135 protein-coding genes, 1 rRNA gene, 1 pseudogene, 1 riboswitch and 1 other annotated feature (1 of these 139 cut by a window edge) are annotated in these 180,396 nt (G+C 31.0%); of the genes and pseudogenes, 119 read left to right on the forward strand and 18 right to left on the reverse strand.

Features of this window, described 5'->3' with window-relative positions; genetic code table 11:
* On the forward strand, positions 1-909 hold the 3' portion of the coding sequence (locus EI71_RS00255) for a carboxylesterase/lipase family protein (RefSeq protein ID WP_119015237.1). The gene continues 900 nt to the left of window position 1, outside the view; only the last 909 of its 1,809 coding nucleotides appear in the window; its start codon lies off the left edge, out of view; the stop codon is at positions 907-909.
* A 10-nt stretch (positions 910-919) separates the two neighbouring features.
* Here the strand turns inward: EI71_RS00255 and EI71_RS00260 are convergent, their stop codons facing one another.
* Positions 920-3,904, reverse strand: coding sequence for a diguanylate cyclase domain-containing protein (locus EI71_RS00260; protein WP_162849612.1), 2,985 nt, complete (start codon positions 3,902-3,904; stop codon positions 920-922).
* A gap of 96 nt (positions 3,905-4,000) precedes the next feature.
* Between EI71_RS00260 and EI71_RS00265 the strand changes: the two genes are divergently transcribed.
* The 35 genes and pseudogenes from EI71_RS00265 (at position 4,001) to EI71_RS00415 (ending at position 43,090) form a co-directional block, all read left to right on the forward strand.
* Positions 4,001-4,693 carry an NAD-dependent protein deacylase gene (locus EI71_RS00265; protein WP_119015239.1) on the forward strand — a complete coding sequence of 231 codons (693 nt, stop codon included), beginning with the start codon at positions 4,001-4,003 and terminating at the stop codon, positions 4,691-4,693.
* Positions 4,694-4,753: 60 nt separating this feature from the next.
* A complete protein-coding gene (locus EI71_RS00270) occupies positions 4,754-5,752 on the forward strand; it encodes a hypothetical protein (protein ID WP_119015240.1) in 999 nt (332 codons plus the stop codon).
* Between the two features lie 61 nt (positions 5,753-5,813).
* Positions 5,814-6,572 (forward strand): MIP/aquaporin family protein, encoded by a 759-nt coding sequence (locus EI71_RS00275; RefSeq protein ID WP_162849613.1) that lies wholly within the window; start codon positions 5,814-5,816, stop codon positions 6,570-6,572.
* A 100-nt stretch (positions 6,573-6,672) separates the two neighbouring features.
* A complete protein-coding gene (locus tag EI71_RS00280) occupies positions 6,673-7,752 on the forward strand; it encodes a hypothetical protein (RefSeq protein WP_119015241.1) in 1,080 nt (359 codons plus the stop codon).
* Positions 7,753-8,012: 260 nt separating this feature from the next.
* Positions 8,013-10,211: a sodium-translocating pyrophosphatase gene (locus tag EI71_RS00285; protein WP_119015242.1), complete on the forward strand. Its 2,199-nt coding sequence runs from the start codon at positions 8,013-8,015 to the stop codon at positions 10,209-10,211.
* 98 nt (positions 10,212-10,309) lie between these two features.
* Entirely contained in the window at positions 10,310-11,023 is a 714-nt protein-coding gene (locus tag EI71_RS00290) for a hypothetical protein (RefSeq protein WP_119015243.1), read from the forward strand.
* 94 nt (positions 11,024-11,117) lie between these two features.
* A complete protein-coding gene (locus EI71_RS00295) occupies positions 11,118-12,095 on the forward strand; it encodes an AEC family transporter (protein WP_119015244.1) in 978 nt (325 codons plus the stop codon).
* Between the two features lie 55 nt (positions 12,096-12,150).
* Positions 12,151-12,741, forward strand: a complete 591-nt coding sequence (locus EI71_RS00300; protein ID WP_119015245.1) for a hypothetical protein — start codon at positions 12,151-12,153, stop codon at positions 12,739-12,741.
* Between the two features lie 256 nt (positions 12,742-12,997).
* Positions 12,998-13,156, forward strand: a complete 159-nt coding sequence (locus EI71_RS10050; protein WP_162849614.1) for a hypothetical protein — start codon at positions 12,998-13,000, stop codon at positions 13,154-13,156.
* Positions 13,157-13,221: 65 nt separating this feature from the next.
* On the forward strand, positions 13,222-13,377 hold the full coding sequence (locus tag EI71_RS10055) for a hypothetical protein (protein WP_162849615.1): 156 nt from the start codon (positions 13,222-13,224) through the stop codon (positions 13,375-13,377).
* A 51-nt stretch (positions 13,378-13,428) separates the two neighbouring features.
* On the forward strand, positions 13,429-13,584 hold the full coding sequence (locus tag EI71_RS10060) for a hypothetical protein (RefSeq protein WP_162849616.1): 156 nt from the start codon (positions 13,429-13,431) through the stop codon (positions 13,582-13,584).
* 102 nt (positions 13,585-13,686) lie between these two features.
* A complete protein-coding gene (locus EI71_RS00305) occupies positions 13,687-14,256 on the forward strand; it encodes a carbonic anhydrase (RefSeq protein WP_119015246.1) in 570 nt (189 codons plus the stop codon).
* Positions 14,257-14,374: 118 nt separating this feature from the next.
* Complete coding sequence (locus EI71_RS00310; RefSeq protein WP_119015247.1) at positions 14,375-15,217, forward strand: hypothetical protein; 843 nt, start codon at positions 14,375-14,377, stop codon at positions 15,215-15,217.
* 54 nt (positions 15,218-15,271) lie between these two features.
* Positions 15,272-16,273 carry an aldose epimerase family protein gene (locus tag EI71_RS00315; RefSeq protein WP_119015248.1) on the forward strand — a complete coding sequence of 334 codons (1,002 nt, stop codon included), beginning with the start codon at positions 15,272-15,274 and terminating at the stop codon, positions 16,271-16,273.
* A gap of 137 nt (positions 16,274-16,410) precedes the next feature.
* The gene (locus EI71_RS00320; protein WP_119015249.1) at positions 16,411-16,806 is read left to right on the forward strand and encodes a hypothetical protein; all 396 of its coding nucleotides are present in this window, start codon (positions 16,411-16,413) and stop codon (positions 16,804-16,806) included.
* A 188-nt stretch (positions 16,807-16,994) separates the two neighbouring features.
* Positions 16,995-17,840: a diacylglycerol/lipid kinase family protein gene (locus EI71_RS00325; RefSeq protein WP_119015250.1), complete on the forward strand. Its 846-nt coding sequence runs from the start codon at positions 16,995-16,997 to the stop codon at positions 17,838-17,840.
* Positions 17,841-17,959: 119 nt separating this feature from the next.
* Positions 17,960-25,282 (forward strand): leucine-rich repeat domain-containing protein, encoded by a 7,323-nt coding sequence (locus tag EI71_RS00330; protein WP_119015251.1) that lies wholly within the window; start codon positions 17,960-17,962, stop codon positions 25,280-25,282.
* An 80-nt stretch (positions 25,283-25,362) separates the two neighbouring features.
* The gene (locus EI71_RS10065) at positions 25,363-25,623 is read left to right on the forward strand and encodes a hypothetical protein (protein WP_162849617.1); all 261 of its coding nucleotides are present in this window, start codon (positions 25,363-25,365) and stop codon (positions 25,621-25,623) included.
* A 36-nt stretch (positions 25,624-25,659) separates the two neighbouring features.
* The gene (locus EI71_RS00335; RefSeq protein WP_162849618.1) at positions 25,660-26,274 is read left to right on the forward strand and encodes an HD domain-containing protein; all 615 of its coding nucleotides are present in this window, start codon (positions 25,660-25,662) and stop codon (positions 26,272-26,274) included.
* 1 nt (position 26,275) lies between these two features.
* Positions 26,276-26,776: a nitroreductase family protein gene (locus EI71_RS00340; protein WP_119015253.1), complete on the forward strand. Its 501-nt coding sequence runs from the start codon at positions 26,276-26,278 to the stop codon at positions 26,774-26,776.
* Between the two features lie 13 nt (positions 26,777-26,789).
* A complete protein-coding gene (trmFO, locus tag EI71_RS00345) occupies positions 26,790-28,088 on the forward strand; it encodes a methylenetetrahydrofolate--tRNA-(uracil(54)-C(5))-methyltransferase (FADH(2)-oxidizing) TrmFO (RefSeq protein WP_162849619.1) in 1,299 nt (432 codons plus the stop codon).
* Entirely contained in the window at positions 28,081-29,016 is a 936-nt protein-coding gene (xerA, locus tag EI71_RS00350) for a site-specific tyrosine recombinase/integron integrase (protein WP_162849620.1), read from the forward strand. The genes trmFO and xerA overlap by 8 nt, the downstream gene beginning before the upstream one ends.
* A 79-nt stretch (positions 29,017-29,095) precedes the next feature.
* Positions 29,096-30,073: a hypothetical protein gene (locus EI71_RS00355; RefSeq protein ID WP_119015256.1), complete on the forward strand. Its 978-nt coding sequence runs from the start codon at positions 29,096-29,098 to the stop codon at positions 30,071-30,073.
* 222 nt (positions 30,074-30,295) lie between these two features.
* Positions 30,296-30,985, forward strand: a pseudogene (gene rpsB / locus EI71_RS00360) (30S ribosomal protein S2); the annotation flags it as partial.
* Positions 30,986-31,216: 231 nt separating this feature from the next.
* Positions 31,217-32,125 (forward strand): translation elongation factor Ts, encoded by a 909-nt coding sequence (gene tsf / locus EI71_RS00365; RefSeq protein ID WP_119015258.1) that lies wholly within the window; start codon positions 31,217-31,219, stop codon positions 32,123-32,125.
* 70 nt (positions 32,126-32,195) lie between these two features.
* Positions 32,196-32,906 carry a UMP kinase gene (gene pyrH / locus EI71_RS00370; protein ID WP_119015259.1) on the forward strand — a complete coding sequence of 237 codons (711 nt, stop codon included), beginning with the start codon at positions 32,196-32,198 and terminating at the stop codon, positions 32,904-32,906.
* A 15-nt stretch (positions 32,907-32,921) separates the two neighbouring features.
* Complete coding sequence (gene frr, locus EI71_RS00375) at positions 32,922-33,476, forward strand: ribosome recycling factor (protein WP_119015260.1); 555 nt, start codon at positions 32,922-32,924, stop codon at positions 33,474-33,476.
* A gap of 151 nt (positions 33,477-33,627) precedes the next feature.
* Entirely contained in the window at positions 33,628-34,665 is a 1,038-nt protein-coding gene (locus EI71_RS00380; protein ID WP_119015261.1) for a phosphatidate cytidylyltransferase, read from the forward strand.
* Position 34,666: 1 nt separating this feature from the next.
* Positions 34,667-35,809, forward strand: coding sequence for a 1-deoxy-D-xylulose-5-phosphate reductoisomerase (gene dxr, locus EI71_RS00385; RefSeq protein WP_119015262.1), 1,143 nt, complete (start codon positions 34,667-34,669; stop codon positions 35,807-35,809).
* A 3-nt stretch (positions 35,810-35,812) separates the two neighbouring features.
* Positions 35,813-37,474 carry an RIP metalloprotease RseP gene (gene rseP / locus EI71_RS00390; protein WP_119015263.1) on the forward strand — a complete coding sequence of 554 codons (1,662 nt, stop codon included), beginning with the start codon at positions 35,813-35,815 and terminating at the stop codon, positions 37,472-37,474.
* Between the two features lie 21 nt (positions 37,475-37,495).
* The gene (gene rlmD / locus EI71_RS00395; RefSeq protein WP_119015264.1) at positions 37,496-38,923 is read left to right on the forward strand and encodes a 23S rRNA (uracil(1939)-C(5))-methyltransferase RlmD; all 1,428 of its coding nucleotides are present in this window, start codon (positions 37,496-37,498) and stop codon (positions 38,921-38,923) included.
* 231 nt (positions 38,924-39,154) lie between these two features.
* Positions 39,155-39,613: a GNAT family N-acetyltransferase gene (locus EI71_RS00400; protein WP_119015265.1), complete on the forward strand. Its 459-nt coding sequence runs from the start codon at positions 39,155-39,157 to the stop codon at positions 39,611-39,613.
* A gap of 450 nt (positions 39,614-40,063) precedes the next feature.
* Complete coding sequence (locus EI71_RS00405) at positions 40,064-41,371, forward strand: ATP-binding protein (protein WP_119015266.1); 1,308 nt, start codon at positions 40,064-40,066, stop codon at positions 41,369-41,371.
* 332 nt (positions 41,372-41,703) lie between these two features.
* Positions 41,704-41,904 carry a nucleoside/nucleotide kinase family protein gene (locus EI71_RS10305; protein ID WP_211320981.1) on the forward strand — a complete coding sequence of 67 codons (201 nt, stop codon included), beginning with the start codon at positions 41,704-41,706 and terminating at the stop codon, positions 41,902-41,904.
* Between the two features lie 295 nt (positions 41,905-42,199).
* The gene (locus tag EI71_RS00415) at positions 42,200-43,090 is read left to right on the forward strand and encodes a Fic family protein (RefSeq protein ID WP_119015268.1); all 891 of its coding nucleotides are present in this window, start codon (positions 42,200-42,202) and stop codon (positions 43,088-43,090) included.
* 299 nt (positions 43,091-43,389) lie between these two features.
* On the opposite strand, the gene EI71_RS00420 is transcribed toward EI71_RS00415, so the two are convergent.
* Positions 43,390-44,742, reverse strand: a complete 1,353-nt coding sequence (locus tag EI71_RS00420) for an ISL3 family transposase (RefSeq protein WP_119015269.1) — start codon at positions 44,740-44,742, stop codon at positions 43,390-43,392.
* Positions 44,743-45,092: 350 nt separating this feature from the next.
* On the opposite strand from EI71_RS00420, the gene EI71_RS00425 reads away from it, so the two are divergent.
* Positions 45,093-45,746, forward strand: coding sequence for a hypothetical protein (locus EI71_RS00425; protein ID WP_119015270.1), 654 nt, complete (start codon positions 45,093-45,095; stop codon positions 45,744-45,746).
* A gap of 135 nt (positions 45,747-45,881) precedes the next feature.
* On the opposite strand, the gene EI71_RS00430 is transcribed toward EI71_RS00425, so the two are convergent.
* Together EI71_RS00430 and EI71_RS00435 are read right to left on the reverse strand one after the other, a co-directional pair.
* On the reverse strand, positions 45,882-46,286 hold the full coding sequence (locus EI71_RS00430; RefSeq protein ID WP_119015271.1) for a hypothetical protein: 405 nt from the start codon (positions 46,284-46,286) through the stop codon (positions 45,882-45,884).
* A gap of 2 nt (positions 46,287-46,288) precedes the next feature.
* Positions 46,289-47,710, reverse strand: a complete 1,422-nt coding sequence (locus EI71_RS00435) for an IS91 family transposase (protein WP_211320982.1) — start codon at positions 47,708-47,710, stop codon at positions 46,289-46,291.
* Positions 47,711-47,880: 170 nt separating this feature from the next.
* Between EI71_RS00435 and EI71_RS00440 the strand changes: the two genes are divergently transcribed.
* The 7 genes from EI71_RS00440 (at position 47,881) to EI71_RS00470 (ending at position 56,015) form a co-directional block, all read left to right on the forward strand.
* On the forward strand, positions 47,881-48,471 hold the full coding sequence (locus EI71_RS00440; protein WP_119015273.1) for a TetR/AcrR family transcriptional regulator: 591 nt from the start codon (positions 47,881-47,883) through the stop codon (positions 48,469-48,471).
* 9 nt (positions 48,472-48,480) lie between these two features.
* Entirely contained in the window at positions 48,481-50,226 is a 1,746-nt protein-coding gene (locus EI71_RS00445) for an ABC transporter ATP-binding protein (protein WP_119015274.1), read from the forward strand.
* A complete protein-coding gene (locus EI71_RS00450) occupies positions 50,219-51,949 on the forward strand; it encodes an ABC transporter ATP-binding protein (protein ID WP_119015275.1) in 1,731 nt (576 codons plus the stop codon). The genes EI71_RS00445 and EI71_RS00450 overlap by 8 nt, the downstream gene beginning before the upstream one ends.
* Positions 51,950-52,098: 149 nt before the next feature.
* Complete coding sequence (locus EI71_RS00455; RefSeq protein ID WP_119015276.1) at positions 52,099-52,632, forward strand: DUF3793 family protein; 534 nt, start codon at positions 52,099-52,101, stop codon at positions 52,630-52,632.
* 11 nt (positions 52,633-52,643) lie between these two features.
* Positions 52,644-53,039 carry a flavodoxin domain-containing protein gene (locus EI71_RS00460; RefSeq protein ID WP_119015277.1) on the forward strand — a complete coding sequence of 132 codons (396 nt, stop codon included), beginning with the start codon at positions 52,644-52,646 and terminating at the stop codon, positions 53,037-53,039.
* 25 nt (positions 53,040-53,064) lie between these two features.
* Positions 53,065-53,763: an ABC transporter ATP-binding protein gene (locus tag EI71_RS00465; RefSeq protein ID WP_162849621.1), complete on the forward strand. Its 699-nt coding sequence runs from the start codon at positions 53,065-53,067 to the stop codon at positions 53,761-53,763.
* Entirely contained in the window at positions 53,760-56,015 is a 2,256-nt protein-coding gene (locus EI71_RS00470; protein WP_119015279.1) for an FtsX-like permease family protein, read from the forward strand. Before EI71_RS00465 ends, EI71_RS00470 begins: the two co-directional genes overlap by 4 nt.
* A 32-nt stretch (positions 56,016-56,047) precedes the next feature.
* Here the strand turns inward: EI71_RS00470 and EI71_RS00475 are convergent, their stop codons facing one another.
* Complete coding sequence (locus EI71_RS00475; protein WP_119015280.1) at positions 56,048-56,608, reverse strand: NAD(P)H-dependent oxidoreductase; 561 nt, start codon at positions 56,606-56,608, stop codon at positions 56,048-56,050.
* 154 nt (positions 56,609-56,762) lie between these two features.
* On the opposite strand from EI71_RS00475, the gene EI71_RS00480 reads away from it, so the two are divergent.
* On the forward strand, positions 56,763-57,863 hold the full coding sequence (locus EI71_RS00480; protein WP_119015281.1) for a GGDEF domain-containing protein: 1,101 nt from the start codon (positions 56,763-56,765) through the stop codon (positions 57,861-57,863).
* A 33-nt stretch (positions 57,864-57,896) separates the two neighbouring features.
* On the forward strand, positions 57,897-58,403 hold the full coding sequence (locus EI71_RS00485; protein ID WP_119015282.1) for a GNAT family N-acetyltransferase: 507 nt from the start codon (positions 57,897-57,899) through the stop codon (positions 58,401-58,403).
* Positions 58,404-58,435: 32 nt separating this feature from the next.
* Here EI71_RS00485 and EI71_RS00490 read toward each other — a convergent pair whose 3' ends face one another.
* From EI71_RS00490 to EI71_RS00520, 7 genes are all read right to left on the reverse strand, one after another.
* Positions 58,436-58,672 carry a heavy-metal-associated domain-containing protein gene (locus EI71_RS00490; RefSeq protein ID WP_119015283.1) on the reverse strand — a complete coding sequence of 79 codons (237 nt, stop codon included), beginning with the start codon at positions 58,670-58,672 and terminating at the stop codon, positions 58,436-58,438.
* Entirely contained in the window at positions 58,656-58,871 is a 216-nt protein-coding gene (locus tag EI71_RS00495) for a hypothetical protein (protein WP_119015284.1), read from the reverse strand. Before EI71_RS00495 ends, EI71_RS00490 begins: the two co-directional genes overlap by 17 nt.
* A 3-nt stretch (positions 58,872-58,874) precedes the next feature.
* Positions 58,875-61,157 carry a ferrous iron transporter B gene (gene feoB, locus EI71_RS00500; RefSeq protein WP_119015285.1) on the reverse strand — a complete coding sequence of 761 codons (2,283 nt, stop codon included), beginning with the start codon at positions 61,155-61,157 and terminating at the stop codon, positions 58,875-58,877.
* The gene (locus tag EI71_RS00505) at positions 61,157-61,396 is read right to left on the reverse strand and encodes a FeoA family protein (RefSeq protein ID WP_119015286.1); all 240 of its coding nucleotides are present in this window, start codon (positions 61,394-61,396) and stop codon (positions 61,157-61,159) included. The genes feoB and EI71_RS00505 overlap by 1 nt, the downstream gene beginning before the upstream one ends.
* A gap of 15 nt (positions 61,397-61,411) precedes the next feature.
* Positions 61,412-61,624 carry a FeoA family protein gene (locus EI71_RS00510; protein WP_119015287.1) on the reverse strand — a complete coding sequence of 71 codons (213 nt, stop codon included), beginning with the start codon at positions 61,622-61,624 and terminating at the stop codon, positions 61,412-61,414.
* A gap of 278 nt (positions 61,625-61,902) precedes the next feature.
* On the reverse strand, positions 61,903-63,678 hold the full coding sequence (locus EI71_RS00515; protein ID WP_119015288.1) for an ammonium transporter: 1,776 nt from the start codon (positions 63,676-63,678) through the stop codon (positions 61,903-61,905).
* A 17-nt stretch (positions 63,679-63,695) separates the two neighbouring features.
* Positions 63,696-65,783 carry a glutamine synthetase III family protein gene (locus tag EI71_RS00520; protein ID WP_119015289.1) on the reverse strand — a complete coding sequence of 696 codons (2,088 nt, stop codon included), beginning with the start codon at positions 65,781-65,783 and terminating at the stop codon, positions 63,696-63,698.
* Between the two features lie 475 nt (positions 65,784-66,258).
* Between EI71_RS00520 and EI71_RS00525 the strand changes: the two genes are divergently transcribed.
* The 21 genes from EI71_RS00525 (at position 66,259) to EI71_RS00625 (ending at position 103,480) form a co-directional block, all read left to right on the forward strand.
* Positions 66,259-67,440, forward strand: coding sequence for an LL-diaminopimelate aminotransferase (locus EI71_RS00525; RefSeq protein WP_119015290.1), 1,182 nt, complete (start codon positions 66,259-66,261; stop codon positions 67,438-67,440).
* Between the two features lie 12 nt (positions 67,441-67,452).
* Positions 67,453-69,066 carry a CTP synthase gene (locus tag EI71_RS00530; protein WP_119015291.1) on the forward strand — a complete coding sequence of 538 codons (1,614 nt, stop codon included), beginning with the start codon at positions 67,453-67,455 and terminating at the stop codon, positions 69,064-69,066.
* Between the two features lie 4 nt (positions 69,067-69,070).
* A complete protein-coding gene (gltB, locus tag EI71_RS00535; protein ID WP_425453573.1) occupies positions 69,071-73,555 on the forward strand; it encodes a glutamate synthase large subunit in 4,485 nt (1,494 codons plus the stop codon).
* Entirely contained in the window at positions 73,555-74,985 is a 1,431-nt protein-coding gene (locus EI71_RS00540) for a glutamate synthase subunit beta (protein ID WP_119015293.1), read from the forward strand. Before gltB ends, EI71_RS00540 begins: the two co-directional genes overlap by 1 nt.
* A 1-nt stretch (position 74,986) precedes the next feature.
* Positions 74,987-76,243: a diaminopimelate decarboxylase gene (locus EI71_RS00545; protein WP_119015294.1), complete on the forward strand. Its 1,257-nt coding sequence runs from the start codon at positions 74,987-74,989 to the stop codon at positions 76,241-76,243.
* A 106-nt stretch (positions 76,244-76,349) separates the two neighbouring features.
* Complete coding sequence (locus tag EI71_RS00550; protein ID WP_119015295.1) at positions 76,350-77,228, forward strand: DUF1295 domain-containing protein; 879 nt, start codon at positions 76,350-76,352, stop codon at positions 77,226-77,228.
* Between the two features lie 320 nt (positions 77,229-77,548).
* Complete coding sequence (locus EI71_RS00555; protein ID WP_162849622.1) at positions 77,549-80,680, forward strand: starch-binding protein; 3,132 nt, start codon at positions 77,549-77,551, stop codon at positions 80,678-80,680.
* 139 nt (positions 80,681-80,819) lie between these two features.
* Positions 80,820-81,317, forward strand: coding sequence for an RNA polymerase sigma factor (locus EI71_RS00560; RefSeq protein WP_162849623.1), 498 nt, complete (start codon positions 80,820-80,822; stop codon positions 81,315-81,317).
* Positions 81,304-83,010 carry a beta-propeller domain-containing protein gene (locus EI71_RS00565; RefSeq protein ID WP_119015298.1) on the forward strand — a complete coding sequence of 569 codons (1,707 nt, stop codon included), beginning with the start codon at positions 81,304-81,306 and terminating at the stop codon, positions 83,008-83,010. Before EI71_RS00560 ends, EI71_RS00565 begins: the two co-directional genes overlap by 14 nt.
* 241 nt (positions 83,011-83,251) lie before the next feature.
* Positions 83,252-83,647: a hypothetical protein gene (locus EI71_RS00570; RefSeq protein WP_119015299.1), complete on the forward strand. Its 396-nt coding sequence runs from the start codon at positions 83,252-83,254 to the stop codon at positions 83,645-83,647.
* Between the two features lie 90 nt (positions 83,648-83,737).
* Positions 83,738-84,802 carry a DUF697 domain-containing protein gene (locus EI71_RS00575; RefSeq protein WP_119015300.1) on the forward strand — a complete coding sequence of 355 codons (1,065 nt, stop codon included), beginning with the start codon at positions 83,738-83,740 and terminating at the stop codon, positions 84,800-84,802.
* A 47-nt stretch (positions 84,803-84,849) separates the two neighbouring features.
* Entirely contained in the window at positions 84,850-86,664 is a 1,815-nt protein-coding gene (locus EI71_RS00580) for an HD-GYP domain-containing protein (protein WP_119015301.1), read from the forward strand.
* Positions 86,665-86,741: 77 nt separating this feature from the next.
* Positions 86,742-86,999, forward strand: coding sequence for a hypothetical protein (locus tag EI71_RS00585; RefSeq protein ID WP_119015302.1), 258 nt, complete (start codon positions 86,742-86,744; stop codon positions 86,997-86,999).
* A gap of 108 nt (positions 87,000-87,107) precedes the next feature.
* Complete coding sequence (locus tag EI71_RS00590; RefSeq protein WP_162849624.1) at positions 87,108-90,164, forward strand: HD domain-containing phosphohydrolase; 3,057 nt, start codon at positions 87,108-87,110, stop codon at positions 90,162-90,164.
* A gap of 102 nt (positions 90,165-90,266) precedes the next feature.
* The gene (locus tag EI71_RS00595) at positions 90,267-92,033 is read left to right on the forward strand and encodes an HD-GYP domain-containing protein (protein ID WP_119015304.1); all 1,767 of its coding nucleotides are present in this window, start codon (positions 90,267-90,269) and stop codon (positions 92,031-92,033) included.
* Positions 92,034-92,147: 114 nt separating this feature from the next.
* Entirely contained in the window at positions 92,148-92,837 is a 690-nt protein-coding gene (locus EI71_RS00600) for a hypothetical protein (RefSeq protein WP_119015305.1), read from the forward strand.
* 10 nt (positions 92,838-92,847) lie between these two features.
* Positions 92,848-95,304, forward strand: coding sequence for an ATP-grasp domain-containing protein (locus EI71_RS00605; protein WP_119015306.1), 2,457 nt, complete (start codon positions 92,848-92,850; stop codon positions 95,302-95,304).
* A 17-nt stretch (positions 95,305-95,321) separates the two neighbouring features.
* Positions 95,322-98,087: a cation-translocating P-type ATPase gene (locus EI71_RS00610; protein ID WP_119015307.1), complete on the forward strand. Its 2,766-nt coding sequence runs from the start codon at positions 95,322-95,324 to the stop codon at positions 98,085-98,087.
* A gap of 24 nt (positions 98,088-98,111) precedes the next feature.
* On the forward strand, positions 98,112-99,656 hold the full coding sequence (locus EI71_RS00615) for a hypothetical protein (protein WP_119015308.1): 1,545 nt from the start codon (positions 98,112-98,114) through the stop codon (positions 99,654-99,656).
* 94 nt (positions 99,657-99,750) lie between these two features.
* Positions 99,751-102,609, forward strand: coding sequence for a UvrD-helicase domain-containing protein (locus EI71_RS00620; protein WP_162849625.1), 2,859 nt, complete (start codon positions 99,751-99,753; stop codon positions 102,607-102,609).
* Between the two features lie 4 nt (positions 102,610-102,613).
* The gene (locus EI71_RS00625) at positions 102,614-103,480 is read left to right on the forward strand and encodes a hypothetical protein (RefSeq protein ID WP_119015310.1); all 867 of its coding nucleotides are present in this window, start codon (positions 102,614-102,616) and stop codon (positions 103,478-103,480) included.
* A gap of 33 nt (positions 103,481-103,513) precedes the next feature.
* Here EI71_RS00625 and EI71_RS00630 read toward each other — a convergent pair whose 3' ends face one another.
* Positions 103,514-104,953, reverse strand: a complete 1,440-nt coding sequence (locus tag EI71_RS00630; RefSeq protein WP_162849626.1) for an FRG domain-containing protein — start codon at positions 104,951-104,953, stop codon at positions 103,514-103,516.
* 194 nt (positions 104,954-105,147) lie between these two features.
* On the opposite strand from EI71_RS00630, the gene EI71_RS00635 reads away from it, so the two are divergent.
* Positions 105,148-105,885 carry a hypothetical protein gene (locus EI71_RS00635; RefSeq protein WP_119015312.1) on the forward strand — a complete coding sequence of 246 codons (738 nt, stop codon included), beginning with the start codon at positions 105,148-105,150 and terminating at the stop codon, positions 105,883-105,885.
* A gap of 84 nt (positions 105,886-105,969) precedes the next feature.
* On the opposite strand, the gene EI71_RS00640 is transcribed toward EI71_RS00635, so the two are convergent.
* On the reverse strand, positions 105,970-106,338 hold the full coding sequence (locus EI71_RS00640; protein WP_119015364.1) for a desulfoferrodoxin family protein: 369 nt from the start codon (positions 106,336-106,338) through the stop codon (positions 105,970-105,972).
* 311 nt (positions 106,339-106,649) lie between these two features.
* Here EI71_RS00640 and EI71_RS00645 point away from each other — a divergent pair, with 311 nt between their 5' ends.
* The 11 genes from EI71_RS00645 (at position 106,650) to EI71_RS00690 (ending at position 118,999) form a co-directional block, all read left to right on the forward strand.
* Complete coding sequence (locus EI71_RS00645; protein WP_162849627.1) at positions 106,650-106,895, forward strand: DUF3781 domain-containing protein; 246 nt, start codon at positions 106,650-106,652, stop codon at positions 106,893-106,895.
* Positions 106,896-107,055: 160 nt separating this feature from the next.
* Positions 107,056-108,564: a hypothetical protein gene (locus EI71_RS00650; RefSeq protein WP_147387539.1), complete on the forward strand. Its 1,509-nt coding sequence runs from the start codon at positions 107,056-107,058 to the stop codon at positions 108,562-108,564.
* A gap of 102 nt (positions 108,565-108,666) precedes the next feature.
* Positions 108,667-109,851: an exonuclease domain-containing protein gene (locus tag EI71_RS00655; RefSeq protein WP_119015315.1), complete on the forward strand. Its 1,185-nt coding sequence runs from the start codon at positions 108,667-108,669 to the stop codon at positions 109,849-109,851.
* Between the two features lie 35 nt (positions 109,852-109,886).
* Entirely contained in the window at positions 109,887-110,051 is a 165-nt protein-coding gene (locus EI71_RS10070; RefSeq protein WP_162849628.1) for a hypothetical protein, read from the forward strand.
* Positions 110,052-110,125: 74 nt separating this feature from the next.
* Positions 110,126-110,356 carry a helix-turn-helix domain-containing protein gene (locus EI71_RS00660; protein WP_162849629.1) on the forward strand — a complete coding sequence of 77 codons (231 nt, stop codon included), beginning with the start codon at positions 110,126-110,128 and terminating at the stop codon, positions 110,354-110,356.
* A 153-nt stretch (positions 110,357-110,509) separates the two neighbouring features.
* A complete protein-coding gene (locus EI71_RS00665) occupies positions 110,510-115,138 on the forward strand; it encodes a DEAD/DEAH box helicase (RefSeq protein WP_162849630.1) in 4,629 nt (1,542 codons plus the stop codon).
* Positions 115,139-115,360: 222 nt separating this feature from the next.
* A complete protein-coding gene (locus EI71_RS00670; RefSeq protein WP_119015318.1) occupies positions 115,361-116,704 on the forward strand; it encodes a DUF2130 domain-containing protein in 1,344 nt (447 codons plus the stop codon).
* 40 nt (positions 116,705-116,744) lie between these two features.
* Positions 116,745-117,254, forward strand: coding sequence for an SHOCT domain-containing protein (locus EI71_RS00675; RefSeq protein WP_119015319.1), 510 nt, complete (start codon positions 116,745-116,747; stop codon positions 117,252-117,254).
* A 5-nt stretch (positions 117,255-117,259) separates the two neighbouring features.
* Positions 117,260-117,718, forward strand: a complete 459-nt coding sequence (locus EI71_RS00680; protein ID WP_119015320.1) for a hypothetical protein — start codon at positions 117,260-117,262, stop codon at positions 117,716-117,718.
* Between the two features lie 13 nt (positions 117,719-117,731).
* Positions 117,732-118,094 (forward strand): YccF domain-containing protein, encoded by a 363-nt coding sequence (locus EI71_RS00685; protein ID WP_119015321.1) that lies wholly within the window; start codon positions 117,732-117,734, stop codon positions 118,092-118,094.
* Between the two features lie 110 nt (positions 118,095-118,204).
* The gene (locus EI71_RS00690) at positions 118,205-118,999 is read left to right on the forward strand and encodes a hypothetical protein (protein ID WP_119015322.1); all 795 of its coding nucleotides are present in this window, start codon (positions 118,205-118,207) and stop codon (positions 118,997-118,999) included.
* 32 nt (positions 119,000-119,031) lie between these two features.
* Here EI71_RS00690 and EI71_RS00695 read toward each other — a convergent pair whose 3' ends face one another.
* Positions 119,032-120,399, reverse strand: a complete 1,368-nt coding sequence (locus EI71_RS00695) for an MATE family efflux transporter (protein WP_119015323.1) — start codon at positions 120,397-120,399, stop codon at positions 119,032-119,034.
* Positions 120,400-120,568: 169 nt separating this feature from the next.
* Between EI71_RS00695 and EI71_RS00700 the strand changes: the two genes are divergently transcribed.
* From EI71_RS00700 to EI71_RS00780, 17 genes are all read left to right on the forward strand, one after another.
* The gene (locus EI71_RS00700) at positions 120,569-121,675 is read left to right on the forward strand and encodes a cation diffusion facilitator family transporter (protein ID WP_162849631.1); all 1,107 of its coding nucleotides are present in this window, start codon (positions 120,569-120,571) and stop codon (positions 121,673-121,675) included.
* An 8-nt stretch (positions 121,676-121,683) separates the two neighbouring features.
* Positions 121,684-122,826 (forward strand): HAD family hydrolase, encoded by a 1,143-nt coding sequence (locus tag EI71_RS00705; RefSeq protein WP_119015325.1) that lies wholly within the window; start codon positions 121,684-121,686, stop codon positions 122,824-122,826.
* 13 nt (positions 122,827-122,839) lie between these two features.
* Entirely contained in the window at positions 122,840-124,591 is a 1,752-nt protein-coding gene (locus EI71_RS00710) for an ABC transporter ATP-binding protein (protein WP_119015326.1), read from the forward strand.
* Position 124,592: 1 nt separating this feature from the next.
* Positions 124,593-126,494, forward strand: a complete 1,902-nt coding sequence (locus tag EI71_RS00715) for an ABC transporter ATP-binding protein (RefSeq protein ID WP_119015327.1) — start codon at positions 124,593-124,595, stop codon at positions 126,492-126,494.
* A gap of 329 nt (positions 126,495-126,823) precedes the next feature.
* The gene (locus EI71_RS00720; RefSeq protein WP_119015328.1) at positions 126,824-127,912 is read left to right on the forward strand and encodes a homoserine dehydrogenase; all 1,089 of its coding nucleotides are present in this window, start codon (positions 126,824-126,826) and stop codon (positions 127,910-127,912) included.
* 154 nt (positions 127,913-128,066) lie between these two features.
* On the forward strand, positions 128,067-131,573 hold the full coding sequence (locus tag EI71_RS00725; protein WP_119015329.1) for a type I pullulanase: 3,507 nt from the start codon (positions 128,067-128,069) through the stop codon (positions 131,571-131,573).
* Between the two features lie 125 nt (positions 131,574-131,698).
* Positions 131,699-132,325, forward strand: a complete 627-nt coding sequence (gene tmk, locus EI71_RS00730; RefSeq protein ID WP_119015330.1) for a dTMP kinase — start codon at positions 131,699-131,701, stop codon at positions 132,323-132,325.
* 11 nt (positions 132,326-132,336) lie between these two features.
* Positions 132,337-133,416 carry a hypothetical protein gene (locus tag EI71_RS00735; RefSeq protein ID WP_119015331.1) on the forward strand — a complete coding sequence of 360 codons (1,080 nt, stop codon included), beginning with the start codon at positions 132,337-132,339 and terminating at the stop codon, positions 133,414-133,416.
* Between the two features lie 58 nt (positions 133,417-133,474).
* Positions 133,475-134,338, forward strand: coding sequence for a PSP1 domain-containing protein (locus tag EI71_RS00740; protein ID WP_162849632.1), 864 nt, complete (start codon positions 133,475-133,477; stop codon positions 134,336-134,338).
* A complete protein-coding gene (locus EI71_RS00745; protein ID WP_162849633.1) occupies positions 134,319-135,053 on the forward strand; it encodes a tRNA1(Val) (adenine(37)-N6)-methyltransferase in 735 nt (244 codons plus the stop codon). The genes EI71_RS00740 and EI71_RS00745 overlap by 20 nt, the downstream gene beginning before the upstream one ends.
* A 5-nt stretch (positions 135,054-135,058) precedes the next feature.
* Positions 135,059-135,466, forward strand: coding sequence for a hypothetical protein (locus EI71_RS00750; RefSeq protein ID WP_119015334.1), 408 nt, complete (start codon positions 135,059-135,061; stop codon positions 135,464-135,466).
* Positions 135,466-136,311: a 16S rRNA (cytidine(1402)-2'-O)-methyltransferase gene (gene rsmI / locus EI71_RS00755; RefSeq protein WP_119015335.1), complete on the forward strand. Its 846-nt coding sequence runs from the start codon at positions 135,466-135,468 to the stop codon at positions 136,309-136,311. The genes EI71_RS00750 and rsmI overlap by 1 nt, the downstream gene beginning before the upstream one ends.
* Positions 136,312-136,317: 6 nt before the next feature.
* On the forward strand, positions 136,318-136,851 hold the full coding sequence (locus EI71_RS00760) for a hypothetical protein (protein ID WP_119015336.1): 534 nt from the start codon (positions 136,318-136,320) through the stop codon (positions 136,849-136,851).
* 111 nt (positions 136,852-136,962) lie between these two features.
* Positions 136,963-137,619, forward strand: coding sequence for a tRNA1(Val) (adenine(37)-N6)-methyltransferase (locus tag EI71_RS00765; RefSeq protein ID WP_119015337.1), 657 nt, complete (start codon positions 136,963-136,965; stop codon positions 137,617-137,619).
* 12 nt (positions 137,620-137,631) lie between these two features.
* The gene (locus EI71_RS00770) at positions 137,632-139,176 is read left to right on the forward strand and encodes a MutS-related protein (protein ID WP_162849634.1); all 1,545 of its coding nucleotides are present in this window, start codon (positions 137,632-137,634) and stop codon (positions 139,174-139,176) included.
* Complete coding sequence (locus tag EI71_RS00775; protein ID WP_119015339.1) at positions 139,173-140,645, forward strand: MutS-related protein; 1,473 nt, start codon at positions 139,173-139,175, stop codon at positions 140,643-140,645. Before EI71_RS00770 ends, EI71_RS00775 begins: the two co-directional genes overlap by 4 nt.
* Positions 140,646-140,887: 242 nt before the next feature.
* Complete coding sequence (locus EI71_RS00780; RefSeq protein WP_147387540.1) at positions 140,888-141,790, forward strand: GGDEF domain-containing protein; 903 nt, start codon at positions 140,888-140,890, stop codon at positions 141,788-141,790.
* A gap of 11 nt (positions 141,791-141,801) precedes the next feature.
* Here the strand turns inward: EI71_RS00780 and EI71_RS00785 are convergent, their stop codons facing one another.
* Positions 141,802-143,082: a 2-hydroxyacyl-CoA dehydratase gene (locus EI71_RS00785; RefSeq protein ID WP_211320983.1), complete on the reverse strand. Its 1,281-nt coding sequence runs from the start codon at positions 143,080-143,082 to the stop codon at positions 141,802-141,804.
* On the reverse strand, positions 143,082-146,006 hold the full coding sequence (locus tag EI71_RS00790) for an acyl-CoA dehydratase activase-related protein (protein WP_119015341.1): 2,925 nt from the start codon (positions 146,004-146,006) through the stop codon (positions 143,082-143,084). The genes EI71_RS00785 and EI71_RS00790 overlap by 1 nt, the downstream gene beginning before the upstream one ends.
* 198 nt (positions 146,007-146,204) lie before the next feature.
* Between EI71_RS00790 and EI71_RS00795 the strand changes: the two genes are divergently transcribed.
* The 5 genes from EI71_RS00795 (at position 146,205) to metG (ending at position 155,854) form a co-directional block, all read left to right on the forward strand.
* Positions 146,205-147,824, forward strand: a complete 1,620-nt coding sequence (locus EI71_RS00795) for a hypothetical protein (RefSeq protein ID WP_119015342.1) — start codon at positions 146,205-146,207, stop codon at positions 147,822-147,824.
* Positions 147,825-147,874: 50 nt separating this feature from the next.
* On the forward strand, positions 147,875-149,203 hold the full coding sequence (cysS, locus tag EI71_RS00800) for a cysteine--tRNA ligase (RefSeq protein WP_162849635.1): 1,329 nt from the start codon (positions 147,875-147,877) through the stop codon (positions 149,201-149,203).
* A gap of 1 nt (position 149,204) precedes the next feature.
* Positions 149,205-149,588, forward strand: coding sequence for a Mini-ribonuclease 3 (locus EI71_RS00805; RefSeq protein ID WP_119015343.1), 384 nt, complete (start codon positions 149,205-149,207; stop codon positions 149,586-149,588).
* Position 149,589: 1 nt separating this feature from the next.
* Positions 149,590-153,543, forward strand: coding sequence for an HAD-IC family P-type ATPase (locus EI71_RS00815; protein WP_162849636.1), 3,954 nt, complete (start codon positions 149,590-149,592; stop codon positions 153,541-153,543).
* A gap of 71 nt (positions 153,544-153,614) precedes the next feature.
* Positions 153,615-153,844 (forward strand) — a binding site (T-box leader).
* A gap of 60 nt (positions 153,845-153,904) precedes the next feature.
* On the forward strand, positions 153,905-155,854 hold the full coding sequence (gene metG / locus EI71_RS00820) for a methionine--tRNA ligase (protein WP_119015346.1): 1,950 nt from the start codon (positions 153,905-153,907) through the stop codon (positions 155,852-155,854).
* A 239-nt stretch (positions 155,855-156,093) separates the two neighbouring features.
* Here the strand turns inward: metG and EI71_RS00825 are convergent, their stop codons facing one another.
* Entirely contained in the window at positions 156,094-157,467 is a 1,374-nt protein-coding gene (locus EI71_RS00825) for an MATE family efflux transporter (protein ID WP_211320984.1), read from the reverse strand.
* A 126-nt stretch (positions 157,468-157,593) separates the two neighbouring features.
* Positions 157,594-157,695: riboswitch (purine riboswitch) on the forward strand.
* A gap of 159 nt (positions 157,696-157,854) precedes the next feature.
* On the opposite strand from EI71_RS00825, the gene EI71_RS00830 reads away from it, so the two are divergent.
* The 18 genes from EI71_RS00830 to EI71_RS00915 all read left to right on the forward strand — a co-directional run.
* On the forward strand, positions 157,855-158,940 hold the full coding sequence (locus tag EI71_RS00830) for a 5-(carboxyamino)imidazole ribonucleotide synthase (RefSeq protein ID WP_119015347.1): 1,086 nt from the start codon (positions 157,855-157,857) through the stop codon (positions 158,938-158,940).
* 1 nt (position 158,941) lies between these two features.
* Positions 158,942-162,637 carry a phosphoribosylformylglycinamidine synthase gene (locus EI71_RS00835; RefSeq protein WP_119015348.1) on the forward strand — a complete coding sequence of 1,232 codons (3,696 nt, stop codon included), beginning with the start codon at positions 158,942-158,944 and terminating at the stop codon, positions 162,635-162,637.
* An 18-nt stretch (positions 162,638-162,655) separates the two neighbouring features.
* Positions 162,656-163,369, forward strand: a complete 714-nt coding sequence (gene purC / locus EI71_RS00840) for a phosphoribosylaminoimidazolesuccinocarboxamide synthase (RefSeq protein WP_119015349.1) — start codon at positions 162,656-162,658, stop codon at positions 163,367-163,369.
* A 22-nt stretch (positions 163,370-163,391) separates the two neighbouring features.
* The gene (gene purF, locus EI71_RS00845) at positions 163,392-164,801 is read left to right on the forward strand and encodes an amidophosphoribosyltransferase (RefSeq protein WP_119015350.1); all 1,410 of its coding nucleotides are present in this window, start codon (positions 163,392-163,394) and stop codon (positions 164,799-164,801) included.
* 11 nt (positions 164,802-164,812) lie between these two features.
* Positions 164,813-165,847, forward strand: coding sequence for a phosphoribosylformylglycinamidine cyclo-ligase (gene purM, locus EI71_RS00850; protein WP_119015351.1), 1,035 nt, complete (start codon positions 164,813-164,815; stop codon positions 165,845-165,847).
* Between the two features lies 1 nt (position 165,848).
* Positions 165,849-166,418: a phosphoribosylglycinamide formyltransferase gene (gene purN / locus EI71_RS00855; protein ID WP_162849637.1), complete on the forward strand. Its 570-nt coding sequence runs from the start codon at positions 165,849-165,851 to the stop codon at positions 166,416-166,418.
* Positions 166,419-166,420: 2 nt separating this feature from the next.
* A complete protein-coding gene (purH, locus tag EI71_RS00860; RefSeq protein WP_119015353.1) occupies positions 166,421-167,974 on the forward strand; it encodes a bifunctional phosphoribosylaminoimidazolecarboxamide formyltransferase/IMP cyclohydrolase in 1,554 nt (517 codons plus the stop codon).
* A 21-nt stretch (positions 167,975-167,995) separates the two neighbouring features.
* The gene (gene purD / locus EI71_RS00865) at positions 167,996-169,243 is read left to right on the forward strand and encodes a phosphoribosylamine--glycine ligase (protein WP_119015354.1); all 1,248 of its coding nucleotides are present in this window, start codon (positions 167,996-167,998) and stop codon (positions 169,241-169,243) included.
* 10 nt (positions 169,244-169,253) lie between these two features.
* The gene (folD, locus tag EI71_RS00870; protein ID WP_119015355.1) at positions 169,254-170,114 is read left to right on the forward strand and encodes a bifunctional methylenetetrahydrofolate dehydrogenase/methenyltetrahydrofolate cyclohydrolase FolD; all 861 of its coding nucleotides are present in this window, start codon (positions 169,254-169,256) and stop codon (positions 170,112-170,114) included.
* A 1-nt stretch (position 170,115) separates the two neighbouring features.
* Complete coding sequence (gene purB / locus EI71_RS00875; protein ID WP_119015356.1) at positions 170,116-171,408, forward strand: adenylosuccinate lyase; 1,293 nt, start codon at positions 170,116-170,118, stop codon at positions 171,406-171,408.
* 27 nt (positions 171,409-171,435) lie between these two features.
* On the forward strand, positions 171,436-172,983 hold the full coding sequence (gene guaA / locus EI71_RS00880; protein ID WP_119015357.1) for a glutamine-hydrolyzing GMP synthase: 1,548 nt from the start codon (positions 171,436-171,438) through the stop codon (positions 172,981-172,983).
* Positions 172,984-173,268: 285 nt separating this feature from the next.
* Positions 173,269-174,195, forward strand: a complete 927-nt coding sequence (locus EI71_RS00885; RefSeq protein WP_119015358.1) for a GTP-binding protein — start codon at positions 173,269-173,271, stop codon at positions 174,193-174,195.
* Between the two features lie 42 nt (positions 174,196-174,237).
* Complete coding sequence (locus EI71_RS00890; protein ID WP_211320985.1) at positions 174,238-176,019, forward strand: ABC transporter ATP-binding protein; 1,782 nt, start codon at positions 174,238-174,240, stop codon at positions 176,017-176,019.
* A complete protein-coding gene (locus EI71_RS00895) occupies positions 176,019-177,806 on the forward strand; it encodes an ABC transporter ATP-binding protein (protein ID WP_119015360.1) in 1,788 nt (595 codons plus the stop codon). Before EI71_RS00890 ends, EI71_RS00895 begins: the two co-directional genes overlap by 1 nt.
* An 86-nt stretch (positions 177,807-177,892) precedes the next feature.
* The gene (locus EI71_RS00900; protein ID WP_211320986.1) at positions 177,893-178,522 is read left to right on the forward strand and encodes an NUDIX hydrolase; all 630 of its coding nucleotides are present in this window, start codon (positions 177,893-177,895) and stop codon (positions 178,520-178,522) included.
* Positions 178,519-179,382, forward strand: a complete 864-nt coding sequence (gene prmC, locus EI71_RS00905) for a peptide chain release factor N(5)-glutamine methyltransferase (protein ID WP_119015361.1) — start codon at positions 178,519-178,521, stop codon at positions 179,380-179,382. The genes EI71_RS00900 and prmC overlap by 4 nt, the downstream gene beginning before the upstream one ends.
* On the forward strand, positions 179,367-179,918 hold the full coding sequence (locus EI71_RS00910; RefSeq protein WP_119015362.1) for an L-threonylcarbamoyladenylate synthase: 552 nt from the start codon (positions 179,367-179,369) through the stop codon (positions 179,916-179,918). The genes prmC and EI71_RS00910 overlap by 16 nt, the downstream gene beginning before the upstream one ends.
* Before the next feature lie 312 nt (positions 179,919-180,230).
* A 16S ribosomal RNA gene (locus tag EI71_RS00915) occupies positions 180,231-180,396 on the forward strand; the annotation flags it as partial.

The raw sequence follows: 180,396 nt of genomic DNA on the forward strand, positions 1-180,396 counted from the left end.
GGAGAATCTGCAGGATCTAGTTCTGTATCTGCATTATGTGTTAGTCCTCTTGCGAAGGGATTATTTAAAAGAGCTATTGGTGAATCATCATCTATAGTTGGTGCATATCCTCCTCATACTTTTAGAAGCTTAGATGATGCTCTTTCTACAGGAAAGAGTATTATGAAAAATATGGGATGTAATAGTTTAGAAGAATTAAGGAATGTTTCTGCAGAGAAACTTGTAGATGCATCCTATCTGAATTCATCTATGACTATCGATGGCTATGCTATAACAAAATCTCCAAACTTGGTTTATTTAAATCACGAAAACAATGAAGAAGCATTATTAAATGGATATAATGTCTTAGAAGCAGACGCATTTGTTATTCCTACGATGCTATTTGATTTACCAAATAAGAATAATATTAAGTCAAAGCTTACGGATTATTTCGATGAAAAGCTTGCTTTAGATATGATGGAATTATATAAGGATGAAATTGATAAGGATGCATTTAGTGTATTCAATGAAATCATTTCAGCCTATTGGTTTTTTATGCCACATTATGAATGGTCAACTCTAGCATATAATAATGGAGAGGATGTGTATTGTTATCAATTTACTAAGGAAAATGGATACTATGGTACATATCATTCTGGTGAGATTATTTATGCTTATGGTAATATTTCTAAATCAAAACATGGCTTTGCTTATAATGAAAGTGATTATAAATTATCTGATATAATGCTATCTTACTGGAGCAATTTCGCAAAATATGGTAATCCAAATGGAGAAGGATTAGAAACTTGGGATAAATGGGATAGTAATAAGAATAACTTATTAGAGCTTGGAGAAGTAATTCAAGTGATTCCAGAAAAATATATTGGAGCTTATCAAATTATTGATGAGTGGAATAGAAGAACAAAATAAAGAAGAGGAGCTATTTGTGCTCCTCTTTTCTATAGTCCTCATAGAAGGATAATCTATTTTTACCTGCATCTTTAGATGCATATAAAACTTTATCTACAGCTTCATATTGTTCATCAAAGCTTCTAAATGTACCATCATTTACCGCAACTCCGACAGAGAATGTTGTAGATTTTTCCAGTAGGGAAATTCGCATGGAAATCTTATCGAAGATTTCTTTGGCGATTTTTTTATAATCATCTGTTGGTTTAACAAAAATGGCTAACATGAATTCATCTCCACCCATTCGACATGCAAGATCATGATCTTTAGTTACAGATAATAATACTTGACCAATTTGAATTAAGAATTCATCACCCGCATGGTGTCCATAGGTATCATTGAATTTTTTAAAGTTATCTAAATCCATCATAACAAGCATGGATTTTAATTCAGGACATTCAAATCTCTTTTGTTCTATATCATTTACAAATGCGATATGAGTTAAAAGACCAGTTAGAGAATCTCTTCTATAGGTATCTTCCCATTTCTTTAATTGAACTTCAGATTTTTGTTCCATTGATTTTGCAAGAAGCTTTGCAGCATAAGTGGTAGAAGAATTAACAATGACAATTTCTGATTTTTCTTCTCTAGCTATAGAATCAAAATACTTTCTACCAAAACAATATACGGTTTTAATAGAACCATCTTTACAAAGAATTCTATGCTCTATATATGCCATAGAATTCATTCTTAATTGTTTTTCTACCTCTAAGATATAATCAGCTCTATCTTCCTTTGGAAGTAAATCCTTTTGGGAAAGCTCCTTTTCCTTTATATCCTTTAGAGTATATCCTGTGATTTCTGTAAATTCCTTATCAATTTCAACAATTCTCATTTCACTGTCTATAATATATTTTGAATATATCATTGGATGAATATTTCCATGAGAAGTCTCTTCATTATTGTCATTTGTAATTGTTTGAGTTGGAACTACTTTAGCATCCTGATTGATAGATATTTCATATCCATTATTTAGCATGCTTATAAATTCTTCAACCATTCTAGGGTCAAACTGACTACCTGCATTATGAATTAAATCTTCCTTAGCCTCTTCAATGGATTTGGCTTTTCGATATGGACGATTTGAAATCATTGCATCAAAAGAATCAATAACACTAATGATTCTAGATAGAAGAGGAATGGATTCTCTAGATAATCCATCTGGATAACCCTTACCATCCCATCTTTCATGATGATATCTAATTTCCTTTGCGATAGTTTTTAATTCGGAAGTTGCATTTGCAATAGCCTCTCCCTTTAAAACATGAGATTTTATAACAACCCATTCATCATCAGTTAGTTTTCCTGGTTTATTCAAAACCTCAAGAGGAATACTAATTTTACCAATATCATGTAATAAGCATAATAAGGATAATCTAGATTGTTCAATATCCGATAGTCCTAGTCTTTCACCTAAATCTTGACCTAGCTTTTGAGTTCTTTCTACATGAGCAAGTGTATCTGGGTCAGCTTCCTTTAATGCTCTAATTAAAGATGAAATAAGTGCAGACCTTGCAGAATCCTTGTCTAATAGCTTTTTAGCTCTTAAGCCTGCAAAGACTCTATGCATTACGGTAACTAGGTTTTCATCTTCATCAAGTACAGTATCATAAGAATACTGTATTTTTTCTTCAAAGCTTTCGGATAATTCTTTTAGGTATTTTGAACAATCCAGTTTTGTTTTGTCATAACATATTGCAATTAAATAGGCATCTTGTCCTCTAACATAATATGTGTCCTCAGGGAAGATTTTTCTCATGGTTTCAGACAAGGATTTTAATAATTGATCTCCTTTGTTTCTTCCATACATTGTATTAAATACAGATAATTTATTAATATCACATACACATACTGTAGTAGGATTAGGGAAATTCTTTTTGTTTTCAATTGCAAATTTTCTAAATGGCTCCCAGTTGTGGAAGCCTGTTAACAAGTCTGTATCAAGCTGTGCATCTACAAAAACGAATAAACGACCAATAATTTCGTTTCTTTCGTTTCTAAGCATTCTATAATCACATCTTAATGGCTTTTGTTTTCCATATTCATTGATATAGCATTGTAAGGAATATGCATCCTCATCCATAATGATGGATAGGTTGCATTTTTGTAAAAATTCCTGAAGTGTGGTTTCTAGTGTAATACCAATAGAAGAAAAGAATTTTTTAGCCTTATCATTTATGACAAGCATAGCTTCTTGATAATCATATAAAACAATACCTTGGTCAATGTTTTCAAAAATAAAGGTTTTGAAATGATTTAGCATTCCTTTTTTAGGGAATACATAACATGCCCAATAACAAATCACGGATCCTATAAAATAGAATAGAACTGCATAATCTGCAAGTAACCAATCGGAATTCTTAGGTAAGAATAAGAAGATTCCATTAATAATAACGATAATTACGAATGTATAGATTATAAATAGGTAAGGGGCTCTATATTCTTTTGGCACCTTAAGGCATTTCACAATTAGCATAGACATAATTGCTATAACTAAGGAATAGGAATATGCCAAATGTAGGTAGTAAAATACATTCATTTTATATTCATAATGCATGAAGCTTGTATTTCTTGGAATATATTCTATTGCGATTGGATTGAATATATTAACGATAAAGATAATAATTTCAAATAATAGATAGCCCTTTATGATGAAGGATATTATTTTAAAATGATTTTTTCTGTGTGATATTCTCCAATATACAATAAACGCAAGAAAGCTTAATAATAAGAAATCTATACAGATAAAATATAAGCTAGAGAATACTGCTACAATTGTATAATTGTTAGCTACTGCACTAAATGTATAGAAAGAACCTGTTAATATTTCAAAAATACAGGTTATAGCTAAGTACTTTCCTTTCTTATCCTTTTGCCTAAAAGAATTATAAATAATTAAAATGTTAAAACAGATTACCAAAAGCATAGCAATTTGGAAACCAACAGCAAAGGTCATAGGCATCATCTCCTAATTTATTGAATTTAAAAAAGTAATTTATTATAATAATTATACACTATTTTTAATGAAAAGGAAATAAACCTAAGTATACATATGACAAAAATTGAACGTTTAAAGGCTTGGATTATGGAAGCAAAAACTTTAGTTATCTTTACAGGAGCAGGAATTTCAACGCCATCTGGGATTCCTGATTTTAGAAGTAGCCAAGATAGATCATTTGAGGATATATTAACCTATGGATATATGATAGATAATAAGGATTCTTTTACAAATTATGTATTCAAACATTTATATTATCCTTTTGCAAAGCCAAATTTAGCACATTTGTATTTTGCTGAACTAGAAAGAAAAGGTAAAGTTACCTCTTTAGTAACTCAAAATATAGATGATTTACATATGCTTGCAGGACAAAAAAGAGTATATCCAATTCATGGGTCTATTCATAAATGGTATTGTATGAAATGTGAAAAGGAATATGATCCATTAAAGCTTGATCATAACCATGCCAATTATTGTAGCTGTGGTGGATTTATAAGACCAAATATTACTCTTTATGGAGAACCACTAGATGAGGCTTATTATCATTTGGGATTAACAGCTTGTCAGGTTGCTGATTTATTAATTGTTGTTGGTTCATCCTTAAATGTAGAGCCTGCAGCTTCTATGGTAAGATATGCATCCCAAAGATTGGTAATTATAAATAAGGATAAAACAAAATACGATAGAAGAGCAGATTTGGTATTTCATGAGGATATTATAGATGTGATTCATAAGCTATCTCTGTAACGCTACAAAATCTTTTAATAATCGTGTATAATAAAGTATAGATGCAAGGACGTGATGTATATGAAAATAATAAAAAGGATAATCCAAGGAATTGGTATTCTGGTATTAGCTGGAGTATTGTTCTTATTATTTATTAAGGTATTTGGGTTCTTTAAACTCAAGGATTTTTATGATAATTCCACAAGAGAGTTTAAAATTCCTGGCCTTTTTGAAAATTTTATCCCTCAGGGTATGGATTTTGATGAAACAAAGGAAACATTTGTTATATCAGGCTATGATAGTAAAGGGGATAAATCTACTATTTATACAGTAGATAAAGAGAAGAATGTAAAAAAGATATATTTAAAGAATTTGCAAAAAGAAGAATGCAAGGACCACTGTGGTGGCGTTACGATTTATAAAGATTATCTTTTAGTTTCTGGAGGAAACGGGGCATCAACAGATTTACAATTTGTATACACCTTTAAACTTGATGATTTATATAGTTTAAATGATGGAAGCTTTATAGAATCTATTGCTGAAACAGAAGTATATGTAGGTACAGCATTTATTAATGCTGTTGGAGATACATTATATGTTGGAGAGTTCAATCATGATGGAAGTCCTTTATATGATGTTATTAAAACTACAGGAAGAAGCTGGATGCCTTCTGATTCAAAGGCAATTATGCTAGCATATGATTTAAATATAGATGGTACATTTGATTTGGTTCCTACAAAAGCATATTCTATTCCATCGGATGTTCAAGGTATGGCAATTGTAGATGGTAATAAAATTGCATTTTCAGATTCTTATGGTATAAATCCTGGACATATTTCCTTTTATAATAATCCAACTGCTTCAGGTTCAGTTACCATTGATGGAAATAATATTCCTCTTTATTATTTCAATGATTCAAATTTTATAAAAAAAGTAGATACTTCACCTATGATTGAAGCAATTTGTTATGCAAATAATAAGATATATACATTAAATGAATCTGCCTCAAATAAATATTTATATGGCTTGTTATATAGAGGAAGCTATGTTTATTCCTTTGATTATACAAAAATTCTTTAAAATGGTGTGATTGTTTTTAAAATAGTGGTATAATCAAAGGTAAATAGGAGGAAAAATAAAAATGAATGTTTTATTAAAAAAAGCTGCTGCTGAATGCTTCGGTACTGCTATGCTAACACTAGTAGCATGTGGTGTTGCTGTAGCAACTCGTGATTATTTAGCAACATGCTTAGCATTTGGTTTTGTAATCGTTGCGTTAGCTTATTCCATTGGAAACATTTCTGGATGTCATATCAATCCAGCTGTTTCTCTTGCAATGGCTATTCGTAAGGAAATTTCATGGAAGGAATTTGGCGTATATGTAGCTTCCCAGGTTGTAGGTGCATTTGTTGGTACATTATTATTAGCTGCATTTATGAGAAGCTTTAATGCTTTAGGTGGTAATGCAATTACTGGATTCTTAGCAAATATGGATGAATGGGGCCGTACTAATCTTGATGCATGGAGCTATATTGGTGCATTCTTAATTGAAGTTATCTTAACTTGCTTATTTGTATTTGCTATTTTAGGTGTTACTGATAAGAAGTTTGGTAATGGCAAGCTTGGTGGAATTGTTATTGGTATTGCACTTGTATTAGTACATTTAATTGGTTGTGCATTTACTGGTACATCTGTTAACCCAGCAAGAGGCTTATCTGCATCTATTTGTCAGTTATTTGCTAATAATAAGACAAGTGCAGAGCAGGTATGGATTTGGGTATTAGCTCCATTTGCTGGTGGTGCAATTGCTCCATTCTTATATTCTTTCTTCTTTGGAAAGAAAGAGGATAAAGCAGAAGATCCTTCATCTAATTTAGAAACTCCAAAAGAAGAAGAATAATACTTTAGTAAAGATTAAGTCCAACGAAAGTTGGATTTTTCTTATTGTTTTTTGAGAGAATAGTAATATAATAACATTGTTAAGAGAGAAGGAGAAAACAATGAAAAAGAGAAAATTAATTTATCTACTAAGCTTAGCTACATTAGGTGCTTCTTTAGCATCCTGTGGAGAAGCAAGAGATTATAAATCAAAGAATTTTACTGTAGAAATGCCAGAAAAGAATTCTAGTGCTACCGTAGAATATAAAGCTTTAGAAGAAAAAAATGGATTAGTAGAGTTTTATGCAAATAGAATTGATCCATCTAAGGAAGGTAATGAAAACATCCAAGAAGATTTTTATAAGAAATATCAATCTGTAATGGCAACTTACTTTGGTAAAACTATTAGTTATAGTAATCAGGTAAAAAAAGAGAATGTAAAAGAAGCAAAATCTATTTTTGATACCAACAGTGGAAATTTATATTGTTATGATCATAAGTATTCTAAGGAAGATGGAAAGATTATTAGCGATTCTACAGTTGAAATGAATTCCATCAATAAGGATGGAAAGACAACTTTCACATTAGATATTACATTGAATAATGAAGTTCTTTATGTTTTTAATACCACTGGCTCTAGCATTAAAGAGATTAAGTATGTAACTGGTTCTTTAAAGCTTACTTCTACATTTGATTTTAGTATTGATAAAAATGCTAAATACTATAATACATTATTTGATATTACACATGATAAAGCTATAGCATATACCTCTAGCCTAGCTCTTGAGGATGACGCTAAAATCTATACAAATTCAGATAAAAGCTATTTATATTCTATATTTGAATCTACAAGAGAAAATAATGATGGCACACAATCTACTAGTAAGTATGTGACATCTAAAGAGAATTATTTAGTGACTTTTAAGGGATATGCTCATAAGTTTGGTGAAACTAGAGAGAATTTTTATAATTATAAGTATGAATACTTTGAGAATTCCTTATTAGGTGATACTATTGATACGAATGGTTTTACAGCTTGGGATAATTATCCGTTATTTTTTGATAATAAAAACCCATATCCTATAGCTTTTATGCCTTATAATTTGAGTTCTGTTGATGGATCTTGTCTTGATCGTTTCTTAGTATATCTTGCTGAAGATGAAGAATTGCAAGCAAAATTAACAATTACAGAAGATAATTAATATATAAGTGTACTTCGGCACACTTTTTTCTTTTGGAATTTTTTCGTAACTTTGTTATAAAAATCTAGTGTAAAGGTTGACATCATATATGAAAATGGTTATAATAAACTCCACAGTAATACTTAATATATAAAGTGCCTTTATACGCGTATGCGTGTGTGATGTGTGTCATTTTAAGGACATCTATTTTTTTTGCACTAAAAATCGTATGAAAGCGTTATTATAAGTATTAAAATAAAACGAGAAAGGTGTTATACAATATGAACAGTACAGTTTTGTTTGTTCTTCTTGCTGTAATCATTTCGACTCTAATTACTATACTTTATGTGTTTGTGTTATTCCATAAGGTATCAAGAGTTAAGATTACAAATGCAAAAGTGGATGAAATCCACAAATATATTCATAAGGGAGCCATGACATTCTTAGTGAGAGAATATAAGATTATCATCCCTTTCATTATTGGTGTAGGTATTTTACTTACCGTATTAGGATTTATTCCTGCACTTCAGGATGCTGAGGCAGTAGGCTGGAAGGCAGCATTATGCTTCGCTGTTGGTGCAGTATTCTCAGCTACAGCTGGTTGGATTGGTATGTTCGTTGCAACAAAGGCTAATGCAAGAACAGCTGTTAAGGCAAATGATGAAGGATTACCAAGCGCCTTAAGAGTAGCATTCTCTGGTGGTGCTGTATTAGGTTTAGCAGTTGTAGGCTTTGGCTTATTAGGCTTAGCAGCTATTTTCTTAATTGCATTTGCTATTGAACATGGAGTTAACCCTGATGGTGGTATTGAAGCTTGGGTTGATGCTCCAATTAGTATTTTAGCTGGTTATTCTTTAGGTTGTTCTTTGATCGCTTTATTCAGCCGTGTTGGTGGTGGTATTTATACAAAGGCTGCTGACGTTGGTGCTGACTTAGTTGGTAAGGTAGAAGAAAATATGCCAGAAGATGACCCAAGAAACCCTGCAACTATTGCGGATAATGTTGGTGATAATGTTGGTGATATTGCTGGTATGGGTTCTGACTTAACAGAGTCATATGTTGGTTCTATTATTTCATGCTTAACTATGGCATTCTTAACATTCTTTAATAAGAATGCTGTACAGGTTTTACCTATTGATTCATCATTAGCATTACGTTATATTTTATTCCCAGTATTAATCTGTGGTGTTGGTGTACTTGCAGCTGTATTATCTGTTGCATTCTTCCGTGCTAGAAAGTGGAATAACCCACATAAAGCATTAAATATTGCTACATATATTGCAACTGGTATTGTATTAATTGCTACTGTATTCTTAGCATTATTCTTTGTTGGAAATACTTCTACACCTATTTATAATGGTGGAATTGGTCCTAATGAACTATCTGGTTGGAAGCTAATTATTGCCGTAGTAGCTGGTTTAGCATCTGGTATTGGTGTTGGTTTTATCGCAGAGATTTATACATCTAGTGATTATAAAGAAGTAAAGAGAATTGCTAAAGAATCTCAAACAGGTCATGCAACTAACATTATTGCTGGTTTAGGTTCTGGTATGAAGTCTACTGGTTTAACAATTGCAGTATTAGCTGCTGCTATTGCAGTTTCATTCTTCTTTGCTGGTTCTTATGGTATTGCACTTGCTGCAGTAGGTATGCTTTCAACAGCTGGTATTACAGTATCTGTAGATGGTTATGGTCCTATTTCTGATAATGCAGGTGGTATTGCTCAAATGTCAGAATTACCTGAAGATGTAAGACATATTACAGACCACTTAGATTCTGTTGGTAATACAACAGCAGCTATTGGTAAGGGATTCTGTATTGGTTCTGCAACTTTAACTTCATTAGCGTTCATTGTATCATTTATTCAAGCATCTGGGGCTGAAATTAGACTTTCTGACCCTGCTGTATTAGTTGGTATGTTAATTGGTGCAATGCTTCCATATTTATTCTCTGCACTTACTATTTCATCTGTAGGTAAGGCTGCAAATAAGATGGTAGAAGAAATTCGTGATCAGTTCTCCACACATCCTGGTATTTTAACTGGTGAATATGTACCTGATTATAACCGTTGTATCGATATTTCAACTAGAGCTTCCTTAAGAGAAATGATTTTACCTGGTGTAATTGCTGTAATTTCTCCAATTTTTGGTGGTTTAATCTTAGGCGTATCTGGTTTAGGTGGTATGCTAATTGGTGCATTAGTTTCTGCAATCATGCTTGCTGTATTTATGGCAAATGCTGGTGGTGCATGGGATAATGCTAAGAAGTATGTCGAAGAGGGCAACTTTGGTGGTAAGGGTTCTGAAACTCATCATGCTGCAGTAACAGGTGATACAGTTGGTGACCCACTAAAAGATACAGCTGGTCCAGCTATGGATATTTTAATTAAGCTAATGTCTGTTATTTCCTTAATTTTAGTTCCAGTATTAACAAGAATGGATTCCTTATGGGATTTAATCGTAAAGCTATTTAATAAGTAATTATAGAATTAGGCCTCTACATGAGGCCTTTTCTCTTGATAAAAAATTTTTTTCTATGTGTTATAAATATAACTAACACTATTAAGGGGCATATTAATATGAAATATAGTTTAATAGAAGTAGATAATTTTAAATTTGTAAAAATAGATAATGGATTATTACTTATAGATACAGGATCACCATTTAGCTATTTCAAAAATGAAAAAATTATAATTGAGGATAAGGAATATAAAAATTCTGCATTTCAAAAGATTTTAAAGTTTAGAATGGAAGAATTTTATAGTCATTTAAAAGATAAGCTAAACGATGAAATCATTGGGCTTATTGGTATGGATATTATTTCTAGTTTAGGAATTACTATAAATAAAAAGGAAGGCTTTGTATCTTTTGATTCCATAGCTTTAAAAGATGGAGTATTCCTTGAATTTGAATTAGAAGATATAAAGAATCAAAAATATATAATATTTAAGGATATAGATGTTGTAGGCATGACAAAAGAAGGGTTGCATTCCTTTATCTTAGATACAGGTAGTGTAGTTAATGTATTTAAGAATACTCTTTGTGCTCATGCACAATATGCATATCGTATGGATTATTATTATCCATCCTTTGGTAGAACATTAACCTCTGATTTTATGTTTTTTACATTAAAGTCTAACAACACATTAAATATTATTGCTGGGGCTAATATAGATTATGATATGGACATGGAATTTGAATTTTTAAATGTTGATGGTGAGCTTTGCTTTAATGATTTTAGTTGGGACATTTTATCTATACATATGGGAGAAAAAAGAATATATTGGAAATAAGCCGGTTGATGGCTTTTTCTTTTTGAAAATGTTATCAAATTGAAGAGGATAGCTCTATCCTTTATAATTATTTATTGTAAAGGAGCGTGGTAGAATGCTTGATACATTTATTACCTGCTTAATTAGAGTAGCGGTATCCTTATGCTTTTGCATACCTGGCTTTGTATTATGCAAAATAAAAAAAGCATCTGCAAATCATTTATCCACAATGTCTACTATACTAGTTTATATCTGTGGACCATGTATGATTATATATGCATTCTATAATGCAGCTGTAATGGCTGATAAAAATGGATTAGATAAAGGCCAAATGGCCTTATCTATGCTATATTTTGGAATTGCTACATTGTTTTTACAGGCTATATTTATGCTTATCCTATATATAATATTAAAAAGAAAATATGAGGATGCAAAATATAGATTATTAACTTGCGGCTCTGTTTTAGGTAATGTTGGGTTCTTTGGACTTCCACTTGTCTGTGCCTTAGTTCCAGGTAATCCAATTGTTGCATGTTATTCATCTATATATATTATTACTATGAATTTGTTAGTATTTACTGTAGGAGTATTCTGTCTAACAAATGATACAAAATATATGAATTTAAAAACAGCTTTAGTGAATCCAACAACCTTTGGATTCCTACTTGCAATACCTGCATTTATTTTTGGAGAGAAAATTGCAGCCGCAAGTGTTGTTAATACATTTGCAGAAGGAATAAATCTTTTAGGTCAAATGACTACTCCTTTATGTATGTTAATTTTAGGTATAAGACTTGCTACAGTTAATTTTAAATCTTTATGGACTAGACCATTCATATATTTAATTTGCTTCTTAAAGATGGTTGTATTCCCGATTGCTTGCTTCTTTATGGTATATTTCTTACCATTCTTAGATCAAGACTTTAAAAAAGCTATATTAATAATATCTGCAGTGCCTTGTGCATCAGTAATTCTCAATATGGCAGAAATCCATCATGCAGAAGAAGAGCTTGCAGCAAACTGTGTTTTAGTTTCTACAATGCTTTGTATGATAACTATTCCAATTGTAACTTTATTAGTGAACATTCTTTAAATAAATGCCGATTTCATGATAAAATGGAATCGGTATTTATTTTGGTGGTGGTTTAATGAATGAAGAAATTAAAAAGCTAGAGGATGTAAAGACCTTAATGGAATCCTTTATGGATGCTTTAGCGAAATATTATAAGAACTCCTTAACAAGAGAAGTCGTATTTGCGGGAATGATTTTAAAGAAATCCTTAGATATATTAGATTCTGCGGAAAATGCATTAAAGAAATACAATATAACTGTTCAAATATCTTTGTTAAGACTTTTGTGTGATAATTGTCTTGCTATCCAATCCGTAAAAGAGCTTGGTCTTAAAACAGTAATGGATATGATTCAAAACAATGAAAGAGTAAACAATTATATGGTAAGCGAAGAACAAAACATGAGTGATGGGTATTTAAAAAGATTAGTTGATGAAACCTATCCTGGGTTTGGTAGGGTATATAAATTTGCCTGTGACTCTGTACACTTTTCAAAGCAAGCTATGGCAACAACCTTTGTAAAAGATAAGGATGGTCATATTACTCCCCATGTAGAAGTAGGAAATAAAGAATTAAAGGATTCCTTAATATCTAATAATGGTTCATTAATCACTGTTGCAAAAATAATTTTAGACATGTTAAAGCATGTTTGCATAGATAAAGAGTAAAAATGAGAGTCAAACTCTCATTTTTTGTTTTCTTTTTGCATAAAATTTATGAAAATTTATGAAAATGATTTGCAAATTCAATGAAAGTAAATGAAAATTTGCAAAAAATCATACAAAATATGGTTAAAATGTACCAAAAACCATATTTTTTCTTATGAAAATGATATGAAAAAGTTTTCATAAAAATATGAAAATGGTTACATATTTTCATTTTTATTAAGGGGTATATAATAGCAGCTGTAGGAGGGATAAAGGTATGAATACACTACTTATTGTTGTATTAGTAGCTTTAGCAATCGCAGTCATTGCTTATCTTTCCAACGTAACACTTGATATGAGTGGTAACGCGAAAGGTAAATGTAATTCTGAAGATTATCAGATTGCAGATAAGATTGCCGCAAAAAGAAATAACTAATACATAGAATTAAAAGATTATAAATTAAGATATATTGAAAGATCAAAAACTAGGAGGAAAAAATTATGAGTACTTTATTAACATTAGCATTATCAGTTATTGCAGTTGCAGTTGTATATTATTTATTTACTACTTTACCAGATTCAAAGGGTTTAGGTAAGGGTAAGTGCAGCGAAAAGGATTATGAAATTGCTGATAAGCTTGCAGAAAAGAAGAATTAATTAGATTTTATAAATTGAAATTGACTTAAACGATATAGGAGGATTTTAAGTATGACAACATTAGTTACATTGGTATTATTAGTTTTAGCAATTGCTGCTACAGTATATTTATTCACTTTACCTGATATGAATGGTTTTGGTACAGGTAAGTGCAGCGAAAAGGATTATGAAATCCAGGAAAATGTTGCTAAAAAGAATAATATTTAGTTTTAAGTGTTTTTGAGTGTTTTGTTTTAGGAAAGAGTTAGCGCGAGTGCGTTAACTCTTTTCTATTTTTATGACAAAATTGAATTAACTAGAGGTGTTCCTATGAATAAAAGAATAATAAATAAAGATTTAGCATTATCTTGGTTAATTGAAGGGAATAATGATTATATGGATGCCAAGCAAAACCATCATGGAGATATTTCTAAAGAAATTAGAAGTCATACTCATCATCATGGGCAAAATCCATTTGCAATAATTGTTTCTTGTAGTGATTCAAGAGTAATCCCTGAAAATATTTTCATGAAGGGCATTGGTGATTTATTTGTCATAAGAGTTGCCGGAAATGTGCTTGACGACTATGGGCTTGCATCTATTGAATATGCGCTGGATCATCTAGATTGTAAGCTTATTATGGTTCTTGGTCACACAAAGTGTGGGGCTATAGGGGCAAGCCTAGAAGGAACTCATCCTTCTTATATAGGCTTATTAACAAATCATATAAAAGAATCTATTGGTAATACGATGAATCCTACTTTAGCTTGTAAGAAAAATGTATTATTTGAAATGAATAGAATTAAAAAAGAAGTTATAAATAACAAAGAAGAATTTAATGATGTTTTAATTGTTGGTGGAATATATCATACGAGTACAGGGAAAGTTCAAATTCTTTAAATTCGCAATATAATGAAATATTTCGAACTTTATTCATAATATTGCTTTAATTCTAGTTTGATTTATGATATAATTTTTTTGTTATAAAAGAAGGGTTTACTATTTTTGGAGGATTTATATGGGCAAGGAAGTAAAAAGAGGAAGCATTGAAGAAAAATGCTTAGAGAGATTATATCCTAGAAAGCTTGCACTGGATTGGTGGCCTGAGGTTTTCATGGACAAGAGTTGTGTAAAATTATTTGAGACTTATGATTATAAGCCAGCTAAATACGCAGATAAAATTAGTAAGGCAGATGCTGCTAGATTATTAATTGCAGAATACAATACCGTAGAGGTAGCAAAGAAATATTTAAGAGATCATCCAAAGGCTATTTTTGTTAACTTAGCTTGTGGCTTTTCAACTGTATTCCAGCAGATTGATAATGGTACAGCACGTGCATATAATGTAGATACACGTGAGGTATTAATCGCAAGAAAGGAAGCCGTTGGTAAGGGAGACCGTGAACAGGGTATTATTGCAGATTTATTATCTGATGATTTCTCTTGGTTTGAAAAGATTGAATGGACAAGAGATGATGGTATTTTCTTCTATGCACTAGATTTATTCCATTATATGAAAAGAGAAGATGTTAAGAGAATCGTTGCGAATATCGCAGTAAACTTCCCAGATGGTATGATGGTATTTGATGCTGCATCAAGAGATGGCTTGCCTAAGATTTTAAAGACTAAGTATGACGAGGATGAAGTTAAGAACAATGCTGGATTCTATTTCTCTGTAGATGATGATGCACAAATCTCCAAATGGAGTGTAAGAATTGCGGATATTTGGAGACATCCACTTTATACTTACTATACAAAGAAAACCGCAAACAAGCTTGGCTTAATTACAGCTGTAGCTGTTAAAGCTATGGATGCAAAAAACGAAGTACAGTTTGTAGAGTTGACATTTAAACGTCATTAATTTATCATTTAAGGGAGTGTTACTCCCTTTTATTTTTTAGGAAAGAGGTATCTTATGGAAACTAAAATTATTAAAGATAAGGATGTATCCTTTATTACAGTAAAAAATGATAAAAATTTAGAAGTGACATTATGCTCCTTTGGAGCATCATTTTATAGAATTGTATTTAAAGGTAAAAACCGTATAATGACACCTATAAATCATGAAGAATTCTATAATAATGAACAATATTATGGAAAGCTAATTGGAAGATTTTCCGGTAGAATTAAGGATGCTAAATGTGAAATTAAAGGTATATCTTATGATTTACCAAAGAACTGGAATGGCATCAATTCCTTACATGGTGGACCTAAAGGAATATCCTTTTCTAACTTTGATTATGAAATAAAAGAAGAGATGGAATCTATAGATGTAATCTTTACTTTTATTGAAAAGGAATCTTATTTACCTGGAGATGTAAACTATAAGATTACATATCATATCTTTAAAAATAAAGATAAAATCTTATTAGATATGGAAGCTAATACAACAAAAGAAACTATCGTAAATATAACAAATCATGCATATTGGAGCCTATCTAGTGGGAAGAGATTAGTATTAGATGAAATCTTAACTCTAGGATGTAAATATCATGGAGATTTAGATATGAATTTAATTGCAAAATCTATCGTTACTGCAGGCCCAACTATGGATTTTACAAAGGGGCATGAAATTGGAAAATATATTAATGATTCCTATTTACAAAATCATACATCCTTTGGATATGATCATTTCTTTGTAAAAACAAACGAAGATGATACATTTGCAGCAAAATTAGAGGATAAAGAAGAAAATGTTACTTTAACAATTCATACATCATATCCTGCTATTGTTGTTTATACGGATAATTATCCAACAAAAATGGAATATGAAAATTGTAAGGTTGAAAACAAATATCAAGCAATAGCTTTAGAATGTCAATACATTCCAAATGGTATAAATATGGATGATGTAAATAAAGCTATTTTAAAACCAAATGAGCAGTATAAAGAATTTATATCTTATGAATTAGAGTAGAAATTTAGCTGCGAAATTGCAGCTATTTTTATATGAATGATGTATAATAAATATAAGTTTTGAGTGAATCTGATGTGGTTTTAGAGCCCTCAATTTTTAAAAATACTAGGCCTAAAAAATACTGGAGGAATGAAATTATGAAAAGAATTAGAAGAGTATTGGTCTCACTTGGTGCTACATTACTTGGTGTAGTTTTTTTGGCAAGCTGCAATAGTAAAGGCAGTTTTGAAACAGAATATGATGGTAAAACATATAGTGGTTCATTATATCAATATGATTATTCATACTATTCAGGCTTTTTTTTATACTATTTAGTTTCTGATTCGAACATTTATAGTCTTGGGAGCTCTACTTATGAAGGAGTAAAAAAATTAACTATTAGTGAAACAAATTTTATTCGGATTGATGCAAATACTTGGCAAAATGAGAATAAGTTTTTAACTCTAATAAATGATGGACAGGAACTTATGTATGCAAATGGAACTTATGGAGTTACAATTTACACGAAAGTAGATCATATTAAATATAAATAGTGATAGATTTATCATTCATAAAAGTGGACTAGAGTATTATTTCTAGTCCTTTTTCAATACATATTTTTTGAAAATTGTATGAAGTTTATATACAAATTAGAAAAAGTTAAGTACTTTTTACATTTGTTTGTTTCATTACTGAAAAATTGTGATAAAATTATTTTTAAAGAAGAAAAAGGGTGAATATTATGAATTATGTACTATATAATCCTTTAGCTCAAGCAGGTAAGGGAACAGAAAACTTTGATTTAGCTAAAGAAGATTTAAAAAAGGAATTTGGTGATTTTACTCCTATTAATTTAGTTGAGTATAAGCCAGAGGAGTTCTTCCCTAATGTGAAAAAGGAAGACAAAGTATGTGTACTAGGTGGGGATGGTACACTAAATGTATTTGCGAATAATATAAAAAACTATTCTACAGAATGTGAAATGTATTTCTATAAAGGTGGAAATGGTAATGACTTTTTAGAGGATGTTAAGGATGATGATAATCAAAAGCTCGTTTACCTTAATCCATATTTTAAAAGATTACCAAAGATTACAGTTAATGGAATGACTAGATATTACATCAATGGTATTGGCTATGGTATTGATGGAATGGTTTGTGAGGTTGCAGATAACTTAAAAAAAGAAGGCAAGACAGATATCAATTATGCAAGCCTATCCATTAAATTATTACTTCATGGATATAAGTGTCCTGAAGCAACTGTAGTTGTAGATGGAAAGGAATATAAATTCCATAAGGTATGGTTATGCTCTGCAATGAATGGTAGATATTATGGTGGAGGAATGAAGATTGCTCCAGGGCAGAATCGTTTAGAGGATACTTTATCCTTAAGTATTATTCATAATGCAGGTAGATTACGTACATTAATGATTTTCCCTAAGATTTTTAAGGGAGAGCATGTAAAGAATAAGAAGATGTCAACGATTATTACAGGTAAGGAAATTACAGTTTCATTCTCTCATCCAATGGCATTACAAATTGATGGCGAAACTGTATTAAATGTATCTAGTTATACAGTTGTAGCATAAGGAGCTTTTTTGCTCCTTTTTTCTTTACCATTTTTCAAAATGTCAACTCAATTTGACATTTTTTAGGGATAGTAATATAATTACTATGAGTTTTTTTAAAAACTAGAGGAGTTAGTGTAATGAAAAAGAAGATAATTATTACAATAATTATATTGCTAGTGACAGCCATTTTGGGAGTTGGTGGCTATTTTATTTATGCCATTAACCAAGGACCAGCAGAAATAGAGGATACCGATGCAGAGTTTGAATCTACTCTCCTAGAGGCTCCTAAGGATGGATCTGATCCATCAAAATATTCTGTTGAAGAGAATGTTTCTTTTGCACTTTGGACTGTTGCAAACACCAATGAGTTTTATACACTAACTACAGGTACAGCCCAAGCCTCTGTTGCAACTCAGCAAATCTATAATAAAAGAGTTGTTAAGGATAAAAAGGCAATGACTACTATGATTTCTTCAGGATTAGTATCTACTGCCAAGCAAAAATATTTCTTACCAGATAAGGTATTATTAAGAGATGCAACAAGCATAAATGGCGATACTGCAACATGGATTACATCAGCTCCTGAGGCAGTTTCTTATAAAACAATTCAAAAAAGATATGGTTGGTTACCTTATCAGGCAACAGGCTATATCATTTGTAGCGATACATATATAAATAAAGAAGAAATGAAAATGGTAGATAACCAAGATGGTACATTTACTTTAATTTTTGATTTAGACCCAGATGGAAATAAAGCACCATTTTGGTATAGAAGAGAAGTATTAACAAATGCGAATTCTTCAATTGTACCAGAATTCTATTCTATTCATTTTGAAATGACAATTAATTCTTCTTGGCAAATTCTAGTTGATGATATCCAAGAACAATATAAAGTAAAATCTATGGGTGTTGAGGCAGTAACTAAAACAAATTGTCATGAGGAATTCTATTATGAAAATGTAGAATTTGATAAAGAACCATATGATTATTTTGAATCCTATGCTTATTTATCTGTATTAGAGGATGAGAAAGAGGATTTACCAACTTCAGATGATGCTATGAGCATTATTGTTGAATCCTTACAAAATAAAGATAAATCCGATACTGTATTAGATTTATCCATTTCTACAGATGGTTTTAATACTCAAGGATTAGTATCCTTAAATATTACTGATTTAACAAATATTAAGGTTTATGCATTGCTAGAGGATTTATATGTTGAATATACGGATTCCTTATATCTTTCTATAGGTGGAATTAAAGTGAAAGCCAATATGGATGATTTAACAACACTTATAGAAACAATAACAAGTGTTTTACCATCTAGTGATACAGGTAGTTCTTTAGATGTTTCTAAAATCATGGATGATTTAGCAAAGTCTAAGATGGAAGATGATGGAGTTAATGTAAGTATTGATACAAAGCTAGATTTAATGGGTATATTATTACCAATTCATTTCGATATCATACATGAGGATGATACCTATAAGCTTGTTTCTGCAAGTGCAGATATAGATTTAAATGGTGAGATTATCCATTTAGGAATTAAATCTACAAACAAAAAAATAAATCCATTAGATCATAAGGATTTCATGGATTTAAAGAATTTAGATTTCATTGTTTCGGATATAGTATCTATTATTGAAAAGAAGAACCTAGATTTATCCTTAGAATTAGAATATAGAGGATTAAATATAAAATTAGATGGCAATTTATCTTTTGAAAATGAAATTAAGCTAGATTCTAAGATTAATTTAACTTATGGGAAGGATACCTTATCTTTAGATTTATATTATCTAGATGATACTATTTATTTAGGCTTTAACAATATTAAGCTAAAGATTACAACAAATGATTTATTAAGATTAATTGAAAAGTATTCAGGTAAGACTATTGATTTAAATATGTCTTTAGACTTTAATTTAACAACTATTTTAGAAACTGTCTTCTCTATTGATTATGATAAGCTATTAGAAGAATTAGTGATTACAGATAATAGCTTAGATTTGGCATTATCCTTAGAAGAAATCACAGATTTAATCCATTCTATTAAATTATCTATTTTAGATACAAATTATGGTATTAGTGGCTCTATTGCTATAGATGATATTCATGCTTCCTTTAAGGTTGGTAATTTGTCTTATAAGACAAGAACAATAAACAAAGAAGATTATTATAATTTAGCATACCTAGAAGGCTTCATCGATGATGCGATTTGCTTATATAAGGATGGTAAGCTTGGCTTTGATTTATCTATGGATTATAAGGATTTACATATAGCTGGTAGTGGTATTTTAGATTATTCTACTAATATTCAATTATCAGTAAATCTAGAGGTAAATTATAAGGAATTAAATGTTGAATTAAGTGCTTCTTATATTGAAGATATCTTATATTTAGATATTTTAAATACAAAGCTTATGATATCTAAAGATGATTTAATTAAGATTGTATCTAAATTTACTGATTTAAATACAAATAGCTTAGATTTATCCTTAGATGGAATACTTACTATTTTATTCAAAATGGATTATGAAAAGCTAATTAAAGAATTAGTAATTGAAGAGAATTCTATAGATATAGCCTTAGATATATCTAGCTTTGTAGATGGTATGAATTCTATTTCATTATCTATTAAGAAGGATAATGGAATTAACGTTTTAGCACTTATCAAAGAAGCAACTATTCATTTAAATATCCATTCTACAAAGAATAGTGTTAGTGTTACTGGAGATTATCAAAACTTAGGATATATTGATACTATCATAGATGATATTCTTGCAATATATAATTCTAAGAAATTAAATGTAGCTTTAAGCTTAAGCTATAAGGGATTAGATATCGAAGCTACAGGAATTATAGATTTTAATGATTCTATTCGTGCTTCAGTAAATTTAGAGGTAGCTTATCAAAATAAAGCTATTTCCTTAGATATTTATTATATTGATGATTGTATATACTTAGATTTTGATGATTGTCATATCCTATTATCTAAAGCAGATTTAGAAAAAATCATTGCATTATTTAGTGATAATAATGAAAGTGAATCTATTCTTGATAATTTACTTTCTATCGATTTTGAAGAAGTATTAAAAGCAATATCTATTACAGAAGATAATATCAGATTAGATATGAACCTAAGTAGTATCATATCCTTCTTAAGTGATATTTCTATTACACTTAAAGATATTTCATCAAGCATTGGTTTAGATATTTCTATTAAGGATTTATTTGATGTAAATATTATTGCATCAAGCTCTAATTCAGATATCCTATTACCTTCTTTTGATTATCAGGATTTAGGTAAGCTATATAGCTTATTTGAAATGATTAAAGGAATAATAGATAATAAGGGAATTTCTTTAAATGTTTCTTTAGAATATGAAGATATCAAAATTAATGGAAATGGTAATCTTCTATTTAAGAATAATTTAAGTGCAGAGTTTAATTTAAATGTATCCTATAAGACATTAGAAGAAGATATTCAAGTTCAGTATTTTGATTCTTTCAATGATATGAATAAGGTTTTATTCATTGATTTAGGAAATAATCATTTAATGCTACCATTATCTATCCTATTAGAAGATACTTCTAGTATGAAGGTAGAAGATATTATAGACATAATCTTTAGTGTTGATTTTACTAAGGTATTAGTATCTTTAATGATTGAAGAGAATAAGCTAGATTTAACATTAGATTTAAGTGATTTTGATTCTTTAGAAAATATTATAGATATTCATAAGGATATTTATCTTGAATTATCTATTTTAGACGGAGTCTTATCGATAGCATCTAGTGAAGTATTGAATATTCAAGCATCTATTTCTTTATTTGATGGTGATATTACACCTAGTGATAATACATATGTTGATTTAAGTAATATGGTATCGAATATTAAAGAATTTATTTCTTGGATAAAGGAAGATTCCTTCAAGGTATCTATAGATGGTAATATTCAAATTAAGTCTATTTCAATCGATTTAAATGGCTCTATTGATTTCATTTTAGAAAATGATAAATATAATCTAAATGGACATTTCCATATTGAAGCATTCCATACATTACATGATGTTTATTTTAAACTAGTGGATAATGTTTTATATCTAGAATATGGAGATGCTACCTTTGGTATTGATTTATCTAACATGAATGAATTTATAGAAGAAGTATTTAGTATATTTGGTCATACTTCTCCTGATTTTGATTTTAAAGAATTAGATTCTATTATTGATTCTTTAGAAATCAGTGAAGATAGTATTTCTATAGATTTATCTACATTAGTTGATTTCATTACAAAAATTACAATAGCTTTAAGCTATAGTAAGAATGATGAAATGTTTAATATTCATATATCTAGTGATGAAATTAATCTAAATACATCTATTGCTAAAATAACTAATTATGCAGTTTCATTACCAACTGAATATTTAGACAATGAAGATATCTTATCTTTATGTAGAACAATAAAAAGAGTAATAGATTTATTAGATAAGAGAGATTTCAATTTGAATTTAGATTTAGATGTTATGGATAATGGCTATAAGCATCTTAATATTAATGGTAATCTTATGATTCATCTTGGTACAGAAGAATTAAAGGATTTCAAGATTGATGATTTATCCTTTAAAGCTTCTATAGCTATTACTGAATATGAAGAGAATGGTAAGATTAAAGTAGTTCATAGAGTAGATTTAACATTAGTATCTGATATGGTTTATATCGTATATGGAAACAATGAATCTAATCTTTCTAGCAAGATTAAATTCTATGCAGAAAAGGATTCTATATTCAGTGTATTAGCATCTATAACCTCTGTATTAGGATTAGATTTAGATTTCTTAAATGATTATATGAATCAGGATTTATCCTTTGTTGATATATCTCAGCTTAAGGATCTATTTAATTTTGAAAGTAAAGATTTTGATGTATCTAGTTTAATTAAGAAATTAGATATTACAGAAGATGGTCTTGAGGTATCTATTTTAGCTTCTGTATTAAATGATATAATTCCTTCTAGTAAGCTTGTTACAGTAAAGCTAGAGGCTAAAGATGATATTCCACTTTCTTTAGAGCTTTTAGGATTATATACAGATTATGTAAGCGAAAACGAATATACAAGAATTGATTTAAATTATTTGACATTAACAAATGATTCTATATCTATTAATGCTCCAAGTGATTTATCTAGCTATTATAATATTTTTAATATTGATGAGCTTGTAAATGGAATATTAACAACAGCATCCAATAAGGATTATGCAATTTCAGGCACGGTTACTTTAGGATTGCCTATCGTTTCTGATATTGATGTAAATATTGATGCTAAAGTTAGAGTGCTAGAGGATGGCTCTCCACTAGTTTATCTTCATTTAGATATGTCAAGCTTGCCACTTCTTGCAAAGACTATAGGTTTAAAGGAAAAAGATGTATATTTCTATTACATGGATGGATATGTATATATTTATAGAAAAGAATCTTCAACAACTTACAAGTTAAAGGTATCTTATCAGGAATTCTTTGATGATATTATGTATTATTTAATGGATTTCTCCTTGGGTATGCCAGAAATCATTTTAAACGCAATTAATTCATCTACAAACGAAAATGAAGATTATGTCATTGATGCAGGTACTGTAATTAATAGCTATTCTTATAATAATCATAAGTTTAATTTCTCCTTAGATATGGAAGCATTAACTGGTAATTCTAATTTAGGAGATATGTCTTTAAGCTTAGTATTAAAGAATATGGCAATATCTAAGAATTCTGATGGAACTATTAATACATCCTATGCATTAACAGAAATTGCGAACTTTGAATTTAAATTAGTAAGTGTCATTACACTTGGTTCATCCTCTATTGCCTTAACAAATACATATAATGAAGATGGTTATACTTGGTTTAAATCTATTAATATGGATGATGTAGTATCCTTTATAGAAGGCTATTCTTATGGTACAGATATGATTTATAAGAATGATACATATATCGGTAAGAGAAGCCATACAATTACATTTGTTCTAAATTATTTAGATAATGAGTATTACCAAGCTCAAACCGGAGCTACAATTAAATATCCAAATTTAGATATAGTAGAAGTTGATGGTAAATATTATTTATTTGATGGCTGGTATTCGGATAAGTATTTGAAAGAAGAATTCACAAGTACAACTATGCCAGAATCAAATATTAAGGTTTATGCAGCTTGGAAGGAAATCCATTATTATGATTTAACTATTCATTCCATGGATGGAAATACAGTTGAATCTGTATATGGTGGAGCTAGCTTAAGTACATATTTAGATAAAGAAGTATATACAGATTCCTTAGGTGATAGTTATATTCTAAAGGGATATAGCTATACTCTAGATGGTGATATTGTATATATTTCTTCCATGCCAAATGATAATTTAGTATTATATGCTAAATGGGAAAAGGTTTCTTATAAGGTTTATTTAGATGATACTTATTATATGGATTTAGCATATGATACAAATTTAGCTTTAACTAAGGATTACTATTTATCTATTGATAATGCATATTTTGAATTTGATAAGGATTATTTAAATTATGAAACATTAGTTGTTAAATATAATAAATATTTAACTATCACAGATGGTATTGGTTATATTTATCTATATAGTGATGCATCTAGCCTAGGTGATTATTATATTGTAGAATTAGATTATGATATCGAAAAGTTTAATGATAAGCTATATAAAGCTGTTGCTTTAGACAAGAATATGGACTTTGATAGCAAGTATTTACCAAGTGGTGTATATAATCATATGAATATTAATTATTGGTATAATAATCAAGAGGAATACCATTTAGGTAATATTCATTTATTACCTCATCAAAATACTACTTTAAAGGCATATTATGCAACCTGTGATTATTTATCCTATGGATATGATATGGCAACAGGAGAAAGCTTACTTTCTGTTACAGGCTTTAATTATTCTGGAAGTGATTTAATTACAATTATTTTACCTAAGTATGTTAAAGTAGATGGTAGCTATGAAATATTAAGATCCTTAGCGTTGTTTGTAGATGACGATAATAATAAATATACAGTATTTACAAATAATAATAAGATATATGCAATATACTTTAATGATGGATTTGAAGTAATTGGAGATAATGCATTTAAGGATGCTATCCAATTAACAAATGTATATTTTTCTAATACTATAACTAGTGTTGCATCCGATGCCTTCTATATGACTGTTGGCTCTAATGCGGAGGCAAATGCAGCTTATGCAGAAAAGATTAGATTCTACATGGGAATTGGCTTTATGGCATCTAAGGCTAATTGGCTTGCTTCTAAATGGAATTCTACACCTAGATATTATGGTGAAAAGTATAGTGGATTCTTAGGTATGGGTAAGGCAGATTTATCTTTAGCATTTAATAGCTATAGTGGTGATTTAAGAGACATTGTTCATAGCTTAATATAATGGATTATGGGTATCCCATTGGGATATCCATTTTCCCTATTTAAAAAGTGGGTTATACATAAGTTTTTCGAGGTGGTAATATGAGATTAAAGCCAATAGATATAATATCTGCAGCAATTGAAATTTTTATTGGATTACTTATAGCATTTGTATTTATTTTGATATATTTTTATTCTGATTTTTCAAATTATGATATATCTGTTTTATGGACTTTTAGAGTTTTATATTTAATGGTTTTGCCGGGAGTTGGACTTTTGTTTATTATATTGGCATTTGTTAAGCTTTATAAAGCAAACAAAAAATATAAAGAAGAAGAAAAAGAAGATAGCGAAAACGAATGATTTAATGATATAATTAAAATATTATGAGGTGAAATCATGAATTATGAAGAAATGCTAGATTTTGTGAAAAAAACTTTAGAAGAAACAAATGGAATTAAATCTTCAAATCCATTACATAAATTTCGTAATCGTTTTGATCATGCAAAAAGGGTTTATGAATGGTGTAAAATCATCCATATGGATTTAGAATGTGATGTAGATGTTTTATATACTGCAGCAATTTTTCATGATGTAGGAAGAGGCATCAGCCAAGAAAACCATGCTCATATTGGAGCAAAGATATTCTTAAATTATGCAAGGGGGCATAATTTTAATTCAGATTTCACGAAAAAGGTTTATGATTTAATTGATAATCATTCCGATAAAAGTAATATAACCAATCCTAATTCATCCAATGAGCTTGTTTTACTTTTAGAAGCAGATTTATTAGATGAAGAAGGAGCTTTAGGAATTGCTTGGGATTTAATGGCACTAGGTGCAATGGATAATGTAACCTATTATGATGCCAATGATGCACTTCGCCACGCAAAGCATATCCTAAAGCAAGATTATATGGTTACTCCAAGAGCTAAAGCGATTTGGGAGCATAAAAAGAAATTAGTTTTGGAATTTACTTCTGATTTAACTCAAGATTTATTTTTGGAGGAATAAAATGGAATATTTTGATGTGATAGAAAAAAGATTTTCCTGTAGAAGCTTTAAGGATGAAAAAATTGATAGAGCTTTATTGAATAAAGTATTAGAAGCTGGTAGACTTGCGCCTACCGCTTGTAATTATCAGCCAGAAAGAATATTTGTTTGTGAATCTGAAGAAGTATTATCCAAATTAAAAGTAGCAACAAGATATACATTCGATGCGAAAACGATTCTTATCATATGCCATTTAAAGAGTGAATCTTGGCATAGAGGAAATGATGGAGTGGATCATGGTAAGGTTGATTCTACTATTGTTGCAACACAAATGGTTTTGGCATCTACAGCCTTAGGGCTTGGCACTTGCTTTGTTTGTTCATTTAAGGAAGCTTTAGTAAAAGAAGTTTTAGGAATAAATGATGATTATGAGGTAGATATTATTCTTCCTATTGGGTATCCTAATGATATTAAGCCTCATAATCAAAGAAAAGATTTAAAAGAGATTGTTTGTTATAAGTAGTTAGAGGATTTATATGAATATTAATATTATTGGGGCAGGACTTGCTGGATGCGAGGCATGTTGGTATTTATCAAAAAAGGGATATGATATTACCTTATATGAAATGAGACCAGTGAAGATGACTCCTGCCCATAAAACAGAAAAATTTGCAGAGCTTGTATGTTCAAATTCCTTAAAAAGTGATTCTTTAGAGAATGCCTGTGGAATATTAAAAAAAGAAATGGAAATGCTAGATTCTATTATTATAAAAGCGGCTAGATTACATCCTGTAGATGCAGGTGGAGCTTTAGCTGTAGATAGAGAAGGCTATAGTGAATATGTTACTAATGTAATTAAATCATTACCAAATGTAAAAATAGTAACAGAAGAGGTAACTAAAATAGATACATCTATTCCTACAATTATCGCAACAGGTCCTTTAACAAGTGGTCCTTTATGTGATGAAATTAAAAGATTATTTGGCTTAGATGATTTTTATTTCTTTGATGCACAAGCACCAATTATTTATGCAGATTCCATAAATTATGAAAAAGCATATTTAAAAAGTAGATATGATAAGGGTGTTGCATCTTATTATAATTGTCCTATGACAAAAGAAGAATTTGATAAATTCTACGAAGCTTTAATTACCGCAGAATGTGTTGAAGAAAAGGATTATGAAATTAAAGTATTTGAAGGCTGTATGCCTGTTGAAATTATGGCAAAAAGAGGCCCTCAAACTTTAACTTTTGGTCCTATGAAGCCTGTGGGCTTAAGAACACCAGATGGAAAAACTCCATATGCAGTAGTTCAGCTAAGACAAGATGATGCAGCAAAGACTATGTATAATATTGTAGGATTCCAAACTCATTTAAAGTTTGGAGAACAAAAAAGAGTATTTCAAATGATTCCTGGTCTTGAGAATGCAAGATTTGCAAAATATGGAAGAATGCATAGAAATACTTATATCAATGCTCCAAAGATTTTAAATCCTACATTCCAAACAAAGAAATTCCCTAATCTATTCTTTGCAGGTCAGGTATCTGGAGTAGAAGGATATGTGGAATCTGCAGCTTCAGGTATTTATGCTGCAATTAATATGGATAGATATTTAAAGGGAAAAGAATTACATGTATTCCCTAAAACTACATCTATAGGTGCTTTATCCTTATATATATGTAACGCGAGCGAGGCTGACTTCCAGCCAATGAGCGCAAACTTTGGAATTATGGAGGATTTAAACTTCCCTCATAAAAAGAATGAAAGAAAAGCATTATATGGTAAAAGAGCTATAGAGGTAATGGAAAAGGAGATTTTGGAATTAAATGACTGATGAAGAGGCTATAACTGAATTTTTAAATTATATATCTAAAGTTAAGAGCTATAGCGATAATACTCTTGAGGGATACCAAACGGATATCCTTGAGTTTTTAAATTTTCTTCATTCCGAAAGAATGGCTCCATCCTTACTTAGAATAAGGGCATCTATACCTAGGAATTATGTATCCTATTTATCGAATCAAGGATTAAAGACTTCCACGATTCATAGAAAGCTATCTTCATTAAATAGTTTTTATAATTATTTTTATAAGCAAGAACAGATTAAAGAAAACTTCTTTAAGGGTGTTGAAGCGCCTAAAATGGAAAAAAGATTGCCTAAAATGATTACGGATGATGAAATCATTATGCTGTTTGAAGTTTGTGATATGGAAACTAAGCTAGGCTATAGAAATTATTGTATTTTAGGCTGTTTATATGGATGTGGACTAAGAGTTTCTGAATTATGTAATATGCAAATAAAGGACATTGATTATTCTGCTAGAACTATAAGAATAAGAGGTAAAGGCTCTAAGGATAGAGATGTTGTAATGTATGAAGGCTTAGATGAAGCCTTAAAGCATTATATTTCTACTTTTAGAGTAGAGCTATTATATAATTCAAAGGATTTAGAGAATAGATATGTATTTTTAAATAAAAATGGTACACAACTATCTCGTGTTGGAGTAAGAAAAATATTAGAAAAATTAGTTTCTGATGCAGGAGAGCATTTCCATATTTCTCCCCATATGCTAAGGCATTCCTTTGCAACTGCATTACTTAAAAATGGGGCAGACCTAAGAAGTGTTCAAGAACTTTTGGGGCATGAGTCCTTATCGACTACTGCAATTTATGCGCATGTGGATTATAAAACTATGCAAAAAGAGTATCAATTATCTCATCCAAGGGCAAAAAGAGTAGATGTTGAGGGAAAGAAAAACTGATATGTTGGTTTTTTCTTGTATTTCAACTTTATCTTTGATATAATGCTAATGTTCGAAAAAAAGAAAAGGAGCAATGATTATGAAGACAAAGTTCATCGCTATTGGTGTTATGGCATTTTCTATGCTAGGATTAGCTTCTTGCTTAAATCAGGGAACTAAGGCAGATTATTCCACAACACGCCAGGTTTCAAAATTTGATGATGATGTAAAAACTGCATTTAAGTTATTCTATGATTCAGATGAGACAAATGCAGAAAAATTAGATAAAGATTCTAAGAGTGGTTCATATTATGACTTGTATGCTGCAAAGGATGCAACAGCAAGCTTATTTAAGTATGAGTATGATTTAACATCATATTTCTCTACTGAAGATGGAGCACGCAATAAAAATATTACAGTAAATACTTTATCCTTTGCAATTCAAGGTCAAGAAGCATTATATGATGAGGAAAAATCAGCAATTTTAACACAAGCTTATGATACAGAAAAGGGTGTAGCTAAGAAGCTAACTGTTGATTTTACTGTAACAACATCTAAGGATTATTCTAGAACATTTGGCACTCAGGATGCATATAAAGCATTTGAAGCAAACGAAACTGTTTCTTTATCTATCGTTTATATGCCAGTATATGTTATTCATTATGTTTCTAACCAGCCGGTATTAAGAAATTATGTTTTCTTACCTATTTATTCTACATTTGTAACTGCATCTGGTAAGGAAGTAACTACAGATGGAGCTTTAGTAGATTCTAAGGTTTCTACAGTTGCTTCATTAGATTTAAAGGATTTCTTTGATGAATCCGGAAAGACTTTAAGAGCTGCAAAGCCTGAAGAGACTCCAGCTGAGCCAGAAAATCCAACAGAAGAAGGAAATACAAATAATGGCTTATCTGCAGGTGCAATTGTTGGTATTGTACTTGGCTCTGTATTTGGTGCATTAATCCTTATTTACTTTGTATTAGGATTTACTTTATATAGAAGCGGTAAGCTTAATAGTGGCTTCTTCAAGGCTATTTATAAGTGGATTAAGCGTCCAACTAGCGTAAAGAAAAAGTAATTTATATATAAATATATAAGAGGCATGTGTTTTAAAATTTGCACATGCCTTTTCTTTTTTTAATAAAAAGGTTGAAATTGTACTTTACTTATGTTAATATGTTAAAGGCACAAAAATACACATGTTCTATGAGAAGGCCATCGTGTGCATGTAAAACTGTTGGGGGCTTTCGTTGATTAGAGCAGAGGACAAAAACAAAAATAAAATGGAGGAATTAAAAAAATGTCTGAATCAGTAGTTTCAATGAAACAGTTATTAGAGTCTGGCGTACATTTCGGTCACGCTACTCGCCGTTGGAATCCAAAGATGAAGAAGTATATCTTCACTGCAAGAAATGGAATCTATATTATCGATTTGCAGAAGACTGCAGATCAAATTGAAAAGGCTTATGCCGCTTTATTAGAAATCGCTAAGAATGAAGGTAAGGTTTTATTCGTAGGTACTAAGAAGCAGGCTCAGGAAGCTGTTAAGGAAGAGTCCGCTAGATGCGGTATGTACTATGTAAACCAGAGATGGTTAGGTGGTACATTAACTAACTTCAAGACAATTAAGAAGAGAATTACAAAGCTAGAGAGCTTAACTAAGTTATTAGAGGATACTGAGGCTACAGCTAAGCTTCCTAAGAAGGAAGTAATTAAGCTTGTTGCTGAAAAGGATAAGTTAGAGAAGTTCTTAGGTGGAATTAAGGATATGAAGAAGCTTCCAGATGCTTTATTCATTGTTGACCCTCGCAAGGAGCACAATGCAATTTTAGAAGCTCGTAAGTTAAATATCCCTGTATTTGGTATCGTAGATACTAACTGCGATCCTGATGATGTTGATTATGTAATCCCAGCAAATGACGATGCTATCCGTGCTGTTAAGCTAGTTACATGGGTTATGGCTAATGCTGTAATCGAAGGTAATGGTGGTACAGTTGAGAAGTTCGATGACGCTGCAGAGGAAATCAACCAGGCAGAGGAAATTTCTAAGGAAGTAGCTCCAAAGGCTGAAAAGCCTGCAAAGGAAGCTAAGGCTCCTACAAAGAAGGCTGCTGCAAAGCGTCCAGCTGTTAAGAAGGCTGCAAAGAAGGAAGCTGCACCAGCTGAAGAAGCTAAGGCTGAATAATTTTAAATTAAAAATAAATTTACGGAGGATATTAGAATGGCAAATATTACTGCTGCTATGGTAAAGGATTTACGTGAGAAGACTGATGCAGGTATGATGGACTGCAAGAAGGCTTTAGTAGCTACAGATGGCGATTTCGAGAAGGCTGTTGTATGGCTACGTGAGAAGGGTCTTGCAAAGGCTGCTAAGAAGGCAGGCGTTGTTGCTGCAGAAGGTTTATGTAACTATGTAGTTTCTGGTAACAAGGTAGTTCTATTTGAGTTAAACTCTCAGACAGATTTCGTTGCTCAGAACGCTAAGTTTATTGCTTTATTAGATCAGGTTGGACAGATCATTGCATCTTCCAATGCTACAAATACTGAAGAGGCTTTAGCTATTGATGTTAATGGCAAGACTTTAGAGACAGTTATTATGGAAGCATCTGGTACAATCGGCGAAAAGATTTCTTTACGTCGTGTTCAGGTTTTAACTAAGACTGACGCTCAGGTATTTGGTGCTTATAAGCATATGGGTGGAAGAATTGTTACTGTTTCTGTATTAGCTGGTAATGATGAAGTAGTTGCTAAGGATGTAGCAATGCATGTTGCTGCACTTGCTCCTAAGTATGTATCTAAAGATGATATTCCTGCAGATGTTGTTGCTAAGGAGAAGGAAGTTATCTTAGCTGCTGCATTAAATGAGAATGCAGCTTCACCTAAACCAAAGCCAGAGAACATTATTGCTGAAAGAATCGTTCCAGGTCGTTTAGAAAAGAACTTAAAAGAAATCTGTTTATTATCACAGGCATTCGTTAAGAACCCTGACTTAACTGTTGAACAGTACGTTAAGGGCGCTAAGTCTGAAGTAGTAACATTCGTACGTCTAGAAGTAGGCGAAGGCATCGAAAAGGTTGAGACTGATTTCGCTGCTGAGGTTGCTGCACAGGCTGCTGCTGCTGCAAAGTAATAACGAAATTAAAGGGAGAACAATGTTTGGATTTGCTCTCCCTTTTTTTGAAAAATAGGAGGAAAGAGTTATGTATAAACGAATTTTATTAAAACTTTCAGGTGAGGCATTAAAGGGAGAAACTTCTTATGGAATTGATCCTAAAACTGTAAACGAAATTGCAGAGCAGATTAAAGATGCAAAGCAATTAGGCGTTGAAATCGGTATTGTCGTTGGTGGTGGTAATATCTGGAGAGGTAAGACTGCAGAGGGCTTAGGTATGGACCGTGCTCAGGCAGATTACATGGGTATGCTTGCAACAATCATGAATGGTTTAGCTGTTCAGGATGCGCTAGAGCAGCATGGAGTACCTACTAGAGTTATGACTGCAATTGACTGCGACAAGGTTGCTGAACCATATATCAGAAGACGTGCAATTCGTCATTTAGAAAAGGGTAGAGTTGTCATCTTCGTTGGTGGACTTGGATCCCCTTATTTTTCAACAGATACAGCATGTGTTTTACGTGCTACAGAAATTGAGGCTGAGGTTGTTTTGATGGCAAAGAATCACACAGAGGGTGTATATGATTCTGATCCTAGAAAAAATCCTGATGCTAAGTTATTTACTGAAATCACATTCTCTGAGATTTTAGAGAAGAACTTACAGGTTATGGATTCTACGGCTGCTTCCCTTTGTAAAGATAATAAGAAGCCATTAATTGTATTTAATATGAACAAGAGAGGTAACATTGTTAAAGCTGTTCAAGGCGATAAGATTGGTACCCTTGTAAAAGTAGAATAGAGGAGGAGAAACTTAATGGAAGAAGAATTAGAAATGACCCTTTTAGAGGGCGAAGAAAAAATGGATAAGGCAATCGCTGCATATGAGCGTGAGCTTTCCACTGTACGTACTGGTAGAGCTGCTCCAAGCCTATTAGATACTGTTTATTTTGAATATTATGGAGCAAAGACTCAAATTAAGAATGCTGCAACAATTACAGTACCAGAGTCTAATCAGCTTTTGATTAAGCCTTATGATAAGTCTAGTGTTAAAGATATTGAAAAAGCTATTTTAGCATCACCTTTAGGATTAACTCCACAAAGTGATGGAACTCAGATTCGTCTTATTTTACCTAAGATGACAGAAGAAAGAAGACGTGAATTAGTTAAGTATGTTTCTAAGCTAGAAGAAACTGCAAAGGTAGCTATTCGTAACGCTAGAAGAGATTTAAATGATGACATTAAGAAGCTTGGCTTACCTGAAGATACAGAGGCTAATGCTTTAGAGGATGCTCAGAAGCTTACAGATAAGAAAATCCAAGTAGTATCTGAAATGACAGAGCGTAAGAGCAAGGACTTAATGACTATTTAAGTAAAATATGATAAAAAATCCAGCTTATGGGAAATGATGGTGTTTCTCTTATATGCTGGATTTTTATTTTTTATAATGCTATAATACAATAGATTAAGTATTGTATATAACATATACAATAATAACCAAACCTATTTGTGAGGTGATTCTTATGAAAAAAAGAGTAATTACCGGTTTAATATTAGCCGTTATATTACTTCCTATTGTTTTAGTTCCTGCATGTCTACCAGTGCTTGAATTTGTTGTTGCACTGTTGATTATTATTGCAGAATTTGAACTATTAAATATGTATGATAAGGATAAAAAAATACCACTTTGGTTAAAAATAGTTACAGCTGGTTTAACACTTGGTCTATCCTTCTCTATTTTCTCATTTATGTCTATGCAAGAAATAACAACATTAGACGCAGCAGGAAATCAGATAAGAACCCATCTATTTGATCCGAATAGTTCTATTATTTTAAAGGGTTTAAGAAGATTACATTTTGATTTAATGTTTACACCTGTTACCGCACTTTTAATTTGCTTCTTAATTTTAATGTCTAGTATGATTTTTATTCATGATTTTGAAGTAAAGGATGCAGGTAGATTATTCTTGTCTATCATTTATGTAGGTGTATGTAGTGCTGCATTTATGACATTAAGATTCTTTGGCGTACGTTTTGTAATCTATTTATTAACTATAACTACAGCAACCGATATATTCGCATTAGTCTTTGGACTTGCGTTTGGTAGAAGTGGTAAGCATAAGCTTGCACCTAGAATTTCTCCAAAGAAATCCTGGGAAGGCGCAATTGGTGGTACCGCAGTTGCATTAGTATTAGGCTTCGCATTTAGTTATTTTTATGAACAAATGTCAAGCTTAATGGCAAGCTGGGGAACACCTAATGTTGAAAAAATGGAATTCTTTGCCGGAGTATTTAACTATAATACCTTCACTCCAGCAGGAAAGGTATTTGTTTGTTTAGTATTAACATTATTATTATCTATAACATCACAAATAGGCGATTTAGTTGCATCTAAGTTAAAAAGAGCATATGGAATTAAAGACTATTCTCAAGTGTTCCCAGGACATGGTGGAGTATTAGACCGCTTTGATTCTGTATTCTTTGCATCAGCATTATTCTTATTGTTTATTATATTCGAGATTAATTTCATCGACGTATTATTAGTAAGTGCAGGTATTTAATATGAGATGTTTATATTTAGCGGGTGCCTGCGGTTCTATTGGAACTCAGACTTTAGATATCGTTAGGGAAAATCCATCCGAATTCAAGGTTATAGGAATGAGTGTTGGCAGAAATAAGGAATTAGCCGTTAGATTAATAGAAGAATTTCACCCGGAAATCGTATGTTTCCGGGAGAATTATCTTTATGAATTATCTTACACTCCAAAAATCGTAGTAGGAGATGCAGGATTATTAGAGCTTGCTTCTTATTCAAAGTATGAGGATGAGGTATTTGTTAATGCATTAGTTGGAATGAGTGGACTTATGCCTACAATTTCTGCAATTAAAGCACATAAAACAATTGCTTTAGCAAATAAGGAAACCTTAGTTGCTGGAGGAGACATTGTAAAAGAATATGTAAAAAAATACAATGTAGCTTTAGTCCCAATTGATTCTGAGCATTCTGCAATTTTGCAGTGCCTACAGGGGGAAAGCCATAAAGAGATTAAAAGATTAATCATTACAGCATCTGGAGGCTCCTTTAGAAATAAAACAAGAGATGAGTTAAAAGGAGTAACAAAGGAAGCTGCGCTTAAGCATCCCAATTGGTCAATGGGTGCCAAGATTACTATTGATTCAGCAACTATGATGAATAAGGGCTTTGAGGTAATTGAAGCACATCATCTATTTGATGTACCATATGAACAAATTGATACAATCTTGCATCCACAATCTATTGTCCATTCGATGGTAGAATATAAAGATGGTACTATTAAGGCAGAGCTTGGTGTATCGGATATGCATACTCCAATATCTTATGCCTTAAGATATCCTCATCATAATGTGCAAGAATCTAAACAGCTAGATTTATTTGGTTTAAAATTAGATTTTATGGAATTATCTAAAGATAGATTCCCATGCCTAGGCTATGCATATTATGCAGCAAGTCGTGGTGGAATTTATCCAGCAGTATTAAATGCGGCAAATGAAGCTGCAGTAAAATTATTTTTGAATGATAAGATTGAATTCTTAGAAATAGAAAGAATTATTGAAAAAGAAATTAAGGATGATAAGTATATGGAAATTCCATATACATTAGAAAATGTTGTTTCTGTTAGTCTATCCTTAATGAAAGAAATCTTATCTCGATATGGAGTTGATTAGTATATGTTTTTAGAACTAACAGGATTCCCTCTTATAATTGTAGCTATTGTTGCCTTTATTATTATTTTAGGTGTAATAATATGCTTACATGAAGCAGGACATTTCTTTGTCGCAAAGAAATGTGGTGTATTATGCCATGATTTCTCTATAGGTATGGGTCCTGCAATATATAAGAAAAAGGGAAAAGAAACTTCATTCTCTGTTCGTGCCATCCCAATTGGTGGATTTGTTTCTATGGCAGGAGAAGAAGCTACCGATGAATTAACTAAAATAGGTTCAAAAATTGGTTTAAATTTAGTAGATGATATCGTAACTGAAATTATCCTAGATGATAAGGCCGATGCAATGGTTCGAGGAGAAATCAGTGATAAGGAATTAGAAGGTAAGGATGGTAAGGATTTATATATCACCTTAACAGATGATATGGGAGAGCCTCATTATTATCAGGTTTCTGAAACTGCAAAGTATGTTTTTGAAAAAAATGAGGTATTACAGCTTGCTCCATATCATAGAACGTTCGATTCTAAAAAGATTTGGCAAAGAATGCTAATTCTATTTGCTGGTCCATTTATGAATTTTGTATTAGCATTTTTCTTATATCTAATTATTGCCTTTGCAACTGGTGTTCCAAATTATGGTTCTAATAGAATTGGTTCTGTAAGTAGTGAATACCCTGCAGGAGCTTATTTAGTAAGTGGAGATACCATTACTGGAATTAATGGTGTAACTGTATCCTCATGGACTGAATTTGAAACTGAAATGGCTAAATTATATCAAGGCTATGGTACAACAGTAAATATTACATATATTCACGAAAACGAAACAAAGAATGCTACTATGGAAACATATAACTCTATTGTTTCTATTGGACTTACAAACTTTGGTGCAAAATCATTAGTATTATCAAAAATTCCAAGTACAGAAATAGATGGTCTAGAGGTTGGTAGAATATCTATTCGCTATAAGGGTGAAACAGGAACAATTGCTAAAGGTGATTATTTAACTAAGGTATCCATTGATGGCACAGTATATACTATTGAATCTTGGAGCCAATTAATTAAATTATTTAAAGAATTAAATGTTACAACTTCTGTAGATGTCAGATTCGAATATTACCATAAGGGTGAAAATGATACCTATACATTAGTTTCACTTGAGGAATGTAAATCTATTGAGCCATATACAGATGAATTATTAGAAAATCAAAGAATTGAAAAGATAGCACAATATATTGGTGTATCTCCAGAATATCATTTTTCTTTCTTTGAATGTATTGGTTCTGCAGCAAATAATTTCTGGAAGGATTTCACATTAATCTTTAGAACATTAGGTATATTAATTGCCCCATCTAGTGTAAGACAAGTAGGAGTATCGGATTTATCTAGTGTTGTTGGTATTTTTGATATGGTTAAGCAATATATTGGTGCAGGCTTCTTACCATTATTATCCTTAACTGCATTATTATCTGTAAATATTGGTGTAATGAACTTACTTCCAATACCAGCTTTAGATGGTGGAAGAATCGTATTCTTAATTATTGAAGCCATCACTGGTAAAAAGGTGCCTAAGAAGATTGAAAATATTATTAATCTTGTATTTATGGGCTTGTTGTTAATCTTATTCGTATTTATCACATATAATGATATTTTACGTTTAATTCATTAATTTGTAGGAGATGTATAATTTATGAGTAAACAAGAAAAAAACAAAAAAGACTTTGAAAAAAAGCCTTCTAATGGTTTTAAAAATATAAAAGAGAATGATCAGTTTATTCTTGATATAAAAAGAATGGGTATAAATGGCGAAGGAATTGGTTTTTATAATCGTCTAGCAATATTTGTAGATGGTGCAATTCCTGGCGAAGGACATAATATAGAAATAACTAAGCTAGAAGGTAAAATGGCTTATGGTAAATCTATAGAGTGTAAGCATGCATCTAATGCAAGAAAGATGCCAGAATGTCCATATTATGCAGAATGTGGTGGATGCTCTGTAATGCATATTGATTATCAAGAAATGCTAAAATATAAAAGAGAAATCGTCATTGAAGCATTATCTAGATATACTACGATTAATCCAAAAAGCTTTGAGATTAAGAATACTATTCCATCCGATTATACTTTAGGATATAGAAATAAATCTCAATTAAATGTCAAGAAAAATGATGGCAAGATGAGTGTTGCTATGATTAAAGCAAAATCAAATATTTTGGTTCCTGTAGATAAATGCTTAGTTCAAAAGGATTTAATTAATACATTAAACAAAAAGGTATTAAGTATATTAGAAGAAGCAAAGGTAGAACCATATATCCGTAAAACAAACACAGGATCTTTAAGATATCTAGTTATTAGAGCAACAAAAGAAAATAAGGCTTTAGTTTGTTTTGTTTGTCAACAAAAGGATGCAAAATTAAAAGAATTAGTAAACAAATTATTAGCTATTCCTGAAATAGTATCTGTTTATGAGAATATAAATAGTAATGATAAATCCTTAGAAATCTTTGGTAAAGAAACAAATCATTTAGGTGGAGAAGAATATGTTATTGAAACCTTAGGTAAGATTAAATATAAGATTTACCCTACAACATTCTTCCAGCTAAATTCATACCAAGCAGAAAAGATGTATGATGTAGTTCTTAAGCAAGCTAAGCTATCCTTTAAAGAAAGAGTATTAGATGCTTATTGTGGAGTAGGTACTATAGCCCTATATTTAGCACATAATTCTAAAGAGGTTATCGGTATTGAATACAATAAAGAATCTATTAAGGCTGCAGAAGAAAATGCTAAATTAAACAAAATTTCTAATGCTAAATTTTTACAAGGTGATGCATCTGAATTATTGCCTAAAATGTTAAGAGATGGCGAAGTCTTTGACGTATTAGTTGCTGACCCACCAAGAACTGGACTTGGTGAAAAGTTTATTTCAGCAATACTAGAAAGTAAGGTAAAAAAGTTTATATATGTATCCTGTAATCCAGCCACATTAGCTAAGGATTTAGAAAAATTAAAGGAATGCTATTCCATTAATTCTATTACTCCATTAGATATGTTCCCACAAACAGCACTAGTCGAAACAGTCGCACTTTTGACGTTAAATCCTTCAGTAAAAAAATAGCACTATTTTAATTGCTATACTATTACTTAGTAATAGTAAAGTGGTCAAATTAGTAACAAATCAAAATGTTATAAGTGAAAAATAACTCTAAGTTTAATGAAAACTTGGAGTTTTTTCAGAACTTGTATATAAGATTTTGACGAGCGTTTTCGTCAAGTGTGACGAATAAACATTGAATAAATTACTTGATAATGATTTAATTATTACAGATATTTAAAGAGGATTTTGTGTATGATAGAAATAAGAAAAGGTACATTAACAAATGGAAATACTGCTAAACAATTAATTGATTTATCTCAAGTATGGGTTGAAGAAAATTCAACATTTGGATTAATAAAGAATACTAGAGAAGATTTAAAAGAGCCACTATTCATTGCAGTAGATGGAGATAAAATAATCGGCTATACTTTTGGCCATTTTTATACAACTGAAAGAAAAACATCATATATTGGAATTGGAGTGAAATGCTTTGATATAGATGAGATATTTGTACTAGAGCAATATCGCAATCAAGGTATAGGAGAAAAACTATTTAGAGCGATTGAATCTTGCGTTAAAGATGAATGTGTTTATATTACATTAGCAACCGCAACAAAAGATTATGAAAAGATCTTAAGATTCTATACAAAAATGGTTGGAATGACATTCCACAACGCATTTTTAATTAAGAGTTGTAAAGACATAAAATAAGCCAATTATAATATGACAAGTACATCACATTTTGATGAAAAAAGTAGTTAGAAATTTGGCTAATATTTCTACTATAGAAAAACAAACCCTTTTACATATCTACAAATTTAATGCCACACACGGTGAAACAGTTTGCTGTCTTGCCAAAAAATAGAAAACAGATCTAAAATTATGATTGCTTAGTATCTAGGCAATCTTTTTTATTGACCGATAAATACGAGTTATCAAACAATAAAATCAAAAAATGAGTTTTTATGTTCCATAATTGACATTTATTTATCTTAATTCCTAAAAATACTAAAAATAGTAGAATTAGGAATTACTTTTATATTGAAATTGATAAAAACGTAGAATTCTACTTTTTTTTATATTTTAACGTTTGCTTATTTAGTTGTTTTATGATAAAATAAAATTGACAAAAGTGTAGAATTCTACAGAAAAGGTGATTATATGATTGAGCGAAGTGTATACCTTAATAAATTAATCAAGTCTAAAGAAAATGGATTTCCAAAAGTTATAACAGGAATAAGAAGATGTGGAAAATCTTATCTATTAAAGGAAATATATAAAAAATACTTAATTGAAACTGGAGTTAAAGAATCTAATATTCTTGTTTTAGAATTAGATGAAGAAGAAAATAGCAAATACAGAGATCCAATATACTTAGGAGATTTTGTTAGAAACTTTTGTAATAATAAAAGCATGTGCTATGTTTTTTTGGATGAGATACAAAAAGTAATTCCAATAGTGAATCCTGTTTTAACAAATGGCGAACATATAAAAGCTAAAGACACTGATGAAGATGTCATTTCTTTTGTTGATGTTGTTTTAGGGTTATCTCACAAACCTAATATTGACTTATATGTTACAGGTTCAAATTCTAAAATGTTGTCTACAAATATAATAACTGAGTTTAGGGATAAAGCCACAAATATTAGTATATATCCTCTTTCATTTGAAGAATATTATAATTATGTTGGTGGTTCTACTACTGATGCAATGTTTGAATATATGCAACATGGTGGAATGCCTTTAGCAGTATTAAAGGACGAAGATGATAAAGAAGAATACCTTAAAGGGCTATTTGAAACAACCTATTTTAAAGATATTTTAGAACATAATAAACTATATAAAAGTGAATCACTTGATGAATTGTGTAATATAATTAGTGAACTAACAGGTTCTCTTTTGAATTCAAAAAAAATATCTGATACGTTTAAAAGCGTAAAGCATGAAGATATTGATAAACAGACAATTGATAAATATATTGAATATTTTAAAGATGCATTTATATTAAGAGAAGCTAGACGTTATGATTTAAAAGGAAGAGAGGAAATAGGCGCTCTTCAAAAATATTATTTTACTGATACTGGTTTAAGAAATGCTAGACTGAATTTTGCATTCCCTGATGAAGGGCAAATGCTTGAAAATGTGGTGTATAATGAACTTATTTATAATGGATATACAGTAAATGTTGGAACATTTGAAACCATTGAAAAAAATAAAGATGGTAAGTCTGTAAGAAAGACAAATGAAGTGGATTTTTACGCTACCAAAAATAAAAAAAGATTGTACATTCAAGTTTCAAAAGATATTTCAAATGAAAAAACTATGAATAGAGAACTTAGCCCTTTTCATAGGTTAAACGATCAAATTCAAAAAGTTGTTGTGATTAATAAACCAATTAAAGAGACATTTGATAAAGATGGATATACTATTATTGGTGTGGCAGATTTCTTGCTAAGATATATAAAATAAGGAGTACGAATGATTATTGGATTAATGGAAGCTATGGTGTTGGTAAAACAACCATAGCTGAATACTTAATTAAAGAATTAAAGAAAGCATATATATTTGATCCTGAAGCAGTAGGTAATGCTGTAAGGGATAATCATCCAGAGGAATTAATCTATAGTTACATATTTGAAGACTATGAATTATGGAGAAAATTTAATTATGAATTGTTAAAAGATATTTCTAACAAATATGATGGAGATATAGTTGTGCCAATGACATTAGTTAGAAAAGAATCTTATGATGATATCATAAAATGATTAAAGGATAATAATGTTGAGATTCTATATTTCTTTTTGGATGGAGATTATAAAACTATTCATGATAGAATCCTGAAAAGAGGAGAAGGTGAAGATTCTTGGTGCATGCAAAATGTTAAAATGTGTCTTGATGCTCAAAACAATGATTCAAATGCAACACATATTGATACTGTAAATAAATCACCAGAAGTAATAGTTAAAGAAATAATTGCAAAAAGGTGCAATTTATGTGCTTGAAAACCGTGCAAAAAGGTGCAGTTTATGGAAAAATGATGTGGATCATTTCCCAAAATAGCCCATCTATGAGTACATCGTCGAGACGGTTTGTTACCTTGTCAAACGTTAGTGCATTGCTTGGAAAGAAATAATCGAAATATAACAAAACATCGGTATGTCTTTTATCTTTAAAAGATATCCACTAGCATAATCGGCAATCAAACGATTAAACGGCAAAATATATGCCGTTTTTTCTTTTGAGCTTTCTGTTTATATTTTGCCGATAATATTGTATAATAATATCGGTGGTGAAGATATGAACTATAAGACAGTTAAAGAATTATCTTTAGAATGGAATATTTCAGAAAGAAGTATTAGAGATTATTGTAATAAAGGAAGAATACCTGGCGCAGTATTGAACGGGAAGACATGGTTGATTCCAGAAGATGCAGTAAAACCAAATAGACAAATTAGACATACTAACACAAAAAAGAAATTATTAGATATTTTAAAATTGGAAAAAGATACTAAAAGATCTGGTGGGATATATCATGAGCTTCAAATTGAAATGACATATAATTCTAATCATATTGAAGGATCACAGCTTACCTATGATGAAACTAGGTATATTTTTGAAACTAAAACTATTAATTCTAATAATACTATAAAAGTTAATGATATTATTGAAACAATTAATCATTTTAGATGTATTGATTTAGTAATTGATATGGCTAATTATAAACTAACTGAATCAATGATTAAACAGTTTCATTTTGTTTTAAAAAACAACTCTATCGACTCTTTAGATCCAACATTCATGGTTGGAAATTATAAATTAAAAGAAAATGTTGTAGGGGGTATTGATACAACATCACCTGATAAGGTATCTATGGAGATGAAGAGATTATTAGATAATTATAATTCTAAAAAAGAAGTAACAATAGAAGATATAATTGAATTTCATCATGATTTTGAAACAATTCATCCATTTCAAGATGGTAATGGAAGAGTAGGAAGATTGATAATGCTCAAAGAATGTTTAAAATATAATTATGTTCCTATTATCATAACTGATGATATAAAAATGTTCTATTATAGAGGGTTAAAGAACTGGAATGAAGAACGAGGATGGTTAATTGACACTTGCCTTTCGGGTCAAGATAGAGTAAAGGAATTATTATCTTTGTTTAAAATAGATTTTGAATAAAGTGGAGCACTTCTAAAAATCTTGAAGCATATGACGAGCCAATCACACTACTAGTTCGCAAGAATACTAAATAAAATGTTAAAAAAGTGGCTTAAATACTGAACTTTTTGGGTGCTCTAAATTTGGAGTAGTACTTTAAAATTAGGGCTATCAATTTCGAGTAGTACTACCTTTCAATAAAGCGTAGTAATCGCTATAAACGAATTGTAGTACCTACCTATAAACAGAGTAGTAAAACGACGAAAAGGCATGTTTGATTACATGCCTTTTTTGTCGTCTAGCCATAGTATTTTTATTAATTATTTTTCTTTTTTATAAGGCTTTCTTTTCTTACCAATAGCCTTATTAGTTGTTGGTTTTCTATCAGCTTGAATAGGTTCTGTTTTATTAATGGAAAACATAATCCTGTTTCTTAATCTTTGAAAGTTTGTATATCCATTTGATACTTTAATTATTGTTTTAATGTCACTATTTTTACGTTCTAAATTCCCATTGGATATTCTATACCCATTGAGCCTAAAAAATGAATTAATTATTTCAACTTTCCATTCGTTTAATAGGTATCTAAATTTGTTATATTCTTTTATGCCACAAGTTCTAAATGCTTCATATATTTCATCGAATCTTTCCGCGGCATTTTCGTATGAAGCTGTTAAATTAAATTCTCTATAAGCTTCTTTTAAGTAATACGCCACTTTTAATTCGTCGCTGACTTTTAACATAGTTTCAATCAGTAGTGCAATAGTCATGGTTTGGTGAGTTTTTCTTATTTCTATTGTGACACTTGGATCTTTGATATTCTTTAATAAAAGCTTCCAAAATTTTTTAAAGTACCAATAGTAATAAGAATTCTCCTTTTTCAAATTCTCAAAACTTTTCATAATTCGAATCCTTACTTTATTAAAGGCTTCATTTAGGTTTTTAATTACATGAAAAGAATCAGCACAAACAGCAGAATAAGGTAGACATAGCCTAGAAATATCGCGATAATTCCTATATAAATCCATAGATACAGCAAATACCTTTTCTTTTTCTTCTATAGGTATTTTAGCAAAATAATCAATTAAGTAATTCTTATGTCTACAATCAAGAACATCAATTATCTTATGATTAATAGGATCATATAATACGCAGCAATAATTATATTTTGATACCTTCTTGATATATACCTCATCAATAGCCAAGACTTCTGGTAGATGTCCTCTTTTTATATCCACTTTCTTGTCAAAAAGATTTTGAACATAAGTAGTAGATACACCATATCTTTTCGCAACAGAAGTAAATGTAGCATTAATATCTTTTAATTCTTCTAAAATCAATACATCGTTAATATGTGTACTCTTTCTCCCTTGTAAAATAAATGGATTATCTTGTTGAAAATAAGAGAGACAATCATCACATTTATAAACATGATAATATAGTTTAATTCTGATGTCTTGTTCATTCTTATTCGCATGAATAAATTCTCTAGATTTAGTACCTCTAGAAATAGTATTTTTAGAATCACAGTAAGGGCATTTAACATTAGTTTCTTTCTTTAAATGTAAAACTATGATATGATTGAAATTACCTTGATCATAATCCTCTGAACATTTATCTAAATCAAATAAATCAGGATTAACTCCAAGGTGTTTAATGGAATCAAATTCCATAAAAAATATCCTCCTCTTAAATTAATGACTAGACATCAATATTATAAGGGGAGGATTCTTTTTATATATTAATATTTTTACTACAAATTGTTTATAGGTATGTACTACTTGAAATTTAGAATTAATTTTACTACTTTCGTTTATAGGTAGTATAGCTACTATTCGAAATTTAGATTATCGATAAAGACAAGGTTGTAATAGCCTTGTTTTTTTATATATACTTTCACTTTATAGCATAACAAGTGTAAAACTCAGGATATATTCATTCTAAATAACTCTCTAGAAGCAAGGATATATGGTTTTGCTTCTTTTAATATGTGCTATAATAATGTAAAGACTAGGGTGATACAATGAAGAAAAAGGTGTATGGTTCATTATTATTAAATCTATTTACAACGATATCCGTTATTGTTTGTGCAATTATTTTATCTATAAGAGGGCCAAAAACATTTAGAATGTTTACAACACAATCTAATATTGTTAGTGGTATAGTTGCTGCAATAATAGTAGTATTTGATATTTTAATATTGTTAAAAAAATACAATGAAATACCAAACTGGTTAAAGATTGTTAAAATGATTGCTACTACAGGAGTAACATTAACATTCTTTGTTGTAGTGTTTTATTTAGGCTTTGTTGCTGTAGCTGAAGGATATAGCTATTTCATTTTATTTAGAAGTACAAATATATGTTTTCATTTATTAACGCCTATATCAGCAATCTTATCATTTATATTATTTGAAGGAAGAAGTAATATAAAATTTAAATATACATTCTTTAATATGGTACACATGATTTGTTATGCTATTTTCTATACTATTAATGTATTTACACATTTAAATAGTGATGGGAGTGTGAATAAAGATTATGATTGGTATTATTTTGTATTAGGTGAGAATTGGACATATATATTTGCTGTTTTGGGAATACTTATAGTAACCTATGGTATTGGATTAGTATTATGGTTTACAAATAAGAAATTAGAATTATTTAAAGAACAATAGGTATTTTATTAGCATAGGTTATTTATTAGCCTATGCTTTTTTTGTTTATTAGGAAATTGTATATTAAGCTTAATTTTATATTTATAACGACAAAGAGCCTAGGGTTACCTAGGCTTTAAAACAAATTAATTCGATTTAGTATTTCTTATATTTGTTTTTCTTTTTCCAAATATCTAAAGGTACATAATGTGGTTTACCACATTTTGGGCAGTATAGAATTGGGTATTTGTTTCCATCCCAAATTTCTTCAATCATTTCCCAGTCAACATCTTGTTCCTCATAATCACATTTTAAGCATTTTAAATCAATGGTTTCATCATATATTTCTCTTTCAGCAAATTCATAAACTAGAGCCTTTGTCTTATCATCTAGTTTATTTATGTTTTCCTCAATTTTGACTAAAGGTTGACCATGGTCATCAAAGCCTTTGCCTTCCTCATACTCTAAGTCAAAATCTAAATCTTCATATGTATAGAAGAAGATGGCTCTTCTTAGTTTTTCTTCTTTAGTTAATAATCTTTTCTTTGTTTCAAATTCCATATTTATCCATCCTCCTTAGAATAGCCTACGAAGTAACAAAGGTCAGGAACAATTTCCAGTGTAGCTCCGCAGTGACAAAGTAGTGGGTCATATTTATATGATGAAATGAGTCTTACTCTCCAATTTAGATTAGACTTCATTTTGGCAATTTCTTTCCATTTGAAAAGTTTTGGTTGGTGCATTATGTCAAGGGAAGAATGATTAGCATAGAAGCCGTAATATCTAGTTGTATGAACGGCTTTGTTAGGTATATGAACAATTAATTTAGCTATAAAATCAAAAACAGACTCAGTAACATATTGTCTACCAATTTTATCATTTTCATTGATAATGGCATCATCTTCATGTGGGTCGTAATAATAGTATATCATTTTTGTATCTTTATTGTAGGAGATAATTCTTGATTCACTCATCGCAGGATGTCCTGCATATCTACAAACATAGTTTACAATCTTCTTGATTTGATTAGGATTTTTACATTCTTTTTGAGGAGCGTGAACATAGAAGCCTGATTCATTTTTCTTATATAATTCTTTCTTAATTTTGAAAAACTCATCTATATCATTTTTGTCATTTATCCCTTTAAGAAATTTATACATTCTTTTTAATAACTGGTTCATAAAAGATTTTCTTAAAGAATCATAATTGAAATAAGAATATGGTTTTCTCTTTCCGTTTTTGTCGATAGTACATTCAGCAATCAAAGTATGGATATGAGGGTTAAATTTTAAATCTCTACCAAAAGTATGAAGAGTAGAGATAAAGCCTAAACGTTCGTTTCTTTTTCTGGCGGCTTTAGATTTACCTTGAATGAGATGAGTTAATACATCATTAACAGCTCCAAACAATTCATCGAATAGGTCCCTATATTTTTGAAAGAACCATCTAAGTTCTTCAGCAATAGTCCAAGTGATATGTCTATGAGGGGCATAGATACAAGTCTTAGATATTTCATTCGCTCTAGCATCTCTATATTTTTTGCCACAAGATACACAAAATCTAGAATGACAAGATAATCCTCTAACATAAATGTCGTGACAATTAGGGCATTCATAGAACAAGTAGCCACTATTGAAGTTTCTACAATTAATCATACTATCAACATTACTTAAAATAGCATCTCTTAGGGGAATACTCTTCCTATTACAGTATTCGACAAAGTAACCCCAGTTATCTTTGAAAACTTCCTGAATGGTAATATGATTATTTTCTTTTCTAGCGTAAGCAAGATTATTAAGTTTATTATATTCATTTTCATAAACATCCTGTCCAGCTTTAGCAGCATCTAAAAGAAGATGAGAAAGGTATCCTCTTTTAGCGTGAACATAATAAGGGTTAGATTTAATTTCTAAAGGTAAATAATCAGTTACGATAGAAGCCATAAAATCACCACTATCTATAATACAGGAAAAAAGCCAAAACAAAAAGAGGGCAACGCCCTCTTAGAAGAATGGCAGAAAGATTTCTAATCTTTTGACATTCTATTTTTTATTAACAAAAGAAGAATAAATTCACTTTTTATTTTGGTTTATTGACATAAATAAATAGTTAGTCTATACTAACTTCGTTAACAACGTTAACAAAGGAGTTAAAAATGGATACGAAAAATTTGATTATAAAGGTGTCAAAAGAAGAATTCATTTTAAAGGGTTTTAATGATGCATCTCTTAGAGTGATTGCTTCTAAGTGTCATATTAGTGCTACAGCTATATATAGACATTTTAAAAATAAAGAGGAGATATTTGATGCAGTTATAAAACCATTTATTGATTACTTTAGGGAAATGACAAATTATATTGAAGAAACAGATACTGAGTTTTTAAAAAATGATCAGGTTTCTGAGATGTGGAATTTTGAACATGATGGTGGTTTTCAATATAAGCTTTTATTTGGTGAATATATGGATTTAGTTAAATTAATAGTTAAAGAAAGAAAATCCTGGTTAAAGGATTTTATAGTGAATTATGAATTTAATGCAACCATAAAATATATTCAAAAAATGAAATTAGAAGGATATAAACCAAATGATTTTAGCTTTGTTTCCTTTAAAGTATTATTAGATTCATATTTAGAAGCGTATCTTAATTTATTAAATCTAAAGTTAAAGAGTGAGGAGTTGTTAGAGGTTTGCAAGGAAATAAATGATTTTTATACAGTAGGCTTTAGGCATTTGTTAGGTTTTTAGGAGGGTAAAATGAAAAGAAGAGGCTTATTTTCAATCATATTTGATTATGCTGGTGCAAAGAAAAAGTATTATGTATTTAGTATTATTACTTCATTAATATCTGTTACAGCAGGAATATCACCATTTTATTTTATAGCTAGCATAATTAATAAATTAATCGAAGGAAGAAATGAATTTAGTGCATATTCCTTAGATAGTATTTTACTTTTAGTATTGTTCTTTTTAAAAGGAGCATTCCATATTGTATCTACATCCTTATCCCATATTGCTGCATATCAAACAATTAAGGGCGTAAGAAAAAGAGCAATTGATTCACTTGCTTTAGCATCACTAGGTGATGTTAAAAGCCATAATTCAGGCTCATTAAAGAATACACTATGTGAAAGAATTGATTCTACTGAAGTAGCACTTGCACATATCATTCCTGAATTTACAGGTAATATTATTGGATTTTTAGGGACATTTATATATTTAATGATTATAAGTTGGCAAATGGGATTAATTGCATTAATTCCATTTACTATAGGTATGGTTTCCTATTTGACTATGTCTATAGGTTATGAAAAATACTGGAATAATTGTATTAATAAAACAAAGGTATTAAATGATACCGCAGTGGAATATATTAATGGAATTGAAGTAATTAAGGCTTTTGGTAAAAGTGAATCGTCCTATAAGAAATTTAAAAAAGCTGCCAAGGAAGGTGCAGATTGCTTTGTGGAGTGGCAAAGAAAATGCAATATTGCATTTAGTATTGCGATGACTGTAGCTCCATATACACTTTTAGCTGTTTTACCTTTAGGTGGTATTTTATATTATCATGGAATGATTACTCTAGAGGTATTTGTCATTTCTATACTTATGTCTGTTGGACTTATTTCACCACTTATTAATTCTATGGGCCATGTAGATGATTTACATAAGGCAAAAACAATTTTTTCTGAGATTGATGAAATAGTATCTATGGATCATCTAAATAGACCAAGTGTATCTAAAAATACACCTAAGGATTCTAGTATATCTTTAAAGGGTGTAAGCTTTGGATATGAAGATAAAGAAGTATTACATAATATTAATTTAGATATAAAAGCAAATTCACAAATTGCTTTAGTTGGACCATCTGGTGCTGGTAAATCTACTATTGCAAAATTAATTGCATCTTTATGGGATCCTAATAAAGGAGATATTTATATTGGTGGAGTTAATATAAAGGATTTAACATTAGAAGACTATAATAAAATGGTTTCTTATGTTTCCCAAAATAATTACTTATTTAATGTATCTATTTTAGAAAACATTAAAATGGGTAATTTAAATGCAACGGATGAGGATGTAATAGCTGTATGTAAAAAATGTGGAATTCATGATTTTATTATGAATTTAGAAAATGGCTATAATACCATTGTTGGTGATAGTGGCTCTCACCTATCTGGTGGAGAGCGTCAAAGAATATCTATCGCAAGAGCGATGATGAAGGATTCTAAAATTGTTATTTTAGATGAGGCAACAGCCTATACAGATCCAGAAAACGAGGCAATTATTCAAAAATCATTATCTGCCTTAGCAGAAGATAAAACAGTAATTGTTATAGCTCATAGATTATCTACAATCATTCATAGCGATGACATCATTTTAGTAAATGATGGAATTATTGAAGCTCATGGTAAGCATGAGGAATTACTTGAAAAATCAGAATTATATAAGAATATGTGGTTAAGCCATATTGCAGGAAAGGATAGTGATTTAAATGCTTAAAATGTTAAAGGTTTTCTTTGATTTTTGTCCTTCAAAAAGAAAGAAGCAATTCTATTTAGCAATTGTATTAACTGTTTTAATGGGTATCTGTGAAGCAGCAAAATTACCTGCAATTTGGTATTTGTTTAAAAATGTATTTGAGGGTACATTTGATTTATATACTGTATTATTTGCATTTTTAATTATGCTAGTACCTGCAGTTATTTCTATTGGATTAAAATATGCATCCTCCATGCTACAAGTAGATGGTGGATATTCTACTGCAGCAGAAAAGAGAATTGAAATTGCAGAGCATTTAAGATATGTTCCAATGGGATATTTTAATAATAATTCCTTAGCTTATATTACCTCTGTAACAACAAATACTATGGAGCAGCTATCGGATATCGCAACAAGAGTAGTTATGCTTGTTACTACAGGTTTAATTAATACATTAATTGTTGTTGCATCTCTTTTCTTCTTTGATTATAGAATAGGACTTGTTGCTTTAGCTGGTGTTATAGTTTATTTATTATTTAATGAATGGATTAAATATTTAGGAAAGAAATTTGCACCAGACAAGGAAAAGGCTGATGTTGCGATTATAGGTGCAACCCTAGATTATGTTTTAGGTATTTCTGAAATTAAATCTTATAATTTATATGGTAAATATTCAAAAAGATTTAATGAAGCAAATGAGAGGGGAACAAAGCTTTATCAAACTGTTGAATTAAAGATGATTCCTGTACAAACTATTCAAACATATATAACAAGATTAATTGGTGTTTGTATGACAGCTGTTGCAATTTTATTATTCATTAATGGATATAATGATTTAGCAACAACAATGACGATTATTATCGCAAGCTTCATTATTTATTCAAGCTTAGATGCAATGGGAACATTTAGTGCATTATCTAAAATAATTGAACGCTGTGTAGAAAAGGGTAATGAAATATTATCTATTGAAACAATGAATATTAAGGGTGAGGATTATAAAACAAAATCTTCGGATATTGAATTTAAGAATGTTTCATTCTCTTATGATAAAAAGAGTATTATTAATAATTTATCATTAAAAATTAAAGAAAATACTAAGGTAGCCTTTGTAGGACCATCTGGTTCTGGTAAAACAACTATTTGTCATTTAATGGCAAGATTTTGGGATGTTAATGAAGGAGAAGTATTGTTAGATAATAAGAATGTAAAGGATTATAATATAGATTCATTAATGGAAAATTTCACATTCGTATTCCAAAATGTATATTTATTTAATGATACAATTATTAATAATTTAAGAATTGCAAAAGAGGCTGCAACAGAAGAAGAGATTAATAATGCTTTAAAGCTTGCTTGCTGTGATTTCGTTAATGATTTACCTGAAGGAATTAATACTGTAATTGGTGAGGGTGGTCAAACCCTATCTGGTGGAGAGCTTCAAAGATTATCCATTGCAAGGGCAATCCTAAAGGATTCTAAGATTGTAATATTAGATGAGGCTACTGCCAATGTAGACCCAGAAAATGAAGAAAAGCTAATGAAGGCAATTGATTCTTTAACAAAGAATAAAACAGTCATTATGATTGCTCATAGATTAAAAACAGTAAAAAACTGTGATAACATATTTGTTATTGATGAAGGTAATATTGTTGAATCTGGTAAGCATGAGGATCTATTAAAGAATGATGGTATTTATAAGAGATTCATTTTAGATAGAAAAGAAGCAGTAGGCTGGAAATTATAAAAGAGCAGTAAAAGACCAAAATGATTTGGTCTTTTTGCTTTTTGAAAGTGTTTTTATAATGAATTAATTTAAATTAGTTAGTTGACACTAACTTTCAATAATGATAATATATAGTAAGGTTAGTTATAACTAACCAAAGGAGGCTTATCATGAGTACCTTATTACAGAAAATACTTGCAATACATTCTTCACCAGCTATATGTGGTATTAAGGCTTCAAACCTAATCAATTTAAAGATTACGGATGAGCTATATGAAGAAATAGAAGAGCTTAATAAGAAGTATCCTAACCTTTGTTTTTATGTTCTTAAAAACGATGGTAAAAATGCACTAATCCTTGTTTATAGAAAAAAAGTATTAGAAAGATATTTATTTAAAGAGGAAAATAGAGCCTTTTTAAATAGCATTGGATATGAAACAGAAAGTGTAGAATTAATGCTTCTATCCTTAAGAGAAAGAATGGAAGAGGATTCCTTCCCACATGAAATCGGAGTATTTTTAGGGTATGATTTATCCGATATTAAATCATTTATAGAGGGAAAAGAATGCTTATATGTAGGATATTGGAAGGTATATTCTAATGTAGAAGAAAAGATGGAAATCTTTGATAAATATACTAGATGCAAGAATGCTGTAATGAGAATGATTGATAAAGGCTATCCTATTGAAAATTATATGAGATAAAGGAGAATTATATGAAAAAAATTATTGTTTATTGGACAGGCACAGGAAACACAGAGGAGATTGCAAATAAAATTGCAGGCGATTTAGGATGCGATGCATTTAAGGTGAATGAGGTAACTGTAGATGCAACACTAGAAAATGATTTAATCATTTTAGGTTGCCCTGCAATGGGAGCTGAAGTATTAGAGGAAGAAGAATTCCAACCATTCTATGATGAGCTAAAGGCTAAAATTGGTAATCAAAAGGTTGCCTTATTTGGTTCGTATGGCTGGGGTGATGGTGAATGGATGAGAAACTGGGAGGCTGAAGTTGGAACTAACCTAGTAACTAAGGGCTTAATTGTAAATGGTGGAGCATCAGAAATTGATGATCTAGCTTATGGTGAGTTTATTAGCGCATTAAAGTAGTAATAAATAAAGGGGGGAATGGATTATGTTTATATCTATTGATAATATTGAAAAGTCATATGGCGAAGGCGAAAATAGATTTCAAGTATTAAAGGGCGTTTCATTTCAAGTAGAAAAGGGTGAAATGGCTGTATTACTTGGGCCATCAGGCTCTGGTAAATCTACACTATTAAATATCATTGGTGGTATAGATACATTAGATAATGGCCGTGTAGGTATAGATAATGAATATATAGAAAATATGTCTGAAAAGGATAGAATAGCTTATCGAAGAAAAAACTTAGGTTATGTTTTTCAAAACTATAATTTAATTCCTAATTTAACAGTAAGGGAAAATATAGAGGTTGGGGCATATTTATCTAAAAATCATTTAGATTTAGAAGAATTGTTATCGGTTTTAGGACTTAAGAAGCATGAAAATAAAATCCCATCCCAATTATCTGGTGGACAGCAGCAGCGTACATCTATTGGCCGTGCAATTATAAAAAACCCTAATTTATTACTTTGTGATGAGCCAACAGGTGCATTAGATAGTGATACATCCAAACAGATCCTTGAGCTTATTGAAAAGGTTAAAGAAAAATATAATACATCCATTATTATGGTAACTCATAATGAAAACATTGCTAAAATGGCAGATACTATTATTAGGCTAAAGGATGGAGAAGTAAAATCTATCAATAAAAATGTCAATAAAGTAAAGGCAAGTGATTTAGAATTATGAAAAACCCTTTATTTAAAAGACTACCTAGAGAATTTAAAAAAGATATTATTAAATATATTGTTATGTTTTTATTCTTAACATTACCAATCGCATTATGTAGTGGATACATGATTGGTAATGATTCCATGATAAAAACATATTATGAAGGAATCGAATATTATAATTTAGAGGATGGTCATTTCATTACAGAAAATGAATTAGATTTGAATTTAATAACTTCTATAGAAAAAGAAAATGAAATTACCATTCATAAGATATACTATAAGGATTTATTAACGAATTTAGAGCATACCATTCGACTATATAAAATAGAAGATAGAGAAAATATTAATAAATGGTGTGTTCATAAAGGAAATCTTCCCACTTTAGATAACGAAATTGCATTAGATAGATTATATTGTGAGAATAATAAGATTAATATTGGTGATAATATTAATATTTCAAATAAAGATTATAAGGTTACAGCATATATATCTTTATTTGATTATTCATCATTATTTAAAAACAATACAGATTCTATGTTTGATGCGAATAAGTTCTCTATTTCCTTAGTAAACGAGGCTGCATTTAATAATATATCTAATGATAATTTAGTTTATGAATATGCTTACTTATATCCAAATAGATTAAATGATAAGGAAGCACATGATAAAACAATAGAATTAAGTAAAAATATATATACTAAGCTTTTATTAAATGGAAATAAGCTAGATAGCTTACTTGCAAAGGAAGATAATCATGCAATAACCTTTACAATAGATGATTTAGAAGGCGATTTAACAATGATGTTAATATTTGGAGCTATTATTGTAATAGGCTTAGCCTTTGTCTTTGCCTTATCGATTAAAAGTCAAATTGAAGCAGAAGCTAAATCCATAGGCACCTTAAAAGCCATGGGATATAAGAATGGAGAACTATTGGTTCAATATTTGATACTTCCAACATTTGTAACACTACTTGCAGGAGTATTTGGTAATATATTAGCTTATACAGGCTTAAAGAATTATATAGTATCCTTATATTACCATTCATATTCCTTGCCATTATATACAACATTTTATAATCCTAAAGCATTAATTTATACAACAATTTTACCAATTCTAATGGTACTATTAATTAACTTTTTAGTTATATTAAAGGTATTATTAATACCAAGCCTTAATTTACTTAGAAATCAATTAATTGTTAAAAAGAACAAAAGAATAGTGAAATTAAATCATAGAATTAGATTTATACCTAAATTTCAAATAAGAGTAGTATTACAAAATAAGGGTACATATCTTGCACTATTCTTTGGTACATTATTAGCTTCTATTATTTTATTATTTGGACTTATGATGGATCCTTTACTAGAACATTATAAGGGTGAGGTTATAGAGTCCCAAATAGCTCCATATCAAACGATATTAAAGGTGGATATAGATAATTTAGATGGTGAAAAGCTATATGTAAAAACAATTGATTATGCAAATGATCAAATTATGATCTTTGGTTTAGAAAAATATGGAAATAATTCTAAGTATTTAAATAGCTTAAATATTAGTAATAACAAAGTAGTTATTTCTAAAGATTTAAAATCAAAATATGGCTTTAAAAATGGTAGTGCTATCGAATTAGAAGAAAAGTATACAGATAATAAATATAGCTTAACAGTAGAAGGAGTATACGATACTACAGGTACTTTAGTTATATTTATGGATTCAGCATATTTTAAAGAAACATTTAATGATTATGCTGTATCTTATTTTTCTGATAATAAGCTAGATATTAGTGATGAATTTATATATAAGGTTATTTCTTTAGATGATTTAATTGTTGTATCGAATCAGCTTGCTGATTCTATGGGAAGGGTATTTATATTATTTACAGTAATATCTATTATATTATTTGCCCTATTAATATTTTTGCTTGCAAAAATAGTTATTGAAAAGAATCAAAATCAAATATCCATGCTAAAGATAATAGGATATAAAACATTTGATATCAATAAAATATATAATGTATCTACAGGAATTGTTACTATGATATCCCTAATAATATCTACATTTATTGCGCAATTCTTTATAAAGATCGCTTGGGATATTGTTTTAAAAACTAAAATGAGTGGATGGTTAGATTTTTATATTGCTCCATATTTATACCCAATCATCTTTGGATTAGGTGTAGGCTCATTTTTGATCGTATATTTAATTGAATCTAAAAAGATATCTAAAATTAATTTAGCATTAGCACTAAAAGATAGTGCATTATAAAAGAAGAAAGCAGGAGAAGAAGCCTCCTGCTTTTATTCGTTTAATTCTGATATTTTTTTAATACTTAAATCTAGTATTTCTTTTTCTTTGCTTGGATCTATATCTAATTCTTCAACTGTAAAATTAATAGTTTCTTTAATTCCAAAGAAATTACCAATAGCCTTTACATATTCAAAACCTAAATTAGCTCCATATATTTTTCCACCGCTTGTGGAAATATATATGATTTTTTTGGCTTTTGCTAGTCCTTTTACAGAATCCTTATCATATTTAAAGGTTAATCCAGAAATGCTTATATTTTCAAAATATACCTTTAATATAGAGGGGAATGATAAATCCCAATAAGGAGAAGCTATGATAATTTCATCATATGATGCAAATTCTTTAGCTAAATCAAAAATTGGATCACTATAATCATTTTTATTAATTAGATTATCTCTATATTTTAAATCTTTTTCTGTTAATGGCTTAATATTTAAATCATATAGCTTAACTATTTTTATTTCGCCTTTAAGTGTATTTAAATAGCCTTGGCATAGCTTTCTTGTTCTTGAATTTAATCTTGCGCAAGCATCGATAACTAAATATTTCATAACATCACCTCCCGTCTATTATAACAACAAAATAAAATAGAGTCAAAAAGAGTTCCTTTTATAAAAAAGTGAATAAAACAATTGATTATGTATATGTCTTTTATGATATAATAGTACTATAATAATGTAGTTATTAAAATTGGAGTTGGTGTATATGGATGTATTCGGCTACATTTTGAATAATTATACAGTCTTCTTTGAATTAATTGGTTTATTGATTGTTTTATTTATTAGTGCACATATTCCTGTATTGATGAAAAAATATACAAGAATAGTAGCATTATTATTGTTTTTAGCCACTCTTGTTTCTTTTGTAGAAGCATGGCTACAAACATTTGAAACCTTGAATTTATGGAGATTCTTTTTAACTGCAACAAAATATACATTATATCCAATTATTATTATTTTTGTAATTTTAGTATTATCTACAATACATGATTTTATAAAGCTAAAATGGAAACTTATTTGTTTAATTCCACTTGCTATATGTATACCTTTATACTATACATCTCAGTGGACACATTTAATTGTATATTATACACAGGAAAACCATTATTTGGGTGGTCCATTAAATTATTTACCTTATATTATATTCGCATTATACTTTGTATTATTCTTTTTATTTAATATTGCATTCTTAAAAAGATTTACTGCTAGAAATAGAATTATGTATTTATATATAGCACTAGGTGCTATGCTAGGTGTAATATTACATATGATTCGTGGAGAAACAGATGATTTTACTCCAATATTTACATCAGCATTATCTTTCTATTTCTTATTCTTATATATTCATTTAGCTTGTGTAGATCCATTAACAAAAGTAATGAACCGCCAAAGCTTATATCAGGATATAGAAACATATCCACAATCCATTGATGCGATTGTATCTATTGATATGAATGAATTAAAATATTTAAATGATACCTATGGTCATGCCAAGGGTGATGAAGCATTAAGTACAGTTTCAGATGTATTTATTAAGAATTCTCACAGTAATAGAATTTATCGTGTTGGTGGAGATGAATTCATTATTCTATATAGGAATATTAAAGAAGAAGATATAAAGAAATATATTGAGGAAATGATAGAAGGCTTATCAAATACAGAATATTCCTGTGCATTTGGTTATTCTATGAGACTTGAATCTATAGATGAAACAATTAAATGTGCAGATGAAATGATGTATGAAAATAAGAAGAGGATGAAAGAAGAAGCCATAGAGAATGGTACTACATTACATATTAGAGACTAGCAGGACATTTGTCCTGCTATTTTTGGAGGATTTATGTTAATTGAAACAAGTAGATTAATAATTACAAAACTAAATATAGATATGGCAAAGGATATACATTTAAATTCTTTAGATCAAGATAATAGAAGATTTGTTCCTGATGAGGTTTTTGAAACTATAGAGGATGCAAAAGATGCAATAGATTATTTAATTGGTCAATATGATAATGGTGGACCATATGTATATCCTATATTAAAAAAAGATACGAAAGAGAATATTGGTTATGTTCAAATGATTCCTTTAGATAATGAATGGGAGATAGGATATCATATAGGAATGAAATATACAAAGAATGGTTATGCAAAAGAAGCAGTAACTGCCTTCTTGCCTATAATCACTAAAAAATTAGGTGTAAAAGAAGTAATTGGTATTTGCTTAAGTGAAAATATAGCTTCTAAGCATGTATTAAATAAATGTGGATTTGTTAAAGTTTTTGAAGGCCTTGGAGATTATCAAGGAGAAAAAAGAGAAATCTTTAAAAGTGTATGGATAAATAAATAAGAAAAGGGACATCGGCGATGTCCCTTTAGTGTTTATTCTTGATTTATATCTTCTACAGTATAACCTAAATTTGTGATTAAGGATCTTAAATCATTTAAATCAATTTCCTCATAGGAAATGATTTTTGTAAGATTCTTTTTTCTTTTTGATATAACCTTATTTACTTTGTATTTATTTCTTATTGTGGTATTGATGTGTGATTCACACATTCCACATTTCATACCTAATACTGTTAAAGTATAAGTGAATGTATTACTTTTTGAGTTCATTGTTTAAATCTCTTCTACATTCTTCTAAGAAGCCTTTGGCTTTGTCTTGACAGGATTTGCAGTCTCCTATACAGTCTTGTCTATAGTGACCACAATCACATTTTAATGTGCCTTTTTTCTTCTTAACGAAGTATGAAATTATTGGTCCTACAACAATAAGTACTGCCCCAAGGGCAATAAGAGGCTCAAACCACTGCATAGATTATGCCTCTAAAGCAACAATAGAAGATGCTTTCTTATTACGCTTTACAACGAAATATGCAGCGAATACTAAGAATGCAACAAGTGCAAGAGTAACAATCATACCTGCCCACCAAGCTACTGCCCAAAGAGCGCCTAGCCAGTAAACTAAAGCAGATAATCCATAAGAAATACCAAACCAGAAGCCTAAAGTCTTTAAGAATTCCTTCTTTGTTTGTTCAGCCTTTGCTGTAGCAATTGCTGCAAAGCAAGGGAATGTTAATAGGTTGAAGATAGCAAAGGAATAAAGACCATAGGATGTAAACTGAATAGTTTCTTCCATACCCTCTTCAACGCCATTGTTGAAGAATAATGCCATTGTACCAACAACATTTTCCTTTGCAACTAAGCCTGTGATAGAAGATACTGTGTGCTTCCAACCATCAGCACCAATTGCCCATCCACAAGGATAGAAGATGTACTGTAATGCCTTACCGATATATGCAATGAAGGAATTATCCATGTTTTCTACCATTGCCCATCCACCATTTTCAATACCGAAAGTCTGTAAGAACCAAATAACTACTAAGGATGCAGCAATGATTGTTGCAGCTTTAATTACATAATGCTTTAGCTTTTCCCAAAGGTGAGCTCCAACATTTCTTGGCTGTGGTAGGTGATACTGAGGTAATTCCATAATGAATGGAGAAACATAAGTATCTTTTGTAAATACTCTCATGAAGATTGCAAGAATGATTGCAAGTACAATACCACCTAGGTAAATAGTAAATACAAATACATCACCATAGCCGAAGCCAGCATAAGTAGCAACTGCAGCAAGCAATCCCCAAATAGGTGCCTTTGCACCACAAGAGAAGCAAGTCATTAAACGAATAGTTCTATTCTTTTCAACTTCGTTTTCTAGAGTTCTTGTTGCCATGATGGCAGGAACACTACAACCGAAGCCTGTTAACATAGGAATAAATGCTTTACCAGATAGACCGAATTTTCTAAATGCTCTATCCAAAATGAAAGCAATACGTGCCATATAGCCTGTATCCTCTAATATAGCAATAAATAAGAATAATAGCATAATTTGTGGGATAAATGAACATACAGCATCAAGTCCATTTAAGATACCATCACAAATAAGGGAACCATACCAAGTAGCAGATGCAGCTTCAGCAGCAACATCTCCATATTCTTGGAATCCACTACAAATCCATTGGAAGCCTGCAATGAAATGACCAGAGAACCAGCCCATCCAGTTTTGTAAGAATACACCTAAGGATGGAATACCAGCTAAAGGCTCTCCTTCATAGCCCATACCAGTTAAGAAGTTAATAAATCCTTCATTATGGATTTCAACTCCAAACCAAGCATTTAAATAGAATAAGTCTTCAGCAAATGTGAAGTGGAAGATAAAGAACATAATAACGATGAATAGAGGTAATCCCCAAATTCTATGAGTCATAACCCTATCAATCTTATCAGATTTTGTTTTTTCTTCCTTTTCTCCGGTTTGAGCTTTTTCATATACATTTGCGAAATTCTTAGAGATATATTGATAACGTGCATCAGCAATATATGCTTCAAAATCTGTACCAAAGGTATCGTTAGAGAATGTTTTTTTGAATTCCTCAACCATAGGAATTAAATCCTCATGATCCTTTGCTTCAATTTCATCAAGCTCTACAAGCTTAACTGCATGGAATAGAGGATTTTTGATACCTCTATATTCGATTGCGATTCTGCAATCGTTAACTAAATGATATAAAGGATCTTCGCTATTTAAGATTAGATTACCCTTTCTTGGAGCTTTAGAAGCTTCATCAGCAACCTTCATTAATGCATCGATGTTATAATCCTTTAATGCAGAGATTTCAACAACAGGTACACCAAGCTTTTTAGAAAGCTCATCCTTGTTAAGCTTATCTCCATTTTTAGATACGATATCTGTCATGTTTAATGCAATGACAACAGGAACATCGATTTCTAGAATCTGTGTTGTAAGATATAAATTTCTTTCAAGGTTTGTAGCATCTACAATGTTGATTACACAATCTGGTGCTTCATCTAGAATATAATTTCTTGATACAATCTCTTCTGGTGTATAAGGAGATAAAGAATAAATACCAGGTAAGTCTACAATTTCTACAGTCTCATCTAGCTTTTTATACTGACCTGTTTTCTTATCTACTGTAACTCCTGGCCAGTTTCCTACGTGAGCAGTAGAACCAGTTAAGGCATTGAATAATGTTGTTTTACCGCAGTTTGGATTACCTGCTAAAGCAAATCTTTTCATTATTTGTTATCCTCCACTTCTAAAGTAACCAAAGCGGCCTCATCCTTACGTAAGGATAATTCATAACCTCTAATTGTAATTTCAATTGGATCGCCTAATGGTGCTTTCTTTTTTAGGTAAACACTTGCTCCTGGTGTTACACCCATATCGAATAATCTTCTACGAAGCCTTCCTTCGCCACCGACCTTGACGATTTTGCCCGAATCGCCAACGGAAAGCTCATTTAATAATTTTTGCATATCATTACCCTCCTCTTATGCAACTAAGATTTTTGTAGCAACATGTCTATCTATTGCAAGACGTCCCTCTCTAACCTGAATAATACAATTTCCGCCAGTACAAGAGATTACCTTGATTGTGGAATTGATTGTTATTCCTAGAGATTCTAAATGCTTTTTAAGCTTGTCCTCTACTAAAACCTTAACAATTCTTAAATCTGTATTTAATGGTGCTATGACTAATGGCATACACGTTCCCCCTTTGGAGTTAGTCTTATATAACTTATCCTTCTAAAAAATAACTGAAATTGGATTTCAGTTTAGTTAATTTTTATTTTTTAAAATAAAGTTACACATAACTAACTTTTATCAAGATAAAAGATAACACTAAATTATTCATATGTCAACAAAAAAGTTAGTTATAACAAATCTTTTTTAATTAAAAATTAAATGTAAGTGTTTTTATTATGAAACTAACAAATTTATGTGGTAGAAGAAGCAATAAAAAAAGCCCCGAAGGGCTTTAATTATTCAACATCTACAAGTGCTGCTTGGCCGGTTTCACCAGTTCTAACCTTTACTACATCTAAGCAGTTATATACGAAGATTTTACCGTCTCCGATATGACCAGTATATAATATCTTTCTGGCTGCTTCAATTACTGTAGATACAGGGATATTTGCAACAACAACATCTACCTGAATCTTTGGTAATAATGTAGGTTCAATCTTGATACCACGGTAGTATTCAGGAGCACCCTTTTGGATTCCACAACCCATTACATGGGATACTGTCATACCTGTAATACCAATATTTAAAAGTTCATCCTTTAATGCTTCAAACATACGTTCTTTACATACAATTTCAATTTTTGTGATTGTTTTATCGCCTGGCTTGATATTATCTACAGTAGGCATTGATTTTACTTCAATTGCTTCACTTAATGGAATATCTCCATTTACCTGAGCTACTGCATCACCATAATCAAATGGCTGTGGTGCCATTTGGAAGCCTGCATAAGCTGCTTGAAGACCATGCTCTGTTAAGTCTAGACCTCTAATTTCTTCTTCTGGAGTAGCTCTTAAGAATGGAGTAACTCCATCTTTTCTCTTAATAAGCTTCATAACACCAAAGATTAGGAATGCCCAAGCGGCTGTCCAAGCACATACAGCTAAAACACCAATAGTCTGGATTCCAAGCTGAGCAAAGCCCTTACCATAGAATAGACCGGTAGTTGTAGAGAATAAACCAGCTGCAAGTGTTCCCCAAACTCCATTTAAGAAGTGAACAGAACAAGCACCTACTGGGTCATCGATATGGCATACCTTATCGAAGAATTCTACACCGAAAGTTAATACGAAACCAGATACAATACCAATTGCGATAGAGCCAACTAAATCAACTCTAGAGCAACCAGCAGTAATAGCTACTAAACCAGCAAGTGATCCGTTTAGTGTCATAGAAACATCTGGCTTACCATTTTTAATCCAAGTAATCATCATTACAGTTACTGTTGCTAAGGATGCAGAAATGGTTGTTGTCATGAAAACCTGACCCATTCCCTCATATCCTTCCCAAGCAGTACAAGCTGCAGGGTTAAATCCATACCAACCAAACCATAAAATGAATACACCAAGTGCACCAACTAATACGTTATGACCCTGAATGGCATTGATTTTTGTAACCTTGCCATTCTCATCTCTAACATATTTACCAATTCTAGGTCCAACCATCCATGCACCGATTAAAGCAGTTAAACCACCAACCATATGAATGGAGCAAGAACCAGATAAATCAATGAAGCCTTGAGCTGTGCCACCATCAAGTAAGCCCCAGCTATTAGCTAACTGCTGTAACCAGCCATTATTACCAACGCCCCAGTTCCAATAAGCTTCTACTGGATAAACAACAGCTGAAATAATCATAGAATAAATACAATATGCTTTAAAGTTAGTTCTTTCAGCCATTGCACCTGAAACAATAGTAGCAGTAGTGGCACAGAATACTAAGTTGAAGATGAAATCTGTCCATCCAATCCAGTTTGCGCCTTCACCAAACATACCCTTATATACCTGGCCTACTTCACCAAATAGGCCACCTGCAAGTGCATTTTCTGCACATAGGATAGGACCTCCGATTAGGATAAAAGTAATTGTTCCTAAGCAGAAATCCATTAGGTTTTTCATTGTAATATTACCTGTGTTTTTAGCTCTTGTAAAACCTGCCTCACACATTGCAAAGCCAGCTTGCATAAAGAAGATTAAAGCAATGGCAATTAATTTCCAGATTTGATAGTTCCACATAATAATCTCTCCCCTTTTTATCTTACTTTATATAAGAGATCGCCATATGTAGGAACAGGCCATGCCTTACGATCCATGACAGGTTCAATTGCATCAATAATGCTTCTAGCTTTCTCCATTAAAGGAAGAACCTCTTCCTTATAATACATAGATCTTGTAGCATAATCTTCAATTTCCTTTGCTACATTAATCTTATCTTCTAATACTAGCTTAACTTTATATGCTTCATTTAAACCAGTATTAATCTTAGTTAATGATTCAGATTCATAAGAAGTATCTAATCCAACATTCTTTTTAATAATAATAGAATTAGATAATTCCTTTGTATATGCTGAAATTGCTGGTAAATAATCCTTATTTAACATATTTAAGCAAGTTAATGCTTCAATATTAACTACCTTAGAATAATGCTCCTGAGCAATTTCATATCTTGCGTTAATTTCATCTGTTGAATATACCTTATGAGATGTGAATAGCTTAACATTCTTATCATCTAAATAATAAGGTAATGCCTCTGGTGTTGATTTTAGATTTAATAAGCCACGATGTTTAGCTTCCTCAATCCATTTATCATCATATCCATTACCATTGAATATGATACGCTTATGATGGATAATTGTTTCTTTAATTAAGTTATGTAATTCTGTATTGAAATCAGAAGCCTTCTCTAATCTATCTGCAAACTGCTTTAATTCTTCAGCAACAGCTGTATTTAGCATAATGTTTGAACATGAGATAGATTCAGATGAACCAACTGCTCTAAATTCAAACTTATTACCTGTAAAGGCAAATGGAGAGGTTCTGTTTCTATCCGTTGTATCTTGGGGAAGTGGCGGAAGAACATCTGCCCCGATTTTAAGGAAGGTTTTACCATTTGCCTTTAGAGGCTCGCCAGTTTCTATCGAATCGATGACCGCTTGAAGGTCAGATCCTAAGAATATGGAGATAATTGCAGGAGGTGCCTCGTTTGCACCAAGACGGAAATCATTACCTGCACTGGCTACTGAGATTCTAAGTAGATCCTGGTATTCATCAACTGCTTTAATTACAGATACTAAGAATAATAAGAACTGTGCGTTCTCTGCAGGAGTATCTCCTGGCTCTAATAGGTTAATTCCTGTATTTGTGGAAATAGACCAGTTGTTGTGCTTGCCAGAGCCATTTACACCCTTAAATGGCTTTTCATGTAATAAGCATACTAGATTATGCTTTTTTGCGATTTTTTGCATTACATCCATAGTGATTTGGTTGTGGTCTGCAGCAATATTTGTTGTTGTAAATATTGGGGCAAGCTCATGCTGAGCAGGAGCTACCTCATTATGTTCTGTTTTTGCAAGGATACCAAGCTTCCAAAGCTCAGCATTTAAATCATTCATAAATTCCTGTACTCTTGGCTTGATAGATCCAAAGTAATGATCATCAAGCTCCTGTCCCTTAGGTGGCATTGCACCAAATAGAGTACGTCCTGTATAAATTAAGTCCTTACGCTTATCATAAACATCCTTATCGACTAAGAAGTATTCCTGTTCAGGACCTACTGTTGTTTTAATAGATGTTACATTATCAAGTCCAAATAGCTTTAAAATTCTTAATGCTTGAATATTTAAAGCTTGCATAGATCTTAATAATGGAGTCTTCTTATCCAAAGCCTGTCCATCATAGCTACAGAATGCTGTAGGAATGCATAGGCATTTGTCTCTAATAAATGCATAGGAGGTAGGATCCCACGCTGTATATCCTCTTGCTTCACATGTAGCACGAAGTCCACCAGAAGGGAAGGAAGAAGCATCAGGCTCGCCCTTAATCAATTCCTTGCCTTTGAATTCCATAATGATTCCACCCTCACTATCTGGAGAGATGAAGGAATCATGCTTTTCAGCTGTTGTACCAGTCATAGGCTGGAACCAATGTGTATAATGAGTAGCACCATTTTCAATTGCCCAGTCCTTCATGGCTAGTGCTACGGAGTTCGCAACACTAATATCTAGTTCTTTTCCATCGTTGATTGTCTTCTTTAGCTTTTTATAAACATCAGAAGATAATTTCGATTTCATTACCTTATCGTTGAAGACAAGGCATCCAAAATAATCCGTTACTTGTTTCATTTTTTAATCCTCCTAAAAACAAAAAAAGGCAGTGGGGGTGGTATTAATTCCACAGGCCCCGTTGCCTTTATGAGCACATTATAGACCCAAAAAAATGACCTGTCAACAGGCAATTTATAATTTTTTTGATAATAAAAGCGTTTTTCACGAATTATCTTACCTTAAAAAGCCTTTTTGGTGAATAAAATTTGAAAAAATGTAAAAATGTTAAATATTTGTCTTGAACTGCATAAAGAAAAGTGCTATCTTATTTGTATATTTAACAAAAAAATGGCGTTTTTGAGAATTATATTTTTAAAAATGGCGATTTTTTGGTGAATATTTTGATAACAAAATGACATTTTTTAAAGAAAATCTTTAAGTTTTTAAGTCTTAGACAGCAACAATGGAGTTGACTAATAAGACTTTGATTTCTTTAGGTGTTATTAAGAAAATTGTATAGATTCTAAAACCACATGAGGGGAAGGTGTTGGCAATGAACATTAAGATTAACGATAGCTTTTTGAAAATTAACGATAGCTATTTGTTTTCTACGATTAACAAAAAGGTAAAAAAATTTATAAGTATAAATCCTAATGCGGATATTATACGTTTAGGAATAGGCGATGTTACATTGCCACTATCTAAGGTAGTTATAGATGCTTTAGAGAAAGCTTCAGCTGAAATGGGTGTACAAAAAACCTTTAGAGGCTATCCACCTGAGTATGGATATGACTTTTTAAAGGAAGCGATAAAAAAATATTATAGTAGATTAAATGTCACTTTGGATATGGATTCTATATTTTGTTCTGATGGAGCAAAGTCTGATTTAGGAAATATAGTGGATATATTTGGAGATAACTTGGTATATATACCAAATCCAGTATATCCTGTATATTTAGATTCTAATATCATGGCAGGAAGAAGAGTACGTTTTATGGAAGGAAATAAGGATAATAATTTCTTAATTCTTCCAAAAGGTGATTATGAATGTGGAATATATTATTTATGTTCTCCAAATAATCCTTGTGGTACTGCATATACATATGAAGAATTAAAAAAATGGGTAGATTTTGCCAAAAGAACTGGTTCATTAATTATTTATGATTCTGCATATGAAGCATTTATAAAAGGAAATGAATTTGTTCATTCCATCTATGAAATAGAAGGAGCTAAGGAATGTGCAATTGAGGTATGTTCTTTCTCCAAGCAAGCAGGGTTTACTGGCTTAAGATGTGGATTTACAATCATTCCATTAGAGCTTGAGGCTATGGGACATTCTATAAATAAGCTTTGGTCAAGAAGACAAGCTACAAAGTTTAATGGTGTATCTTATCCAGTACAAAGAGCTGCTGAGGCAGCACTTAGTCCTTTAGGCATTGCTGAATGCATGAAGAATATTGATTATTATATGGAAAATGCAAGGATGCTTAGTAAGCTTTTTGATGAAAAGGGTATTTATTATACAGGTGGTAAATCATCTCCATATCTTTGGATTTTATGTCCAAAGGGTATGAAATCATGGGATTTTTTTGATTATTTACTAGAGAATGCCAACGTAGTTGGAACTCCAGGAGAAGGATTTGGAACTTGTGGAGAAGGTTATTTTAGAATAACATCTTTTAACACACATGAAAGAACAAAAGAAGCAATCGAGCGTTTAAGAAAGATATTGTAGGAGAGAATAATCATGGCAAAGCAAGCAAAATATATATTTGTAACTGGTGGAGTTGTTTCAAGCTTAGGAAAGGGAATTGCTGCATCTAGCATTGGTAGAATTTTAAAAAATAGGGGACTTAAGGTATTTATGCAGAAATTTGACCCATATATCAATATGGATCCAGGTACAATGTCTCCATATCAGCATGGTGAGGTATTTGTTACAGACGATGGAGCTGAAACAGATTTGGATTTAGGTCACTATGAAAGATTTATCGATGAAAGCTTATCTAAGAATTCAAATATAACTACAGGTAAAATCTATTCTTCTGTAATTCAAAAAGAAAGAAGAGGAGAATATTTAGGTGGTACTGTTCAGGTTATTCCTCATATTACTAATGAAATTAAAGATAAATTAAAGAAAGCTGCAGAAGAGTCTGGTGCGGATATTATCATTACAGAAATTGGTGGTACTGTTGGTGATATTGAATCCTTACCATTCCTAGAGGCAATTCGTCAGGCAAGAAGAGATTTTGGTTATGAAAATACAATGTATATTCATAATACTTTAGTTCCATATTTAAGAGCTGCAGATGAGGTTAAAACAAAGCCAACACAGCATTCTGTTATGGAATTAAGAAAAATTGGTATTCAGCCAGATATTATTATTTTAAGAACAGAGGTTCCTCTTAAATGCTCTCACAAAGAAAAGATTGCTTTATTCTGTGATGTGAATAAGGAAAATGTAATTGAAGCAAGAGATCAAAAGATTATATATAATGTTGCAACAAGCCTACATGAACAAAAGATTGATGATATTATTTTAAAGCATTTCCATATCGAAGCTTTAGAAGCTGATATGAGTGAATGGAATAATCTTATTGAAAGAATTGAAAATTTAAACGGAGAAGTACATATCGGTTTAATTGGTAAATATTGTTCCTTACATGATGCATATTTATCTGTAAATGAAGCATTAAAGGCTGGTGGCTATTATTTTTATAAAAAGGTTGTTGTAGATTATGTAGATTCTACAATAATTACTAAAGATAATGTAGGTGAAGTATTATCTAAATATGATGGAATCATTGTACCTGGTGGATTTGGTGATAGAGGCATTGAAGAGATGCTTTTGGCAATCAAATATGCTAGAGAAAATAATGTTCCATTATTTGGTATTTGCTTAGGTATGCAATTAATTTGTATTGAATATGCAAGAAATGTAATTGGCTATAAGGATGCAAATAGTAAGGAATTTGATAAAAATACAACTCATCCTATTATTGCTTTACTTGAAAATCAATATAGTGGTATTGATATGGGTGGAACATTAAGATTAGGATTATATGATTGTGAGATTTTATCTAAAGATAGTAAAACATTTAAAGCATACCAAATGGATGCTATTAAAGAAAGACATAGACATAGATATGAATTTAATAATAAATTCTTAGAGGTATTACATAAGGATTTAGTTATTGCTGGTAAAAACCCTCAGGCAGATTTAGTGGAAATTGTAGAGCTAAAGGGACACCCGTGGTTTATTGGATGTCAATTCCACCCAGAGTTTTTATCTAGACCACAAAGGCCTCATCCACTATTTAGGGATTTCATTGAGGCTTCTATAAAATTCAAAGAGAGGTAAGGTGATCCATATGCAACAAGATTACCCAAATAAGCAAGGATTATATAATCCTGCTTATGAACATGATTCCTGTGGTATTGGTGCAATTGCTCAAATTAATGGTATAAAAAGTCATAAAACAATTAAGGATGCCCTAGATATTTTAATTCATCTAGAGCATAGAGGGGGTACAGGTGCAGAGGATAACTCTGGTGATGGTGCTGGTATCTTATTTCAAATTCCTCATAAGTTTTTTGATAGTGAAATTTTAGGATTTGATTTACCTAAAGAATTTGATTATGCAGTAGGACAATTATTCCTATCCCAAAATGAGGATTTAAGAAATAAAGAAATTGCTTTAATTGATGATGGACTTAAAAGCGAAGGATTAGAAATCCTAGGCTATAGAAAGGTACCTGTAGATGTAACAGATATTGGAAAAACTGCCTTAAAGGCTATGCCTTATATTGCTCAGGTTTTTGTAAAAAGACCTGAGGATATTGAGGTTGGCTTACCATTTGAAAGAAAGCTTTATGTTGCAAGAAAAAGAATTGAAACTTTAGCAATTAAAGAAAAATCAAGATTATATTTTTGTTCTTTTTCTTCAAGAACTATTGTTTATAAGGGAATGCTTGTATCTACCCAAGTAAGAAATTTCTTCTTGGATTTATTAGATACTAAAGTAGAAAGTGCGATTGCACTTGTACATTCTAGATTCTCAACAAATACCTTCCCTTCTTGGGATAGAGCTCACCCAAATCGTTTCTTATGTCACAATGGTGAAATTAACACTATTCGTGGTAATGTAAATATGGTTCGAGCTAGAGAGGGATTATTAAAATCCGAGGTATTTAAAGATGATTTATCTAAGGTTTTACCAATCATTCCAAAGGAATCTTCCGATTCCGCAATGTTTGATAATTTCTTAGAATTTATGTATTTATCTGGTAGAACTCTAGAAGAAACTATAATGATGATGATTCCGGAACCATGGGATCATAATAAGGATATGGACCCAAGCCTAAGGGCATTTTACGAATTCCATTCGACCTTCCAAGAGCCTTGGGACGGTCCAGCATCCTTAATATTTTCCGATGGTATTAAAGTTGGTGCGTCCTTAGACCGTAATGGCTTAAGACCATCAAGATATTATATTACAAAGGATAATTATTTAATATTATTCTCTGAAACAGGATCTTTAGCTATTGATGAGGCTTCTATTAAAGAAAAAAGAAGACTAGAACCAGGTAAAATCTTATTAGTAGATACAAGTAAGGGTATGGTTATATCTAATGATGATGTAAAGAAGTATTATTCATCTATTCATCCATATCAGGAATGGAATAAGAATATCATTCGTCTAGAGGATTTACCAAAGGAAGCTAAAGAAAAAAGAAAGTATGATATTAATTTCTTAGAACAAATGGTTGGATATACCTATGATGAACTAATGGATGGAATCCTACCATTAGCTGAAAAGGGTGTAGAAAAGGTTGTATCCATGGGAAATGATATGCCTTTAGCTGTACTATTAAAGAATGAATTTAATTTATTCCAATTCTTTAAGCAAAGATTTGCTCAAGTAACAAACCCACCTATTGATTCTATCAGGGAAGAAAATGTTATGGCAACATTCAATTATTTGGGTTGTGAGGGTAACTTATTAAATCCAAATAGTAAAAATAGTGAACGAGTAAGAATTGATTATCCAATATTATCTAGTGAAGAATTCTATAAAATTAAGAATTTGTATTCTAAAGGAATAAAAACAGAAATTGTTTCTATTTGTTATGATTACGAAAGAGAAACAATGGAAGAGGCATTAGAAAGAATTTTTAATGAATGTGATATTAAAATTGATTCTGGTGCATCTATTATTATTCTTTCTGATAGAAATCAAAATGGAATTCAAATTCCATCTTTACTTGTAGCAAGTGGAGTGCATCAGCATTTAACAAAAACATCAAGAAGAACACATGTTTCTTTAGTGTTAGAAGCTGCAGAGCCAAGAGATATTCATCATTATGCATGCTTAATTGGCTTTGGTGTAAATGCGATTTATCCTTATTTAGTATATGAAACTATTGAATATTATTTAAATAGAGGATATTTAAAGATTTCTTTAGAAGAAGCATTAGCTAATTATAAGAATGGTGTAATGCATTCTATTACTAAAATTATCGCTAAAATGGGTATATCTACAATTCAATCCTATAATGGCTCTCAGATTTTTGAGTGTCTAGGATTAAATGATGATATTATCGAAAAGTATTTTACAAATACTCCATCCTCTATTGGTGGTATTGGTATTAAAGAAATTGAAGAAAACGCAATAAAGTTATATAAAAAGGCATTAAGCCATAAGGATGATACTCTAGATTCCTTAGGCTTACATGGCTATAGAAAAAAACAAATAGATCATATTTATGATCCGCTTACAATTATGCATTTACAAAGTGCATGTAGAAGTGGAGATTATAAAGAATATAAGGAATTTACTAAGTTAATTGATTCTAAGGTTATCAATATTAGAAATATCCTAAAGCTTAATTATAGAAATTCAATTTCTATTGATGAGGTTGAAGGTGTAGATAGTATTGTTAAAAGATTTAAAACCGGCGCAATGTCTTATGGCTCTATTTCAAAGGAAGCCCATGAATGTATGGCTATTGCGATGAACCGTCTTCATGCTAAATCCAATACTGGTGAAGGTGGAGAGGAAAGAGAAAGATATCAAAAATTAGAAAATGGAGATTCCAAATGCTCTGCAATTAAGCAGGTTGCCAGTGGTAGATTTGGTGTTACAATTGAGTATTTGACAAACGCAATTGAAATTCAAATTAAGATGGCACAGGGTGCAAAGCCTGGTGAGGGTGGACAATTACCTGGTGCAAAGGTATTCCCTTGGATTGCTAAGGCAAGACATTCAACTCCTGGTGTATCCTTAATATCACCACCACCACATCATGATATTTATTCTATTGAGGATTTAGCACAGCTAATTTTCGATTTAAAGAATGCGAATAGAACTGCAAGAATTTCTGTTAAGCTTGTTGCGGAATCTGGTGTTGGTACTATTGCTGCAGGTGTAGTAAAGGCTGGTGCGAATACAATCTTAATTTCTGGTTATGATGGTGGTACAGGTGCTGCACCTAGAACATCTATTTATAATGCAGGTATTCCTTGGGAGATTGGTATTTCTGAGGTTCATCAAACATTAGTTATGAATGGCTTAAGAGATAGAGTTAGACTTGAAACAGATGGTAAAATTCTAACTGGTAAGGATTTAGCTTGTGCAATCTTACTTGGTGCTGAGGAATTTGGCTTTGCGACAGGACCATTAATTGCGATGGGCTGTATTATGATGAGAGTTTGTAATTTAAATACATGCCCTGTAGGTGTTGCAACACAGGATGAAAGATTAAGAAAGAACTTTACTGGTAAGCCTGAATATGTCATGAATTTCATGAGATTTATCGCAAGTGAATTAAGAGAATATATGGCTCTACTTGGCTTTAGAACTATCGATGAAATGGTTGGTCATACAGAATTATTATCTTTAGAAGAGGAATATAAGAATAGAATTGATTTATCTAAGCTATTATTCAATGCTGAGGTTGTAAATAAGGATAGTATATTTAAGGCATATAAGCCAATTGATTTAATCAATACTTTAGATTATAGAACATTATTGCCATTATGTAAGAATGCTATAGCTGGTGGCTTAAGCAAGAGATTAGATATTGAAGTATCCAATATTAACCGTTCCTTTGGTACCATGCTTTCTAATGAAATCACAAAGATTTATGGAGAAAAGGGCTTAAAGGAGGATTCTATTATTATCCATGCTTATGGTAATGCAGGTAACTCCTTTGGCTGCTTATTAACTCATGGTGTAAATATTACAGTTCATGGAGATGCCAACGATTATTTTGGTAAATCCTTATGTGGTGGTAAGCTTTGTGTAATTCCAAGCCAAAAATCTAAGATTAAGCCAGAAGAAAATATTATTTGTGGTAATGTTGCACTATATGGCGCAACAGAGGGTAAATGCTTCTTAGAGGGAATCGTTGGCGAACGATTTGCTGTAAGAAACTCAGGAGCCTTAGTTGTAGCACTAGGCTGTGGACAGCATGGATGTGAATATATGACAGGTGGAACTGCTGTTGTACTTGGTAAAATTGGTAAGAATTTTGCTGCAGGTATGAGTGGTGGTACTGCATATATTTATGGTGTTGATAATAAAAAGAATATCAATGATGAGCTTGTATCTATATTAGAATTAAATGATGAAGATGAAGCTAAGCTAAAGGAAATTTTAGCTGAGCATATCCTTCATACAGATTCTTCTTATGTAAAGAGTATTTTGAAAAACTTTAAGAAGGAAGACTTCTTAAAGGTATTACCAAAGGATTATGCTAAGATTATTGAATTAATTAGTTATTATAAGAAGAATGGCTCTAATTCTCCAGAACTTGATGCGTTTAATAAATTTATGGAGGGAAAATAATGGGAAAGCCAACAGGATTTATTGAATTTAATCGATTAAATAAAGAAGAAATTTTAATATCAGAAAGAATCAAGAATTTTGATGATTTCCATATTCCATTTGATTTAAAAACACAACAAGAACAAGCATCAAGATGTATGAATTGTGGAGTCCCATTCTGTCAGTCTGCAATGAAGGTTAATGGAAGAAATGTTGGTTGTCCTTTATCGAATTTAATTCCTGAATGGAATCATTTAATCTATTTAGGCTTATATGAGGAAGCCTATAAAAGATTAGAAAAGACAGCTCCATTCCCAGAGTTTACTGGTAATGTATGCCCTGCACTTTGTGAGGCATGCTGCTCATGCTCTATTCATGGATTGTCTGTTGGTGTAAAAGCTAACGAGCTATTCTTAATTGAAGAAGCCTATAAAAATGGTTGGATTCATCCAAATAAAAAGATTAAAAGAAATGGACTTAAGGTGGCTATTATTGGTTCTGGTCCTGCAGGATTATCCTGTGCTAAAAAGCTAAATGATGAAGGCTTTTTAGTTACTATTTATGAAAAGAATGATCGCTTTGGTGGACTTTTAATGTATGGTATTCCAAATATGAAGCTTGAAAAGGATGTCATTGAAAGAAGAATCAATCTTCTAAAGGAAGAAGGCATCATATTTGTAAAAAATACAAAGATTGGTTATGATCTACCAATGGAAAAGCTAATACAAGATTATGATCATATTGTATTTGCGTGTGGTACATCTATGCCAAGACCATTAATGGCTAAGGGTAGTGATGCCAAAGGCATTTTATATGCTGTAGATTTCTTACATGAGACAACAAAGAATTTATTAGATAAAAAGCCATTTACATATAACCTAGAAGGTAAAAATGTAGTTGTAGTTGGTGGTGGTGATACTGCAAACGACTGCTTAGGCACTGCAGTAAGAGAAAATGCTAAATCTGTACTGGATTTAGAAATTATGCCAGAGCCACCACTTGAAAATACACTTCCATGGCCAAATTATCCAAATAAAAAGAAAACAGATTATGGAGTATTAGAGTGTAATACAATTTATAATACCGAGGTTAGAAGATTCTCTACAACCATTGATGAAGTTATTAAAGATGAAAATGGAAATGTTAAGGCTCTTAAGATTAAGCAAGTAAAATTTGTAAATGGTAAATTTGAAGATATTCCAAATACGAAAGAAGAAGTTTCTTGTGATACTTTAATCATTGCGATGGGCTTTTTAGGTACATTAGATTCTGATTTAGAACATTACAATTTAAAATCTAATCGTAATAAAGTAATCTTAAATAATTTTACATATGATGATAAAATATCTGTTTGTGGAGATATGAAAAATGGTCAATCCTTAGTTGTTGTTGCAATTGCGGATGGTAAGGATTGTGCTTTAGAAATTATTAATAAATATAGAAAGGAATAAAATGGAAAAGAAGGCTTTTGTTACAAAAGAACAAATTGAAGAAATTGTAAAAACATATCCTACCCCTTTCCATATTTATGATGAAAAGGGCATAAGAGAAAACGCAAGGAAATTAAAAAAAGCCTTTAGCTGGAATAAAGGCTTTAAGGAATATTTTGCAGTTAAAGCTACTCCTAATCCTTATATTTTACAAATATTAAAGGAAGAAGGCTGTGGAGTAGATTGCTCATCCTTAACAGAATTAATGCTATCGGATATGGTTGGATTTAAAAAGGATGAAATTATGTTTTCATCTAATGTAACTCCAAAAGAGGATTTCCTCCTTGCTGCAAAGCTAGATGCTTATATCAATTTTGATGATATTACATTAATTGATTTTTATAAGGATATTGCAGATTTTAAAGAAACCATGTGCTTAAGATATAATCCAGGTGGAGATTTCACATTAAATAATGAAATAATGGATACTCCTAAGGATGCAAAATATGGCTTAACAAAAGAACAAATGAAGGAAGCTATTTTAAAGCTTAAATCCTATGGTGTTAAGCATTTTGGTATTCATTCCTTCTTAGCTTCTAATACAAAGGATAATGGATATTATCCAAAGCTTGCAAGAATCTTATTTGAGCTTGCTGTAGAATTACATAAGGAATGTGATTGTCATATTGCTTTTATAAATCTATCTGGTGGAGTTGGTGTAGATTATAAGCCTACTGAACCTAAAAATGATATTGAAATCATTGGAGAGGGTGTAAGAAGGGCATATGAAGAAATCTTAACTAAAGAGGGTATGGATGATGTTAAAATCTTTACAGAGCTTGGTAGATTTATGCTTGCACCTTATGGTCATTTAATTAGTAAGGTTATTCATGAAAAGCACATTTGGAAGGAATATATTGGTCTTGATGCTTGTGCTGTAAATCTAATGAGACCTGCAATGTATGGTGCATATCATCATATTACTGTTTTAGGCAAGGAAAATGAAGAGGCTAAATATAAGTATGATGTAACTGGTGGATTATGCGAAAATAATGATAAATTTGCAATTGATCGTATGCTACCTAAAATTGAAATTGGTGATTATTTAGCTATTCATGATACAGGTGCACATGGCTTTTCTATGGGATATAACTATAATGGAAAGCTTAAGAGTGCTGAATTATTATTAAAGGAAAATGGAGAGGTTAAATTAATAAGAAGAGCAGAAACTCCAAGTGATTATTTTGCTACATTAGATTTAACTCCATTTAAAAAATAGAATTTACAATATTGGGATAGATTGTAACGCCTTACAGTCTATCCTTTTCTTTTTATGTCGCAATATGATAATATGATAGAAGAATACGATAAAAGAGGATATTTATATGAAACAAAGTAAAGCATTAAGCTTACTCATTATTCTTGGAATATATATTCTTGCGGGAGTATTAGGATATTTTACTTATATCTATATCCCACTAGAGTTTTATTTTAAGCTATTGTTTGCAGATATTGTAGGCACAGTAGTAGTATTTATTTTTAGTCTAATACTTAAAAATGCATCCTGCTATGATGCATATTGGAGTGTATTACCTATGGTAGTAGTACTATTTTATATGTTTACAAAGGAAATGAATGTAGTAAGGCTTTTAGCATCTATTGCAGTATTAGGCTGGGGTTTAAGATTAACTATAAATTGGATATATACATTCGATAATCTATCCTGGGAGGATTGGAGATATAGAATGCTAAAGGAAAAGACAAAAGCATTTTATCCAATTATTAATTTCTTAGGAATCCATTTATTCCCAACACTAGTAGTATATTTATGTATTTTACCTATCGCATTTATATTTAATTATGATGTCTCTATGAATATAGGTGTTGTGATATTCTTCATTCTTGCAGTATTATCCTTTTCTATGCAAGGCCTTGCAGATTTAGAAATGCATAAATTTAGAAAGAATAGAAATTCTGTATTTATTAGAAATGGCTTATGGAAATATTCTAGGCATCCGAATTACTTAGGAGAAATTTTAATGTGGTGGAATATTGCAGCTTTATCTATTTTCGCGCTTGGAAAAAATTATTGGCTAATGTTTGGTGCATTAGTAAATACATTAATGTTTACCTTTATATCTATTCCTATGGCAGAAAACCATCAAAGAGAAAGAAAAGAAGGCTTTGATGAATATAAAGCTGAAACAAGAATGCTACTTCCTATATATAAACGAAGCAAAAAAGAAACAAAAATTGAGGGCTAAAGATAGCCCTTTTAATTTTCTTTTTACTTGGAAACGTTTTCTAAAATAACGATACTAGCGAAATGAATAAGTAAATTTTCGAAACGGAAGAATATAACCTTTTTATCATATGTTATTCAAAAAGAAATTAGACAAAAAGATTAAAAATGTTTATCTTCTCTAAAAAATTCTTTTATTACGAAAAAATTGAGAATTTTTCATTTTTAAAATGAGGATTTTTTTCGAGTTTGTTTAGGTATTTTGCGTTTTTTTTCGTTAATGATATACTTAATAATGTAGTTATTCGGTTTTATATAAATATAAATAAGGAGAGCAAAATCATGTATAAAGCGAAGAGTTTTATTCTTAAAGTGATTATTGGTTTCATGAGCATTGCTATAATTGCAATTTGTGCAATTGCCTTTATCCCTGGAAGTTTAGAGAGTAAAGAGAAGACGACAGACGGGGATAGTGAATTATCTTCAACAACATCGGTAGATACATCAGTTTTTGCAGATAATGTACAAGATGGTCAAATATTGCAGTGCTTCTGTTGGAGCTATAATGAAATCATGGAGTATTTACCAAAAATTGCAGATCAAGGTTTTACAGCGATTCAAACATCACCTGTACAGGTATGTAAGGAAGCTACACTTGGCCAAACTGCGAAGGGTTCTTGGTGGGCATATTACCAACCAGCTGCCTTCACCATTGATGATACTGGTGATAATGCACTTGGTACGCCAGAAGAATTTAAAGCTATGTGTCAAATGGCACATTCCTATGGCGTTAAGGTATTAGTTGACGTTGTTGCAAACCACTTAGGTAACCAATGGGTTTCTGATTCCTTATGCGAGCGTGCATATTATTATGAATGGGAAATCGCAGGTATGTCTACAAGTGTAGAAGATGGTGGATATATTCCATATACTGGTGAAGTATGGGCATATGGAGGAGGAACAACTACTCCTGGTGCTGCAAATGCTTCAACAACACCTGTAATTGATACATATTATTATAAAGATACATTAAAGTTCCATCCTTATTTAATTCAAGATAATGATGAGCCTGGTAATGTTACACAGGGTAATATTGGTATGATGGATCTTGATACATCAGATCCAGTAGTACAAGATGCTGTTGCGGATTATCTAGAGGAATTAATCAGTTATGGTGTTGATGGATTTAGATTTGATGCAGCTAAGCATATTGAAACACAGTGGGATTCTATATCGAGTGATTTTTGGCCTTATGTTATGGATAGAGCTGAAACAGCTGCTAGAAATGCAGGTAGAGAATTATATGCATACGGAGAGATTTTAAATAGACCAGGTATTGGTAGAAGCCTATCTTGGTATACAAATAATAATGTGGCTATTACAGATTCTGGAATGGGTCATAATATTGTTGAAAATGGTGGTTCTGGTCACTCTAGCTTTAATGGTGCCGATGGCAATAATTATGCTGATTACAAGGAGCATATGGTAACATGGGCTGAATCCCATGATAACTATATGGGTACTCAGGATACTCATAATAAGAGTGTAGAGGTTATTAATAAATCTTATGCTATTTTAGCTTCTAGAAAGGATTTTGCAACATTATATTGTGCAAGATTTGAAGATTATGAAACTTCCGTTTTAGGTAGTGTTGCTTGCTTAAATGGTTGGTCATACCCTGAAATTGGGGCAGTAAATAAATTCCATAATTTCTATGCTAAGGCAGATGCTGATGAGGCTTGCTATGATGCAAATGGATATACAATTACTGAAAGATTTGTTGATTCTTATTCTCAGAATAATGGTATTGTAATTGTTGGTAATGCTGGTGGATGCCAGGTACCTGCTTACCATTTGGCAGATGGTACATATACCGATTGTGTAACTGGTAATACATTTATCGTATCTAATGGCACAATTAATGGTAATATTGGAGAATCTGGTGTTGCAGTAGTTTATAATCATTTTGAAAATAAGACACCATCCATTACTGCATCCTTAGCTTCTGGATATATTACTGAGGATTATTTATCTGTAACTTATACATTTAAAAATGCAGTATCTTCAAGTGTAGTAGTTGGTACTGATAAGGTTCAATCAACTGCTGAATCTGCATATGTTTATGTAAATGGAATTCAAGAAGGTCAAACAATTACTGTAGTTGTTACAGTAACTAGTGTTGATGGTGTGGATTGTACAAAGACTTATACCTATACAAGATTTAATCCAGTTGGCACGGTGACATTATATTTCACAAATACAATGAATTGGTCTACAGTTAATGCTTATGCATGGAAGGGTGGAAATAAGAATGCTAGCTGGCCTGGATTAGCATTAACAGATACTGTATTAGATAAGAATGGAAATACTTGTTACGTATATGAATTTGATATGGATTCCTATGATCATATCATCTTTAATGATGGTAACAATCAAACAGAAGATATTTTAGTTGCTGCATCCAAGCAGTATACTCTATCTGAAAAGGGTATTAATTGCTATAAGGTTCTTGAGTCTGATTTTGAACCATATGATGGTGGAGAAATTGATCCAATAGACAATTCAAACGTAATTACAGTAGATTTTAAGAATGATTATAATTGGGATAGTGTTTATGTATATACATGGCGTAATGGCTCAAATAAGGCAAACGCTAATTGGCCTGGTGTAAAGGTTGAAACTCTAAATAAAGATAAAGATGGCTTTATGGCTTGTTCTGTAGATGTTGATTTAGATCAATTTGACATGATTATCTTTAATAATGGTGGAAATGCTAAGACAAATGATTTAATGCTAGATTCTGAAACCTTAGGCTTTACTTTTGATGGTTTATTCTATGATTTTGAACCATATGATGGTGGAGATGTAATTGATCCTATTGATGATTCAACTGTAATCACAGTATATTTTAAGAATGATTATAATTGGGATAATGTTTATGCATATGTATGGAATAATACAACTGGAACTAATAATTCATGGCCAGGTACATTAGCTACATATGTTGGTAAGGATAAAGATGGTAATTTTGCATATTCCTTTGATGTAGATTATCAGGTATATGATCATATCATCTTTAATAATAACAATGGTGGCCAAACTTCAGATTTAGAATTAACAAGTGAAACTAAAGGATTTACTTTTGATGGTTCAGCATATACATATTCTCCATATGTAGATATAAATACAAGTGAAATTACTGTATATTTTAAGAATACAGATAATTGGGATAGTGTGTATGTATATTTATGGAATAATGCATCAGGAAATAAGAATGCTGAATGGCCAGGAGTAAAATTAGAGTCTATTGGCACAGATGGTGGATATCAAGTTTATTCAGTTACAGTTAATTTAACAGAATATGATATGATTATTTTCAATAATAATAGTGGTAAACAAACTTCAAATTTATCCTTATCTGTAACAACAACAGGCTTTACAGCTAATGGTTCATCCTATAGCTATAATGGATAATAATGTAATAGGCAAGCAAAAAAGCTTGCCTTTTCTTTTGACAAGAAATCTATATAATATAACTTGTGAGCAATTTTTTTAAAATTTCTTTTAAAAATTGATTAGTTACTCGTTAATATTAATGTGGAGGAAACGAAAGATGAATTTAGAAAAGCTCGTTGTAGATTATAAAGCGGGGAATGAAAAGAGCTTTGATAAGATTTATAAAGAAACTTTACCATTAGTTAAATCAGCAATTTTAAATTATATTACGGATAAAGATACTGTCTTAGATTTAATTCAGGATACCTATTTAACATTTGTAGAGAAAAAGGAATCTTATAATTCTCATTCATTTTCTGCATGGATATATACTGTAGCTAAAAATAAAGCATTAGATTATTTGAAAAAGAAAAAAGAAGTTCTAATGGATACAACAGATATAATTCCAGATAATTCTATAAGTCCATGCCTAACTTACGTGATCAATAAGTTAGAGCCAAATTTAAGAGAAGTTTTTCTATTAAAGGTTTTAGTAGGATATTCATCAAAGAAAGTTTCCACCTCATTAGGCATCGATGTAAGTTTAGTTAATAAGTATTATTATGAAGCAAAAGAGATTTTAAGAAAGGAGCTTAAGGATTATGAAGTTAAATGAATTTAATAAAAAATTAAAAAAGGAATTTAATGAAAATTATAATAGTGATGATTCTTTGGTAGTAAAATCCAAAAGAAAAAGAATGGCTATACGCTTAATACCAGTATATGCTTTATCCCTTGCTTGTATAGCAATAGCTATAGTCTTTGGTATTCGCTATGGAGTATCTAAACCAGTTTCTTATGAAAAGCAAGATATAGCACAAGATGAAAATTATAGAGAACTATCATCTATATCATTTAGTGATTTAAAGGGCTATATTAGTTATGAAAGAAGTACACAAATATCAGCAACTGTTCCTATTGATGTAGAAACTACTGCAGTTGCTCCGGGGTCTAAAGATCTTGCAACCTCATATGAAACAAATAATCAAGAAGAAGGCGTTATCGAAGCTGATATTGCGAAATTTGATGGCAAATATTGTTATTATTTATATGCAGGATATTTATATATTTATGATTTATCAGGTAATCAATTAGTGAATAAAGTAGTATTCACTAAGGGAGCTCATATCTATGAGAAAATGCAAATATATAACAATCGAGTAATTATATATAATTATAATGATTTATATATTTATACCTTTGATGGAGAATTAAAAGAAGAAATTCATAAGCATTATCATCTTGTTGAATCAAGAATCATTGATAATACCTTATATGTAATAGCGAGACAATTTATAGATGTATATAATGATGAGATAGAATCAGATAAAATATATTATGATAAATTGACAAGCATTTCATTTATTTATTCCTTAGAGAAAATCAATTTAGATACACTAGAAGAAAAAGAAGTAGAATTTGCATCAGGATATGATGGAATAATATATATGAATCAAAATTATATGGTTCTTTCTAATCAGGCATATTCAAATTCTTTATGTAAGACAGTAACATTAAATTCTGTATTCAATATAGATTTAGAGCCTATTGGAGTATTTGTTGTTGAAGGTACTATTTTAGATCAATATTCTATAGATATCTATCAAGATACATTAAGAGTAGTATCTACATTAAATGATTCGAGTATAGAAGGATATGTCAGAAATGAATTAACTATTTTTGATTTAAAGGAATTATCTACATTGTCTTGTCTAAAAGAAGGAATTGGACTTGTAGGTGAAAGAGTAAAATCTGTAACATTTAAGGATTTATATTGCTTTATCGTAACATTTAGAACAACAGATCCTTTATATGAAATAGATTTAACAGACTCTAAAAATCCTATTATTGTGGATGCATTACATGTAGAAGGATATTCTTCTTATTTAAAAGCATTTATGATAAATGATACAGAGTATCTATTTGGTGCAGGCTATATTAGTAATCAAATTAAGTATTCTATTTACTTAAATGATAAAGAAAACACTCAAGTAGGTAGCGACTATTTACTTTTGGATGGAGAACAAGTAAATTATAGGTATTATGATGGTTCCAATTGGGTATATAGCGGTATTTGTGATTATGCCGTAAATCCACACGCAATGTTCTTTTATCTAGATAATGAGTATTTCTATGTTGGTGCACCAATGAATAGAACCCTATATAAAATATTTATTGTAGATGTAAATTCTAGTACAGTTATAGAGGAATATAAGAGTATCGAAACAGAAGGCGAAACAAGATTATTCTTATATCAGGGTAAGGTTTATTTACCACAAAAGGATAAATTGATTATAGAAGACTTTTAATAGGAATGGAGCCGGATTTACCGGCTCTTTTCATTTATAGGCCATATATTACAAAAATAACTTTAAATCGAACAATATCTATGTTATAATACAAAATACCCTAGAATTAGGGTGGTATTGTAAAAAATGTAACTCTTTTTACGAAAATTTTTAGGAAAACCATAAAAAATCTTTATTTTTTATTAAAAAAAGAGTTATAATATTAATGAAGATATACGTTTTGTGAAGAAGGTGATTACATATGGGACTTTTTGATAGATTTAAAAAGAAAAAGGAAGATGTCCAAGAAGAAGCACCAGTAATTGAAACATATAATTATGTAGAAGGATGCGAAACTTATGTAACCGACCAGGGCTTTTTAGTTTTAATACCTGAGGTAAAACCACCTTTCCAGGTACTAATTGTAGATAATGGAGAGCATAAGCAGATTCTGGTTGAGAACATGAATAACCATAAGAATATAGATTTTGGTGACATTAAGACATCATATAGTAAAATTGAAGATGGAGTTTATACATTTGGTTTGTTACCTGAAGAGGCAAGAAGACAAAAAATGGAATTCAATCGTCGTATTACAGATAGAGAACATCCGCCTATTGCAGGCACATATGATGTATCTAAACAATTAGAGGGATAAGCTAGGTTTCTAGCTTTTTCTTTTATTGTTTTATATTTCAAAAAAATATGGTAAAATAAATGTATTCAAAAGACGACTGGATGTGATGTTATGGCAAAGAACGAATTAGTCTTAAAGGAAGATAAAGAAAATAAAAAGGAAATTGGAAAATTAACATTAGAAGAATATCAAAAGAAGTATTCAAAACCAGTAAATGAGAAGGTTGCAAAAACATTCTTATTTATATTTGCGGCAGCAATTGGTATTATTATATTTTTCTGTTTATTCTCCTTTGTAATTAAGGTTTATGAAACATTTGATAAGAATAATATAGCATTATATATTTCAATTCCTATTGCATTATTAATCTTTATTTGTGTATATGTTATTCCACTATATAAGATTCATGAGGCTAAGCCTTTTATTACAAATGTAGATTCAAGGAACGCAAGAGAAGCAAAGAAATATAATAAAGCATTAAGAGAATCTATTGCTGATAAAATGATTGATTTAAAGGCAAAAACTACTGGTGTAACTTGGTATAGTGAGGCAAATGTTGGTAAGCTTGCGATTGCACGTCAAACACATGATGATGAAGAATTAAAGAAGGCTTTAACAGAAACCTATGATACTGATGTTAAAGCAGCCGCAAACAAAATGATTAGAGATCATGCATTTAAGGTTGGTGTTACAACTGCATTATCTCAATCCGAAAAAATTGATACATTATTTGTTGTTACATATGATTTAAATTTAATTAAAGATTTAATTTATCTATATGGCTTCCGTCCATCCGATACTCAATTAATGAAGTGCTACCAAAGTGTTATTGCAGATGCATTAATTGCATATGGCTTAGGTAACGCAACAAGTGCTATCGCTACAGGCGTAGTAAAGAAGATGGGCAATGTTGTAGATAAGGTTCCTGTTTTAGGTTCTATGGTTTCTACTGTAATTGATTCAGTTACTCAGGGTTTAGTGAATGCTTCATTAACTGTAATTATTGGATTCCAAACAAAGAAGTATTTAATGAAGGAATATCATTTACAGGATATATTAGATACTGTTGAGCTTCCTACAGAAGAGGAAGAGGCAGAGGAAGCTTCCGAGCTAATGGATTCTTTAAAGAAGGATATTACTCTTACAGCTAAAAAGGGTAAGGTACAAACAGCTTAAAAACAGGAATAATTCCTGTTTTTTTGTTTAAAGGAAGGAGGTTTTTTATGAAGGATTTAAAAGAATCATTTCGCTTAATAAAGAGGAATATTTATGAATATGCCAAATTAAATGATTTATTATTTCAATCCCTAGATTTTGATGATTGGAATTTAATGCTAAAGGAAAGAAGCGAAAAAATAAGAAAAATCTATATAGAAAATGAACAAGAAATAGCCTTCATTAAAGCCTCTTTAGATGATTCTTTAGATGAAGATACTGCATCATCTTTATTTGAGGCTTTAAAGGAATTTAAATATGAAGAAATTCATGATGCAGGCTTTACTATTCCAATAATGGAAAAGCTAATTTCTTATTATGAAAATAAGAATAATAAAGCTAAATTATTATTTTTATATTTAAATTATGGATATGAAATAATGGAATATTATTTAAGAATGGGTAATGTTTCATTTATGGATAAGGCAAAGGCATCCTTCTTAAAGGTTATTGCTTTAAAGGATTATTATAAAGAATTTAAGCCAGAAATAAGAGCTCGTATATTTATTGGATATTATAATTTAACAAGTGCCCTACCAGATTTAATAGAAGAAGATAAAAAATTTCCTTGTATATATTATAAAGAGATGTTAGATTTCTATTTCTCTAAAGATATTATGGAATTTGATAAAGATAATATGACTTCAAAAGATGAGGTTATTTATGTTGTAGAGGCATTCTGTTATGGCTTTGCAAAATATATAGATGAGGATTCTTTATATAGAGATGAATTCTTTTCTTTAGTTGAAAGAAGCTTGAAGTCATTTGATGATTTATCTAGTGATGTTGTAAGAGTGGTAAGTATTATTTTAGGATATTATCATAAAGAATATGATATCAATGAACTATTTTCTTTATTAGAGGAAATGAATAAAGAATACTTAGAAATGAATTTAACATTTTTAGGTACAGAAGATTCTATATTAGATTTTTGTAATTGGATGGATGTAGCATCCGCTTTAGTTGAAATTACAAAAAGAAGAAATATTCCAATAGAAAAACAAAAGGAATATATTATTTCTATAGAAACTCCTATATTAAATTACATTTCCAATGTAAATTATAAGGATTATACATCCTATTTTGATGATGTATCTTCGGATATCTTTAAAGCTTTCTTGCCATGTGTATCTACACTAGATGAAAAGCTTGATTTAATTCAAAGATTAATCATAAGAAGACAGCCTATTACCTATATTCATTCTCTTATGGTAAAAAGAATTAGTGAAGAAATAACATTTGCAATATTAAGAATGAATAAAGCTATTTTAAATCCATTGTTTGATTTAGGAATGGGTGGAGCGGATATATTAGATTATATGGGTATAGGCGCAATGATTCATGATTTAGGTAAATGCTTAACAGTTGGAGTAATTAATGCCCAAAGTAGGCATCTTACAGATGATGAATTTGATTGTATAAGATTACATCCAAAAAGAGCTTTAGATTTCTTAGGCGAAGATAAGGATTTTATACCATTTTATGATATCATGCTTGGGCATCATAAATGGTATGATGGAAAAAAGGGGTATCCTATAGATTTCGATAATACAAAATCCAAATATAAGATTGCGATAGATATTATATCTATTGCAGACTCTATTGATGCTGCAACAGATATCTTAGGTAGAAATTATACTATAGGAAAAGATTTTGATTCCCTGCTTACTGAATTAATAGTTGGTGCATCTACAAGATATAATCCAGATATTGTAAGATTAATAGAAAAGGATGAGGTATTAAAGAGTAAGCTTAAATATTTAACTACATATGGTAGAGAAAGAGTATATTATGAAGCATATAAGGAGATTGCAAAGAAATAAGCAATCTCCTTATTTCTTGATTATTTGTTCTTTTTCAAATAAAATAAGAATAAGGGATACGATTGGAGGATTAAAATATGTGGCCATTTAAAAAGAAAGCACCGAAGAAGGTTATTGAATCTATTTTTAAAAAGGGTGATTTTGTAAGATTCATGTTTCATGGGGAAATGACCTATGGCTATATTTATGAAATAAAAGAAGCAGCGGATGGATCTGTTTTATATGATATCCAAGTTGGTGCCCAGTGTCCTTGGGTTGCGCCAGACATTCCAGAAGCTGGTGTAAAGCTTCATAAGATTCATCAATATACAACATTTGATGATGAAGAGAATTAATGCTCTGAAAACGGATTACTTCCGTTTTTCTCTTTATCCTATAATCGATAGACAATAATTATGTTATAATACAACGTAAGGTTGATTTATATGAAAAGGGTGATTAATGTGAAAAAAAGAATACATCTACTTTTATTCATAGTTTTAATTGGATTAGCTTCATTTTTTTCTTATGATGCTTATGCAGATAGTGTATCTTCAGATAAAAGTGAAATCTTAGTAGATTTAGAGGTATCTGGTGCGGAGGCATTATGTCAAACCGATGATGGTTTTATTTGGATTGGACAATATTCTGGTTTAACTAGGTATGATTCTAAGGAATTTCAAGTTTATAAGTCATTTGAAGAAGATGGAAAAAACTATGAAATTATTAATGTTAGAGATTTAGCAAGTATTGATAATACCTTATATATTCTTACATATACAAGCTTATATTCTTATTCAAATAATCATTTCCATGTAATTTCTACTGAATTGGGTTCTTTATATGATTTAGAAATTGATAAGGTAAATAAAAAATTATATGTTGCTTCTGAAACAAAGGGTGTAGCAATTTATGATATTGAAAGTGATACCGTTACTACGCCAGAGGCTCAATTGGGGATGTCTGTTATAAGGATTGATGCAGACAAAAATAGAGATACATATTATTATCAAACTAGTGCAGGGCTTTATGATTCTTTAAATAATCAGATTTGTAATTTTGAAAATGTAATGGATACTTATATTTATGAGGATATCCTATATATCGCAAGAGCGGATGGTGAAATCTGCCAATATGATTTAGTTAATCATGTAATGCTTACAGAATCATTTAAAATAGATGATCAAATTAATAAATTACTTTATGATTCTAATGAAAAATTATTATATATAGCTTGTGAAGCAGATGGTATTTATTATTTAAATTTAAATACAAAGGAAATGAAATTAATTGGTGATTTGGAAAACAAAAAACAAATCATTGATTTGATGATTGACTATGAGGGTAACCTTTGGTTAGCCTCTCATTATATTGGAACATCTGGTGTTTCATATATTACTAAGAACGCATTAGTTGAATTATTTTATGATGATCCAATTTGGCAAAATCTAGCATCTACATTACAAAAAAACGAAAGAAATGTATATGCTGTAGAAAAGATTGATGATATTTTATATGTATGTTCTACATCCGGTGTATTCTTTTATGATACAAAAACAAATAAAATATTAGATTCAAATCCAGTAATGGATAAGGTAAAAGAATATGTAGAAGCAAATGGTATAACTTATTTTGATTTTAGAGATGTAGAAGAGTTTAATAATAAGATTTATTTTGCTTCATATTATATTGGGCTTATTGAATATGATCCTATAACTAAAAATGTTAAGATTTATGATGTGGATTATATCGATAATCATAATGGTGGAAATCTTTATAATGGTGTAGTTATTAGTCAATTAAATATGATGAGATGCTTAAGAAGCTTTGATAACTATTTAGCTATTGGATATAATAAGGGAATTGCAAAATTTGATGGAGAAAATTTTAGTGCCCATTATATTGGTAATGTACTTTATATTAATAAAGCAAATGATGGCTCTATCTTATTTAATACAACAAAGAATATCTTTACTATAACTGAAGATTTTAAAGAATATTCTATCATTCCTACTATGACAGAGGTCGAAGGAAATAGACTTAAATTCTTAGTAGATGGAGATTATATTTACTATAATTTAAATGATCGTCTATTTAGAACAAAAAAAGAAGGATCAGAATATATCCATGAAGAAATAGAAATTCCATATGTAAAGGGATCTATTGTAGAATTATCTAAGGTTCGCTTACAGGATAGATATGGTAATGAATATTATAAATATGTAATTGGAAGTCAAACTCAGGTATATATTGTAGATTCCTTAGATACAAATAAGATTACAGATTATGAATTCTATGATAAAACGAATGGACTTCAGCCTATTATTGCAAATACGAGTGGATATTTTGATGAAGCAAGCCAAAAGTATTATTTCCAAACTGCTGCAGGTGTATTTGAATATAGCTTTATTCAAACACAGGATGTATCTATTCCAATAAGAATGGCAGTGAATTCTGTAGAGTTAGATGATAAAAGTTATTATGGTAATGAGATTCATGTAGATAAAAATACATATCGTATTTCCTTTAATTTATCTGTATTTGGCTTTAGACCAAATAAAGGATATACTATCTATTACAAGCTTGAGGGTGTAGATAATGATTATAATATTGCGAAAGAGGATAGCTTATCTATTTTCTATACAAACCTAAATGGTGGATCTTATGATTTTTCTGTATATGTTGTAGATGAGTTTGGTCAAACATCCAATTTGGTTCATATTCATTTAGTTAAAGATAAATTTGTTTATGAACAGGCATGGTTTTGGGTAATTATCGCAGTTATTGCGGTTGCCTTAATTGTTGCTTTAAACATTTTATTAATTAAATTAAAAACAAGAAATTCCATAAGAAGACAATTACAATTAAAGAATATTACTCTAGAAGCAATTCAAGCTATCGCAAGAACAATCGATGCTAAGGATGAATATACTAATGGTCACTCGATTCGTGTTGGTTATTATTCTAAGATTATAGCTGAGCACTTGCATCTATCTAATGATGAGGTGGATAATATTTATTATATTGCCTTACTTCATGATATTGGTAAAATTGCAATTCCGGATAGTATTTTAAATAAACCAGGAAGATTAACGGATGAGGAATTTGCAATAATGAAGTCTCATACCGTAAGAGGAGCTAAGATATTAAATGGTATTTCAACGATTCCTCAAATTATTGAAGGAGCTAAATCCCATCATGAAAAATATGATGGTTCAGGATATCCTGAGGGCTTAAGAGGAGAGTTTATACCTTATGTAGCCAGAATTATTTGTTGTGCGGACTGTTTTGATGCGATGGCATCTAAAAGAGTTTATAAAGAGCCATTCGCACTGGAAAAGATTATAGGTGAATTTGAGCGCTGTAGTGGTACACAATTTGATCCACAGATTGCTAAGGTAGTAGTCGATTTGATTAAATCTGGCAAATTAAAGCCATATACTGCAGAAAACACTTATTTAGGTAGTGATGGTAAGACGCACCGAATGAAAAAGGAAGAAGTAGAAGCTAAAGAAGAATAAAAATTGAATGTTATGTATAGCATAATTGTATTTTTAAAAAAACTATGGTAAATTGAAATAAGCAGTTTTTCTATATTAAATTTTATAAACGGAGGTGTTAATATGAACATCCCTGAAGCGATAAAAGAGTATAAAGAAGCTATTATTGAAGCAGAAAGGCTAAATGAAGACCTATTTACAAAAATGGATATGGATTCATGGATAAAAACCTTACATAAAAGAGCGGAAAGATTAAGCACTTTATATGAAAAAAGTAATGGGCTTCTAGATTTAATTACCAAAGAAATTAATAATGTTATGGGAAAAGATATGGATGATGCATTCGAAGCCCTATATGATTTATATTTAGATGGATTTGATGATGCTCCATTAATGATTCCAATTTTAAAAAGAATGGAAGAATATTATGGAGAGACTAAAAATTATGAAAGAATGATTGTCTCTTATTCTATTCATGCATATGAATCCCATGAATATATTTCTAGGCTTGATCCAACAATTCCAATCAATATGGAGCAATATAAAGCCATATTAAATCTTAAGGATCATTATAAGGAAGTAGAGCGTCCAAGAGTAAGATGGAATTATTTTGTTGCTTATTATAATATTATTGTCGCAAGTGAATATTTAGTGGGCGTTAGTCCATCTGAGGTATATGATTATTTGGTTGAGGCAGAAGAATTATGGCAAAGAGAAGATGTACAAGCCTTAGATGGAGATAATGAAGAGGTTAAAGAAACTGTAGATGAAATTAAACGAGGATTTTTAATTTATAGTGAAAGATATCCAGATTTAACTCCATTTTTAAAGGAAGAAATCTATCAAAGAGCCTTAGTATATTTGGATAAAGAGGATATAAATAAAACTCCAGTTGTACCATTTTTAGCTTATTCTAGATGTATGTTTGAAAGAGGAGAAATTACAAAAGAGGAGCTATTAGCTTCCATAGAATCCTTCTTTAAGCCAAGGATGGAGCATTTCTTTGATACAGAGCTTGATGATCAAAGAATTACAGAAGCCTTTGAAATTATTGGTACAATAATGAAATGTCTATCCTTAAAGGGAGATGCCAATGTAGGCTATTATTATGGAGAAATCAAAAACTTTGTAAGAAAGATTGAGGCTAAAACAAAGGTAAAAAGAATGACTCCATATATCAATACGGTTATTGCCGGTTTTGTAGTATCTTCACTACCTTTTGAGGATAATAAGGAAGAAATAGAACAAAGCCTATTTGATAATTTAATTAGAAGACAGGCTCCAACTTATATTCATTCTGTAATGGTTATGAAGATTGCAGAAACCATTTATGAATATATGGATAAATCCTTATTACCAAAAATGGAGAATCCTTTAGAATTTATTCAAAATGGTGCATTATTACATGATATTGGTAAATCTATGATTACGGATATCATTAATATGCAAAGAAGAAAGCTATCCGATGAGGAATTTAAGGGTATAAGAAATCACCCTACCTTTGGTAAAGATATCATAAGAGAAAATCCACTCTTAGAAGAATACCATGATATCATTTTAGGACATCATAAATGGTATAATGGTTTAGGTGGATATCCAGCTGATTTTGATAATACAAAGAGTAAATATAAAATCATTATTGATTTAATTACTATTGCAGATTGTCTAGATGCTGCAACAGATAAATTTGGTAGAAATTATAAAAGACCAAAATCTGTTAAGGATGTATTAGCTGAATTTGAAAAGGGTAGTGGTACTATTTATAGTCCATATTTTACAAATTTAATTAAAGAAAATAAGGAATTAGAATATAAGCTTGAGCAATTAACAGAATATAAAAGACCTGAATATATGTATAGAGCATATATCAAAGGTAAAATTGGAGAATAAGGGTGCATATGCATCCTTTTCTTTTATAAAAGAAAGGAATTAATTGTTTTCTTTAAAAATCTTTATTTTAATGCTATAATCTATAACAAAGTTATGTATGAGGAGGGATTTTTAATGTCTAGATTTAATTTGACAGAAAAAGAAAAGGAATTATTAAAATACGCATACATAGACAATGATAGAATTGATGAAGGAAATCTATTTGATTATCAAGAGGCTGCATTACATATGATTCGTAAATCTAGCGTGTATTTAGAGGTAAGATATCCGAATCATGATTTAGAAATGATATCCTTCTTACCACAAACAAAAAAGACTCCATATTCTGAGATTCATTTTGTAGAATCTGGTAGTGATGTTACTTATACCTTAAGATGTCAAATGAAAAATGGAGAAGATACATTTAGTGATAATTTTTATGATGTTCCTTTCGAAAAGGAATATGATAAAAGAGTAGAAAGGCTCTTAAAGGCAAGAAAGATTTCTTCTAGAGTTTATACTGTATTTCCTTTTTTAATATCTAATAGAATTGATAGCCTAGAGGATTTATTAAATATGGAAAGGCTATCTAGGAATACAGAGGTATTTATTGGTATAGATGAATTTCCTTCTGAGGAGGAAATGCAAAATACATGTTCAAAGATTGAAGATATATTTAAGCAAAATAAGCTATATGGTAGCTGTGTTGTTTATTTTATGTTAGATATAGAGGATATGAATAGGGACATATCCTATTTTGATGAATATGTTAAGGATAGAAAGAATCAAAAAAATATAGTTTCTATTGCATTCTATACGAAGTAAGAGGTGTATTATGGCTTTATTTAAAATTGATGAGTTATTGTTAATTGAAAATTTGACCTATTTTGAGGAAACCTTTCCTTTTACAGGAATTATTAATTCAAAGGGTTTAACCGTGAAAGAATTTTTAGCTAAGGTTGATATGGATAAAATCGATATGGAATTTGAATATGCAACCTATATGACTGGATTTGATTTTAAGAATTTAATCTTAGCTACAAAAAGACATCATAATATTATGGATTGTTATATTGCGGAAACTCATATGGACACTGCCTATGGCGGAGGAAAGGGAGTATCTGCAGTATTCATTAATGAAAAGTCAAAAGAGGCTGTAGTTGCCTTCCGTGGAACTGCATTAAATGAATGGGTGGATGACTTTGTCGCATCCAATCAAATTGATTCTTTGCAACAAATTAACGCATTAGAGTGGTATAAACAAATATATGACAAGCTAGAGCTTGAAAAATATACTGTTACAGTTATTGGTCATTCTAAGGGTGGTAATAAGGCAAAATATATTACAATTTTAAATGATACAGTGAATAGATGTGTATCCTTTGATGGTCAAGGCTTTAGTGATGTATTTATTGAGCATTATAGGGATAGAATTTTAAAAAGACAGGAATTAATTGAAAACCATAATGTAGATTATGATTATGTAAATATTCTATTAAATGATATTGGTAATAGAACATATTATCATGGATATGATTATGGTAAAGGTGGATTTGCAGAAGCACACTGCCCAAATACCTTCTTTGATTTTGAAGAGGATGGAAAGTATAATATCCGTATTAATTCTGCAGGTCAAGCTCCTGAGATGCAGATATTAGACCAATTTATTAATTCTATGTCTAGAAGTGATTTTTCTGATAAAGAAAGAAATGAAACAGCTCAGCTTGTTGGTGTTTTAGTTGAGAAGGCATTTTCTATTGGCGCAAGTGAGGAAAATACAGTAACAGATTATATTTCCTTTGTTTGTGATTTAGTTAAGGATGAAAAATATTCAAATAATACTGCATTCCTATTAGCCTTTGTTATTAAATTCTCTGCCGAAAACAAAGCGTTCCTACCAGCTTTAAAGGATATTATGAGACACTTTGGTATGGATGATTTTTCTAATATGATTGATATGATGGGAGAAATTGTCTTATCTAAGAAGCTAGATACTATTGTAAATCTTTCAAATTTCTTAGCCTTACATGTATCTGGTGTTGTAACAAAGATTATTCAATCTGTTGCGAAAAAGAAATATGGTGTTGAATTAACAAAGGAGCAGGTTAAGGGCATATTATTAATTGTTTCTATGACAAAGGAAACCCTAAAGACATTAAAATTGAATTTAGATGGTTCAGATATAGTCTTAGAAAAGGAAATCGAAGAGGAAGCAGAATATACACTACCTACAGATTTAAATATTGTTGTTTTATGTGGAGGATTATCCACTCAAAGAAATGTTTCTATTAAAAGTGGTATTTTAGTTTCTGATGCATTAAAATTCCATGATTATAATGTAATCTTACTTGATTCATTTATGGGATATGGAGAGGAAGAGGAGATTATTGATGATCCTTTTGATGATCCAGATAAGTATTCCTTAAAGATTGATGAATTTACAAATGAAATACCAGATTTATGGGCAGTTAAAAAAAGAAGAAAGGATCAAAGTGGATCTTATTTTGGTCCAAATGTACTTCAAATTTGTAAAAAGGCTGATGTGGTTTTCCTAGCTTTACTTGGTGGAGATGCAGAAAATGGTAAGCTTCAAGCTACCTTTGATTTATTAGATATTGATTATACTGGATGTGATTATTTCTCAAGCGCAATATCTACAAATAAATATGTAGCTAAAGAGATTTTAAGAAGTAATGGTATTCCAGTACCTAAGGGTTATTTAATTAAAAAAGGTGAAAATATTATAGAACCAGAAGAAAAGAATATGAATTATCCTGTTGTTGTTAAGCCATGTAATGGTGGAATTGGACTTGGTGTTAGTGTTGTAATGAATAAGGCTTCCTTCCAAAAAGCGATTAAGGATGCTTACCGCTGGGCACAGGAGATATTAGTTGAGGAATATGTTTCTGGTAGACAGTTTAGTGTTTCAACAATTAATGGTAAGGCACTTCCTATTTACGAAAGTGCTGCATTAAATACATTAGACGATAAAACAGATTTAGCACTAGATGGTAAAATTGTTGAAAACTTTAATAAAAAGTATTCCAATAGATTTGTTAAGGAATTATCTAATCAAGCCGAAAAGGCTGCATATTGTTTAGGCATGAGGGATTATTCTATGGCAGATTTTATCATAAGAAGTGATGGTACATATGTATGTCTTGAGGTGGATTCCTTACCAGAAATCACAGATGATTCTAGGTTTGCATCATCCGCTAAGGAAACAGGCATGTCCTTTGATATGCTTTGTGTTAAAATATTAGAGCTTGCCTTATCGAATAAGGGCAAGTAAAAAGGAAGGCGAAGGCTATGGAAGAGAAAAAGTTATTTGAATGTTTGAATAAAGAAGAAGTATTAAATACTTTATCAACAAATATTGAAAATGGTCTATCAGAAGAAGAGGCTAAAAAAAGATTAGAAAAATATGGTGAAAATGCCTTAAAGGAAAAGAAAAAGGATGGTCCTTTTAAGATTTTTATATCTCAATTAATGGACCCTATGATTTATGTATTATTTGCAGCAATTGCTGTTACGATTGGTGTATCTATATATGAAACAGTTAAGGTATTAAAGGCAGGAGAGGCATTCAATTTCTTTGAAACAGGAGATTGGCCAGATGTTATTATTATCCTATTAGTAATATTAATGAATGCCATTATTGGTACTATTCAAGAGATTAAAGCAGAAACATCTTTAGAGGCATTAAAGAAGATGTCTAGTCCGGAATCTACTGTCATTAGAGGTGGCAAAAGATTTAAGATTAAATCCTCTTTATTAGTTCCAGGGGACGTTGTAGTCATTGAAGAAGGAGATACCATTGGTGCAGATTTAAGATTAATTGAGGCAGTAAACCTTAAGGTAAATGAATCCTCTTTAACTGGTGAATCTGTTCCTGCAGAAAAAGATGCAGATGTTGTATTTACTGATTCTGTACCTCTAGGCGATAAAGCAAACCTTTGTTTTATGTCAACAACAGTAGCCTATGGTAGAGGAATTGGTGTTGTTGCATCAACAGGTATGGCAACTGAAATTGGTAAGATTGCAGAAGGCTTAACTGAAAAGAAGGAGGAGATGACTCCTTTACAGAAGGTTTTAGCAAATCTTTCTAAGATTTTAGGCTTAATTACACTAGCTGTAGTTGCCCTTGTATTAATTGTTGAAATTATTTGGATTTTTATTGATGGATCTGGTTCTGAGATTGAGGCATATATTGAAGCAGTATTATCTGCAATTTCTTTAGCAGTAGCTGCAATCCCAGAAGGACTTGCTGCAGTAGTTACAATTGTATTATCCTTAGGTGTTCAAAGAATGGTTAAGGCAAATACTATTGTAAGAAAACTGCCTTCTGTTGAAACATTAGGTTCTGTAAGTGTTGTATGTAGTGATAAGACTGGTACATTAACACAAAATAAGATGACTGTATTAGAAGCATATGTTCCTGGTATTCTTTATAAAAGAGAAGATTTTAAGGAAGGACATACAGATAAGAATTTAGTATTACTTGCTAAAGGAATGTCTTTATGCTCTAACGCAACTGTAGATGAGGGCTTATATGGAGACCCTACCGAAATTGCGCTTGTAGTATTTGCGAACGATTTTAATTTACATAAATCCAAGCTTGAGGCTGATTATCCTAGAGTAGAGGAATTACCATTCGATTCTGTAAGAAAGCTAATGTCTACACGTCATGAATATGAAGGTAAATCCATTGTGTTTACAAAGGGAGCATTAGATTCTATTACAAAGCGTGCAACAAAGATTTTAGATAATGGTAAGGAAAGAGATATTAATGATTCTGATATAAAGGCTATTTATGAAAAGAATCAATATTTTGCAGATAAGGCATTAAGAGTATTAGCCTTAGCTTATCGCTATAAGGATGATATAGAAGAAGATCAATTATGCTATGTTGGTATGGTTGCAATGATTGACCCAGCTCGTCCTGAGGCAAAGGATGCAGTAGCTAAGTTTAAAACTGCAGGCATTACTACAGTAATGATTACAGGAGATCATAAGGATACTGCATTTGCAATCGCAAAAGAATTAGGTATTGCAGAAGACATTAGCCAGTGCTATACTGGCGAGGATGTTGATAATATGAGCGAAGAGGAGCTAAAGAAATGCGTTGAAACTGCAAGAGTCTTCGCTAGAGTATCACCAGAAAATAAAGTTTCTATTGTTAAAGCATTTAAGGCCAATGGTCATATTGCTGCAATGACAGGTGATGGTGTTAATGATGCTCCATCACTAAAAGCTGCAGACATTGGTATTGCAATGGGTATTACTGGTACTGATGTTGCTAAGGGTGCAGCAGATATGGTATTAACGGATGATAACTTTGCATCTATTGAAAAGGCAGTTGAAGAGGGTAGATGTATTTATTCGAATATTAGAAAGACAGTATTATTCTTATTATCTTCAAATATTGCAGAAGTTATTATGATGTTTGTATTAATTTTAGTTGGTATGCCTGCTCCTTTAATTGCAATCCATTTACTATGGGTTAACCTAGTAACAGATTCCCTTCCTGCAGTTGCACTTGGTATGCAGCCAAAGGAAGATGGATTAATGAATGAAAAGCCAAGAAACCCACACGAAGGAATCTTCGCTAATGGTGGTATGCTTACAACATTACTATATGGTGCAATATTGTCCATTTCTGTTATTATTGCATATTTCATGCCTGCATTAATGAATCAGGATTTATTACAGGCATATGGTGGAAATGTAAAAGCTCTATATAGTGCTAAGGAAAATGCTGGCATTTTGGCTCAGGCTAGAACTATGGCATTCATCACTTTAGCATTCTCTGAATTAATGCATATGATTGGTATGTCTGATGTTAAGCATTCCTTCATCCATGTATTTAAGGATAAGAACTGGATGATGGCACTTGCCTTTATAGTAGGTATTTCACTTCAGATTTTTGTTGTTATGGTTCCTGGTGTTAATCAGGTATTTAAAACAAGCCAATTATCTATTTCTGAGTGGTTAATTGCATTAGGATTATGCTTAATACCACTTGCTATACATGAATTCTTAGTTCTTGTATGGCATAGAAATGTCAAAAAGTAGTTTTAAAATTGGGAGAGAGAACTTATGACAAACGATGTAATTTTAAAATATTTGAAAGATGAAAACTATGATAAATTAATGAAGGAATTAAATGATGCTTTACAATTTGATACATTTAATCCTGCATATCATTATTATTTGTTTTTAGCTAAAAATAAGGGATATTTAAATGTGGATTATAATAATCCAATCGATCCGGATTTATTAGATAAAGCATTAGATTTGGATTTGACAGATGTCATTGATAGGGAGCATTATTTCTTTTCGATGCTACCATTAAAGGAAAGAATTATCTTTGCTTATGCAAATTATATGGATGAGGATGCAATAAATAAAGTTATTTCATCTAGTGCAATTAAGAATTCTAAGCTTTTCTATAATAGTAAAGAAATTAGAACATTATATGATTATGCAATGGATATAAAGCTTGAAAAGCAAATGCTTCTTACAGGTAAGGTTATTTTAAGCTTTATAGAAAATAGAGTCTATGAAACTCCTGAAGAATTAAAATTTAAAGCTTCCTTACAAGAAATTGTTGAGCATTTTGAAAATCATCTATTTACAAAAATTACAAATGAGAAATCTAGATTGGCTAAAGATGATGATGTAGCACCTTTAGTTAGTGAAGTAAAAATAGATGAGGTTACTATAGCGCCAAATATTGAAAGTGTTAAAGTAGAAGAACCTAAAGATGATACTATAGTTATAGAATCTAAAGAAGAAATCAAGGTAGAAGAACCAAAAGTAATATTTAAAGAAGAACCAAAGGAAGACTCAAAGGAAAAGTCTTTAAATATGGATGATTATTATAGGGCAAAAAGAGAATCATTTGTGTCTAATTATGACTATTTGAATGAGGATAAGAAAAAGGTTGTATTACCTAAAAATCAAAAAAAGGAAGAGTTTATGCCCAAAAATAGAACATTCTTTGGACTTTTCTTCCCATTTGTATTTGTAGGATTTTGGGTATTTATTGTAATATTCATTATTAACTCAAATAAGAATGGAAATCCAGTAGTTGCAACTGTATTTCTAATTGCTTATTCTATAATTGGAGTATTCTCTTTATTCTTTGCAAGAAAAAAGATTTTAAAGGGTCTTGCTGCAATTTATATGTCTATAGAAGTAGTAATCCTTGTTTTAGGAATTACTTTTTCACAATTAAATCAAATTGGCTATACCTATCCAATTGATAATGGACACTATTCTGAACAATCTCGTAATCCTAAAACAGTACCAACAATTATTTGTAAAACAAAAGCTTCAAGATTATATCCTGGTGGAGATAATCATTTGCTTTATTTAGATCTTTATTTAGATTCATCTTATGAAGGAACTTCTATAAATCAAGTTAAAGGAACTTTTGCTATTGTAGATAGTCAAGGAAATATATTTGAAAGTACAGCTTATATTTCTACTCAAAATATAACTACGGTATCCTTTTATATAGATACTATATATATACAAAAAGCATATTTTACGATGAATGGAATTATATATTCAGATTACATGGTTGTAAGTGGTTTATCTATAAAAGGAGAAATAGAAATATATTATAATTGTGAATAAATGACACTTCTAAAAGCCGATTCATCGGCTTTTTCTTTGCCATAAAATTTAACTATGGTATAATATTTATTAGATTTAAGAAACAGGTGTAATAATGAAATTCTTTAATAAAGACAAAAAAGTGGAAGAGAATAAAATAAAAACCTATAACGAAGATGGCTATGATAGTGAAGGCTATGATATAAGTGGATATGATATCTTTGGTTATGATAGGCTAGGCTGGAATAAGGAAGGCTATAACAAAGAAGGCTATGACCATGATGGCTATAACAAAAATGGTTATAACAGGGATGGCTTTGATAGAGATGGCTTAGATATGTATGGAATGAATATCGATGGTTATGATAAGCTAGGCTATGATAGATTTGGTTATAACAAGGAAGGCTATAATAAAAATGGCTATGATAAATATGGCTATAATAAAGAAGGATATAATTCACAAGGCTATGACAAGGAAGGCTTTAATAAGGAAGGTCTTAATAAAGATGGATTAAGACGCGAGGATATAAAAATTAAAGCTTATGATGAATTTGGTTATGACCAGGATGGGTATGATAAATATGGCTATAACAAAGAAGGCTATAATAAGCGTGGCTATAATAAGGAAGGCTATGATAAAGAAGGTTATAACTCTTTAGGCTTTAATAAGGATAATATTCACAAGAATGGTACATTGTATGATGAGGATGGCTATAATAGAGAAGGCTTTAATAAAAATGGCTATAACCGCTTGGGCTATGATAAGAATGGAATCCATGAATCTTTAGCCCCAAGGATTAAAGAATTTAAGCTAGAAGCGAAAAAAAGCTTAGGTAAATTAATTTACCATGAAAAATATGGTGAAGGGAAAATTACTTCTATTACACCTAAATCCGATTTTAAAAGTGGTTATGCAAAGGTTGAATTTGCTCACGGAATAAAAAAAGAATTCATTTGGCCAGATGCTATTGGTAATTTCTTAACCTTAGATAGTCTTATTAAAAAGGATGATTCTTTATTAACTTATAGCGAAAAAGAATTTAAAAAAGAAAAAAAATACCTATCTAAGGTATTAGATTATTGTAATTCAAATCAAGAAAAAGAATATAAAGCTCCAATATTAGTTAGAGATAATTCTTGGAATAATCCATATGATGATGATTATGATTTCCAAGATACAGAAAACCATTTTTATAATATTTCTATGAAGGATTATTGGAATAAGGTATCCTTATCTCCATTCTTTGGAAGCTTTATCGATAAGAATGGTTTAAAATATATTGGAAAAGAAGAAATACCAGGGCTTGTATATGACTGGAGAAGTAAGGATGCATCTACATATTATGTATATAGATCCTTATTAAATTCTGATTTAGAAATATCTTTAGTTAGAAATCATACCATTGAATATAAAAGATATAAATCCTTCATTGATTTATTTAATAAAGAATATCCAAATAGTATTACTTTAGCTACAGAGGATGAGTATTTATCTAGAATCTTAATAGATTCAAGATTAACAAAGGAAACTCATGATATTATCAATTCTATTCAAAATAAGCAATTTGAAATTATTTCTAATTTAAATAATGAAAATATCTTAGTAAATGGCTGTGCTGGTTCTGGTAAAACTATGGTTTTATTCCATAAGATTGCATATATGGCTTTTAATCTAGAAAAGTTTAATCCTAGCGAAGTATTAGTAATATCTTCTAATATTTTACTTAAAAGAGAAGGAGATTTACTTGCTAAAGAATTAAAACTAGATAAGATTAGAAATTATAGCCTAGAGGAATTTTATGATTCTTGTATAGATTCTATAATAAAACCTAAAAATATCACTATAGATTATTCCTTTAAAGAAAACAATGAGAAGGCTATAAATCTTTATAATGATAAAGCCTTAAAGCCTATTATTTTGGCATTTAAAGAGTTTTTAAATGATTGGGGTAATATTACTCAAGAATACCAAAAATCTTTAAAAAGAAAAGAAGAAATATTTAAGGATTCTAATTATTTAGATGAGGTATTAAATCTATTTAAAGATATTCCTTTCATGAATTTATTAACGGAATTTAATACCTTAGAAATCAAAAGAATAAAGGATTTATTTAAGGATTCTATAGAATATAATGATAATGGTTCTATAAAAAAGAAATATAAGAATTCTATAGAATTTAAGGAATTATTAGAGAAAGATTCTACTATATTAAATAAAGCCTATGCATATATGAATTATAAGAATGAAATTAAGAATTATAATTTATATAAAGAAGGAAAATTAAATGAATTTATAGTTCCTTTAGCTTCTTATTTCTTAAATAAAGAAATTAAATATAGCTATAATCCACTAGATTATAAATTCTTAATTCTTTATTTAATTAAAGATTATATTAAGGATTATCCATTCACAAATAGAATATTTATTGATGAATATCAAAATTATTCTTTAGTTGAATTTAATTTATTAAAAGAATTATATCCATATGCCACATTTAATTTCTTTGGTGATATCAAACAAAGAATAGATGCATCTGGTATTAAATCTAGCTTAGAATTACCATTTATTTGTAAATCTTATGAGCTTAATGTAAATTATAGATCTGCAAAAGAGATATGCTGGTATTTAAATAAGAATTATGATACCAATATGGTACCTATTGGTATAAGTGGTATTGCAGAAGAAAAGGACTTATCTGAAAAATTATATATTGATGAAGAAAATGATAGATGTGCTTTAATTGTTAAAAGCTTAGAATATACAAAGGAATTAAAGGCTAAGGATAAATGTAAATTCATCAATATATTAAATAAAGATAAGATGGATAAGAAATTTATTAACATTTTATTAGTAGATGATGTAAAAGGTCTTGAATTTGAAAAGGTTTATGTTTATCCTAAAGGTATGAGCAAAGAAGAGGAATACTTAGCTTCCTCTCGTGCTTTAAGGCATTTAGTAATGTTAAAGGGGTGATATCTTGGCTGCCCATATTGAAAGTTTAAAAGATTTAGAAGGGATTTATAAATACAATGATTGTGATTTATATAAGCTTGGAAAAGAATTTCCAAATCTAGATGATGATATAAGAAATTTAAATGTGTCTGATAACACATTTAAAAGATGGAATGAAGAATATGTATCTAAGCATATTGAATTATTTAATCCTAAAAATGAAAAAGCAATTGCTTATTTAAAAAGAGATATCTTCTTAAATGTAGATTATTCCTATACCATTTTACTTTTTGATTGCTTTAAAAGAATTTTAGATATAGATGCTATAGAAGCTTCTGAAAAGCTTGAATACCTATTAGATATTCATTTTAGCTTATATCCTGGTAAGCAAGAGCCATTTACTGGCTTTATGGGTCTTGCAGTATATAATAAGGATTATGATAGATTAAATGAAATGAGAGATATCTATATCGACTTATTATTAAAAGCAAAACCAAAGGATGGTATAGATTCTTATAAGATATTCATTATATTCTCTTTAGCATATGATTTAGATTATCATCTTGATGATGTAAATAAAAAATATGCCTTAAGAGCTTCTAAGGCATTTGAGGAAGATTTAGATGATGGAGAATCCTTATGGCCTATGGTATGCTATTTAACTGGTATAGCAGTAGAAGAAAACTTTAAAAATGCGTATAGAGCATTAAAACTTACTTACGATAAATACCATGAAATCAGCGATGATTTCTTAAATTATTTAGCATTTATTAACTATATAGCAAAAAGAAATTATACCGTAGATGATGTATTAAAACTAGAATCATTATCTAAGGCAGAACCAATGCCAGAATTATCAGAAAAAATTGGCTTATATCCAGGTGAAATGTAAAATAGCTCCCAATCGGGAGCTTTTACTTTTATATTACTTATATTTGTCTATTATATAGCTTGCAGAATGAGCTAAGTCTGGTAGCATTGTAGAATCATTAATGCCTACATTCGCAAGCTCTTTAAAGATACCAGCTTTATTTTTAATAATGATACGAGGTAAACCTGTTAATGTTCTTGAAGAGAAAATCGGATCATATAAATCTCTTTCATTGTTTAAATAATTACTATCTAATCCAAAAAGAATAAATCCACCAGACTGCATACGAACTCTATCATTAATGAATCCAACCTTAACAATTCTAGGTATCATTAGGTTTGAAAAATAGAAGCTATTATAATTATTTTTTTCAGCAGATACTAAACTAATTAATCGTGCGCAGGATTCTATTTCTGATTCTTTTATTGAGCTAAAAGGGAATCGTTGATTTAAAGTTTTATAAGTTTTATTAATTCCCATTCTATATTCTAAAGGACTTATATTGGGTATTATTTCCTTGTTGAATATATCTTCAATATTTTCATTATTAATCTTCTTTAGCACATTCATAATTGCATTCTTATCTTCATTTCTTATTTTGGCTAGATTAGCTAAATAAGATACACTAACCATATCGCTATCGTATATACAATTTTTGTGTGAGAAATAAACTATTATTTCTCCATACTCTTTTTGTTGATTATCCCCAGTATATATTTTATTTGTTGCCATATATAAGGCTACTAAAGGATTAGTAGTTATATCTAATAGTCTTGTTTTTAATTCAAAATGCTGCATATCGGTTAATTGTTCAATTGCAGAGTGTCCATTAAAATGATTTGGATGTCTTTGAATCATTTCCTTAACCATTTTATCTTCATTTTCACCATTTTTAATTCTAAAAACTGCAGCTTGTTCAGGATATATTGGTGTACTTACCCCACGAAAGAAGACGTCTGTAGGATTATTCTCATAAGACTCGATGATACTTAAATATTTGTCTTTTCTTTTGTCCCCAGACTCATTTATAATAGTTTTAATTTCAGTGATTGCCTTTTGATATTTTGAATCTCCAGATAGGATCTTTTTTCTATACTCTATAGATTCCAAATTCTTAAGTGTATCGCTGAATTTATCTTGTATTAATTTGTATATTTCGGATGTTAAAGTAAGATCTACATACATTAATTTTATAAAGGTATCTAAGTATCTATAAAAATTTGTCACATTAATATATTGTGATAAGTTTGATACTTCGAATGTTAAACTTTGTACAGGACCATCATCTGTTATATTTATATATTCAGCAGATTTCAAGAATTCATCTCGTTTTACCTCTTTAACGAATATTTTTTCATTATTAAATCTTACAGAACCATCCTTAAGAAAGGATAATTCCCTGTATGAATAATGTTTATTTTCAAATTCTGGTTTTAGCTCAAAATCTGTTATTTCAGCTTCTTTGTTGCTGCTATTAGTGTAATAAAAACCCATATTTAATTTTCCCCCAATTCATTCAATCATTATAATTATAGTCTATTAATAAAAAAACAAAAAGAATTTAAAACATATTTCTAAAAAAAGTTTTATTTCATATATTTGTATTCAAGTTTTTATGGTTAATATTGAATATATTCTAGATTTTGTGGTATTATATATGCGGTTTCTTAAAAATGGGAGGGATTAATATGAAAAAGAAATTATTTGGTATTTTTGCATTATCTGGAGTTTTAGCTTTAGCAAGCTGTGGAAGCAAGGCTAGCGATAGAGATACTTTTGTAACTGTATGTGAAAAAGTAGTAGATACAATGCAAATTAAAGAAACTAAGCTTACAAGCTTAGAAACTTCATTAGATGAATTTAAAGTGTTAGATGATTATCAAGAATTAACAATCGCAAAGACAATGATTCATTTTGTTGAATTGTTATATAAGAATGAAAGTTATCCTGTAACAGATAAACCTGTATATATAACTGGTAATTATGTTAAGGAAGGTAAAACATTACAATATAACGAAGAATATATCAAATCTAGCTTTAATAAAGAAAAGAATAATGTTGAAATTGAATTTTTAGGATTTTCATCATATACAGATGCAAACTTTAAAAATACAAAACCAGCATATTTCCGTTTATCTGTAGATTATGATTTTGAAAAGAATGATGTTAATACATATAGCTTTTATCTAGGTCAAGTAGAAGCTGAGGAAGCATTAGAGCTAATTATTTATGAAGTATATAATGGAACAGATATTTATAGCTTAAAGGATTATAGCACTATAAAAGGAGAAATTACATCAAACTATATGGATGGATTTAAAACTTTAGGTCAAGAAACTATTGGTATAGAATTATCTGGAGATTATTCAGCTGAATACATTAAAGCTACTGACGATATGTTAGGCGATAATTATTTTGGGGAATAGTAAATTGGGAATGGGCGTGATTCATATATGAATTCACGCCTTTAATATAAGAAAAAAGGAACTGTTGAAGTTCCTTTTCGTCTTTTAAGCCTTCCATAGACCATGTAAGTTACAATATGCGTATACAGCCTCTACCTCATCGCCATCACAAATAGAGAAGCAAACAAAAGGTTCGTCTCCTGGCTTTAAAGCTTTTCTTTGGTTACCATACTTTGTTTTTAGGCTTACCCATTCAATATAGTGTTCAGGAATCATTGGGTGATCAATAGAACCAATTCTTACCTTAACCTTACCATCTTTAACTTCAAAGGATGGTACATGCTTTTCAAGTGAAGCATCAACAGAACATGGAATAATTTCTTCCATAGCTTCACCACAACACATCACTGGGACACCAGTCTTTTTAACGATTGCGACAATTTGTCCACAATGCTTACAACGATAAAATTTCATTTCCATAGCAATAGCCTCCTGTAGATTTATTATAACATTATTATTTTAAAAAAGTCTATTATATAATCAAACTGGATAGATAAAAAATAGAACAAATGACTTTATTATAGTATGAAAATTAAATATTATGGAAGAATAACAACTAAGTCTTATATTAACAGTGAAATTGTTAAAAAAATTTTAAGAAAGTGTTATCTTACTCTTTTCTTTTTGAAAGACTTAAATTATAATACTTTGGAAGAATCCTTCAATTCATTACTCTCTCTCCCATTAGAATTGAAGGATTTTTTCTTTATAGGGGGAATTTTGTTATGGAAACAACAAATTTATTATTACAAAATATAGATAAAATACATACAACAACAATGGGTATAGATAGAATTAAAAAGAATCTAAATTTAGATGTGTTGGATGTTGTAGATTATATAAAAAATATAATATTGGATAAGGATTGTATTATTTATAAGAATGGAAAGAATTATTATTGTGAAATAAATAATATACGCATAACTATTAATTCATATAGCTATACAATTATTACTGCACACAAGATGTGAGTTTTTAATATAGGATGAATTATCTTTCAATATCTTTATTAAATAGCTTTATTATGTGAGATTTTTAATCTAATCTTTTTATCTGTGATAGCAAATTCCCAAGTAGAAGGACAACTTGGGGATTTTATGCTATACTTAGAATAGTTAATTGATGGGTGATATGATGAAATATGGTTATGTTAGAGAATTGAATGCAATATTACTAGATAAGTATAATGAGAATGAATATGGATTGACTTTCGTTGATTATTATATGTTTCAAATAACATCTTTTGGGTTATCTCTATTTAGAGAACTTAACCTAGATAATCAACGCATTAGCTTATCACAGGCATTTGATGTTAGATGTATAATTGAAGCACTTGCAGTTTTAAGAATGTATGACAAAGAAGAAATGCCAGAGTATGCTTCTGATCTATTAAGAAGTAATCAATTCATATGTGAATATAGAACCTATAAAAAATATCCAAAACTACATGGTATTACCTTTGATTTAGAAGAAATGGAAAGGAATTATAATGATGCGGTTTCCTATTATCGTGAGAAAATAGGTACGGATATTTCATCGAAAGATTTTAAAAAAATAATAAAAGGAAAATTGCCACATTTAATGGAGGATTATTCGTACTATTCCTTAATAAGTATGTATTGTCCTGAATTCGTAGATACATATCAACACTTGAGCGTTATATTACATCCATCTGAAATTGTTACCAATTTCTGCTATTTGGAAATAGAATCTGTTATTGATATATTAGGCAAAATATTTGATGCAATTACTGAATTAATTGAAAAATACTATCCCAACATTATCCCTTCTTATGAGCATAACTGGGAATATGAATGTGAATATTGCTTTGGTGATGGAACTAACTATAGTCCTTTAGTTATTGCAGGTAAACCTCAATTAATGCTTATAAAAGAACTTACATTAAAAATACATGAAGATTTAAAACTGCCTGATGGCGAAGTGTGCTTACCTGAAGTTTTCTTTGGAAGAGTATATGAAGAACTTGAAAGTATTTTATATGATAAAGCTTTTGGCTTTTCAGAAATAATAAAATCAAAAGTAAAACCAATCTTTGAATTGTTTGCCACATTCCATTATTCTTTAAAACAAGGTGAAGGAAGTCTAATTTTAGATTTAATGCAATATTATACAATAATAAATTATTTAAAAGTTAAGAATGAACCTTTTGAGGACGAATTAAACAAATCATATGAAATTTACAAAAAACAATTCAATAGTGAAATCACTTTGGATAAATATACTGACTTAATAACTAAAAATTTTATGCCTGTATATTTGGGCTATGAAGACATTAAAGGATTTGTTTTTGAAATGATAGATGATTTAGTTATAGATATACTTCATCAAAAGGATTCGTGTAAAATGCTTTATGAGGAAAGTCAATGTCTTTCACATGGTAATGGTTATGTTCTTTCATCAAATGTTGGAGCATTCCTTGACTCTGATTCGGCATGTAAGTCAATTGATGTATTGTTATTGGCATTATTTAAAGAATATGCTGAAATAGTTAAAAAAAATAATCTGCCTAAGAAGTTGAAATATGACATAAAATCATTGTTAAAAAAATATGAGATTATTCATACTACTATATTATATGAAGAACTGACATTGAAACCTCTCATAAAAAAATTAGGATAGCATCATGTGTAAAAGCATGATGCTTTTTTTGAACCACTGGTTCATATTTTTTTTGTTTATCTAAATATATAATTAAGATGAAATTACGAGGAGGATAAAAGTATGAATTTATTGTTTTTCGATTTAGAATATGCAACATCTCGTGGTGGTAAACCTAAAATATGTGAATTTGGTTATGTAGTTACTGATGAAGGTTTTAATGTCGTTAAAAGAGGTAATTTTATTATTAATCCTAATATTGAAAAAAGTGAATGGGATTGGAGAGTCGTAAGAAAGATACTTACAAGAAAAGTATATGAATATGAGAAACAAGCTGATTTTTATTTTTTTTATAAAGAGATTAATAATCTTATAACTAATGCTGATATAGTATTAGGTCATTCTTTAAATGGTGATGCTAAAGCATTAAATTTTGAATGCAAGAGATATGGACTGGATAGTTTAGATTTTACATTTTATGATGTTAAAAATTTCTATAAAGAATATAATAATACAACAAAGGATACTTCGGTAACTAATATTTTAAAATCCTTTAACTTAGTGGGAGAAGAAAAAGAACATGATGCTGAATCAGATGCATTTAATACAATGCTTGAGTTGAAGGCTATGCTAGAATCATTAAATTTATCAATCACTGAATTGATAGAACTTTGTCCTTCAGCAAAAGATAAAAATGAAAATTATGTTGTTGAATCAATTGAAGCATCTAGGCTAAAGAAGAGAGCAAAATTTGAATCAATATTAAAAGATAATACATTTGTGAAACATAGTTCAAAGGGAAGGTTATTATTACAGTTTTTAGATAATGTTCAACCTATGGATGTTTGTCAACAAACATTAGCAGGATTAAGCTTTTCAATATCAATTAATTATGAAGAGAACCATTATAGACAGTTACTTAATATAATTCAAATTTTATCTAATTTAGGTGCAAAGTATGTTTTAAAAGCTTCCACAACAGATGTCTTTGTGACTTATGATACATTTAATGAGGATGGAAGCATAAAGCCATGTTCTAAAGCTAGATATGTAAAAGAAGCAATAGATGCAGGGAAGAGTATCAAAGTAATATCTTTTGACGAGTTCTTAGAAATGATCGGTCTTTCTGAAAGTCAATTGGATGATCTCCCAATGGTATCATTCGATTGTTTATATCGAGAAAATGCCATTATAAAAGATAGAAAGATTACAAACTTATTAAATAAAAAAGAAGATAATAAAAAAAGTATTAACCATTTTAGCACTACTATAGGAGATTTATTTGGCGATATTCTAGTTGGATGCTAAAGGATAATTTTATAAAGTAAATAGGAGTATTGATTATGAAATATGTATATTCAGAAGAATATGTGTTGATGAGATTAAAAAAATTGAAAGAAAAAAGTCATGATGAGATAAATACAACATCATTTGATTTAAACTATTTGGTTGAATTATGTAACAAGTATAACTTGTCGTTGGATTTCTTTGTTATTGTGGAAAAATAATTTTCATGATAAAATAAATTTGTTAGTCATAAGTAGTGGGTCGGTCTGTGCAATGTCATAAGGAGGACATGAACATGACTAATGAAAACACAAAAACTCTATCTGTTGAAAATATCGGTGGTAATCTACTTAGATTGCGTAAAGAACATAAGTTATCTAGAGAGAAATTCGCAGAGCTTATTGACGTAAGTTCTAGAATTGTCTATGACTATGAAGATGGTTTTAAAACCCCTTCACTAGATACTCTTGTCCGTATTGCCAACCTATATGGAGTAACTTTGGATGACATCTTACGTTCTGCGTAAGATGTTATTTTTTTGAACTAAAGGTTCATTTTAATTGAATAAAATGTCTATTATAATTTAGTTGTAATTCAAAAGTACTAGTTTTGTCTTTGGATTAACATATAGATATGTTAAAATTAAATTAACAGGTTTCGATTATTGGAGGTATAAAATATGGCTCTTAGAGTGGATTTTGGTGGTAGTTATAACGAAAGTCAACAAAGAAAAGCTAATGAAATATATGTTAAGATTCAAAATACATTTTCGAAATTTGAAATGTCTGATAAGGATTTTTTTGAATTAATGAAAACAAATATTGATGGCTACTATTTTTCATCAGCTAATTTTGATAGAACTGCTGAAAATAGAAATAATGGTGATAAGTTAATAAGAAATATATTTTTGAGACCACGTATTGATTCTGAATTTTCTCAAATGTTGGAAGGCAATGGGTTTATTTTAATTGGGGATGTTTTTATTAATCCTCGAGAAGAAAGATCATATTTTTCTGTAAATGACTTTTATTTATGTGAGAATAGTTCTCAAATGGAATATGAAGTATTTGCAAATGCTCCAATTAATTTGAGAACTTTATACGATGAATGGGATTTAAGACAAACTAATACTGTTCTTAATCTTGATTTGATATCTGAATTACCATACATTGTATCACCTATTAAATTTAAACGTTTCATAAAAAAGTGGGAAAGCTACTTAGAATTTGAATATGAATTAACAAAAATGGGAATAAAGTATAAAACAATTAAGAATCTAAGATTTGATGTTTTATATGAAGTAAATGCAAATGAAATCAATAGGGATACATATAAGAATGATATTCTTGTTGAATTTGAAAAAAAACTGTATGTTAAAGAGAATTCACAGTATTTGACAGGTGAAGAAAATCAATATGTATTTGCATCTATTGAATTGGATAAGAGTAGTGATTTAAAGTCATTCTTTAATCAATCATTATCGCTTGTTGCGAAAAGAAGAAAAGGATTACTAGATAAACTTATTAATGGTGAAGATGTTGAGGATATTGTTCAAGTACCTCTTGGAGAATTTTTAATGTCTAAAGACACAGAATTTAAAACAACCATTGCGTATTTTTATGTACCAGATGCAATTGATGATGAAGGTAATGCTGATCTAGCAAGCTTTAGAGAAGCGAATAAACATACATTAGATGATGATCCAGTATTAGCTAGTACAGCAACTGGAGATATAGCATTGTATAAGCGCGGTAAAGCCGCAATCGATAATATGAAAAAAGGAAAGGTTAAAAATCCTTTCTTAGTAGGACTATTAATTGATCCGGCTCATTTTGAATCTCATGTAGAATTGTATAATGAAGATAATGTTGAATTTGCACTTGAAAAGAAACTTAATTCAAGCCAAAAAGCAGCGATTATCAAAGCTTTAAACAGTAATAGTATATTTGCACTTCAAGGTCCTCCTGGAACTGGTAAAACACAAACAATAACAGAACTTGTATATCAATATAATAAAATGGGGAAGAAGGTTTTAATTTCTTCACAGACACATATCGCTATTGATAATGTTATTGAACGTTTACCACATGAAATGAATATATTGCCTATTAGATTAGTTAAAGATACAAAACGAGCAAATGTCAAGTATTTACCAGATAAATTATTAGATAATCTTTATGAGTCTGCATATGATAAGTTTTCAGAGAAGATAGAAAATTACAATAATTTCTCTAAAGAAATAGATGCAATTCAAGCTCATTTTGAGAGTAATAAAGAGTTATATTCTAATATTAAGAGTAGACAACAGAAATGTGATAAATTAAATGATGAAATATCTGGCCTTAGAAAAGAATCACAAATATATGCAGACCAATTACTTGAATTAGAACGTGAAGAAAAGAAAGCTCAAGCAAATAAAAAATTCTTGCTTGAATATTATAATAACGAGCTTGATTTTAATAAAATTACTGATGATATTTATAATGAAAAATATTATGAAATGCTCGAAAGTTTGTTTAAAGAATTAGGCTTTGATGAAGAAGAATCAATCACAGATCATATTCTAATGCTTAAGAGAAGAATTGGAACAACTAGAATAGAACTTTTAAATGAATTATCAAATGGAAAAACAGGGAAATCTAAAGAATATATTGATATAGAAAAACAAATAGAAGACCAGAAAAATGCAATTAAGGCATTAGAAGCTATGAATAATCCATCTTTAGCATCTGCAATCGAAACAACAAGAAGTAACATTAATTCTCTTTTAAGAAAATTAAAGGATCTTGATGAAGACGGTGGAGAAAAGATTGTTGATCTTTCAAATACAACTTTCTATTTTGTTAAAGATAAATCAAATCCTGAAATGGCTATTTCAGAGGAAATCAAGCATATAAATAATGCAAATGAATTGTATAAAAAACATGTTAGGAATTTAATGAACAGCAAATTTATTAAATCGTTAGAAGAAAATGATGTTTCTAAAGAAAAAGAAAAAGTAGATGAAGAATATAGACGAGTTGATGTAAAAATTAAGGGTCTTGAACAGGAACTTAAAGAATATTTAGAACCTATTAAAACCCAAAGAGAACATTTAACTGAGTATTTTAATTCATTCTTTTCTGAAAAATTAAATAATAATTCATTGCCTGAATCTGATGAAGAAAAGTTTAATAGAATTCAAGAATATATTAATGAACAGCAAGAACAATTTGAAGAATTCAAAGAAAATTACGATTTATATCGCCAAATTTATGAAGATAGTGTTCAATTGCTAAAAGATAGAAAGAATATTTTAGGCAGACAAAGAATTAAATTTACAAAAGATTTGTTTATAAATAATGCAAATGTGTATGGAATTACTTGTACATCATCGGCAACTTTCTATTCTGATAGAAACGATTATCTTAAAGCCCTTAATATTGGTGATGTTGATGTTTCTAAACAAGACTTTGATGTCGTAATTATTGATGAGGTTTCCAAAGCAAATCCTATTGAAATTATGATTCCGCTTTTATATGGAAAGAGTGTCGTTTTAGTTGGAGACCAAAGACAATTACCACCAATATTTAAATATAGAGATTCAATGTTTAAAGATTTCACTGATAGTCAAATGAGTAAACTTTTTAAGAATTACACATTAGACCAAATAAAAGAACAAGTTGAAAGCAGCTTGTTTGAAGAAATTTATAACTTATTAAAATACAATAAAGCAATGCTTACTCAACAATATCGTTTTAATAGTCAGATTATGAAATGCGTTAATGTATTTTATAATGATAAACTTGAAGCTGGGTGGGGAAGTGCTCAGGATAATAAGAAGCAACATTACTTGAAAGTTGATTATAAGCATAAAGGTAAGGATGTTGTAATTTTTGATCCTAAGTATTCTACATATTGGTTTAATACTAATAAATATGCAGATGATGTTGTAGCGTATGAGAAGTCTAAAGAAGGGAAAACCTCTCTATATAATGAATTAGAAGGGAAAGTAACCTATGAACTATTAAAGCTTTTAGACTTAGGATATGGAGATTTAAAAAAGAATACACCTGCAACATATGAAAAGGCAATCGAGACAACAGAAAATAAAAAACCAAGTGTGGCAGTAGTTTCTATGTATGGTGCTCAAATTGGGTATATAAAGAATTTAATCAAAAATGACAAATATAAGTTTGCTAATATAGATGTAGATATTTCCACTGTTGATAATTATCAAGGCAAAGAAAAAGACATCATCATAGTAAATTTTGTTAGAAATAACAAAAGAGGAGATGCAGGAGAATTCATTAAGAAATTCAACCGTATTAACGTAGCTATATCAAGAGCTAGAAATATGTTAATTGTTGTTGGAAGCAAAGTAGCATATTTATCAAATGATGAATATGAATCTTATTTAAATGGTAAAACAATAAAAAACAAAGAAGTTCCAGCACATTATGATAAAGATGGTAACCTCTTAGATGTATCATGCATGAAATCAACAGCCTTTTTCACAGAAAGTCGGCAATATTTAAATGATTATGAGACTGCCCTTATAGGATTTGATTTGATGAAGCCAATAATGAAGAATAGGATGATTCAGTTTATTGAAGATTCCTCAGTGTCTTCAAAAGTATCTCAAAACTCTAAGTTTAATTTTTTTATATCAAGTAGGTATAAAGATATACTTGGTAGAGTAGAAAAATATTACTATAAAGAAAAAAATAATTTTGCTTTTAATAAAAAACTAAATAGTATGTTAGGTTTTGTCACAGAATACTGTGCCAAAATAAAACTAGATTATTCTTTGCCAAATGTTGTTGATAAAGAATTTAATATGTTTGGTAATGGAAAAAGAGCGAAAGACTCTAAGATGATTAGAAAAGCCATACTATTATATAAAAATCAAATGAAAAGTGTTTTTAGTTCAGAAATATCAAAAAGAATCCCTACACTTACAGTATGGAAACTATTAGATGCTGCATATGATTCTTTTGTTTCTACGGTTGATAAATTATCTAATAGAGCAGTGGAATTGATAAAGAGTTTTTCTATTGAAAAAGAAAAATACATGGAATATGCTGATTTATCTGTTAGGCATATTAGAGGTTTAGCAGATTTTATTGATGACAAAAATATATTAGATTTAAAGTGTACAGCTTGTATTAATGAAATATATATCAAACAAGTATTAGCATATTATTATTTATCACAAAAAAGAGGCTTATCTATTGAAAATGTAATTGTATATGATGCCGTATCAAATAGATATATAAAAATAAATATGAATACTACTGAAATTATTACTAATTATGAATTAAAATGAAATAAATTTTATCCCGAGAGTAGAAAATACTTTCGGGATTTTTTTCTTTTTCTGTAAATTTTTTTACGTTATTTTATAATATGCTAACTTTTATCCCTGGTGGTTCATTGAAACCACTAGTTTTTTGTTTTGATAGAATTAGGTATTACTAAGGCTGTTTTTCTATTTGTTTAATGATATAATTATTACGATAATTAATTACGATTAAGAGGGGTTTCTAAGATGAAAAAAGTTAAATTTGCTGTAAAAGATCAAAGATCATTAGAATTACAAGAAGATGCATCTAAGGGTGATATTATTGATTTAACAGATGAAATATCTATTGATACATCTAGTATTGAAGTTAAAATTAAAAATGAAATAGATGCATTAAAGGATAATGAGTACAATAATAGATTAAAAAAGGAAAGAGAAGATTTAGCTATAAAAGCTAAATTAGAAATGGAGAATTCCTTACAAAAACAAAAGAGTGAATATGAACAAAGAATTGCTAAACTAGAAGAAAGTATTCATAAGGCTGAATTAGATAAGGATTTAGCTTTAAAGGAAAAGGAAATAAAAGAAAAAGAAGAAATTAATAGATTAGATTCTAAGCTTAAGGAAGCTGAAAATGAAAAGAAGCTTGCTGTAGCAGAAGCTTTAAATAAAAAAGAATTAGAAATTAAACAAAAGGAAGCTAAAATCTTAGGCTTAGAAGCTGATATAAAATTAAAAGAACAACAAGCAGAGCTTGAAAAGAAGAGTATTGAAGATAAATATAAAGAAAGATTAGAGATGAAAAATGCTGAAGTAGAATATTATAAGGATTTAAAAAAGAAGCTATCTACAAAGATGGTTGGTGAAACCTTAGAACAGCATTGCTTAATTGAATTTAATAGAGTTAGATCTTATGCATTCCCTAATGCTTATTTTGAAAAGGATAATGATGTAGTAGAAGGTACAAAGGGAGACTTTGTCTATAGAGAGGATTTAGATGGAGTTGAATTATTATCCATTATGTTTGAAATGAAAAATGAAATGGACACTACTCAAACAAAGCATAAGAATGAAGACTTCTTAGATAAGCTAGATAAGGATAGAAAAAAGAAGCATTGTGAATATGCTGTATTAGTTACATTGCTTGAAGCTGATAATGAATTATATGATAATATTGTAGATGTATCTTATAAATATCCAAAGATGTATATTATACGTCCTCAGTTTTTCTTATCTTTAATTGGATTACTTAGAAATTCTGCACTTAATTCTATTAAGTATAAAAAAGAATTAGAATTAGTAAAGAATCAAGATATTGATGTATCTGATTTTGAAGCTAAGATGCTAGATTTCCAAGATAAGTTTGGAAGAAATTATCGTATTGCATCTGAAAAATTCCAAACAGCAATTGATGAAATAGATAAATCTATTGCTCATTTAAATAAGATTAAGGATGCTTTAATTTCTTCAGAGAATAATTTAAGACTTGCAAATGATAAGGCACAGGATTTATCTATTAAGAAATTAACTAGAGGAAATCCAACAATGCAAAAGAAATTTGAAGATGTAAAAAAGGGTATTGAAGAATAAATAAAAATGATATAATACGTTTAAAAGTGGAGGTTATATTATGGGACAGGTATTGACAAAAACAATTAAATTTGAAGGAAAAATCAACTTTGTTGAATTAATGGACAAGGTAGTGAATATGCCAAATGTATTTGATATTAGAAGAAAAGAGTATTTAGAAAAGAATAAGTTTGTACTTAATTTTGCATATAAGGATATGGTAGTAGAAAATACTGGCTTATTCCGTACTACATCTTTTGCAAGATTTCAAACAGTATTCACTCAAGTTGAACCTAATTTAGTTCAGCTTGCAACAGAATATGGTTTTATTGGTAGTGCATCCAATATGGCCTTAGCTGATAAGATGAATGACATTATTGCAAAGTATTTAAATGAATCTAGAAGTAACGTAGTAGATGCAGAATATAATGATGTACCTACACCAGATAGTGATTTCATTTCATCTGCAGATAAGCTTTTAAAGGCTAAGGAATTATATGATAGGGGAGCAATATCTTTTGATGAATATGAAAGATTAAAGAATAAATTTATGGAAGATGCTTTAAGGTAATTGTTATGCAAAATATACCAGGAGCTACATTTAATGCATATTTTTACAATTTAATCAGTAAGCTATTCATGATGGGACAAATTCCAGATAATATTATGGATAATGATGATACTGCTAAGGTATTTATTGAAAGAACAATAGATGCCATTGGCTTTGTATCTAAAATGCCAACTCCAGAAGGATATAAGAATTTATTCATTAAAAGCTATAAGGATGAAAAAGGATCCTTCTTATATATTGAATTACCTGATGCATCTAAGGATTCTGATTCTAAGGTTTTATTATTAATGAATGTATTAGGCACTAAGAAGTTTTATACTGTAGAAAAGTTTGGAGATAAGTTCTATACTTGTGAGTATACTAACTCATCTAAATCAACTTCATCCTTTATGATTAGTGAATATAATGATGCAATGGAGCTATATTTTTCATTAACAGGAACTGTTAGTGAATTTATTAGTTAAGGGAGGATTTATTATGAAGGTATTAGGAAATATTCTTTGGATTATCTTTGGTGGATTATTCTGGGCAATTAGCTCATTTATCGCAGGAGCCCTATGGTGTGTAACGATTATTGGTATTCCTGTTGGACTTCAATTATTTAAGGTTGGTAAATTTGTAATATGGCCATTTGGTAAGACAGTTACACCACAAAAGGTTACAGGCTTTAAGATTTTCTTAAACATTTTATGGATAATATTTGGTGGTATTGAAAGTGCAATTGGTTATTTCTTAACAGGAGTTTTATTCTGTATTACCATTATTGGTATTCCATTTGGTAAGCAATATTTCAAGATGGCAAGATTCGTTCTTACTCCACTTGGATATGGATTTGAATAGTTTTTAAGCTGGCTACATTGTAGCTGGCTTTTTTAATCACTATAAAATATATAGAAAACCTTATAATAATTGTGTTATAATTATTTTAATAATTACGTTGGAGGATTCTTATGGATAATGTTTTTGTTAAAATAATTGAAGGCTCAAACCTAACAGATAAGGAAGCTTGTGAGCTATTTAAATGTAATGAGAGTGAGCTTAAGCAAATAAAAAAAGGCACACAAAAGCCAACAACAGAAGGCATTTATGCCATCACTAAGCGCTTTGGGTGCTCTATGGATTATGTTATGACAGGTAAGCCTACTCAAATTGCAGATAGAAGATTAGAATTCTTATATGAAAAGAAAAAGGCAAAGGATAATCAAGAGATTGCCTTAATTGAATATGAGGAATATCTACTTGAAAATGATATTAGACCAACAAAGGCAATGATTAATGCCTTTGATAAGGGTAAAAAGGTTTTAAATACATATCAGGTATTAGCAATTAATAATTTCAATTATATTGAAGTATTATCTAAATCAAGCTATATGCCACTTGGTGGATATAAGGCATCTCCATTTAAAGAGGCCAATGAAAATTTAATTACTAATTGGGATAATTTAAAAAAGGCTTGTGGAAAGCTTTATGTAAATGATATCTTAACAGATGATGGATTTGCAGAATATGCACTTTTAGAGGATGCACCTGTAAATGCGAGAAAGATATTATCAGAAATATCTAATGGTAGTAGAAAGTGGAATCCAGAATTGATTTTAAAATTAATTGCGAAGGGTGCTTGTGTACAAAAGGCAGCTAGAATTGATTCTAATAATAATCTTGTATTCCAAGATGACTTTGTATCTACAAAGCTACTTGAAAAGCTTTGTAAGGAAGAAGTAGAAAATCAAAAGAAGAAGAAATAACAAATAAGGTGGAGCTTTTGGCTCCACCTTTATTACGCTAGTATGATTTCTTTTTTGGGTTTTGTTACAAAAATATAGAAGATTATTGCAAGAAGCATGGATAATCCCCAACCAATTGGCCAACTAATCCATATACCATTAGAGCCCATATGGAATGCATATGGGAATAGGAATGCTAAACCTACTCTTAATCCTAAATCTAAGAAGGTATCAATCATAAAGAATCCCATTTTTGCATATCCTCTTATTACACCATCTGCAATTAATTTCGTAGCAACCAAGAAATAAAATGGTGCAATAATATGTAAGAAATTATTCGCAACGGAAATGGCTTCTTCTGATGTATTCTTCTCTAAGAAGATTTGTACTATATATCCTCCTAAGAAGAAATATAGAATGGAAAAAGGAATAATTAATACTAATGTCAATTTAAATCCGGCTAGGAATCCTGGTCGGATTCTTTCTTTTTTACCAGCTCCAAGGTTTTGGGCTGTGTAATTTGATATACCATTACTTAGGGTAGTTAAGCCAGTAATTACTAGGTTTTGTAGTTTAATTACAGCAGAGTAACCTGCCATAGTGGCTTCCCCGAAGGAATTAATTACGCTTTGTATTGCAATATTACCAATAGAAACAAAGGATTGCTGCAAAATAGATGGTATTGCAATAACAAGCATTACCTTAAGCATTCTAAAATCATATGGCTTAACCTTATCTATATCATTATCGAAAGGCTTAAGCCTTTTTAATCTTATGATAACTATAATAAAGGATAGTATTGCAGATACTCCTTGGCAAATAAATGTTGCCCAAGCAACTCCTTCAATACCCATATGAAATGCTTTAACAAATAATATATCCATTCCTACATTACATATAGAAGATATAGCTAAGAAGATAAATGGTGTTTTAGAATCACCAAATGCGGCAAATATACCTGTACATAGGTTATATATAAATACAAATAATAAACCATAGGTATATATATCTAGATATAACTTAGAATCTTGGATTAAGCTTTCAGGAGTTTTTATTAATTTTAATATAGCCTCACCTAAGGTTAATCCTATAATCATTAATATTACGCAGGTTATTGTTGTAGTAATTAAAGCAGTATAAATAGAGGTTTTCGCTTTATTAATTGCTTTTTGTCCAAAGAATCTAGATACAATGACAGAACAGCCCATATTACATCCGAATGCGAATGCTAAATAGACTAGGGTAATCTCATAAGAGTTTCCAATGGCAGCTAGTGCAGACTCTCCATCCTCTAACATTCTTCCTGCAACTAAGGAATCTGCAATGCTATATAATTGTTGAAATATTACAGAAGCAAATAAGGGAAGACAAAACATCCATATAACCTTACTTGGCTTTCCTAAAGTTAAATCCTTTGTCACAATTATCACCTAAAATGAGTATAACACGCTTTTTTATAATCTGTAATTTATTATAGAAAACAAAACGTTTTCTTTTTGTTACATTTATATTTCATATTGTTTTTGTTCTAAAATATAGATGTGATATAATTCTTATATATTATATAAAATGTGCGTTTTGGAGGTTTCTATGAGAGAAGTATCTATAAGAGAAAAAAAGATTACAGAAACAGGTATTATTGGAATACTTGCGAATGTATTACTTGCAGTAGGTAAAGCAATTGTTGGTTTAATTGCTGGTGCAGTATCTGTAATTTTTGATGCAATTAATAGTTTAAGTGATGCCATATCTTCAATTATTACAATTATTGGAGTGAAGCTATCTAAGAAAAAACCAACAAAGAAGCACCCTTATGGCTTTGGTAGAATTGAATACTTTTCTACCATTATTATTGCAGCGATTATTCTAGCTACAGGAGCAACTGCCTGCTATGAGGCAATCCAAAAGATTATTCACCCAGAGGATGTTGAATTTACATGGGTTACTGCAGTAGTTGTAGGATCTGCAATTGTAGTTAAAATTGCTTTAGGATTATTTACACGCGCTCGTGGTAAAAAATATAATTCTGAATCCTTAGTTGCATCCGGTACAGATGCATTAATGGATTCTATTATTTCTATTGCCACATTAGTTTCTATTGGAGTATTCCTTATTTGGAATGTCAATATTGATGGTTGGATTGGTGTATTAATTTCTATCTTTATTATTAAAGCAGGCCTTGAAGCACTATTTGAAGGAATTTCTCATGTTATGGGAAAAAGACCAGATGCAGCTATTACTGTAGCAATTAAAAAGAGTGTAAATGAGATTCCTGGTGTATTAGGTACTTATGATTTATTATTACATAATTACGGCCCAGAAAATGCAATTGGTTCTTTGCATGTTGAAATTGATTCTAATTTAACTGCAGAAGAGATTCATAAGCTAACGATGCAAATTCAAATAAAATTGATGGAAGAATTCCATATTATGATGACTGTAGGTATTTATGCAGTAAATAAAAAGGATAAAGAAAAATATGAAAAGATAAGAGAAATCATAAAATCCTATCCTGGTACATTAGGATTTCATGGATTATTTGCTGATGATGACATGAAAAATATGTCCTTTGATATATTAGTGGATTTTACAATTAAAGATAAGAAATCTTTTATAGATGAAGTAACAAGTAAGGTTAAAGAGGAATATCCAGATTATAATGTTTATATTAATTTGGATATGAATTATAGTGATTAGGAGTATTTATGAAAATACGTAAGGGAGATATTAAATATATATCAGACTATTTAGATATTTATGACTCTGCAATGAAGTTCATGGCAGAATCTGGGAATAAAAACCAGTGGACTATCGATCACCATCCAACAAAAGAGATGATATTAAATCATATATCTAATGGTAATTTTTATGATATATGGGATAATGATTTAAATAGTGTTGTTGCATGCTTCGCTTTAATTTTCGGTATTGATGATACCTATAATGAAATTGAAGGTGCATGGTTAAATGATGAAGATTATGTAACTATTCATATGGTTGCAAAGAAGAAATCCGCTAAAGGTATATTCCATGCAATATCTAATTTTGCAAAGGCAAGATGCAAAAATGTAAGAATAGATACCCATAAGGATAATATCATTATGCAAAATGCAATATTAAATCGAGGATTTAAATATTGTGGTATTATTCATTTAAATGATAAGAATCATTCTGAAAGATTAGCTTATCAATATGTAGAAAAAGATATTCCTTTTCAAGATTACAAATTATTTATTGTAGATTATGATGGTACTATTATTTCTTCTATGGAAATGTGGGCACATACTTGTAGTAGTTTTTTAAAAGAAAAGGGCTGTAAGGTATGTGAGGATATAGATTCTAAAGTAATTACAATGACCAATAGAGATGCAGCAAGCTATATTCAAGCAAACTATTTACCAAATTTAACCTTGTTTCAGGTTATAGGTGAAATGAATACATATGTAAAAAAGTCTTATGTAAATCAAAGATTAAAGCCTAATGCATTATCATTATTAGAAAAGCTTAAGAGTATAGGCAAGGTAATATTATATTCTGCAACATCTATGGCACTACTTGAAGCGTCTTTAGATGCTTTAGGTATTAAAGATTATTTTGATAATATATATTCTGGGTCTGAATTATGCTTGAGTAAGCAAGATGGTACAGGCTTTATATCTCTTATTTCTAAAGAAGGCTTTAAAGTGGAAGATGTATTAGTAATTGAAGATTCTACTCATGCAATTTTAGGGGCTAAAGGCCAAGGTATAAAGGTTTTAGGAGTAGAGGATACATCCAATTTAAGACATCTATTTTTAGATTATGAGCTTTGTGATTATTTTTTACCTTTAAATTATGCTTTAAAGTAAGGGAGAATTTCTTATGTTTAGATTATTAAGATACATGAAGAAATACTGGTATATCGCAATACTTGCTCCTATATTTATGATTATAGAAGTTGGCATGGATATGTTTTTAACGAAATATATGCAATTAATGGTAGATGATGGCATTTCTATAGGATCTATGGATAATATTATTCATTATGGCTTAATTATGATTGGTATATTAGTTTTAGGCGTAGCTGGTGGTATGCTTTCCAATATATTTACAAATATAAGCTGTTATAAATTTGGTAATGATTTAAGAAAAGCTGTATTTACTAAGATTATGGATTTATCCATACATCAAGCAGATAAATTTAAAACAGGCTCATTAGTTACTAGAGTAACCAATGATATTACTCAAATACAAAATATGATTGCTATGTGCTTAAGAGGATTAATAAGAAGTGCTTCCTTCTTTGTATTGGGTATTATTTTTACTTTAAGCATATCCAAAAACTTTGGAGGAGTTCTTTTAGTAGTTCTTCCTTTAGAAATAGTTTTAATGATTATATTTATGGCAATTTTATTCCCTGTATTTAAAAAGATTCAGGATAAGCTAGATAAGGTAAATACTGTAGTATTAGAAAATGTACAGGGCTCTAGAGTTGTTAAGGCATTTTCTAAGGAGCAATATGAATATAATCGTTTTGTTGGTGTAAATTATGATTATACAGAAAAAGTATTATTTGTATCTAAAATTACAGCATTCCTATCTCCATTATTAAACTTAATAGTATATGGTGGACAAATCATTATTTATTATATGGGTGGAACAGTAATTGTAGATGCATTTAAAAATGGTATTACTCCAACATTAATGGTTGGACAAATTACTCAAGCAATCACCTATATTACAATGATTTGTATGTCCTTATTAATGCTTGGTATGACATTTACTATGATTGCAAGAGCTTATGCATCTGCATCTCGTATTAATGAGGTATTAGATGAAAAGCTAGAGCTTATAGATGGTAATTTAGATATAGCATTAATTGAAGATAAGGATAAGGGAACAATTTCTTTTGAACATGTATCCTTTGGATATCCTGGTGCTAAGGAGGATATATTAAAGGATTTAAATTTCAAAGTAAAAAAGGGAGAAACTATTGCGGTAGTAGGATCTACTGGCTGTGGTAAATCTACCTTAGTAAATCTAATGGTTCGACTATTTGATACAAAATCAGGTACTGTTTATATTAATGGTCATGATGTAAAAGAATATAAAAAGGAAGATTTACACAAAATTGTAGCAATCTGCTTACAAAAGGCAGAGCTCTTTGCTGGAACTATTGAAGATAACATAGCCTTCGGTAAACCGGATGCTACATTAGATGAAATTAAATGGGCTGCAAGAGTAGCTCAGGCAGAAGAATTCATTTTAGGTAAGGATGAGGGCTACCAAGAGGTAGTAACAGAAAAGGGAACCTCGCTTTCTGGTGGACAAAAACAAAGAATGTCTATCGCAAGAGCTATTTTACGTAAGCCAGAGATTTTAATTTTTGATGATTCTACAAGTGCACTGGATTTAGTAACCGAAGCTAAGCTTTATCAGGCTATGAAGGCAGATTTATCTTATGTTACAAAAATTATTGTTGCTCAAAGAATTGCAACTGCAAAGAATGCAGATAGAATATTAGTGCTTGATAAAGGAGTAATTGAATCCTTTGGTACACATGATGAATTAATGGAAAATTCATTAGTGTATAAGGATATCTATTTATCACAGCTAAAGAGGGAGGAAGAGTAATATGAGTGAAGCAAATAACTCCCGTGAAAAAGTAAAAAGTGCAATGAAGGGTAATGGCGCCCCAATGAGAGGGCCTGGTGCTAGATTTACAAGAGCAAAAGAAAAGCCAAAGAATACAAAGGTAACAATTAAAAGATTATTTGGCTATTTAATGCATTCTAAGGTATTAGTTATAGCATTACTAATTGTTGCTCTTATATATACTGCTGCAGGAATATATTCTAGTGTATTAATTAAAGATGTTGCAGGAGCATTAGGTACATATAATAGTGAGGCAAAAGCCTGGGTGAGGGAGCCTAACGAGGCATCGTTTTATTATTCCTTATGGTCATTATTAATTACTTATGTTGTATATTGTGTATTCTTATATTTATCATCCTTATTTGGAGCATTTTTAGCTGCTAAAACAGTTAGAAAAATGAGAAATGATTTATTTGAAAAGATCGTATATTTACCTATATCTTATCTAGATTCTCATTTCCATGGAGATTTATTATCTAGAATGACAAATGATGTAGATAATATTTCTAATGTAATATCTTCATCCATTACTTCATTAATTAGTGGTGTATTAACTATTTTGGGATGCTTAGGTGTAATGCTTTGGCATTCTCCACTATTAACTTTAATTTCCTTTGTTGTATTAATTCTTACATTAATCTACACAAAGCTAATGAGTAAATATGCAAGACCTCTATTTGTAAAACAGCAAGGAGTACTTGGAGCATTAAATACTCAAACGGAAGAAATGGTTACAGGCTATAAAACGGTAATAACAAATAATCATGAGGCTATAGCTATAGAAGAATTCTCTAAATATAGTGATGATTTTACGCATACAGCGATTAAAGCTCAGGTATTAGGCTCATCTATGGGACCTATCATGAACTTTATTGGAAATATAGGATATTTCTTGGTTTGTATTTGTGGAGCATTATTTATTGTTCATGGTATTGGTGGAACAATCTATGGTGAGCCATTAACTATCGCAATAGTTATTATGTTTTTAACTACTACAAAGCAGTTCACAAGACCTATTAATGAGGTTGCAATGCTTTATTCATCCATTGTTACAGCACTTGCAGGTGCAGAGAGAGTATTTAGTGTAATGGATGAGGAAGTAGAAAACTTCAATGGTACACTAGAATTTAAATATGATGATGTTAAAGGTGAGATTGATTTTTTACATATCGATTTTGGATATGAAGAAAACGAGCTTGTATTAAAGGATTTCTCTATGCATGTAGATAGTGGCCACAAGGTTGCACTTGTAGGTGCAACAGGTAGTGGTAAAACCACTATCGTAAATCTACTATTAAGATATTATGATCCAAATAGTGGTAAAATCCTAATCGATGGGAAAGACACCTTAGATATTTCTAAAAAGGATTTAAGAGATGCAATTTCTATTGTTTTACAAGATCCTGTATTATTTGGTGATACCATTGAGAATAATGTAAAATATGGCAAAAAGGATGCAACTGATGAAGAGGTTGATTTTGCACTAACATTCGCGAATTGTGATTCTTTCATCAACAATTTACCAGATGGAAAGAAAACAATCTTAACCGAAGGTGCAACCAACATAAGCCAAGGTCAGCGGCAGCTACTTACTATAGCTAGAGCAGTTTTAGCTGATCCTAGAATTTTAATTTTAGATGAAGCAACCTCATCTGTAGATACAAGAACAGAAAAGAAGGTTCAGGATGCCATGGTTAAGCTTATGGCAAATAGAACATCCATTATCATTGCCCATAGATTATCTACAATCCAAGATGCCAATAGAATTATAGTACTTGATAAGGGACATGTAGTAGAAGAAGGTACACATAAAGAGCTTTTAGCTATAAATGGTGTATATAGAAAGCTATATGAAACTCAGTTTAAGGGACTAGATACATAAAAAGAAATTAAAGAATAAGCTATTTAAGGTAGTAGATAGAGAGCTTGTAAATGATAAGCTAATTCTAAAGCTTACAGGGACAAAGAATATGATTAAAAGCAAAGAAGCATATAAGGAATCTATTACTTTAGCTATAGAAAATAAAGATATTTTTGAAGGACAATTTGTCTTTGTAAAATAAAAATATATGATATGGACTACAGATATGGACAATACCCATATCTGTTTTTCATAGTCGTACACCTGTTTTTATGTAAAGGATTTCATATTGAAATGGTATAGTAAAACTGATATACTAAAGGCAAGTTTTAATTGAGGTGGTATGTCTTATGAAATTAGGATTATTTGGATATGGTACTATTGGTAGGGGAGTATATACATTAGTAGAAGGATTAGATAAATCTTATAATGTTTCCATCCCAAAGGTATTTGATTTACCTATAAAAAAAGAACAGCTTGGAGATAAGCTAGTTACAGATATTTATGATATTATTAACGATAAGGATATTGATTGTGTTGTTGAGGTATTAGGTGGACATGATGTACCTTATGAAGTAATTATTGGATGCTTAAAAAATGGTAAAAGTGTAATTACAGCCAATAAAGAGGTAGTATCGAATCATTTAGAGGAATTCATTAATTTAGCACACGAAAATAATTGTTCCTTTTGCTTTGAAGCATCTGCAGGTGGAGGAATTCCTGTTATTCGTACTCTAATCGATAATTTAAAGGTAAATGATGTTAATGATATTTTTGCAATATTAAATGGTACAACAAACTATATCCTAACAAGAATGGATGAGGATAACCTATCTTTTGAGGATGCTTTATTCTTAGCAAAGAAAAATGGCTTTGCAGAAGCTAATCCTACTGCCGATTTAGAGGGATTAGATATTGTAAGAAAGATTAATATTTTATCCTCACTAGCATTTAAGGGTAATATTTCTAATGATGATATTTACCACTATGGTATTACAGGAGTTAATAAAGAAATCCTAGATATTATTAAGAAGGAAGGCTATGCCTTAAAATTTGTAGCATCCTCTATGAAAAACGAAGAGAATGAGGTATTGATTCGTGTTGAGCCTACAATGGTTCCACTAAATCACCCATTTGCCTCTGTAAAGAATGAATTTAATGCAGTATTATTTACTGGTTCTACAAATAGTGACTTGATGTTTTATGGTAAGGGCGCAGGCTCTATCCCTACCGCAACTGCGATTGTTTCTGATTTAGTTTCTATTTTAGAGAATAGAGCTTATATCAATTATAAGAACTTAAATCAGCTTAAAGTTAACCATGATTTAAAGAATCTATATAAGTATTTTATCTTCCAAGAAGATGGAAAATATGAGATAAAAGAAGAGGTTAGCGACAAAGAACTTATGGCTTCTAAGTTCTATGCTAGAGTGATTTAAAAAGACATAATTTAATTATTTTCGTAAAAATGATATCTTTTTTTAGATATCGTTTTTTTTCTTTAAATGAAATGTCATAGTGTGATATAATTTAAATATGCAGTAAACGTTTGCATAAAAACGGTAAAACCGATTCAAAAACAAGGAGGAAAAGATGAAAAAGCTAGTTAAATATATGATTGCAGCAATCATGGGTTGTTTTGCATTCATAGGAATTATCTCTGCATTTGATATCATCAAGGTAAGCGCTGCAGGATATAGTGATGTAGAGAATAAGTTAGTATTCCACTACGACGGCGATAAAACCGCATTTAACCATATGTGGATTTGGCCAAAGAGTGGAAACGGTAATTGGTATGCATGGGAAGGAACCGATGATAAAGGATTCGCCTATACAACTTTTGATTACACAACATCTGCAACTAAGGAATTTGGCTTTCTAGTTGTTAAGGGCGAATGGGCAGCCAAGGATACAGATGCAGATAGATATGTTAATTTAGATGAATTAACATTAGATGCAAAGAGTAACTATCATGTTTATTTGGTACAAGGAGATAGCGAAGTGTATACAAAACCAGGAGTAGTACAACCAAAATTCTATTCTTTACAGATTACAAAGGATAATACAGGTAATTATGTATTGTATTGTAAGACAAATACAGAATGGAAGGATTTAACATTATATAAGGGAGAGACTCCAATTTTAACATCTCTTACATTAGATACAGATCCAAACGTATCTGTAAGCGGCATGGAATTATCTTATAATCTAGGAACAGAATTCCCAGATTTAGCTATGCCTTATAAGATGGAAATGACATTTGATGTTGAACAGGAAGATTCTTCTGTTATTGAAGTTTCTGTTGATGCAATCGCAAACACATCAACTTTATACAGCGAAAAAGAATTTGCAGATAATTATACTTATACAGGAGAACTTGGTGCAATTTACACTAAGGCTTCTACAACATTTAAGGTATGGACTCCAATTTCTTCATCTGTTAAATTAAGAATTTATGAAAATGGTACTCCAACAGATGTATCTGATTCATTAGGTGATGATACTTATACTGAGTATGATATGACACTTGGTGAAAAGGGTGTATTCTCTACAACTGTTGAAGGCGATTTAGATGGCAAGTATTATACATATGTTGTTACAAATCCATCTTTCAAAAATAGAGAAATTGTTGATCCATATGCTAAGTCTACTGGTGTTAATGGTAGAAGAGGTATGATTGTTAACTTTGATAAGATTAATGAAGAATTAAATTGGGATTCTGTAAGCATTAATGAATATAAATCAACTAATCTTACTGTATATGAAACTCATATTGCAGATTTAACATCATCTACAACTTGGGGTGGACCTGAAGAGTTATCAAAGACTTATAAGGGATTCTATTTAGAAGGAACAACTTATACAGAAAAGGATACTACAGTTAAGACAGGTTTCGATCATATTAAAGAATTAGGTGTTAACGCTGTACAAATTATTCCTATCTTTGATTCTGATAATGATGAAATTAATCGTTCATTTAACTGGGGTTATAATCCATTAAACTATAATTCATTAGATGGTTCATATTCTACTAATCCATATGATGGATATGAGAAGATTCGTGAATTCAAAGAGTTAGTTAAGGCTTATAATGAAGCTGGTATTAACATTATTATGGACGTTGTATACAACCATGTAATGGCAGCTTCTGGATCAAACTTTGATGTATTAATGCCTGGATATTACTATAGATATAATGCAGATGGCAGCTTATCTAATGGTTCTGGTTGCGGTAATGAAACTGCATCGAATATGCCAATGTTCCGTAAGTTTATGATTGATTCTACTGAGTTCTGGGCTAAGGAATATAAACTTGGTGGTTTCCGTTTTGACTTAATGGGATTACATGACGTCGAAACAATGAATGAGCTAAGTGAGAACTTACATGATAATGTTAATGAATATATTACAGTATACGGTGAGCCTTGGGCTGGTGGAACACCTGCGTATGATACAAGCAAACTTGCATATCAGGATAATATTTTAAAGTATACAGAATATGGTTGCTTTAATGATAAGATTAGAGACTCTTTAATTAAGGGTGGTTTATCTAGTGATGGTGCTAAGGGTTGGATTACAGCTGGCACAAAGTATGTAGCAAATAGTGCCGTAAGAAGCCAAGATGCATTTGAAAAGGTAATTGCAAAGATTAAGTTATATACTAGAGATGGTCTAAATTATAATGAAGTTAAGTTAGAAGATGGTTATCAGGCTGGTACAGTTTACTATCAATTACAGAGTGAGGGTGCATCTAAGGCTGATATGACAGAACTTCAAAATGGTATTGCTGGTTTCGTACAGGATTACCCAAGATATCTTGCAGCAACAGTAACTGCAGATAATTTTGCAGAAAAAGTTGCAGCTGGTATTTATGTAGAAGATGGTGATTATTATAAGAAGGTAACTTCTAATGATACATTTGATGCAAACGCTAATTATTTCATTAGAAAGGCTTCTAATGAGCCATGGCAGGCATTAACTTATGTAACTTGTCATGATAACTATACTCTTGTGGATAGAATTAGTGCTGCAGGTATTGTTGGTAATAAGACAATTGGCCAGATGGCTGTATTAGCTAACTCTGTTGTATTTACATCTCAGGGAATTTCTTTCATGCTTGCTGGTGAAGAATTCTTAAGAACAAAGGGTGGAGACAAGAACTCTTATTCATCTTCTTATGAAGTAAATGAATTAAATTATGCTTTAAAGATTAAGAATGCTAAAGTATTCGAAACTTATCAAAAGTTAATCGCAATTAAGCAAAACGCTAATTTATTTGGTTATAACACTCAAGAAGAGTGCGAAGCATTTAGAAATACTATTCAGATTTCTAGTGATTACTCTATGGTATCTTACAAGATGAGATATGAAGATGGTGATGATTTATTAGAATACTATATTATCCATGTTAATGGTATTGGAAATGCAGAAGACCATGTTGTAAATTTAGCCGGATACACATTATATCTAGATACATTAAATACAGGTGCTGAATTAACTGATAATTATCAATTACAGTCTTACCAGACAATCATTGCTTATCGTAAGATTGATCAGACTATTGGTGATTTCACTCCAGCTGAAGCTAAGAATGGTGTTGTAGTTTCTAATGTATTTGCTAAGGCAAAGGATGGAAATGCAACTGCAACATTCAATGTTGGTACTACAAAGATTGAATTCAATAATGCGGCAGTAAATGAAATTGCTGGTAAGGATGTTACTCTTACTGTTAAGGTAAATGAAACTGAAGTGGCTGGTGCTGCTTATGTTGTTGAATTATCTTTATCAGGTTCTACATTCGCTAATGGTGCTGCTACAGTATCCTTCGATTATAATGAAGCTACACCAGATGGTAAGGTTGCTAAACTATACTACATTAATGATAATGGTGAAAAGGTGGATATGAATGCTACATTCGCTAATGGCAAGGTTACATTCACTACAACTCATTTCTCTACATTTGCAGTATTCTATGATTCCCTACCTTCTACAGGTTTAAGCGCAGGCGCAATCGTAGGTATCGTGCTTGGTTCCGTTGCATTAGTAGCACTTGCTGGCTTCTGTGTATATTATTTCTTCTTCCGTAAGAGAAATGCATAAAAACTAGTTATAAATACATAAAGTCCTTCATTTTGAAGGGCTTTTGTTTTTTCTCTTTTCCTAAGAGTTTTCTTTAAATTTGATATGTTTTATTGTATAATAAAACCTGATATGGAGTGATGATTATGAATCTAAAGAACTTTATTACCTTTGAAGGTGGAGAATGTAGTGGAAAGACTTCTATTATTAACTCAGTAAAGGCTTTATTTGATGAAAAGGGAATTGATTATATTTCAACAAGAGAACCAGGTGGTATTAAGATTGCAGAACAAATTAGAAATATCATCTTGGATATTAATAATACAGAAATGACAAGCGAAACAGAAACCCTACTTTATGCTGCTGCTCGTATGCAGCACTTACATGAAAGAGTTATTCCAGCTTTAAATAGTGGTAAGGTTGTTTTATGCGATAGATTCTTAGATTCTAGCTTAGCTTATCAAGGATACGCAAGAGGAATTGGTATGGATAATGTATTAAAGGCAAATAGCTTTGCTTTAGATAAATTACCAGATTTAACTATCTTTATTGATGTAACTCCAGATGTTGCACTAAAAAGATTATCTGGAAGAGAAAAAGCGGACCGTTTAGATTTAGAAGCTATGGATTTCCATCAAAAAGTATATGAAGGATACCACAAGGTATTAGAAATGTATCCTGACCGCATTGTAAGAATTGATGGTAATAAGCCTTTAGAAGAGGTTACTAAGGATTGTATTAAAGCAATTTTAGATTATTTAAAAATATCATAAAAAGGTGAATTATGAACGTAAAAAGAGCAGTAGATAACCAAATTGGTATCTTTAATATGTTGAAAACTGCAAAGGACCAAGGCCGTATGTCTCATGCATATTTATTTTATGGTGAGGAGGGTACTGGCAAAAAGGAAATGGCATATGCCCTATCCTGTCTTTTATACTGCCCTAATGGTGGAGATTTGACTTGCGATGTTTGTAAAACAATTCTAGAGGGGAACCATATGAATGTGGATTATATAGGAATCCAAAAGGATAAAACAAAAATCTCCAAAGAACAAATTACATCCTTGCAGGATGAATTTTCTAAGACTTCTTTAGTAGAAGGTACAAGAATTTATATTATAGATGGAATTGATACCGCAACAAGTGCGGCTCAAAATAGCTTATTAAAATTTATTGAAGAGCCAATCAATCAAACACCTACAGTAGGTATCTTTTTAGCTAATGAATTATCGAATGTAGTAAATACAATTCAATCAAGATGTATACTTGAGCATTTCCCATCCATTTCTAAAGAAAAAGAAATATCCTCTTTAATAGAAGAAGGAATTGATGAGCTAGACGCAAGACTTTCATCCATTTTAACAAATGATATTGATGAAGCTATTGAAATGGTAAAGAATATAGATTCTAATCCTTTAGAGGAATTAAGAGGCGATGCAAGCTATAGTGCCTTACTTTTATCTAATCCAGATAAAGGAGAAGCCTTAATTAAAGAAATAGCTGAAAAAATGGTAAAAAAGAGTAAGGATTATTATGCTGTAAAAGAAATATTCTTAGAAATGATAAAGCTTAAAAATGAAAAAATGACAGTTATGTTTTATACAAAATATGTCAATGTATTCCAAGAAGTATATCGTATGAATATGCTACTAAATTTTACGATTTGCTTTTTAGAGGACTGTCTATTTCATTTAGATAACCCTCATCTTTCCCCTTTATCTAAAGAGATTCAAGAATATAATAAGAAGTATGGAAATAAGGTTAAGAATAAGCTTGAAGAGTGCTTAACACTTTCTAAGGAATTAAGCTATAATGTTTTACCTAAGAATATATTCCATTCTTTATTACTCAAATTCATTTAATTGAAATATTAGCTAAAAATAATATATAATTATATTGAAGGTTTTTTAAGGTGATGTTATGAAGGTAACCAAGGTACAGTTCAAGCCTCTTGGTAAAAGATATTTTTTTGGGATAGCAAATTTAGATTTAAAGGATAAAACACCAGTAGTAGTAAATACCATTCGTGGTATTGAAATGGGATACTGTGTTGGAGATCCTTTTGATTTAGAAGAGGATGAATCTATTCCAGAGCTTAAGGATGTTGTAAGAATCGCAACAGAAGAGGATTTGAAGAATTACAATAAGAATAAGGCTTTAGAGCCAGAGGTTGTTTCTAAAACAAAGGAATTTGCGAAAAAGGAAAACCTTGAAATGAAGGTTTTAGAAGCTGAATATACATTAGATCAAGCAAAGCTAATCATTTATTTTGAAAGCGAAGGAAGAGTAGACTTCCGTGAGCTTGTAAAGGATTTAGCTGAAATTTATCATACAAGAATTGAGCTTAGACAAGTAGGATCTAGAGATGGAGCTAAGGTATTTGGTGGAATTGGTCCTTGTGGATTAATTGTTTGTTGCCAAACATTTATTACTCAGTTTGATAATGTTTCTGTTAAAATGGCTAAAAACCAAAACTTAAGCTTAAATCCTGTAAAGATTAGTGGTAACTGTGGTAAATTATTATGCTGTATTAATTATGAAAATGAATTATATACTGAGCTTAGAAAATATGCTCCAGATACTGGAGATATTGTTGAAACACCAGATGGTCCAGCTAAAGTATTAACCTGTGATGTATTAAATAAGAATCTAAAGGTTAAATACGTTGGAGAAGATAATAAATTTGGCTATTTTAAGCTTGATGAGGTAAAGTTTACTCCATCTAAGGATAAAAAGAAAAAGAAGGAAATAGAGGAAGATTTCGATGCCTATAGTTTGCAATGAGTTATTAGGTAGAGAATTAATTAAAATATATCAAGACACAGAATCCTTTAATTTTTCTATTGATTCTATGCTATTAGCTGATTTTGTATCCATTACTGCAAGATGCAAAAGCATTTGTGATTTATGTACAGGTAATGCTCCAATTCCTTTATATTTATCTTTAAGAAGTAAGGCAAATATTATTGGAGTTGAGGTACAAGAGCATTCCTATAATTTAGCTATAGATTCCGTTAAGGTAAATAAGCTAGAAAATCAAATTACAATTATCCATGATAATTTAATTGATATTTCAAATAAAATTGGTAAATCTAAATTTGATGTTGTAACATGTAATCCCCCCTTCTTTAAGGTTGGAAATCATCAAATTAATCCGAAGGATTCAAAAGCGATAGCTCGTCATGAGATTTTAGCTACATTAGAAGATATTATTAAAGAAGCTTCTAAATTATTAAATACTCGTGGTAGATTTGCCTTAGTACATAGACCAGAAAGATTACCAGAAATCTTAGAATTATTTAAAAAATATCATATAGAGCCTAAAAGATTAAGGCTTGTATATCCTAGGGTGGGTATGGAATGTAATCATATTCTAATTGAAGGCATCAAAGATGGTGCAGTAGATGGACTTAGAATTGAAGGACCATTATATGTTTATAAAGATGATAATACTTGGACCGATGAGGTTCTAAAAATATATAATTATACAAAGGAGTGAGTATTATGTTTTTAAGTTTATTAAACAAGAAGGAAATGCTAAAATTCCTAGATTTAGCTATCTACATGGTAGATATCGATGGAGAGCCTACTGATGTAGAAAAGAGAGTATTAACAAAAATGATTGCAGAGCTTGACGCAGTTAAGGATGAATTCTCCTTCCGTTTAGCTGATACTGTAGAAAATACAATCAATTTCTTTGCTTCTGCAAACCAGGTTGTAAGAAATGTTGTTTATCTTAACCTAGTTACTATTTCTATGGAGGACGATTTATACAATACTTCTGAATTATTATTCCTAGAGAAGATTCAGAAGGTATTTGAAATCACTGCTGAAAAGAGAAGAGAATTAATCTCTATCGTTTATGCAGAGCGTGATTTAAGAGAAAAGGCAATTCGTATAATTAAAAACTAATGAGAACTAGAAGTTTTAACACTGATAAGGGCATTCTTTATCTTGTGGCAACGCCGATTGGAAATTTATCGGATTTTTCATTGCGCGCGATAGAAACTTTAAAATCCGTAGATAAAATATACGCAGAGGATACAAGGAATTCCCTTGTTCTTTTGAAGCATTATAATATTACAACAAAGCTAGAAAGCTACCATGAATTTAACCAAGAGGAAAAAACATTAGATGTTGTAAAGGAAATTGAGGATGGTATGAAAATTGCATTAATATCTGATGCAGGCTTACCTGTTATTTCTGATCCTGGCTATAAGATTGTAGAAGAAGCCTCAAAAAGAGGACTTGCTATATCTACAATTCCTGGAGCTTCTGCAGGTATTAGTGCTTTAATTGCTTCAGGCCTTGCGCCTATGCCATATACATTTTATGGATTTTTAGATTCTAAAAAGACAAAAAGAATGTCTAGTCTTAATGAATTAAAATATATCCCGCATACAATAATCTTTTATGAGGCACCTCATAGAATTATGGAAACTCTAACAGATATGCTAGAAGTTTTTGGTAATAGAAATATTTGTCTTGCAAGAGAATTAACAAAAACCTATGAAGAATATATTAGAGGTACCATTGAGGATGTTTTAAAGATTGAAGGATTAAAGGGAGAAATGGTCCTTATTGTTGAAGGATATAAGGACACAAAGGCTCTTGACGCAAATCCATTTGAAAAAATAGAAGAGCTTATATCCTTAGGCTACAAGCCTAATGAGGCTATAAAAGAAGCCTCTAAGCTTTTTAATATGGATAGAAGAGAGCTTTATAAGGATTATTTAGAATATAAGAATGAGAAGTAGAGGCATATGGTTTATAGTGAGGAATATAAAAATTTAAAAGATGAAAAAAACGTCTTTAAAGAAATAAGCTATGAAGAGTTTATGGATATGTTTGAGCATTTAGAAACAGGTATTGTATTACTTGGTGGTGCTTGGTGTAAGAATGCTCAAATCATTGTCCCTTATGCAAATACCTTAGCAAAGAAAAAAGGTTTAGATGTTATTTATAATTTTGATTTAAAATATGAAAATGAATTAGGCCGTCAGGGAGATTTAAGAACTGGTACAAGCCTAGATCATAGACTTGAATATTTTAATATCGCAGAAAAAACTGGAATTACAAGTGAGACAGTTGTAGAAAATACAATGATGCCAAGAATTCCATCTCCTACATTTGTAGCAATTAAAAATGGTGCAACAGTAGGCTATTTTACTGCAAAATATGTTCAAGATGAATCCTTAGATAATTTAGAATTATCGGATACAGATATGCTTGATTTTGCAGCAAAATTCACAGATTTAGTTGATTTAATCAAAAGTGATAACAGATTCAATATTTAAAAATTTGCTTACCTGAGGATTCTTGGGTAAGCTAATTTTTTATTATAATAGAAAAACAAGACAAAATAATATAAAATTATATTAAAGAAGACTATTTAAAAAGAGGATTATATGATTACAAAGGATTATTTGCCAAATCATCCTGAAATTGAATTGTATCAGGATGATGAAATGCTAAGAATTAATACTGATACCATGGTGTTAGGTGAATTTTTAAATATATATAGAAATGATATTGTTCTAGATATGGGAACAAATCAAGGAGCATTACTTTTATATGCCAATTTATTTCATCCAAAAAAGTTAATTGGACTTGAGCTAAATCAAAGAGGCTGTGATTTAGCAATCAAGAATATGGAATTAAATCATATTGATAATTATGAAATTATTTGTGGAAATATTATTACTTATACAAATGATCCTGTAGATATAATTATATGTAATCCTCCATATTTTAAAACCGAAGAGGATAATAAAGGAAAGAATAATTATAAGGCTATAGCGAAGCATGAGGGAGAATTAACCTTAAAGAATTTAGTAGAATCCATAGAAAGAAATTTAAAGGATAATGGAACATTATACTTTTTATTCTTATCCTCTAGATTAGATGAGGTATTAATGGAATTAAGACGTAAGCACTTAATTCCAAAGATTATAAAATTTGTATATGATAATGATAAACAATATTCTAATGTATTTTTAGTGAAAGCAGTTAAAAATGGTAAGGTAGGATTAGTAGTTGAAAAGCCTATTATTATAAAAAGATAGGAGGTCTTCCCTATGGAATTTTATAGTGTTTTATTCCCTAATATAGAATTAGAGGAAAAGGTAAATGAAATAGCCCCTAAAAGCTTAAAGGATCTACATTTAGATCAGCTTTTTGGCTATATATTTCAAGAAAAATATGAATATGATTTAAAGGGCTTTTTCTATACGCCTTTAAAGAATTTAGAGGTTATTTCCTATAGACAATCTGTCTTAAAGGATTTACTTAAGGGGGATGTTCGTGCTTTATTTACCACCTTTTCTTCAAAAACAGGATATTTAAAAAGAAAGATGAATAATATTAGAGGAGGCCTTCCAAAAAGACTAGAAAAGGAAAAGAATTATCTGGTTCGAGGAGAATTACTAGAATCTGCATATGTATATGTATGTGCTATAGAAGATTTAATTTTAAAGCTAGATTCTATGCAAATTGAATCGAAGGGATTAGTTTTATTTAAGGAATATATAAGTGAATATGCAAAGGATCCATTCTTTATAAGGTTAAAGAATGAGGTTACAAGAGTTAAGGAAATATTTAACAAAATTCAATATAATTTATATATTAAGGGTACCTCGATTAGTCTTTTTAAATACGACGACGAAAAAAGCTTAACCGATGAGATTACAGCTTTATTCGATAAATTCCATCAGGATGGGAATGGTAAACCATTACCAAAGCTAAAGCCAGAGGCATATAATGTTGATATGGAAAATAATATTATGGCTATGATGGCAAAGGTTTACCATGAGGAATTTAAGGAGCTAGAAAAGTTTTGTGCAGAATTTAAGGATTTTGATAATCCAGTACTTTTAAGATTTTCTAAAGAAATTCAGTTCTATTTATCTTGGTATGAAATTACAGAAATGATAAGAAATAATGGCATGAGCTTTACAATTCCTAAGGTTACCTTAGATAAAGGGCATATGTATATCAATGATTTTTATGATTGTATGCTGGCATTTAATTTATCTGGTCATGTTGTACCTAATAGTATAAGATTAGATTCTCCTGAACATATTTTGGTTATTACAGGTCCAAACCAAGGTGGTAAAACCACCTTCGCTAGAGCCTTTGGTCAGGCTCATTATTTAGCCTCCTTAGGCTTAGATATTCCGGGAAGTGATGCAGAAATCTATTTAATTGATCAGGTATTGACGCATTTTGAGGTTGAAGAATCCATTGAAACCTTAAATGGCAAGCTTGAGGATGAGCTTGAAAGATTATATGAGCTAAAGGAAGCAGCAACTAAGGATAGTGTTATTTTAATTAATGAAATCTTTGCTTCGACTACAGTAGAGGATGCAGTAAAGCTTGGAATGCACATGATGAAGTATTTAGAGGATTTAGGTGCAATCGCGATTGTGGTTACCTTCTTAGATGAGCTTGCAACCCTAAGTAGCCACGAGGTAAGCCTAATGACTGAGGTAGCGGGAGAAGAGGATCACACTAGAACCTTTAAAATCGTAAGGAAAGCCCCAGATGGTAGAGCCTTTGCGATGGATATTGCGAAGAAGTATGGACTATCTAAGGAAGACTTAGAGAGGAGGCTTGCCAAATGAAAGCTTATTTAATGTTTAAGGATAAGAATTTTGTTTTAGATGATAATGGAATGTATAATTCTATAGTTACATTAGATGATTTAGAAATAGAATCTGTTTTAAAATATGCATCGGATTCGGATGAATTAATTCATAACGTTTTAAAGAAATCTCTTGCAAATCCATTACTTGATTTAGAGGAAATCAAGTATCGTCAGGAGGTTTTAAAGGATTCCTTAGATAACCCTGAAATTGTTAGAGATTTATATCAAATTTGTGTAGATACATTAAATAAAATAAAAAAATATTGGTTTGGCTCAGGCTCTGGATCCTTATCGAATACCTATGTATCCGCACTTGATCACTTGTCCTATTTTATTGAAGGGCTAAAGAGCTTAAGAGAAATTGCAGATAAGCATAGTAATAAATTTAAATCGATAGGCTTTATCAATTTATTTAAGGATTTAAAGGAAGAATTATCTAATGAATATTTAGCTAAGGTAGATGCCTTAGTTAAGGAATTAAATAATAGAGATGATTATTTAATTTCTGCAACCCTAGGTGCACATTTAAATGGTATTAATTACACCCTAAGACATGTTGAAAACGAAAAGAAATATAAATCCTCCCTATTCAATAGAGCTCCAATCTATAAGGTTAAGGAGGATGATAGTGTTGCGAAAAAGGATTTAGAAAATAGAAAGAATTTAGCGCTTGTTCATGCAGCCAATGCCTTAGCTATTGCAGATAACCATCTAGATGGCTATTTCAATATGCTGATGAGTGAGCTTGCCTTTTATGTTGGTAATCTAAATTTGGCTTATGAATTAAATTTAGTTCATATGCCATATTCTATTCCAAATGTATTAGAAATAAATTCCTATGATAGAGAATGGATAGAATTATATGATTTAGCCTTAGTATCGAAAAAGAAAAGAGAGGTAACCTCAAATTCCAATATAGCCCAAGATATTCATCTACATATTATTACTGGAGCGAACAGTGGAGGTAAGACAACCTTCCTAAGAAGCTTCGGCCAGGCAACCTTGATGGGGCAAGCTGGAATGCTAGTTCCAGCTAAGGAGTTTAAATTCCCAATAAGAAGTGGAATTTATACACACTTTAAAAAGGAAGAGGATAAGAAGATTAAAAGTGGTAAGCTAGATGAGGAGCTAAAGAGAATTAGTGAAATTATAGATCATATAGATAAGTATTCCTTAATTCTATTTAATGAATCCTTCTCATCTACAAATGAGCGTGAGGGCTCTGAAATTAATAATCAAATTGTTGATGCATTAATTTCTCACTCCCATGAGGGTTTCTCTGTATCTCATTTATATACCTTTGCGTCAAAATATTTTGAGGATAAGAATGTTGAATTCTTAGTCGCAGAACGTAAGGATGATGGAACAAGATCCTATAGGATTTTAAAGGGATTACCAGAAAAAACAGCTTATGGATTAGATTTATATAATAAAGTTTTTGGTTAATTTGTATTTTTTGATATTAAATTGAAAAAATTTGTATTACTTTTTGAAAGAATGTGTATAATTTATATGCATTCTTTTTATTATGGTATAGAATAGAATTAGAAAGGGGTGTTAGTTTGCAAAACCCACAGGAGCAATATACCTATAGAACTTTGTTAAAAAGAACTTGTTTTATAACAAACATAATATATTTAATCATTCGAATTTTATATTTAATATTTTTCATTACAACAAAAGTCTATGTGTTAATATATTTTGATATCGCATCGATTGCTATGTATTTATTTACATTCCTACTAGTAAAGAAGAATAAATTCTATGTTTATTCCTTATTTTGTGGAAATGAATTTTTAGTTTTAATGTCCTTATCTACTATATATTTAGGCTTTGCCTCAGGATTCCAGCTAAATATTATTGGTATTTGTGTTGTAGCCTTCTTTGCAGCATACTTCTCTAAAGGAAAAGGAATCAGAAATTCCTTAATTTGGAGTGTAATGAGTGTTGCCATATATTTGTTCTTACATTTTTATATGAGTTTCCATACTCCTATTTATCCTATGGAAGCTTGGTTTAATATAAGCTTTTATGCCTTCCATGCAATTCTTGTATTTGCGTTTATTGCAATTTATCTTGTGGTATTCGTTAGATATACAAGAAGCCTTGAGGAAAGAATACTAAGTGAATCAAGAATTGATTTCTTGACTAAAACGCATAATCGATATGATTTATATAGCTACTTAGATTCTATTACAGAGAAGAAGGAATACTCTTTAGCTATATTCGATATTGATGATTTTAAAAAGATCAATGATGTATATGGTCATATTTGTGGAGATTATATTCTAAAGGAATTAGCATTTATTGCAAGTAATACTCTAGGAGATTCCTTTGTATCTAGATATGGAGGAGAGGAATTCATTATTATTGCAAAGGAAAATAATAATGAATTCTATGAAAGATTAGAGGATTTAAGAAAATATATAGCTTCTCATGTTTTCCAATTTAATGATACAAAAATAAATATAACCATCACCATTGGTGTTGGAATTTATGAAGAAAATATGAGTATTGAAGCTTGGATAGATAATGCAGATAGCAAATTATATCAAGGAAAAAATAGTGGTAAGAATAAAACAGTAATGTAAAAAGGCGGGGCTTATAGCTCCGCCTTATCGTCTTCTTTAATTCTTTCTTTTGCAATCGCAAGCATTAATTTAATACGATTTTCTTGATTAACCTTTGTAGCACTAGGGTCATAATCAATCGCAACAATGTTTGCATCTGGATGTAAGGATTTGATTTTTTTCATTACACCCTTTCCACAAATGTGGTTAGGTAGGCATCCAAATGGCTGTGCACAAATGATATTTTCATAACCAATTTCTTGTAATTCCATCATTTCTGCAGTTAAAAGCCAACCTTCTCCCATTTTTGTACCATGAGAGATTACACCTTCACTCATTTCCTTAGTTTCTTTAAATAGCTTCATTGGAGTGAATTTTGTTCCTTCCATGGAAGCTATCATAATTTTTTCTCTTCTTTGCATAAACCAAAGCAAGAATTTAGTGATTAATGCTTTCTTTTTCCATCTACCATAGATTTCTGTATCATAAATATTATTCCAGAAGCAGTATAGCATAAATCCATAAAGACCTGGAACCATGGCTTCTGCATCTTGGCTTACTAAGAAATCCTCTAGGTGATTATTACCTAATGCAGCATATTTAATATAGATTTCACCAACAATACCAACCTTAGGCTTTTTGTGGGATAAATCTAAATCCAGATTGTCATAGGATTTTGAAATAGCATAGCAGTTTTTCTTTTGAGCCTTATAGGATGTACCCTTACCATTTGCAAATTGATTAGATAATTCTTTTACCCATTTTTCTGTTAGAGCCATTGTGGCTCCTTTTTCTTTTTCATATGTTCTACATTTATTATTTAAATACATGATTAAATCGCCATAAGTAAGAGCCGCAGCAAGCTTAAATATAAGCTTTGGTGTGTACTTAAAGCCTGAATCCTTTTCTAGATTACTCATATTTAAGGATACAACAGGAATATATCCATAGCCTGCTTTAATTAAAGCTTTTCTTAATAAATGTAGGTAATTGGATGCTCTACATCCACCACCAGTTTGAGTGATTAAGCATACAACCTTATCTAAATCGTCTCTATGATTTAGATTATCAATAAATTGACCAATAACCAAAAGTGCAGGATAACATGTATCATTATGCACATACTTTAATCCTTCACTAACAACATCAGGACCTTCATTTCTCATAATTTCAACCTTATAGCCAGACTGAAGAAGAACCTGTTCAAATAAGGACATGTGAATAGGAAGCATGTTAGGAATTAGAATAGTATGGGTTTTGACCATGGATTCCTTGAACTTTGGATATTCAATTTCTTTTTCTTCCATATCCATTACTTTTTCATCCTTTCTTGCTTTAAAGCTTCAAATAAGCTTCTTAGTCTAATTTTTACTGCACCAAGGTTTGTAATTTCATCAATTTTAATTTGTGTATAAATCTTACCCTTTGCTTCAAGTATTGCCTTACATTCATCCGTTGTAACTGCATCAACACCACAGCCAAAGGATACAAGCTGAACTAAATTCATATCATCCTCGTGTGTGCAGTATTTAGCTGCAGAATATAATCTAGAATGGTAAGTCCATTGATTTAATACACCAACTTTAAATTTCTTAGTTAAGTGAGAAATAGATTCTTCACTAACAACATAAGCACCCATTCCACTAATTAGCTTATCAATACCATGATTTACTTGCGGATCTTGGTGATATGGTCTACCTGCAAGTACTATAATTTCAGCCCCCTTTTCTCTAGCTTCTTTAATATATTCATCCGCTAGCGAACGGATATTTGCTAAATAAGTATTATATGCATCATATGCTTTATTTGTTGCATCATTTATTTCTTTTTTAGATATTTTTAATTTTTTAAAATACTTATCTAAAATAAGCTTCATTTTTACCTTAAACATTTCTTTATCATCTAAGGCAATGAAATCATCTATAAATGTAACATCTTTAATTTTACCTACATTATTTTCAATGTTTTGTGGGTAATATGCAACAATTGGACAGTTGTAATGATTATCTCCTAATCCTTCATCAATGTTATAGGATTGACAAGGATAGAAGATAGTTTTATTTCCTTCATCAATTAATTTTTCAATATGACCATGAACAAGCTTTGCAGGATAGCATACAGTATCGGATGGAATTGTATGCTGTCCTTTAGAATATAGCTTTTCATTTGAGAATCCTGAATTAACTACTTCAAAATCTAATTCAGTAAAGAATGTATGGAAGAAAGGTAATAGCTCATACATATTTAATACTAAAGGAATAGCTATTTTACCTCTTTTGGCATTTTCCTTTGGTTTTAAGCTAGATAATACCTCTCTATTATATTCATAAATGTTTTTGCCCTTAAAGGAAGCTTTTATTCCAAGAGGCTTTTCACATTTATTACCAGATACAAATTTATTTGGATTATTCGCAAAAGTATTAATTGTTAATAAGCAGTGATTATTACATCCTTGGCATTGTAGGTTTCTAACGTCATGCTTGAAGGATAATAATTCCTCATGAGTAATAGTAGTAGTATTTCTGATATTTAAGGATTTTGCATATAATGCAGCACCATAGGCTCCCATTAATCCGGCAATATTAGGACATACAACCTCTAAATCTAATTCTCTTTCAAATGCTCTTAATACAGCTTTATTTAAGAATGTACCACCCTGTACTACAATATGCTCTCCTAAGGATTCCTTATTTGTAGCACGAATAACCTTATATAAGGCATTCTTTACAACAGAAATAGATAAGCCTGCAGAAATATTATCGATGGTTGCACCATCCTTTTGTGCTTGCTTAACAGAAGAATTCATAAATACAGTACATCTAGAGCCTAAGTCTACTGGCTTTTTCGCCATAAGGCCTAGCTTTGCAAAATCAGAAATATTATATCCTAGCGCGTTTGCGAAGGTTTGTAAGAAAGAACCACAGCCAGAAGAACAAGCTTCATTTAAGAAAATGTTTGAAATTGTATTATGCTCAATTTTAAAGCATTTAATGTCTTGTCCACCTATATCAATAATAAAATCAACATTTGGCATGAACTTTTTAGCTGCCATATAGTGAGCCATAGTTTCAACTAAGCCACCATCAAGCTTGAAGGCATTTTTAGCTAAATCCTCACCATATCCTGTTGATGCACTAGCTGCAATTTTCATATTTGGATACTTCTCATAAAGAGAAGTAAAAATATCTTTAATTACGGATACTGGGTTACCTTTATTTGGTTGGTAGGATTCAAAGCGAATGTTTCCATCTTCATCAATTAAAACGAATTTTAATGTAGTAGAGCCTGAGTCAATACCTAAATATAATTTACCAGTATAGTTATCTAAAGGAAGAGTTTCTACTCTATCCTTATCATGTCTTTTAATAAATTCATCATACTCCTCTTGGCTTGCAAAAAGAGGTGAATTATATGCATAAGTTGCCTTATTGGAAAATTCTACTAAATTTTTAAGTGCTACATCAACCTTAATAGCTTCCTTAGCACAGAATGCTGCACCTAAGGATACGTAATATAGTGAGTTTTCTGGACAAATTCCAGTTGTATTTAATGTTTTATCGAATGCTTCTTTAAGCTCGGATAAGAAGGTTAGGGGTCCACCTAAATATGCAACCTTACCTTCAATTTCTCTTCCTTGGGCTAAACCACCAATTGTTTGGTTAACTACTGCATAGAAGATTGATGCAGCAATATCGGATTTCGATGCACCCTGGTTTAGAAGTGGTTGAATATCGGATTTAGCGAATACTCCACAGCGAGATGCAATAGAATACAGCTTTTGGTGATTCATGGCTAAACCATTGATTTCTGTGATATCTACATTTAATAATGTAGCCATTTGATCAATGAATGCACCAGTACCACCAGCACAAGAACCATTCATTCTAACTTCCATACCATCTGTTAAGAATAATATTTTAGCGTCCTCTCCACCAAGCTCAATGATACAATCTGTACCTGGAATTAGCTTATTGGCTGCAATTCTTGTTGCGTAAACCTCTTGAACAAAAGGAATATGTGCACCCTCTGCCATACCCATACCGGCAGAACCAGATATCGCAAGCATAACCTCTTCCCCAATGATATTTTTATCCTTAAGCTCGGTTAATTTTTCTATGATGTTATCCTTAATATGGGAGTAATGTCTTTTATAGTCTTTATAAATGATGTTGTCATTCTCATCAAGTACGACGCACTTAATGGTTGTAGAACCAACATCTAAGCCTAGTCTTAGCATGGATTTAGCCTCCTTCAAAACATAATAATATAATTATATTATCCCCCCATATAAAAGTCAATTTGAAACCAAAATATGTAACATTTTGATTGAAATTTCAAACTTAATTTTTCGTTGTATATTCTACCCTTTTAGGGTATAATATGATAGTATATACAAGTATTCATACTTGAAATTATAGAGTTGAGGTATTTTAAAATGAAAAAAATTACTGGATTATTATCAATAATCTTTGCCTTTATTTTCACAATTGTACTAGCATCTTGTAGTAGTACATCAGGAGTAGAGGTAGAAAAAAATGTTACTGCAACAACATCTTCAATTACATTTGAGTTGACTTTTGCACGTAATGAAAACTTAGAAAATAAAACAGCCTCTCCATATATTAAGGCATTTAATTATGATGAGACAAAAGAAGATAATATTGGAACATATGTTTCTAAGCAGGATTGTACATTTAGTGGTGTTTATACATCATCTACTGTTACATTTACATCCTTAACTAAGGGAGCTAAATATGTTTTCCGTTTCTATGTAACTTATAATCAGTCAGATGAATTAATCGCTACATGGGTTGAATCTACATTAAGCGATAACAAAAAGGAAATTAAGACTGTTGATGATTTCTTAGCAATGAAGGATGACCGTGATGGTGAATATACATTGATGAATGATATTGATTTTAGTGGTGAAAAGCTAACGGGCTTATTTAATTCATCTTCACAATCATTCACTGGTGTATTCAATGGTAATGGCTATACAATTAGCAATTTCTTATTTGAATCTTCTGATAATGGTATCTTTGGTTATACAAAGGATGCTTTAATTAAGAATGTTAAGATTGTTGGTACTGATGAAGAATATTTATTAAACAATCTTGATGAGGAAGGAAATCCATTAGAATTAGTTAATGGTAATTTCGGTAGCAGAAGTGATGCAAATATTGGTACTTTAGTTGGAAATGCTGAAAATACAGAATTTGTTGATGTTACTATCGATAATGTTAATTTATCCTTAAAGGGAAACAACAAGGCTACATTAAAGGTTGGTGGAGTTGTTGGTTTAGCATTAAATTGTTCATTTACAAATGTTAAGGCAACAAATATTTCTATAACTTCAGAAAAGCTATGTACAAATGTATACGTTGGACTATTTGCAGGAGCTATTAATGGTGATGCATTAGAAACAGACAATGGTACTTATACAGCAAAGAATACATCTGCAAGTGGTGAAATTAAGGCTACATTATCTTATGGTTCTTATGAAGGTAATGCATATATCGGTGGATATGCTGGAGATTTAGGCTCAAGTGGACTTGTTTCTGAATCTTATACTGATGCAGATATCACATTATATAGAGATCCTAAGACTTCTAACTCTAATAAGTTTAGCTTAGTAGTTGGTGGTTTCGCTGCTGGTAACCTTGGTGGTAGTATGTGGGTTGATGGCTGTGTTGCAGCTGCTGATATTAAGGTTGTTGCAGGATCTGATTCAACTACTTTAGAAGATGCAGCTTTAAGCAAGCTTTGTACAAAGACATCTTACTTTGGTGGATTTGTTGGTGTAATTAATAAGCATATCAACAGAATTGAGAATTCTTGTTATGTAAAGAAGTCAGCTGGTTTAAATGTTTATGCACTTGAATCTGAAACTGATGAGGAAAGCAATGTTAAGACATTAATCGTTAAGAATAATGTTTATGCTAATAAGCAGTATGATGCTATTTTAACAAACCTTGTATGTGCAAATGATGATGCATTTGATACATCTGTACTTGCAAGCGAGGTTAGCGCAGTAGTAGCAAAATATTTAGCATAATTTGGAAAATAGAGGCATGTCCTCTTTTTCCGCTATAAAGGAGTATTTATATGGGATTAGTTATTTACAATTCTCTTACCAATAAAATGGAAGAGTTTAAACCTATAAAAGATGGCAAGGTAAATATGTATGTTTGTGGCCCTACCGTATATGGATTTATTCATATTGGTAATGCAAGACCTGTAATCTTTTATGATATGTTAAGAAGTTATTTGGAATATAGTGGTTATGATGTAACTTATGCATCAAACATCACAGATGTTGATGATAAGATTATCAATAAGGCAATTGAGGGAAATACAACAGAAAAAGAAGTTGCAGCTATGTTTGAGGCTGCATACTGGGATTCTGTTTCTATGGTTGGGTCTAAAAAGCCAAATTTAATTCCTCACGCAACAGAATATATTAATGAAATGATTGAAATGATCCAAGGCTTAATCGATAAGGGCTATGCCTATAATGTTGATGGTGATGTATTCTTTAGAGTATCTAAGATTAAAGATTATGGATGCTTATCTAACCAGCAGGTTGAAGAATTAAATAGTGGTGCTCGTATTAGTGTTGATGATAAAAAGGAAAGCCCACTTGATTTCGCATTATGGAAGAAAACAGATGTTGGTATTAAATGGGATTCTCCATTTGGTAGTGGTAGACCTGGTTGGCATACAGAGTGTGTTGTAATGAACCATAAGCTATTTGGTGATGTAATTGATATTCATGGTGGAGGAATGGATTTAAAATTCCCACATCACGAAAATGAAATCGCTCAGGCTGAGGCTGCCTATGGCACTCATTTAGCTAAATACTGGATTCATGTTGGTAGACTAGATTTAAATGGCGTTAAAATGTCTAAATCCTTAGGTAATGTTATTTATGTTAAGGATATTGATACAACTCATGATGGTATGGTATTAAGATGCTTAATCTTATTCTCTCCATATCGCCAAATGATTCCTTATTCTATGGATTTATTCAATCAGTATTCCAAAGAATATGATAAGTGGGTTAGAGCCTATAAACAAAGCTTATATGAATTACAGTATAGAAATATTGAAACAGATAAAATGGATGATAATGATCTTACTGAATTTAAGAAGTATATGGATGATGACTTCAATGTTCAAAATGTATTAACATTAATCAATAATATTGTTAAGGCAATGAATACATCCTTAAGAGCTAAGGAATATGAAACTCTTGCTGTTAAGACAAATACATTTAAAAAGATTTTAGACGTATTACGTATCAATTTATTTGTAGATAAAATGACAGAAGAAGAGCTTAGTGTTTATAAGGATTGGCAAGAGGCTAGAATTAATAAAGACTTTGAAAAGGCAGATATTGCCAGAGCAAAGCTTGTTGAATGGAAGATTGTATAAAATGGATTATAAGCAGCTAAATGGGCTTACCTTAGCTTATATGGGAGATGCAGTTTATGAAATATATATTCGTAAATATGTAATTTCCTTAGGCTATAGTAAGGTTAATGAACTTCATAAAAGAGTAATTAAGTTTACAAGTGGTAATGCCCAAGCTGTGCTTATGCATTCCCTCTTGGAAGAGAATTTACTTACTGAAGAGGAAATCAATATATTTAAAAGGGGTAGGAATTCACATGTTCATACCCAAAGAAAAAATATGAATATCCAAGATTATATGGATGCTACAGGATTTGAAGCGGTTATTGGATACTTATATTTAATGGAAAATATTTCTCGTATTGAAGAGATTGTAGAATATGCAGTGAAGAAGGGAGGCGCTTAATTTGAAAAATCCTAATTTAGACGAATTAAGTGAAGAAGAACTTAAGGAATACTTAGCGAAAAATTCCGAAGAAGATCTTCGTGCCGATATGGATGGTGGAGTAGCAGTTGAGGAGGAAGAAAAGGTTCAAGTAGCTGAAGAAATTGAGCTTCCTGCTCCAAAGAAAAGAAAAAAGCTTGCTACAAAAGAAGAAAAAGAAAAGAAAAAAGCTGAAAAGCTTAGAGAAAAGCAAATCAGAAAAAGAAGAAGAGAATTACGTAAGAATCCTTCTACTTTAGTAAGATATAAAATTGATCCTGCAATTGGTTTAACAGATGAAATTGCAGAACAACGTATGATTGATGAGCTTTCTAATAGAACAAAAGCAAAATCCAATCGTTCTGTTTTCAGAATCATCATGCATAACCTATTTACCTTCTTCAATATTTTAATCTTTGCGATTGCAGGATGCTTAATTGCAGTTGGTGCACCAGTTAATGACTTTGTATTCTTAGTAATGGTTTCTTGTAATATTATTATTGGTATTATTCAAGAAATTAACGCAAAGAATATGATTGATAAGCTATCCTTAATGAACGCTCCTACAGCCTTTGTAAGAAGAAGTGGTGTTGTTCATGAAATTGCGATTGAGGATGTTGTACTTGATGACTGCCTATTACTTGAAAATGGTAGACAGATTTGTGCAGACTCTATTGTACTTGATGGTGCAATTGAGGTTAATGAATCCTTACTTACTGGTGAATCTGATGCAATTTTAAAGAAACCAGGAGATCAATTATTCTCTGGTTCTTATGTAGTATCTGGAAAGTGTTCAGCAAGAGTAGATAAAATTGGTAAGGAAAATTATATTGAAAAGCTTGCAAGTCAAGCTAAGCAATATAAAGCTCCAAAATCAGATTTATATGGCTCTTTAAATAAAATCATTAAGTTTATGGCCTTCCCAGTTGTTATTTGTGGTGCATTATTATTCTATAGAATGTACTTCAATGTGACTTCGGTTGATCCAGATCATTTAAAAACTTCCGTAAGAGCAACCGCTGGTGCGATGATTGGTATGATTCCATCTGGATTATTCTTAATGTCAACTATCGCATTATATATAGGTGTAATTAAATTAGGCCAAAGAAACGTATTAGTTCAAGACGTTTACTGCGTTGAAATGCTAGCACGTGTAAACTGTATTTGTTTGGATAAAACAGGTACCATTACTGATGGTACAATGGTAGTTAAGAATGTTATTGATTATAATAATGTTCATGGACTTGCAACTAGAAATATCGTTTCTGCAATGCTAAATGCATTACAAGATAGAAACCTAACAAGTCAAGCATTAAAGGAGAAATTTGGATTAGGTAAAAGAATTAAACATACCGCAACTATTCCATTCTCCTCTTCTAGAAAATATCAAGCAGTTACCTTTGATAAATATGGTACATTCGTGCTTGGTGCTCCAGAATTCGTTTTAAAGAATGACTTTAAACGAGTTGAAAAGGATGTTAATAAATATGCAGCCTTAGGATACCGTGTATTATGCTTAGCACATAAAGAAGGCACAATTACTGGTACAGAATTACCTGAAGGTCCAATTGAAATATTATCTATGATTTTAATTGAGGATAATATTCGTCCAGATGCAATTAATACAATTAGGTATTTTAAAGAATCTGGAGTTGAGGTTAGAGTTATTTCTGGTGATAACCCTATTACTGTTTCTAAGATTGCAGCAAGAGCTGGAGTAGAGGGTGCTGAAAGATTCGTATCCTTAGATGGAAAGAGTGAATCTGATGTTATTAACGAAGTCAGAAAGGGTACAACCGTATTTGGACGTGTATCCCCAGAACAAAAGAAGCTTATTATTAAAACATTAAAGGATTTAGGTAGAACTGTTGCTATGACAGGTGATGGTGTTAACGATATCCTAGCCTTAAAGGAAGCAGATTGCTCTATCGCTGTTGCATCTGGTTCTCAGGCAGTAAGAAGCTGTTCTCACTTAGTATTATTAGATTCTAATTTTGATTCCATGCCAAGTGTTGTATCTGAAGGTAGAAGAGTTATTAATAATGTTGCGAAGGTTGCAGCCTTATTCTTAACAAAAACAATCTTCTCTTTATTCCTAGCCATTGAAGCATGTATCGTTGGAGAATACCCAATTACTACATCTCAGCTAATTATTATTGAAGCATTCGCTATTGGTATTCCATCATTAGTATTAGTTAATGAACCAAATAATAGACCGGTTAAGGGTAGATTCCTTGCTAATGTCATTAGGGAATCCCTACCAGGCGCATTAGTAATATTAATTATGTCTGCAGTTGTATTTGGCCTATCTACAGAATTAGGCTTAGATAAGGTATCCCTATCTACAATTATTGTAATTGCAGCTACTCATACATGTATGATGGTATTATTTAAAGTTTGTAGACCATTTACTACAATTCATAAGCTACTTTGTGGCTTCTGCTATACAATGTTTATTATCATTATTACACTACTTCCAAAATTCTTGGAATTAAAGCCAGTCGCAAGCTTTGCGGTTTATGAATCTAATTCGATAGAGCAAAAATATATTAAGAACTATAAAGAAATTACTATTTCTACAGAAAATTCATATGTCATTGATGGGAAGATAGTATCTTTACAAACTACAGGTAAGGGCTGGACAATTTCAGCAACAGAAAAGGATGGAAAGTATTATTATCAAATTAATGACAATGATACAAAGATTGATTCTTATATTTTAACTAAGGAAATCAATATTCCAACATTAAGCTATTCTAATAAGGGTGATGTTTATGTTGGAGGATATTCTATTTATAATGGTATTGAATATTCTGAGGATTTAAAGCTTACTGTAGATAATTATGGTAATTTAAAAGCTAATGATAAGTATATTAAGATTGTTTTAACAAAGTCTAATGAAAAATATGGTTATGAGATTAAATATGGTAACTATGTAGAAAGCGATGCTGTTTTCACTTATAATATTTTACCAACAATCACTGTTTCTTCTGGAGAATATGTCATTGACGGTGTAAAAAATAATGTTCATTATAAGGTTCCTTCTGGTGTATCTCAAAGTAATAGAGAAAACCCAGTAGTTACTGTTAATCCAGATACTTTAGAAGTTTCTGTAAATGGTAGTTTATTAAAGGGTACAACCGATTCAGAAGAAGAGGTAATCTATAAGGCTTCTATGCCAATTGTTACTACAGATGGAAAATACAAAAAGATGTATTTATCTGCAGTAAATACAGGACTATCTATTTGGTCTATCTATGGAGATACAACATATACAATTGCTGATGTTACTGGTGCCCTATATACAATTTATGATCAAGATGGAAATGCTTATTCTTATTCACCAAAGACTTCAACAAAGCCTGAGGAATACTATAAGAATGGTGTTTTACTTGAGAGCTTCTCTTTTGAAAATATAGGAACATTAGGATTCTCTAATTTTGAAACCAAGAATGAAGATTCAACTTATTCAACAATTCAGATTGCTGATTTAAGCTTATCTGTTCAAAATGATGCAACAAAATATACTTTAGTAAGAAATGCTAATCCAATGAATCAAAGCTTTACTTGTGTGGGTGCTGATTTATCGAATACTATGTTTGCACCAGAAATAAAAATTGCTGAAAAGGATAATTATGTAATTGATGGATACTATACAGAATTTGAATTCAATAAGACAGCAAATTTAGACCCACACCTAAGCACAGATGATTATTTAGTACTTGGTGGAGTTATAACAGATTATAAGGTTAAGACAAATGATATTGATGATTTAAAAGAAAGTGGAACAGTTTATCCTCTTCCAACAAATCAATTGATTTTCTTAATTATGCTATGTGCTGTTGCAGGTCCATTAATGAAGCTTTTACAAAATATTGTACCTTGGGTTTTAAAGCAAGGAAAAGCATTAAAGAAATTCTTAACAAAATTACAATAGAAGGATGGGGTTACCCCATCTTTCTTTTTTCTTGCAATTTTTTCTTTATAGGTTATAATAATAGCGTACAAATAAAAATGAAGAAAAGAAGAGTAGTAAATGAATTCTTCAAAGAGAGTATCTAGTTGGTGAAAGGATATAAGATGAAGTTTATGAACATGGTCTTGGAGTTGTGTTGGTGAATAATTAGCCAGCATCAGGATTCGCCTGTTACAGCGATAGGAAATGTTAGTTTCTGAAAATAGGCTGAGAAATCAGTGAAGCAAGGTTGGTACCACGGAATTCATATCCCGTCCTTAATATTTTTTAAGGGCGGTTTTTTATTTGTAGTATATATATAATTAATAGGAGGAAATAAAAAATGAGCGACAAAAAAACATTTTATTTAACCACTGCAATTGCATATACATCCTCTAAACCACATATTGGTAATGTATATGAAGCTATTCTAGCGGATGCTATCGTAAGATATAAGAAGAAGGATGGCTTTGATACTTGGTTCCAAACAGGAACAGATGAGCATGGTCAAAAGATTGAACAGAAGGCATTAAGCTTAGGTGTAACACCTAAGGCTCATGTTGACAAGGTATCTAAAGAATTAAGAGATACTTATGATTTAATGAACGTTAAATATGACCATTTTATTAGAACAACAGATGATTACCATGAAAAGCAGGTAGCCTTAGCTTTTGATAAGCTATTAAAGAAAGGCGATATCTATAAGGGAACTTATGAAGGCTTTTACTGCGTAAACTGTGAGTCTTATTTTACCGAAAAGGATTTAGTTGATGGTTGCTGCCCTGATTGTGGTGCAAAGGTATCTAAGAATAGTGAGGAATGCTATTTCTTAAAGCTAGAGCCATATAGAGAAAGATTATTAAATTATATTAATGATAATCCATCCTTCATTGAGCCTGAGGCTAGAAAGAATGAGATGATCAATAATTTTTTAAAGAATCCTATTCCTGATTTATGTGTATCTAGAACAAGCTATAAGTGGGGTATTCCTGTAATTTCTGACCCTAAGCATGTTATTTATGTATGGATTGATGCGTTAATTAATTATATTACTGGTTTAGGCTATGATTTTTCTGGTAATAATGGAGATTTATACAAGAAATTCTGGCCAGCAGATATTCATTTAATTGGTAAGGATATCTTAAGATTCCACACAATTTATTGGCCAATTATGCTAATGGCTTTAGATATTCCACTACCTAAGCAGGTATTTGGTCATCCTTGGGTATTAATGAATCATCAAAAGATGAGTAAGCATACTGGTAATGTAATTTATGCTGATGAGCTTGTTAATGTATTTGGTGTAGATGCTGTAAGATATTATGTATTACATGAAATTCCATTTGCACAGGATGGAAATATTACTTATGAACTAGTTTGTGAAAGAAGTAATTCTGATTTAGCAAACACTTATGGTAATTTAGTTTCTAGAACTCTAGCAATGGTTAAAAAATACTTTGGTGATGAGCCAATTACAAAAGGCACTCCAACAGAATTTGATGCCCCACTTAAGGAAGCATTCTTGCAGGCTTATGGTAAATACCATAATTTAATGGATCAGTTTAAGGTTGCAGATGCATTAGAAGAAGCAATGAAGGCATTACGTAGTGCCAATAAGTATATTGATGAAACTGCACCTTGGATTTTAGCTAAGGATGAATCCAAGAAGGATACATTAAAGAATGTATTATATAACCTACTTGAGGCAATTCGTTTAGGTACTATTATATTAGAGCCTGCAATCCCAGAAACTGCAGCTAAGGTATATAAGGCATTAGGCACTTCTAAAACTGAGCTTAAGGACTTAAGCTTTGGCTTAGTTGATTCTTATAACATTACTCCAACTGAAATCTTATTTAAGAGATTAGATGTTAAAGAAGTAATGGATGAGGTTGTAGCTAAGGAAGAAGCAAAGAAAAAAGCCTTAGAGGAAGCTAAGCTAGCTGAAGAAAAGGCTAAAGGTAAAGAAGAAATCACTATTGATGATTTTGAAAAGATCGATTTAGTTGTTGGTCAAATTGTTGAGGCTAAAAAGCATCCTAAGGCAGATAAGCTTTTAGTATTTAAGATTAATATTGGTACTGAGGTACGTCAAATTGTATCTGGTATTGCAAAATTCTATACTCCAGAGGAGCTTATTGGTAAGAAGGTAATAGTTGTAAAGAACCTTAAGGCTATTAAGCTTAGAGGAGAAGAATCTCATGGTATGCTACTTTGTGGTTCAGATGATATTGATAGCTATTTAGAGCTAGTAAATATTGATAAATGTAAACCAGGAGATACTGTAAGATAATAATGCCTCTATAAAATTTGAGGTTGTTTGTAGGTTGGTAACAACCAATTGATTTAAAGATTTTTAAAAAAAGGAAATCAATCCCTTCCAAAATATGGTTGGTAGATTTCCTTTTTTCTTATGGCAAATAACTTTTTTTATGTTTCTAATTTGTTTGCTCTCCTTTCTTAAATGGTTTCTCGACAATTCTCATTATAAAAGGAGATCATTTTTTATATAAATAAAATGCCAACATTCAATTAAATGCTGGCATTATCTATTTCTATTAGTTTTAATTTATGATAAAGGATTCCAAATAATGTAAAATGAACCGATAGGGTTAATATCCATGATATTGGATAACTGATAACTAATCCAGATAGATTATGTAAATATTCCTCTTGCCACAAGGTATATATCCATACAATTCTTAATAAACAAGCACCTATAAGTGAAATTATAGCTGGAGATGTAGAATAACCAATTCCTCTTAAGGAATATGCTCCTACATCCATAAATCCACATAAGAAATAGGAACAAGAAATAATAAATAATCTTTTGGTTCCTTCTTCAATTGCAACATTATCCTGTATATATAATAAAAGAAGCGGCTTATGGAATAATAGGATAATTCCACCTGTCGTTATATTCATTAGAAATACTAATCCTAATGCACAAAATACAGTCTTTTTAATGTTTTTCTTTCTTCCTGCACCGTAATTTGCAGAAATGAATGCGACTGCTGCTTGAGCAACACTATTCATAGAAGTATATATAAAGCCTTCTAGGCTTGATGCGGCACCATTACCATCTACTACCGATGGTCCTAGTGAATTAATTGAGGATTGAATTAATACATTCGATAAAGAAAATATTGTAGATTGTAATCCTGCAGGAAGACCAATTCTTAAAACTTCGAGGCCTTCTTTTTTGTAAAAACGGATTTCTTTCCATTTAAAATGGAAAAATCCACGGCTTTGTACTAGTGCACCTACAATTAATATAGCAGATATTCCTTGAGATATAATGGTTGCAAGTGCTACGCCTTGAACATCCATATCTAGTGGAATAACAAATAATAGGTTTAATAAGACATTTATAATTCCAGATAAAGCTAAGAAGGCAAATGGACGCTTTGTATCTCCTATTGCTCTAAATAGTGCGGCACCAAAATTATAAATCATAGAAAATGGTAAGCCTATAAAATATATAAATAGGTAATCTGCAGATAAATCAATAGTTTCTAGAGGGCTTTTCATCCAGATAAGGAATGTTTTAGAAAGACTCATTCCTATAATGGATAGGATTAAACCAAAGGCTAGGGAGAAGATCATAGAAGTATAAACAACTCTTTGTCCTTTTTCTTGATCTTTTGCGCCATAGCATCTTGCCATTAATACATTTGCTCCAACAGATAATCCCATAAATAATTGAATGATTAAATTGATTAGGGATCCAGTAGAAGAAATAGCTCCAGTAGAGTGAGGGCTACCAAATTGTCCACAAACAATTAAGTCTGCTGCATTATATAATAATTGTAAAATTCCAGATAGTATTATGGGAAGTGAATAGAAGAAAAGATTTTTGAATATATGTCCATCAATCATCTTATTATTGATTATTTTTTCTTCCACCTTAACACCCCCAAAACTGCACTTGAAATTATATCACTTTTTTACATAAACAATTTTTATAACGACACTATTTCAAATGTAAGTGTTTTACAAGCTCATTTTCTAGTTTTGAAAAGAAATAAATATGTTAAAATATTAGTGGTTATTGATATATCGGCCCGGATATGGCGGGCAAGTCTCTACCCTCTAGCCTAAAACATGAGGACTATCAAAAGCCTATTAACTTATTTTTCAAAGTATTTGGAGACTACTTGAAGGAGTTTACATGATACAGTCAAGAAGTAACGTTAATAAAATGAATAAGCCATTACTCTGTAATGGTATTTTGAAGCGCAATTAACAACACAAGTCTACCCTGTGTTGTTTTTTCGTTTTTTAGGAGAAATTATGAAGAAAATAGGTATTATTGGCGGTGGTCAGCTAGGTATGATGCTAGCGATGGCTGCCAAAGAGCTTGGGGCAGAATGTATTTGTCTTGACCCAAACCCCACTTGCCCTGCAAGCTTTGTTTGCAAAGAGACAATTGTAAGTGAATATAGTAATCTAGAGGGATTAAAAAAGCTAGGTGATAAAACCGATGTGTTAACCTATGAATTTGAAAATGTTCCATCAGAACAGCTAAAATTCATAAGAGACACCTATAATATTCCTCAAGGAATTCTACCACTATTCGATTCTCAAAATAGAATTAGAGAAAAGATTAATGCGAAGAATTTAGGATTAAAAACTCCTAAATTTAAGCCAATCTATTCTAAGAAGGATTTAGAGGATGGAATAAAAGAAATTGGATATCCTTGTGTATATAAGACAACAACCATGGGCTATGATGGTCATGGACAGGTTGTTTTAAAAAGCGATAAGGATATCGAAAAGGTAAATCCTTATTTAAAGGGAGAAGGAATATTAGAAGAATTTATAAAATATGATTTTGAAACTTCTATTATTCTAATTCGTTCTAAGGATAAAACTATTTCCTTCCCAATGGGAATAAATAAGCATAAAAATGGTATTTTGGACTTATGTATTATAGATGAAGCATTACCAGTATTTGATTGGATAAAACAAGCATCTATAAGATTTATGGAACGTGCAAAGTATTATGGTATTTTAACTATTGAGTACTTTGTTAAGGGGGATGAGTTCTATTTCAATGAAATGGCACCAAGACCTCATAACAGCGGACATTATACTATTGAGGGATGTAATGTAAGCCAATATAGTGAGCTTGCGAAGTTCTTATTGGATTTACCACTTGAAACTCCAAAATTAAAATCAAAAACAATTATGAAAAACATACTTGGTTTTGATTATGAAAATATGAAGAAGCTAGAAAATAGTGATAAAGTTCATATTCATGATTATCATAAGAGTGATGTTAGGGAGAAAAGAAAAATGGCACACATCACTTTTACAGATACATCAATTGATGAATATAACTTGAAATATAAAAAATTATTTAGTGAGGATGAATAAAATGGGTGATTATCGTATTTATGTAGAAAAGAAGGAAGGCTATAGAGTTGAATCAAAATCTATGCAGGATGATTTAAATCTAAATTTAGGACTTCATCTTAAAAATGTAAGAGTAATCAATGTATATGATTTATTCGGATTTACAAAGAAGCTACTTGAAAAAACAAAATATCAGGTATTTGGGGAGATTGTTACAGATAATGTTTCTGAAGCATTAAATTTATTAGGTAAGAAATATATCGCAACAGAATTCTTACCTGGTCAATTCGATCAAAGAGCATCTTCCGCAATTGATTGCGTAAAGCTTATTGATCCAAATGCAAAGATTAATATTCGTTCAGGTAGAATCATTGTATTAGATGATAATACAACAGATGAAACTGTAGAAAGAATTAAAAAATATGTTATCAATGCAGTAGAAGCAAGAGAAAAGGACTTATCTAAATTATCGGATTTAGAGAAGGCTGAAATTAAGCCTGTTGTTCAATTAGAGGGCTTCACTGAAATGAGTGATGTTGAATTACCTGAATTCTGTAAGAAATATGGTCTTGCGATGAACCAGGATGACTTAAAATGTGTTGTTAAATACTTTAAGGCTGAAGGTAGAGACCCTTGGGAGACTGAGCTTAGAATATTAGATACATATTGGTCTGACCATTGTCGTCATACTACATTTAATACAATCTTAACAGAAATCACAATTGATGAATCCTTCATGAAAAAGGAATTATCTGACTCATTAGATTTATACTATAAGATTCGTAAGGATTTAGATAGAGAAAAGAAAAAGATTTGCCTAATGGATTTAGGTACAATCGGTGCTAAATATTTAAAGAAGATTGGTAAGCTTGATGATTTAGAGGAATCTGAAGAAAACAATGCTTGTTCAATTTTCGTTACTATTGATGTGGATGGACAGCCTGAAAAATGGTTATTACAGTTTAAGAATGAAACACATAACCATCCAACAGAAATTGAGCCATTTGGTGGAGCATCCACATGCTTAGGTGGAGCTATTCGTGATCCACTTTCTGGTAGAGCATATGTATATCAGGCAATGAGAGTTACGGGTGCTGGTAATATTTATGCTGAGGTTAAGGATACTATTCCTGGTAAGCTTCCACAAAGAGTTATTACAATGAAGGCTGCACAGGGTTATTCTTCCTATGGTAATCAGATTGGTCTTGCAACAACACATGTTAGAGAAATTTATCATGATGATTATGTTGCAAAGCGTCTTGAGGTTGGTGCTGTAGTTGGTGCTGTTAAAGCAGATGTAATAAGAAGAGAATCTCCAACTCCAGGTGATGTCATTTTATTACTTGGTGGTAGAACAGGTAGAGATGGTATTGGTGGTGCAACAGGATCTTCTAAGGAGCATACAGAAAAGTCTATTGAGGTTTGCTCATCCGAAGTTCAAAAGGGTAATGCCCCAGAAGAAAGAAAGATTGCTCACTTATTTAGAAGACCAGAAGTAACAAAGCTTATTAAGAAATCTAATGACTTTGGTGCTGGTGGTGTATCCGTTGCTATTGGAGAGCTTGCAGATGGATTATTAATTAACCTAGACAATGTTCCTACAAAGTATTCTGGATTAAATGCAACAGAGCTTGCAATTAGCGAATCTCAAGAAAGAATGGCTGTTGTTATTGAACCTAAGGATGTTGATAAGTTCTGTAAGTATTGCCATGAGGAAAACATTGAGGTTTCTAATGTTGCTACAGTTACAAAGGAACCAAGACTTGTAATGAATTATAAGGGCAGAAAGATAGTTGATATTTCTAGAAAGTTTATTGATTCTGCAGGTGCAGATCACTTCGCTAGAGCTGAAATCTCTGCAGTTGAAAATAAAAACCCATTCCTAAAGGGAAGAAGTAAGCTAAAGGATAGAGTATTAAATACTTTATCAGATAATAACGTAGTAAGCCAAAAGGGCTTAATTGAAATGTTTGATGCAACAATTGGTGCATCAACTGTATTAATGCCATTTGGTGGTAAATATCAAAGAACTGAAACTCAAGTTTCTGTACAGAAGCTTCCTGTAAAGGATCATTATACAAATACAGCTTCAATCATGGCATTTGGTTATAATCCATTCATTACAAAGTGGAGTCCATTCCATGGTGCTGAATATGCAATTGTTGAAGCATGTAGTAAGGTTGTAGCTGCAGGTGCAAGATACAATAAGATGAGATTCTCTTATCAGGAATATTTCGAAAGAATGCATAACGAGAAGTCTTGGGGAAAGCCTTTAGCTGCATTACTTGGTGCACTTAAGATGCAAAATGAATTTGGTCTACCTTCTATTGGTGGTAAGGATTCTATGAGTGGTACCTTCCAAGATATTTCCGTACCTCCTATGCTAATGGCATTTGGTATTACTACTGTAGATTCTAGAGTTGTAATTTCTCCGGAATTCAAAGCTCCAGGTCATAATATTTATTTAGTTAAGCATTATGAGAATAGAGACTTCACACCAAATGTAGATGAATTAAAGATGAACTTTGATTTCGTTTCTTCTAATATTGAAAACGGAAGAATCAAGGCAGCATATGCACTAGGCTTTGGTGGTATTATTGAAGCTGTTTCTAAGATGAGCTTTGGTAACAAGATTGGTTTTGAAATTGAATATGATGAAAGAGAGCTTGATGCATATAATTATGGTTCTATCATCATTGAAACAGATTCTGAAATTGATTATCCAAATTCTATTTATTTAGGTAAGACTATTGATAAGGAAGTTGGATCATTCAATAGAACATCCTTCTCCTTAGATGAATTATATAAAGCAAATACAGAAAAGTTCACACAAGTATATAAGGATAAGGGAGAGAATACTTGTACATTAATGGATATTACTCCTACAAAGAAAACTGTATCCTTATTAAAGAATAAGAAGAACGTTAATGTATATTTACCAGTATTCCCTGGTACAAACTGTGATTATGATACAGCAAGAGCCTTCCAAAAGGCTGGTGCTTTAACAAAGAGTACAGTATTTAAGAATTTAACTAGTGAAGATGTATTTAATTCCATTGATGAAATGGCAGAGAATATTGATAAGGCAGATATCTTCGTATTATGTGGTGGATTTAGTGCTGGTGATGAACCAGATGGCTCTGGTAAGTTCATTGCGAATGTATTAAATCAAGAGAAGGTTAAGGATGCAATTCACCGTCTACTTGACCGTAAGGGATTAATCTTAGGTATTTGTAATGGATTCCAAGCATTAGTAAAGAGCGGATTATTACCATATGGTAGATTAGGTATGGTAAATGAAAAGTCTCCTACATTATTTAGAAATGATATAAACCGTCACGTATCTCAGATGGTTTATACAAAGGTAATGACAAATGCATCTCCATGGCTTTCAAGCTATAATACTGGTGAGGTACATGCCATTGCAGTATCTCATGGTGAAGGTAAGTTTGTTGTATCTAGTGAATTTGCAAAGGAGCTTGCAGCTAAGGGACAGATTGCCTTTGCATATACAGATACAGATGGTAATTTAACCGCAAATGCACCAGAGAATCCAAATGGCTCAAGCTATGCAATTGAAGGTATTATTTCAGAAGATGGTTTAATCTTAGGTAAGATGGGTCATTCTGAAAGATATGAAGAAAATCTATTTAAGAACATTAGTGGTAATAAGCAGCAAGATATTTTCAAGAATGCTGTTGAATATTTTAGAAAATAATAAAAGAGGGATTAGAAAATGGAAAAGAAAGAATTACTTTATGAAGGAAAAGCAAAGCAGGTTTATGCAACAGATGATGAAAACATCATCGTAATGCATTTTAAGGATGATGCTACTGCAGGAAATGGTGCAAAGCATGCACAATTTGCTCACAAGGGTGAATTAAACTGCGCTATTACAACATTAATTTATGAACGTTTAATTAAAGCAGGTATTCCTACTCATTACATTAAAACTTTAAATTCTACAGATCAGCTATGCAAGAAGGTACATATTTTCCCTCTTGAGGTTATCGTTAGAAATATTATTGCAGGCTCTATGGCTAAAAGATTAGGTATTCCAGAGGGAACACCTGCAAAGAATACAATCTTTGAAATCTGCTATAAGGATGATGCACTTGGTGATCCATTAATCAATGATCATCATGCAGTTGCAGTAGGAGCTGCAACTTATGAAGAATTAGCTACTATTTATGATTTAACTGGTAAGGTTAATAAGGAATTACAGGCTATGTTTAAAGAGGTTGGTGTAAAGCTTGTTGACTTCAAGGTTGAATTTGGTAGAACTAGCGATGGTGAAATTGTTCTTGCAGATGAAATTTCTCCAGATTGCTGCAGACTATGGGACGCTGAAACTAACGATAAGCTAGATAAGGATCGTTTTAGAAGAGACTTAGGCGATGTTATGGGCGCTTATGTTGAAATTCTAAATAGACTTAAGACATTAAAGTAATTTGTTTCTTTTGGAGTAGATTATGCTAGAGAACACTCTTTTAGATGAGCTTCATGAAGAATGTGGCGTATTCGGCGTATTTGGTTGTCATGGTGCAGCTGAAATTACCTACTTTGGACTTCATTCCTTACAGCATAGAGGTCAAGAGGGCGCTGGTATTGTCGCATGCGATAATGGAAGCATGAAAAGAATAAAGGGGCAGGGTTTAGTTACAGAAGTATTTAAAGAAGGAAGCCTAGATAAGCTTCCTGGTGATATGGCAATTGGCCATGTTAGATATTCCACTGCAGGTGGTTCATCCATAGAGAATGTCCAACCATTCCTATTTAACCACCACACAGGCCCATTCGCATTATGTCATAATGGTAATTTAGTAAATTCAAATGAATTAAAAAAATTCTGTGAGGATAGAGGAAGCTTATTCCAATCTACATCTGATTCAGAAATATTAGCTCATTTGATTCAAAAGAATTACAATGATAGAACATTTATTTATTCATTAAAAAGTGCACTTGAAATGCTAGATGGAGCATTTGCATTCTTAGTTATGCTTGGGGATAAGCTTATTGCAGCAAGAGATAAATATGGTCTTCGTCCATTATCTATTGGTAAGATTAATGGTGGATATGTAGTATCTAGTGAGACTTGTGCATTTGAAGTAATTAATGCGAAATTTGTAAGAGATGTCAATCCTGGTGAGGTTGTTGAAATCTCTAAAGATGGTATTAAAAGCACATATTATTCTAATATGAATAAGCATCATATGTGCGCAATGGAATATATTTACTTCTCAAGACCAGATTCTGAGCTTGAAGGAAGAAATGTACATGCCTTTCGTAAGGCATCTGGAAAGCTTTTATATAAAGAGATGCCAACAAAAGCAGATATAGTTATAGGAGTTCCAGATTCAAGCCTTTCTGCAGCCATTGGTTATGCAGAGGAATCTAAGATTCCATATGAAATGGGCTTAATTAAAAATAAATATGTTGGTAGAACATTTATTCAGCCTTCTCAGGCAATGAGAGAAAAGGGCGTAAGAATGAAGCTTTCTGCAGTATCTTCAATTATTAAGGGTAAAAGAGTAATCCTAATTGATGATTCTATTGTAAGAGGTACAACAAGTAAAAGAATTGTTGCCCTACTTAGAGAAGCAGGAGCTAAGGAAGTACATGTTCGTATATCCTCTCCACAAATAACAAATCCTTGTTTTTATGGAGTAGATATTTCAACTTATGATGAATTAATCTCTGCAAGATTAGATCTTGAGGGAGTAAGAGAATATATTGGTGCGGATTCCTTATATTTCTTATCTAAGGAAGCACTATTCGAAGCTGCAGAGCGTAATGATTTATGCCTTGCATGTTTTACAGGAAAGTATCCTACTGCACTATATCATGCAGTAAAGGATGCAAATAAAGACGGAAAATTCTAGGAGGAAAGAAAATGGCAAAAAGTTATGAAAGCGCCGGAGTTAGCTTAGAGGCTGGCTATGAGGGCGTAAGAAGAATTAAGAAGCATGTTGCTGCAACAAACCGCCCTGGTTCAATGGGAAATATTGGTTCCTTTGGTGGTATGTTCAATTTAGCATCCTTAGGCTATAAAGAGCCTATCTTAGTATCTGGTACAGATGGTGTTGGTACTAAGCTTAAGCTAGCATTTGAGATGGATAAGCATGATACTATTGGTATTGATGCAGTTGCAATGTGTGTAAATGATGTATTAGCACAGGGAGCAGAACCATTAATCTTCTTAGATTATGTTGCCTTAGGTGAAAATATTCCAGAAAAGCTTGAAATGATCGTTAAGGGAGTTAGTGATGGTTGTATTCAGGCTGGATGTGCACTAGTTGGTGGTGAGACTGCAGAAATGCCTGGTATGTATCAGGATGGGGAATATGATATTGCAGGCTTTACTGTTGGCTGTGTAGAAAAGGAAAACCTAATCGATGGCTCTAAGGTAGCTGTTGGCGATGTATTAGTAGGTATCGCATCTACAGGTGTTCATTCTAATGGATTCTCCTTAGTAAGAAAGATTGTTAAGGATAATCAATTAGATTTACATAAGCCATTAACAGAATATTCTGAATTACCTTTAGGTGATTTCTTATTAACTCCTACAAGAATTTATGTTAAGCAGGTTCTTGAAGTAATCAAGAAAACAGATGTACACGGAGTTGCCCACATTACTGGTGGTGGTTTTGATGAAAATATTCCAAGAATTTTAAAGGAAGGAATGGGTATTCATGTAGTTGAAGGAACATGGCCAATTCTTCCTGTATTCAAGTTCTTAGAAAAATATGGTAATGTCCCTCATAGAGAGATGTTCAATATTTATAATATGGGTATCGGTATGGTACTTGCAATGCCAAAGGAGGAAGCTCCTTTTGCAATTGAGATTTTATCTAAATTTGGCGATAAGGCATATGTAATTGGTGAGATTACAGATAAGCCAGGTGTAGATATTGAGTTGGTAAAGTAATATGAAAAATATTGCAATATTTGCCAGTGGCTCAGGAACAAACTTTGAGGCATTAGTTCAAGCCTGTGAAAATGGTCAGATTGATGGCAAGGTTGTATTAATGGTTTGTGATAAAAAGAATGCCTATGTTAACGAAAGAGCAAAAAATCATAATGTTCCATCCTTTGTATTCCGTTCTAAGGATTATGCATCTAAAGAAGAATACGAGGAATTAATTGTAGAAAAGCTAGAAGAATACAATGTAGATCTTATTTGCCTTGCAGGCTATATGAGACTATGTGGTTATGTATTACTAAAGAAGTACGAAGGAAGAATAATTAATATTCATCCAGCCTTACTTCCATCATTTAAGGGTGCACATGGTATTTTAGATGCATTTAATTATGGAGTTAAGGTATTTGGTGTAACTATCCATTATGTGGATAGCGGAATGGATTCTGGTAAGATTATTGAGCAAAGAGCCTTCCATTATACTGAAGGTGAAACTGTAGAAGAAGTTGAAGCTAGAATTCATGAAATAGAACATGAGATGTACCCAGAAGTAGTAGCAAAATTAATTAAGGAGATATGAAAATGAAAAGAGCATTAGTTAGTGTAACTGACAAAACAGGTATTGTTGAATTCTGTAAGGAATTAGTAGAATTAGGTTATGAAATTATTTCAACTGGTGGAACAAAGAAGGTATTAGACGCTTCTGGAGTTCCTACATTAGGTATTTCTGAAGTTACAGGCTTCCCTGAAATTTTAGATGGACGTGTTAAGACACTTCATCCAAAGGTTCATGGTGCATTGCTTGCTGTAAGAGATTTAGAATCTCATAAGGCACAGCTTGCTGAAAATAATATTGAATATATTGATTTAGTATGTGTAAATTTATATGCATTTAGAAAGACTATTGAGCGTGGTGCTGAATTTGCTGAGGCTATCGAAAATATCGATATCGGAGGCCCATCTATGCTAAGAAGTGCAGCTAAGAACCATAAGTATGTAACTGTAGTTTCTGATGTTAATGATTATCCTACTGTATTAAGCGAAATTAAGCAGTATGGTGATACAACATATGAAACAAGATTACGTTTAGCTGCAAAGGTTTATACATTAACTGCAGAATATGACACAATGATTGCAGAATATATGAGAGAAAAGGCTGGCTTAAATGAAAAGCTATTCATTGAAGGTGATTTAGTTCAGTCCTTAAGATATGGTGAAAACCCTCATCAGGCTGCAAAATTCTATTCCTTAGATAAGGATGCACCTTATTCTTTAGCTAATGCTATTCAGATTCAGGGTAAGGAATTATCTTATAACAATATTCAGGATGCAAATGCTGCATTAAATATTGTAAGAGAATTTGGTGATGAGCCTTTCGCAATGGGCTTAAAGCATATGAACCCATGTGGAGCTGCAGTTGGTAAGGATTTAAAGGAAGCTTGGTTAAAGGCTTATGAATCTGACCCTGTATCTATTTTTGGTGGTATTGTTGCTACAAACCAGATTATTGATGGTGAGGCTGCAAACCTAATTAAATTTGATCATGGTGAGAAGGGTAAATCTATTTTCTTAGAGGTTATCCTAGCTCCAGGCTATACTGAAGAAGCATTACAGGCATTCTCAAAAAGACCTGATTTAAGAATTATTCAGTTTAAGCTTGGTGAGACTAAGAAGACTAAGCAGTATGTATCCGTAAATGGTGGCTTATTAGTTCAGGACCAAGATTTAGAAATGAAGACTATTACAGAGGATATGACAATTACTTCTTGCAAGCCAACAGAGGCACAGCTTGCTGATATGAACTTTGGCTGGAAGATTGTTAAGCATGTTAAGTCTAACGCTATTGTAGTTGTTAAGAATGGTGTAACATGTGGTGTTGGTGCTGGTCAGATGAATCGTGTAGGTGCAGCTAAGATTGCTATTGAAGAAGCTCATTCTAGAGGAGTTATGGATGGAATGACTTTAGCATCTGATGCATTCTTCCCATTCTCTGATACATTAGAGTATGGTATTGAAAATGGAGTTTGTGCTGTTGTACAGCCAGGTGGATCAAAAAGAGATCAGGATTCCATTGATTATGCAAATTCTAAGGGCGTTCCAATGGCATTTACTGGAATGCGTCATTTCAAACACTAATTGATTTAAGGAGTATTACTTATGGCTAAGGTATTAGTTGTAGGTGGTGGAGGAAGAGAGCATGCCATTGTGCATGCTTTATCCAAGTCATCTAAAGTAAATGAGCTTTATGCAGCACCAGGAAATGCTGGTATTGCAAAGCTCGCCATGTGTGTAAATATTAAAGACACAGAGGTAGATAAAATTGTAGAATTCGCTAAGGCTACAGAAATTGATTTAGTTGTAGTTGGCCCTGAGGCTTCCTTAGCTTTAGGTATTATTGATAAGCTTAAAGAAGCAGGAATTAAAGCCTTTGGTCCTACAAAGGCAGCAGCTCAAATCGAATCCTCTAAGGAATTCGCTAAGAATATTATGGTAAAGTATAATATTCCAACAGCTGCTTATCAGTCCTTCTCGAATTATCCTGATGCAGTAGAATATGTAAAGAATGGTTCTTTACCTACTGTTATTAAATATGATGGACTTGCTGCAGGTAAGGGTGTAGTTATTGCTACAACCTATGATGAGGCAATTTATGCATTAAAGGATATGCTACTTGATGATCATTTCGGTCATGGAAAGGTAGTTATTGAAGATTATTTAGAGGGTCCTGAATTTTCATTTATGTGCTTTGTTAATGGAGAGAATGTATATCCACTTCAATTAGCACAAGATCATAAAAGAGCATATGATAATGATATGGGACCTAATACAGGTGGTATGGGTGCATATTCTCCATTACCATTTATAACTGAAGAAGATTATGAATATGCATTAAATCAAATTATGATTCCAACAGCTAAAGCTATGGTGGCTGAAGGAAATCCATTCACTGGTGTATTATACGGTGGCTTAATGAAGACCAAAAATGGAATTAAGGTAATCGAATTCAACGCTCGCTTTGGTGATCCTGAAACAGAAGTTGTATTACCAAGATTATCTAGTGATATTTTTGATGCATTTAATGCTGTAATTGATGGAAAAACACCTGTACTTGAATGGGAAAAGTGTTATACTATAGGTATCGTACTAGCCTCTTTAGGTTATCCTGGAGATTATAAAAAGGGATTTGTTATTGAAAATGCAGATTCTGATGATATTTATCATATGGGAACTAAGGTAGATGATAATGGAAATCTACTTACTAATGGAGGAAGAGTCTTATTTGCAGTTGCTAAGGGAGATACCCTAGAGGATGCAAACAAAAAGGCTTTAGCACTTGTTGATGAAATCAAGTGTGATAATCTGTTCCATAGAACAGACATTGGTGCGAAAGCATATAGAAAGTAGGTATTGAATTATGGCTATAGTAATTAGCGGAAAAGAGCTTGCAACATTAAGAAGAGGTGCAATGAAGGAGGAGGTTTCAACTTTCACAGAAAAGTATGGAAGAGTTCCTCATTTAGCAGTTGTATTAGTTGGAGAAGATCCAGGTAGTGTATCTTATGTTGCAGGAAAGGAAAAGGCATGTATCGAAATTGGTATTAAAAATACCACTATACGTAGACCAAATACCATCTCTCAGGATGAGCTACTTGCTATTGTTAATGAACTTAATCAAGATGATTCTGTAGATGGTATCTTAGTACAGCTACCACTACCAAAGCATATGGATTCTGATTTCATTATTAATGCAATCGTTCCAGAAAAGGATGTGGATGGATTCCATCCATATAATGTGGCATCCTTATATTTAAAACAGCCTGGAACAGTTTCTTGTACTCCTAAGGGGATTATGGAAATTTTAGATTATGCTCATATTGAAATTGAAGGCAAAAGAGCTGTTGTTATAGGTAGATCAAATATTGTTGGTATGCCTGTATCTAAGCTTTTACTAGATCGTAATGCTACAGTTACTATTTGTCATAGTCGTACAAAAAATATAAGTGAAGTAACTAGTGAGGCAGATATATTAATTGCTGCAGTTGGTAAACCATTATTTGTTAAGGCAGATATGGTAAAGGAAGGTGCTGTAGTAATTGATGTTGGTGTAAATAGAAATCCAGAAACTGGTAAGCTTTGTGGTGATGTTGATTTTGAAGCTGTAAAGGATAAGGCTTCTTATATTACAAAGGTACCAGGAGGTGTTGGTCCAATGACTATCACTTGCTTAATGGAAAATACTATTGAATGCTTCTTAAAACATATGGAGGAAAAGTAAAATGATAGAACGTTACAGCCGTAAGGTTATGCGCGATATCTGGACTGAAGAAAATAAGTTTAATGCTTATTTGAAGGTTGAGATTTCCAATGCGAAGGCATGGAGTGAGCTTGGCGTTGTGCCAAAGGAAGATTTACCAAAGTTAGATTTAGCTACATTTACTGTAGATAGAATTAAAGAAATTGAAGCAGTAACTAAGCATGATGTTGTTGCTTTTACTAGAGCTGTTGGTGAATCCTTAGGTGAAGAAAAGAAATGGATTCACTATGGATTAACATCTACAGACGTTGTAGATACAGCAAATGGCTATTTATTAAAACAGGCAAATGAAATTTTAAGAAAAGACATTGTTGCTATTATGGATGTTTTAAAGAAAAGAGCTATAGAGTTCAAATATACACCATGTATTGGTAGAACTCATGGTATGCATGCAGATATTACATCCTTTGGTTTAAAGTGGGCTTTATGGTATGAGGATATGGTAAGATGCCTTGACCGCTTTGATTATGCTTGTAAGGAAGTAGAGGTTGGTAAATTATCTGGTGCTGTAGGTAACTTTGCAAATATCCCACCAGCAATTGAAGAATATGTATGTAAGGATTTAGGTATTAATTATGCCTTAATTTCTACACAGGTATTACAAAGAGATAGACATGCTCATTATATGAGTACACTTGCATTAATTGCATCTGAGCTTGAAAAGATGGCTTTAGAGGTTAGAAATTTATCTCGTCAAGAGGTAAAAGAAACAGAAGAAGCCTTCTCTAAGGGACAAAAGGGTTCCTCTGCAATGCCACATAAGAGAAATCCAATTTCTTCTGAAAACATTTGTGGATGTGCAAGAGTTATTAGAGGATATATGGATACCTTCTATCAAAATATTGCCTTATGGCATGAAAGAGATATTTCTCACTCTGCAACAGAAAGAATCATTTTACCAGATTCTACAGAATTATTAGATTATATGTTAAATCGTTTCAAGGGAATTTTAGAGAATTTAACTGTATTCCCTGAAAAGATGATGGAAGATATTTATTTAACTAAGGGTGTAATCTTCGCTCAAAGAGTATTATATAAGCTAATTGAAAAGGGCTTTGTAAGAGAAAAGGCTTATGATACTGTTCAGCCTATTGCGATGAAGGCATTAGATGAAAAGAAGCAGTATCAGGATTTATTAAAGGAAGATCCAACCGTTTCTTCTATGCTTACAAATGAAGAAATTGATGAATGCTTCACATTAGATTATTATATGAAGAACGTAGATTATATATTTAATCGTTTAGGAATTAAGTAAAATACATTAAAGCCGAGGGAGAATATCATGGAAAATGAAAAGGTATTAGTCTTAGACTTTGGTGGTCAGTATAACCAGCTGATTGCAAGACGTGTAAGAGAATGTAATGTATATTGTGAGGTTAAGCCTTATAATATGCCACTTGATAAAATTAAAGAATTTAATCCAAAGGGAATTATCTTTACTGGTGGACCTAATTCTGTATATGGAGAGGATTCTCCACTTGTAGATAAAGGTATTTTTGAACTTGGTATCCCAGTACTTGGTATTTGCTATGGATGTCAGTTTACTGCATATTCCTTAGGTGGAGAGGTATTACATGCTCCAAAGAGTGAATATGGTAAAACAATTGTAAGCGTAGATAAGAGTTCCTTATTATTTAAGGATGTTAAAAGTGAAACTACTGTATGGATGAGCCATACCGATTATGTTTCTAAAGCACCAGAGGGATTTGTTATTACAGGTAAAACCTCAACATGCCCTGTTGCTGCAATGGAAAATAGAGAAAAGAAGATTTACGCTGTTCAGTTCCACCCAGAGGTTATGCATTCTGAAGAAGGTATGACAATGCTTCGTGCCTTCGTATATGATGTATGTGGCTGTAAGGGTGATTGGCAGATGGCTGATTTTGCTAAAACTACTATTGAGGCTATTCGTAAGAAAGTTGGAAATGGTAAGGTATTATGTGCCTTATCTGGTGGAGTAGATTCTAGTGTTGCAGCTGTATTATTATCTAAAGCAGTTGGTGAACAATTAACTTGTGTATTCGTAGATCATGGTCTTCTTCGTAAAAATGAAGGAGATGAAGTAGAAGCAGTATTTGGTCCTAAGGGTCCATATAAGCTTAACTTTATTCGCGTTAATGCACAAGAAAGATTCTATGCAAAGCTTGCTGGAGTTACAGAACCAGAACGTAAAAGAAAAATTATTGGTGAGGAATTCATTCGAGTATTTGAGGATGAAGCTAAAAAAATTGGTAAGGTAGATTTCTTAGTTCAAGGAACAATTTACCCAGATGTAATTGAATCTGGCTTAGGTAAATCTGCAACAATTAAATCTCACCATAACGTAGGTGGACTTCCAAGCGTTGTTGATTTTAAAGAAATTATTGAGCCATTACGTTTATTATTCAAAGATGAGGTAAGAAAGGTTGGACTTGAATTAGGTATTCCTGATTACTTGGTTTATCGTCAACCATTCCCAGGTCCAGGCTTAGGTATTCGTATTATTGGTGATGTTACAGCAGAAAAGGTTAAAATCGTACAGGAGGCAGATGCAATTTACCGTGAGGAAATTGCAAAGGCTGGTGTAGATAAATCCTGCAATTTAGGTCAGTATTTCGCTGCCTTAACTAACATGAGAAGCGTTGGTGTAATGGGAGACGGAAGAACCTATGATTATGCAATCGCATTAAGAGCTGTACAAACTTCTGATTTTATGACTGCCGATTGGGCAAGAATTCCATATGATGTTTTAGATATCATATCTAGAAGAATTGTAAACGAAGTACCAGGTGTAAATAGAGTACTATTAGATTGTACATCGAAACCACCTGCAACTATCGAGTTTGAATAAGAATCTGAACTATTCCCATTCTATCTATTTTGGGAATATTTAGAGAAATATATTTTAAAAAGGGTATATAGGCAGAGCGTTTTTTAATGCTCTGCCTCTTTCACTGAATTAAATATATAACAGTGCTACAAAATTAGAAAGATTGACAAAGAAATCAAATGTGTTAAAATAGAAAAAGTGTTGAATAATACATATTTAACACATTTGTAGTTTTTTGAAAACTTTAGACTAATCCGTGGCATTTATGTCGCGGTTTTTTGCTGATATGGAGGTGTTTTATGTAAAATGAATATTAAAATTGATCTAATTACTGGTTTTTTAGGCTCTGGGAAAACTACCTTCATAAGAAAATATGTGGAATACCTTATCAAATGTGGAGAACGTGTAGGTATACTTGAAAATGATTATGGCGCAATTAATGTCGATATGATGCTTTTAAGTGATTTAAGAGGACCTTCTTGCGAAATCGAAATGATTGCGGGCGGTTGTTGTTATGATTGCCATGTAAGACGTTTCAAAACTAAGCTAATATCCATGGCTATGAGTGGCTATACAAGAGTAATTGTAGAACCATCAGGCATTTTTGATACAGATGAATTCTTTGATTTAGTATATGACGAACCATTAGATAATTGGTATGAAATTGGTTCTGTAATTACTATTGTGGATTCTGGTATTGAAATTAAGGATAAGGATACCGAATACCTATTTGCAAGTCAGCTTGCAAATGCGGGCGCAATTATATTTTCTAAAGTAAAAGACTACACTAAGGAAAGCCTAATTGCAAAAGTCAATAAATCCCTAGAGGCTATTGGCTGTAATAGAAGAATTCTTTTAGATGAGACATACATGGGACACCATGCAAAGTTATCTAATGCGGAATTTGATGCAATTAAGAATAGTGGTTATCATTCCTATTCCTATGAAAAGAGAATGGTAATTTTGGATAATGATTATTCATCATTATTCCTTATGAATAAGAATTTAGAAGAAGCTGCCTTAATAAATCTTTCAAATATCTTATTTAATAATAAGGAATATGGGGATATTATCCGTATTAAGGGCTTTTTTAAAAAATCAGATAATTGGTATTTAATGAACATGACTAAGGATTCAAAGGATATAGACTTTATATCCTCAGGACAGGATGTCATTATCATTATTGGTAAAGATATGAATGAGGAGAAAATAGAAGAACTCATTTCAAAGTAATTTCATATAGAAGGGAGAAATATTATGCTGTTTAATAAGCATATGTTAAAGTACTACCTAAAGTACTCTTGGCTTTATATACTAGGTATTGCTGCGCTTGTAGCAGTAGACTATGTACAAACATGGATCCCGGATTACTTAGGTGAAATAACAGATATCATAAAAGAACAGCCTTCTGATGCGGCAAGCCAGATGCAAAGAATATTAATCATGATATTCGTTGTTGCGATTGTTATGTTTGCAGGTAGAATGCTTTGGCGTTTTACTTTGTTTAACGCATCCGGTAGAGTAGAAGGTAATTTAAGACATGAAATGTTTTTGAAAAGTGAAAAGCTAAGTCAAAAATATTATCATGAGAATAAGGTTGGTTCCATTATGAGCTGGTTCACAACCGATTTGGAAACCATTGAAGAATATGCAGGTTTTGGTGTTGTAACTATTGTAGATGCATTCTTCTTAGGAACAATTGTTATTGTTAAAATGGTACAGCTAGACTGGGCTTTAGCCATAGTCGCATTTATCCCAATGATTTTAATTATCATTTGGGGCTTCTTGATTGAAAAGTTTATGTCTAAGCTTTGGCTTGAAAGACAGAATAATTATGATGAATTATATGACTTTTCCCAAGAAAACTTTACGGGTATCCGTGTAATTAAAGCTTTTGTTAAGGAAACTGCAAACCTACATGCTTTTGCTAAGATTGCAAAAAAGAATCAAATGAAGAATGTATCGTTTGCAAGAGTTTCTGTTATCTTTGATGTTTTAATCGAATTAATCATTGCTGCAATTGCAGCTATGCTACTTGGCTTTGGAGGATATGCAGTATATCATTCCGTAATTGGTCAAAACATGGTCCTATTTGGTCATGAGGTTACTTTAGGTGCAGGTGGATTAGTTGCGTTTATCGCATTATTTGATTCTCTTATTTGGCCTATGATTGCCATGGGTCAAATTGTATCTATGAGAAGCCGTGCAAAAGCTTCTTTAAAGAGAGTTTCACAATTCTTAGATGCAGAAGAGGATATTAAAAATCCAGTTAATGCACATGTATTAGAGAATGTTTCTGGTAAGATTACATTTAATCATTTCTCATTCTCTTATCCTGATGCTCCTGTTGAAGTAAAATCCTTAGAGGATGTTACTTTTGAGATCAATGCAGGAGAAACTATTGGTATTGTTGGTAAAATTGGTTGTGGTAAAACAACTTTAGTTAATTCCTTATTACGTTTATATAATGTAGAAAAGGGTTCTATTTTAATTGATGGACACGATATTATGGAATGTGATATCACATCCTTAAGAAATGCAATTGCATATGTTCCACAGGATAATTTCTTATTCAGTGATAAGATTTATAATAATATCGCATTCTCTGATAGAAAGAAGGATCCAGTTGCAATTCAAAATGCTGCTATATTTGCTGATGTTCATGATAACATCGCTGCATTTAAGCAGGGATATGATACTGTATCAGGCGAACGTGGTGTTACACTTTCTGGTGGACAAAAACAAAGAATTTCTATTGCTAGAGCCTATATTAAGGAATCTCCTATTATGATTATGGATGATTCTGTATCTGCAGTAGATGTAAAGACAGAAGAAACTATCCTAAAGAATATTAGAGAAAAGAGAAAAGGCAAAACAACAATTGTTATTGCCTCTCGTGTATCTACAGTATCTAAGCTAAACCGTATCTTGGTATTAAATGATGGTAAGGTTGAAGCATTTGATACTCCAGAAAATCTATTAAAGGTATCACCTACATACCAAAGAATGGTATACCTTCAAGAGCTTGAAAAAGAAGTTGAAGGAGGTGCAAACTAATGGAAGATGAGTTAAACCGTTTAAAGGGTGACCATAAAATGCCAACAAAGGAAATAATAAAGCGTACAATGAAGTATGTTAAGCCTGAAATCTTATCCTTCATTTTAGCTTTAGTATTACTTGCAATTAATGTTGCCCTTGATATTTTCTTACCAATCATTATTGGTTGGATTACCGATGACTTAGTTGGAATGGAACAAGCTGCGCTTGTATCTAATAATAGTTATCATAAGGTATTATTCTTAGCTATTCTTTATTTTGTGATTGCTTTAGTTAATATGGTATTCATTTATATTGAATCTATGTTATTACAAAAGGCTGGTCAAAGAATTATTTATAAGCTAAGAATGGATGTATTTACACACATCCAGAATATGAGCCAAAATCAGTTCAATGAAATGCCTGTTGGATCCTTAGTTACAAGAGTATGTAATTATACACAATCCATGAGTGATTTATTTACTAACGTTTTGGTTAATGTTATTAAAAATGCATTATATGTAGTTAGCGTATATGCGGTTATGTATTTCTATAGCTGGCAGTTATCTTTAATGATGCTACTTCCAGTTGTTATTGTTGCAATATCATCCTTTGTATTCTCAAGAATTGTTCACAAGGTATTTACAAAGGAAAGAAAGACTATTTCAGATATGAATACATATTTGAATGAAAACCTATCTGGTATGAAGATTACTCAAATCTTCAATCAGCAGCGCTATAAGGATGAAGAATTTATTGAAAAGAATGAGGCTGTAAGAAAAACTAGATTCCAAGTTATTCTATGCTTTGGTATTTACCGTCCATTCATTACTTTAATTTATATTTCATCTGTTGCAGTTGCATTATACTTTGGTTGGTTATTTGGTGTATCTAGTGGTGGTATTGTAGTATATCATCAGCTATTATCTAGATTCTTTAACCCAATTCAAAATTTGGCAGACCAATTAAATGCATTACAAAAGGCATTTACTGCATCTGAAAGATTATTTAATTTAATGGATGTTATGCCAGATGTATTAGATAAAGAGGATGCAATTGAAATTGATCATTTTGAGGGCAAAATTGAATTTAGAAATGTTTGGTTTGCATACCAAGATGAAGAATGGATTTTAAGAGATGTATCTTTCACTATTTTGCCAAAGCAGACTGTTGCCTTTGTTGGAGCAACAGGTGCTGGTAAGACAACAATTCTATCTTTAATCGTAAGAAATTATGAAATTCAAAAGGGTCAAATCTTAATTGATGATATTGATATTACTCATATTAAGATAAAATCCTTAAGAGCAGCTATTGGACAGATGCTTCAGGATGTATTCTTATTTAGTGGATCTATTCGTGATAATATTACTTTACATGATACAAGCTATTCTGATGAAAGAATCATGGAGGTATGTGAATATGTTAATGCGGATTCCTTCATTAATAAGCTTCCAAAGAAGCTAGATGAAGAGGTTATTGAGCGTGGCGAAAACTTTAGCCAGGGCCAGCGCCAGCTATTATCCTTCGCAAGAACTGTATTAGCAGAGCCACAGGTATTAATTTTGGATGAGGCTACCGCAAATATTGATACAGAAACAGAAGTATTAATTCAAGAGTCCTTAGAGAAGATTAAGAATATTGGTACAATGCTTGTTGTAGCACATAGATTATCAACTATTCAGCATGCAGATCAGATTATGGTGTTACAGAAGGGTGAAATCTTAGAGCATGGTAATCACCAAGAGCTACTTCAAAAGCATGGTTATTACTATAAGCTATATAAGCTTCAGTTTGAAGGAAAGAACTAGGGATACCTATTTGGGTATCTCTTTTTCTTTGAAATTTCTTCTTAAAAGTGGTATATGTGATATATAATAAATTGGGTGGTGATAATTTGTCTAAGTATCAATTATATGATTTTATAGAGTTTAAGATGGAGGATGGAATTATTTACCACGGAAATATTACTCATATAAAAGAGAAGAATGGAAAGTTTTTTTATGATGTAAAAAGTGTTTTTGATAATTTGAATGGAATTATTGAGGATGTATGGGAAGAAAACATCATAAGGAAATATATTGAAACAGTATTATGCTATTTAGAAAGAGATAATAAATACTTAATGCTTTTAAGAAATAAAAGGCAAAATGATATTAATCTAGGAAAATGGATTGGCGTTGGTGGTCATGTGGAATATAATGAGGAAGCTGACGATGCAATGGTAAGAGAGGTATTAGAAGAAACTGGTGTAACCATATTAGATTATGATAAAAGAGGAATCGTTTATTTTATAGATAATGATTATACTATGGTTATGCATGTATATACCTCAAATTCATTTTCTGGTTTTATTCACCCTTGTGATGAAGGAACACTTTCTTGGATTTCAAAGGATAAAATCTTTGATTTAAATCTATGGGAAGGGGATAAGGTGTTTTTAAAGGAGTTAATGAATAATAATCCTTATTTTGAAATTGAATTATATTATGATAATAATGAATATAAAGGAAGTAAGAAGCTATGACATATTTAGAGTTTATGAAGCAAAAGGAAAATGAAGCATTAGAGAATAATAAAGAGGATTCTGCAGTTGTTTTATTGCTAGAGCATATTTGTGGTCTTGAAACAAATGCTTTATTTATGAAACGAGGAGATAAGATTGAAGATGAAATTGTAAATAAATTCAATGAAATCTTTGATAAGTATTTACACGAGAATCAGCCAATTCAATATTTAATTGGTACTTCATGCTTTTATGGTTATGATTTTATCGTAAATGAGAATGTTTTAATTCCAAGATTTGAAACAGAAGAATTAGTAGAAAATATTTTATATAAATATGATGAGCATTTTGGTGGTAAAAAGGTAGAGGTATGTGATTTAGCTACAGGATCTGGCTGTATTGCAATTACTTTAGCTAAGGAAGAACCAAATATGCATGTTGTAGCATCTGATATTTCTAAGGAAGCTTTAGAGGTTGCAAGAAAAAATAATGAAAAGCTTGGAGCTAATGTTAAATTCTTACAAGGAGATATGCTAGAGCCATTAAAGGGAAAGAAGTTTGATATTTTTGTATCAAATCCTCCATATATTCCAGAAAATGAGGTTGTAGATTCCTTAGTTAAGGATAATGAACCAAATTTAGCTTTATTTGGTGGAGAGGATGGAATGAAATTCTATCGTATTATTTTACAAGGATTAAGACCATTATTAAATAAGAAGGCTTTAGTTGCATTTGAGCATGGATATGATAAAAAGGATGAAATGCTTGCGTTATGTAAAAAATATTTTCCAGAATGTAAGGCAGAATGTATTAAAGATTTAGAAGGAAAGGATCGAATGACATTTATATATGTCGGTGATTTCAAATGGCAGGAAGAGTAATTATATTCCCAACAGATACTGTTTATGGTATTGGTACTAAAATTAGAGATTTAGATGGAATAGAAAGAATATATCAAATCAAGCATAGACCAAAGGAAAAGCCATTGGCATGTCTTTGTGCATCCTTAGAGCAAATTAAAGAAATTGCAGAAGTAGATATGGTATCTGAAAAGCTAATTCAAAAGTTTTTACCTGGTGGATTTACTCTTATATTAAAAAGTAAGGATGAAATTAAGAATTTAATTGGATATCCTACTATTGGAGTTAGAATTCCAAAGCATGAGCTTGCAATTAAGATTTTAGAAGAGAATGGTCCTATGCTTACAACAAGTGTGAATGAGTCTGGTAGTGTTCCATTAAATGAGTATGATGAAATCGTTAAAGAATATGCTGGATTAGTGGATAAGATTTATAATACAACTACAGAATCTATGAATAAGCCTTCTACTGTTGTTTTAGTATCCGATGGGGTTGTAAAAATATTAAGAGAAGGCCCAGTTTCTAAAGAAGAAATTGAGGAATTTTTAAAATTATAAGTCAAAGCCTTAAAATGGTAATTGCTTAATGACAAAAGTGGCGTTTTTGACTAGTAAAAATTGAATATTTTATATATATAAATTGTCTTAAAAAATAAGGCAATTTTTTTCTTTTAAAAAATGTAAAATAGTTGTTGACACTCAAGTTTCCTAGTGATATAATGAGCAAGGCTTCACATTTTTTGAAGCTAAAACTTAGGTCTTTGAAAACTATATATGACGAACTAAAACGTGTAGAATAAACGAACAAGCAATTCTTTTTTTTTAGAAAAAGAAGAATGAGCAAAAAAGATTAAACATTAAAAAATAAATTTTTTGGAGAGTTTGATCCTGGCTCAGGATTAACGCTGGCGGCGTGCCTAATACATGCAAGTCGAATGGTAGCAATACCATGGCGAACGGGTGAGTAACACGTAGGTAACCTGTCTTTAAGACGAGGATAACCGATGGAAACGTCGGATAATACTCGATAGGTGAT

Source organism: Anaeroplasma bactoclasticum (assembly GCF_003550015.1).
Classification (GTDB): domain Bacteria; phylum Bacillota_I; class Bacilli_A; order Acholeplasmatales; family Anaeroplasmataceae; genus Anaeroplasma; species Anaeroplasma bactoclasticum.

Bases quoted from the DNA above. Each gene is read 5' to 3' on its own strand.
- tsf (WP_119015258.1), top strand. From the start codon at position 31,217: ATGGCAAATATTACTGCTGCTATGGTAAAGGATTTACGTGAGAAGACT.
- EI71_RS00575 (WP_119015300.1), top strand. From the start codon at position 83,738: ATGGCAAAGAACGAATTAGTCTTAAAGGAAGATAAAGAAAATAAAAAG.
- EI71_RS00470 (WP_119015279.1), top strand. From the start codon at position 53,760: ATGAAAAACCCTTTATTTAAAAGACTACCTAGAGAATTTAAAAAAGAT.
- EI71_RS00495 (WP_119015284.1), bottom strand. From the start codon at position 58,871: ATGCAGTGGTTTGAGCCTCTTATTGCCCTTGGGGCAGTACTTATTGTT.
- guaA (WP_119015357.1), top strand. From the start codon at position 171,436: ATGGAAAATGAAAAGGTATTAGTCTTAGACTTTGGTGGTCAGTATAAC.
- EI71_RS00295 (WP_119015244.1), top strand. From the start codon at position 11,118: ATGCTTGATACATTTATTACCTGCTTAATTAGAGTAGCGGTATCCTTA.
- EI71_RS00305 (WP_119015246.1), top strand. From the start codon at position 13,687: ATGAATAAAAGAATAATAAATAAAGATTTAGCATTATCTTGGTTAATT.
- EI71_RS00540 (WP_119015293.1), top strand. From the start codon at position 73,555: ATGGGAAAGCCAACAGGATTTATTGAATTTAATCGATTAAATAAAGAA.
- EI71_RS00650 (WP_147387539.1), top strand. From the start codon at position 107,056: ATGATGAAATATGGTTATGTTAGAGAATTGAATGCAATATTACTAGAT.
- EI71_RS00415 (WP_119015268.1), top strand. From the start codon at position 42,200: ATGAACTATAAGACAGTTAAAGAATTATCTTTAGAATGGAATATTTCA.
- EI71_RS00420 (WP_119015269.1), bottom strand. From the start codon at position 44,742: ATGGAATTTGATTCCATTAAACACCTTGGAGTTAATCCTGATTTATTT.
- EI71_RS00340 (WP_119015253.1), top strand. From the start codon at position 26,276: ATGGAATATTTTGATGTGATAGAAAAAAGATTTTCCTGTAGAAGCTTT.
- EI71_RS00830 (WP_119015347.1), top strand. From the start codon at position 157,855: ATGAAGAAAATAGGTATTATTGGCGGTGGTCAGCTAGGTATGATGCTA.
- EI71_RS00725 (WP_119015329.1), top strand. From the start codon at position 128,067: ATGAAAAAGCTAGTTAAATATATGATTGCAGCAATCATGGGTTGTTTT.
- EI71_RS00485 (WP_119015282.1), top strand. From the start codon at position 57,897: ATGTTAATTGAAACAAGTAGATTAATAATTACAAAACTAAATATAGAT.
- EI71_RS00300 (WP_119015245.1), top strand. From the start codon at position 12,151: ATGAATGAAGAAATTAAAAAGCTAGAGGATGTAAAGACCTTAATGGAA.
- EI71_RS00585 (WP_119015302.1), top strand. From the start codon at position 86,742: ATGTGGCCATTTAAAAAGAAAGCACCGAAGAAGGTTATTGAATCTATT.
- EI71_RS00795 (WP_119015342.1), top strand. From the start codon at position 146,205: ATGAAAAAAATTACTGGATTATTATCAATAATCTTTGCCTTTATTTTC.
- trmFO (WP_162849619.1), top strand. From the start codon at position 26,790: ATGAATATTAATATTATTGGGGCAGGACTTGCTGGATGCGAGGCATGT.
- EI71_RS00465 (WP_162849621.1), top strand. From the start codon at position 53,065: ATGTTTATATCTATTGATAATATTGAAAAGTCATATGGCGAAGGCGAA.
- EI71_RS00775 (WP_119015339.1), top strand. From the start codon at position 139,173: ATGAAAGCTTATTTAATGTTTAAGGATAAGAATTTTGTTTTAGATGAT.
- xerA (WP_162849620.1), top strand. From the start codon at position 28,081: ATGACTGATGAAGAGGCTATAACTGAATTTTTAAATTATATATCTAAA.
- EI71_RS00750 (WP_119015334.1), top strand. From the start codon at position 135,059: ATGTTTTTAAGTTTATTAAACAAGAAGGAAATGCTAAAATTCCTAGAT.
- EI71_RS00480 (WP_119015281.1), top strand. From the start codon at position 56,763: ATGGATGTATTCGGCTACATTTTGAATAATTATACAGTCTTCTTTGAA.
- prmC (WP_119015361.1), top strand. From the start codon at position 178,519: ATGACATATTTAGAGTTTATGAAGCAAAAGGAAAATGAAGCATTAGAG.
- purF (WP_119015350.1), top strand. From the start codon at position 163,392: ATGCTAGAGAACACTCTTTTAGATGAGCTTCATGAAGAATGTGGCGTA.
- purD (WP_119015354.1), top strand. From the start codon at position 167,996: ATGGCTAAGGTATTAGTTGTAGGTGGTGGAGGAAGAGAGCATGCCATT.
- EI71_RS00515 (WP_119015288.1), bottom strand. From the start codon at position 63,678: ATGTGGAACTATCAAATCTGGAAATTAATTGCCATTGCTTTAATCTTC.
- EI71_RS00430 (WP_119015271.1), bottom strand. From the start codon at position 46,286: ATGGAATTTGAAACAAAGAAAAGATTATTAACTAAAGAAGAAAAACTA.
- cysS (WP_162849635.1), top strand. From the start codon at position 147,875: ATGGGATTAGTTATTTACAATTCTCTTACCAATAAAATGGAAGAGTTT.
- EI71_RS10050 (WP_162849614.1), top strand. From the start codon at position 12,998: ATGAATACACTACTTATTGTTGTATTAGTAGCTTTAGCAATCGCAGTC.
- EI71_RS00760 (WP_119015336.1), top strand. From the start codon at position 136,318: ATGGTTTATAGTGAGGAATATAAAAATTTAAAAGATGAAAAAAACGTC.
- EI71_RS00280 (WP_119015241.1), top strand. From the start codon at position 6,673: ATGAAAAAGAGAAAATTAATTTATCTACTAAGCTTAGCTACATTAGGT.
- EI71_RS00320 (WP_119015249.1), top strand. From the start codon at position 16,411: ATGAAAAGAATTAGAAGAGTATTGGTCTCACTTGGTGCTACATTACTT.
- EI71_RS00555 (WP_162849622.1), top strand. From the start codon at position 77,549: ATGTATAAAGCGAAGAGTTTTATTCTTAAAGTGATTATTGGTTTCATG.
- EI71_RS00315 (WP_119015248.1), top strand. From the start codon at position 15,272: ATGGAAACTAAAATTATTAAAGATAAGGATGTATCCTTTATTACAGTA.
- purM (WP_119015351.1), top strand. From the start codon at position 164,813: ATGGCAAAAAGTTATGAAAGCGCCGGAGTTAGCTTAGAGGCTGGCTAT.
- EI71_RS00580 (WP_119015301.1), top strand. From the start codon at position 84,850: ATGAAGGATTTAAAAGAATCATTTCGCTTAATAAAGAGGAATATTTAT.
- purN (WP_162849637.1), top strand. From the start codon at position 165,849: ATGAAAAATATTGCAATATTTGCCAGTGGCTCAGGAACAAACTTTGAG.
- EI71_RS00735 (WP_119015331.1), top strand. From the start codon at position 132,337: ATGAACGTAAAAAGAGCAGTAGATAACCAAATTGGTATCTTTAATATG.
- EI71_RS00405 (WP_119015266.1), top strand. From the start codon at position 40,064: ATGATTGAGCGAAGTGTATACCTTAATAAATTAATCAAGTCTAAAGAA.
- EI71_RS00890 (WP_211320985.1), top strand. From the start codon at position 174,238: ATGTTAAAGTACTACCTAAAGTACTCTTGGCTTTATATACTAGGTATT.
- EI71_RS00530 (WP_119015291.1), top strand. From the start codon at position 67,453: ATGGCAAAGCAAGCAAAATATATATTTGTAACTGGTGGAGTTGTTTCA.
- EI71_RS00260 (WP_162849612.1), bottom strand. From the start codon at position 3,904: ATGACCTTTGCTGTTGGTTTCCAAATTGCTATGCTTTTGGTAATCTGT.
- EI71_RS00805 (WP_119015343.1), top strand. From the start codon at position 149,205: ATGGATTATAAGCAGCTAAATGGGCTTACCTTAGCTTATATGGGAGAT.
- EI71_RS00455 (WP_119015276.1), top strand. From the start codon at position 52,099: ATGAGTACCTTATTACAGAAAATACTTGCAATACATTCTTCACCAGCT.
- EI71_RS00630 (WP_162849626.1), bottom strand. From the start codon at position 104,953: ATGGGTTTTTATTACACTAATAGCAGCAACAAAGAAGCTGAAATAACA.
- rsmI (WP_119015335.1), top strand. From the start codon at position 135,466: ATGAGAACTAGAAGTTTTAACACTGATAAGGGCATTCTTTATCTTGTG.
- EI71_RS00505 (WP_119015286.1), bottom strand. From the start codon at position 61,396: ATGCAAAAATTATTAAATGAGCTTTCCGTTGGCGATTCGGGCAAAATC.
- EI71_RS00680 (WP_119015320.1), top strand. From the start codon at position 117,260: ATGCAAAATATACCAGGAGCTACATTTAATGCATATTTTTACAATTTA.
- EI71_RS00610 (WP_119015307.1), top strand. From the start codon at position 95,322: ATGGAAGAGAAAAAGTTATTTGAATGTTTGAATAAAGAAGAAGTATTA.
- EI71_RS00330 (WP_119015251.1), top strand. From the start codon at position 17,960: ATGAAAAAGAAGATAATTATTACAATAATTATATTGCTAGTGACAGCC.
- EI71_RS00520 (WP_119015289.1), bottom strand. From the start codon at position 65,783: ATGAAACAAGTAACGGATTATTTTGGATGCCTTGTCTTCAACGATAAG.
- EI71_RS00640 (WP_119015364.1), bottom strand. From the start codon at position 106,338: ATGAAATTTTATCGTTGTAAGCATTGTGGACAAATTGTCGCAATCGTT.
- EI71_RS00400 (WP_119015265.1), top strand. From the start codon at position 39,155: ATGATAGAAATAAGAAAAGGTACATTAACAAATGGAAATACTGCTAAA.
- EI71_RS00565 (WP_119015298.1), top strand. From the start codon at position 81,304: ATGAAGTTAAATGAATTTAATAAAAAATTAAAAAAGGAATTTAATGAA.
- EI71_RS00510 (WP_119015287.1), bottom strand. From the start codon at position 61,624: ATGCCATTAGTCATAGCACCATTAAATACAGATTTAAGAATTGTTAAG.
- EI71_RS00490 (WP_119015283.1), bottom strand. From the start codon at position 58,672: ATGAACTCAAAAAGTAATACATTCACTTATACTTTAACAGTATTAGGT.
- EI71_RS00895 (WP_119015360.1), top strand. From the start codon at position 176,019: ATGGAAGATGAGTTAAACCGTTTAAAGGGTGACCATAAAATGCCAACA.
- EI71_RS00355 (WP_119015256.1), top strand. From the start codon at position 29,096: ATGAAGACAAAGTTCATCGCTATTGGTGTTATGGCATTTTCTATGCTA.
- EI71_RS00605 (WP_119015306.1), top strand. From the start codon at position 92,848: ATGGCTTTATTTAAAATTGATGAGTTATTGTTAATTGAAAATTTGACC.
- EI71_RS00595 (WP_119015304.1), top strand. From the start codon at position 90,267: ATGAACATCCCTGAAGCGATAAAAGAGTATAAAGAAGCTATTATTGAA.
- EI71_RS00785 (WP_211320983.1), bottom strand. From the start codon at position 143,082: ATGGATATGGAAGAAAAAGAAATTGAATATCCAAAGTTCAAGGAATCC.
- EI71_RS00380 (WP_119015261.1), top strand. From the start codon at position 33,628: ATGAAAAAAAGAGTAATTACCGGTTTAATATTAGCCGTTATATTACTT.
- EI71_RS00475 (WP_119015280.1), bottom strand. From the start codon at position 56,608: ATGAAATATTTAGTTATCGATGCTTGCGCAAGATTAAATTCAAGAACA.
- EI71_RS00720 (WP_119015328.1), top strand. From the start codon at position 126,824: ATGAAATTAGGATTATTTGGATATGGTACTATTGGTAGGGGAGTATAT.
- EI71_RS00270 (WP_119015240.1), top strand. From the start codon at position 4,754: ATGAAAATAATAAAAAGGATAATCCAAGGAATTGGTATTCTGGTATTA.
- EI71_RS00770 (WP_162849634.1), top strand. From the start codon at position 137,632: ATGGAATTTTATAGTGTTTTATTCCCTAATATAGAATTAGAGGAAAAG.
- EI71_RS00460 (WP_119015277.1), top strand. From the start codon at position 52,644: ATGAAAAAAATTATTGTTTATTGGACAGGCACAGGAAACACAGAGGAG.
- EI71_RS00335 (WP_162849618.1), top strand. From the start codon at position 25,660: ATGAATTATGAAGAAATGCTAGATTTTGTGAAAAAAACTTTAGAAGAA.
- purH (WP_119015353.1), top strand. From the start codon at position 166,421: ATGAAAAGAGCATTAGTTAGTGTAACTGACAAAACAGGTATTGTTGAA.
- EI71_RS00655 (WP_119015315.1), top strand. From the start codon at position 108,667: ATGAATTTATTGTTTTTCGATTTAGAATATGCAACATCTCGTGGTGGT.
- EI71_RS00445 (WP_119015274.1), top strand. From the start codon at position 48,481: ATGAAAAGAAGAGGCTTATTTTCAATCATATTTGATTATGCTGGTGCA.
- tmk (WP_119015330.1), top strand. From the start codon at position 131,699: ATGAATCTAAAGAACTTTATTACCTTTGAAGGTGGAGAATGTAGTGGA.
- EI71_RS00550 (WP_119015295.1), top strand. From the start codon at position 76,350: ATGAAACAAAGTAAAGCATTAAGCTTACTCATTATTCTTGGAATATAT.
- purC (WP_119015349.1), top strand. From the start codon at position 162,656: ATGGAAAAGAAAGAATTACTTTATGAAGGAAAAGCAAAGCAGGTTTAT.
- folD (WP_119015355.1), top strand. From the start codon at position 169,254: ATGGCTATAGTAATTAGCGGAAAAGAGCTTGCAACATTAAGAAGAGGT.
- EI71_RS00600 (WP_119015305.1), top strand. From the start codon at position 92,148: ATGTCTAGATTTAATTTGACAGAAAAAGAAAAGGAATTATTAAAATAC.
- pyrH (WP_119015259.1), top strand. From the start codon at position 32,196: ATGTATAAACGAATTTTATTAAAACTTTCAGGTGAGGCATTAAAGGGA.
- EI71_RS00665 (WP_162849630.1), top strand. From the start codon at position 110,510: ATGGCTCTTAGAGTGGATTTTGGTGGTAGTTATAACGAAAGTCAACAA.
- EI71_RS00910 (WP_119015362.1), top strand. From the start codon at position 179,367: ATGGCAGGAAGAGTAATTATATTCCCAACAGATACTGTTTATGGTATT.
- EI71_RS00715 (WP_119015327.1), top strand. From the start codon at position 124,593: ATGAGTGAAGCAAATAACTCCCGTGAAAAAGTAAAAAGTGCAATGAAG.
- EI71_RS00835 (WP_119015348.1), top strand. From the start codon at position 158,942: ATGGGTGATTATCGTATTTATGTAGAAAAGAAGGAAGGCTATAGAGTT.
- EI71_RS00570 (WP_119015299.1), top strand. From the start codon at position 83,252: ATGGGACTTTTTGATAGATTTAAAAAGAAAAAGGAAGATGTCCAAGAA.
- EI71_RS00635 (WP_119015312.1), top strand. From the start codon at position 105,148: ATGAAAAAGAAATTATTTGGTATTTTTGCATTATCTGGAGTTTTAGCT.
- metG (WP_119015346.1), top strand. From the start codon at position 153,905: ATGAGCGACAAAAAAACATTTTATTTAACCACTGCAATTGCATATACA.
- EI71_RS00790 (WP_119015341.1), bottom strand. From the start codon at position 146,006: ATGCTAAGACTAGGCTTAGATGTTGGTTCTACAACCATTAAGTGCGTC.
- EI71_RS00265 (WP_119015239.1), top strand. From the start codon at position 4,001: ATGACAAAAATTGAACGTTTAAAGGCTTGGATTATGGAAGCAAAAACT.
- dxr (WP_119015262.1), top strand. From the start codon at position 34,667: ATGAGATGTTTATATTTAGCGGGTGCCTGCGGTTCTATTGGAACTCAG.
- EI71_RS00710 (WP_119015326.1), top strand. From the start codon at position 122,840: ATGTTTAGATTATTAAGATACATGAAGAAATACTGGTATATCGCAATA.
- EI71_RS00425 (WP_119015270.1), top strand. From the start codon at position 45,093: ATGAAGAAAAAGGTGTATGGTTCATTATTATTAAATCTATTTACAACG.
- EI71_RS00450 (WP_119015275.1), top strand. From the start codon at position 50,219: ATGCTTAAAATGTTAAAGGTTTTCTTTGATTTTTGTCCTTCAAAAAGA.
- EI71_RS00615 (WP_119015308.1), top strand. From the start codon at position 98,112: ATGACAAACGATGTAATTTTAAAATATTTGAAAGATGAAAACTATGAT.
- EI71_RS00525 (WP_119015290.1), top strand. From the start codon at position 66,259: ATGAACATTAAGATTAACGATAGCTTTTTGAAAATTAACGATAGCTAT.
- EI71_RS00645 (WP_162849627.1), top strand. From the start codon at position 106,650: ATGGAAACAACAAATTTATTATTACAAAATATAGATAAAATACATACA.
- EI71_RS00275 (WP_162849613.1), top strand. From the start codon at position 5,814: ATGAATGTTTTATTAAAAAAAGCTGCTGCTGAATGCTTCGGTACTGCT.
- EI71_RS00705 (WP_119015325.1), top strand. From the start codon at position 121,684: ATGAAAATACGTAAGGGAGATATTAAATATATATCAGACTATTTAGAT.
- EI71_RS00700 (WP_162849631.1), top strand. From the start codon at position 120,569: ATGAGAGAAGTATCTATAAGAGAAAAAAAGATTACAGAAACAGGTATT.
- EI71_RS00285 (WP_119015242.1), top strand. From the start codon at position 8,013: ATGAACAGTACAGTTTTGTTTGTTCTTCTTGCTGTAATCATTTCGACT.
- frr (WP_119015260.1), top strand. From the start codon at position 32,922: ATGGAAGAAGAATTAGAAATGACCCTTTTAGAGGGCGAAGAAAAAATG.
- EI71_RS00560 (WP_162849623.1), top strand. From the start codon at position 80,820: ATGAATTTAGAAAAGCTCGTTGTAGATTATAAAGCGGGGAATGAAAAG.
- EI71_RS00325 (WP_119015250.1), top strand. From the start codon at position 16,995: ATGAATTATGTACTATATAATCCTTTAGCTCAAGCAGGTAAGGGAACA.
- EI71_RS00290 (WP_119015243.1), top strand. From the start codon at position 10,310: ATGAAATATAGTTTAATAGAAGTAGATAATTTTAAATTTGTAAAAATA.
- rseP (WP_119015263.1), top strand. From the start codon at position 35,813: ATGTTTTTAGAACTAACAGGATTCCCTCTTATAATTGTAGCTATTGTT.
- EI71_RS00545 (WP_119015294.1), top strand. From the start codon at position 74,987: ATGGAAAAGAAGGCTTTTGTTACAAAAGAACAAATTGAAGAAATTGTA.
- EI71_RS00670 (WP_119015318.1), top strand. From the start codon at position 115,361: ATGAAAAAAGTTAAATTTGCTGTAAAAGATCAAAGATCATTAGAATTA.
- EI71_RS10070 (WP_162849628.1), top strand. From the start codon at position 109,887: ATGAAATATGTATATTCAGAAGAATATGTGTTGATGAGATTAAAAAAA.
- EI71_RS00440 (WP_119015273.1), top strand. From the start codon at position 47,881: ATGGATACGAAAAATTTGATTATAAAGGTGTCAAAAGAAGAATTCATT.
- EI71_RS10065 (WP_162849617.1), top strand. From the start codon at position 25,363: ATGAGATTAAAGCCAATAGATATAATATCTGCAGCAATTGAAATTTTT.
- EI71_RS00620 (WP_162849625.1), top strand. From the start codon at position 99,751: ATGAAATTCTTTAATAAAGACAAAAAAGTGGAAGAGAATAAAATAAAA.
- EI71_RS00675 (WP_119015319.1), top strand. From the start codon at position 116,745: ATGGGACAGGTATTGACAAAAACAATTAAATTTGAAGGAAAAATCAAC.
- EI71_RS00885 (WP_119015358.1), top strand. From the start codon at position 173,269: ATGAATATTAAAATTGATCTAATTACTGGTTTTTTAGGCTCTGGGAAA.
- EI71_RS00310 (WP_119015247.1), top strand. From the start codon at position 14,375: ATGGGCAAGGAAGTAAAAAGAGGAAGCATTGAAGAAAAATGCTTAGAG.
- purB (WP_119015356.1), top strand. From the start codon at position 170,116: ATGATAGAACGTTACAGCCGTAAGGTTATGCGCGATATCTGGACTGAA.
- EI71_RS10055 (WP_162849615.1), top strand. From the start codon at position 13,222: ATGAGTACTTTATTAACATTAGCATTATCAGTTATTGCAGTTGCAGTT.
- EI71_RS00740 (WP_162849632.1), top strand. From the start codon at position 133,475: ATGAAGGTAACCAAGGTACAGTTCAAGCCTCTTGGTAAAAGATATTTT.
- EI71_RS00690 (WP_119015322.1), top strand. From the start codon at position 118,205: ATGGATAATGTTTTTGTTAAAATAATTGAAGGCTCAAACCTAACAGAT.
- EI71_RS00685 (WP_119015321.1), top strand. From the start codon at position 117,732: ATGAAGGTATTAGGAAATATTCTTTGGATTATCTTTGGTGGATTATTC.
- EI71_RS00745 (WP_162849633.1), top strand. From the start codon at position 134,319: ATGCCTATAGTTTGCAATGAGTTATTAGGTAGAGAATTAATTAAAATA.
- EI71_RS00765 (WP_119015337.1), top strand. From the start codon at position 136,963: ATGATTACAAAGGATTATTTGCCAAATCATCCTGAAATTGAATTGTAT.
- feoB (WP_119015285.1), bottom strand. From the start codon at position 61,157: ATGAAAAGATTTGCTTTAGCAGGTAATCCAAACTGCGGTAAAACAACA.
- EI71_RS10060 (WP_162849616.1), top strand. From the start codon at position 13,429: ATGACAACATTAGTTACATTGGTATTATTAGTTTTAGCAATTGCTGCT.
- rlmD (WP_119015264.1), top strand. From the start codon at position 37,496: ATGAGTAAACAAGAAAAAAACAAAAAAGACTTTGAAAAAAAGCCTTCT.
- EI71_RS00660 (WP_162849629.1), top strand. From the start codon at position 110,126: ATGACTAATGAAAACACAAAAACTCTATCTGTTGAAAATATCGGTGGT.